197 protein-coding genes and 3 pseudogenes (1 of these 200 cut by a window edge) are annotated in these 230,686 nt (G+C 69.4%); 94 read left to right on the top strand and 106 right to left on the bottom strand.

The window, feature by feature from the left end:
- Together E1181_RS02835 and E1181_RS02830 are read left to right on the top strand one after the other, a co-directional pair.
- Positions 1 to 1,093: the 3' portion of an MFS transporter gene (locus E1181_RS02835; RefSeq protein WP_132672285.1), read on the top strand. Its footprint begins 281 nt before the window's first position; 1,093 of the gene's 1,374 nt are visible here — the last part of the coding sequence; its start codon lies off the left edge, out of view; its stop codon occupies positions 1,091 to 1,093.
- Positions 1,094 to 1,095: 2 nt separating this feature from the next.
- On the top strand, positions 1,096 to 2,499 hold the full coding sequence (locus tag E1181_RS02830; RefSeq protein WP_132672284.1) for an FAD-binding oxidoreductase: 1,404 nt from the start codon (positions 1,096 to 1,098) through the stop codon (positions 2,497 to 2,499).
- A gap of 1,002 nt (positions 2,500 to 3,501) precedes the next feature.
- On the opposite strand, the gene E1181_RS02825 is transcribed toward E1181_RS02830, so the two are convergent.
- The gene (locus E1181_RS02825) at positions 3,502 to 5,010 is read right to left on the bottom strand and encodes an MFS transporter (RefSeq protein WP_132672283.1); all 1,509 of its coding nucleotides are present in this window, start codon (positions 5,008 to 5,010) and stop codon (positions 3,502 to 3,504) included.
- 800 nt (positions 5,011 to 5,810) lie between these two features.
- On the opposite strand from E1181_RS02825, the gene dapA reads away from it, so the two are divergent.
- A complete protein-coding gene (gene dapA, locus E1181_RS31260; protein ID WP_235875821.1) occupies positions 5,811 to 8,204 on the top strand; it encodes a 4-hydroxy-tetrahydrodipicolinate synthase in 2,394 nt (797 codons plus the stop codon).
- 72 nt (positions 8,205 to 8,276) lie between these two features.
- Here dapA and ribA read toward each other — a convergent pair whose 3' ends face one another.
- Positions 8,277 to 9,482 carry a GTP cyclohydrolase II gene (gene ribA, locus E1181_RS02815; RefSeq protein WP_132672281.1) on the bottom strand — a complete coding sequence of 402 codons (1,206 nt, stop codon included), beginning with the start codon at positions 9,480 to 9,482 and terminating at the stop codon, positions 8,277 to 8,279.
- 337 nt (positions 9,483 to 9,819) lie between these two features.
- On the opposite strand from ribA, the gene E1181_RS02810 reads away from it, so the two are divergent.
- From E1181_RS02810 to E1181_RS02785, 6 genes are all read left to right on the top strand, one after another.
- On the top strand, positions 9,820 to 11,112 hold the full coding sequence (locus tag E1181_RS02810) for a flavin monoamine oxidase family protein (RefSeq protein WP_132672280.1): 1,293 nt from the start codon (positions 9,820 to 9,822) through the stop codon (positions 11,110 to 11,112).
- 39 nt (positions 11,113 to 11,151) lie between these two features.
- A complete protein-coding gene (locus E1181_RS02805; RefSeq protein ID WP_132672279.1) occupies positions 11,152 to 11,652 on the top strand; it encodes a flavin reductase family protein in 501 nt (166 codons plus the stop codon).
- A gap of 41 nt (positions 11,653 to 11,693) precedes the next feature.
- Positions 11,694 to 13,220 carry an aldehyde dehydrogenase (NADP(+)) gene (locus E1181_RS02800; protein ID WP_132672278.1) on the top strand — a complete coding sequence of 509 codons (1,527 nt, stop codon included), beginning with the start codon at positions 11,694 to 11,696 and terminating at the stop codon, positions 13,218 to 13,220.
- A 97-nt stretch (positions 13,221 to 13,317) separates the two neighbouring features.
- Positions 13,318 to 14,706, top strand: a complete 1,389-nt coding sequence (locus E1181_RS02795) for an LLM class flavin-dependent oxidoreductase (RefSeq protein WP_132672277.1) — start codon at positions 13,318 to 13,320, stop codon at positions 14,704 to 14,706.
- A 31-nt stretch (positions 14,707 to 14,737) separates the two neighbouring features.
- The gene (locus E1181_RS02790; RefSeq protein WP_132672276.1) at positions 14,738 to 15,526 is read left to right on the top strand and encodes a 2-keto-4-pentenoate hydratase; all 789 of its coding nucleotides are present in this window, start codon (positions 14,738 to 14,740) and stop codon (positions 15,524 to 15,526) included.
- A 399-nt stretch (positions 15,527 to 15,925) separates the two neighbouring features.
- Positions 15,926 to 16,720: an IclR family transcriptional regulator gene (locus E1181_RS02785; RefSeq protein WP_132672275.1), complete on the top strand. Its 795-nt coding sequence runs from the start codon at positions 15,926 to 15,928 to the stop codon at positions 16,718 to 16,720.
- Between the two features lie 634 nt (positions 16,721 to 17,354).
- Here E1181_RS02785 and E1181_RS02780 read toward each other — a convergent pair.
- From E1181_RS02780 to E1181_RS02760, 5 genes are all read right to left on the bottom strand, one after another.
- Positions 17,355 to 18,392, bottom strand: a complete 1,038-nt coding sequence (locus E1181_RS02780) for a family 2 encapsulin nanocompartment cargo protein polyprenyl transferase (RefSeq protein ID WP_132672274.1) — start codon at positions 18,390 to 18,392, stop codon at positions 17,355 to 17,357.
- Positions 18,393 to 18,406: 14 nt separating this feature from the next.
- On the bottom strand, positions 18,407 to 19,813 hold the full coding sequence (locus E1181_RS02775) for a family 2B encapsulin nanocompartment shell protein (RefSeq protein WP_132672273.1): 1,407 nt from the start codon (positions 19,811 to 19,813) through the stop codon (positions 18,407 to 18,409).
- A 42-nt stretch (positions 19,814 to 19,855) separates the two neighbouring features.
- On the bottom strand, positions 19,856 to 22,174 hold the full coding sequence (locus E1181_RS02770; RefSeq protein ID WP_132672272.1) for a family 2 encapsulin nanocompartment cargo protein terpene cyclase: 2,319 nt from the start codon (positions 22,172 to 22,174) through the stop codon (positions 19,856 to 19,858).
- A gap of 9 nt (positions 22,175 to 22,183) precedes the next feature.
- The gene (locus E1181_RS02765; protein WP_132672315.1) at positions 22,184 to 23,599 is read right to left on the bottom strand and encodes a family 2B encapsulin nanocompartment shell protein; all 1,416 of its coding nucleotides are present in this window, start codon (positions 23,597 to 23,599) and stop codon (positions 22,184 to 22,186) included.
- Positions 23,600 to 23,798: 199 nt separating this feature from the next.
- The gene (locus tag E1181_RS02760) at positions 23,799 to 24,032 is read right to left on the bottom strand and encodes a hypothetical protein (protein WP_132672271.1); all 234 of its coding nucleotides are present in this window, start codon (positions 24,030 to 24,032) and stop codon (positions 23,799 to 23,801) included.
- Positions 24,033 to 24,711: 679 nt separating this feature from the next.
- Here E1181_RS02760 and E1181_RS02755 point away from each other — a divergent pair.
- Positions 24,712 to 25,038 (top strand): hypothetical protein, encoded by a 327-nt coding sequence (locus tag E1181_RS02755; RefSeq protein ID WP_132672270.1) that lies wholly within the window; start codon positions 24,712 to 24,714, stop codon positions 25,036 to 25,038.
- Between the two features lie 828 nt (positions 25,039 to 25,866).
- Here E1181_RS02755 and E1181_RS02750 read toward each other — a convergent pair.
- From E1181_RS02750 to E1181_RS31255, 3 genes are all read right to left on the bottom strand, one after another.
- Positions 25,867 to 26,628: a 3-oxoacyl-ACP reductase gene (locus tag E1181_RS02750; RefSeq protein ID WP_132672269.1), complete on the bottom strand. Its 762-nt coding sequence runs from the start codon at positions 26,626 to 26,628 to the stop codon at positions 25,867 to 25,869.
- Positions 26,629 to 26,923: 295 nt separating this feature from the next.
- A complete protein-coding gene (locus tag E1181_RS02745) occupies positions 26,924 to 27,505 on the bottom strand; it encodes a DUF2269 domain-containing protein (protein ID WP_207921984.1) in 582 nt (193 codons plus the stop codon).
- Entirely contained in the window at positions 27,505 to 27,663 is a 159-nt protein-coding gene (locus E1181_RS31255; RefSeq protein ID WP_165944502.1) for a hypothetical protein, read from the bottom strand. The genes E1181_RS02745 and E1181_RS31255 overlap by 1 nt, the downstream gene beginning before the upstream one ends.
- A gap of 97 nt (positions 27,664 to 27,760) precedes the next feature.
- Between E1181_RS31255 and E1181_RS02740 the strand changes: the two genes are divergently transcribed.
- Positions 27,761 to 28,327 (top strand): TetR/AcrR family transcriptional regulator, encoded by a 567-nt coding sequence (locus E1181_RS02740; RefSeq protein WP_132672268.1) that lies wholly within the window; start codon positions 27,761 to 27,763, stop codon positions 28,325 to 28,327.
- 15 nt (positions 28,328 to 28,342) lie between these two features.
- On the opposite strand, the gene E1181_RS02735 is transcribed toward E1181_RS02740, so the two are convergent.
- Entirely contained in the window at positions 28,343 to 29,098 is a 756-nt protein-coding gene (locus E1181_RS02735) for a TVP38/TMEM64 family protein (protein WP_132672267.1), read from the bottom strand.
- Positions 29,099 to 29,369: 271 nt separating this feature from the next.
- On the opposite strand from E1181_RS02735, the gene E1181_RS02730 reads away from it, so the two are divergent.
- From E1181_RS02730 to E1181_RS02720, 3 genes are all read left to right on the top strand, one after another.
- Positions 29,370 to 29,861: a hypothetical protein gene (locus E1181_RS02730; RefSeq protein ID WP_132672266.1), complete on the top strand. Its 492-nt coding sequence runs from the start codon at positions 29,370 to 29,372 to the stop codon at positions 29,859 to 29,861.
- Positions 29,862 to 30,087: 226 nt separating this feature from the next.
- Entirely contained in the window at positions 30,088 to 31,092 is a 1,005-nt protein-coding gene (gene sbnA, locus E1181_RS02725; protein WP_328590824.1) for a 2,3-diaminopropionate biosynthesis protein SbnA, read from the top strand.
- Positions 31,089 to 33,593 carry an MFS transporter gene (locus E1181_RS02720; RefSeq protein WP_132672264.1) on the top strand — a complete coding sequence of 835 codons (2,505 nt, stop codon included), beginning with the start codon at positions 31,089 to 31,091 and terminating at the stop codon, positions 33,591 to 33,593. The genes sbnA and E1181_RS02720 overlap by 4 nt, the downstream gene beginning before the upstream one ends.
- Positions 33,594 to 33,729: 136 nt before the next feature.
- Here E1181_RS02720 and E1181_RS02715 read toward each other — a convergent pair whose 3' ends face one another.
- From E1181_RS02715 to E1181_RS02680, 8 genes are all read right to left on the bottom strand, one after another.
- Positions 33,730 to 36,045 (bottom strand): heavy metal translocating P-type ATPase, encoded by a 2,316-nt coding sequence (locus E1181_RS02715; RefSeq protein WP_132672263.1) that lies wholly within the window; start codon positions 36,043 to 36,045, stop codon positions 33,730 to 33,732.
- A 14-nt stretch (positions 36,046 to 36,059) separates the two neighbouring features.
- Entirely contained in the window at positions 36,060 to 37,016 is a 957-nt protein-coding gene (locus E1181_RS02710) for a hypothetical protein (RefSeq protein ID WP_132672262.1), read from the bottom strand.
- A gap of 55 nt (positions 37,017 to 37,071) precedes the next feature.
- A complete protein-coding gene (locus tag E1181_RS02705; RefSeq protein WP_132672261.1) occupies positions 37,072 to 37,278 on the bottom strand; it encodes a heavy-metal-associated domain-containing protein in 207 nt (68 codons plus the stop codon).
- 29 nt (positions 37,279 to 37,307) lie between these two features.
- On the bottom strand, positions 37,308 to 37,589 hold the full coding sequence (locus E1181_RS02700; protein WP_132672260.1) for a metal-sensitive transcriptional regulator: 282 nt from the start codon (positions 37,587 to 37,589) through the stop codon (positions 37,308 to 37,310).
- A 151-nt stretch (positions 37,590 to 37,740) separates the two neighbouring features.
- Entirely contained in the window at positions 37,741 to 37,962 is a 222-nt protein-coding gene (locus E1181_RS02695) for a heavy-metal-associated domain-containing protein (protein ID WP_132672259.1), read from the bottom strand.
- A gap of 20 nt (positions 37,963 to 37,982) precedes the next feature.
- Complete coding sequence (locus E1181_RS02690; RefSeq protein ID WP_132672258.1) at positions 37,983 to 39,035, bottom strand: sulfite exporter TauE/SafE family protein; 1,053 nt, start codon at positions 39,033 to 39,035, stop codon at positions 37,983 to 37,985.
- 105 nt (positions 39,036 to 39,140) lie between these two features.
- Positions 39,141 to 39,596 (bottom strand): hypothetical protein, encoded by a 456-nt coding sequence (locus E1181_RS02685; protein ID WP_132672257.1) that lies wholly within the window; start codon positions 39,594 to 39,596, stop codon positions 39,141 to 39,143.
- Between the two features lie 528 nt (positions 39,597 to 40,124).
- Positions 40,125 to 40,916 carry a GH25 family lysozyme gene (locus tag E1181_RS02680; protein WP_235875812.1) on the bottom strand — a complete coding sequence of 264 codons (792 nt, stop codon included), beginning with the start codon at positions 40,914 to 40,916 and terminating at the stop codon, positions 40,125 to 40,127.
- Positions 40,917 to 42,263: 1,347 nt separating this feature from the next.
- Between E1181_RS02680 and E1181_RS02675 the strand changes: the two genes are divergently transcribed.
- From E1181_RS02675 to E1181_RS02600, 16 genes are all read left to right on the top strand, one after another.
- The gene (locus tag E1181_RS02675) at positions 42,264 to 43,448 is read left to right on the top strand and encodes an ROK family transcriptional regulator (protein ID WP_132672255.1); all 1,185 of its coding nucleotides are present in this window, start codon (positions 42,264 to 42,266) and stop codon (positions 43,446 to 43,448) included.
- Between the two features lie 56 nt (positions 43,449 to 43,504).
- Positions 43,505 to 44,656, top strand: coding sequence for a Gfo/Idh/MocA family protein (locus tag E1181_RS02670; RefSeq protein WP_132672254.1), 1,152 nt, complete (start codon positions 43,505 to 43,507; stop codon positions 44,654 to 44,656).
- On the top strand, positions 44,653 to 46,158 hold the full coding sequence (locus E1181_RS02665; protein ID WP_132672253.1) for a sugar ABC transporter ATP-binding protein: 1,506 nt from the start codon (positions 44,653 to 44,655) through the stop codon (positions 46,156 to 46,158). The genes E1181_RS02670 and E1181_RS02665 overlap by 4 nt, the downstream gene beginning before the upstream one ends.
- Positions 46,155 to 47,156 (top strand): ABC transporter permease, encoded by a 1,002-nt coding sequence (locus E1181_RS02660; RefSeq protein WP_132672252.1) that lies wholly within the window; start codon positions 46,155 to 46,157, stop codon positions 47,154 to 47,156. Before E1181_RS02665 ends, E1181_RS02660 begins: the two co-directional genes overlap by 4 nt.
- A gap of 34 nt (positions 47,157 to 47,190) precedes the next feature.
- Positions 47,191 to 48,243 carry a substrate-binding domain-containing protein gene (locus tag E1181_RS02655; protein ID WP_132672251.1) on the top strand — a complete coding sequence of 351 codons (1,053 nt, stop codon included), beginning with the start codon at positions 47,191 to 47,193 and terminating at the stop codon, positions 48,241 to 48,243.
- Positions 48,244 to 48,260: 17 nt separating this feature from the next.
- On the top strand, positions 48,261 to 49,019 hold the full coding sequence (locus tag E1181_RS02650; RefSeq protein WP_207921982.1) for a ThuA domain-containing protein: 759 nt from the start codon (positions 48,261 to 48,263) through the stop codon (positions 49,017 to 49,019).
- A 29-nt stretch (positions 49,020 to 49,048) separates the two neighbouring features.
- A complete protein-coding gene (locus E1181_RS02645; RefSeq protein ID WP_132672250.1) occupies positions 49,049 to 50,059 on the top strand; it encodes a sugar phosphate isomerase/epimerase family protein in 1,011 nt (336 codons plus the stop codon).
- A gap of 19 nt (positions 50,060 to 50,078) precedes the next feature.
- Entirely contained in the window at positions 50,079 to 51,029 is a 951-nt protein-coding gene (locus E1181_RS02640) for a sugar phosphate isomerase/epimerase family protein (protein WP_132672249.1), read from the top strand.
- 126 nt (positions 51,030 to 51,155) lie between these two features.
- Entirely contained in the window at positions 51,156 to 53,264 is a 2,109-nt protein-coding gene (locus tag E1181_RS02635) for a PQQ-dependent sugar dehydrogenase (RefSeq protein WP_132672248.1), read from the top strand.
- A gap of 85 nt (positions 53,265 to 53,349) precedes the next feature.
- Positions 53,350 to 54,510, top strand: coding sequence for an inositol-3-phosphate synthase (locus tag E1181_RS02630; protein ID WP_132672247.1), 1,161 nt, complete (start codon positions 53,350 to 53,352; stop codon positions 54,508 to 54,510).
- On the top strand, positions 54,507 to 55,361 hold the full coding sequence (locus E1181_RS02625) for an SCO3242 family prenyltransferase (protein WP_132672246.1): 855 nt from the start codon (positions 54,507 to 54,509) through the stop codon (positions 55,359 to 55,361). Before E1181_RS02630 ends, E1181_RS02625 begins: the two co-directional genes overlap by 4 nt.
- Positions 55,358 to 56,224, top strand: a complete 867-nt coding sequence (locus tag E1181_RS32700) for a sugar phosphate isomerase/epimerase family protein (protein WP_132672245.1) — start codon at positions 55,358 to 55,360, stop codon at positions 56,222 to 56,224. Before E1181_RS02625 ends, E1181_RS32700 begins: the two co-directional genes overlap by 4 nt.
- Positions 56,221 to 56,868, top strand: a complete 648-nt coding sequence (locus E1181_RS32695; RefSeq protein ID WP_132672244.1) for an EboA domain-containing protein — start codon at positions 56,221 to 56,223, stop codon at positions 56,866 to 56,868. The genes E1181_RS32700 and E1181_RS32695 overlap by 4 nt, the downstream gene beginning before the upstream one ends.
- Positions 56,868 to 57,728 carry a TatD family hydrolase gene (locus E1181_RS02610; RefSeq protein ID WP_132672243.1) on the top strand — a complete coding sequence of 287 codons (861 nt, stop codon included), beginning with the start codon at positions 56,868 to 56,870 and terminating at the stop codon, positions 57,726 to 57,728. The genes E1181_RS32695 and E1181_RS02610 overlap by 1 nt, the downstream gene beginning before the upstream one ends.
- A 22-nt stretch (positions 57,729 to 57,750) precedes the next feature.
- Positions 57,751 to 58,917, top strand: a complete 1,167-nt coding sequence (gene eboE, locus E1181_RS02605) for a metabolite traffic protein EboE (RefSeq protein WP_132672242.1) — start codon at positions 57,751 to 57,753, stop codon at positions 58,915 to 58,917.
- Complete coding sequence (locus E1181_RS02600; protein ID WP_207921981.1) at positions 58,914 to 60,290, top strand: alkaline phosphatase family protein; 1,377 nt, start codon at positions 58,914 to 58,916, stop codon at positions 60,288 to 60,290. The genes eboE and E1181_RS02600 overlap by 4 nt, the downstream gene beginning before the upstream one ends.
- A gap of 570 nt (positions 60,291 to 60,860) precedes the next feature.
- Here E1181_RS02600 and E1181_RS31955 read toward each other — a convergent pair.
- Entirely contained in the window at positions 60,861 to 61,067 is a 207-nt protein-coding gene (locus tag E1181_RS31955) for an MbtH family protein (RefSeq protein ID WP_235875810.1), read from the bottom strand.
- A gap of 306 nt (positions 61,068 to 61,373) precedes the next feature.
- On the opposite strand from E1181_RS31955, the gene E1181_RS02590 reads away from it, so the two are divergent.
- The 5 genes from E1181_RS02590 to E1181_RS02570 all read left to right on the top strand — a co-directional run bounded on the left by E1181_RS02590 (position 61,374) and on the right by E1181_RS02570 (position 67,888).
- Complete coding sequence (locus E1181_RS02590) at positions 61,374 to 62,354, top strand: DUF2157 domain-containing protein (RefSeq protein ID WP_132672239.1); 981 nt, start codon at positions 61,374 to 61,376, stop codon at positions 62,352 to 62,354.
- A gap of 118 nt (positions 62,355 to 62,472) precedes the next feature.
- Positions 62,473 to 63,249, top strand: coding sequence for a 3-hydroxybutyrate dehydrogenase (locus tag E1181_RS02585; protein ID WP_132672238.1), 777 nt, complete (start codon positions 62,473 to 62,475; stop codon positions 63,247 to 63,249).
- Between the two features lie 46 nt (positions 63,250 to 63,295).
- Complete coding sequence (locus E1181_RS02580; RefSeq protein ID WP_132672237.1) at positions 63,296 to 64,627, top strand: MFS transporter; 1,332 nt, start codon at positions 63,296 to 63,298, stop codon at positions 64,625 to 64,627.
- Positions 64,628 to 64,704: 77 nt separating this feature from the next.
- Positions 64,705 to 66,597 (top strand): helix-turn-helix domain-containing protein, encoded by a 1,893-nt coding sequence (locus E1181_RS02575; protein ID WP_132672236.1) that lies wholly within the window; start codon positions 64,705 to 64,707, stop codon positions 66,595 to 66,597.
- Between the two features lie 160 nt (positions 66,598 to 66,757).
- Positions 66,758 to 67,888, top strand: a complete 1,131-nt coding sequence (locus E1181_RS02570) for an aminotransferase class V-fold PLP-dependent enzyme (RefSeq protein WP_132672235.1) — start codon at positions 66,758 to 66,760, stop codon at positions 67,886 to 67,888.
- A 112-nt stretch (positions 67,889 to 68,000) separates the two neighbouring features.
- Here the strand turns inward: E1181_RS02570 and E1181_RS02565 are convergent, their stop codons facing one another.
- Together E1181_RS02565 and E1181_RS02560 are read right to left on the bottom strand one after the other, a co-directional pair.
- Positions 68,001 to 69,389 carry a M14 family zinc carboxypeptidase gene (locus E1181_RS02565; RefSeq protein WP_132672234.1) on the bottom strand — a complete coding sequence of 463 codons (1,389 nt, stop codon included), beginning with the start codon at positions 69,387 to 69,389 and terminating at the stop codon, positions 68,001 to 68,003.
- 181 nt (positions 69,390 to 69,570) lie between these two features.
- The gene (locus tag E1181_RS02560) at positions 69,571 to 70,401 is read right to left on the bottom strand and encodes an SAM-dependent methyltransferase (RefSeq protein ID WP_132672233.1); all 831 of its coding nucleotides are present in this window, start codon (positions 70,399 to 70,401) and stop codon (positions 69,571 to 69,573) included.
- Positions 70,402 to 70,891: 490 nt separating this feature from the next.
- Between E1181_RS02560 and E1181_RS02555 the strand changes: the two genes are divergently transcribed.
- Complete coding sequence (locus tag E1181_RS02555; RefSeq protein WP_235875801.1) at positions 70,892 to 71,809, top strand: glycoside hydrolase family protein; 918 nt, start codon at positions 70,892 to 70,894, stop codon at positions 71,807 to 71,809.
- Between the two features lie 71 nt (positions 71,810 to 71,880).
- Here E1181_RS02555 and E1181_RS02550 read toward each other — a convergent pair whose 3' ends face one another.
- The 5 genes and pseudogenes from E1181_RS02550 to E1181_RS32495 form a co-directional block, all read right to left on the bottom strand.
- Entirely contained in the window at positions 71,881 to 72,924 is a 1,044-nt protein-coding gene (locus E1181_RS02550) for an alcohol dehydrogenase catalytic domain-containing protein (RefSeq protein WP_132672231.1), read from the bottom strand.
- A gap of 27 nt (positions 72,925 to 72,951) precedes the next feature.
- Positions 72,952 to 74,250 (bottom strand): four-carbon acid sugar kinase family protein, encoded by a 1,299-nt coding sequence (locus tag E1181_RS02545; protein ID WP_132672230.1) that lies wholly within the window; start codon positions 74,248 to 74,250, stop codon positions 72,952 to 72,954.
- Positions 74,247 to 75,515 (bottom strand): RuBisCO large subunit C-terminal-like domain-containing protein, encoded by a 1,269-nt coding sequence (locus E1181_RS02540; protein WP_132672229.1) that lies wholly within the window; start codon positions 75,513 to 75,515, stop codon positions 74,247 to 74,249. Before E1181_RS02540 ends, E1181_RS02545 begins: the two co-directional genes overlap by 4 nt.
- A 28-nt stretch (positions 75,516 to 75,543) precedes the next feature.
- Positions 75,544 to 75,930 (bottom strand): 2-keto-3-deoxygluconate permease, encoded by a 387-nt coding sequence (locus tag E1181_RS32500; protein ID WP_268952426.1) that lies wholly within the window; start codon positions 75,928 to 75,930, stop codon positions 75,544 to 75,546.
- Positions 75,931 to 76,006: 76 nt separating this feature from the next.
- Positions 76,007 to 76,468: pseudogene (locus E1181_RS32495) on the bottom strand (2-keto-3-deoxygluconate permease); the annotation flags it as partial.
- Between the two features lie 251 nt (positions 76,469 to 76,719).
- Here E1181_RS32495 and E1181_RS02530 point away from each other — a divergent pair.
- Positions 76,720 to 77,553, top strand: coding sequence for a GntR family transcriptional regulator (locus E1181_RS02530; RefSeq protein WP_207921980.1), 834 nt, complete (start codon positions 76,720 to 76,722; stop codon positions 77,551 to 77,553).
- Between the two features lie 72 nt (positions 77,554 to 77,625).
- On the opposite strand, the gene lysX is transcribed toward E1181_RS02530, so the two are convergent.
- Complete coding sequence (gene lysX, locus E1181_RS02525) at positions 77,626 to 80,991, bottom strand: bifunctional lysylphosphatidylglycerol synthetase/lysine--tRNA ligase LysX (protein ID WP_132672227.1); 3,366 nt, start codon at positions 80,989 to 80,991, stop codon at positions 77,626 to 77,628.
- A gap of 136 nt (positions 80,992 to 81,127) precedes the next feature.
- On the opposite strand from lysX, the gene E1181_RS02520 reads away from it, so the two are divergent.
- The 4 genes from E1181_RS02520 (at position 81,128) to E1181_RS02505 (ending at position 84,689) form a co-directional block, all read left to right on the top strand.
- Positions 81,128 to 81,739: a DUF998 domain-containing protein gene (locus tag E1181_RS02520; RefSeq protein WP_165944501.1), complete on the top strand. Its 612-nt coding sequence runs from the start codon at positions 81,128 to 81,130 to the stop codon at positions 81,737 to 81,739.
- A complete protein-coding gene (locus tag E1181_RS02515) occupies positions 81,732 to 82,508 on the top strand; it encodes an alpha/beta fold hydrolase (protein ID WP_132672225.1) in 777 nt (258 codons plus the stop codon). The genes E1181_RS02520 and E1181_RS02515 overlap by 8 nt, the downstream gene beginning before the upstream one ends.
- Positions 82,505 to 82,873 carry a hypothetical protein gene (locus tag E1181_RS02510; protein WP_132672224.1) on the top strand — a complete coding sequence of 123 codons (369 nt, stop codon included), beginning with the start codon at positions 82,505 to 82,507 and terminating at the stop codon, positions 82,871 to 82,873. Before E1181_RS02515 ends, E1181_RS02510 begins: the two co-directional genes overlap by 4 nt.
- Positions 82,874 to 83,141: 268 nt before the next feature.
- A complete protein-coding gene (locus E1181_RS02505) occupies positions 83,142 to 84,689 on the top strand; it encodes an AMP-binding protein (RefSeq protein ID WP_132672223.1) in 1,548 nt (515 codons plus the stop codon).
- A 22-nt stretch (positions 84,690 to 84,711) separates the two neighbouring features.
- Here E1181_RS02505 and E1181_RS02500 read toward each other — a convergent pair whose 3' ends face one another.
- Positions 84,712 to 86,598 carry an ABC transporter ATP-binding protein gene (locus tag E1181_RS02500; protein WP_235875790.1) on the bottom strand — a complete coding sequence of 629 codons (1,887 nt, stop codon included), beginning with the start codon at positions 86,596 to 86,598 and terminating at the stop codon, positions 84,712 to 84,714.
- 546 nt (positions 86,599 to 87,144) lie between these two features.
- Between E1181_RS02500 and E1181_RS02495 the strand changes: the two genes are divergently transcribed.
- Positions 87,145 to 88,560 carry a competence protein CoiA family protein gene (locus E1181_RS02495; protein ID WP_132672221.1) on the top strand — a complete coding sequence of 472 codons (1,416 nt, stop codon included), beginning with the start codon at positions 87,145 to 87,147 and terminating at the stop codon, positions 88,558 to 88,560.
- 186 nt (positions 88,561 to 88,746) lie between these two features.
- Positions 88,747 to 89,154, top strand: a complete 408-nt coding sequence (locus tag E1181_RS02490) for a PH domain-containing protein (RefSeq protein ID WP_165944500.1) — start codon at positions 88,747 to 88,749, stop codon at positions 89,152 to 89,154.
- A 107-nt stretch (positions 89,155 to 89,261) separates the two neighbouring features.
- Here the strand turns inward: E1181_RS02490 and E1181_RS02485 are convergent, their stop codons facing one another.
- From E1181_RS02485 to E1181_RS02460, 6 genes are all read right to left on the bottom strand, one after another.
- Positions 89,262 to 90,293: a ketopantoate reductase family protein gene (locus tag E1181_RS02485; protein ID WP_132672219.1), complete on the bottom strand. Its 1,032-nt coding sequence runs from the start codon at positions 90,291 to 90,293 to the stop codon at positions 89,262 to 89,264.
- 17 nt (positions 90,294 to 90,310) lie between these two features.
- A complete protein-coding gene (locus E1181_RS02480; protein ID WP_132672218.1) occupies positions 90,311 to 91,402 on the bottom strand; it encodes a LacI family DNA-binding transcriptional regulator in 1,092 nt (363 codons plus the stop codon).
- Positions 91,403 to 91,461: 59 nt separating this feature from the next.
- Complete coding sequence (locus tag E1181_RS02475) at positions 91,462 to 92,454, bottom strand: 3-hydroxyacyl-CoA dehydrogenase family protein (RefSeq protein ID WP_132672217.1); 993 nt, start codon at positions 92,452 to 92,454, stop codon at positions 91,462 to 91,464.
- Positions 92,454 to 93,386: a BKACE family enzyme gene (locus tag E1181_RS02470; protein ID WP_132672216.1), complete on the bottom strand. Its 933-nt coding sequence runs from the start codon at positions 93,384 to 93,386 to the stop codon at positions 92,454 to 92,456. The genes E1181_RS02475 and E1181_RS02470 overlap by 1 nt, the downstream gene beginning before the upstream one ends.
- Positions 93,387 to 93,448: 62 nt before the next feature.
- Positions 93,449 to 94,801: an MFS transporter gene (locus E1181_RS02465; protein WP_207921979.1), complete on the bottom strand. Its 1,353-nt coding sequence runs from the start codon at positions 94,799 to 94,801 to the stop codon at positions 93,449 to 93,451.
- Between the two features lie 302 nt (positions 94,802 to 95,103).
- Positions 95,104 to 95,496 carry a hypothetical protein gene (locus tag E1181_RS02460; RefSeq protein WP_132672215.1) on the bottom strand — a complete coding sequence of 131 codons (393 nt, stop codon included), beginning with the start codon at positions 95,494 to 95,496 and terminating at the stop codon, positions 95,104 to 95,106.
- A gap of 79 nt (positions 95,497 to 95,575) precedes the next feature.
- On the opposite strand from E1181_RS02460, the gene E1181_RS02455 reads away from it, so the two are divergent.
- Entirely contained in the window at positions 95,576 to 96,079 is a 504-nt protein-coding gene (locus E1181_RS02455) for a DUF309 domain-containing protein (protein ID WP_132672214.1), read from the top strand.
- Between the two features lie 439 nt (positions 96,080 to 96,518).
- Here the strand turns inward: E1181_RS02455 and E1181_RS32490 are convergent, their stop codons facing one another.
- A complete protein-coding gene (locus E1181_RS32490) occupies positions 96,519 to 96,644 on the bottom strand; it encodes a hypothetical protein (protein ID WP_268952421.1) in 126 nt (41 codons plus the stop codon).
- 207 nt (positions 96,645 to 96,851) lie between these two features.
- Here E1181_RS32490 and E1181_RS02450 point away from each other — a divergent pair, with 207 nt between their 5' ends.
- The gene (locus tag E1181_RS02450) at positions 96,852 to 97,097 is read left to right on the top strand and encodes a hypothetical protein (protein ID WP_132672213.1); all 246 of its coding nucleotides are present in this window, start codon (positions 96,852 to 96,854) and stop codon (positions 97,095 to 97,097) included.
- Positions 97,098 to 97,152: 55 nt separating this feature from the next.
- Here the strand turns inward: E1181_RS02450 and E1181_RS02445 are convergent, their stop codons facing one another.
- Together E1181_RS02445 and E1181_RS02440 are read right to left on the bottom strand one after the other, a co-directional pair.
- Positions 97,153 to 98,382, bottom strand: a complete 1,230-nt coding sequence (locus tag E1181_RS02445) for an oxygenase MpaB family protein (RefSeq protein ID WP_132672212.1) — start codon at positions 98,380 to 98,382, stop codon at positions 97,153 to 97,155.
- A 65-nt stretch (positions 98,383 to 98,447) separates the two neighbouring features.
- The gene (locus E1181_RS02440; protein WP_132672211.1) at positions 98,448 to 99,665 is read right to left on the bottom strand and encodes an oxygenase MpaB family protein; all 1,218 of its coding nucleotides are present in this window, start codon (positions 99,663 to 99,665) and stop codon (positions 98,448 to 98,450) included.
- 123 nt (positions 99,666 to 99,788) lie between these two features.
- Between E1181_RS02440 and E1181_RS02435 the strand changes: the two genes are divergently transcribed.
- From E1181_RS02435 to E1181_RS02410, 5 genes are all read left to right on the top strand, one after another.
- On the top strand, positions 99,789 to 100,478 hold the full coding sequence (locus tag E1181_RS02435; RefSeq protein WP_207921978.1) for a TetR/AcrR family transcriptional regulator: 690 nt from the start codon (positions 99,789 to 99,791) through the stop codon (positions 100,476 to 100,478).
- A 12-nt stretch (positions 100,479 to 100,490) separates the two neighbouring features.
- Positions 100,491 to 102,308 carry an AMP-dependent synthetase/ligase gene (locus E1181_RS02430; RefSeq protein ID WP_132672210.1) on the top strand — a complete coding sequence of 606 codons (1,818 nt, stop codon included), beginning with the start codon at positions 100,491 to 100,493 and terminating at the stop codon, positions 102,306 to 102,308.
- A 26-nt stretch (positions 102,309 to 102,334) separates the two neighbouring features.
- Entirely contained in the window at positions 102,335 to 103,465 is a 1,131-nt protein-coding gene (locus E1181_RS02425; RefSeq protein ID WP_132672209.1) for an acyl-CoA dehydrogenase family protein, read from the top strand.
- 329 nt (positions 103,466 to 103,794) lie between these two features.
- Positions 103,795 to 106,119, top strand: coding sequence for an ATP-binding protein (locus E1181_RS02420; protein WP_132672208.1), 2,325 nt, complete (start codon positions 103,795 to 103,797; stop codon positions 106,117 to 106,119).
- A 500-nt stretch (positions 106,120 to 106,619) separates the two neighbouring features.
- A complete protein-coding gene (locus E1181_RS02410) occupies positions 106,620 to 107,006 on the top strand; it encodes a hypothetical protein (RefSeq protein ID WP_132672206.1) in 387 nt (128 codons plus the stop codon).
- Between the two features lie 148 nt (positions 107,007 to 107,154).
- Here E1181_RS02410 and E1181_RS02405 read toward each other — a convergent pair whose 3' ends face one another.
- Positions 107,155 to 108,534 (bottom strand): purine-cytosine permease family protein, encoded by a 1,380-nt coding sequence (locus E1181_RS02405; RefSeq protein WP_132672205.1) that lies wholly within the window; start codon positions 108,532 to 108,534, stop codon positions 107,155 to 107,157.
- Positions 108,535 to 108,967: 433 nt separating this feature from the next.
- On the opposite strand from E1181_RS02405, the gene E1181_RS02400 reads away from it, so the two are divergent.
- The gene (locus E1181_RS02400) at positions 108,968 to 109,555 is read left to right on the top strand and encodes a DUF1097 domain-containing protein (RefSeq protein ID WP_132672204.1); all 588 of its coding nucleotides are present in this window, start codon (positions 108,968 to 108,970) and stop codon (positions 109,553 to 109,555) included.
- Positions 109,556 to 109,567: 12 nt separating this feature from the next.
- Here the strand turns inward: E1181_RS02400 and E1181_RS02395 are convergent, their stop codons facing one another.
- Positions 109,568 to 109,981 carry a TIGR03618 family F420-dependent PPOX class oxidoreductase gene (locus tag E1181_RS02395; protein WP_132672203.1) on the bottom strand — a complete coding sequence of 138 codons (414 nt, stop codon included), beginning with the start codon at positions 109,979 to 109,981 and terminating at the stop codon, positions 109,568 to 109,570.
- A 207-nt stretch (positions 109,982 to 110,188) separates the two neighbouring features.
- Here E1181_RS02395 and E1181_RS02390 point away from each other — a divergent pair, with 207 nt between their 5' ends.
- The 7 genes from E1181_RS02390 to E1181_RS02365 all read left to right on the top strand — a co-directional run bounded on the left by E1181_RS02390 (position 110,189) and on the right by E1181_RS02365 (position 118,209).
- Positions 110,189 to 112,054, top strand: a complete 1,866-nt coding sequence (locus tag E1181_RS02390; protein WP_165944499.1) for a helix-turn-helix domain-containing protein — start codon at positions 110,189 to 110,191, stop codon at positions 112,052 to 112,054.
- A gap of 88 nt (positions 112,055 to 112,142) precedes the next feature.
- Entirely contained in the window at positions 112,143 to 113,408 is a 1,266-nt protein-coding gene (locus E1181_RS02385) for a hydroxymethylglutaryl-CoA reductase, degradative (RefSeq protein ID WP_207921977.1), read from the top strand.
- A complete protein-coding gene (locus E1181_RS02380; RefSeq protein ID WP_132672201.1) occupies positions 113,405 to 114,352 on the top strand; it encodes a hydroxymethylglutaryl-CoA lyase in 948 nt (315 codons plus the stop codon). The genes E1181_RS02385 and E1181_RS02380 overlap by 4 nt, the downstream gene beginning before the upstream one ends.
- 18 nt (positions 114,353 to 114,370) lie before the next feature.
- Positions 114,371 to 114,793: a hypothetical protein gene (locus E1181_RS02375; protein ID WP_132672200.1), complete on the top strand. Its 423-nt coding sequence runs from the start codon at positions 114,371 to 114,373 to the stop codon at positions 114,791 to 114,793.
- Positions 114,790 to 116,163 (top strand): tripartite tricarboxylate transporter permease, encoded by a 1,374-nt coding sequence (locus E1181_RS02370; RefSeq protein ID WP_132672199.1) that lies wholly within the window; start codon positions 114,790 to 114,792, stop codon positions 116,161 to 116,163. The genes E1181_RS02375 and E1181_RS02370 overlap by 4 nt, the downstream gene beginning before the upstream one ends.
- Positions 116,164 to 117,037: 874 nt before the next feature.
- Complete coding sequence (locus E1181_RS31250; RefSeq protein ID WP_165944498.1) at positions 117,038 to 117,187, top strand: hypothetical protein; 150 nt, start codon at positions 117,038 to 117,040, stop codon at positions 117,185 to 117,187.
- Positions 117,181 to 118,209, top strand: coding sequence for an alpha/beta fold hydrolase (locus tag E1181_RS02365; RefSeq protein WP_132672198.1), 1,029 nt, complete (start codon positions 117,181 to 117,183; stop codon positions 118,207 to 118,209). The genes E1181_RS31250 and E1181_RS02365 overlap by 7 nt, the downstream gene beginning before the upstream one ends.
- A gap of 30 nt (positions 118,210 to 118,239) precedes the next feature.
- Here E1181_RS02365 and E1181_RS32485 read toward each other — a convergent pair whose 3' ends face one another.
- Complete coding sequence (locus tag E1181_RS32485) at positions 118,240 to 118,374, bottom strand: hypothetical protein (protein WP_268952420.1); 135 nt, start codon at positions 118,372 to 118,374, stop codon at positions 118,240 to 118,242.
- Positions 118,375 to 118,378: 4 nt separating this feature from the next.
- Between E1181_RS32485 and E1181_RS02355 the strand changes: the two genes are divergently transcribed.
- Entirely contained in the window at positions 118,379 to 118,633 is a 255-nt protein-coding gene (locus tag E1181_RS02355) for an IclR family transcriptional regulator domain-containing protein (protein ID WP_132672197.1), read from the top strand.
- Between the two features lie 134 nt (positions 118,634 to 118,767).
- Here the strand turns inward: E1181_RS02355 and E1181_RS02350 are convergent, their stop codons facing one another.
- A complete protein-coding gene (locus E1181_RS02350) occupies positions 118,768 to 120,129 on the bottom strand; it encodes an APC family permease (RefSeq protein WP_132672196.1) in 1,362 nt (453 codons plus the stop codon).
- 37 nt (positions 120,130 to 120,166) lie between these two features.
- Positions 120,167 to 121,078 (bottom strand): carbon-nitrogen hydrolase family protein, encoded by a 912-nt coding sequence (locus tag E1181_RS02345; protein WP_132672195.1) that lies wholly within the window; start codon positions 121,076 to 121,078, stop codon positions 120,167 to 120,169.
- A gap of 132 nt (positions 121,079 to 121,210) precedes the next feature.
- Here E1181_RS02345 and E1181_RS02340 point away from each other — a divergent pair, with 132 nt between their 5' ends.
- Complete coding sequence (locus E1181_RS02340) at positions 121,211 to 121,987, top strand: FadR/GntR family transcriptional regulator (protein WP_132672194.1); 777 nt, start codon at positions 121,211 to 121,213, stop codon at positions 121,985 to 121,987.
- A gap of 137 nt (positions 121,988 to 122,124) precedes the next feature.
- Here E1181_RS02340 and E1181_RS02335 read toward each other — a convergent pair whose 3' ends face one another.
- The 4 genes from E1181_RS02335 to E1181_RS02325 form a co-directional block, all read right to left on the bottom strand.
- Entirely contained in the window at positions 122,125 to 122,571 is a 447-nt protein-coding gene (locus E1181_RS02335; RefSeq protein WP_132672193.1) for an FHA domain-containing protein, read from the bottom strand.
- Between the two features lie 215 nt (positions 122,572 to 122,786).
- Positions 122,787 to 123,533, bottom strand: coding sequence for an enoyl-CoA hydratase/isomerase family protein (locus tag E1181_RS02330; protein ID WP_132672192.1), 747 nt, complete (start codon positions 123,531 to 123,533; stop codon positions 122,787 to 122,789).
- Complete coding sequence (locus tag E1181_RS31245; protein ID WP_165944497.1) at positions 123,530 to 123,706, bottom strand: hypothetical protein; 177 nt, start codon at positions 123,704 to 123,706, stop codon at positions 123,530 to 123,532. Before E1181_RS31245 ends, E1181_RS02330 begins: the two co-directional genes overlap by 4 nt.
- A 301-nt stretch (positions 123,707 to 124,007) precedes the next feature.
- Positions 124,008 to 124,766, bottom strand: a complete 759-nt coding sequence (locus E1181_RS02325; protein WP_132672191.1) for a FadR/GntR family transcriptional regulator — start codon at positions 124,764 to 124,766, stop codon at positions 124,008 to 124,010.
- Positions 124,767 to 124,939: 173 nt separating this feature from the next.
- Between E1181_RS02325 and E1181_RS02320 the strand changes: the two genes are divergently transcribed.
- The 3 genes from E1181_RS02320 to E1181_RS02310 all read left to right on the top strand — a co-directional run bounded on the left by E1181_RS02320 (position 124,940) and on the right by E1181_RS02310 (position 128,737).
- The gene (locus E1181_RS02320; RefSeq protein ID WP_132672190.1) at positions 124,940 to 126,388 is read left to right on the top strand and encodes an aldehyde dehydrogenase family protein; all 1,449 of its coding nucleotides are present in this window, start codon (positions 124,940 to 124,942) and stop codon (positions 126,386 to 126,388) included.
- Positions 126,389 to 126,409: 21 nt separating this feature from the next.
- Positions 126,410 to 127,918 carry a xylulokinase gene (xylB, locus tag E1181_RS02315; protein WP_132672189.1) on the top strand — a complete coding sequence of 503 codons (1,509 nt, stop codon included), beginning with the start codon at positions 126,410 to 126,412 and terminating at the stop codon, positions 127,916 to 127,918.
- Positions 127,919 to 127,984: 66 nt separating this feature from the next.
- Entirely contained in the window at positions 127,985 to 128,737 is a 753-nt protein-coding gene (locus E1181_RS02310) for an SDR family NAD(P)-dependent oxidoreductase (protein WP_132672188.1), read from the top strand.
- A 71-nt stretch (positions 128,738 to 128,808) separates the two neighbouring features.
- Here the strand turns inward: E1181_RS02310 and E1181_RS02305 are convergent, their stop codons facing one another.
- On the bottom strand, positions 128,809 to 129,639 hold the full coding sequence (locus E1181_RS02305; protein ID WP_132672187.1) for an alpha/beta fold hydrolase: 831 nt from the start codon (positions 129,637 to 129,639) through the stop codon (positions 128,809 to 128,811).
- Positions 129,640 to 129,821: 182 nt separating this feature from the next.
- On the opposite strand from E1181_RS02305, the gene E1181_RS02300 reads away from it, so the two are divergent.
- The gene (locus E1181_RS02300) at positions 129,822 to 130,952 is read left to right on the top strand and encodes an aminotransferase class V-fold PLP-dependent enzyme (RefSeq protein ID WP_165944496.1); all 1,131 of its coding nucleotides are present in this window, start codon (positions 129,822 to 129,824) and stop codon (positions 130,950 to 130,952) included.
- Between the two features lie 41 nt (positions 130,953 to 130,993).
- On the opposite strand, the gene E1181_RS02295 is transcribed toward E1181_RS02300, so the two are convergent.
- Complete coding sequence (locus tag E1181_RS02295) at positions 130,994 to 132,073, bottom strand: tartrate dehydrogenase (protein ID WP_132672185.1); 1,080 nt, start codon at positions 132,071 to 132,073, stop codon at positions 130,994 to 130,996.
- A gap of 103 nt (positions 132,074 to 132,176) precedes the next feature.
- Complete coding sequence (locus E1181_RS02290) at positions 132,177 to 133,082, bottom strand: LysR family transcriptional regulator (protein ID WP_132672184.1); 906 nt, start codon at positions 133,080 to 133,082, stop codon at positions 132,177 to 132,179.
- A 220-nt stretch (positions 133,083 to 133,302) separates the two neighbouring features.
- Between E1181_RS02290 and dctA the strand changes: the two genes are divergently transcribed.
- Positions 133,303 to 134,691: a C4-dicarboxylate transporter DctA gene (gene dctA / locus E1181_RS02285; RefSeq protein WP_132672183.1), complete on the top strand. Its 1,389-nt coding sequence runs from the start codon at positions 133,303 to 133,305 to the stop codon at positions 134,689 to 134,691.
- Between the two features lie 77 nt (positions 134,692 to 134,768).
- On the opposite strand, the gene E1181_RS02280 is transcribed toward dctA, so the two are convergent.
- Positions 134,769 to 136,325, bottom strand: coding sequence for a BCCT family transporter (locus E1181_RS02280; RefSeq protein WP_268952424.1), 1,557 nt, complete (start codon positions 136,323 to 136,325; stop codon positions 134,769 to 134,771).
- A 393-nt stretch (positions 136,326 to 136,718) separates the two neighbouring features.
- Between E1181_RS02280 and E1181_RS02275 the strand changes: the two genes are divergently transcribed.
- Positions 136,719 to 137,579, top strand: coding sequence for a TetR/AcrR family transcriptional regulator (locus tag E1181_RS02275; RefSeq protein ID WP_132672181.1), 861 nt, complete (start codon positions 136,719 to 136,721; stop codon positions 137,577 to 137,579).
- 105 nt (positions 137,580 to 137,684) lie between these two features.
- On the opposite strand, the gene E1181_RS02270 is transcribed toward E1181_RS02275, so the two are convergent.
- Positions 137,685 to 138,899: an alpha-hydroxy acid oxidase gene (locus E1181_RS02270; protein ID WP_132672180.1), complete on the bottom strand. Its 1,215-nt coding sequence runs from the start codon at positions 138,897 to 138,899 to the stop codon at positions 137,685 to 137,687.
- A 236-nt stretch (positions 138,900 to 139,135) separates the two neighbouring features.
- Entirely contained in the window at positions 139,136 to 140,803 is a 1,668-nt protein-coding gene (locus tag E1181_RS02265; protein WP_132672179.1) for an L-lactate permease, read from the bottom strand.
- 115 nt (positions 140,804 to 140,918) lie between these two features.
- On the opposite strand from E1181_RS02265, the gene E1181_RS02260 reads away from it, so the two are divergent.
- The gene (locus E1181_RS02260) at positions 140,919 to 141,686 is read left to right on the top strand and encodes a FadR/GntR family transcriptional regulator (RefSeq protein WP_132672178.1); all 768 of its coding nucleotides are present in this window, start codon (positions 140,919 to 140,921) and stop codon (positions 141,684 to 141,686) included.
- 18 nt (positions 141,687 to 141,704) lie between these two features.
- Here E1181_RS02260 and E1181_RS02255 read toward each other — a convergent pair whose 3' ends face one another.
- The 6 genes and pseudogenes from E1181_RS02255 to E1181_RS02235 all read right to left on the bottom strand — a co-directional run bounded on the left by E1181_RS02255 (position 141,705) and on the right by E1181_RS02235 (position 146,784).
- Positions 141,705 to 142,559, bottom strand: coding sequence for a helix-turn-helix domain-containing protein (locus E1181_RS02255; RefSeq protein ID WP_165944495.1), 855 nt, complete (start codon positions 142,557 to 142,559; stop codon positions 141,705 to 141,707).
- Between the two features lie 47 nt (positions 142,560 to 142,606).
- Positions 142,607 to 143,686 carry an NAD(P)-dependent alcohol dehydrogenase gene (locus tag E1181_RS02250; RefSeq protein ID WP_207921975.1) on the bottom strand — a complete coding sequence of 360 codons (1,080 nt, stop codon included), beginning with the start codon at positions 143,684 to 143,686 and terminating at the stop codon, positions 142,607 to 142,609.
- A 14-nt stretch (positions 143,687 to 143,700) separates the two neighbouring features.
- On the bottom strand, positions 143,701 to 144,981 hold the full coding sequence (locus E1181_RS02245; RefSeq protein WP_132672176.1) for an MFS transporter: 1,281 nt from the start codon (positions 144,979 to 144,981) through the stop codon (positions 143,701 to 143,703).
- A gap of 238 nt (positions 144,982 to 145,219) precedes the next feature.
- A pseudogene (locus tag E1181_RS31695) lies at positions 145,220 to 145,537 on the bottom strand (isochorismatase family protein); the annotation flags it as partial.
- 18 nt (positions 145,538 to 145,555) lie between these two features.
- Positions 145,556 to 145,846: a cysteine hydrolase family protein gene (locus tag E1181_RS31690; RefSeq protein ID WP_207921973.1), complete on the bottom strand. Its 291-nt coding sequence runs from the start codon at positions 145,844 to 145,846 to the stop codon at positions 145,556 to 145,558.
- A 191-nt stretch (positions 145,847 to 146,037) separates the two neighbouring features.
- On the bottom strand, positions 146,038 to 146,784 hold the full coding sequence (locus tag E1181_RS02235) for a hypothetical protein (protein ID WP_165944494.1): 747 nt from the start codon (positions 146,782 to 146,784) through the stop codon (positions 146,038 to 146,040).
- On the opposite strand from E1181_RS02235, the gene E1181_RS31240 reads away from it, so the two are divergent.
- The 3 genes from E1181_RS31240 to E1181_RS02225 all read left to right on the top strand — a co-directional run bounded on the left by E1181_RS31240 (position 146,764) and on the right by E1181_RS02225 (position 148,838).
- A complete protein-coding gene (locus E1181_RS31240; RefSeq protein WP_165944493.1) occupies positions 146,764 to 147,156 on the top strand; it encodes an NADase-type glycan-binding domain-containing protein in 393 nt (130 codons plus the stop codon). The genes E1181_RS02235 and E1181_RS31240 overlap by 21 nt on opposite strands.
- A 221-nt stretch (positions 147,157 to 147,377) precedes the next feature.
- A complete protein-coding gene (locus E1181_RS02230) occupies positions 147,378 to 148,430 on the top strand; it encodes a cation diffusion facilitator family transporter (protein WP_132672174.1) in 1,053 nt (350 codons plus the stop codon).
- A gap of 54 nt (positions 148,431 to 148,484) precedes the next feature.
- A complete protein-coding gene (locus tag E1181_RS02225; protein ID WP_132672173.1) occupies positions 148,485 to 148,838 on the top strand; it encodes an ArsR/SmtB family transcription factor in 354 nt (117 codons plus the stop codon).
- A gap of 103 nt (positions 148,839 to 148,941) precedes the next feature.
- Here the strand turns inward: E1181_RS02225 and E1181_RS02220 are convergent, their stop codons facing one another.
- Positions 148,942 to 149,532: a TetR/AcrR family transcriptional regulator gene (locus tag E1181_RS02220; RefSeq protein ID WP_132672172.1), complete on the bottom strand. Its 591-nt coding sequence runs from the start codon at positions 149,530 to 149,532 to the stop codon at positions 148,942 to 148,944.
- Between the two features lie 185 nt (positions 149,533 to 149,717).
- On the opposite strand from E1181_RS02220, the gene E1181_RS02215 reads away from it, so the two are divergent.
- Positions 149,718 to 150,137, top strand: coding sequence for a hypothetical protein (locus tag E1181_RS02215; RefSeq protein ID WP_132672171.1), 420 nt, complete (start codon positions 149,718 to 149,720; stop codon positions 150,135 to 150,137).
- A gap of 325 nt (positions 150,138 to 150,462) precedes the next feature.
- Here the strand turns inward: E1181_RS02215 and E1181_RS02210 are convergent, their stop codons facing one another.
- A complete protein-coding gene (locus E1181_RS02210; protein WP_132672170.1) occupies positions 150,463 to 151,455 on the bottom strand; it encodes a TerC/Alx family metal homeostasis membrane protein in 993 nt (330 codons plus the stop codon).
- Positions 151,456 to 151,531: 76 nt separating this feature from the next.
- Between E1181_RS02210 and E1181_RS02205 the strand changes: the two genes are divergently transcribed.
- Positions 151,532 to 152,356: an Asp23/Gls24 family envelope stress response protein gene (locus tag E1181_RS02205; protein ID WP_328590821.1), complete on the top strand. Its 825-nt coding sequence runs from the start codon at positions 151,532 to 151,534 to the stop codon at positions 152,354 to 152,356.
- A gap of 75 nt (positions 152,357 to 152,431) precedes the next feature.
- Here E1181_RS02205 and E1181_RS02200 read toward each other — a convergent pair whose 3' ends face one another.
- Complete coding sequence (locus E1181_RS02200; RefSeq protein WP_132672169.1) at positions 152,432 to 152,611, bottom strand: hypothetical protein; 180 nt, start codon at positions 152,609 to 152,611, stop codon at positions 152,432 to 152,434.
- A gap of 275 nt (positions 152,612 to 152,886) precedes the next feature.
- Here E1181_RS02200 and E1181_RS02195 point away from each other — a divergent pair, with 275 nt between their 5' ends.
- Together E1181_RS02195 and E1181_RS02190 are read left to right on the top strand one after the other, a co-directional pair.
- Positions 152,887 to 153,993, top strand: a complete 1,107-nt coding sequence (locus E1181_RS02195) for a fatty acid desaturase family protein (RefSeq protein ID WP_132672168.1) — start codon at positions 152,887 to 152,889, stop codon at positions 153,991 to 153,993.
- A gap of 249 nt (positions 153,994 to 154,242) precedes the next feature.
- The gene (locus tag E1181_RS02190) at positions 154,243 to 154,509 is read left to right on the top strand and encodes a hypothetical protein (RefSeq protein ID WP_132672167.1); all 267 of its coding nucleotides are present in this window, start codon (positions 154,243 to 154,245) and stop codon (positions 154,507 to 154,509) included.
- An 80-nt stretch (positions 154,510 to 154,589) separates the two neighbouring features.
- Here E1181_RS02190 and E1181_RS02185 read toward each other — a convergent pair whose 3' ends face one another.
- The 3 genes from E1181_RS02185 to E1181_RS02175 form a co-directional block, all read right to left on the bottom strand.
- The gene (locus E1181_RS02185) at positions 154,590 to 155,288 is read right to left on the bottom strand and encodes a sunset domain-containing protein (RefSeq protein ID WP_132672166.1); all 699 of its coding nucleotides are present in this window, start codon (positions 155,286 to 155,288) and stop codon (positions 154,590 to 154,592) included.
- Positions 155,289 to 155,521: 233 nt separating this feature from the next.
- Positions 155,522 to 156,157: a response regulator gene (locus tag E1181_RS02180; protein WP_132672165.1), complete on the bottom strand. Its 636-nt coding sequence runs from the start codon at positions 156,155 to 156,157 to the stop codon at positions 155,522 to 155,524.
- Positions 156,154 to 156,366, bottom strand: coding sequence for a hypothetical protein (locus E1181_RS02175; RefSeq protein ID WP_207921972.1), 213 nt, complete (start codon positions 156,364 to 156,366; stop codon positions 156,154 to 156,156). Before E1181_RS02175 ends, E1181_RS02180 begins: the two co-directional genes overlap by 4 nt.
- A 222-nt stretch (positions 156,367 to 156,588) precedes the next feature.
- On the opposite strand from E1181_RS02175, the gene E1181_RS33045 reads away from it, so the two are divergent.
- Genes E1181_RS33045 through E1181_RS02165 form a run of 3 tightly spaced genes read left to right on the top strand, consistent with a single transcriptional unit; the run spans position 156,589 to position 158,302 of the window.
- Positions 156,589 to 157,056: a hypothetical protein gene (locus tag E1181_RS33045; RefSeq protein ID WP_456238794.1), complete on the top strand. Its 468-nt coding sequence runs from the start codon at positions 156,589 to 156,591 to the stop codon at positions 157,054 to 157,056.
- Entirely contained in the window at positions 156,966 to 157,625 is a 660-nt protein-coding gene (locus E1181_RS33040; protein ID WP_456238793.1) for an ABC transporter permease, read from the top strand. The genes E1181_RS33045 and E1181_RS33040 overlap by 91 nt, the downstream gene beginning before the upstream one ends.
- The gene (locus E1181_RS02165) at positions 157,622 to 158,302 is read left to right on the top strand and encodes an ABC transporter ATP-binding protein (protein WP_132672164.1); all 681 of its coding nucleotides are present in this window, start codon (positions 157,622 to 157,624) and stop codon (positions 158,300 to 158,302) included. The genes E1181_RS33040 and E1181_RS02165 overlap by 4 nt, the downstream gene beginning before the upstream one ends.
- 56 nt (positions 158,303 to 158,358) lie before the next feature.
- On the opposite strand, the gene E1181_RS31235 is transcribed toward E1181_RS02165, so the two are convergent.
- Positions 158,359 to 158,523 carry a hypothetical protein gene (locus tag E1181_RS31235; protein WP_165944490.1) on the bottom strand — a complete coding sequence of 55 codons (165 nt, stop codon included), beginning with the start codon at positions 158,521 to 158,523 and terminating at the stop codon, positions 158,359 to 158,361.
- A 183-nt stretch (positions 158,524 to 158,706) separates the two neighbouring features.
- Here E1181_RS31235 and E1181_RS02160 point away from each other — a divergent pair, with 183 nt between their 5' ends.
- Complete coding sequence (locus E1181_RS02160; RefSeq protein ID WP_132672163.1) at positions 158,707 to 159,495, top strand: enoyl-CoA hydratase/isomerase family protein; 789 nt, start codon at positions 158,707 to 158,709, stop codon at positions 159,493 to 159,495.
- A 200-nt stretch (positions 159,496 to 159,695) separates the two neighbouring features.
- On the top strand, positions 159,696 to 161,759 hold the full coding sequence (locus tag E1181_RS02155) for a sensor domain-containing protein (RefSeq protein ID WP_235875779.1): 2,064 nt from the start codon (positions 159,696 to 159,698) through the stop codon (positions 161,757 to 161,759).
- A 2-nt stretch (positions 161,760 to 161,761) separates the two neighbouring features.
- Here the strand turns inward: E1181_RS02155 and E1181_RS31230 are convergent, their stop codons facing one another.
- Complete coding sequence (locus E1181_RS31230) at positions 161,762 to 161,905, bottom strand: hypothetical protein (protein ID WP_165944492.1); 144 nt, start codon at positions 161,903 to 161,905, stop codon at positions 161,762 to 161,764.
- A 117-nt stretch (positions 161,906 to 162,022) separates the two neighbouring features.
- Between E1181_RS31230 and E1181_RS02150 the strand changes: the two genes are divergently transcribed.
- Positions 162,023 to 162,538 carry an enoyl-CoA hydratase-related protein gene (locus E1181_RS02150; protein ID WP_235875768.1) on the top strand — a complete coding sequence of 172 codons (516 nt, stop codon included), beginning with the start codon at positions 162,023 to 162,025 and terminating at the stop codon, positions 162,536 to 162,538.
- A 53-nt stretch (positions 162,539 to 162,591) separates the two neighbouring features.
- Here E1181_RS02150 and groL read toward each other — a convergent pair whose 3' ends face one another.
- From groL to E1181_RS02115, 7 genes are all read right to left on the bottom strand, one after another.
- Positions 162,592 to 164,241: a chaperonin GroEL gene (gene groL / locus E1181_RS02145; protein ID WP_132672161.1), complete on the bottom strand. Its 1,650-nt coding sequence runs from the start codon at positions 164,239 to 164,241 to the stop codon at positions 162,592 to 162,594.
- A 57-nt stretch (positions 164,242 to 164,298) separates the two neighbouring features.
- Positions 164,299 to 165,018, bottom strand: coding sequence for a metal-sulfur cluster assembly factor (locus E1181_RS02140; protein WP_132672160.1), 720 nt, complete (start codon positions 165,016 to 165,018; stop codon positions 164,299 to 164,301).
- Entirely contained in the window at positions 165,015 to 166,028 is a 1,014-nt protein-coding gene (locus E1181_RS02135; protein ID WP_132672159.1) for an amidohydrolase family protein, read from the bottom strand. The genes E1181_RS02140 and E1181_RS02135 overlap by 4 nt, the downstream gene beginning before the upstream one ends.
- A 79-nt stretch (positions 166,029 to 166,107) precedes the next feature.
- Positions 166,108 to 166,458, bottom strand: a complete 351-nt coding sequence (gene mimD / locus E1181_RS02130; protein ID WP_408009014.1) for a propane 2-monooxygenase effector subunit MimD — start codon at positions 166,456 to 166,458, stop codon at positions 166,108 to 166,110.
- A complete protein-coding gene (locus E1181_RS02125) occupies positions 166,455 to 167,567 on the bottom strand; it encodes an aromatic/alkene monooxygenase hydroxylase subunit beta (protein WP_132672158.1) in 1,113 nt (370 codons plus the stop codon). Before E1181_RS02125 ends, mimD begins: the two co-directional genes overlap by 4 nt.
- A 74-nt stretch (positions 167,568 to 167,641) precedes the next feature.
- Positions 167,642 to 168,691 (bottom strand): FAD-binding oxidoreductase, encoded by a 1,050-nt coding sequence (locus tag E1181_RS02120; protein WP_132672157.1) that lies wholly within the window; start codon positions 168,689 to 168,691, stop codon positions 167,642 to 167,644.
- 122 nt (positions 168,692 to 168,813) lie between these two features.
- Positions 168,814 to 170,451 (bottom strand): ferritin family protein, encoded by a 1,638-nt coding sequence (locus E1181_RS02115; protein WP_132672156.1) that lies wholly within the window; start codon positions 170,449 to 170,451, stop codon positions 168,814 to 168,816.
- Positions 170,452 to 170,638: 187 nt separating this feature from the next.
- Here E1181_RS02115 and E1181_RS02110 point away from each other — a divergent pair, with 187 nt between their 5' ends.
- Complete coding sequence (locus E1181_RS02110; protein WP_132672155.1) at positions 170,639 to 172,426, top strand: sigma-54-dependent Fis family transcriptional regulator; 1,788 nt, start codon at positions 170,639 to 170,641, stop codon at positions 172,424 to 172,426.
- A gap of 52 nt (positions 172,427 to 172,478) precedes the next feature.
- Here the strand turns inward: E1181_RS02110 and uidB are convergent, their stop codons facing one another.
- The 5 genes from uidB to E1181_RS02085 all read right to left on the bottom strand — a co-directional run bounded on the left by uidB (position 172,479) and on the right by E1181_RS02085 (position 179,536).
- Positions 172,479 to 173,828, bottom strand: coding sequence for a glucuronide transporter (uidB, locus tag E1181_RS02105; RefSeq protein ID WP_132672154.1), 1,350 nt, complete (start codon positions 173,826 to 173,828; stop codon positions 172,479 to 172,481).
- Positions 173,829 to 173,844: 16 nt separating this feature from the next.
- A complete protein-coding gene (uidA, locus tag E1181_RS02100; RefSeq protein WP_132672153.1) occupies positions 173,845 to 175,638 on the bottom strand; it encodes a beta-glucuronidase in 1,794 nt (597 codons plus the stop codon).
- A 101-nt stretch (positions 175,639 to 175,739) separates the two neighbouring features.
- Positions 175,740 to 177,044, bottom strand: a complete 1,305-nt coding sequence (locus tag E1181_RS02095; protein WP_235875751.1) for a mannitol dehydrogenase family protein — start codon at positions 177,042 to 177,044, stop codon at positions 175,740 to 175,742.
- Entirely contained in the window at positions 177,041 to 178,483 is a 1,443-nt protein-coding gene (gene uxaC, locus E1181_RS02090) for a glucuronate isomerase (RefSeq protein ID WP_132672152.1), read from the bottom strand. Before uxaC ends, E1181_RS02095 begins: the two co-directional genes overlap by 4 nt.
- Before the next feature lie 60 nt (positions 178,484 to 178,543).
- Entirely contained in the window at positions 178,544 to 179,536 is a 993-nt protein-coding gene (locus E1181_RS02085; protein WP_132672151.1) for a LacI family DNA-binding transcriptional regulator, read from the bottom strand.
- Positions 179,537 to 179,656: 120 nt separating this feature from the next.
- On the opposite strand from E1181_RS02085, the gene manD reads away from it, so the two are divergent.
- Positions 179,657 to 180,892 carry a D-mannonate dehydratase ManD gene (manD, locus tag E1181_RS02080; protein ID WP_132672150.1) on the top strand — a complete coding sequence of 412 codons (1,236 nt, stop codon included), beginning with the start codon at positions 179,657 to 179,659 and terminating at the stop codon, positions 180,890 to 180,892.
- Positions 180,893 to 181,137: 245 nt separating this feature from the next.
- On the opposite strand, the gene E1181_RS02075 is transcribed toward manD, so the two are convergent.
- Positions 181,138 to 182,727: an L-lactate permease gene (locus tag E1181_RS02075; RefSeq protein WP_132672149.1), complete on the bottom strand. Its 1,590-nt coding sequence runs from the start codon at positions 182,725 to 182,727 to the stop codon at positions 181,138 to 181,140.
- Positions 182,728 to 182,836: 109 nt separating this feature from the next.
- A complete protein-coding gene (locus E1181_RS02070; protein ID WP_132672148.1) occupies positions 182,837 to 183,409 on the bottom strand; it encodes a TetR/AcrR family transcriptional regulator in 573 nt (190 codons plus the stop codon).
- Positions 183,410 to 183,571: 162 nt separating this feature from the next.
- On the opposite strand from E1181_RS02070, the gene E1181_RS02065 reads away from it, so the two are divergent.
- Both E1181_RS02065 and E1181_RS02060 read left to right on the top strand, forming a co-directional pair.
- The gene (locus tag E1181_RS02065; RefSeq protein ID WP_132672147.1) at positions 183,572 to 184,162 is read left to right on the top strand and encodes a hypothetical protein; all 591 of its coding nucleotides are present in this window, start codon (positions 183,572 to 183,574) and stop codon (positions 184,160 to 184,162) included.
- 220 nt (positions 184,163 to 184,382) lie between these two features.
- Positions 184,383 to 185,273: an MIP/aquaporin family protein gene (locus E1181_RS02060; protein ID WP_132672146.1), complete on the top strand. Its 891-nt coding sequence runs from the start codon at positions 184,383 to 184,385 to the stop codon at positions 185,271 to 185,273.
- Positions 185,274 to 185,306: 33 nt separating this feature from the next.
- Here the strand turns inward: E1181_RS02060 and E1181_RS02055 are convergent, their stop codons facing one another.
- Positions 185,307 to 185,975: a response regulator gene (locus E1181_RS02055; protein WP_132672145.1), complete on the bottom strand. Its 669-nt coding sequence runs from the start codon at positions 185,973 to 185,975 to the stop codon at positions 185,307 to 185,309.
- A complete protein-coding gene (locus E1181_RS02050) occupies positions 185,972 to 187,579 on the bottom strand; it encodes a sensor histidine kinase (protein WP_235875749.1) in 1,608 nt (535 codons plus the stop codon). The genes E1181_RS02055 and E1181_RS02050 overlap by 4 nt, the downstream gene beginning before the upstream one ends.
- Positions 187,580 to 187,743: 164 nt before the next feature.
- On the opposite strand from E1181_RS02050, the gene E1181_RS02045 reads away from it, so the two are divergent.
- Positions 187,744 to 189,093 (top strand): CitMHS family transporter, encoded by a 1,350-nt coding sequence (locus E1181_RS02045; protein WP_132672144.1) that lies wholly within the window; start codon positions 187,744 to 187,746, stop codon positions 189,091 to 189,093.
- A 172-nt stretch (positions 189,094 to 189,265) separates the two neighbouring features.
- On the opposite strand, the gene E1181_RS02040 is transcribed toward E1181_RS02045, so the two are convergent.
- The gene (locus tag E1181_RS02040) at positions 189,266 to 189,505 is read right to left on the bottom strand and encodes a hypothetical protein (protein ID WP_132672143.1); all 240 of its coding nucleotides are present in this window, start codon (positions 189,503 to 189,505) and stop codon (positions 189,266 to 189,268) included.
- A gap of 32 nt (positions 189,506 to 189,537) precedes the next feature.
- Positions 189,538 to 190,383, bottom strand: coding sequence for an aldo/keto reductase (locus E1181_RS02035; protein WP_235875747.1), 846 nt, complete (start codon positions 190,381 to 190,383; stop codon positions 189,538 to 189,540).
- Positions 190,384 to 190,561: 178 nt separating this feature from the next.
- Here E1181_RS02035 and E1181_RS02030 point away from each other — a divergent pair, with 178 nt between their 5' ends.
- On the top strand, positions 190,562 to 191,326 hold the full coding sequence (locus tag E1181_RS02030; RefSeq protein ID WP_132672142.1) for a class I SAM-dependent methyltransferase: 765 nt from the start codon (positions 190,562 to 190,564) through the stop codon (positions 191,324 to 191,326).
- Positions 191,327 to 191,334: 8 nt separating this feature from the next.
- Here the strand turns inward: E1181_RS02030 and E1181_RS32480 are convergent, their stop codons facing one another.
- Complete coding sequence (locus tag E1181_RS32480; RefSeq protein ID WP_132672141.1) at positions 191,335 to 192,135, bottom strand: LuxR C-terminal-related transcriptional regulator; 801 nt, start codon at positions 192,133 to 192,135, stop codon at positions 191,335 to 191,337.
- Between the two features lie 140 nt (positions 192,136 to 192,275).
- On the opposite strand from E1181_RS32480, the gene E1181_RS02020 reads away from it, so the two are divergent.
- Positions 192,276 to 193,964: an AMP-binding protein gene (locus E1181_RS02020; protein ID WP_132672140.1), complete on the top strand. Its 1,689-nt coding sequence runs from the start codon at positions 192,276 to 192,278 to the stop codon at positions 193,962 to 193,964.
- A gap of 50 nt (positions 193,965 to 194,014) precedes the next feature.
- On the opposite strand, the gene E1181_RS02015 is transcribed toward E1181_RS02020, so the two are convergent.
- The 4 genes from E1181_RS02015 to E1181_RS02000 form a co-directional block, all read right to left on the bottom strand.
- On the bottom strand, positions 194,015 to 194,665 hold the full coding sequence (locus E1181_RS02015; RefSeq protein ID WP_235875735.1) for a GPR1/FUN34/YaaH family transporter: 651 nt from the start codon (positions 194,663 to 194,665) through the stop codon (positions 194,015 to 194,017).
- Positions 194,666 to 195,157: 492 nt separating this feature from the next.
- Positions 195,158 to 196,135 (bottom strand): glutathione S-transferase family protein, encoded by a 978-nt coding sequence (locus E1181_RS02010; protein ID WP_132672139.1) that lies wholly within the window; start codon positions 196,133 to 196,135, stop codon positions 195,158 to 195,160.
- 108 nt (positions 196,136 to 196,243) lie between these two features.
- Complete coding sequence (locus E1181_RS02005) at positions 196,244 to 197,542, bottom strand: MFS transporter (RefSeq protein ID WP_132672138.1); 1,299 nt, start codon at positions 197,540 to 197,542, stop codon at positions 196,244 to 196,246.
- A gap of 2 nt (positions 197,543 to 197,544) precedes the next feature.
- The gene (locus E1181_RS02000) at positions 197,545 to 198,741 is read right to left on the bottom strand and encodes a M20 metallopeptidase family protein (RefSeq protein ID WP_132672137.1); all 1,197 of its coding nucleotides are present in this window, start codon (positions 198,739 to 198,741) and stop codon (positions 197,545 to 197,547) included.
- A 124-nt stretch (positions 198,742 to 198,865) separates the two neighbouring features.
- On the opposite strand from E1181_RS02000, the gene E1181_RS01995 reads away from it, so the two are divergent.
- Together E1181_RS01995 and E1181_RS01990 are read left to right on the top strand one after the other, a co-directional pair.
- The gene (locus tag E1181_RS01995) at positions 198,866 to 199,888 is read left to right on the top strand and encodes an Lrp/AsnC family transcriptional regulator (protein ID WP_207921971.1); all 1,023 of its coding nucleotides are present in this window, start codon (positions 198,866 to 198,868) and stop codon (positions 199,886 to 199,888) included.
- A gap of 122 nt (positions 199,889 to 200,010) precedes the next feature.
- Positions 200,011 to 200,565, top strand: coding sequence for a snapalysin family zinc-dependent metalloprotease (locus tag E1181_RS01990; RefSeq protein WP_132672136.1), 555 nt, complete (start codon positions 200,011 to 200,013; stop codon positions 200,563 to 200,565).
- A 6-nt stretch (positions 200,566 to 200,571) separates the two neighbouring features.
- On the opposite strand, the gene E1181_RS01985 is transcribed toward E1181_RS01990, so the two are convergent.
- A complete protein-coding gene (locus tag E1181_RS01985) occupies positions 200,572 to 201,900 on the bottom strand; it encodes a M1 family metallopeptidase (RefSeq protein ID WP_132672135.1) in 1,329 nt (442 codons plus the stop codon).
- The gene (locus E1181_RS01980; RefSeq protein WP_132672134.1) at positions 201,897 to 205,841 is read right to left on the bottom strand and encodes a Pls/PosA family non-ribosomal peptide synthetase; all 3,945 of its coding nucleotides are present in this window, start codon (positions 205,839 to 205,841) and stop codon (positions 201,897 to 201,899) included. The genes E1181_RS01985 and E1181_RS01980 overlap by 4 nt, the downstream gene beginning before the upstream one ends.
- A 309-nt stretch (positions 205,842 to 206,150) precedes the next feature.
- Here E1181_RS01980 and E1181_RS01975 point away from each other — a divergent pair.
- Positions 206,151 to 208,740: pseudogene (locus E1181_RS01975) on the top strand (PQQ-dependent sugar dehydrogenase).
- A 9-nt stretch (positions 208,741 to 208,749) separates the two neighbouring features.
- Here the strand turns inward: E1181_RS01975 and E1181_RS01970 are convergent.
- The 13 genes from E1181_RS01970 to hxlB all read right to left on the bottom strand — a co-directional run bounded on the left by E1181_RS01970 (position 208,750) and on the right by hxlB (position 224,768).
- Entirely contained in the window at positions 208,750 to 209,244 is a 495-nt protein-coding gene (locus E1181_RS01970) for a MarR family winged helix-turn-helix transcriptional regulator (RefSeq protein ID WP_132672133.1), read from the bottom strand.
- Positions 209,241 to 210,734, bottom strand: a complete 1,494-nt coding sequence (locus E1181_RS01965; RefSeq protein ID WP_132672132.1) for an acyl-CoA synthetase — start codon at positions 210,732 to 210,734, stop codon at positions 209,241 to 209,243. Before E1181_RS01965 ends, E1181_RS01970 begins: the two co-directional genes overlap by 4 nt.
- 22 nt (positions 210,735 to 210,756) lie before the next feature.
- Positions 210,757 to 211,593 carry a p-hydroxycinnamoyl CoA hydratase/lyase gene (locus E1181_RS01960; protein ID WP_132672131.1) on the bottom strand — a complete coding sequence of 279 codons (837 nt, stop codon included), beginning with the start codon at positions 211,591 to 211,593 and terminating at the stop codon, positions 210,757 to 210,759.
- Positions 211,594 to 211,611: 18 nt separating this feature from the next.
- A complete protein-coding gene (locus E1181_RS01955; RefSeq protein WP_132672130.1) occupies positions 211,612 to 213,066 on the bottom strand; it encodes a benzaldehyde dehydrogenase in 1,455 nt (484 codons plus the stop codon).
- Between the two features lie 169 nt (positions 213,067 to 213,235).
- Positions 213,236 to 214,213 (bottom strand): class I fructose-bisphosphate aldolase, encoded by a 978-nt coding sequence (locus E1181_RS01950; RefSeq protein ID WP_132672129.1) that lies wholly within the window; start codon positions 214,211 to 214,213, stop codon positions 213,236 to 213,238.
- Positions 214,214 to 214,585: 372 nt separating this feature from the next.
- Positions 214,586 to 214,927, bottom strand: a complete 342-nt coding sequence (locus E1181_RS01945; RefSeq protein ID WP_165939886.1) for a LytTR family DNA-binding domain-containing protein — start codon at positions 214,925 to 214,927, stop codon at positions 214,586 to 214,588.
- Between the two features lie 288 nt (positions 214,928 to 215,215).
- Entirely contained in the window at positions 215,216 to 216,901 is a 1,686-nt protein-coding gene (locus tag E1181_RS01940) for a PQQ-dependent dehydrogenase, methanol/ethanol family (RefSeq protein WP_132672127.1), read from the bottom strand.
- A 14-nt stretch (positions 216,902 to 216,915) separates the two neighbouring features.
- Entirely contained in the window at positions 216,916 to 217,377 is a 462-nt protein-coding gene (locus E1181_RS01935; protein ID WP_132625630.1) for an MSMEG_3727 family PQQ-associated protein, read from the bottom strand.
- A gap of 489 nt (positions 217,378 to 217,866) precedes the next feature.
- Positions 217,867 to 220,086: a catalase/peroxidase HPI gene (gene katG / locus E1181_RS01930; protein ID WP_132672126.1), complete on the bottom strand. Its 2,220-nt coding sequence runs from the start codon at positions 220,084 to 220,086 to the stop codon at positions 217,867 to 217,869.
- Positions 220,087 to 220,109: 23 nt separating this feature from the next.
- The gene (locus E1181_RS01925; protein ID WP_132672125.1) at positions 220,110 to 221,510 is read right to left on the bottom strand and encodes a DNA-binding protein; all 1,401 of its coding nucleotides are present in this window, start codon (positions 221,508 to 221,510) and stop codon (positions 220,110 to 220,112) included.
- A 273-nt stretch (positions 221,511 to 221,783) separates the two neighbouring features.
- On the bottom strand, positions 221,784 to 223,139 hold the full coding sequence (locus tag E1181_RS01920) for an ATP-dependent 6-phosphofructokinase (protein WP_132672124.1): 1,356 nt from the start codon (positions 223,137 to 223,139) through the stop codon (positions 221,784 to 221,786).
- Positions 223,136 to 224,116: a class II fructose-bisphosphatase gene (gene glpX, locus E1181_RS01915; protein WP_132672123.1), complete on the bottom strand. Its 981-nt coding sequence runs from the start codon at positions 224,114 to 224,116 to the stop codon at positions 223,136 to 223,138. The genes E1181_RS01920 and glpX overlap by 4 nt, the downstream gene beginning before the upstream one ends.
- 46 nt (positions 224,117 to 224,162) lie before the next feature.
- Complete coding sequence (gene hxlB, locus E1181_RS01910; RefSeq protein ID WP_132672122.1) at positions 224,163 to 224,768, bottom strand: 6-phospho-3-hexuloisomerase; 606 nt, start codon at positions 224,766 to 224,768, stop codon at positions 224,163 to 224,165.
- 476 nt (positions 224,769 to 225,244) lie between these two features.
- Between hxlB and hxlA the strand changes: the two genes are divergently transcribed.
- The 3 genes from hxlA to tkt all read left to right on the top strand — a co-directional run bounded on the left by hxlA (position 225,245) and on the right by tkt (position 228,390).
- Positions 225,245 to 225,871 carry a 3-hexulose-6-phosphate synthase gene (hxlA, locus tag E1181_RS01905; protein WP_132672121.1) on the top strand — a complete coding sequence of 209 codons (627 nt, stop codon included), beginning with the start codon at positions 225,245 to 225,247 and terminating at the stop codon, positions 225,869 to 225,871.
- A gap of 79 nt (positions 225,872 to 225,950) precedes the next feature.
- Positions 225,951 to 226,217 carry a hypothetical protein gene (locus E1181_RS01900; RefSeq protein WP_132672120.1) on the top strand — a complete coding sequence of 89 codons (267 nt, stop codon included), beginning with the start codon at positions 225,951 to 225,953 and terminating at the stop codon, positions 226,215 to 226,217.
- Positions 226,218 to 226,266: 49 nt separating this feature from the next.
- Positions 226,267 to 228,390: a transketolase gene (gene tkt, locus E1181_RS01895; protein ID WP_207921970.1), complete on the top strand. Its 2,124-nt coding sequence runs from the start codon at positions 226,267 to 226,269 to the stop codon at positions 228,388 to 228,390.
- A gap of 13 nt (positions 228,391 to 228,403) precedes the next feature.
- Here tkt and E1181_RS01890 read toward each other — a convergent pair whose 3' ends face one another.
- Positions 228,404 to 229,582 (bottom strand): LLM class flavin-dependent oxidoreductase, encoded by a 1,179-nt coding sequence (locus E1181_RS01890; RefSeq protein ID WP_132672119.1) that lies wholly within the window; start codon positions 229,580 to 229,582, stop codon positions 228,404 to 228,406.
- Between the two features lie 133 nt (positions 229,583 to 229,715).
- On the opposite strand from E1181_RS01890, the gene E1181_RS01885 reads away from it, so the two are divergent.
- The gene (locus E1181_RS01885; RefSeq protein WP_165944491.1) at positions 229,716 to 230,507 is read left to right on the top strand and encodes a thioesterase family protein; all 792 of its coding nucleotides are present in this window, start codon (positions 229,716 to 229,718) and stop codon (positions 230,505 to 230,507) included.
- The last annotated feature ends 179 nt before the right edge of the window (positions 230,508 to 230,686 follow it).

Genomic DNA, 230,686 nt, shown 5'->3' with positions numbered 1-230,686 from the left:
CGCACTGATGGGCGCGGGTGGCTGCACCACGCTGATCGGGATGCTCCCGCCCCAAGCCTCGGTCGGCATCTGGGCACCCACCCTGCTCGTGGTGCTGCGTCTCATGCAGGGGCTCTTCCACGGGGGCGAGCAAGGCGGCGCGTTGCTCATGGCGGTCGAACACGCTCCGGCCCACCGGCGCGGCTGGTACGGCAGTTGGGCCTTCCTCGGCAGTCCGGGTGGTTCGCTGCTCGCCGCGGGGACGCTCTCGATCACGATCGCCGCAACCGGTGATTCCTTCCTCGCCTGGGGATGGCGCATTCCGTTCCTGGCCAGCTTCGTGCTGCTGGGCATCGGAATGGTCATCCGCGCCACAGTCTCCGAATCACCGGAGTTCGCCAAGCTCAAAGGCGAGGGTCAACGCGCGAAGTCCCCGTTGGCCGAGGTACTGCGCAACTCGTGGCGCCTCGTGCTCGCTGCCATCGGCGTCAACCTCGGATTCAACGCCTTCATCTGGGTGCTGCTCAGCTACAGCCTGGCTTACGGCACGCAGTACCTTGGGGTCGAACGCCAGGTGATGCTCACCAGCACCCTGGTCGGATCCGGTGCGATGGTCCTCGCGATCCTCGCCTTCGCCCGGCTCTCCGACGCCATCGGACGGATGCCCATCATGATCGGCGGAGCCCTGTTCTGCACCGCCTACCCTTTTCCGCTGTTCGCCTTGCTCGAAACGCGCAGCACCACGGTCATCACCACGGCGATCGTGGTCGGTTTCGTGGGAGCCTCAGCACTGTTCGGCCCGATGGCCGCGTTCCTCGCCGAGCTGTTCCCCACCAAGGTCGCCTACAGCGGCGTCTCCCTCGGATACTCCCTCGGCGCCGTCCTCGGCGGTGGCCTGGCCCCGTTCATCGCCAGCGTGCTGATGCACGCCAGCGGCGGGGCCTATTGGAGCGTGTCGCTCTACCTGACTATCGGTGCGCTCGTCACCCTGTTCTCCCTGCTCTATCTGCGCCGACGCGGACCCGCGCAGGCAGAGGCACTGGTCGAGGACGTGCCCGCGCACGAGACCACGAAGGTCCGGGCCGCTGCACCTGACGAACGCGGAGCAAGGTGACGATGACCGCGACGGAGAAGAACCATCCACTGGTCGTGGAGTTGACGAAACATCTGCCAGCGGGGGCGGTCGTCACCGACCCCGATCTGCTGGCGAGCTTCGAGCGCGACTCCGCCTCGCTGTGCGACTTCCACCTCCCACTTGCCGCAGTCGTGCCCTCGACCGAGAACGAGGTCCGCACGGCCATCACGCTCGCCGCCGCACATCGGGTGCCGGTCGTGCCCCAGGGCGCACTGACCGGCCTGGCAGGGGCTGCGAACTCCGTACGAGGTGGCATCGTGCTGAACACGCGGCGCCTCAACCGAATCCGGCACATCGACCCGGCCAATCGGGTCGCCGTCGTCGAGCCCGGGGTGTCCAACAAGGAACTGCGCGAAGCCGCCGCCGAGCACGGTCTGACCTACCGTCCGGAACCATCGAGCTGGGAATCCTCGACGATCGGCGGCAACATCGCCACCGACGCCGGCGGTCTGTGCTGCGTGAAGTACGGTGTGACACGTCGTTTCGTCCGCGGCTTGCGGGTCGTGCTCGCGGACGGCCGCATCACCGCGATCGGCCGCAGCACCATCAAAGGCGTGGCCGGACTGAGCCTGACCGACCTGTTCGTCGGTTCGGAGGGCACGCTCGGCATCATCACCGAGGCCACCGTCGCGCTCGATACCCCGGCGGAGGCGCCGCTGACCCTCGCGGCGACGTTTCACGAAGCCACCGACGCCGGGCGCGCGGTGGCCGCCGTCCGGGCCCGCGGTATGACACCGAGCCTGTTCGAGCTGGTGGACCGCACCACACTCCGCGCCATCGATGCGCACGCGAGGATGGGGCTCGGCGACGCCGGTGCGCTCCTGATCGCGCAGTCCGACTCGGGAACCGGCGCAGGACAGGAACTCGACATCATCGCCGAGGCCTGCCACGAAGCCGACGCCATCGACGTGGTGGTCGGTGAAGATCCGGCAGAGTCCGAACAGCTGATCCAGGCCCGCCGTCTCGCCCATCCCGCGTTGGAGGCACTCGGCCCCTTGCTGGTCGACGACGTCGCCGTCCCCGTTTCCGAACTCGCCTGGATCATCGGCGAGATCGAGGCGCTGGCACAGCGGGCCGGGCTGACCATCGGTGTCGTCGGCCACGCGGGCGACGGCAACCTGCACCCCGCCGTCGTCGTCGACCCCACAAACCCGTCGTCACTGGAAGCCGCGCACCGGGCGATCAACGACATCGTCGACCTCGCGCTCAGCGTTGGCGGCACCGTCACGGGCGAGCACGGGATCGGACTGTTGAAGGTGCCCATGTTGGAACGGGAGCTTGACCCGGTCGCCGCCGATCTGCAGCGGCAGATCAAGGAGTTGTTCGACCCGCACTACCTGCTCAATCCCGGCAAAGTGATGACCGCACCCGCGGTGAACGAATGACGTCGCTCAGCAGGTCATGAACGAGAACGCACCACTCCCTGATGGCGGCGACAACGAGTCCACGGTGGGGTTCTGCAATGCCAAACGGCCGGTGCTTACCGAGATGACCAACGCCTTCCACCCCGACCGAAGCAGGGGTTGCCCAGGCTTCGGTTGTCCACCACTCTCATAATCGCGGAAGCAGAAACGATCTCTGGCACCTACGGTGCTGACGACTTGGACACGATTACCGAGGTCGCTGCTTGGCTCCCTCGCCCGTGACCCGTCCCGAGTCCCTTTGACGGACAGGGGTGCCTGGCCACCTCGGGTTCCAGGAATGGGATCCCGGCCCCGTACTTGCATACAAGTGTCTGATCAACCCGTGTTCACTGATTCGGCGGTTCCAAGCTCTAGAGATCATCGACCGAGTGGTCTTGTTCCAACCAACCAATGAGCAGACCGCTCATCAGCTTTCGTGCGCGCGAACAAGAGCAGCGCTCAGGCAAACATGCCCACCACCCACCGTCTCATCCAGCCCCATTTTCAGAAGATCGGCAGCTGCGTGCCATCGGGGTGCGGTGTCTCGGACGCAGAATTACCCCGCGGGGTTGATTTTTCGGAGTGCAGGGGCCTTGATGTCAGCTGAGGCGAGACCGCAGTCTCGCCTCAGCTGTGCGTGCTGCTGGTTTCGGGCAAGCCCTCCTGGCTGGCGCTCAGGCCGGACTCGTCGTCGCCAGCCTCGGGCACGTACGCGGCCTTCTGCCCAACTCGGCACTCCGGCATCGCCATTGCATCAACCCGCTCCTGATCCCTGACGCGTCCTGTAGCCGAATCTGCCGCATTCACCTCAGCTTTGCAGTGTTCCGGCCAGGCTCGGGAGCAGGCTGCTTGGGCTGGCTTCCGTCACCGCGTTGCCCCATCGAGTTCAACTGATGGATCCCAGCTGAGATCGCGCCGCGGCCCGGAGCGGCATGGGCTCATGCGGGCTGCGGCGCGGGTCTCGTCAGCCGGCGTCAGTGGGATTCAGGCGCGGTCGTTCACCTTCTCCAGTGGTGCCAGGAGCATGGTTGAGGTGTCCAGTCGTTCGTTGGTGCCCTGGCCGTCGACCAGTTCCCGGGCTTCCTCTCTGCTGGAGACCACTGGGACCGATCCGCGCAGCGGGCGCGCGGCTGTCTCTCGCATGCACAGTGCGGCGACCACTGCGATGACGGAGAAGAACATGACGTAGAAGGCGGGGGCGTAGCTGTTTCCCGTCACCTGCACGAGGAGCTGGGAGACGAGTGGCACTGTGCCGCCGAACAGCGAGGTCGCGATGTTCTGCACGAAGCCGACGGCGCAGTACCGCGACGCGGTCGGGTACAGCTCGGCCATCACGGCGGCGTTCATGCACAGGAACAGCGTCCCCGGGATCATCACGAGCATCAGCGCGACGTAGAGCGACCAGGTGGTGCCCAGGTTCATCAGTGCGAACGCCGGGACCAGAAGGAGCAGGTTGCCGATGGCCGCGGCGAGGTAGACCGGCTTGCGCCCGAGCCTGTCCGACATCCGCCCGAAGATCGGCAGCAGCGCGGCCTGCAGCACGAGGATGACGACCGTGGCGAGCGCCGTGTGGAACGTGGCGATCCCGACCTGGGTTTCCAGGTAGGTGGGCATGTAGCTGGTCAGGGTGTACGACGAGGCGGCGTCGGCACCGATGAGGGCGATGCCGATCAGCACCTGCGGCCAGTAGTGCTTGAGAACCCCGGGGAGGTTGTGGCGGACGAACATCGGGTTGGCCGCTTGTGCCGCGGTCTTCTGCTGGGCCGCCTCGAAGCTGGGCGACTCCGAGACCCTGCTGCGCAGTGCGACCGCGATGATGCCGAGGACGAACGCCACGAGAAAGGGAATGCGCCAGCCGCCGTTGACCATGGCGTCGGGACCCCAGAAGTGGGTGGCGATGCCGCTGGTCACCGCAACAACACCGGCGCCTGCCGCGAAACCCAGCTGGGAGCCGCTGTTGAGCAGCGACGTCCAGAACCCGCGGTTCTTGTCCGGTGCGAACTCCGCGATGTAGGTCGCCGCACCGGAGTACTCGCCACCGGTGGAGAAACCTTGGACCATGCGCAGCAAGTAGAGGGGCACGACGGCCCAGGCGCCGATTTGGCCAGCACCAGGCAGGAGGCCGATCAGCGTGGTGGCGACTGCCATGAGCGCGATGGTGAAGAACATGACCTTGCGGCGGCCGATCTTGTCGCCCAGGGGACCCAGGATGATGCCGCCGATCGGGCGCACCAGGAACGACACGGCGAACCCGAGCAGCGTCACGAGCAGACCGAGCTTCTCGTCCATGCCCGCGGTGAACACTTGGGTCAGGGTGACGGCGAGGTAGCCGTAGACCCCGACGTCATACCACTCCATGAAGTTGCCGACACCAGCGCCGACCTGCGCCCGGACGAGGGCCGGTTTGTCGAGGACGATGCAGTCCTCCTCGCGAAGGCTGCGCGCGCCTTCGGGTTTTGCGGAGTGGCTGTTTCTACTACCTGTTTCGGACATCCTTGTCCCTCGTTTCTGACGATCGAGGCGAGTCAACGCGGCGCGGGACCTCGAAGGTGGTCCCGGCTTCGTCGAGGTGAGGCCCGTGTCGGCTGCGCGGCGATCAGCAGGGCTCACGTGCCAACATCGCGCCCTTGTTCCTTTGTCCGTCGTTCGTCCAGTTCGCCTTCGGGCGACCAGATGGCTCCCTCCTGGTGAAAGGCGGCGGTCGCGAATCCCCACCAGCGGCAGCGGTGTTCATTTTTCGAACGTGATGACCAAAAACCTTGGCAGAGCCCTAGCGGCTCGTCAAGGGTTTCGGCGAACTGGACAACACCTTGCCGCTAACCCTCGCGGCGCCGGTCGACGACGAACGTCCAGGCCGGCCAGCCATAGGACCGATGGGTCACGTGTACAGCGCGCGAGCGGGCAACGGCGTTCCACCAGCAACTCCGCGCACGTCGTGGAGCCCGGGAACTCGACGGACCCTTGACCGGGATGCACCCGCCTCAGTAGGTTCTCATCACCGAACATTTCGTTCGAATATTGAACGTCGTACGGAGGTGCTGCCACTCGCACATTGCGCGCCGCGGCCCCCCGCGGCGTTCCGGGACGCCCGCGGCAGCCGTCCGATGACTGCGGCGGCCGGCCACGGGGCGCGAGCTCGATGCCGGCCGTCGACCGTGCATGATCGCTCGATCAGCGCCGCAAATGGTTCCGTGCGAACGAAGCGGTCGAAGAGCGCTCCCCCGCTGCCCCTACACCTCGCAGCCCGTCACCGGAACTCAATCCGAACGCAGACGAACCGAGGAGCTTTCTGCATGTCGCAGCAATTGAGCGGAATTCTCACAGCCCTGCCCACCCCGTTCACCGCCGACGGGAAGATCGATGTCGCGGCGCTGGGACGCGTGGTCGATCGCAACATCGACGGGGGTGTCGACGGGCTGGTCGCGTGCGGCTCGACCGGCGAGTTCGCCGCCATGAGCGAGCACGAGCGCCGCCTGGTCGTGGAGACCGTGGTCGAGCACGCGGCCGGGCGCGTCCCGGTGATCGCGCAGACCGGAGCGGTGAGCACCGCCGAGGCCATCCGGCTGTCCCGACACGCGCAGGAGTGCGGCGCCTCGGTCGTCATGCTGGTCACGCCCTACTACGAGCCGCTCACCGAGGACGAGACCGAGCACTACCTGCGCACCGTCGCCGAGAGCGTCGACATCCCGGTGATGCTCTACAACATGCCCGGCGTGACCGGGGTCGATCTCTCCCCCGAAACCATCGGCCGGCTTGCCCGCGAAGTCGACAACATCGAATATGTCAAGGACACCAACGCGGATATGTCCCGGGTGCGCCAGCTCATCCACCGCTACGGCGACGTGATCACCACCTTCGGCGGATGGGACACCCTCATCCTGGCCACCCTGACTGAAGGCGCGGCCGGCGTGGTCGCCGGTAGCGGCAACGTGGTGCCGGCCGAACTGGTCTCCATCCATCGCGCGTTGCAGGCCGGGGAGCTGGACCGGGCGCGCGCTGAGTGGTCTCGGCTCTACCCGCTGATGGAATCGCTGATGTCGATGCCGTTCGTTCCCGCGGTCAAGGCGATCCTCAACTCGCTGGGTCTGCCGGTGGGCACACCGCGCAGTCCGCTGCTGGAGCTGAACTCCGAGACCGCCGACCGGGTTTCGGCCGAAGCCGCCGCAGCTCTGGGCCAGCGGGCACCGCTGCCGACCACCGCCCCGGGCAAGGTGCTGCGCAGCGCCGATTCCCGTCCGCTGTGCTCGGAGTCGGACCTGCCGCCGTCCCGTCACTTCATCGACGGCGGCTACGTCGGTTCCACCTCCTCTCGGGTGCTCGACGTGGTCGATCCGTGTTCGGAGCGGGTGCTGTGCCACACCCCTGACGGCACCGCCGAGGACGTCGACCGAGCGGTCGCCGCTGCGGTGACGGCCAAGGCGTCCTGGGCGCGGCTGGTTCCCAAGGACCGTTCGGACGCGCTGCACGCGATCGCGAACCGCGTGGAGGCGCACGGCGATCTGCTCGCCAGGATGGAAGCGGCAAACACCGGCAAACCACTGGCCGTCGCGCAGGACGACATCGCAGGCACCGTCGACACCTTCCGGTTCATGGCCGGAGCGGTGCGCGCGGCGACCTCGATGGCCGGGGGTGACTACCTCGACGACCACCTGTCGGTGATCCAGCGCGAGCCGGTCGGCGTGGTCGGCGTGGTGACGCCGTGGAACTACCCGCTGATGATGGCCGCCTGGAAGATCGCGCCCATCCTGGCTGCGGGCAACACCTGCGTGCTCAAGCCGTCCGAGCAGACCCCGGTGACCACCCTGAAGTTCGCCGAGCTCGTCGCCGACCTGATCCCGGCCGGCGTGCTCAACATCGTCACCGGGCGCGGCGACGTGGTCGGTGCGCGGCTGTCCTCGCACCCGGCCATCGACCTCGTGGCGCTGACCGGCTCGGTCAACAGCGGTCGCGCGGTTGCCCGGGCAGCCGCCGAAGGCCTCAAGCGGGTGCACCTCGAACTCGGCGGCAAGGCACCGGTGCTGATCTTCGAGGACGCCGACCTGGCCGCCGCCGCCGAAACCTTGCGCACCGCCTCGTTCTGGAACTCGGGCCAGGAGTGCGGCGCCGCCTGCCGCGTGCTGGTGCACGAGTCGGTGGCCGACCGCTTCGTCGAGCACCTCGTGCGCGAAGCCGCGTCGCTGACGGCGGGCGAGCCCGCAGTGGACGGTGTGGAGATCGGTCCGGTGGTGTCGAAGGCGCACTTCGACCGCGTGCGCGGTTACCTGGAGCGTGCGCAGCGGGACGGGGCGCGGGCTGCCCTCGGCGGTGGCGCGCTGGACGGACCGGGGTACTTCGTGGCGCCCACCGTGCTGGTTGACGTGCGCGAGGGCGCGGAGATCACCCGTGAGGAGGTCTTCGGCCCGGTGGTCACCGTGGAAACCTTCCGCGACGAGGAGGAAGCGGTGCGGCGGGCCAACGACGTGCCCTACGGACTCTCCGCCTCGGTGTGGACTGAGAACGCCCGCCGCTCGCACGAACTTCCGGCGCGCATCGACGCCGGCACGGTCTGGGTGAACTCGCACCTGGCCCTGGCCAACGAGGTGCCGCGGGGTGGGTTCAAGGGCTCCGGCTACGGCCGCGACCTGTCCATCTACGCTCTCGACGACTACTCACGCACCAAGCACGTGATGCACAACCACGCTCGCTGACACGCCGTTCGATCCAAGTGCCCGTCGTGCCAACCACGCACGCCGGGCTCTTGGATCGAGAACGCCGCTCTTTCAGGCGAGCTGCTGCAGCACGTGGCCCATTCGGTCCCGCTTGGTGGCCAGGTAGCGCATGTTGTGCTCGTTGGGCTCGGCCTCCAGCGGAAGCCGCTCGCTGATGGTGATACCCCGATCGGCCAGCGCACGGCACTTGTCCGGGTTGTTGGTCAGCAGGCGCACCGACCCCACGCCGAGTTCGGTGAGGATGAGCGCGGCCGGGTCGTAGTCGCGGCTGTCCACCGGCAGGCCCAACGCGCGGTTGGCCTCCAGGGTGTCCATCCCCTGGTGCTGCTGGAGCTCGTAGGCGCGAAGCTTGTGCCCCAACCCGATACCGCGGCCCTCGTGCCCGCGCATGTAGACGATGACGCCGCGCCCGGCGGTGGCGATCGACTCCATCGCGGTGCGCAGCTGCGAGCCGCAGTCGCAGCGCAGCGAGCCGAGCAGGTCGCCGGTGAGGCACTCGCTGTGCAGCCGGACACGCACGTCCTCACCATCGACCTCGCCCAGCACCAGCGCGAGATGTTCGACCCCGTCAGCGGTTTCGTAGCTCAGCGCGCGAAACTTTCCCAACTCAGTCGGCAGTTCGGCCTGCCCGGTGCGGCGGACCCCGCCGTGCTCGCGCATCCAGTCCACCAGAGCGGCGATCGAGATCATCGGGATGCCGTGCTCCGCCGCGAAGGCGTCCAGCTCGGGTCGGCGCATCATCTCCTTGCGGTCGGGCGTGACGATCTCGCACAGCAGAGCGGCGCCGCTGAGTCCTGCCGCGCGGCACAGGTCCACGCCGGCCTCGGTGTGACCGGTGCGCTCCAGCACGCCGCCGGGCTTGGCGCGCAACGGCATCACGTGGCCGGGACGCGCCAGCTCGGACGGCGCGAGCGTCGGATCGGCCAGCGCCCGGACGGTGGCGGCGCGGTCGGCGGCGCTGATGCCTGTGGTCGTGCCGTGCCGGTAGTCGACGCTGATCAGGAATGCCGTGCCGTGGCTCTCCGTGTTGGCGGTGACCATCAGGTCCAGGTCGAGCTCAGCGGCCCGGCGCTCGTCGACAGCCACGCACAGGAACCCCGAGGTGTGTTCCAGGAAGAACGCGACCTCATCGGTGGTGGCGTGTTCGGCGCCCATGATCAGGTCGCCTTCGTTCTCGCGGTCCTCGTCGTCGACGACGAGGACCTTCCCGCCTGCGGCGAGGGTGGCGACGGCTTCGGCAATGCTCGACGTGGGCATCGATCTCTCCTGCACGCGTGGATCACCCGGCTGGACGCTGAACGCCGCTGCGAGTGATGACCGGATCCTGCGCGCTGGGCCGTCCGTAGGACATACCGCAACGCTCGTTCATTAAATGAACGTCTTGTTCACGGATGGTGGCACTGCGCCCGCATGACGTCAAGCAAAAATACGCCTTTTACCTTGCACATCCCCGCACGGAATGACTCTTGACGCGCCAGGCGAGCGGCGTCACAATAACTGGCGTTGCGTTCGTATATTGAACGTCCTGTTCGGAACTGGCGCGTCTTGTGAACGAGCCGAATCCAGCGTTGCCGACTTGCGAGGGAGTGCTCACTTGTCCGAGGAAGCCGACGTCGTCGTGGTCGGCGGCGGGATCGCCGGCCTGATCACCGCCCGCGAGCTCGGCCGCAAGGGCCTGCGCGTGACCGTGCTGGAAGCCCGTGACCGCCTCGGCGGCCGGGTGTGGACGGACCACCGGTTGGGCCGGGATCTGGAGATCGGTGGGACCTGGCTGCACTGGATCCAGCCGCACGCGTGGGCCGAGGTCAACCGCTACGGCTTGGAGGTCACCCGCGGTCCGCGTCCGGAGGAGGCGTACTGGCTGGCCGGCAACGAGGTCCGCACCGGAAGCCTGGACGGGTTCATGGAGCTCATCGACCCGGGCATGCGCCGGCTGCTGGCCGAGACGATGCGATGGATCCCGCGCCCCGACAAGCCGCTGTCGGAATCCGAGCTCGCCTCAGTGGATGGTTTCAGCGTGCAGGACAAGCTCGACGAGCTCGACCTGCCCGTCGAGGAGTACCAGGCCAACGAGGCCGCCTGGGTCGGGCACTTCAACGCACCGCTGCAGGAGGGCGCGTTCACCAGCGCGCTGCGCTGGACCGCCGCCACGGCGGGTTCCTGGCACCTGATGCACGAAGCCTCGGCGGTGTTTCGGCTGGCCTCGGGCACGAAGTCGCTGGTCGAGGCGATCGTGGCCGACACCAACGCCGACATCCACACCGGCACCGAGGTGCAGCGGATCGAGCACGACACCGACGGCGCGGTGGTCACCACCACCGCCGGTGAGCGGATCAGCGCTCGCCGGGTCGTGCTGACCCTGCCGCAGAATCTCCTCGGCGACCTGGACGTCTCACCAGGGCTGTGCAAGGAGAAGCAGGCCGCGACCAAGGAGGGCACGGCGTCGAAGGGAGTGAAGGTCTGGATCCGGGTACGCGGCCCGATTAAGCCGTTCTTCGCCTACTCCTCTGCCGCGCACCCGCTTTCGGTGGTGCGCACCGAGTTCCTCGGCGGCGACGACGCGGTGCTGGTGTCCTTCGGCGCCGACTCCAACCGGATCTCGCCCAACGACCGCGACGCGGTGGCCGAGGCGCTGCGGGTGTGGCGCGACGACCTGGAGGTCCTGGAGGTCACCGGGCACGACTGGATGGCCGACCCGCACTCCCGCGAAACCTGGTTGATGCAAAAGCCGAACCAGCTCACCCGCTACTTCGCCGCACAGCAGCGCGCCGAAGGCGTCCTGCACTTCGCCGGCAGCGACTACGCCAACGTCTGGGCCGGGTTCATCGACGGCGCCATAGAGAGCGGCCACCGCGTGGCCCGCGAGATCACCACCCACCTCACCTGACCACCAGCCACCGGCACCCGACTGGGAGGGAACGCGATCATGACACTGTCGACCCCGACGATCGAACCCCGCTACTTCCGCGACGTCATCGGACACCTGCCCACCGGCGTGACCGTGGTCGCCGGCCGCGAACCCGCAACAGGTGCCCCGGCCGGCCTGGTCGTGGGCACGTTCCAATCGCTGTCGCTGGACCCGCCGCTGGTCACCTTCAGCGTCGCCACGAGCTCCAGCAGCTGGCCCAAGATCCGCAGCGGGCACTTCAGCGCCAGCGTGCTGGCCGACGGTCAGCACGACGTCTGCCGCGCGATGTCGAGCAAGCAGGTCGACAAGTTCGCCCAGCTCGACTGGAGCGAATCCGCCGAGGGATGCCCGCAGATCAACGGCGCGCACGCCTGGATCGACTGCAAAGCAGTGCACGAACTCGAAGGCGGCGACCACGTCATCGTCGTCGCCGAGGTCCTGCGACTCGAAGCAGGCCACGGCCAGCCGCTGATCTTCCACCGCGGCCAGCTGGGTACCTACCACCAGCCCCAGTCCTGACCCCGCTCCCCCGCCACGACGAAGTGAGAGCACACCACCAGATGAACACCACACCGCGATTGACCGAACCGGAAGAGACTCCGGAGGAGCTCGAGTCCTTGTTGGCCGCCGCGACCACCGCGGCAGCCGACTGGGGACGGCGGTCACCGCACGATCGGGCGGACGCGCTGTCGGCGGTCGCCGACGCGCTCGACGCCGAGGGCCAGAGCCTGATCATCGAGGCGATGCGCGAGACCGGCCTGACCGAGGGCAGGCTCACCGGCGAGCTCAAGCGAACCACCGTGCAGCTGCGCATGTTCGCCGAGGAACTGCGCGACGGCTCCTACCTGCGCATCGCGCTCGACCGCCAAGACCCGGACTTCGTGCTGGGCCCCCGACCCGACCTGCGTCGCTGGCTGACCCCGCTGGGGCCGGTGCTGGTCTACGCCGCGAGCAACTTCCCCTTCGCCTTCTCCGTCGCCGGCGGCGACACCGCCTCCGCGCTCGCCGCAGGCTGCCCGGTCCTCCTCAAGGCACATCCCGGCCACCCCGAAACCTCCCGCAAGACCGCAGGACTCGTGCGTTCGGCCCTGCAGTCCGCAGGAGCGCCGGAAGGCACCTTCGCGCTGCTCACCGGCCGCCAAGCCGGCGTCAGCGCGCTGCGCGACCCGCGCATCGCCGCAGGTGCGTTCACCGGTTCGGTCGCCGGGGGCCGGGCGCTGTTCGACATCGCCTCCTCGCGACCGAACCCGATCCCGTTCTTCGGCGAACTCGGCAGCGTCAACCCCGCGATGGTCACCAGTGGTGCCGAGCGCGAGCGCGGCGAGCAGATCGCCGCCGGTTTCGTCGGCTCGTTCACCCTCGGCACCGGGCAGTTCTGCACCAAGCCCGGAATCCTGTTGCTGCCGCGAGGTTCCGAGCTGCCCAAGCGTATCGCCGAACTCGCCCAGAACGTTCCGCCGGCGCGGATGCTCACCTCGGCCATCGCCGACCGCTACCGCGAACGGACCACCGAGCTCGCCGACATCCCGGGCGTCGAGGTGCTCGCGCGCGGCTCCGAACACGCCGATCCCTCCGATATCCCGCAGGTGTCCCCGACCGTGCTGCACGCCGGATCGGTGGCCGATCTGCTGTCCGAGCCCGCTTTGCTGGAGGAGAACTTCGGGCCCTGCGCGGTGATCGCCGAGTACGACGCGGACGAGGACCTGCGCGCAGCGATCTCGGCCGTTCCCGGGACGCTGACGGTCACCGCGCACCTGGCCGGCCAGCCCGACGACGCGGAGCGGCAGCTGGTCTCCGGTCTGGTCGCGCTGGCCGCTTCGCGGTCCGGGCGCGTCCTGTTCGACGAGTGGCCGACCGGCCTCGCGGTCACCCCCGCACAGCAGCACGGCGGGCCCTACCCGGCGACTACTGCCGTGTCGCACACCTCCGTGGGAACCGCGGCGATCGACCGCTTCCTGCGACCGGTGACCTACCAGAACGCCCCCGAGTTCCTGCTTCCGGAAGCGCTGCGCGAGTCCAATCCGCTCGGGCTGCCGCGCAGCACCCACCAGCCCGGTGCCTCGCAGGACTGGGCGCCACCGCAGTGACGACTCACCGGTGACCGCCCACCGGTTTTCCCGCCTTGGCCGGAATCGGCCCGGGCGACACACCCTTCTCCGGAAAGCTCACAGAGGAGTAGAAGACATGCTGTCTCGCCGCATGCGCCTGTTCGCCTTCGAGTTCCAAGGGCCCGCCCATCTTTCGGCCGGCCTGTGGCGGCACGAGAAGGACCAGGGCCACCGCTACACCGACGTCCGCTACTGGACCGAGTACGCCAAGCTGCTCGAAGAAGGCCGCTTCGACGGCGTGTTCTTCGCCGACAACGCCGGCTACCACGACGTCTACCAGGGCAGCGCCGCAGGCGCGCTGGCCGACGGCGCGCAGCTGCCCGCCAACGACCCCGCGCTGGTCATCTCGGCGATGGCCGCCGCCACCGAGCACCTGGGCTTCGGCCTCACCGGCTCGACCACCTACGAGCACCCCTACACCCTGGCACGCAAGTTCAGCACGCTCGATCACCTCACCGACGGCCGCATCGGCTGGAACCTGGTGACCTCCTACGCCGACAGCGCCGCCCGCAACGTCGGCAACGGACTGCTGCCCGCGCACGACGAGCGCTACGACGTGGCCGCCGAGCACCTGGAGGTCTGCTACAAGCTCTGGGAGGGCTCCTGGGACGACGACGCCGTGGTCCGCGACCTCGAGCGGTGCGTCTACGCCGACCCGGAGCGAGTGCACGACATCAAGCACCAGGGCAAGTACTTCAACGTGCCCGGTTTCGCGCTGTGCGAGCCCTCCCCGCAGCGCACCCCGGTGATCTTCCAGGCAGGCGGGTCGTCGAAGGGCCGCGCGCTGGCCGCCGCCCACGCCGAGGGCGTGTTCGTCAACGCGCTGTCGAAGAAGGCACTGCGCAAGCAGGTCGACGCGCTCCGCGCGCAGGCCGCCGAAGCCGGGCGGGACCCGCGTTCGCTGCGGGTGCTGCAGATGCTCAACGTCGTGGTCGCCGAGACCGACGAGCTGGCGCACGCCAAGTACGAGCAGTACCGCAAGCTGGTCAGCTACTCCGGCGCGATGGCCCGCTACAGCGGCTGGACCGCGCTGGACATGTCCCAGTTCGACCCGGACGTGCCGCTGCGGCACGTCAAGACCGACGCCGGCCAGACCATGGTGGACCTGTTCTCCAAGATGGACCCGGACAAGGAGTGGACGCCGCGCGACATCGCCGAGTTCATCGGCATCGGCGGCAGCGGACCCACCATCGTCGGATCCCCGGAAACCGTCGCTGAGGAGCTCATCAGCTGGGTCGAGGACTGCGACATCGACGGGTTCAACCTCGGCAACGCCGTGAAGTACCAGGACATCGCCGACTTCATCGAGCTCGTCGTGCCCGAACTCCAGCGCCGCGAGGCGGTCTGGACCGAATACCAGGGCCGCACCCTGCGCGAGAAGCTCCACGGCCCCGGCAACACCCGGCTCGTCGAAGACCACCCCGGCCGCAAGTTCGCCCACGCCGCACTCGCGGCGGGCCACTGACGCCCAGCGCCCTCAAGGAAGAGGAAACCCGATGCAGACAGCGCAACTCCACGAGATCGCCACGATCCTGCGCGAGGCGCGGCTCAACCGCACCCCGGTCGCCGCGCCGACCAAGACGTGGCAACAGCTCGACGCCGATGCCGCGTTCGAGGTCCAGCGGCTCACCGTGGACATGGCAGTGTCCGAGGGCGACCGCGTCGTCGGCTACAAGCTCGGCAACATCGCCAAGGCCATGCAGGCCGCGTTCGGTCTCGACCAGCCCGACTACGGCTTCCTGCTGGCCAGCACGTTCACCTACGAAGGCACCACGGTCGACCCCGGGCGGTACATCGAACCCTTCGTCGAACTGGAACCAGCGTTCTTGCTCAAACGACACCTGCGCGGCCCGAACGTCACCGTCGCCGACGTGATCAACGCCGTCGAGTGCGCGGTGCCGGCAATCGAGATCATCGACTCCCGGGTGCAGAACTGGGCCATCGATCTGCCCGACACGCTGTCCGACAACGGATCCACCGGCGCGGTGATCCTCGGCGGCACACCCCGCCGGATCACCGACCTCCGGCTCAGCGACACCACGGGAACCCTGCGCTTCAACGGTGAACCGGTGATGTCGGGCAACACCAAGAACATCCTCGGCAACCCGCTGTCGGCGACCGCGTGGCTGTGCAACCGCCTCGCCGCCTACGACGTCGAGTTCGAGCCCGGCCAGGTCATCCTCCCGGGCAGCTGCCTGGAAGCGGTCCGCATGAACGCCCCGGGCACCTGGACCGGCGAATTCGCCGACTGGGGCTCGGTGCAGTTCGAGGTCTCCCCGGCCTAGATCACCGCACCACGCTTCGGGGCTTGCGGAGGCAGCTCGCCCGCAAGCCCCAAGCAGCGCCCAGCGTCGGCCCACCAAGAAAGAAAAAACAAACGCTTTGTTCAGATGCCAAACACCCATAGCGGCTGATTGGCGCGGCCGGCATCCACACGAAGACACCATCACCCACCACCGCTCGACGCGGAACGCGGTGTGCCGCCGGAACCAACACCCCCGAATCACCCTGGAGGCGTTCCACCGGCGGCGACTCCACCCGTCAGGCGCCTAACCCAGGCCTCCCAAGCTGAAAGCGGGAGACCTCGAATCCCTTCCCCTCCATCGCGTCCACTAAGTGAACGCGCCTGTTACCCTGTTTGCACGACAGGACTCATGTCAGGCGCGATCAGGAGGCGAGCAGCGATGGGCGAGGAGCCCGAGCACCCCGACTTGGCGAACAAGTCGGTCACCAAGGCAATGCGCCTGCTCCGCGAACTGGCCGCTCAACCGCGCACCGGCACCACGGTCACCACCCTCGCCAAGGCGGCGGGCCTGAGCAGACCCACCGCATTCCGGCTGCTCTACAGCCTCGAACAGGGCGGTTTCGTCGATCGCATCGACACCAACTACGTCCTCGGCTGGGAACTCGCCCGCCTGGGCAGGCAGGCCGACCCCTACGCGGGCCTGGTCGCCCACGCCCAGCCGCTGCTGCAGGAGCTGGCCGACAAGTTCAACGAGTCGGTGACCCTGTCGATCCCGAACGCGCAGGACGGCCTCGATCTGGTGGCCGAGGCCGCCGGTTCGCACGTGGTCGGCGTGCTCTCGCGCAACATGGTCGGCGAGCGCTACCCGATGCACGCCAGCTCGACCGGCAAGGTGCTGCTCGCCGAACAGCCCGTGGAGAAGCTGCGCCGATCCCTGCCCGAAGAACTCGAGGCGTTCACCCCGCACACCATCACCGACCGCGACGCCCTGTTCAAAGAGCTGGAGCAAGTCCGCGAGCAAGGCTTCGCCATCATCGACAACGAGCTCGAACCAGAACTGCTGTCGCTGTCACGCCCGGTCCGCGACAGCGCGGGAACCATGGTCGCCATCCTGACCCTCAACGGCCCCCGCAGCCGCTTCGGCCGCGCCCACATCCCTGAAGCCCTGCAACAGATGCAAGGCACCGTCGACCGCCTCGCCGAACTCTTCTGGCGAGACTCAGCCAACTACTGATCCTCACGAACGTCATGCAGGTGGCGCATGTTGAGGAGCAGCTAGTACGCGGCATGATCGCTCGCAGGCGGAGGAGCCACCCATGTCGAGCCACTGCGTCGTCTGGCCCTGGGTACCGATCAGCTCGTCTGCCCACGCACGACGATCGCGTCATTGGCGTCCTCAGCGCGCAAGGTCGGCCGCACGAGCCAGCCCGGTCACGGTCCCGGCGCAACCACCGATGATCAGCCGCGCACCTTAACCGAAGCACCCGCGGGTCGCCGTGGCAGGACACGCTGCGGGGCACAGGGATGGAGTCGACATCCACTGTTCAGCGAACCAGAAATCGCTCCTGCGAAACGGTCCCCATATGGTGTTTGATCGGCGGCAAACGCCACCCGTAGGCTCTTGTTGCAGCCACTCCTCTTCGCGTACGCAGCCACAGGACCAAGATTCGGGGACACTCGCCTGAGAAGGTGGAGTTCAAGTTTCCAGGCGCACGAGCTGCGGGCACTAGTGCACGACGAAGTTCGCCGAGCGATCGACGCCGAGTTGGTTCTGGCCAAACCCGTGGGTGCCCAAGACACGATCTCGCGGATCAGGGGGCAATGTCTTCGAGACATGACGGAATCATGCCCCTCTCGAGTCTGTACAACTAGTGGTCGCGGCGGGTGACCAGGTGGGCCAGCGCTTCGAGCTCGGTGGTTCGCGCGACGAGACGCGCCGCGTGCAGGTGTCTCTGCGCTTCGGCGAGCAACTGGTCGGCCTGTCCTTGGCTCCACACGCGGCCGCCTGCGGTGTCGACCAGTTCGGCAACCTCGATCAGCTCCGCTTGCGCGAGGGGTTCGTCGCGTTGGTATCGAGCGGCGAGCTCATTGCCGGCAGGGGTCCGGGATTTCAACGCAGCCACGATGGGCAGGGTCTTCTTTCGGCCATGCAAGTCGGAATATGCGGGCTTGCCGGTGACCTCGGGATCGCCCCAGATGCCCAGGAGGTCGTCGACGTGTTGGAACGCCAGCCCGAGGTTCTCGCCGTAGGTGCGCAGGTGCTGGGCCTGGCCCGAGGTGCCGCCGCCGAACAGGACACCGAGCTCGCAGGCAGCCCCCAGCAGCGTCCCGGTTTTGGCCTGGGCCATGCGTTGACATTCGTGGAGGTCGACGTCAGTACGCTGTTCGAAAGCGATGTCCGTGATCTGGCCCTCGATCAGAACCTGGATCGCGCTGTTGAGCATTCGAATGCCGCGCAGCCCGGCCGGGTGCGTGCTCTCGGCGAGCACATCGGAAGCCAGGCTCACCAGTGCGTCCCCTGCGAGGATCGCCGCGCTGGTGCCGAAAACGCTCCACGCTGTCGGACGGTGGCGGCGGGTGGCGTCGTGGTCGATGACGTCGTCGTGCAGAAGCGAGAAGTTGTGCACGAGTTCCACCGCCGCGGCTGCGGGCAGGGCCGACGGCGCTGAGCCGCCCACTGCCTCGGCGGTCAGGAACACCAAGGTGGCCCGCAGCGCTTTGCCTCCGCTGGCCTGGGTGGATCGTCCGTGCTCGTCCCACCAGCCGAAGTGGTATCCGGCGATGTGCCGCATGTCTTCGGGCAGCGTGTCGACGGCGGTCCGCAGAGCGGGTGTGACGAGCTGGCGGCCCCAATCGAGCACCTCGTGCGCCGGGGGGTTGGTGGGCCTGGCTCCGGTGGCGGTCATACCGATCTCCTCACTCAGCGGGCGATCTCGACGTTTTCCAGGACGCCGAGCGCGTCGGGGGTGAGCACGGCCGCGGAGAAGTACGCGCTGACCAGGTACGAGGTGATGGCCTTGTCGTTGATGCCCATGAAGCGCACGTTCAGGCTCGGTTCGTACTCGTCAGGGATGCCGGTTTGGTGCAGACCGACCACACCCTGGTGGTCCTCACCGGTGCGCAGCACCAGGATCGAGCTGGTGCCCGTCTCGGTGATGGGGATCTTGTTGCAGGGCAGCAACGGCACTCCACGCCAGGCCGACAGCGTGGTGCCATCCACATCGACGCTGTCCGGGTAGAGCCCGAGCCGGCTGCACTCGCGTCCGAACGCGGCGATCGTGCGCGGGTGGGCCAGGAAGAACTCGGACTTGCGGCGACGGGAGAGCAGTTCATCGAGATCGCCTGGGGTCGGCGGGCCACCGGTGGTCTGGATGCGCTGGCGCAGATCGGCGTTGTGCAGCAGACCGAACTCACGATTGTTGATCAGTTCGTGTTCCTGCCGCTCGCGCAGTTCCTCGACGGTCAGCCGCAGCTGTTGGTCGAGCTGGCTCATCGGCTGGTTGTAGAGGTCGGCGATGCGGGTGTGCACGCGCAGGATCGTCTGGGCGACGCTGAGCTCGTACTCCCGCGGGTTGAGGTCGTAGTCGACGAAGGTGCCGGGCAGCTCGGGTTCGCCGTCGTGCCCGGAGGCGAGCGCCATGGCAGCCTCGCCATGCTTGTTCTGCGTGGGTTTCACGTTGGCGGCCACCTGTTCCAGGTGGCCGCGCAGCGGCGCGGACCGGTCGGTCACCTCCGCGAGCGCCTGCCGGGACAGGGTCAGCACGATGCAGGGGGTCAGCGCCTTGACCGTGACCTGCCAGGACTGCTGCGTTCCGGTCAGGAGCTGGTCACCGAAGAACGCACCGCCGGCAAGGACATCCAGTGCGGCTTGGCCACCGTATTCGCTGGTGGTGAACGTGTTGACCTTGCCGTGGGCCAGCAGCACGACCTCGTCGGCCGGCTGGCCGGCGTTCGCGATGACCTCGCCCGGGGCGTAGTCGCGCTGGGTGAACCGGTCGGCCAGCGCGGTCAGCACAGCCTCGTCGTCGAACTCGCGCAAAGCGGGAAGTTCACGCAGCTCCGGGGGCACGACACGCACTTGATCGCCGGTGTTGGAAAAGGTCACCCGGCCATCGCCGAGGGCATAGGTCAACCGACGGTTGACTCGGTAGGAGCCGGCTGAGGTCTGCACCCACGGCAGCTTGCGCAACAGCCACCGAGGGCTGATCGACTGCATCTGCGGTGCGGTCTTGGTCGTGGTCGCGAGAGTACGTGCCGCGGCCGTGCTCAAGCTGAGTCGGCCGTCACCGTCCTGTTCGGACGCCGAGGCAGGGTGGGTCCGGGTCATGTGGGGTGCACCAATCGCATATCGCGCGGAAGAGGATGAACGTCAGTGGTCACGTGGTATGGCCGCGCCTGCTCCAGCGGGCGTGATGCGGGCGGCCGCGGTGCCGATCCCGGTGGGGCCGGACAGACGGTGGCGCACGGCGGACTCCCGAGCTCCACCGCTAGCGAACGGGTGCACTGCACCGTCCGCCTGAGTGCGCCTGAGCTCGGCCTCGGTGTAGCGCACGCATCGGCGATGCCACTCCAGGATCCCGGACATCCAGTCCTTGAGTTCCTCGGCGTGGCGAGTCAGCACTTGGCGTGCCGAAGATTCCAGCGAGAGCTCGTCGAACAGCACCGGTAGTTCGTGGGCAACGATGTGCTCGAACTGCCGCATGCGCGCGGACATCAGATCGGCCACGATGTCGCGAGCCGTCCACCGGTCGGTGTCCAGGAAGTTCTCCACGACCAGGACGAGGTTGTGCAGCTCGCCCTCGAACTCGATCTCCTTCTGGTACGAGAACAGGTCGTTGGTGAAGCAGGCGTAGTCCTGCGCCGCGGCTTCCATCTCGCGGATGACGCGCGTCCGGTAGATCTCCGCCGGTACGACGTCGAGATGCGCCAGCCGCGACAGGCTCATCGTCATGTCCGAACCGAAGGTCTTGCGGCGCATCTCGATGTAGTCCACCGGGTCCGGGATCCGGTGCTGGGTCTGATTGGCCAACTCCCACAACCAGCTGGAGGTCATGTCCTCGACCGCCGTGCGGAACTGCTGTCGAGCCGACCGCGTCATGGGCCCGGCGGTGCGCCGCCAGAGGTCGGCCAGACCTCGCTCGATCGGGTTCGTGGGCTCCGGAACGGAACCCACGTCCAAGGGCATGAACGCCGACAGCCTCTCGTTGCACATCCTCGCGCCGACCAGGTTGCGGCTGACCCCGAAAACCAGCGGGAAGTAGTCATCGCCGTAGGTGCCCCAGGCCAGCCAGTCCGATGAGAGATTGAGCGCTTCCGGACTCGCATCAGCGTGGATCATGGCGGCGCAGTGGGCGAAGTCAAAGCCGATGAAGCGCCGCTCATCCCACACCCCGCCGCGCTCTACCCCGGGAACGGAGTCGAACATGCCCATCCGTCGAGCCCAGCCGACCGCGTAACTCCGCGCGGCGTCCAAGTGCGGACTCATGCGGACCGGGTAGGGCATGTAGAGCTCCGGCAGCGGCAAGTGCCCCACCGGGGTGCACGGCGTGTGAGACCGCTGCTGGCTTCGCCGGCGCAGACCCGGCCCCAATCGAGACGACGCCAGTCTGCTCGCGGACGTGCCCATCCCGGTGGGTCCGTCGAGCACGCCCGCCGAACCAGTGACGGCACCCTCGTTCATGTAGCGACTGGACTGCATGTGCCACTCGTGGCCACCGGACTGCCAGTCCTGCAACCCCTTGACGTAGGTCAGCACGCTCGCGCGGGCATCGGGGGCGAGCCCATGTTCCTCGCACAGCGGCGGCACTTCCGTCAGAGCGGTGTTCTCGAACTGTTCCAGCCGCGAGGTCAGCAGATCGTTGGTCAGCTCAGCAGCCTGCTGCGGAGTGCATCCGAAGAAGGTCTCCACAACGAGCACCCCGTTGTTGACCTCGCCTTCCTCCTCGGTCTCACGCTGGTAGGAAAACAGGTCATTGCGCAGGTGCACCCCGTCGGCGAAGGTGTCCTTGAGCACCCGCATCGGCCGGGTGCCGGCAACGACCTCCGGAATCTCCGCCCGTGAGGCGAGTTCAACCAGGTCAGCCGACCACGGTGCGCCGCCGACCTTGCGCCGCATCTCGATGTAGTCGATCGGGTTGGGCACCCGGTCCTCGGTGATGTTCGCCAACTCCCACAGGCAGTCCTCGAGCAGGTTTCGAGTGCTCTCCGAGAACCGACGGAGCCAGTCGGCGGACATGATCGACGCGGTGCGAGCCCACAGGTCGGCCAGTCCCCATTCCACTGGATTCATCGCAACCGGCGGAGTCCGGGACGGCTGTGCCGGCATGAACGCCGCCAGGCCGGTGAGGTACTCGCGCGCACCGGCCAGGTCCCCGGTGCGTTTGTAGTGTTCGAGGAAGTGATCGTCGAAGTAGAACACCCACACGTACCAGTCGGTGACCAGGTTCAGGTCCTCAGCTGCGGCATCCGGGTGGGTGTAGGCGCACAGCAGGGGATAGTCGGCCGAGTCGAACGTGGCCTCGTCCCAGATGAACGTGCCACCACGAGCAGTCGTGGCACCCTCCGGCTCGACCATCTCCATCTCGCGTGCCCACGTCTTGCTGTGCTTCCGCGCGGCATCGAGGTGCGGATTCAGCCGTGCGGGCCACGGCAGGTAGAACTCCGGCAGCGCAAACGGTTGGTTCCCCATGAGGTGCGGTCAGCTTTCCCGGCCGGTTTCGACGTTTTCCAGCACACCCACCGCATCCGGCACCAGGATCGCCGCGGAGTAATAGGTGCTGACCAGGTACGAGATGAGCGCCTTGTCGTTGATGCCCATGAACCGCACCGACAGGCCTGGCTCGTACTCGTCCGGGATGCCCGTCTGGTGCAGCCCCACCACTCCCTGGTTCTGCTCACCTGTGCGCATCAGCAGCATCGACGTGGTGCGGTGGGAGTTCATCGGCAGCTTGTTGCACGGGAACAGGGGCACTCCCCGCCACGCCGGAACCTGATGCCCACCGACGTCCACGCTCTGCGGATACAAGCCCCGCTTGCTGCATTCCCGGCCGAACGCCGCAATCGCCCGCGGATGCGCCAGGAAGAAGCTCGGCTCCTTCCACACCAGGGACAACAGCTCGTCCATGTCGTCCGGGGTCGGCGGGCCACTGCGGGTGTGGATGCGCTGCCGCAGGTCGGCGTTGTGCAGCAGACCGAAATCGCGGTTGTTGATCAGCTCGTTCTCTTGTTCCTCGCGCAGCTCCTGGATCGTCAGCCGCAACTGCTGCTCGATCTGATCCATCGGCTGGTTGTACAGATCCGCCACCCTCGTGTGCACGCGCAGGATGGTCTGAGCCACGCTGAGCTCGTATTCGCGGGGCTTGAGGTCGTAGTCGACGAACGTGCCAGGCAGATCCGGCTCGCCCGCGTGTCCGGACGCCACCTTGATCGCGGCCTCGCCGTCGGCGTTGTGCTCCCCAGGAACACCGGTGGCGATCTGATCGAGGTGGGACCGCAGCACCTCCGACCGTTCCCTGATCTCCAGGAACGACTCCCTGGGCAACGTCAGCACTGTGCACGCGGTGGCCGCCTTGGCCGTGAAGTCCCACTCACCGTCGGCACCGGTCAAGACCGAGGAACCGAAGAACTCCCCATCCGCCAGCATTCCCAGAACCGTCTGATCACCGTACTCACCGGCGCCGAGCTGGTTGACCTTGCCGTGCGCGATGAGCACCACCTCATCAATCGGCTCACCCGCCGTAGCGATGACATCGCCCGGTTCGTACTCACGCTGGGCGAAACGGTCCGCCAAAGCCTCCAGCACACCCGTGTCGTCGAAACCCCGCAACGGCGGCAGCTCACGCAACTCCGCAGGGACCACCCGCACATCGGCACCGGTGTTCGAGAAGGTCACCCGCCCGTCGCCGAGCGTGTAGGTCAACCGGCGGTTCACCCGATACGCGCCACCCGAAGCCTGCACCCACGGCAGCAAACGCAACAGCCACCGCGAGGTGATCGACTGCATCTGCGGCGGCGTCTTCGTGGTCGTCGCCAGATTCCGCGCCGCCGCAGTCCCCAAGCTCAACTGGTCGCTACCCGTGCCCACTCCCGACTGAGCCGGCTCAGAACCCGTCATCACACCCGCCAATCACTTGTTGAACCAAGATCGCCTCGGACCGCGACCACGACCTTGTCGTACATCCGAACGAGTGTCGATCAGACAGATCAGTGATACCCAGCCAATGGGCCAATGACTCGCGGTGATCACTCCACTTCGGTCGAGCTACCAGAGCGACAGAAACCACCGCCGAACTTGTTCGAGATCACTATCACGCTCACCAACCGCGCCTGGTCACCTCCCGCACGTGGAGACAGCGCCGAGCGGCGCTCAGGAAACCCACGCCGGCAACGTCGAGGACGGCGCCCGCCTCATCCGCGACGTCCGCAGCTCGTTCAACCGTGAAGACGAGCGGGTGCACGGCTATGTCGAGCAGCGAATCGCCGACGTGCCGGTGGACGGGCGGCCGGTCGTGGCGGGTACGGAACCAGTGGTTGCGCTGCTGCCCCATGGAACGTTCGCGACAGACGTTCCGGCCGCCAGTCACCCGACTGACCAAACTCCCCGGACATCACATCTAGTCCATACGGATGATGCTGCGCAATTGCCGGGACGGTCAGTCTGTTGCCACCTACGGTCACATCTCGTGAATTGGAAATGACAAACGCCCGCTATCGTTTCGGTCGCCCTGATGGCCGGGTTTGCCGCCCCAGGTGCCATCGCTGCACCGGAAGCAAGCAGCGTCCCAGCCACCACTGGGGCGCCGTCAGCACCGAGCGTTGTGCAGTTCACCCTTCCCGCAACTGAGCCCGGGAAAGAAGCTGTGCGAGCCGAGTGCCGCCTCATCGAAGAAGGTAGGCCGCATGTCAGGACAAGCACCGGAGGCGCGGGAACGAAGGCCCGCGTCAACTGCAGCACACCGGTGGCCTCGATCTCGCTGACCGGCGAGATGTACTACTACTGGGGCGATTGACTTCCCCAGGTGGGAAGCCCGATCTCGCACTCGCAAAACTTCAACATGCCCACGCTGACGAATGATCGAACCAGCTCGGCTCCCTGCCCTAACGCTAACCCCACATGGTGGTACGCCGAGTTCAACGCGGTCGTCGAGCCCGTGAGAGGGGGCGAAACCTTCCCCCTGTCGCTCACATCGTCTGAAGCCGAGCTCAACTGTGGTCCATCATAGAGCGATGGACGTATTTGATTTTGACGATCGCAACGTATGTGAGCGGCTGGACACCCCTACGTTCATGGTCGAGCTGTGGTCGTGGTCAATCGACTCCAAGGGTGACGCAATGGGCTTCCACATGACTCCCCGACTGCTGCGAGGCTGTGATGTACGAGAGGCCTTGGCTTGGTGCGACAAGAACAAGCCGAGTCCGGGCAGCTTCGTTCTGTTCGCAGGCGTCTGGACGAACCTTGGCTACTTCAAGGGCTTGTGGCTCGCAGGACGGGCACCGGGTGAGGACGAGCAGTCGGCTACCTCATCCGCGACCGCATACACGCCACCGGACTAGCGCACGCCCCTGAGCACGTCGTGGATGACTGCAAGCCTGATCACGCAGCCGAGGACGATCAGGAGCGGCTCTCAGCACACTCCTCGTGGGCCACGTGACCGTGCGCCACAAGGAATCCGCGCGAACTACGTCTTGGACCTTGTCCGGCACGCGCCAGGACACCCGACAGCCCCTGCCCCGGCCGCCCGTGACCAACATTCCCGCTGCTCACGAAGCAATTTCGCCTGTCCCTCCAAGGCACCCCCGGGCGGACTCCCAGCGGGACGTGCGGGACAGCAAAATGCCCTCTGCTCAGCCGGTCCCGGCCAGCGCGAGCCGTGTGGTTAGTGCGCAACTCGCCCTCGGACACAACATCAACCCCAGGTCAAGCTTTTGACCTGGGGTTTCTGATGCAGATCTTGTGAACCACTCAACACCTCAAGACCCTGACCTGCGTCTTGATCCGTGGAAGTGCAAATCCCTCTCCGATACGCACATCCCCGAACTCATCTTCGGCCTCGCCACGCCTCCGCCAAGAACATCTAGGCCCTCTGCTCAGCGACGACGGCGACCCGGCACACCTTGCGAGGCCGATCAATTCAGGCCTCCAGCGGATGGTCGTCTGCACCCAGGCGATCTAGTGTTCTGTCTGGTTGAACCTGGCGCAGCGTTGAATGGTGCACTGACCAGAAGAAGTCGCTTTCGAGTGCCAGCCGTTCGCCGACGCGCGCCCAGTGCCTTCTTCATCACCTGGCGCAGGACCTCGACCGACACGACGGACTCGTCGTTGCTCATCGCGCACCCTCGTGAACCTTGTCGGCGTTGGCTCGGAATCTCCGAGGTGCCTGCTCAGTCGTTGACCAGACCGCCGTCGACCACCAGGTTCTGGCCCGTGACGGCCCGCGACCACGGCGAGGCGAAGAACAGAGCCGCGTCGGCGAACTCCTCGGGTGTCACCACGCGACGCAACGGTGTGTTCGCGGCGATCGCGTCGAACACCGCCTCGGGAGTGGCGGCGCTCGCGTCGGTGGTGCGCAGCAGCCCTCCCGAGACCATGTTGACCGTGATGCCATCGGGACCGAGATCGGCAGCGAGGGTGCGGGTCAGCGACAGCAGCGCCGCCTTCGCGGCCGTGTAGTCGTGATAGGGAACGACCGGGTTCTGGAACAGATTGGTGCCGACGTTGACGATCCGGCCGGCACCGAGCTCCCGCATGCCCGGCAGAGCCGCCTGGGCGGTGTGCAGCGCACCGCGGACGCTGCCCTCGAACTGCCCGGCGAACTCACCCCACGTGATCGCGTCGGCGCGCGAACGAGCGTCGCCGTTGAACGCGAAATCGGCAAGAGCGTTGTTGACCACCGTCGTCACCGGAGTCCCGAAACGCTCACGTGCCGTGGCGAACAGGGCATCGACCTGGGCTCGATCGGTGACGTCGGCCTCGACGGCGATCACCTGGTCTCCGAGCTCGCCGGCCAGCGCTTCCGCCTGCTCACGGCTGCGGCGGTAGTCGATCACGACGCGCGCGCCCTGCCCCGCGAACGCGCGCACCAACGCGGCGCCCAGGCCGCGCCCACCTCCGGTCACCACCACGAGCTGATCGTCGAAATCCATGCCCCGCACGGTAGTGGCCGGAAGTCAGCCATCGGCGCCCGCGGTACCCGTGACCTATTGAAGAGGAGAACGCGTCTTCCGCTTGGCCCTCAGCCGCATATCGGCAGAGGGCACTACAACGGTGCCCCACATCCGCGGTAGCGAGAGAGGGGCACCGTGCGAGCCGTGCTCACCGTCGATCGAACTTGTTCGCCTTCACCGCGTGTGTGGTGACGGCGGACGACGAGATCTCGCGCTCGCAGCCCACGGGTCTTCCGGCTTCGTGGGGTTCCTTGTTTCTAGCAGCGGACTTGGTCTACGACCGCCTCAGCTTGGCGAGGCCGTGCCGACTCTTGTGCCGCGTCGGCCTGAGAGCCGGAGTTCGCGGTGCGCCGGGCGCCGCGCTGCTGCTGCGGCGCCATCCGTGGCGGGTCAGGCCGCGCGGTTTGAACACCGACAGACCGATCGCGACGAGCAGCACCACCCCCGCGGCGCCGGCGTCGGCGAGGACCTGGATCTGCGTGGCGGTGTGGGCACCGGTCAAGCCGGATTCGGCTGCCAGGTCCGCCAGGTGGCTCACCGGCCGCATGTGCACGAGCAGCACCGCGGTCGCCAGCACGGTGATCAGGAGCTTCAGCAGGACCCAGTAGTGCCGGAACGAGCCCCAGGACGTGCCCAGCGCCTGAACGAGACCGGTGATCAGCGAGGCGACGCTCAAGGGCACGAGGACGTACCAGCCCGTCAGCTCCATCGCGAGGTATGCCGCTCGCGTCAACTCGGCATCGCCGCTCGACAGGCCGGCGATCGCGAGGGCGAGGAACGCTCCCACCGCCCCGAGCCAGCCGACGGAGAACGCGACGTGCGCGGTCAGCGCGACCTTGCGCACCCCCGGAGGCATCACGGCAGGTGGCTCCCCATGCCGCCGCCCGCGAGGTGCACCACCACGAACAGCACGAGCAGGGCCAAGGCGACCAGGGCGAAGATCTTCACCCAGCGCGGGGTCGCGTGACCGTCGCCCGCGTCGCGGTCATCGGTGGGCAAGGGTGCGTCAGCCATGCCGTGTCCTCGGTGCTCGCTTCGTCGTATTTTACGATACACGGTGTCCATGCCACGACGTCACGTGTCGGTCGGGACGGGGCGTATAGTCATCGGCGTGCCGAGGTTGTGGAACGAGACGGTGGAGGCGCACCGGCGCGAGGTCGGTGGCGCGATCCTGGACGCCACCGCGGAGCTGGTGGCCGAGCAGGGCCTGCGCGCGGTCACGATGTCGCAGATCGCCGAGAAGGCCGGCATTGGACGAGCCACGCTCTACAAATACTTCCCGGACGTCGAGGCGATCCTCTTCGCCTGGCACGAGCGCCAGGTCTCCGAACACCTCCAGCACCTCGCCAAGATCGGCCACGGCGCGGGCAGCCCGGGTCAACGACTCAAAGCCGTGCTGGAGGAGTTCGCGCAGATCTCGCAGCAGCGGCACGGCACCGAACTCGCCGCGCTGCTGCACCGCGGCGAGCACGTCGCCGACGCGCAGCAGCACCTGAACCACTTCATCCAGCACCTGCTGGCCGAGGGGGTGCGCACCGGCGAGTTCCGCGACGACGTAGCACCCGGCGAGCTGGCGAACTTCTGCCTCCACTCGCTCACGGCCGCCGCCAGGCTGCCGTCCAAGGCGGCCACGCGACGACTCGTCGCGGTCACCATGGCGGGACTGCGCCCCGACTGACCGATCGCAGCCGTGTCAGTGCTGCGAAGCCGTGCCCTCGGCGCAGTCCTGGCCAACACGTGGCGAGGATCGCCCGTGCACCAGTCGTCGCGCACCCCATCCCGCACAAACCACGAAGGCCACCGCGAGTGCCAACCAGATCGCGGGCATCCAGCCGGCACCGGCGGCCAGGGCGTTGCCTGCGGTGATGTAGGCGATGTTGGCGGGCAGCGTGCCCACAGCGGTTCCTGCGAGGAACGGCAGCAAGCGCACCCGGGTCACACCGGCGCCGTAGTTGACCACGCCGTAGGGAAGCACGGGGAGCAACCGGCAGATCACCGTTGCCGTGAAACCTCGCCGCGCGAAGGCGGAATCCAGAGCGCCCAACCGCCCCTTCCTGAGCAAGGGCGCAAGGGCCTCGCGCCCGAGCAGCCGTGCGATGCCGAACGCCAGCCCCGCCCCCAGCACGGTGCCCGTCACCACTACGGGCACGGCGACCGGCAGGGTGAACAGGATTCCGGCGATGGCGGACAACGCGGGCCTCGGCGTGAACACGAGTGCGGCTGCTCCGAACAACAGCACGAACAGCAGGGGCGTCCAGGCGCCGCTCTCGCCGCGCCACGTCCGGATGTCCAGCAGTGGCGTATCGGGCCCGAGCCACCATCCGACAGCCAGGGCGACCACGAGCCCGATGACGAGGACGGCGAGACGCAGGAATGGCGAGCCGGCCACGGCTGAGATCTTCCTGATCGAGGACATCATCACTGCTCGCACCCAGCGCTTGAAGCTCAACGCGTCGACGTTCGACGACGGCCGCCCACTGTAGCCGTTGGTAGCGCCGCCAGGCGCCTTCCGCGTGGCACCCGCCCGCCAAACCCTCCGCCCTGCGTCTGGATACGCGCCCCCGGTATGCCGGGGTTGTCCCGACCGAACGGTTAAACCTCACCTGATTCGAGCTCGCTGTGCACCGATTTCCCAACCCCGACATCAACTCCCGGATCCATCGTGTGAGAGTGGGCATACCGCTTCGCGACCTCTCGACGACGTCTCTAGTGTGGTGCTCGTGAAGGCATCAACGGCACGGCAACACGGTCTGGGGAAGTGGCTCGCACTTCCCCTGCTCGTGCTGGGCTTTCTCCTCGTTCCCCTCGTGCTTCTGCCGGCACACGCGCTTCCCGGGCACGCGGCGATGATGTCGCTGTCGAATTCGGCGAGTTCGCACCACGGTGACGCGGCCGGACACACGCACGACCACGACACCCACCTGCCCGCGGTCTCAGATGCAGCCGCCACCAGCCATAACGGCGATCAGGACCACGGGGCCCCGTATTGCGATGCCGGGCCGGATTACAGCGCCGCCGCGCTCACCAGGCAACTCAATACCCCTCACGACCTGGGCTTTCTCCTTCTTGCCCTGGCTTTCGCCGCGACCGCGGTCGCAGCGCTGTTCGCTGAGCCCGCGTGGGCTCCGCGGCTTCGGCATTGGTCCTCCCGTCCACCGTGGAGACAATCCGGAACTTCTTTCCTCCACTTCGCGTGCATCGCACGAACCTGATTCCCGCATCGGACTCCCATCCGGGTAAATCACGGGCGAACTCTCCCTGAACGCGCACTTTCGTCGTGTTCTGCCTTCGCCTGGCTGAATTCGTCTGCCTGGACGGGACGTCCTTTCGCGCGACGGTGACGCGACCCGGCTGGATCCGGTTTTTGGGGCACACCTGCGTCGTCGTGTGCGCATCGGTTCACGCTTTCCGCTCTTTTCACCGCGGTGGCGCCCCGACGTGCGCCCCGAAACTTGGAGGTTCGCAGTGATCCACGATTCGGTGATCGGTTGTGTCGGCTCAACCCCGATGGTGCGACTCAGCCGCTGCTTCCCCGAACCCGACGTGGAAGTACTCGCCAAACTGGAGATGCTCAACCCGGGTGGCAGCATGAAGGACCGCCCGGCGCGGTTCATCATCGAACAAGGGCTGGCCGACGGGACGCTGCGTCCCGGGATGCGGCTGGTGGAGAGCACCTCCGGCAACCTCGGCATCGCCCTGGCCATGGCAGCCGGATTGCACGGCCTGTCGTTCACCGCCGTGGTCGATCCCAAGACCTCGCCGACGAACCTGCGCCTGCTGGAGCTCTTCGGCGCCGACGTGGAGATGGTGACCGAACGCGACGCCGCGGGCGGATACCTGCACTCCCGCGTTCAACGCGCGAGCGAACTGGTGGCGTCGCTCCCGAACGCGACCCAGATCAACCAGTACGCCAACGACCTGAACTGGCGCTCCTACCACGAGACGGCCGGCGAGGAGATCCTCGACGCCGTCGAAGGACCCATCGACTACCTGGTGGCAGCGGTCTCCACCACCGGCTCCATCCAGGGCATCGCGCGACGCCTGCGCAAGGACCACCCGAACCTCAAGGTCATCGCCGTCGACGCCGTCGGCTCGGTCATCTTCGGCACCCCCTCCGCGCCGCGACAGATCCCGGGCTTCGGGGCCAGCCGCGTGCCCGAGATCTACGACCCGGAGGAGATCGACGATGTCCTGCACGTCGCCGACGCCGAGTCGGCCGCCGGGTGCCGACGGCTGCTGGCCACCGAGAAGGTCTTCGCCGGCGGGTCCTCGGGCGCGGTCATCGCCGGAATCGAGCACCTCGTCTCCCGCCTGGAGGGACCGGCGCGCATCGTGACGGTGCTGCCCGATCGCGGTGAGCGCTACCTGGACCTGGTCTACGACGACGAGTGGGTCGCCAACCTGCCCGACCCGTGGCAGGAGCCCGAGGTGGTGTCACCGTGACCCGCACCCTGCAGACCCAGCCCCCGGGCAACGCCTCAGAGGATCACGCCGGTTCCGCCCGCGGTCGCGGGCAGAACCTCCTCCTGCTGTGGGCCGGACAGTTCATCAACACCGCGGGGCTCATGATGCTGGTGCCGATCATGCCCTTCTACCTGGAGCAGATGGGCACCACGGGTGTTGCCGAGACCCAGACCTGGGCCGGGGTGGCCATCGCCGCCCCGGCCCTGGCCCTCACGGTCGCCACCCCGCTGTGGGGCCGCTTGGGCGATCGCATCGGCCGCAAGTGGATGGTGGTGCGCGCACTGCTGGGCTTGGCGGTGGCCATGGTCGTCATGGCCACCGCCGGCACGCCCCTGCTGCTGGTGGCCGGGCGGTTGCTGCAAGGCACGCTCGGCGGTGTCGTCGAGGCAGCCGCGGCGTTCGCCGGCTCGACCGGCACCGACGAGAAACGCGGCTCAGCGCTGGGCAAATCCTTCAGCGCCACCGCCGCGGGAGCACTGGTCGGCCCCATCGCCGGTGGTCTCGTCGTGGGTTCGGACGGCTTGCAGCAGCTCATGTTCGCCATCGCAGCCGCCGCAACCGTGCTCGCCCTCGCCAGCGCGCTGGGCCTGCGCGAACCCGACAGGGCTCCCGCAGACGCGGTACGCAAGGACCAACCCGGGCGACCCCGTCGCCGTGCCTCGATCATGCAGGTTCCCGGCGCCGCGGCGCTGGCACTCGCGGCGATTGGCACCTACTTCGGCGTCTACGGCCTCATCCCCATCTACGCCGAACACATCCAAGGCGTCGTCACCGACCGGAGCACGGCCAGCACGTGGGTCGGCGTCCTGCACTCGGTGATGTGGGGCGCGACCCTGCTCGGCTCGTTCTGGTGGGGCAAGCACAACGACCTCACCGGACGGCCGTTGCGCACCTTCGCGCTCAGCGCCGCCGGGTGCGCGGCGGCCATCGCCCTCGTCTCCCTGCCGCTGGATCCTCTCGCGATGATCCCGTTCCGGCTGGTGCAGGGCTTGTGCTTCGCCGCGCTCGCCCAATCGCTGTTCCTGCACTTCAGCCGGCACGCGCCCGGTGAGCACAAGAGCGCGTTCGTCAGCACGGCCAACAGCTACCTGCTCGTGGGGCAGTCCGCCGGTCCGCTGCTGGCCGGCCCGCTGGTCGGGTTCGTCTCGACGCCCGCTGCCGTGCTCGTCATGGCGGGCGCCTGTGGCCTCGGGGCGTTGTTGGCTCTGAAACCCTGTCTGGCTGAGAAACCCGACCACGACCTCGACGGAGACCCCGAGGGTCATGGGGACACGGAACTCGTCGAGATCGAGTCGGCCGGGCCGATCCGGGCCGTCACCTCGCCACGCAACGGCGTGTCTGTGGCCCCGTTCCGCGGCTGGCACATCGGCTCACGCCACCTCGGTTCCCTCGCGGCCCGCTACGCCACGCCGTGGAACCCCCACGCGGCCTCCGGCGAATCCGGCACCCTGACCGACTGGCAGCGTCGCGGCGTGATCCTGCAGGATCGCCAACCCGCGTTCTACGCCTACGAGCAGACCGGACCGCGCGGAAACCTCCGGGGAGTGCTGGGCGCAGTGCACCTGGACAGCGGGCTGCGCACCCACGAGGAGATCATCCCCGAACACGCCGCCGAACTCACCGGGATCATGGACCGCGGCCGAATGAACCTCGACCCGGCCCTGCTCGGGTACTCCGGCGATGGCCGCACGACCCGACACCTCGCCGGCCTCGCGCGGCAAAAACCGGTCACCGACGTCCTGGCCGACGACGGTCAGTCTCATCGGCTCTGGCCCATCACCGACCACGCGACGCAAGACGAGATCATCGCCGAGCTGAACACGCGCACGGCCTTCATCGCCGACGGCCACCACCGCTACGCCGCCGCCCGGCAACACCGGCGCTCGGCCTACGCCAACTCCCAGGGGCCCGGCCCGTGGGACTACTTCCCGGGCCTGCTGGTCGACGTCACCGCAACTCCCTTGCGGCTCGCCCCCATCCACCGGGTCCTACCCCACCTCGACCCTCACCACGCGCTCCGAAACGCCTCATCCCAATTCCGCGTACACCCGCTGCACGGGTCACTGACGCACTGGCTCGCCGCGCTCAAACGCCACGCACGCACGGGCCCTGCCTTCATCCTGGCCACCCCGCGCGGCGGTTTCCTGCTCACCGAACCACGACCCCGGTTCCTGGACATCGCGCTCAACGGCACCCCACCACCGCTTCGTTCAATGCACGTCGCGGTACTGGACTCCGCTCTGCTCAAACACGTGTGGCGCATTCCCGACCATCCCAGGCACGTTGAGTTCGAACCCCACGCCGCCACGGCCATCCAAACAGCGCGACGCACCGGAGGAGTCGCAGTCCTCACCAACCCGCCGACCCAGCACGACCTCACCACCGCCGCCACGTCAGGACTCCGCCTCCCCCGCAAATCGACGTCGTTCGGACCCAAACCACATCCCGGCCTGGTGTTCCGGACGCTCGACGACCAGTAGGGAAACGGCTCACCTCAACACAATTGGCCTTCATCCCGCTGCCCCCCTTTGGGGAACACCGGGATGAATCGGAGATCCGTTGCCCCACAACGAGACTAGCGGCCGGGATGACATTCCCGGCCGCCAGCCACGTCAGTCAGCCGTGTGACGTCGCCGCCATCGCCGGTTCACGGGTCTGGCTACCCATCGCCGGGACATCCGTGATGGAGGAGCGGAAACCACGCAACCGCAGGCTGTTGGCGACGACGAAGGCACTGGAGAACCCCATCGCCGCACCGGCGATCATCGGGTTCAGCAGCCCGAGAGCCGCCAGCGGCAACGCGGCCACGTTGTAGGCGAACGCCCAGAACAAGTTGCCCTTGATCGTCGCCAACGTGCGCCGCGAGAGCCGGATCGCATCCACCGCCGCCCGCAGGTCGCCACGCACCAGCGTGAGGTCCGAGGCCTCGATGGCGACATCGGTGCCGGTGCCCATCGACAACCCGAGGTCGGCTCGAGCCAGCGCCGCGGCATCGTTGATGCCATCGCCCACCATCGCCACCACGCGTCCTTCCTGCTGCAAGCGCGTGATGACCTCGACCTTGTCCTTCGGCAGGACTTCGGCGATGACCTCGTCGATGCCGACCTCGCCGGCCACGGTGCGGGCGACCGTCTCGTTGTCGCCGGTGAGCAGCACCGGCCTCAACCCGAGTTCGCGCAGTTGCGAAATCGCCTCCGCCGAGCCCGGTTTGACGGTGTCGGCGATCTCGAGGACGGCGCGCGCGGCACCGTCCCAGGACACCGCGACCGCCGTCCGTCCCGCCCGCTCCGCGGTCCGCCGCGCGGTGACGAGCTCATCCGGCAGCGGCTGGCTCCACTGCTCCAGCAATGCGGGCCGTCCCACCAGGACCGCGTAGCCGTCGACCACGGCCTGCACACCCAGGCCTTCGGTGTTGCTGAACTCCTCCACCGCCGGGAGCTCACCCACTCGTTCCCGAGCGCCGCGCGCGATCGCCTGCGCGATGGGGTGCTCAGAGGCGTGTTCTGCCGCACCGGCCAAGCGCAACACGTCATCCTCGTCCACCCCATCGGCGAGGTGGACGCCGACCAGGGACATCTGCCCGGTGGTGACGGTGCCGGTCTTGTCCAGCACGACGGTGTCGATGCGCCGGGTGGACTCCAGCACCTCGGGGCCCTTGATCAGAATTCCCAGCTGCGCACCGCGCCCGGTCCCGACCAGCAACGCGGTGGGCGTGGCCAGCCCCAACGCGCAGGGGCAGGCGATGATCAGCACCGCGACAGCTGCGGTGAAGGCCGCGGTGGCCCCACCACCGGCACCGAGCCAGAACCCGAGCGTGGCGATCGCCAGCGCGATCACGATCGGCACGAACACCGCCGAGATCCGGTCGGCCAACCGCTGCACCTCGGCCTTGCCGTTCTGGGCGTCCTCCACCAGCTTCGCCATCTGCGCCAGCTGCGTATCGGCACCGACCCGCACCGCACGCACGACCAGCCGGCCTCCCGCGTTCACGGTCGCACCCGTCACCGCGTCTCCTGCGGTGACCTCGACCGGCACCGATTCGCCGGTGAGCATGCTGGCATCGACCGCCGAGTTGCCGTCCTCGACAACCCCGTCGGTGGCGATCTTCTCGCCCGGACGCACGATGAAGTGATCGCCGACGGCCAGTTGTTCGATCGGGATGCGCTGCTCGCGTCCGTCGCGGAGCACGGCGACGTCCTTCGCGCCGAGTTCCAGCAGCGCCCGCAGCGCCGCCCCCGCACGGCGCTTGGACCGCGCCTCGAAGAACCGCCCCGCGAGGATGAACGTCGTCACGCCCGCGGCGACTTCGAGGTAGATGTTGCCGTCCCCGGCCATGCGCTGGACCGTGAGCTCGAAGGGATGGGTCATGCCCGGGGTTCCGGCAGTGCCGAACAGCAGCGCGTACAGCGACCAGAGGAATGCCGCCAGGGTGCCCATCGAGATCAGCGTGTCCATCGTGGCCGCGCCGTGACGCAGGTTCGTCCACGCGGCGCGGTGGAACGGCCACGCGCCCCACAGGACAACAGGAGCGGCCAACGTCAGCGAAATCCACTGCCAGTAGGTGAACTGCCACGCCGGCACCATCGCCAACGCGATCACCGGAACGGACAACGCCGCGGACACGATCAACCGGTCGCGCAAGGCGCGCACCGGATCATCCGGTTCGCGCTCCTGCTCGCCGCTCGCATCCGGAGTCGGCAGGGTCGCTGTGTAGCCGGCCGCCTCGACCTGCTCCACGAGCTGCTGCGGGTCCAGGCCGGGAGGCAGGGACACCTTGGCCTTCTCGGTGGCGTAGTTGACGGTGGCGGTGACGCCCTCGAGCTTGCCGAGGCGCTTTTCCACCCGGGCCGCGCACGAGGCGCAGGTCATGCCGCCGATTGCGAGTTCGATCTCCCGGCCCGCCAGGCTCGGGGAATCACTGAGCTTGCTCATCGAGGTTCTCCTGTTCACCCGTGGCTTCCGTGGCCGTCAGCGGACGGCGGCTGCGGCTGCTGGCTCGCGGTCGGACCCGTGTCGACCGTGAACTCCGCGGTGCGGACTTGGCCCTGGTGCTGGAAGTCGAGGAAGAGCCGGTAGGTGCCCGCGGAGGGAACCTCGGCCCGGAACGTGATCTCCGGGCCCGCCGGAGTGCGGCCATCGCCCGGGGCTCCCTCGGGATGCACGTGCAGGTAGGCGAGATCGCCCGTGCGCAGCGCGACCAAGTGCCCGTACGCGGCCAGGTAGGGCTGCAGATCGGTGACGGGCTGGCCGTTCTTGCTCACCGTCAGCGTGACCGGAGACGATCGCTTGGCCGAGAGCTGCCCGTCCAACTTGACCTGGTAGCCGTCGACCTCCGCGATGCGAGAGGGCGCATGCGCAACCGGTTCGAAGGCGCCCGGCGCGTTCACGTCGAGCCCCAGCGTCTGGTCCGCACCGCCGGTCGGGACGAAATCAGCGAAGACCCGGTAGGTACCCCCGAGGGGTAGTCGCATCGGCACGTTCCAGGTGCCGTCCGGGCTCATCTCCGGGTGCAGGTGCTCATAACCGGCCGTGTCACGGCGGACGACGATCAGGTGCATCCGCTTGTCGTGCTCGGCCTCGAAGCGCGTCACCGGGTTCCCGTCGGGGCCGGTGATGCGGAAGGAGAAGTCCTCGGTGCTGCCCGGCGTGATCGTCGTCGTGGTGGACGTGAGGGTGTAACCGTCCCTGGTCGACGCGAGCCCTGCCGGGAAGTGGTACTGCGTGGCTCCCGCGACGGTGCCGCTGTGGTTGTCCCCGCTGCCGGCGTGCCCAACGCCGGGGTGGCCACTCTGCGCCGCGACGCCGGTGGTGAGGGGACCGACTGCGGATCCGGCCGCCCACGCCCCGCCGAAGGCGAGCGCGAGCACCGCACCGTAGGCGGAGAGCTTCGCTGCTGTGTTCATTTTTCAACCCCTTTGCGGTCCGGGCCCGCTGGGCGGGCCCTCCTCGGGCTGAGCCCTACTGAGCCAGCTCGTAGCCGGCCACTTCAACGGCGCTGCGCACCGCTGCCTCGCTCAGCGACGCGTCGCTGGTGACGGTCACGGCACCGGAGGGCAGATCGACCGCCACGTCCGACACACCGTCGATCTTGTTGATCTCCTCGGTCACCGACGCAGCGCAGTGCCCGCAGGTCATCCCGGTGACCGTGTACTTCGTTTCCGCCATGACAGTTCCTTCCCGGTGGTGAATGGGTGCTACGAGCGAACGAGACGAGCGATCGCCTCACTGGCCTCGCGGATCTTGGCGTCCGCGGTCTCGCCGCCTTCGGTCATCGCTTCGGCGACGCAGTGACCCAGGTGCTCGTCCATCAGCCCCAGCGCCACCGACTGCAAGGCCTTGGTCGTCGCACTGATCTGCGTGAGCACATCGATGCAGTACTCGTCGTTCTCGATCATCTTGGCCAGACCACGAACCTGGCCCTCGATGCGACGCAGCCGCTTGGCGTAGGCGTCCTTGTCGTGGGTGTAGCCGTGCATGTCCCCACCTGAGTCGAATCGGTCGTCACGTTCGAACCGAACATACCCCTAGGGGGTACGGGTAGTCAACGGCTCGAACGCCCCGCACGATCGGTCTGGGGTGGTGGGGCCGTCGTCGACCCCACCACGCAGCGCCGTCCGGTCGCTCGGGTCAGCCGACGGGCTCGGCGCGGTACCCGACCTCGGCGATCGCAGCGATGACGTCGTCGGTGCTGGACCTGGCCAGGTCCAGTTCGACGACGCTGCGGCCTGCCTTGACCGAGGTGGTCGTGGTGTGCACGCCGGGCAGGTCTTCGAGCACGTCGTCGATGAGCAGGCTGCAGCTGCCGCAGTGCATGCCGCTGACGCGGAAGGTGACAGTGGTGGTCGACATCGAGGTTCTCCCCTCCTCGGTCAGGCGGCGGTGAGGGTGCCGGTGTACATGCCCATGCCGCAGGAGTACGCCACCGGCCCCGGCGGGAGTGCGCCGAGCTCGACGGCGGTGGCTCCGCGGACCGGCAGGATCTTGTCGACGTTGCGGTCCGGGATGATGAACGAGCGCACGCAGCCCTGGGCGTTGTCCGACTGGATGACGAGCGTGGTCGGCATGCCCGCGCGAACCTGGACCTTGGCCGGACTGTAGGCGCCGGTGGTCGCGGTGATCACCACGGTTTGGTGGCCGTTCTGGACCGACACGGTGCCCGCGGGCGGCGGTTCCTCGGCGGTGGCGGCTTGGGTGAGGCGGCTGGCCGCCAACGGGGATCCGGCGAGTTCGAGCCCGCCGTTGAACGTGTAGAGACCGGTGATCACGACGACGACGCCGGTGAGCACGGCGAGCCGGCCGCGCCAGGCGGTGGCGGCTTTGCGCGCGAGGTAGCCGAGCAGGGCGAACAGCGGGCTGGTGCCGATCACGAACACCGCCATGATCACCGCGCCGGTCAGCGGTGAACCGGAGGCGAGGGCCAGCGCTTCGACCGAGAGCGTCACGCCGCACGGGATCAGCACGCTGACCACCCCGAGCAGGGTCGGTGCCGCCGCCGACTGGGAACGGGAGCGGTCGCGCACGATCCGCATCCAGGACAGGGGCGGTTCGATGACGATGTTGCGGAACCCGGGCACACCGAGCTGCGCGAGACCGAAGGCGATGATCACGGCCCCGGCGAGCAGCTGAATCCACGTGCGCAGGCCAGCCGACAGCTGCGCGACGCTGCCCAGGGCACCCAGCAGGGCACCGAGGATCGTGTGCGAGACGAGCTTGCCGGCCAGGAAACCACCCACCGGCGCTAGATCGTCAGCAAGGCGGCCCAGTGCGCTTCGGGACTGGAGGCGGGTGCCGCCGAGGTCCGAATCTCGGTCGGTGATGCGACGCTGGCGGGAGATCATCCCGGCCAGCAGGCCGCCTTGCACGGCCGCGCAGGACACCCCGCCGGCCAGCAATCCGGTCAGCAGAACAGCGATCAGATCCACGAAGAAGACTCCTCCGAACGAAGTGAGGGAAAAGAAGCCGCGCGACACAGGCGCGCTCGGTCACCGCACGGGTACGAACCGTGCGGTGTCGCCGACGGACTTCTTCTACGTTCGGAGGATGCAGAGCTGAATCAGGCTCGGGCGCAACGGCGCACAGGGCTGAGCCTGAGGACCGCTGCGCCTCAGAATGCGCGTGCCGAGCGGGATCAGCGAGCGGCGTAGCAGCACCAGGGCCCCGAGCATGGTGACCAACAGCGTCAAGCAGGTCATCAGCAGGGACTCGCCCGTGGACTCATCGTCGTTCGTGACGTGAATCGTGTCTGCTGCGGCGCTGGGCGTGACAGCGCTCGAATCGTGGTTGCCCGGACCGTGGACAGGCCCCATACCGGCCATGTCGCTCACGGCCTGGTCCGCGGTCGCCGTGAGGTGCACCGCGGGCATCATGCCGTCAGCGCACTGCGGGGCGTGCATGAGCGCAAATCCCGCGACCACCGTGAGAACTGCGATCAGCCGCGCGAGGGGGCCTCGCGCGGCTCGTACCCAACGGTTCGGGTTCACCATCGCCACGGAGGTTACCGCCCTCGTCCGCCAGGCCGCCGAAGACCGGGGCCCTGCACACGCCGCGGCGGTTCCTCATGACGCATGACTGCACTGCCGGACCCACCTCAGCCCATGTGGACGCAGCACTGGGTACGGCTGACACTGCGTCCAGGGGGTGAATCGGCGACTGAAGCGCACGCCCACTCGCACGGCGGACCTCATGCTCCGCCCCGAGATCGCTGGCCTGACCATGTCCGGGTCCAGCGTGATCGTCGCAGTCAACGCCCTCACCCTCAAAGGCCTCCGCCTACCCGAAGCAGCGCAGACCACGATGGCCACCCGTCACTGAGTGGCCATCAAGCTCCGGTCCCGGGCAGGCAGATATCACTGGAGCGATGGTGGTGGTCGGATTCCCCGAACCCGCGACACACCGCGGTTTCCAGCCTCAGCCCTCGCGGACAACGAGCGCACGACAAAGCGGGCCGCCGGAATTTCCCGGCGGCCCGCTTCGGGCGGAGCTTCTCATTCCGCGGTGCAGTCGTTCAGATCTCAGCGCGCCAAGCGCTCCAGGCGAGCGAGACCTTCCTTGTACTTGTTGAGGTCCGTGTTGGTGTTGATGCCTGCGACCTTGCCCTTGCTGGTGTACTGCCAGAAGTCCCAGTCACCGAAACCGTTCGGCACAGACGGGTTGTCGACATCGTAGGAAGCCAGCCACAGCGCGTGGTTCCCGAAGGCGTCCGAACTACCCATGCACTCCCGCCAGAACGACGGGTTGGCGTAGATGATCGCGTCCTTGCCGGTGCGCTCCTTGACCTTCTCGTTGAACGTCTTGGTCCACTGCTGCATCTGGTCGACCGACAGCCCGTAACAACCACCGGCCTTCGGATCGACCTCCAGGTCCAGCACCGGCGGGAGGGTCCTGCCGTCAGCCTGGTAATCAGCGGTGTCCAAGAACCGCTCGGCCTGCTCCTCAGCTGAGGACGAACCGGGCCTGGCGAAGTGGTAGGCACCGGCGATCAGGCCGGCGTCCTTGGCTCCGTGGTACTGCTCGCCGTAGCGCGGGTTCGTGAAGCTGGTGCCGTCAGTCGCCAGCACGAAGGTGAACTTCTTGCCGTCGGCTGCGACCTGCTTCCAATCGATGTCACCGTTGTGGTTGGACACATCGATCCCCTCGACCGGCGGTCCCGGCGGCGCTTCGGGCTCGGCCTGCGTGTCGGGCGCAGTCGGAGCAGCCGCCGGTTCCTGCTCGGGGACGGCGGGAGCAGGTGGGGCCGCCTGCGGCTCTGGCTTGGGGGGGTCGGCCTGCTGCGGGACCGATGGGGCTTGGATCGGAGCTTGCAACGCGGCATCCTGCACCTTCGGCTCCGATTGGCCGGAGCTGCCGCAGCCCACCAACAGACCGATCACACCGACAGCAGCGACTGCCACACCGGCCTGCGCCGCACGCCTCCGCGATGCGCGAGCAACCAGTCCGGGGAGTTTGTCGCGGATCGCGGTCGGGTGCGGCGCGCCCCTCTCCCGGAAGTGCCGCGCTACCGGTGCTTGCCCACGGGAATGATCGTTATGTTCGGGGTTCTGGGATTCGTTCCTATGTTCGGGGATCACGCACCCACACTTCAGCACGCAGCGTGACCACACCTCGCGGTTTCTACGCATTCGAATACCTGGTTTTGCCCGATTCGACCGAAAGGTTTGGACAACAAGGCGACGGACAGTAACGACGCTCTAGCGCAGTGCAGCGACCATGGCGGCCACACGTCGACGCACGCGGAGGCAGGCTTTCAGGAGGCCGGAAGCGACGGCTGCATACCGACAGGGCTCGGTAGCGTCGGGGCTGCTGTGGGGCGCGACCCCGCCGCGGTCGTAGGTGATTCACGCGGTGGCCCGCGCCACTGAGCACCGGAACCTGCGCGGTCAGCAGACAGTGTTGCCGCAGCAACAGGAGGGGCGAACAGGAGATCAACTGCACCGACGTCGGCTGCCACGATGACGTCGCGGATCGTCACCTGCCCCTCGCGTCTCCAAGGCGCATGGCGCACCCGGGCTTCGAGTGCGCTGGCTCCAAGACGGACGCGGACTTGCGCGAAGGACTCCGTGAAGCCAAGTTCCACACGACGATCACCCGCCCCACGGTCGACGACGTGTGCAGGCGGCAATGTCCCCGCCCTTCGCTTCTCAGCTGGCGCCTTCGCCGCCGGGAGCCGAGCGGGGCTTCCGCGGTGGACCGGAGAGCGTGCGACGGATTTCCAGAGTTCGGAGCTGGCGTCGCCAGCAGGCGCCTCGGCCGCCGCTGATGTCGTGGAGGACTCCGGGAAACCAACCTCCGAACATCCGGACGTCCTCATTCCTGTTGCGCGAACGGCTCAACCACCACAGGGCCACCAAGCCGATACTGATGCTGAGGCAGTCAGATCATTCAGATAGGCCTTCCGGCCGTCCCACGCGCGCCTCGACCGTGGTCACTCTACGGAGTTTGCCCAGGTGAAGCCTGTTTCTACTGTGGACGAAACAGTTTTGGGCGTGTGGTCGGAATTCCTTGGCGCGCAAGCTTCTTCGCCGCGCGGGAGGACTTCTCCGCGGGGTGCGGCCGTTGGGGTGACAACGTTGGTTCTCCCTTGACCGCAAATGCGGCATTTAACCTACTCTGTGACGAACTTCATTCGCTCTGTGCAAGAAGTGGAGTAGCCGGTGCAACCGGAAAACGCTCACCAAGCCAGGGTTCTGACATCGTTGCGGCGCGACGGGCCGCAGGCTGCCGTGGAGTTGGCCGCTCAACTCTCGCTGTCGCGCTCCAAGATCGGGCAGGAGTTGGCCCGGTTGGAGGAGATGGGGTTCGTCGAACGGGCCGGCAAGGCCGAGTCGCGAGGCGGTCGCCGCTCCGGACTGGTCCAGCTCTCCGGGCGGCTCCGGTTCGTCGGAGTGGACATCGGTGCCACGTCGCTCGACGTCGGTGTGATCGACGGCCGACTCGACATCGTCGCGCAAACCAGCGAGGTCATCGACATCGAGGCCGGGCCGGAGCCGATCCTGGGCCGTGCCGTGGAGATGATCGGGAAGTTGCGCGCAGGTGGGCATCTGCCGAGGCTCGACGGCATCGGCGTCGGCGTGCCGGGACCGGTCAGCTTCCGCGACGGGTACACCGTCTCCCCGCCGATCATGCCCGGCTGGGACCGCTTCCCGGTCCGCGAGCACGTCATGCAGCAGTTCGACTGCCCCGTCCTTGTCGACAACGACGTCAACCTCATGGCCGTGGGCGAGATGTACAGCGGCCTCGCCCAGTCCGTGGCGGACTTCCTCTTCGTCAAGATCGGCACCGGCATCGGTTGCGGCATCATCACCGGACATCGCGTGTTGCGCGGCAGCAACGGCAGTGCCGGGGACATCGGGCACATCGCCTTGCACGACACCGGCCCCGTGTGCCGATGCGGCCGAACCGGCTGCCTCGAAGCGTGTTTCAGCGGCGCGGCGCTCTCGCGCGACGCCACGGCACTCGCGCGAGGCGGAGAATCGCCCGGGCTGCGCGACCTCCTCGTCGGTCGCCAGGTGCTCACCGCCGAGGACGTCGGCGTCGCCATGCGCGCCGGGGACCCGCAGGCTCTCGGACTGGTCCGCGACGGTGGACGTCGACTCGGACGGGTCCTGTCCGGGCTGGTGAACTTCTGCAACCCCGCGATGATCGTCGTCGGCGGAGGCGTGTCGAAGCTGGGCCACGTGCTGCTGGCCGAAGTGCGCAGCGAGTTGTACCGGCGCTCGACCCCGCTGGCCACCAGCAGTCTTCCGATCGTGCTGTCCGAACTCGGCGACAACGCCGGAATTCTCGGTGCCGCCGCGATGATCAGCGATCACGTTCTCGGCGTTTCTCCGGAGTCGTGACCCCCTTTCGCTCGGCGGACGTCCGCATCGCGGCTCCGCGAGACCCAGGAGGACGGATGAACACACTTGGAGTCGCACTGGTGGGCCACGCGTTCATGGGCGCGGTCCACTCCCAGGCCTGGCGCACCGTGGGACGGGTCTTCGACCTTCCCGCCCGACCGGAACGAGTCGTGCTCTGCGGGCGCCGCAAGGACGCCGCAGCGTCGGCGGCAGCGCGGCTGGGCTGGCGGGAGTGCAGCGACGACTGGAAATCCGTGCTGATGCGCGACGACGTGCACATCGTCGACATCTGCACCCCGGGAGACAGCCACGCCGAGATCGCCGTCGGCGCGTTGGAGGCCGGCAAGCACGTGCTGTGCGAGAAGCCGCTGGCCAACTCGGTCGCCGAGGCCGAGGCGATGGCCGAGGCGGCCGACCGCGCCCGGCGCAACGGGATCCTGGCCATGGTGGGGTTCAACTACCGGCGCGTTCCCGCGCTGGCCCTGGCGCGGTCGTTGGTGCAGCAGGGGCGACTCGGGGAGATCCGGCAGGTCCGCGCGCACTACCTGCAGGACTGGCTGGTCGATCCGCAGGCACCCCTGAGCTGGCGGTTGCGCGCCGAACGCGCCGGGTCCGGCGCCCTGGGCGACCTGGGCGCGCACATCGTCGACCTCGCCCAACACCTCGTCGGCGACGAGATCGTCGCGGTATCGGGTTCCGTGGAGACGTTCGTCGGCGAGCGGCCGCTGCCCGACGAGCCCGCCCGAAGAGGTCGGGTGACCGTCGACGATGCCGCGCTGTTCACCGCCCGGTTCCGCGAAGGCGCACTGGGCACCTTCGAAGCCACCCGGTACGCCACCGGCAACAAGAACGGCCTGCGCATCGAGGTGAACGGGAGCCGGGGAAGTCTCGCCTTCGACTTCGAGTCCATGAACGAGCTGGCCTTCTACGACGGCACCGACCCCGCGGACGTCGCGGGCTACCGGCGCATCCTGGCCACCGAACCCCAGCACCCGTACCTGGAAGCGTGGTACCCGCCGGGACACGTGCTCGGTTACGAGCACACCTTCGTTCACGAACTGCGCGATTTCATCACCGCAGTGGCCGACCGCTCGACGCCGAGCCCGGACTTCGCCGCAGGACTGCACGTGCAACGGGTGCTCGACGCCGTGCAACGCAGCGCCGCGCAGCACAGCCGGTGGACCCCGGTCCTCCAGGGGGAGAGATGAGTGAGAACACCGTTCTGCTGGTGATGTCCGGCATCGTCAAGGACTTCCCCGGCGTGCGCGCGCTCGACGGCGTCGACCTGCGGGTCCGATCAGGGGAGGTGCACTGCCTGCTCGGGCAGAACGGTGCGGGCAAATCCACCCTGATCAAGGTGCTCTCCGGGGCTCATCCTCCGGACGGAGGCTCGATCGAGTGGCGGGGTGAGGCCGTCGCCCTGGGCTCGCCGGCCGCGGCGCTGCGGCGCGGTATCGCGGCGATGTACCAGGAGCTCGATCTCGTGCCCGGCCTGAGCGTGGCGGAGAACATCTTCCTCGGACACGAACCCGCCAGCGCGGGCTTCACCCAGCGCGGCAAAGCCCGGCGCGCGGCAGCGGAGTTGATGGCCCGGTTGGGGCATCCGGAGATCACCCCCGACGAGCCCGTCGGCGAGCTGTCGGCGGCGGCGCGGCAACTGGTGTCGATGGCCCGCGCTCTGGGCCACGAGGCGAAGCTGATCATCATGGACGAGCCCACCGCGGCGCTGTCCGCGGGCGAGGTCGACAACCTCTTCCGGATCATCGGGGAACTGACCGCCGACGGTGTCGCCGTCGTCTACATCTCCCACCGCATGGAGGAGATCCGGCGCATCGCGGACCGGGTCACCGTGCTCAAGGACGGCCGCACGGCCGCGGTGGGGCTACCGGTCGCGGAGACCTCGACCAGCGAGCTGGTGGCGCTGATGACGGGAGGGGAACCTCCCGAGGTGGAGGCCGGAGGCAACACCGCGACCGATCGACCGGTGCTGGAAGTGCGGGGATTGCGGCGGCGCGGCGAGTTCGACGAGGTGAGCTTCACCGCGCACGCCGGCGAGATCGTCGGCATGGCCGGGCTGGTCGGGTGCGGTCGCAGCGAAGTGCTGGAAACGATCTTCGGCGCCCGCGTTCCCGACTCCGGTCAGGTCCGGGTGGACGGCCGCCAGGTGAGCACCGGCAGCATCAGCGCCGCGGTGTCAGCAGGGATCGGACTGACTCCGGAGGAACGCAAGAGCCAAGCGCTGCTCCCGCAGATGGCGCTGTCGGAGAACGTGACGCTGGCGTCGTTGGCCGGGCACAGCAGGTGGGGATTCACCCGACGCGGAGCCGAGCGCGCCGACACCACCGACGTGGCCGAGCGGCTCCAGCTCCGCCCGGCCGACCCCGCCCGGCCGATCTCCACGTTCTCCGGCGGCAACCAGCAGAAGGCCGTGATCGGCCGATGGGTCCTGCGCGGCTGCCGGGTTCTCCTGCTCGACGAACCCACCCGAGGCGTCGACGTCGGCGCGAGGGCGGAGATCTACGCGCTCATCCGGCAACTCGCCGCCGACGGCTTGGCGATCGTCGTCGTCTCCAGCGACATCCCGGAGGTGCTGGCGCTGGCCGACCGGGTGCTGGTGCTGCGCGACGGCGCCGTGGTGCACACCGCCGCGGCAGGTGAGATCACGGAGTCCAACGTGCTCGACATGGTCATGGAGGCACCGTCGAGATGAACGAACGAACCCTCACCGCACCGACCACGACCACTGCGTCGAAGCTCGTCCGTTGGTGGTCGCGTGCCGACATCCGGTTGACCGCGCTGTTCTTCGTCCTGATCGCGCTGTGCGTGGTCGGCTACGCGACCAGGCCGGACGCCTTCCTCACGGAAGGCAACATCTCCACGGTCTTGCGCCTGGCCGCCGCGATCGGCGTGGTCAGCGTGGGCATGACGTTCGTCATCTCGGCCGGCGGCATCGACCTGTCGGTCGGGTCGATCGTGGCCCTGTCGAGCGTGTGGATGACGACCTGGGCCACCCAATCCTACGGCGCGGGTGTGATGGTGCTGTGCGCGCTGCTCGTGGGCGCCGGATGCGGCCTGGTGAACGGGCTTCTGGTCGCCTACGGGCGAGTGGTGCCGTTCATCGCCACGCTGGCGATGATGGCCTCCGCGCGCGGCCTGGCCGAACGCATCAGCGGACGGCAGACCCAGGTCGTCGACGCCCCGGGATTCGGGGCGCTGTTCAAGGGGCACCTGCTGGGCGTGCCCGTGCTGGTCTGGATCTTCGCGATCGTGTTCGTCGCGGGCTGGATCCTGCTCAACCGCACCACGTTCGGCCGCCGCACGCTCGCCGTCGGCGGCAACGCCGAGGCGGCCCGACTGGCCGGGATCAACGTACGCCGGCACACCGCCCTGGTGTTCGCGCTCGCGGGCCTGTGCTGCGGCATCGCCGCACTCATGGTGGTGGCCCGGACGACCTCCGGTGCCTCGACCAACGGTCTGTTCTACGAGCTCGACGCGATCGCCGCCGTGGTCATCGGCGGAACCCTGCTCTCCGGCGGGCGCGGCAGCATGGGCGGAACCCTGCTGGGCGTGCTGATCTTCACCACGCTCAGCAACGTCTTCACGCTCAACAACCTGGAAACCGACATCCAGAACATCGCCAAGGGCGTGATCATCGTGCTCGCCGTGCTCGTCCAGGCGCGATCCCGGCGCCGAGCCGGCACCCCCTGACATACACCACCCCACCTCGTGTCGTGGAGGAACCATGTCCGTGCCCGAAACGTCCCGCCGAAGACTCCTGTTCGGCTCAACGGCCATCGGCGCGTCCGCGGTGTTGAGCGGATGCCTGGCCAACAACCCACCGCAGCAGGAGAACCAGGCCGCCGTCGCCGCGGGCGGTGACAACGCCGCCCCCGGAAAGCACGTGACGATCGGGTTCTCGGCGCCGGCCGCCGACCACGGCTGGATGGCGGCGATGACCACCTACGCCCGCGCCCAGGCCGAGAAGTTGCCGGACGTGACCTTCCGGCCCACCGAGGGCGGCTCGGACGTCAGCCAGCAGATCGCCCAGGTCGAGACGCTGATCAACGCCAAGGTCGACGTGCTCGTGGTGCTGCCCGCCGACGGCAAGGCGATGACCGATGTGGCTCTTCGCGCCACGCGGGCGGGGATCCCGGTGGTCAACGTGGACCGGGTCTTCGACTCCCCGGACGCCTACCGGGTGTGGATCGGCGGCGACAACTACGGCATGGGCGTCAACGCCGCCGACTACATCGCCGCCGAGCTCCGGCGAGCCAACGTGGCCAACCCGATCATCGCTGAGATCGCGGGCACCGATTCGCTACCGCTCACGCAGGAGCGCAGCGCGGGCTTCCGCGACGGGCTGGCCCGGCACGGCTTGAAGGTCACGCGCCGAGTGGCCGCCGAGTTCACCGCCGAGACCGGTGAACGACAGGCCACCAACCTGCTGCAGGCCGCCTCGCACCTGGACGCCGTGTGGAACCACGACGACGACCAGGGCATCGGGGTGGTGTCGGCGGTCGAGGCCGCCGGGCGCGAGGAGTTCTTCATGGTCGGCGGCGCGGGATCGCGTCAGATGATGGACCGGATCAAAGCGGGCAACGGCGTGATGCGCGCGACCGTGCTCTACAGCCCGTCGATGTGCTCCTCGGCGATCTCGCTGGCACGACTTCTCGCGCAAGCACGCGGTGTGTCCGACCTGGCCGAGCACGAGGTCCCGCGTTCGGTGACGACCTATTCGGCCGTGGTGACCCGGGACAACGTCGACCAGTACCTCGACGTCGGGTTCGCCTCCTGAATCGAGAGGAGCTCAGCATGCGAACCACCACACTCGCCGCTCTGGGAATGCTGCTGGCCGGCACGCTGGCAGCACCCGCGTGGGCGGCGGCACCGGAACCGGTCGACCAGCCCACCGTGCTGGTCTTCTCCGAGACCGCCGGCTACCGGCACGCCTCCATCGAGTCCGGGATCGCCGCCATCGAGGAATTGGGGCGGCAGAACGGGTTCCACGTCGAGTCCACTGAGGATTCCGCGCGGTTCACCGACCAGGAGCTCGCCCGCTACGACGCGGTCGTGTGGCTGTCCACCACCGGTGACGTGCTCGACCAACCGCAGCAGGACGCCTTCGAGCGCTACATCCGCACCGGCGGCGGGTACGTCGGCGTGCACGCCGCAGCGGACACCGAGTACGACTGGCCGTTCTACGGCGAACTCGTCGGCGCGTACTTCGCCGGCCACCCGCACATCCAGCCCGCCACGGTCCGCGTAGAGGACCACCGCAACGACTCCACCGCGCACCTGCCGAACCGCTGGGAGCGCACCGACGAGTGGTACAACTACGGCACCAGTCCGCGTCCCGACGTGCACGTCCTGGCCGCGCTGGACGAGCGCACCTACGACCCGGGCGACACCGCCATGGGCGGAGACCACCCCATCGCCTGGTGCCACGAGGTGGACGCTGGTCGCGCCTTCTACACCGGTGGTGGCCACACCGACGAGTCGTACTCCGAACCCGATTTCGTGCGCCACGTGCTCGGCGGCATCCGCGTCGCCCTCAACCGCGCGACGTGCTGAGCAACCCCGACGACGAGGAGTGAGCAAGGATGGGACGTTCGGTCACGCTCTTCACCGGGCAATGGGCTGACCTGCCGTTCGAGGAGGTGGCCCGGCTCGCCTCGGAGTGGGGCTACGACGGCCTGGAGATCGCCTGCTGGGGCGATCACCTCGATGTGTGGCGCGCCGTCGAGGACGACGCCTACCTCCAGTCGCGCGTGGACATCCTCGAGCGGTACGGACTCGGTGTGTGGGCGATCTCCAACCACCTCAAAGGACAGGCGGTCTGCGACGACCCGATCGACGCCCGCCACCGGGCCATCCTGTCCGACCAGGTGTGGGGCGACGGCGATCCGGAAGGCGTGCGGCAGCGCGCCGCCGAGGAGATGAAGCACACCGCGCGGGTGGCCGCCAGGCTCGGTGTGAACACGGTCGTCGGATTCACCGGCTCGGCGATCTGGAAGTACGTCGCGATGTTCCCGCCGGTGCCCGCCGAGTTGGTCGAGGCCGGTTACCAGGACTTCGCCGACCGGTGGAACCCGATCATGGACGTCTTCGACGCCGAAGGCGTGCGGTTCGCCCTCGAGGTGCACCCCTCGGAGATCGCCTACGACTACTGGTCGACCGTGCGCACCCTCGAAGCCATCGGGCACCGGGAGGGCTTCGGCCTGAACTGGGACCCCAGCCACATGGTCTGGCAGGACATCGACCCGGTGGGTTTCCTCGTCGACTTCGCCGACCGGATCTACCACGTCGACTGCAAGGACACCAAGCGCAACCTCGGCAACGGACGCAACGGCAGGCTGGGATCGCACCTGCCGTGGGCCGACCCCAGACGCGGCTGGGACTTCGTGTCCACCGGTCGCGGCGACGTGCCCTGGGAGGCGTGCTTCCGGGTGCTCAACTCGATCGGCTACGAGGGCCCCATCTCCATCGAGTGGGAGGACGCGGGCATGGACCGCCTGCGCGGCGCCCCGGAAGCGCTCAGCTTCGTGCGCGATCAGCTCTTCGACCCACCGGACGCGGCATTCGACGCGGCCTTCAGTTCTCCGCAGACGTAGAACGAAGGAGTTCAAGACGATGTGTTTCGGTTTCAACGGTGAAGCGGCGTTGGCCCAGTCCCTGGGCGCCACACGACTCTCCCGGCGCAGCGCGCTGCGCACCGTCGGCGCGCTCGGTGCCGGTGTGCTCGCGACGGGCGTAGCCGCGCCAGCCGCCCAGGCAACTACGGGTTCGGCCGGCGCGCCGCTGGTGCCGCCTGGGCAGATCAGCATTCAGCTGTGGACCATGCGCGCAGCGCTCGAGGGTGATCCCGGTTTCGACGAAACCCTGCGCGGCATCGCCGGGATCGGCTACCCCAAGGTCGAGCAGGCGCTCGGCTACTTCGGCCGCACCGCAGCCGAATTGCGCACCTTCTACGACAGCATCGGAATCTCGGCGACGTCGAGCCACGACGGGATCTCCGACAGCGAGTCGGCGTTGCGGACCAAGATCGACAACGCCGCCACCCTCGGCCAGTCGTTCCTGGTCGTGCCGTACCTGGACTCCCCGAACCGGGACGACTGGAAGCGGTGGGCCGAGGCGATGAACCACGAAGCCGAGGTCGCCAGAGCGGCCGGGCTGCGCTACGGCTACCACAACCACGCCCACGAGTTCACCACCGATCTGGGCGGCGTGACGCCCTGGCAGGTGCTGACCTCCGAACTGGATCCGGCTCTGGTGCACCTCGAACTCGATCTCTACTGGGCCGTGCGCGGTGGCATCGAAAGCGGTCAAGGCGCGAACGACCCGGAGGGCTTCGCCATCGACGTCATCCGGTCCGCGCCGCAGGCGGTGCTGCAGTACCACGTCAAGGACCGGCATCCCGAAGACGGCGACATGGCCGACCTGGGCACCGGGCACATCGACTTCGCCCGGATCTTCCGGGCGCACGCGGTGCTGGAGTACGTCGTGGAGAACGACACTCCCGACGTCACCCCGCAGCAGACGGCCGACGTCGGCTACCGGTACCTGCGCGCGCTGAGCATCTGATCGGCACCGATACCGCGCAATTCCTCCTTTTCCAGCACGACGATTCCGCCGCGAAGTCGATTCGGCGGCGGGATCCGCACGGCTGCGTTCCGACCCGCACGATCAGCGAACCGATGAGAGGTTGCCATGCGACGTGTCCCGTTACTGGCGGCGGTGGTCGCCGTGACCACCGCCTTGATGAGCGCGCCCGCGACGGCCGCCGAAGCCCCGCCGCCGGACAGCGAGTTCCAGAAGGTGGTCCTCAACGACCATCCCGGCGAACCGATCGACCTCGCCGTCCTTCCCGACGGCAGGGTCCTGCACACCACCCGCCAGGGCGAGGTCCGGATGCACCAACCGGACACCGGCCGCAACACCGTCGCGGCCACGTTGGACGTCTACCAGCACGACGAGGAGGGTCTGCAGAGCGTCGCGGTCGACCCCGGCTTCAACGGCACCACGAACCGGTGGGTCTACCTGTACTACTCGCCCCCGCTGGACACACCGACCGACGACCCGTCCACACCGGACGTCAACGAGGGCGACGCGCCGGAGTCGGGCACGCCCGACCAGTTCGAGCCCTTCCACGGCGTGCTGCAGCTGTCGCGCTTCCAGCTCAACGGTGACCAGCTGGACCTGTCCAGCGAGCAGAAGATCCTCGACGTCGGGGTGGACCGGGGAACGTGCTGCCACGTCGGCGGCGACATCGTCCTCGACGGCGGCGGCAACCTCTACCTGTCCACCGGCGACGACACCAACCCGTTCTCCTCCGGCGGCTACGCCCCCATCGACGAGCGGGCCGACCGCAACCCCGCGTTCGACGCGCAGCGCTCCGCGGCCAACACCAACGACCTCCGGGGCAAGGTGCTGCGGATCAAGGTCGGGAACGACGGCTCCTACACCGTCCCGGAGGGCAACCTGTTCGCGCCGGGCACGCCGAGCACGCGCCCGGAGATCTACCTGATGGGCCTGCGCAACCCGTTCCGCATCGAGGTCAACCGCGAGACCAACGAGCTCTACGTGGCCGACTACTCGCCGGACGCCGAGAACGCCGACCCGAACCGCGGCCCGGCCGGCACCGGCAAGTGGTTCGTGGCCCGGAAGGCCGGGAACTACGGCTGGCCCTACTGCGCGACCGCCGAACTGCCCTACGTCGACTACGACTTCGCCACCGGCACCTCCGGCGAGCCGTTCAACTGCGCGGCCCCGGTCAACGAGTCACCGCACAACACCGGGCTCACCCAGCTGCCGCCGGTCGAGCAGCCGCAGGTGTGGTACGGCTACGGCCAGTCCGAGCAGTTCCCGCAGCTGGGAGCGGGCGGCATCGGCCCGATGGCCGGACCGGTCTACCACTACGACGAGCGCGCCGCGCAGAGCCGGGCCCCGGTCGCGTGGCCGCAGCACTACGACGGCATGCCGCTGTTCTACGAGTGGACCCGCGACTACATCAAGGGCTTCCACCGCGACGACTCCGGCGCGCTGACCGGTATCGAGGACGTGCTGCCCTCCGTCCCGTTCTCCGGCCCGATCGACATGGAGTTCGGTCCCGACGGCGCGCTGTACGTGCTCGACTACGGCAAGGGCTACTTCGGTGAGAACCCGGAGGCGGCGCTGTCGCGGGTCGACTACATCGGCCCCGGCGGCAACCACACCCCGGAGGCCAAGGCCTCGGCCAGCGCCACCAACGGCCAGGCGCCACTGACGGTGTCGTTCTCCAGCGACGGCAGCACCGACGCCGACGGTGACCGGCTGCTCTACGAGTGGGACTTCAACTCCGACGGCACGATCGACTCGCGGGAGCTGAACCCGACCCACACCTACACCGACAACGGCGTCTACACCGCGATGCTGCGGGTCACCGACACGGGCGGCCCGAACGCCGGCAAGACCGGTCTCGCCGAGGTCAACGTCGTGGTGGGCAACGTCGCCCCGACCGTCCAGTTCGTCACGCCGGTCGACGGGCAGCAGTTCTCCTTCGGCGACGTCATCAACTACGAGGTGGCGGTGACCGATGATCAGCCCGTCGACTGCTCGAAGGTCGAGGTGACCTACATCCTCGGGCACGACGATCACGGCCACCCGCAGACGACAGCCTCCGGCTGCTCCGGGTCGATCCAGACCACGGTGCCGGAAGGCCACGACCCCGAGACCGACAACCTGCGCGGGGTGTTCCAGGCGACCTACACCGACCCGGGCGTCGACGGGCTGCCGTCGCTGACCGGTGAGCACGAGGTCGTGCTGCAGCCGACGAGCTGATCAGCACCTGCCCCGGATGCGGTCGCCGCTCCGACCGCGTCCGGGGCCCGCTCCGTCCCGCAACACCGAGGGAGGCACGGGAAAGATGGCACCTAGGACCGGACTGTGGTTCATCGGCGCTCGCGGCTCAGTGGCGACGACGGCCACCGTGGGCGCGCTCGCCATGACAGCGGGGTTGGCCCCGCGCACAGGTTGTGTCGCCGACCTCCCCGAGGTGGCGGTGGCGGCACCGCCGGGCGTGGACGATCTTCTCATCGGCGGCCACGACGTCGTCGGCGACGCCCTGCCCAAGCGCGCCGAGGCTCTCGCCGCCGGCGGGGTTTTCGGTCACGAGCTCGCCCGGGCGGTGCACAGCGGACTGGTGGAGGTCGACGCCCGGGTCCGTCCGGGCATCACCTCCAACGCGGGCTTCCAGCGCGACGCGATCGAGCAGGTCAGCCGTGATGTGGCCGGTTTCCGCGCCGCGCACGGGCTCGACCGGGTGATCGTGATCGACGTGTCCACGACCGAACCGCCGCTGGAGCTCGCGCCGGAGCACCGCGATCTGGACGAACTGGATCGAGCGCTGGCCGCGGGAGAGTCGCCGCTGCCTGCCAGCGGCGTCTACGCCTACGCGGCACTGCGCGCCGGATGCCCGTTCGTCGCGTTCACCCCGAGCCCCGGGCCGCGGTTGCCCGCGATCGATCAGCTCGCCCACCGCACGCAGCTGCCGTGGGCCGGCACCGACGGCAAGACCGGCGAGACGTTGATCAAGTCGGCGTTGGCGCCGATGTTCGCCACCCGCGCGCTGCGGGTCCGCTCCTGGGCGTCGTACAACCTGCTCGGCGGTGGCGACGGCCAGGCCCTCGCCGACCCGGAGACAGCGGAGAGCAAGACCCGCTCCAAGAACAAGGGGCTGGCCTCCATCCTCGGGCATCCGGTCGACGGGCCGATGCACATCGACTACCTCCCCGACCTCGGCGACTGGAAGACGGCCTGGGACCTGGTCTCCTTCGAAGGATTCCTCGGCACCAAGATGTCGATGCAGTTCACCTGGCAGGGGTGCGACTCGGCACTCGCGGCCCCGTTGGTGCTCGACCTGGCCAGGCTGATGGCGCGGGCTCACCGAGCAGGCGCCGTCGGTGCCGTCGAGTCGCTCGGCTTCTTCTTCAAAGACCCCGCCGGGGACACCCCGCACGACCTGGCCGGCCAATGGCGTGCGCTGCTCGACTGGTGCGGCCAGATCGGCTCCGGGGAGCAGCGATGAGGGCCCGGGATCTCGCCGAGCTGGTGCGCTTGCCCGCCGTGCTCACCGCTCCCGGTGACAGCCTCGTCGGGGCGGCAGCCGCCGGCTGGCCTCACGGCAAGCGCAGCTGGGCCATGCCGATGACCTCCTGCTGCTTCTACCTCGCAGGCATGGCGCTCAACGACTACGCCGACCGGGAACTGGACGCGAGGGAACGTCCCGAACGACCGATCCCGTCCAGCCGGGTCCGACCCCGCACCGCTCTGGCACTCGCCACCGGACTGACCGCAGCCGGATTGGGGATCGCCGGGGCCGCAGGCGGCGGCACCGCTCTGCGAGCGGCAGTGCCGGTGGCCGCCGCGGCCTGGGCCTACGACCTCGCGGCCAAGCAGACCCGCGCAGGGCCGGTGGTCATGGCCCTGGCCCGCGGGTTCGACGTCCTGCTCGGCGCCGGAGGGCACCGGCGAGCCGTCCTTCCCGCCTGCGCGGTCGCCGCGCACACCCTCGGGGTCACCGGGCTGAGCCGCGGAGAGGTCCACGGCGGTTCGTCACGAGCGGCCTGGGCGGCGCTGGCGACCACCTCCGCCGCCGCGGCATCGGCCGCACTGCTACCCGGCTCCTCCCGCCGCGCGAACGCCGCCGGCCTCGCGTGCGCCGCCGGCTACGCCCTGACGGTCGGTGGAGCCCAGGCACGGGCCGCGCGTCACCCGGACGCGGACACCGTCCGCACCGCGACCGGCGTCGGCGTGCGCGGCATCATCGGACTGCAAGCGGCACTCGTGGCCGGCACCGGTGCGCTCGGCGTCGCCGGCGCACTGCTCAGCGCCGGTCCGCTCGCTCGCTTGGCGTCGAAGGTGGTGTCGCCGACATGAACCTCCGCTTCGGCTACGGCACCAACGGATTCGCCGGTCACCGCTTCGACGACGCCGTCGCGGTCCTGGCCGATCTCGGTTACGACGGGGTCGCGCTCACCCTCGACCAACCGCACCTGGACCCGTTCGCGCCCGATCTCGCCGCGCGCACCGACGCCGTTCGCCGCAGCCTCGAGTCGCGGGGCCTGGCCGTCGTGATCGAGACCGGCGCCCGCTACGTCATGAATCCCTGGCACAAGCACGAACCGACGTTGGTCTCCGACACCGAGCGGGACAGGCGCATCGAATACCTCCGACGCGCGGTCCGGATCGCCGAGGGGCTGGGCGCGGAAGCGGTGTCGTTCTGGTCCGGCACGCTGCCCGAGGGGGTGTCCGCGCAACAGGGGTGGGGCCGGCTCATCAGCGGGGTCACCGAAGTGCTCGACGAAGCGGAACGACGCGACGTGCGATGCGCGTTCGAACCCGAACCAGGCATGTTCGTGGACACGCTCGCCGGTGTCGCGGAACTGCGCCGCAGGCTCGGCCACCCGTCCCGCCTCTCGGCGACCCTCGACATCGGGCACTGCGTGTGCAACGAACCGGCGCCGCCGCAGGACTGCGTGCACGAGGTGGGCCACCTCCTCGGCAACGTCCAGGCCGATGACATGCGTCCCGGCGTGCACGAGCACCTGGAGTTCGGCGACGGCGACGTCGACCTCCCGGCCACCCTCGGCGCGCTCCTCGACGTCGACTACCGCGGACTGGTCAGCGTCGAGCTCCCCCGACACTCCCACGCCGCGCCCGCAGTTGCCGCGCGCTCGCTGGAAGCGCTGCGCGTCGCGGCCGATCGAGCTCGCACGACCGCGACGGAGGCGACCGGATGAGCTCAGCGCAGGACGTGCTCGGCGCGACCGCCCGAACGCGGTTGGCCGAACTGATCGACGAGGTCACGACGAACCCGCCCCGGCTCGCCGTGCTGTTCCCCGCCGCTGCCAGGACGATCGCCCGCGGCCCCGTCGACCCGGCCGATCCCGACGGGCTGATCACACCTCGCATCGAGGACGAGGTCCGAATCGCCTTGCTCCGGGCTGCCGAGCGACTCTTCGACCCCTCCGACCTCGCGGTGGAGATCACCGCGCTGTACCGGCACGGCGACGCCGAGGAGAAGCGCGCGGTGCTGCGGGCGCTCGATCACCTCGATCTCGGCGACGCGCTGCTCCCGCTGGTCCACGACGCGTTGCGCAGCAACGACTCCCGCCTGATCGCCGCATCACTGGGCACGTACGCGGCGCAGTACCTCGACGACCACGCCTGGCGCCACGGCGTCCTCAAGTGCGTGTTCACCGGCGTGCCGCTGGACGCGGTCGTCGGCATCGCCGAGCGGGCCGACGCCGAGCTGTCCCGCATGGTGCGCGCCTACATCGCCGAACGACTGGCTGCCGGACGATCCGTGCCGCAGGACGCGCACCGCCTGCTGCAACCGGACACCGAGTGCGCACCAGCAGGAGACCAGGACGAGGAGGACTGATGCGCATCTTCGATCCGCACATCCACATGAGCTCGCGCACCACCGACGACTACGAAGCCATGTACGCCGCGGGCGTTCGCGCGGTCACCGAACCGGCGTTCTGGGGCGGGCAGCCCCGTACCAGCGCCGCGTCGTTCTACGACTACTTCGACAGCCTGGTGGGCTGGGAGCGGTTCCGAGCGGCGCAGTTCGGGATTCGCCACCACTGCACGATCGCGCTCAACCCGAAGGAGGCCAACGATCCGCGCTGCCGCGAGGTGCTCAACGCGCTCTCCCGCTACCTCGCCAAGGACGGCGTGGTCGCCGTCGGCGAGGTCGGGTTCGATTCGATGACCTCGGACGAGGAGAAGGTCTTCGCCCGCCAACTCGACATGGCGGCAGAACACGAACTGCCGGTGCTGGTGCACACCCCGCATCGCGACAAGGCGGAGGGAACCCGGCGAAGCCTCGATCTGGTCGCCGCCTCCGACATACCACCCGAACGCGTGCTCATCGACCACCTCAACGAGGTCACCGTCGACCTCGTGGCCGAAACCGGCTGCTGGATGGGATTTTCCATCTATCCTGACACCAAGATGGACGAACACCGCATGGTGCGGATCTTCGCAGAGCACGGGCTGGACCGGATGATCATCAACTCCGCGGCGGACTGGGGACGCAGCGACCCGCTCAAGACCGCCAAGACCGGCCGAGCGATGCTGGACGCCGGGTTCAGCGAGGGTGACGTCGACCGCGTGCTGTGGCGCAACCCGGTCGAGTTCTACGGCCAGAGCGGGCGGCTGCTTCTCGACTCGGTCGAGGCGGATCAGACGGCGACCTTCGAGGGAAATTCGGTGCTGCGCGGGCAACGCCCGCAGTGAACGAGCTGCAGGGGGACCAGACATGCGCTTCACCCACCGCGACGGCACCCGGATCCACCTCGCCTACTGCACGAACGTCCACCCCGCCGAGGATCTGGAGGGACTGCTGCGCCAACTCCGCGTCTTCGGAGGCGGCATCCGCGCCGAACTCGGTGTCGACCGACTCGGCGTCGGGCTTTGGCTGCCCGCACCGCTGGCCGCCCACCTGGCCGACCACCCCGACCTCGACCGGCTGCGGGGCACGCTGGCGAGCCACGGTCTCGAGGTCGTCACGCTGAACGCGTTTCCGTATCAGCACTTTCACGCGGACGCGGTCAAACATGCCGTTTACCAGCCGGATTGGACGGACGAGCGTCGGCTGGACTACACGCTGAACTGCGCGCGGGTGCTCGCACGGTTGCTTCCCGAGGACGTCTCACGCGGCAGCATCTCCACGCTTCCCCTCGCTTGGCGGGAACCGTGGTCGGTCGAGCACCGACGACGCGCCCTCGACTCGATGCGGCAGCTCAGCGAGAGGCTCGCCGCGACGGCCGACGAAACCGGCAAGCACATCCGCGTCGGGCTCGAACCGGAACCGGGGTGCGCCGTCGAAACCACCGACGAAGCGATCGACCTGCTCAGCGACGTGAACACCGACCACGTCGGACTGTGCCTGGACGCCTGTCACCTCGCGGTGGGCTTCGAGGACCCCGCCGAATCGGTGCGGCGCATCACCGGAGCCGGAATCCCGATCGTGAAGACCCAGGCCTCCACGGCCCTGCACGCCCCCTCCCCCGCCGACGAGGCCACCCGGAACGCACTGTCCTGCTACGCCGAAGACCGCTTCCTCCACCAGGTCCGGGAGCGCGGGCCCGCCGGGATCACCGCGCTCGACGATCTTCCGGAGGCGTTGCACGGCGGTGATTCGCTGCGAGGCGACGGGCCGTGGCGGGTGCACTTCCACGTGCCGATCCACCGGCAACCGGATCCCCCGCTGGCGTCCACCCAAGGTGACCTCGACACCGTTCTGCACGCGCTGCTCGCCGGCTCCACCGCACTCACCGACCACGTCGAGATGGAGACCTACACCTGGTCGGTTCTGCCGAAACACCTGCGGCCGCGACACGACGGCGAACTGATCGCCAGCCTGGCGGGCGAACTGCGCTGGGTAGCCCAGACCATGCGACGCACCGGATTGGAGCCATCGTGAACAAGATCCTGCTCCTCGACGTGGTGGGGCTGACACCGCGCCTTCTCCACCACGCACCTCGGCTGCACCGACTCGCCGAACAGGGCTGGCACGCCCCGCTGGAAACCGTGCTTCCCGCGGTCACGTGCTCGGTGCAGTCCACCATGCTCACCGGACTGCCCCCGCGCGAGCACGGAGCCGTCGGCAACGGTTGGTACTTCCGCGATCTCGGCGAGGTCCACCTGTGGCGCCAGCACAACCGGCTCGTCACCGGCGAGAAGGTGTGGGAGACGGCCCGACGCGCCAGGCCCGGCTATCGCGCGGCCAACGTGTGCTGGTGGTACGCGATGGGCGCAAGCACCGACTGGACGATCACCCCTAGACCCGTCTACCACGCCGACGGGCGCAAGTCCCCGGACTGCTACACCTGGCCCCCGGAACTGCACGACGAGCTGACGCAGGCGCTAGGCGCGTTCCCCCTGTTCAACTACTGGGGTCCGACCGCGTCGCTGCGCTCCACCGAGTGGATCGTCGCGGCCACCCGACGGCTGCTGCCCGAAGCCGACCTCACCCTCGCTTACGTCCCGCATCTCGACTACGACCTGCAACGACACGGACCCGACAGCCCCCAGGCGCTCACGGCCGTGCGCGACGTCGACCGCGCCGTGACACCGCTGCTCGACGACGCGCAGGAGCAGGGCGCGACGGTCGTCGTGGTGAGCGAGTACGGCATCACCCCCGCCTCACAACCCGTCGACATCAATCGCGCGCTGCGCGAAGCAGGCCTGCTGGAGGTCTACGCCCAGCACGGCATGGAATACCTGGACCCGTGGACGTCCCGCGCCTTCGCGGTCGCCGACCACCAGGTCGCGCACGTCTACGTCCAGAACCCCACCGATCTAGCACCGGTGCGCGAGCTCTGCCAAGCCCTGCCCGGGGTCGACCTGGCCCTGGACCGGGACGCGCAACACGACTTCGGCATCGACCACCACCGAGCCGGTGAGCTGGTCCTCGTCGCCGAACCACGCGCCTGGTTCACCTACTACTACTGGCTCGACGACGCACGGGCTCCGGACTTCGCGCGCGGCGTCGACATCCACCGCAAACCCGGTTACGACCCGGCCGAACTGTTCCTCGACCCCGCCGACCGCACCGCGAAGCTCCGCGCCGCGATCGGCCTCGCCCGCAAGAAGCTCGGCCTCCGCTACGCCATGAACGTCGTGCCGACCACCGGACGCTGGGTCAAAGGCACGCACGGCCGCCTCCCCGATGACCCGCTCGACGGTCCCCTGCTCCTGTGCAGCGACCCGACCTCACGACGGGACCGCATGCGTGCCTCCTCAGTCCGCGACCTCATCCTCGACCTGGCAGCAATCTCGCAGTCGACACGATGAGCTCCCCGCCGAGCGACCCGAGCACCGATGACGAAGGCGTGAGGTCGCGCCCGGAAAGCTCCTGCCCCACGTCGGCGTCTTCTGTCATCCCTCACCGAAGGCCAACATCAAGAACCAGCTCACGATGACCGCACGCCGACGCACTTGACCGCCTGCATTGCACCGGTCAAGAGGGCCCATCAGTCCCCAACGGTCAAGATGGGGCGACTTCCCGCTGCGCGAAGGTGACATCGTCATCAGCGCACCGGCGAAGTCGGGCACGACGTGGGGGCGCAGATGTGCAGAGATGTGCGCACTGCTCATCTTCCAGAAGCCCGAGCTGCCGCAACCCTTGTCGACGCCGTCACCGTAGCTGGACCAGCTGCTCGTCTCGCAGGAGGAGATCTACGCGAAGCTGGCCGAGCAGGAGCACCGCCGCGCCACCAAGACGCACGTCCCGCTCGATGGCCTTCCGCTCGGTGTCCGCCGCTGACCAGACGTATGGCACCGGCCACCAGGACGGGTGAACCTCGACGTCATCGAAGCGCTTGGCGAGGGCCACGTAGCCCCGGGGATCGCGCGGCGAGCCGGTCAGCCGCCCATGGCCTCGATCAAGCTCGCGGGACGCAGGTCCGTCCAGTTCTCCTCGACGTAGGCCATGCAAGCCGCTCGCGTGTCCTGGTCGTGCGCGATGCGCCACCCGTCGGGCACATCGGCGAACGCGGGCCACAGCGAGTGCTGCCCCTCGTCGTTGACCAGCACCAGGAACGTGGCATCGGGATCATCGAACGGGTTCACCCCGCTCACCGCCTTTCTGTGTCCTCTGCACGCCGGTTTACCGCAGACACCGTCATCGTCGTACCGGCCACTCCACCGGGGATCCGTGAGCACCGCCGGCACGACGCCTCGGGTGCCCGCCGAAGCATCTGCGACGCCCTCGCACCCGGCGCAGGTCCACCTCGCAGGCATCTCATTACCGGTCGACAACACCTCGAGCGAGCCCCCAACGAACACGACCGGGGTTGCTCAGGTTGGTCGAGAGGGCGAGGTGTTGAGTAGAAGCACCTAAGGACTTGTGGCTGCGGTGATGCTGTAATGCCGTCGATGAGCAATTCGCAGCGGCTTTCCTCGGAGCAACGCGCACGCCTGGAGCGGTTGGGCGAACGGGGCGTGCTCTCCCGCGAGCAGGTCGACGCCGTCCTCGACGAGCTCGACCGCGAGCGGGGTGCGGCCTGGGCCTCGCGCACGGCCGTGTGGGAGGTGCTCGGCTACATCGGCGGTGCGCTCGTCCTCGGTGGTGCCGTTCTGCTGGTGGGGATGTACTGGGAAGCCCTGGCAGTCCCCGGGCGCGTTGCCCTGCTGGTCGCCGCGACCCTCGCCTTGGTCGGCGCCGGACTGGTCATGGTCGGCGGGCCACGTGCGCTGCGCGCGTTCGGCGAAGCGGAACCGTCTGCGCGCAGCCGGATCGTGTCCGCCCTGATCGCCTTGGCTTCCTGCACGGCGGCGCTCGCCGTCGCGAGCGGCGTAGACGTGCTCGAGTCCTTGGCGGCCTCGGCCACCGGTCTGCTCGTCGCCCTGCTCGGATACGTCGTGGTGGGCGGGCTCCCCGTTCTGCTGGCGGCCGTCGGGTTCAGCGTCGGCGTGGTGGCCGCCGCGGTTGCCGAATGGTTCGACAGCTCGTCACCGGCCCACACGACGGGCTTGGTGGCACTGGGCGCCGTGTGGACCGCACTCGCTGTTCTTGGCGTGGTGCGTCACCGCCGCCCGGTCCTCGGGGCGGGCGTGCTGATCGCTCTGGCCGGGGCGCAGTACGCGGTGAGCCTGGGCCCGTCGTGGGTGGGTTACGGGTTGACCCTGGTGATCGGGCTGCTCTGCTTCGGCGGCTACCTGGTCGAGCGGGCCGTGGTCTTGCTGGCGCTGGGCGTGCTCGCCGTGACGGTGGCGGTGCCCGAAGCGGTCTGGGACTGGACGGGTGGTGCGCTCGGCGGGCCGGTCGTGGTGCTGCTGGTGGGGGTGGTGTTCCTCGCCGCTTCGGCGCTGGGTCTGCGCCTGCGAAGGCGAGCACCCGCATCTGATCAGCGCTGAAGCCGACGAATGCGCGTGCGCCCTGCTGCGCTCATGTGTCGCACGCACATGGACCCCGAGATGTTTGTGTGCTGACACCACATGCCATCCCTCGGGCAGGCATCCTACCTTGTCCGTCATGGCCACAAGTGACCCGCACAACACCGCGGCGAACGCACGAGCGCTGGAGGGCAAGGTCGCCCTCGTCACCGGCGCCGCGGGTGGGATCGGCAAGGCCTGCGCTGAAGCGCTGGCCGGCGCCGGCGCCGCCGTGCACCTCGTCGACCAGCGCAGCGCTGCGTCCCTCGCGACCGAGATCAGCGGCGACTCCCACGTCGTCGATCTGTCGGACGCCGATGCGATCGCAGGACTACCTCGCGAAATCGACATCCTCGTCAACAACGCCGGGTTGCAGCACGTGGCTCCGATCCACGAGTTCCCAGCCGAACGGTTCTCCCTGATCCACAAGGTCATGGTCCTGGCACCGTTCCTGCTCATGCAGCAGTGCCTTCCGCACATGTATTCCCAGCGGTGGGGACGCCTGGTGCACATCTCCAGCGTCCACGGCCTGCGCGCGAGTCCGTACAAGTCGGCCTACGTCTCGGCCAAGCACGCGCTGGAGGGATTGAGCAAGACCGCCGCTCTCGAAGGTGCCGAGTTCGGGGTCACGAGCAACTGCATCAACCCGGGGTACGTGCGCACCCCGCTGGTGAAGAACCAGATCACCGACCAAGCGCGGGCCCATCAGATCAGCGAGGACGAGGTGACCGAACGCGTCCTCCTCTCCCGAGCCGGCATCAAGAGGCTGATCGAACCCAGCGAGGTCGCCGAAACCGTTCTGTGGCTGAGCGGCGACCGGTGCGCCTCGATGACGGGAAGCTCGCTGTCCCTCGACGGCGGGTGGACCGCGCACTAGCCGTGCTGCTGCCAGACATCCTGCTCCAACGACGAAGCGGTGCATCATGACACAGGAATCCACACCTGAACGCACATCGATTTCCAGGATCATCGGTGCCAGCCTGGTGGGCACCACGATCGAGTGGTACGACTTCTTCTTGTACGGCTCAGCGGCGGCGTTGGTGTTCAACAAGCTCTTCTTCCCGAACTCCGATCCGCTGACCGGAACGTTGTTGGCCTTCGGCACCTACGCGGCGGGATTCGGCGCCCGGCCGCTGGGCGGCCTGGTCTTCGGGCACTTCGGCGACAAGGTCGGCCGCAAGCGGCTGCTGGTGCTCAGCCTGCTCCTGATGGGCGGCGCGACCTGCGCGATGGGCTTGTTGCCCACCTACGCCTCCGTGGGCATCGCGGCTCCGATCTTGTTGACGACCTTGCGCCTGGTGCAGGGTTTCGCGCTCGGCGGCGAATGGGGCGGCGCGGTTCTCATCGTGTCCGAACACGGATCACCACAACGCAGAGGTTTTTGGGCGTCGTGGCCGCAGGCCGGTGCTCCAGGCGGCAACCTCCTGGCCACAGGAGTTCTGGCCATCCTGGCCGCGGTCCAGTCCGACCAGGCGTTCCTGGACTGGGGGTGGCGCATCCCGTTCCTGCTCTCCGGCGTGCTGGTCATGATCGGCCTGTGGATCCGGCTCTCGGTGACGGAGTCGCCGGTGTTCCTGGAGGCCGCGGAGCAGGCCAGGCGCAACTCAGCGGTGGTGCGCGCCCCGATCGCACGGGTGCTGCGGGACAACTGGCGCGAGGTTCTGATCTCGATGGGTGCGCGCATGGGCGAGAACACCACCTACTACGTGATCACCGCGTTCATCCTCGTCTACCTCACCGGCCCGGTGGGTCTGCCGAAGTCCGTGGGGCTCAACGCCGTGCTCATCGGGTCGATCGTGCACTTCGCGACGATCCCGCTGTGGGGCGCGCTGTCGGACCGATGGGGACGACGTCCGGTGATCATCATGGGCGCGCTCGGCAGCGGTGCGTGGGCCTTCGCGTTCTTCGGGCTGCTCGACACCGCGTCTCCCCTGGTGATCACTCTGGCCACGACGGTCGGCCTGGTCCTGCACGGCGCGATGTACGGTCCGCAGGCCGCGTTCTTCTCCGAGCTCTTCGGCACCCAGGTGCGCTACTCCGGTGCCTCCATCGGATACCAGCTCGCTTCGGTCGTCGCCGGTGGTCTCGCACCGCTGATCGCCACAGCGCTGCTCAAGGGCTACGGCACCGCAGCGCCGGTCGCCCTCTACGTCGCAGCAGGAGCCGCCCTCACCGTGATCGCCACCGCGGTGTCCCGCGAGACCCGAGCAACCGGGCTCGGCTCGGTTTCCGAGCAACCCCGCCAGGTGGTCTAGCTCCGTCCTGCCTGCCGGGCACCAGCCGGCTCCCCGTCCGGCTGGTGCCCCCGATTCCGCCGAGGAGAATTGGGCGCATGGATCAGGCAGCAGCGGCGCTGCGGCGCCTGCTGACCTTGCTCGCTGACAACGCGCCGAGCGAGCAGGTCGCGCAGGTCGCCGTCACCGCCCGCACGTCCGGAGCGTCCGAGGCCGAACTCGAGGAGATCGAGAAGGCCAGCGAGCTCGCGCTCCGGGTGCACCGCAAGGTCGCCGAACACGAACGCAGGCAAACGGAGTTGGCGGCGCTCTTCGACAGCGCCAGCGACCTGGCCGGGGTGCGCGACCTGAACGCGGTCCTACGCTCGATCGTGCACCGCGCCCGCATGCTGCTGGCTGCTGACATCGCCTACCTGTCGCTCAACGACGAAACCCGCGAGGAGACCTACATGCGGGTGACCGACGGATCGATCTCGGCGCGATTCCAGCAGGTCCGGCTCGGCATGGGCGAGGGCCTCGGCGGCCTCGTCGCCCAAACAGCCCGCCCGTACGCGACCGCCGACTACGCCGCGGACTCCCGGTTCGCCCACACCACCCCCATTGACTCTGCCGTCGACGAGGAAGGCCTGGTCGCCATCCTGGGCGTGCCGCTGTCGCTCAACGACGAGGTCATCGGCGTGCTCTTCGCGGCTTTCCGCACAGCGCACGACTTCTCACGAGATGAGGTGGCGCTGCTGGCCTCGCTGGCCGACCACGCGGCCATCGCGATCGACACGGCCCGGTTGATCGAGGAAACGCGCAAGGCGGTCGACGAGCTCAACGAGGCCAACGAAACGATCCGCAAGCACAACGAGGCGATGCAGCACTCGGAGCACGCCCACGACCGACTCACCGATCTGGTGCTCCGCGAGGAGGACATCTCCGAGGTCGCCGCGGCGGTTGCGACCATGTTCGCTGGCGGCCTGGCCATCCACGATGCCGACGGCAACGAACTCGCGCGCGTCGGAACCGGTCCCCTGCCGCAGCCGCACGAAGCGGTCGCGGCATCGCGCAAGGCCGGCCGCGCCGTAGCGCACGAGAACAACTGGGTGCACGCCGTTCTTGCCGGACCCGAACTCCTGGGCAGCCTGGTCCTCACCGAACGCCCTGCGCTCTCCGACGTGGACCGCCGCGTCTTCGAACGAGCCGGCGTGGTCACCGCTCTGCTGCTCCTGCTCCAGCGTTCCACCGCCGAAGCCGAGAACAAGGTCGGCGGTGAGCTGGTCGCCGACCTGCTCACCGCCCCGCAGCGAGACCCCGCGGGGCTGGTCGCGCGCGCACGTCGGCTCGGCGTCGAACTCACGAGCCCGCATTCGGTGCTGGTGGCGCATGCCGAGGGCGTCCCGAGAGAGCGGCTGGCCACAGCCGTCGCCTGGAACGCCCGGGCCGCCGGTGGCGTGGCCGGCGCTCTCGAGGACCAGGTCGCACTGCTGCCGAACACCGAACCCGGCGAAGCCGCCAAGTCCTTCGCCCGCGGGCTCACCGACTCACTCGGTGCTCGCGTGACCGTGGGCGCCGCCGGGCCGGCCTCGGGACCACAAGCCCTCGCGCAGACCTACACCGAAGCCAGGAGGTGCATGCGCGCGCTGCTCGCGCTCGGTCGCGACGGCGATGGCGCGGCGATGAGCGACCTCGGGTTCATCGGGATGGTGCTCGGCGAAAGAGCCGACGCCCGCGGCTACATCCGGTCGGTCCTCGGGCCCGTCCTCGACTACGACGCGCTTCGCGGCACCGAGCTGACCGAGACGCTCGAGGCCTACTTCGCCTCCCACATGAATCTCAACCGCACCAAGGAGCGCCTGCAGATCCACGTCAACACCGTCTCGCAGCGCCTGGAGCGCGTCGGGACGCTCCTCGGCGAAGGTTGGCAGGCACCCGACATCTCGCTGGAGATCCAACTCGCGCTGCGCCTCAACAAGATCATCGACGACGCCCCCACCGATCGCGGCTGAAGGGAGCGTCCGCGATCGCGCCGTGGTTGTTCCGAACCCGAGAACGCATCACGCCAGGTTCGAAGCACGCCATCCCCAGCAGCGCCGCCCGGCGAACTCGACGAGGCCGGCCCGCGGTGGTGTCCGCACCCGGCTCCTCCGCCTGTGACAGGCTACGGGCATGGCACTGCCTCATGATGATATCGATCCCGGTGGCCTGCTCGAGTACTCGGTGGTGTTCACCGACCACTCGCTGAATCACATGTCCCAGCGCTTCGCAGGCGTGATGCAGGGCATCGTCGACGTCCTGCGCACGACCTACCGAGCGGACAGCGTCGCGCTGGTGCCTGGAGGTGGCAGCTACGGCATGGAGGCCGTCGCCCGCCAGCTCGCGACCGGCCGCCGCTGCCTCGTGGTGCGCAACGGGCTGTTCTCCTACCGCTGGTCGCAGATCCTCGACATGGGCTCGATCGCGCAGGACCACGCGGTGTGCCGGGCACGACCGGTCGATGCGTCGCATCAGGCCCCGTGGCAGCCGGCTCCGATCGACGAGGTCGTCTCCGTCATCCGCGAGAAGCGGCCCGAGGTGGTCTTCGCGCCGCACGTCGAGACCGCCGCGGGCATGCTGCTGCCGGACGACTACCTCCGCCGCCTTGCCGAGGCCACCCACGAGGCTGGTGGCCTGCTGGTCCTGGACTGCATCGCCTCCGGAGCGCTCTGGGTCGACATGACCGACCTCGGCGTCGACGTTCTGCTGAGCGCGCCGCAGAAGGGCTGGAGCGGGTCCCCCTGCGCCGGCTACGTCATGCTCAGCGAGGCCGGGCGGGCCGCGGTCGAGGCCAGCACGTCGACGAGCTTCTCCGCTGACCTGAAGAAGTGGCTGTCGATCGCGGACGCGTACACGCAGGGCCAGACCCCGTACCACGCGACCATGCCGACCGACACCCTCGCGCACAACCTGGAGCTCATGCTCGCGACCCGCGACCGCGGGCTCGAAGCTCTCCGCGCCGCGCAGGTCGACCTCGGCAGCCGCGTGCGCACGCTCCTCGCTGAGCACGGGCTCCCGTCGGTCGCCGCCGACGAGTTCGCAGCCCCCAGCGTGGTGGTCGTCCACACCGACGACCCGGAGTTGCGCAGCGGTGCCGGCTTCAAGAAGGCCGGTATCCAGATCGCGGCCGGTGTGCCGCTGCACTGCGACGAGCCTGCCGAGTTCTCCACCTTCCGCATCGGCCTGTTCGGGCTCGACAAGCTCGGCGACGTCGAGGGCACCCTGGCCCGGCTCCGGACGGGGTTGGACAAGGTCAGCCGCTGATCGTCCGCTCCCAGGGCTCTTCTGCCACATCCGGGTGCAGGAGTTGAGGCCACCGCCGCGTGCTCGGCGGTGGCCTCGACGGACGGATCGTTCGAGGAGTGGGCTGCCCGGCTCAACCGCGGCCCGCGCGGAGGAGCCGGACGCGTTGCGGAGCGACCAGGTCCGCGACCGCGGCCAGGATCGCTCCGCACTGGACACCGACCAGCTTCCTGATCGGGATCGGGGTGGGCGGCACGTCGGCGTCGGCCTCCGCCGCCCAGCGGTCGAAGACCTCCGTCAGCCGGGCGTGCTCGACCCGGAGCTCCTCCGCGTCGTTGCCTCGAGCGATCTCCGCGCTCAGCGCCGAGAGCAGCATGCCCGCGAACCGCACCCGCGTCGAGTGGGTCATGGCCGTGACCATGAAGCGTTCCGCCACGACCGCAGGGCGCCGGTTGTCCTCCGTGCCGGCGCGAACCCGGTCAGCTTCGGCGGAGGTCCGCAGGAACGGCAGGAAGCACTCCATCGCGCGCAGGTGCGGAGAACGGACGTGCAGCTCGGACCGGACGGCGTCGAACGCGGTCGTGAGCACCCGGGACGTCTCGCTGGTGAGTTCCGCGCGCTCGCTCAGCAGGTCCGAGTAGGACACGTCGAGCGGCGTGTGATCGTCGGCGTCGGCGTTCGCCCAGTACGGCACCTCGGTCGCCAGGTACGCGGTTCCGTAGCGGTTCGCGTAGGCGTAGCTCGACTCGCCGCCGGCGCGTTCGGTCGGGTCGAGACCGAGGCTTTCGAGGTAGTCGTACTCCTGCTCCGCGGTGAACGCCCGGAACACCGCCGGGGCCAGCCGCTCGATGAACGGCGCCTCGCCCTCCCCGGTGTGCAGAGGCAGCCCGAACCGGCTCGGAAGGGTCGTGAGCTGCTCGTTCAGTCGCGGACTGGTGCTGCTGAGGTAGTAGAAGACGCCACCGTACTCGCCGTTGTGCAGAGAGCACAGCATGATCGGCCGGGTCTCGTCGATGAGCTCCCGCAGCGCTTCGGTCTCGGGAATCACGCGGTCGAACTCGGTCTTCTTGTGGGCGAAGGGGAACGACCACTCGACCTGCTCGTCGGTGGCCGGCCGGTAGAACGAGCGCCCGTACTTCGCCATGGTCAGCGGCGGCTCGAACCACGGCTCGTTCAACCGCGTTCCGTCCGGGTCGATGCAGGTGACGATGTGCCAGGTGCAGCCCCACTCCAGGCGCAGGCCGTCATCCTCGACGAGGCGTCGAGCCAGGTGCAGCGCCGACACCCCTCCGATCGGCTCGTTGGGATGCACCCCTCCGACGACCAGCACCTGCTCCTCACCGCCGCGGATGGTCAGGGACCACAGCGGTTCCCCGTCGCGCGACGTGCCGATGCGGCGCATCTCCGCCAGCTCCGGGTGTTCTCGCGCGATCTCCCGCATCGCCGCCACCAGCTCGTCGACCCCCGCGAACCGGTCGAACTCGGGTACTGCGTCGACGAATTCCCCGATGCGCTCGAACACGCCACTTCCTTTCCCCGAGGGGTCCACCCGCCGTGTTCTCCCGCGCGAGAGCCTGCGGTCCGTTCGAGGACGACACTAACCGGATCCACCGATCGGCTATCGGGTCGAGGGCCTCGCCGAGTTCCGCACCGCACAACCAGCTCGACGAGGTCGATCGAGGTACGGCCTCGATTCGCGGAGGTCAGCCGCGGAGGATGCCGACGCCGCCGAGGACGTTGCCCCGGGCTGCTTCTTCGTCACTGACCGGGACGTCCGGGCGCCAGTGGGCTGCGGGCACCACCCCCGGGTCGACCAGCGTGTATCCCGGGAACAGTCCTGCGACCTCGTCGGCTGTGCGGATGTGCAGGTGCGGGGTCGACGTGCCCGCCAGCAGGGAACGCAGCGCAGCCACCTCGTCGTCGGTGCGCGACATCTGCGCGTTGTGGGACACGGCCAGCGCGCTGCCCGGGACGCACGCGTCGCGGTAGCGCTCGACCAGCGCTGCCCCGTCGGGGCCGGGCAGAAGGTCGAGAATCCCGAACGCCAGGACCGCGACCGGTTCGGAGAAGTCCAGCAACCCGGCCACGCCCGGGGATCGCAGCACCTCGTCGGCGTCGCAGACGTCGAGCTCGGTGACCGAGACCTGCGGATCATCACCCAGGAGGCGACGAGCGTGGTGGCAGGCGATCGCTTCCCAATCGACGTAGGCCACCTTCGCCTGCGGGCAGTGCGCCCGGGCGATCTCGTGCACGTTGCCGACGGTGGGAACCCCGGACCCCAGGTCGAGGAACTGGTCGATACCGGCCTCGGTCGCCAGGTAGCGCACCGCGCGACCGAGGAAGGAACGGTTGGTGTAGCTGTAGTCCCGTTCGGTCGGTACGAGTTCGAGCGCTTGATCGGCCGCCGCGCGGTCCACCTCGAAGTTGGCGGACCCGCCGAGGATGTAGTCGTACATGCGGGCGATGTTCGGCCTGGTGAGGTCCGCGTGCGAAACCTCTGCCGCCAACTCGACTTCCCCGGCCCCGTCGTTCATGACGCCACCGTATCGGAACCAAGAGCGAACGACCCCCCACTCAGCGTGATGGGCGGCCTGCTACCCACGAGCCTTCCGGCCTCCGTGGCCAGAACTCAGCTCCGGTCGGGACACCGGGAAGCGGCAGTGCGGTTCAAGTGTGCCGTCGGGCGGGCCGTTCAACAGCCCGGACAAGGATGCCGTTCCGAACCCGATCCGATCGCGGAAACGTTCCGCCGAAGTCGTGCCGCGCACGCGGGAAGAAGGACCTCGCCATCGACCGCTGCGGTCTCGCATCGGTGGAGATCTGGAACACCGATCGACGCTGAGAGCCCGACGTCACGTCCTGGCGCGCTGAGCTCCCGCCCGACCGCGCGTGTTCGAGTTCCTGCCGCGTCGTCGCTCGCGCCCACAACGCGTTCACCCGTTCTCCCGCTGTCGGTGGAGCTTCTGGAGCGGTATACCGAGAGGACACGGGCTCGTCGGGACGGGGGCGATGATGCTTCGCTCGGTGATCGCATTGCTGCTCGCGGTCCAGATGACGGCATCCGGGGTGGCGTCGGCGTCCGATCCGGTGTCGGCCGGGGAGTTCATCCGCGTCTACGACCCGTCGGTCGGCGAGGACGAGCAGTGGTACTACAACGACCACACGATGATCCGAGACGTGGACACCGGATTGTGGCACGTCTACGCCATCAGCCATCCCGAGCCGGCCGATCCGCTCGACGAGAAGCAGTTCGGTCACGCCACCGCTCCCTCGCCCCGCGGCCCCTGGACGAAGCAGCCGTTCGCGCTGACCGCCGACCCGGCCGCCGGTGAGAGCCACATCTGGGCACCGCACGTGGTCTTCGCCGACGGCCTGTACCACATGTTCTACGCCGCGGGCACTCCTGATCACGCCGCCTACCGCATGCACCTCGCGACGTCCACCGACCTGTGGAACTGGGTCCGCAGCGACGCCAACCCGCTGTTCACCGACGGATTCGACGCCAGGGACCCCATGGTCACCAGGGTCGGCTCGCTCTGGGTCATGTACTACACCGCGACCAGCACGCCCGAGGGCGGAAACCACCAGGTGGCCTACCGGGTCAGCCGCGACCTCGTGCACTGGAGCGACAAGCACGTCGCCTTCGAGCACCCGCGCTCGGGCACCGTCGGCGGACCCACCGAGTCCCCGTTCGTGGTGCAGCGCCCGGAGGGCTGGTACCTGTTCGTCTGCTGCGATCCCGGTTACGAGGACACCCGGGTGTACCGCAGCGCGAACCCGTTCCGGTTCGCAGTGGACGATCCAGCGGGCCACATCAACGCCCACGCCGCCGAGGTCATCACCGAACCCGACGGCACCACCTCGGTCACCAGCGCAGGCTGGGGTCAAGGCGGACTGCACCTCGCACCACTCCACTGGCCCGGGGCCCTGGCGTCTCCGTAGAGGCGCCCGCACGAGCGTCGAGGCGGAACAGCAGCCGTCCACATCAGACGGTTCGGGCCGGCGAGCGCTCGTCAGGTCAGGTGGGGAAGCAGGAGGACCTTGCCCGCGTCGCCGGTCAGCAGTCCGATGGCCTCGTCGATGTCGTCGAGCCGCATTCGGTGGGTGACCAGCCAGTCGAGCTCGAGCCGTCCGGACTCGAGCAGCAGCAGCAATTCCTCCCAGCTGTCCCAGAGCCTGCGGCCGAAGACACCGCGCAGCGTGATCCCCTTCTTGTTGATGTGGCCGGCCAGGTCGATCTCGGTGGGCCTGCTCGGGTGCCCGACCGTGACGACCACCGCTTCACGACGCACCGCCTCGAAGAGCGCGGGCAGCGTGCCCGGCGCTCCCGAGCACTCGAACGCGACGTCGAAGCCGCCCCGACGACCGGAGAGCTCGCGGCACGTCTCCACCACCTCCTCGCCGGGGAGCATCGTGCGGACGCCGAGCTCGTCGGCTTGCGCGCGGCGGAACGGGTTCGGTTCGACGACCACGACGTGAGCCGCGCCCATCCGCTTCGACAGGTGGGCCAGGACCAGACCGATCGGCCCGGCGCCGCTGATGAGCACCGACCCTCCCGTGACGGCGTGACCGGAGCGCTGGATGGCGTGCACGGCGACGCCGGCGGCTTCCAGCAGCGCGGCGGACTCGACCGGAACGCCCTCGGGCAGCTTCACGCAGATCTCCTGCGGCGCCGACATGTACTCGGCGAACAGGCCGTCGATGTGCATGCCGATGATCCCGGTCCGCTCGCAGGTGTGGGCGGAACCGGTTCGGCACGGGAAGCACTGCCCGCACGCGATGTGGCTCTCCAGCGCGACTCGATCCCCCGGCCGCAATCCCGTGACGCCCGCTCCGACGTCGACCACGGTTCCGGTGCCTTCGTGACCGAGCACGACCGGCAGCCGGAGGCCGAAGGCCTGCGCGGAGGGCGTCCACTCGTAGAGCTCGCGATCGGTCCCGCACAGCGACGCCGCGGCCACCTCGATGACCACCGAACCCGCATCCGCCTTCGGATCGGGTGCGTCGGTGATGAATTCGGCACCCGGTTGGGCAGATTCCTTGATGACGGCGCGCATTTCGCCTCCTGGTGATGTGATTTCTCGCTATGCGTGGGGGATCTGACCGGCGAACCGGCGCAGGATGTCGACCGGGCCGACCTGCCCGCCCTTGAGGAGCAGGCGGCATCCCGCGACCGGTGGGTCCGGGCTCCTCAGCACGGGACCCGCCGTGACGAACTGGTGCGCCACCCTCAGTTCGCGCACGCCCATCGCGATGAGGGCATGACTGGAGGTGTCGCCGCCGAAGATCGCGATGTCCCGGGTGAGTCCTTCCTCCGCCATCCGCGCGGCGAGCCCTCCGATCAGCGAGCCGACGTGGGCGGGAGCGACCGGGCGGTCGTCGACGAATCGGGCGTCGCCTGGACCTCGCGTGCTGTGCACGACGACGTCCTGACCAGCGGCGAGCGCTTCGGCGACGCGGGATTCCCACTCCGCGGCGAGGCCGGCGTCGTCGCCGTGCAGCATCGTCGACGGGAGGGCGACGTCCGCCCAGCCGTGCTCGATCGCGTCCCGCAACTGCCCGGCCGTGACGGCTGACGCGGAGGCGCTCACCGCGAGGACCGGGCCGCTCGCCCGGTGCTCGGGCGGTTCGGGTGGCGCGGCGTTGCTGGTGAGGCGGGCGAGCGCACCCATGATCCCGCCCGAGCCCACGACGAGCGCCGGACCCGAACCTGCCGCGTCCTGCAGGAGCTCCCGGGCGATGGCGTCGAGGTGCTCCTCACGAGTCGCGTCCACGACGAAGGCCGCGGTCCCGGTTTCCCGGCGCCGCTCGGCCCACGCTTGCGCGAACGTGCCGTCGTCGTACGCCGGGAGGTGGATCTCGCGGACCTGCTCGCCCGCCTCCAGCTGCGCGGCGAGGACGCGGCGCAGGTCCGCGTCGTGCATCGGGGTCGAGGGGTGGACGGACATGACGGGATGCCGGTCCAACCGGTGCACGGTCCCCGCGTGGGCCGCGTAGTGATCGCTGAACGCCGTGAACCTGCCGAATCCCGGTTGCGCGGGCGCCACCGCGATCGGCCCGTGATCGCCGAACTGCCGGTGGAGCAGGCTGATTCCGCGCCCGATGCTGCCGATCTCCGGTGAGCTGTCGAACGTCGAGCACACCTTGTACAGCAGGACATCGGGTTCGAGGGCGGCCAGCCGCGCGAGGCCGCTGCTCACCAGCTCGGCGAAGGGCTCGCCGCCCAGCGACCGGATCGGTCCCGCGATGCCCACGACGTCCGCGTCTCGGGGAAGCGGGCCGTCTCCGATCACCATCGCCGCTTCGAGCCCGTGGCGGTGCGCCTGCGCCAGCACGTCACCGGCCCCGGTGAGGTCGTCGCCGAGGAAACCGATGCTGGTCATCCCGCCCCCTGCCCGAACTTCTCGACGGCGCGCAGCAGCGCGTCGTCCCCCGCTCGCGCTCGCCGCTCGGCGGCGTCGGCCAGCGCTACGCCCTCGGTCGCCGCAGCCCACGCGTCGCGCAGGCTCCGGACACCGGCCGCCGGACCCCCGGGATGTGCCGCGACCCCTCCCCCGGCGAGCATCAGCAGGTCCGTGGACGCGACGGCGGAGAAGGTGGGCGCGGGTGTCGTGACGTTCTGCCCCGACGAGAGCACCGGCAGCACGGGGGTGGTCGCGCCCAGCGGTGCGAGCAGCCCGCGGATGTTGCCGGCGACCTCCTCGTCCCGCTCGTAGAACTTGCTGCGCAGGCCGCTGACGTGCAACTGGTCGGCGCCCGCGAGCCGGGCGAGCTGCTGCCACACGCCGTAGTCGACGCCCAGGCCGTCCGCGCGCATGGACGCGGCCAGACCGGCGCGGTGACCGTGGATGGGCACTTCGGAGAACGAGCGGAGCCATTCCAGCGCCTGCAGCCCCATCACCGGGACGTTCAGCATCACGCAGCGCCCACCCGCCTCGACGACCATGTCGTGCCGTCGGCGCAGACCTGCCAGGTCGCCCGTGATGTTGAAGGCGTACATCGTGGGGTGGCCGGTCACCTGCTCGGCGGCGCGGATCTCCTCGGTGGCCACCGCGATCCGCCGTTCCAGCGGGAGGTGGGCCTGATCGGTCATCAGCTCGTCGTCCTTGACGAGATCGATCGAAGCCCGCGCCAACTCCCGCACGACCTGCCGGAACTCGGGTTCGGACAACCCGATGTTGGGCTTGACGATCGTGCCGATCAGGGCCCCCGCGGCGTCCCCGATCAACCTGCGCGTTCCCTTGATGCCGAAGGCGGGCCCGGGATGCGCCGCGACGAAGTCGTCGGGCAGCTCCAGCCGGTTGAGCCGGCACGCGTGCAGCTCGCCGAGCTCGAAGAGGTTCCCGGCGATCGTGGTCCACAGCGTGGCCAGATCGGTGCCGATGTTCTCCATCGGGATGTCGATGGTCACGTTCGCGGCCCGCACCTGCTCCGGCCTGCTCCGAGAGGGCAGCGAAGGCGACCGGCGCTCCAGCTCCCGCACCTCGACGACGTGGGCCGCGTGGCGCTCCCGGATCCGCGGTGACTCGCCCGGGACCGGGACGAACGTGCCGCTGGACTGCTCGCCGGCCATGACCGCCGCAGCGTCCGCGGGCGGCTTGGCGGACTCGATGTAGTACGTGCACCGCACCGTGCGCTGGTCGCGCATCAACTCTCCTTCGGTTACCGGTGGCCGATCAGGCCACGGCGTGGGTCGGCTGAAGACCGCCTGCGCGTCGAAGCGCCCAGGACGCTACGACGGGAGCGAGCAGAGCGGTGACGAGCACCGCCGTGGCCGCCTGCGCAGAGGCGGAGGCGACGAGCGGCTCGAAGCGGGGGTCGGCGGCGGCCACGGAGGCCGGTACCGCGACGGCATTGCCCGCCGTGGTGCCCGCGGCGAATCCGATGCCGCTCTTCGCCCCCCGGCGCAGCACGTAGCGGTACCCCAGGTACGTCAGGCCGCCGGTGATGACCACGACGCCCGCGCCGAGCACGATCCCGGCCAGTCCGCCGGTCACCACCGTTCGCAGATCGATCCCGGTCCCGACCGCGAACGACATGAACGGGATCACGATCGCGGGCACGTGGTCCAAGGCCCCGCGTCCACTCCTCGTCGAGGGCACCGATGATCAGTCCGAGGATGAACGGCACGATGGCGGCGACCAGCGCGAGCACCGGGATGTCGCCCAGCCCGGAGGCTCCCAGGAAGATCAGCGCCAGGAACGGCCCGTCGTCGAAGGCGCTGGCGACGTAGGCACCCTGATCGCGCTCGTCGCCGTACTCCCCGGCGAAGGCCAGCCACAGCGCCCCGTTGCTGTTGCCGAAGATCGCGAGCAGCGCCAGGATCGACACCCCTGCAACGCCGTCGATCCCGACGGTCAGGCCGAGCCCGACGGCGAGGCACACGGGCACCAGGGTCTTGCAGACCAGCACCGTGAGCGTGGTCGCGGCCGCTGCCTTGCCGCTGCGACTGCCGGTGATCTGTGCGCCCGTCGCCACGATGAGCACGGCGATCAGGGTCAGCGCGCCGTCCTTGAACAACGCGGTCGTGAAGCCACCGACCTCGAGCGCTCCTGGGGTGAGCGTGTTGACCAGCACTCCGATGACCAGCGGCACGAGCATGAGTCCGGCAGGCAGCTTCTGCAGGGTCTCAAAGAGGGGCACTCGCAAGCGGCGTTGCCGCGACTGCATCTTCGCCAAGGTCTCGACCTTCCGTCTCCTGAGCCTCCGTTGGCCCGGGCGCCAGTTGTGCGTACTTTTCGTACGTACTTTTCGGCGGTACCCTAGGCTTGGCGCGACGGCGTGGTCAAGAGGCATCTCACGCCGCTCGAAGCCGCCGCAGCCAGTCGCGCGACGAAGGAGTGCCCTTGCAGGTGGACGACGACGAGCCGCGCGTCGACCGGGATGACGAGCGGCCGCTTCACGTCCAGATCCAGGAGATCCTGCGCCACGAGATCCGCGACCGGCTCTCCCCCGGGTCGTCGCTGCCCACAGAAGCCGAGCTGCAGCAGCGGTTCGGCGTCTCACGCAGCGTCGTCCGGCAAGCGCTGGCAAGCCTGGCTTCCCTCGGCATCATCAGCCGGCAACGAGGACGCGGCAGCGTCGTGACCGCAGAACCCGTGCTGCACCGGCACGTCGACCGCGCAGGCGGACTGCGTGAGCAGGCCGAGCAACGAGGCCAGCAACTCCGGACGCACGTGCTCAGCGTCGAACGCGCGACGGCACCCGAGCCGGCGCGGGCGGTCCTGGGAACCTCGGAAGCGTGGAAGATCGAGCGGGTTCGATACCTCGAAGGCACTCCCGTCATCTTCATGCGAACCCTCGTGCCGCACGCGAGGTTCCCGCACTTCACCGCAGAACTGCTCGAAGGGGCTTCGTTGCTCGGCCTGATGCGCGAGCACGGCTGCATCCCCTCCGGAGGCCCGCGACAGGTGCAGGCCGTCCCCGCCGATCAAGACCTCGCACGGGCGCTCGACGTCAGCATCGGCGAACCGCTGCTGCTCCTGGAGGGAGTCACCCGAGATGAACACGGCGACGGCCTGGAATCGTTCAGCGTCTGGCACCGCGCCGGAACGGTGTTCGACGTGGATGCGCACGTGACATCCGAGCCCGCTGCCGTGGCGAGCCAGGACGATGTTCGCAGGCTGCGCCTTCTGGCGCAGGAACTCCACTCGACGCTGGCCCAGCTCGACGCGAACGCCCCCTGATCAGGTCACTCCACAGAGGACGGCGCTGGACCACGACTCGCGTACTCACCTCCACCACCCGGCGGCCGCATGTCAGGTGCGACCCCCGGGACGGGTCAGCGGAAACGGCAACGTGTCTCGAATCGGCCGACCGGTGAGCAACATCAGCAGGCGGTCCACTCCGAGCCCGAGTCCGCCGGTGGGCGGCATGGCGAATTCCAACGAGCGCAGGAAGTCCTCGTCCAACTCCATCGCCTCCGGATCACCCCCGGCCGCCTGCAACGACTGCTCGGTCAAGCGGCGGCGCTGCTCGATCGGATCGACGAGTTCGGAGTAGGCGGTTCCGATCTCCACGCCGAAGGCGACCAGGTCCCAGCGTTCGGCCAGCCTCGGGTCGTGGCGGTGCGGGCGGGTCAGCGGGGAAACATCGACGGGAAAGTCGGTGTAGAAGGTCGGGCGCGTCGTGCGGCGCTCGACCAAGCGCTCGTAGAGCTCGACCACGAACGCGCCACGTGGCCAATCCGGATCGCAGGCGACCTGCGTCCGCTCGCACAACGACCGCAACTGCTCCGGCGGGGTCTCCGGGGTGATCTCCTCCCCCAACGCCGAGGACAGCGCCTCGTGCACGGTGATCACCGGCCAGCTCCCGGACAGGTCGACCTCCTCGGCACCATCGCCGGTGCCCTGCCGCCGAGCTACCGGCGCCCCGTGCACCGCAGTGGCCGCGGCCTGCACGAGCTCTTCGCACAGCTGTCGCATCACCGCGTAATCGGCGTGGGCCTGGTAAGCCTCCAGCATCGTGAATTCCGGGTTGTGCCGGGCCGAAACCCCCTCGTTGCGGAACGTGCGCCCGAGTTCGAAGACCCGTTCCACCCCGCCCACGCACAGCCGCTTCAGGTAGAGCTCCGGGGCGATGCGCAAGTACAGCGGCATGTCGTAGGCGTTGATGTGAGTCCGGAACGGCTGCGCCGAGGCACCACCGTGCACGGGTTGGAGGATCGGCGTCTCGACCTCCAGGAACCGGTGTCCGGTCAGCGTCGAGCGCAACGCCTGCAAGGCGGCCGAGCGGGCCCGCAACATGTCCCGGGCCTCGGTACCGACGATGAGGTCCACCGAGCGCGCTCGGGATCGGGTCTCCGGATCGGTGAGACCGGCATGCTTGTCCGGCAGGGGACGCAGGCATTTGGACGCCAAGGTCCATTCATCGGCCAGCACCGTGGTCTCGCCGTGACGCGTGGTGATGACCTCCCCCTGCACCGAGACCTGGTCGCCGATGTCGATCTCGTTCTTCCACGCTCGCCACCGAGTCGTACCCGTGTCGGAGGTGGTGAACATGACCTGCAGGTGCCCGGACCAATCGCGCAAGGTGGCGAAGCACAACCGGCCGTGGTCACGCATCAACACGACTCGTCCGGTGACCGCGGTGCGTTCGCCGGTGCGGGTATCCGGTGCGGTTCCGGCATGCCGTTCGACGATCTCCGCGCAGGAATCGGTGCGCGGAACCTGCGCCGGGTACGGATCACCCCCGGCTTCCCGGATCTTGGCGACCGTGTCCAGGCGAACCCGCATCTGCTCGGGGACCGATCGCCGACCGGGCTCGTGCTCGTGCGGCTCGGTCTCCGGCATCCGGTCCTCACCCGGTGCGGCCGCGGCAGGGGTGGCGGTGCCACTCGAACCGAGCAGGGGTACGAACCCCTCGGCCACCGCCGAGGCGAACCCGACCCGGGCCAGATCGCGCCGATCGCCGAAACCGATGAACCGAGGCACCCAGTCGGGCTGGTACTTGGCGTTCGAGCGGTACAACGACTCCAACTGCCACCAACGCGAGAAGAACAGCAGGATCCCGCGCCAGGACCGCAGCACCGGACCCGCGCCCAACCGGGCGCCTCCTTCGAACACCTCTCGGAAGACCGCGAAGTTCAGCGAGAGCCGCTGGAGACCTGCGGGTGTCGCACCCCGCGCATGCCCTCCCGAACGCGCCAGGGAGCTGATCATCAACTCCACCAGCCCGTTGTCGCTCTCGGGCGCTCGGCGCATGGCTTCCAACGACAGGCCGGTGCGTCCCCACGGCACGAAGGACAGCATCGCGCACACTTCACCGTCGGTGTTCACGGCTTCGACCAGCACGCATCCGCCATCGGCCGGGTCGCCCCACCGGCCCAGCGCCATCGAGAAGCCGCGTTCGGTGTCGCTTCCCCGCCACCGAACAGCGCGGCGGGCGACCTCGGCCATCTCCTCCGCCGAGATCTCCTCCTGCCTGCGGATCCGCGCGCGGTATCCGGCGCGGTGCAACCGGTTCACCGCCTGGCGCACCGGCCGCATCTCGCGGCCTTCCAGGTTGAAGGTGGACAGGTCCAGAACCGCTTCGTCGCCCAACCGCAGGATCTTCAAGCCCGCCCGCGCGTAGGCGCGGGCGCCGCGCTCACCGGCGCCGATCACGGCCGGCCGCCAGGCGTAATCCCGGCACATCCCCAGCCACCGCTCGATCGCCGGTCCCCACGCTTCGGGGTCACCGAGCGGGTCGCCGCTGGCCAAGCAGACGCCTGCGACCACGCGATAGCTGATGGCGCCCTTGCCGCTGTCCGAGAAGAGCACCGCTTTGTCCCGCCGCGTTGCGAAGTACCCCAACGAGTCGACCTCGCCATGATCGGCCAACAACCGCCTCACGCGGCGCTCGTCGGCAGCGGGCAGGACCGAGGCGGTGCGCTGGGATCGGAAGAGCACCGCCAGCGTGGCGAACAGCGTGGCCATCCCGAACGTGCCGAGCACGAGGTTCACCCAGCCCGGAGCTTCCCCGGCTCGGGTGATGTCCAGGGTCACCGCACCTCCCAGGACTCGTTCGACCGTCCAGCTGAACTGGTCAGCGAAGTCGTGCAACGAGCCTGAGAACACCGTGACCAGTCCGTAGCCCAGCACGATGAACACCGCGGCGAGTCCGACGAACGTCACCAGCGCCTTGGGCACGCTGGCACGCTGCACCCGTCCGTAGAACTGCCGCGAGGCCAACCCCAGAACCACCATCGCGATCGCGGTGAGCAGCACGTTCGCACCCAGCGACCACCGCACACCGCTCGGCAGCACCTGCTCGACGAAACCCGGCTCCCACGGGATCGCCAGGGCGATCAGCAGCACCAGCCCGGACAGGACGAGTTGCAAGGCCAGCACCAGCAGCAGGATCCGGTAGGCGATGCGCTTGCGGCGTCCCAACGCCCCTGCCAACACCAGCAGGAAGGCCGCATACCCGAGGTTGGCGGGAGCGGGGAACAGCACCAGGTCGATGAACTCGCGCACCGGCTGCATCCCGCTCCGGAACGCCGCTCCGACAGCAGCCAGGGCGCACAGGACCGCGATGCACACCAGTGTTCCGGCAGCGATCCGTGGGACTCGAGCCGTCCAGTCCGGCTCGGTCGCAGGCCCCCACTCGCTCGTCGACCGGCCCACCGACGCTGCCCGACCCATCCGTACCTCCTCCGCTTAAGCTGGCATGCAGTGGACGATCGATGCTGACCTCACGACCCTAGGACAGTTCATGCTGGCCGACTCCGATGCCCGGGTTGCGGCCCGGTGGGAGGCACGTGCAGTCGCAGGATGCTGCGTGGGCGCCGCCGTCCTCTACAGCCTGTGGCTGCTGGGGCCGTGGATCAATCCGGATCTGGACGCGCTCAACGGCTACGTCAGCGAATTCGCCGCCCGTGACCAACCCGGTAGCCGGCTCTTCCGCTTCGGTGACGGACTCGCCGGGTTGCTGGCCGCCGCAGCCGCCGTGGCCGGGATCCGGTCCGGCGTCGGCGGGGTCGTGGGGTGGAGCGGTCTGCTGGTCTTCGGCGTCGCCACCGGGCTGGACGGTGCGCTGACCCCGATGACGTGCGCGAGCTACGTCGACTCGGGATGCGCCGTGCGAGAGCTCGTAGGAGCGCTCCCCGCCACCCACGCGGTGCACGAGATGACCAGCTCCGTTGCGGCGCTGGGCATGCTCGTGGCCATGGGCGGACTGGCCAAGTCCGGTACCGGGCCGCGCGCACGCTGGGGCTGGGCGTGGTGTGCGCTGACCGGGCTGGCGACGGTGGCGACGCTGGGAGCGCTGTGGATGGGCGCGGGAGCCGGGGTGACCCAACGAGTGCAGCTCGGCCTCATCGCGACGTGGCTGATCGCCCTGGCCGTCAACCACGCCCGTCGAACGCGATCCGCGGGTGGTGTCGATGTCTGAACCGCCCGCGGTGCTGCTGACCTCGGGAATGGCCGGTGCCGCCTACGACTGGGAACCGGTCCTGACCGCGTTGTCGGCGCATCGCGCGCATCGGCTGGAACGCCCCGGCCTCGACGGATGCGCACCTCGACCGGGGTTGCCCACCCTGGATGACGAGGCCGACCGGCTGAGCGCCGCCGCGGACCGACACGGCGGTGCGGTGGTGGTGGCGCATTCGGTCTCGGCGCTGCACGCCGAGGCGATGGGTCGACGGCATCCGAGCTCGCTGCGCGCGCTCGTGCTGCTGGACCCGAGTTGCGGCAGCGCTTCGCCGCACCCGGAGTGGTCGCTGCTGGCCGCAGAAGCGCTGGGCCGCCGTGCGGCGCCCTGCATCGCACCGTTCGGACCAGCCCTCTGGACGGCAGGCGCACGTGCGCAAACGTCCCGACCGCTGCCCCCGGCGGTGCGAGCGGCCGGACGTGCCCGATTCCGCTCACCGGCCGCGATCACCGCAGCGTGGCAGGAGTACCTCGCCTTCGAACCGATGCTGCGAGACCTGGCCGTGCTCCGACAACGCACGACGTTTCCTGCCGTACCCGTGTGGATTCTCACCGCCGTCGGGGGGATGCGCGCGAACGCGGCCGTGCGGTGGGCGAGGTGCCACACCCGCCTGGCACGGCTCTTGGGCGGTTGCCACCGCCTGCTGCCCCGCAGCCGGCACCAGGTGGCATGGGAATGTCCGGACGTGGTCGTGGAGACCATCGAGGCCGCGGCGGAAAGTGGGAGATGAGGACGGGACTGGCGCTGGCACTGGCAGTGGTCGCCCTGGTGGTCACCGGCTGCGCAGACCCGGCGAAGGCGATCTCGGCCGCCGGGTACCGCAACGCCGTATCGCTGGGCGCTCGGGTCGAGCTGGCCAAGCACGGCGTTCTGCTGCGAGATCGCCCGGCGTGCCGCAGCACCGGCGCCGAGAACGCCCACCCCGGCTCCGACTTCACCGTCGAGTGCACAGCTTCGACCCCGGACAACGCCGCGGTGACCGTGCACGGCGTGGTCACCGCAGCGGGCACCCCCGCCCAACGCGAGGACTACGCCCTCCGGCTCGACGGCAGGATGCTCCTGCACGTCAACTGCCTGGGCACCGGCTGCCGATGACGTCCGCCGGACAGCGTCCAACGGCTGGGACGGCAGGAGTCCGCAACGCGCTTGCATCACGGAACCGTCGCGGCGCTCTGGGCATCAATCCGCACGCCGTGGTACTTCTCCTCATGACCGAGAACTTGAGTACCAAGCCACTCCGCCAGCAGTTGCCTGACCGTCTCGCCCATCGACTGTCGCCCACAACTCAGTCCGCACACCGGCGATACCGGGCTCGGCGGTTCTTCAGACGCCGAGGCCAGGTCCCCGAGGAGATGATCCAGCAATGTTCGTCCCGTTCAGCGTCAGCGACTTCATCGACCGTGCGGTGCAGGTGTACGGCGACCGGGTAGGCGTCGTCGACGAGCCGGCGCAGCCGGCGGTGAGCCAGGGCGAGCTGACGTACGCGCAGTTGGGGGAGCTGGCGCGTCGTCAGGCCGCGAAACTCGATCAGCTCGGCATCGGTGTCGGCGACCGGGTGGCGATCGTGAGCCACAACAGCGCGCGGCTGCTCACGTCGTTCTTCGGGGTCAGCGGATGGGGGCGGGTGCTCGTCCCCGTGAACTTCCGGCTGCGGCCTGACGAGGTGCAGTACATCGTCGAGCACTCCGGCGCACGGGTGCTCTACGTCGATCCGGAGCTCGAGGAGGCGCTGGCGGGTGTCAGCTGCGAGCACAAGTTCGTGCTCGGCGACGACGAAGCGCTCTACGCGCCGCCGGGATCCGAACCCCAGGCCTGGGAACCGGACGAGTCGGCGACCGCCACGATCAACTACACCTCCGGCACGACGGCGCGTCCCAAGGGCGTGCAGATCACGCACCGGAACATCTGGGTCAACGCGCTCACGTTCGGGCTGCACGCCCAGATCAGCGATCGCGACGTCTACCTCCACACGCTCCCGCAGTTCCACGCCAACGGCTGGGGCATGCCGTTCGCCATGACCGGTGTCGGAGGGCAGCACATCATCCTGCGCAAGGTCGACGGAGCCGAGATCCTGCGCAGGGTCCGCGACCACGGCGTCACGGTGATGTGCGCTGCTCCGGCGGTCGCGCAAGCGGTGCTGGACGCCGCCCAGGACTGGGAGGGCGAGATTCCCGGCCGGGACCGGGTGCGGATCATCATGGCCGGGGCACCCCCGCCGACGAGGACGGTCGTGCGCGTGCAGGAGGAGCTCGGCTGGGAGTTCATCCAGATCTACGGCCTCACCGAGACCTCACCGCTGCTGACGGTCAACCGCACGCGGGCCGAGTGGGACGACCTCGACCCGGAAGAGCGTGCGCAGAAGCTCACCCGAGCCGGCGCACCGGCGCTCGGCGTACGACTGAGCATCGACCAGTCCGAGGAGGGGGCCGGCGAGGTGCTGGCACGCTCCAACGTGGTGCTAGAAGGCTACTGGGAGCAGCCGGAGGAAACCGAGAAGGCGCTCGACGGTGGCTGGTTCCACACCGGCGACGGCGGCTACCTCTCCGACGACGGCTACCTCACGATCGCGGACCGCAAGAAGGACGTCATCATCACCGGCGGCGAGAACGTCTCCTCGATCGAGGTCGAGGACACCCTGTTCTCCCATCCCGCGGTCGCGGAGGTGTGCGTGATCGGCGTGCCCAGCGAGAAGTGGGGCGAGACGATCAAGGCGCTCGTGGTGCTCGCTCCCGAGTCAGAGGGCACGCCCGAGATGGAAGCCGAGCTGATCAGGTGGTGCAAGGACCGGATTGCCGGCTACAAGGCACCCACATCGGTGGCCTTCCGCAGCGAACTCCCCCGTACCGCCACCGGCAAGCTGCAGAAGTTCAAACTGCGCGAACCCTATTGGGAGGGCCGCACCCAGCAGTAGAACCCGGTCCGGGGAACCACAGTCATTCTCGGCGTGGCGCCGTGCTGCAGTTGCGACAACTCGGCTCCGTTGAGTAGGCGCGGGCTTGGATGGTGAACAGCTCTCGGTACAGGCCGTTGGCTCTCATCAGTTCGTCGTGGGTGCCGGTTTCGGCGACGCGGCCTGAATCCATGACGACGATGCGGTGGGCGCGCCGGATGTTGGCCAGCCTGTGCGTGACGAGAACCGTGGTGCGATGGGCGTCGTCACGGGACCCCTTGGTCGCGCGCTGCAAGCCGGCGAACACTCGCGATTCGGCCTTCGCATCGAGCGCGGCGGTCGGCTCGTCGGCGATCAACACCGCCGCGTGATCGCGGAAGATCCCCCGCCCCACGCTGAGCCGCTGCCACGACCCGCCGGAGAGCTCATGGCCTCCTCGGAACTGCCGCGACAGAACCGTGCCCGGTCCTTGGGGGAGCTTGGCGAGGACCTCATCGGCACCGGACTCGCGCAACGCGGTCTCCCAGGTGGCACCGTAGGGCTCCGGCGCCGCGAGGTTTCCGATGCGGATGTTGGTGTCGGCGGTCATGGGCCACCGCGCGGGATCCTGGTCGATCAGGGCAACCTGCTCGTACACGCTATGAGCATCCGCTGTGGCCAGATCCACCTCGTCCCACAGCACCCGGCCCTCGGTCGGTGGGTACAGCCCCGTGATGAGTTTTCCCAGCGTGGTCTTGCCGGATCCGTTCTCGCCGACCAGCGCCACGACCTCACCGCGGTGCAAGGTCAGGTCGATGTCGACCAGCGCCGGTTCGTCGGCGTCGGGATAGGTGAACGAGACGTTCTCCAGCCGAATCGTCTCCGGGTTGCGGGGAACGGGCACACCGGTCGCGGGCCTGCGGCGCCGCGCCGATTCGGCGATGAGTTGGGTGTAGAACCGCAGGTAGAACGAGTGCTCGTAGAGGCGGTTGACCGACACCATCGTGGTCGACAGCGAACTCGCCGCAGCCCGCATCGCGATGACAGCGGCTCCAGCGATGGCCAGCGGCATCGCGCCGATGTAGAGGAGCACGCCGAGCACGCAGTAGGCCAGACCGGTGCCCGCGCCGGCCAGGGTGCGTCCGATCAACCGCGTCCAGGTCTGCCGGTGTTCCGCGCGGATCGCCTCCTCGGTGACCTGATCAGCGATGCGGCGATGTTCGGTCAGCAGCGAGTCCTGCAGGTTCAGCGCCGTGCGTTCCGTTCCCACATCCCGTGCGACCAGCAGGTTCTCCACGACGTGCAGCCGCAACCGGCGGGTCACCAGGCTCAGGAAGTTCACATAGCCCTGCTTCGCCGCGCGCATCGACGCCCACGCCTCGGCCACCGTGGGCACCAGGAGCGCAGGCAACAACCAGGGATTGAGCAGCGCCGCCGTGATCAGCGCAGCCGCCAGCGACACCAGCGCCGAGGAGATCGAAGCGATGCTGCGCACGCTCGACTCCACCGCCTGAACACCCTGATATCCGCCCTGCCGGGCCAGTTCCTGGAAGTCGGAATCCTCCCACGCCAGCAACTCGACGTCGGCCACTGCCGAGTTGAGCCGATCCTGGGCGGCGCGGCGCACCAAGGGCATCAACACCCCTTGCACCGCCGACACCGCGCTGTCCAGCAACCCGCGCAAGGCGAAAGCCACCACCACAGCTGCGATCGCCGGCAGCGACGCCACCACCCGTTCCGGCGTGGGCCCGGCCGTCAGCAGTTGCGTCAGCACCCCGGCCGTGGCGAACAGGCCGAACGCCGCCGCGCAGCCCGAAGCCAACTGGACCGCACCCGCCAGAACCGTCCTGCCCGGCGAAGCCCGGAACGACAGCCCGACCACCAGCCTCGCCGCCATCGGCAGCTCGTGGACCGTCTGCCACAAGCCCGCGCCGGCGACCTTCTGATCCACCTCCGCCCACCGCGGCGGCTCCAAGTCCTCGACACCGATCAGCGCCCCATCCGCCGACCTGGCTGTGCGTCGGTGTCCGTTCCTGCTCCCCAGCATGCAACTCCATTCCCGGGCCGCTCATCGGAAATCGAAGCACAGCCGTTGAAGTCGGGCGCTGCGATCTCCAGCACCAGCTCGGCGAACGTCTCTGGCGCGAACCCATCATCGCCGCTCGAGCAGCATCAGCGCATGCTTTTCAGCGCGGTATCCCTGGATCGCCACGATGAGGCCGCGGTTCGTCGTCTGGCCGACTGTTGCTCGGGTGGGCACCTGCGCGCCCTCCTTTCGCCTGCGGTTGAGGGTGTTCCCCGCTTCTCAACGCCAATGATGCACCCGCATCGCGTTTTTCACCAGAATCGCCGAATGGTGCGGCTGAACGGTTGAGCCGACACCAGGCGCGCGGCGCCCGGAATTCCTTGGGCCACCGATCGAGTCACCCCGTTCAGCCCAGCCGTGTCACCGACATGCAGCAACGCCCCGCAGTCAGCCACGACTGACCCCGGACCGATGTCGGACCCGCTGGTCACGATGGTCACGATGGTCACCAAGACGTACTTCGCGAGGCGAGGAGCGCTGCTCGTGACGGTGTTCGCGTTCTCCGATGACGACGACGGTGTCGATCTCGACGCCCGGCTTCCCGAACTCGGCCAACCCAGCGGCCATTTCGACCGGACCCGGTTCCACGAAGACCGCCACGGCAGCGGCCCAGGGCATCATCGGGGCCGGCGAGTGGCACGTTGCATCGAAGGCCACCGGGTCTACCTCAAACGCAACCCGCACCACGCGTCCTCACACCGGGAGGAACGAGACGAACACGGCTTCCACTGGGTCCACTTCCCAGGCGAGCAGGACTGCGCAGGCCACGCACCGGCCTCCCCTTCCGAAAGTCAAGAGCACAAGATCCTCAAAGCCCGCGCCGTCGTCGCCTTCCGCAGCGCAGGCAACGACCCGGTCCGCACCGAAGTGAACGGCACCAACCGCGGCTACCGCTCCGATGTGCAGTTCCAACGACCCGACGGTTCCCGGTTCGCCCTGGAGATCCAGGTCAGCGGTATCGACGCGGTCACCGCCCGGCGCCGCACCGACTTGACCCGCCGCGACGGCATCGAACCGCTGTGGCTGACCTCCCGCGCTGACGAGGACTGGCAGCAGTTGGTGCCATGCGTGCGACTGATCCGACCGCTCAGCGGCGACACCCGCCAACTCCGCATCGAACAGGTCGAGCTGTTCGTCACCGGAACCGTCGAGCCGTACTGGGAACCCTGCGACAACAGCCGGGGATGCTGGCGCCGCCGCCTGCACGGCACCTCCACCTGCCCCGAACACCTGCGATGGCGCACCACCACCGAGAGCTCCGGACAGGTCATCGACGAGGTGACCACCCGCTACATCGACACCGCCCAGATGCTCGGCATCGACACCTTCGCCGAGCGCATCACCCGCGGCGAACTCGTCATCGCCCACACCGCCCGAGACGACCGCCGCGGCACCTTCCCCGTCATCTCCACTCCCACAGCCCGGGTGGAAGCCCTCGACTACGCTCGCGAGCTCCAGCAATGGCGCGAGCACAACCGCCGAGACCCGCGCCTCAGCCCGGCCACCGCCTATTGCACCCAACCCGACCACTCCCCCGCAGACGACCACGACAGCCCCACCGCGCAAGACGCGATTCCCCCGCCATGGCAACCGCTGAGGGCTCGTGCCTGCGAGCTGGCTAGAGCACGCGGCGTCTGGGTCCGCCCAGTGCCGAATCCCTCCGGCCTTCTGGAACAATTACAACTCCCCGGAACCAGACTCGTGCGCGGCGAGCTCCTGCTCGTAGCCACGCACGCAGACCGGAAAACTCTCACCGAGGGCGGTCTCGACCCGCACCGGATCGCCGTAGCCGCTGACCCCACCACCACCGCACCGGAAGCCGCCTGAACCGGCGACCGCGGCTTCGGCGGGAACCACCTCGAATCGCCGCCGTGCCCGGGTGGACGGTGGAACACTGTCTTGGTGCATCCCGTTCCACCTCCTGCCGCGGCCACGTTCGTCATCACCCGCTCTCCGCACGCGTACCAGCGCGAACTCCGGCGCATGCGGGCTCCGATCATTGCTCAGGCCGTGATGGTCGTCATCGAGTTGGTGGCGGGGTCCGCGCTCACCGCACTGGGAAGCATCAGCGGGTTCGTGTACTTCCCTCTCGCTTTGCTCTTCGCTCTTGGCCTCGGCTTCTCCTTGCGCGTGTACCGGGTGCACGCCGCGATGCGCGGTCTCCAGCTGGTTTTCGCTCCCGACGGGGTGACCTACGTTTCGGATGCGGGTGCGTTCACAGCACCCTGGGCCGCGGTGAAGCGAGTTCGCCTGCGGCGGGGCCGGTGGATCTCGGTGCGTGTGCCGCACTGGGGCGGCCCGATCGGTGGCTTCGGCCTGGCCGGTGAGCTGATCATGCCGCTCGGAGACACGGGACTGAGCTGGCACGACATCCGTGGCGCGGTCACCTGCATCAGCAATGGCACGGTGACACCGCCCTGACGCTGGGATCAGCCGAAGAACAAGCCACGTCCCTGGTCAAGCATTCGACCTTGGCGTCCGATGAAGCTGCTGTTGGTGGACGGCGGGTCAGCGGTGTTTTCGGTGCTTCACCGGGTTCCGACGTTGGTGGTGAGCTTGGCCAGGCGGTGGAAGGCTTCGGGGCCCGCTTGACAGGCGCCTGACTCGATTTCGTGGATGATCCGGGTCAGTTCCGCGTTGAGCGGTGCTTCGCGGCCGATGGTGCGGGCCGCCTCGACGACGCCGCCGTTGATGACGTCGACCTCGGTCGGTCGGGACCGCTGCAGGTCCTGGAGCATCGACGCCTTGGTGGGCCCTGCCCGGACCATGAGCCGATCGAGGGCGTCCTCGGCGGCCGCGCGGTCGGCGGCGTCGCGGGTGACCAGCTGATCGGCGGGGGTCGCGAACACCTCCCCCAGAGTCATGCCCAGGGCGCGGGCCGTGTCGTAGCCCTCTCGCCAGAGCTGCAGGGCCACCTCGCGCCCGACGGGGTCGGCCGCCACGTCCCGGTACAGGCATCCGCCCGCTGCGCCGAGCCCCGAGAAGGTGCTGTTGAGCAGGAGTTTGGTCCACACCTGGCTGGCGATGGTCGCGGTGGTCTTCGCCTCGGCGATGCTCGCGAGGATCCGTTGCAGCCTGGCGAGCCGTTCCGTGCTGCTGCCGTCGAGCTCGCCGACGACCGTGGGGGCGTCGGTGGTCTGCTGCAGGTGCCCGGGACCGAGGTTGGTCGCTCCCCACTCGATCAGACCGACGATCAACCGGTCCCGTCCGACCAGCGACTGCACGAGGTCCTGGACCAGGCCGTTGCCCAGCGCGACGTAGGTGTCCACCAGTCCCGCCTCGACGAGTGGTGTGACGGCGGGCCGCAGCGCGAGGGACTTCACGGTGAGCAGCGCGAAGTCGAAGTGCCCGGTCAGCTCCGCGGGGTCCGAGACGGCCTGCAGCCGGCGGCGCGAGACCTGGCCGTCGACCTCCTCGAACAGCAGTCCCGGGTCGCGGAGCGAGGTGGCGTGCCGGTGGTCGGCGTCGAGCACCGTGACGTCGTGGCCCGCGTGGGTCATCCGCGCGGCCGCGACCCCGCCGATCGCGCCGCCTCCGACGACGATGATGCGTTCTGGCATGGTCGCTCCTTCGAGGTTCAGGTGGCGCCGGCGAACTCGCCGGCCACGGGGCTGATCGCACGCGGCGGACAACCGCAGGTGGTGCCGATGTGGAGTTCGTAGGGCCGGATGGATTCGCGGGTGGGGCCTCCCGCGCCGTCGATCCGGCGGATGAGCTGGTCGACGGCCAACTCCGCCATGTGCCTGCGGGGCACGCTGATGGTGGTCAGCTCCGCCAGCATCGAGGCGGCCGGGAAGACCCCGTCGATGCCGGTGACGGCGACGTCCTCGGGAATCCGGATCCCGTTCCCGCGCAGGCTTCCGATCACTCCGGAGGCGATTGCGTCCGATCCGCAGACGATCGCGCGGGGCACGTCCCCGGTTTCGATCAGGTGCCGGGCCGCGTGGTTACCGCCTTCGGCGGTGAGGCTCGTGGTGAACCTGCGGTGCGATGGCACCGGGGCGCCGAGCCGCTGCGCCGTGGCGACGAACGCCTCCGCCCTGCTGCCCGACGACGACGAGTTGTGCGGACCGGTCACCACCGCGAGATCGGTGTACCCGTGCTCGACGACGTGGCGGACGATCTCCTCGGCCGCCGTGACGTCGTCGATGCCGATGAAGTCCGCGTGCAGGCCGGGGATCCGGCGGATCAACTGCACGAACGGCATCCTGGTCTGGCGCAGCCTCCGGACGATCCCGCCGTCGTCGGGGTGCAGCACCGTGAGCACGATGCCGTCCACGCGCCGGGTGATCATCGCCTCGACCACGCTCGCCAGCGTCTCCGGGCTCTCCTGGGTGTGGGCGAGGAAGACCTCGTAGCCCTGGCCACGTGCCGCGTCGATGGTGCCTGCGGCGACGTCGGCGTAGAAGGGGTTGTCGATGTGGGCCAGGACCAGACCGAGCACGCGGGTGCGATCGGCGTCGAGCTTGGCGCGGTGGCGTTCGAGCGGGTAGCCCATCTCCCGCGCGATCTGCAGCACGCGTTGACGCATCTCGGCGGACACACCGCCACGGCCGTTGAAGACGTAGGAGACCGTGGCCGGCGTGACCCCGGCTTCCCTGGCGACGTCCGCGGCGGAGACCCGGAGGGCTCGGACGCCCGTCTTGCGACCGTGGTTGCTCGACTTCATGCCGGTAGCCTCCTCTCGGTTCCTCTCGGGGGAAAGCGCAGGCCGGGGTCCCACCGCCGTCAGCGCAGCTGGTCGCGCCGCTCGACGAGATCGACCTGCCCGAGCTCCGCGCGCAGCCGGTCGAGCCCGGCGTAGGCGCGATCGCGATAGCGGGCGACATCGGCACCGACGCCGTCGGCGAACTCGTAGAAGCCCTGCCCGGTCTTGAGCCCGTGCCGTCCCCGCTCGACCTGGTCGACGAGCATGCGCGGGGTACCGATGCGGTCGCCGTAGGCGGATTCCAGCGTCGTGAACCCGTCGCGGTACACGTCGAGGCCGGCGATGTCGGCGATGGCGAACGGGCCGAAGAACGGCAGCCGGAAGCCGAAGGAGTTGCGGACCACCTCGTCGACCTGCGCCGGGTCGGCCACCCCGTCCTCCACCAGGCGCGCGGCCTCCCGGAACAGCGCGTACTGGAGCCGGTTCGCGACGAACCCCGGGGAGTCGCCGACCACGGTCGGCACCTTCCCGATGCCGCGCAGGAATCCCACGACGTCCTCGACCACCGACGGGCTCGTCCGGGCTCCCGGTATGACCTCGACGCTGGGCACGAAGGGCGCGGGGTTCATCCAGTGCACCCCCAGGAACCGCTCGGGCGCGGTGACGCTCGTGGCCAGCTCCCCGATCGGGATGGCCGAGGTGTTCGTCCCGATGACGACCTCCGGACCCACGGACGACGAGATCCGTTCCAGGACCGTCCTTTTCACCTCGATTCGCTCCGGGACGACCTCGGCGACGTAGCTGACTCCGGCCAGCGCCGCTTCGAGCGATTCGGCAGCGCGCAGGTGGGCCCGAACGGCGTCGGCCCTCGCTTCCGGGATCAGCCCGTCGGCGGCGAACTCGTCCGCCTCCTCGTGCAGCTGCCGCACCCGCTCCCGCGACCGCTGCGCCGTCTCGTCGACGACGACGCAGTCGATGCCGCGAGCCGCGAAGGACTGGGCGATACCGCCGCCCATGTACCCGGCGCCGACCACCGCGACGCGCACGTCGTGGTCCGCCCTCTGCCCGCCCATCAGAAGCCCACGGCCGAGCGGCCCTTGAGCTGCAACATCTCGCGAGCCTCGTCGGGCGTGGCGACCTCGAGGTTGAGCGCCTCCAGGACGGTGCGGATGCGCGTGACCTGCTGGGCGTTGCTCTCCGCGAGCTGCCCGGGTCCGATCCACAGCGAGTCCTCCAGGCCGACGCGCACGTGCGAGCCCATCGCGGCGCCGATGCTCGCCAGCGGCATCTGGTTGCGCCCGGCACCCAGCACCGACCACTGGTAGTCCGCGCCGAGGAGCCGGTCGGCCGTGCGGCGCATGTGCATGAGGTCCTCGGGGTGCGCACCGATCCCGCCCAGCAGGCCGAAGACCGACTGGACGAACAGCGGGCCGTCGGTGAGGCCGCGGCCCCGGAAGTGCGCGAGGTTGTTCAGGTGCGAGATGTCATAGCACTCGAACTCGAAGCGCGTGCCGTTCGCGCGGCCGAGCTCGAGGATGGTCTCGATGTCGGCGAAGGTGTTCTTGAAGACCAGATCGCGGCTGTTCTCCAGGTTCTCCCGCTCCCAGTCGTGCTCGAACTCCTTGAACCGGTCGAGCATCGGGTACAGCCCGAAGTTCATCGATCCCATGTTCAGCGACGCCAGTTCGGGCTTGAACTCCACCGCGGGCCGCATCCGCTCGGCCACCGTCATGTGCGGGGAACCGCCGGTGGTGAGGTTGATGACCGCGTCGGTGTTGCGCTTGAGCGAGTCCAGGATCGGCGCGAAGTGCTCGGGGTTCTGGGACGGGCGGCCGTCCTCCGGGTCCCTGGCGTGCATGTGCACGACCGCGGCACCGGCCTCGGCGGCGCCGATCGCGGCTTCGGCGATCTCCTCCGCCGACACCGGCAGGTGCTTGGACATCGACGGTGTGTGGATGGCGCCGGTGACGGCGCTGGTGATGATGACTTTCCTGGCCGCGGGCATGGGCACCTCTCATATCGATTTCAGCGACGGACAAGATCTCGGGCAACGCCCCGCAAGCCGGATCACTCCCCGACCGCGGTCTGCTGATCGGGCTTCGCCGCGCGGTCCTGGACGAGCGGGTCGCGCTTGGGGAATCCGAGCCCGAGCACAGCACCGACCGCCACGAGCGCGGCGACGAACCACAGCCCGGACACCGCGCTGCCGGTCGCTTCCTCCAGCAGGCCCATCACGTAGGGGCCGACGAACCCGCCGAGGATGCCGAGGGTGTTCATCAGCGCGATCCCACCGGCCAGCGTCGCACCGGACAAGCGGGTGGAGGGCACCGCGAACATGATCGGCTGCACGACGAAGAAGCACGCGGCGGTCAGGCAGAAGCCCAGGAGCGCGACGACGGCCGGCGCGACCGCGGCGATCAGCAATCCGACGGTCATCGCCGCGAGGCCGCCCACCAGGATGCTGCGGGAGCGCGCTGCGTTGGTCGCGTAGCGCGGCAGCAGGAGCGCACCGGCCGCCGAGGCCACCCACGGCAGAGCGGTGATCAGGCCGATGGTGAGGCTGCTCATCTCGCCCCACGATTCGATGATCGTGGGCAGGAAGTAGGTGAGGCTGTAGACCGCGATCTGGTGGCAGAAGTAGATCGCGATGGCCAGCACGATGAACTTGTCCCGGAGCACGCCTGCGAAGGAGTGCGTGCCGGATTCCGCGGCGCCGGCCTCCTGCTCGGCCCTGAGGTGCGCCTCGAGCCGACCGGCCTGCTCCTCGCTGAGCCACTTCGCATCGCGCGGACCGTTGGGCAGCAGCTTCCACACGACGACCGCGAGGAACACCGCGGGCAGCCCTTCGACGATGAACATCCACTGCCAGCCGTGCAGGCCGGCGGCACCATCGAGCTCGAGGATCGCTCCGCCCAGCGGTGCGCCGACGATGTTGGCGACCGGAACCGCAGCGAGGAACATGCCCATCGCAGCGGCGCGCTGGCGGCGGGTGAACCAGTAGGTCAGGTACAGCATGACCCCCGGGAAGAAGCCGGCCTCGGCGATGCCCAGGAGCACCCGCATCACGTAGAACGAGGTCTCCCCCTGCACGAAAGCCATGCCTGCCGACAGCAGCCCCCAGGTGACCATGATCCGGGTGATCCAGAACCGCGCCCCGAAGCGGTGCATCATGAGGTTGCTGGGCACCTCGCACAAGGAGTACGCGAGGAAGAACAGGCCCGCGCCCAGCCCGAAGGCCGCCGCCGAGATGCCGAGATTGGCCTCGAGGTGCGTCTTCGCGAGCCCGATGTTCGTGCGGTCGATGAACGAGATGATGTAGGCGATCATCAGCAGCGGCATCAGCTTGCGGGTGATCAACCGCGTCAGGCGCGGATCTTCCGCAGCGGGCACCGCGGACGAACTCTGGGAAGTGGAGGACATCGTTGTCCCTTCCTGGCTGCGTGGGCATTCAGGTCGTGCCGCGGTGCCCGCTTCGAGTCCCGGCGAGCTTCGGCATCGGGCGAACGTCAACCGGATCGGAGTCGGCCGCACGGCACTGCGAGCGGCGACGTGTGACGCACGCTAAGTACGGCCTCTCGCCTTAAGCAACGTTAATCTCGCGCGCCCGGCGCCCCTCGAACCTCGGGGCGATGGCAGCGCCGCCAGAAGCGTGGGTGCTGGTGAGGTCGACCAGCGCCGCCTGCCAGTTCGACCAGGTACGAGGCGGTAGCTGGGGCGGGCTGCTAGGCGCCGGTCTCCTGGATCAGCCAGGGCATGTTGTCGGGTTCCTTGCGGCCGGGCAGGTAGGCGTTGAGCAGCGGCGGGATCCATGTCGCCGGGGGCAGACCGCCCAGTTCGGCGGAGACCTGGCCCAGCACGTCGGCTTCGGCGACCCCGGGGCGGAGACGGATCTGCACCGGCCCGGAACCGAGGTAGCGCTGCTGCCACCGCGGTGCCGCCCACGGTGAAGCCGGACGGGCGTGCGCTGTGCGCACCAGCTCCGGGAGATCCGCGCGCAGGTGTTCGATGGCCTCGAACACCACCGTCGTCGTGGTTCGGCCAGGACGGCCGTCGCGGTAGCGGTCCAGCCGGACCTGCAACGCGTCCGAGATGTGCACGGTCCACGGGTTGCGCATGGACACCATGTCTAGCAGGTGCCTGGCAATCTCATCTCGGCCCCTGAGATGAGACCCGGAGACCAGGGACACTCGGGGTATGACTCCACGCGACCGGGATGAACAGGGGCGGGCCCGCAACGCCCGTCCGCGCGATGGGCTCGGCCGCCCGCTGCCGCACGGCTCCCCGGGCGTCGAGCGCATCGATGAAGATCTCGTGCTCACCCCGCAGGAGAGCCTGGAGCAGGCCCAACAGCTCCTCGACGACGGACGGCCGTTCCACGCCCACGAAGTCCTCGAAGGGGCGTGGAAAACAGCGCCCGACGCGCAGCGCGCCCTGTGGAAGGGACTGGCCCAACTCGCCGTCGGCCTGACCCACCTGCACCGGGGCAACGCCACCGGAGCCGCCGCTCTGCTGCGCCGGGCAGCCGAGCACATCAAGCCCTACAGCCAGGATCCCCCGCACTCCATCGCAGTGGCGGAGCTGGTCGACTTCGCCGCCGAGACCGCCGAGACCATCGATCAGGCCGGTCTGGCCGCCCTCGACCACCAGCGACTGACCCCGAAGCTGCGCACAGCGGCGGAGTCGCCCGAATCTCCCTAGACCTCCCTCCACGCCCTGGCCGTGATCGAATCCCGGCTGACGGCAGCACGCTCCCCGAGCTGTGGATCTCCAGGTGTTCCCACGGGCCGAAATGCCCGATCGAGTTCGGCCCACGCGTCGGATACTGCATGGGCAAGCCCGCGGCTGAGGGGAATCCATGACCGAGATCATCGGACGGTGGCAAGCTGGGCACTCGGACTGGCTTCCCATCCCACCGTACGAGATCATCCTCGAGCAGATTCCGCCGAAGTGGCTCCTGACCTACCTGGTCTTCGGCGAGCGGCAGGCGTTCATCGGGTTCGACACCGAAGAGGAAGCACGCCGGAACGTGATCTGGTTGAAGACCCGGTGCCCTGTGTACGACGACGACTGGATCGACTTGACGCCGCAGATCCACGAACCCGTAGCCGTCCACGCCCGCACGATCGAACGCGGTCGGCTAGACGCCGACGACCAGCGAGGACAGCGCGACCGTGGCGAGGACCAGCAGCATGACGAGCCCGATGCTGAGCGTGGTCCAGTCGATCGTGGTCCTGGCGTCTGCGCCGTGCCGGGATGTGGTCATTGCTGCGTCCCCCTTACCCATCAGTCGTCGGTGAGGCCCCAACCGCCGTGGCCGGGGTGTCCTCACCAGTGAACCGACTGGATGCGGCGTCCGCACGTGCCAAAAGTCCCGCCATCGGCAAGGGAAATTCTCCGCCGACCGGCGGGCAGCACTCGGGGGGATTTGGACCCTGCGCAGCCGGGGTCCCGGGTCGTAGGGTCCGTGGTCATGTTGCAGCGGACCGAGGTCACCATCGGCGATCAGACCTGGGTGTTCACCACAGCGCGGATCGGGGTCGACCCGGTGACCGGCGAAGAGGAGTACGAGACGACCATCGCCGCGCCGTGCACCGAGGTCGCCGAGCCGGCCCGGCGCTGCCTCACCCAGCAACGGGCGCGCGAAGTCCACCAGATGTTCGTGGATGAGTTCGTCGCGACCGCGCACGGCTACGCGGACATCAACTCCTCTCCGTAGAAGTGGCGCACGATCTTGATCTCGGCCCCACCACCCCGTCCGCGTGGATCCTGAGTCACTCCGGTCGGTTCCCGGTGGGGATGACGATCTTCGTCTCCTGTCCCTTGGTGAGGTAGAAGTAGATGTACTGGCGGACGGCTTCGTCGAGCGCCCAAGCGGCTTCGGGCACCAGGGGCGCGGTGATGAGTCCCTCGCGGAACTCGACCACGGCGGGCCAAGCTTCCGGGATCACCCGGTCCCACACGGGTTCGCGCGGGATCCCATCCCAGTCGGCGGCCCGGTCGCCGACCAGGTAGCGGGCGAGGGCGTTGCACATCGGGCGGCTCACGCTGCCCGGACTGGTCTGCTCGGCCAGCTGGCCGAGCAGGATGTCGGTGAGCGTGACGCCTTCAGGGGTCGGCCCCATGTTGCGGGCCAGGACCTGGTCGGACTGGGCGTGGGCCGCGGCCCAGGTGGCGGGGATGTACTCGTCGGAGATGCCGAGCACGTGCGCGGTCACCTGCCAGACGTGCAGGTAGGCCTCGGCCTCGTCATCGGTGATCGCGACCTCCCACTCGCGCATCGTGCGCATCGCGAAGGTCGGCAACGTGTGCCAGGTGACCAGCATGTCCTCCTGGCTGATGGGGATGTCCTCGGCGGCGCCGTTTCGCCAGTGCGGCGACTGCGGCAGCAGGTGCCGCACGGCAGCGTGCACCAACCGCGTCTTGACGCACTCGACGACGCACGTGCCGTCAGGTCGGTAGGCGTTGAGCGCCCCGACGGAGAACCCGAACCGGCTCGTCTTGGCGACCCGGTCCTCCATGTCGGCGCCACCGGCCGAGTGGTAGACCGCGCGCGCTTCCTTGGGGATGGCGGTCGCGAGGATGCCGCCGCCGGGCCCGTTGCACAGGTTGAGGTAGATCCCGCGGGCCTTGTTGAACTCGGCTGCGGCTTCGAGCTTCTCGCGATCGGCCCACGCCGGCAGCTGCCGGGCGTGCTCCAGGAAGTCGCGCATATCCGCGGGCAAGCCGTCGGGCAGCGCCTGGTCGTTGCGCTCCCAGTTCCACAGCAGCTCGTTGACCCTCGGGATCAGACCGCGCTCGAACAGCGACGCCAGCAACGGATCGCCGTCGGCGTCCCACACCCAGTGCGGATCCACCCCGGATCCCGACCCCGCCACCGAATCGCTCGGCGACCAGTTCCACCCGACCAGCGCCCGCGCCTGCGCCGGGGACGACGCCACCAGCGCACCCAGCGCGGCCGCACCACCGGTCAGCAACGCCGCGCGTCTGCTCAACTCAGCCATGCTGCACGCTCCTCCTCGAACGGGGATGACCGGTGTCCCCCCAGACCACCGGTCGTGGTCACGTTTCAGGACGGACGGTTGCCCTGGGGGATCTCGATGCTGATCTGCTCGCCTTCGGAGAGGTAGAGCAGGACCGCCTGACGCAGGAACTCGTCGAACATCCAGTACGTCTCGGGCGCTCCGGGGAACTGGACGCCCAGTTCGCGGGCGGCGATGAACGGGGGCCAGAACGTCCGCAGCATCGGGTCGTAGACGGGCTCGCGCGGGATCAGCAGCCAGTCCGCGATGCGGTCCCCGAGGACGTAGCGGGTGAACGCGCCGATGAGCGGTTCGCTGAAGGCGCCGTTGTCCGGCCCGATGTTCATCAGGATCTGGGCGAGGTTGTTGCCCTCGGGCGTCGGTTCCAGAACGGGGTCCAGCACTTGCTTCGCCTGGGCGTCGGCCTCGTCCCACGAGGCCGGGATGTACTCGTCGTCGACTCCGAGCATGTGCGCCGTGACCTGCCAGGAGTGCAGGTAGGCCTCGGAGTCCACCGGCGGGATCGGCACCTGCCACTTGACGAGGTTCTGCCGCACGGTGGTGGCGAGGCTGTGCCAGGTGACCATGATGTCGGCCTGGCTGATGGGGACGTCCTCGGGCGCGACCTGGTTCCAGTGCGGCGATTGCGGCAGCAGGTGACGTACGCCTGCGTGCACCAGGCGGGTTTTCACGCAGGTCACGATCATCTCGCCGTCGGGGCGGTAGGCGTTGCGGGTGCCGATGTCGTAGCCGAGCTTGGCGGTCTTGGAGATGCGGTCCTTCATGTTCGCGCCGCCGTAGGAGTGGTAGACCGCGCGCGCCTCCTTCGGGATGACCGTGCTCATCATGCCGCTGGCCATCCCGTACAGGAGCCCGAGGTACAAACCCCTCCGCTCGGTGAAGTCGTAGGCTTGGTCGAGCTTCGCCTGGTCCGCCCATGACGGCAGCGCGCGGGCCTGTTCCACGAATTCCCGCAGGTCAGCGGGCAATCCGTCCGGTAGTGACTGGCTGTTCTTGGTCCACGTCCGCAGCAGTTCGTTGACCCGCGGCACGTCACCTCGGTCGAGCAGCGAGGCGACCAGGTCGTCCGCCTCGGGGTCCCACACCCACCTCGGGTCGACACCCGCACCGGTACCTGCGACCGACCCGCCCGGCGACCACGTCCACAGAGGACGCGCATGCGCGGAACCCGCTGCGCTCAGCGCCCCGAGCGCGCCCAGAACTCCGCCGATCTTCAACGCGTTTCGCCTGTTGTGCTCTTCCATGGTCGAACTCCTCCTCGAGTTCCCGAACCGTGGTTGGCATACTGATACGCATTGTGCTTCTCTGTATCAGAGGAGACCACAGCGTGATCCGAAACACCAGACCTCGGTCGAAAGAAGGACTTCGTGGAACCCATCCTGTCCGGCCTGATCACTCCTGGGACCGACGACGGGGAGTCGTTGCTGGAGCGCGCGTTCGCCGAGGCCATCGACCGTTCCGAGACCACCGACGAGACCACCGAGCGCGTCCTCGAAGCCGCGCACGAGCAGTTCCGCCGGATCGGCATCCGACGATCGACGATGGAGGACGTCGCCAAACGAGCCGGGGTCTCCCGGATCACCGTCTACCGCCGGTTCAGCACCAAGGACTCCCTGGTCCAACAGGTGATCCGCCGCGAGTTCCGCCGCTACTTCGACCAATTCCTGCTCGACATCCGAGGCGCCGAGACCGTCGCCGAGCGCGTCGAGATCGGCTTCGCCAGCTCGCTGCGAGCCATCCGGAACAACCCCCTCATCGGCGGCCTCATGGACACCGAACCCGAGATCGTCGTGCCGTCGATGATCAGCGACGGCGGCAGGACCATGACCACGGTCAGCCGGTTCGTCGCCGGACGACTCAGCAGAGAACAACGCGCGGGAACCGTCTCCGCGGACGTCGACGTCGAGGTCGTCGCCGAGATGATGGTCCGCATCTCGACGTCGTTCCTGGTCACCCCGAGCAGTCGCATCGACCTCGATGACGACCAGCACGTGCGCGCCATCGCGCGCCGATTCCTCGCCCCCATGCTCGAACCCGCAGACCACCGTTCGCGATGAAGGGAACAGGTCGTGTCCACAGCAGACGCCATCCGCCATGATGTCGACGGCAAGACGATTCCCGGGCTGCTGCGCCGAAACGCGCGGTCCTTCCCCGAACACCCAGCGCTCACCAGCGGCATCGACGCCGAGGCGAGCACCTGGACGTGGTCCCAGCTGCGTGCCGAAGTCGCCGCCCTGACCAGGGGCTTGTCGGCGCTCGGACTCCGTTCCGGTGACCGGGTGCTCATCGCGATGTCGCGGCGTCCCGAGCACTGGGTCGCCGACCTGGCCGCGATCCACGTCGGCGCACTGCCCTGCACGACCTACGACACGCTCAGCACCGAGCAGATCCGCTTCATCGCCGGGCACAGCTCCCCCGCCCTGATCGTGCTGGAGGGCGCCGAGCAACTGGACCGGTGGCGGCCGGTCCTTCACGCGTCGCCCGGTCTGCGCGCCGTCGTCGTCCTGGACGCCGCCAGCGCGCCGTCCTCGGACCCCCTCTTCGTGAGCTACGCGGAGCTGCGGGGCGGCGCGGCGGGCGTCGACGCGGCGTTCGAGGAACTCACCGACGCGGCGACGCCTGAGCGACCGCTGACCGTCGTCTACACCTCCGGCACCACAGGTGAGCCCAAGGGCGTGGTGCTCTCCCATCGCAACGTCATCCACGAGTCGACGATGCAGGACCACCTCGTCCCCGTCCCGGAGCATCCGCGGTCGGTGTCCTACCTGCCGCTGGCGCACATCGCTGAACGAGTGCTCGGCATCTACATGCCGATCTGCAACGCCGGCCACGTCACCATCTGCCCTGATCAGGCCCAGCTGCTGCCCACGCTGGTCGCGGTGCGCCCGCACGGATTCTTCGGGGTCCCGAGGGTGTGGGAGAAGCTGGCCGACGGTCTTTCCGCACGCCTCGCCGCACTCGGCGGAGACGAGGCGGCCGCGGTCGAGCGAGCCCGCGAGGTCGCGCTCGAGGTGTTCCGCCTGCGCTCCGCGGACCAGGAGGTTCCGGCGGACCTGCTGACCCGGTACGCCGAACTCGACCGGGCCGTGCTGCGACCGATCCGCGCCGCGATCGGTCTCGACGAGTGCCACCGCGCCGTGAGCGGGGCGGCACCGATCCCCACCTCGGTCCTGGAATTCCTGGCCGGCCTGGGACTCGTGGTCCACGAGGTGTGGGGCCTGAGCGAGACCACGGGTGCGGCGACGGTGAGCACCCCGGAAGCGTTCGCGCTCGGTGGCGTCGGCCGACCGGCGCCGGGTGTCGAGGTGGCCGTGGCCCCCGACGGCGAGCTGCTGGTCCGCGGCGCTGTCGTGTCCCCCGGCTACCTCGACGCCGACGGTGGCATCGAACCGGCGACCGACACCGACGGGTGGCTGGCCACCGGTGACATCGGAGTCGTCGACGAACGCGGCATCGTCACGATCACCGACCGCAAGAAGGACCTCCTCATCACCGCAGGTGGCAAGAACATCGCCCCGAGCGGGATCGAGTCGTTGCTGCGAGCCCATCGTCTCGTCGCGCACGCCGTCGCCATCGGCGACCGGCGCCGCTACGTCACCGCCCTGCTCGTGCTCGACGAGGACGGCGCCCCCGCTTGGGCGAAGGCACGCGGGCTGGACACCGCTGACCTGGACGACCTGGCGCTGCACCCCGACGTGCGTGCCGAACTCGACGCGCTCGTCGCCAGCGCCAACGCCCGACTGGCCCGCGTGGAGCAGGTCAAGCAGCACCGGGTGATCGCGGGCCCGTGGACGGCGGAATCCGGCGAACTGACCCCGAAGCTCAGCCTGCGCCGCGCGGTCGTCCACGACACCTACGCCGACCTCATCGATGAGATGTACCGCTGACCGATCCACCCGAGAGGACGTCCTCCATGCCCAGGGTTCTGACCGAAGAGCGCCGTGATTTCGTCGACGCGGTCGCCGACTTCTGCCGGCGCGAGTGCGGCACCCAGCAACAACGAGCCGCGCTGGCTCAACCGCACGACGAGGGGGTCTACCGCAAGCTCGCCGACGCCGGCTGGCTGGGCACCTCGTTGCCCGAGGAGTTCGGCGGCGCCGGTCAGGGCATGACCGAGCTGTGCCTGCTCCTGGAGGAGACCTCCTACGGGCGCGTCCCGATGGGCGGTTTCGCCACCTCGATCATCGCGGCGGCCGCGTACGAGAAGTTCGCAACCGAGGAGCAGAAGAAGATCGTGCTCGAAGGCGTGATCCGCGGTCGGGTCGAAGCGATCTCGATGTCCGAGCCCGGCGCGGGGTCCGATGTCGGGGCGCTGACGTGCCGAGCGGACGAGGTCGACGGCGGCTGGCGGATCAACGGGCAGAAGACCTGGTGCTCCAACGCCCACATCGCCGATCACATCCTGCTCATCGCCCGCACCTCGAGGGAGTCCTCGAAGCACGAGGGCCTCACGCAGTTCATGGTGCCCACGTCAGCCGAGGGCCTGCGGATCAGCGGGATCGACACGATGGGTGGGCGCGAGGTCAACGACCTGTACTTCACGGACTGCTTCGTACCCGACGAATCCGTCGTCGGCACCGTCGGCCGAGCCTGGCACCAGCTCATGGCCGGCCTGAACCTGGAGCGCATGATCCTGGGTGCGAGCATGCTCGGGGCCGCCCGCCGCGCCTTCGACGACACGCTCGACTACGTCAGGCAGCGAGAGCAGTTCGGGCGCCCGATCGGCTCGTTCCAAGCGCTCAAGCACCGCATCGCCGACATGGCCACGGAGCTCGAATGCGCGCAGCTGCTGGTCTACAGCGTGGCCGCGCAGATCGACGACCGACCTGACGAGGTCTTCGCGCGCGAGGCCTCGATGGTCAAGCTCAAGTGCACCGAACTCGCCAAGCACGTCTCGCTGGAGGGAATGCAGATGCTCGGCGGATACGGGTACGCCACCGAGTACGGCATGGAGTCGATGCTGCGCTCCACCGTGGTCTCGACCGTCTACGGCGGCACCAGCGAGATCCAGCGCGACATCATCGGCAAGACCTACGGACTCTGAACGAACCGGCTCGACCGGAACATCAGGCTGCCGCACGGCTGACCCGGTCAGCTGAGCACCTGCTCGAGCTGGGGGTAGGCGCCGACGCGGGTGGCCGCGCACACGGTCTCCACCGGACCCTCCAGAACCACCGAGACGACGCGCTGAGGCGATCAGCGACCGGCCCGGCGATGTCGGCCGGGGGACAACCGGTCGCTGGCCGCCGCGGCCACGACGATGCTGCTCCTGGGCTTCGAACCGTTCGCGGCGGGCGGCTGGCCGAGGACTACACTTGAGGCAGCAGTGATGTGCGTCACTGCTCACCGAGCTGATCGTGAGCTGGTGGTGACATGACCCGGCGTCTGGGCAATCTCCCCGGCTCGGAGACCGTCACCAGCTTCGTCGGTCGGCGGGCGATGGTCGGCGAGATCCGCGCGCTGCTCGGTTCCGCCCGGCTGGTGACGCTGCTCGGCCCCGGTGGGATGGGCAAGACCCGGTTGGCAATTCGCGTCGGCGAAACCGCGCACCGGGCTTTCGCGGACGGCGTCTGGCTCGTCGAGCTCGCCGAGCTCCGCGATCCGGCGCTGACCGATCACGCCATCATCGACGCCCTCGGCGTCCCGGACCGATCGGCGGAGTCCTCCGAGGAGGTGCTGATCGAGCACCTGCACGACAAGTCGCTGCTCCTGGTCATCGACAACTGCGAGCACCTGCTCGACGCGTGCGGGAACGTGATCGCCGCCGTGCTCCGCGCGGCGCCCGGCGTGCGCATCATCGCGACCAGCCGCGAAGCGCTGCACGTCCCCGGGGAGCACGTCGTCCCCGTTCCGCCGCTCAGCTTCGCCGGCTCCGACGAAGGTGGCGGGGACGGGAACCCGCTCAAGTACGAAGCCGTCGAGCTGTTCGTCCAACGGGCGGCAGCCGCGGTACGCGGGTTCACCCTCGATGACGAGAACCACGAGGCCATCACCAGGTTGTGCGCCCGTCTCGAGGGGATGCCGCTGGCCATCGAGCTCGCTGCGGTGCGGCTGCAGTCGATGGGCGTCAACGAGATGCTGGATCGTCTCGAAGACCGGTTCCAGGCGCTGTCCACCGTGGTCCGGGGCGCACCGGCCCGCCAGCAAACCCTGCGCGCCGCAGTGGAGTGGAGCTACGCGCTGTGCTCGCCCGCCGAGCAGACCGCGTGGGCGCGGCTGTCGGTCTTCCCCGGTGGATTCGACCTCGACGCGGCCCTCGCCGTCATCGGGCACGACTCCCTGACCGCGCAGGAGTCCACCGACGCGGTGACGGGCTTGGTGAGCAAATCCGTCGTGCTCCGCCAGATCCACAGCTCCGGAGCCCGATACCACATGCTGGAGACCATTCGGCAGTTCGGCCGGGAGCACCTCCGCGGCAGCGACGCCGAGCTCGACGTGAGCCGCCGGCACATGCACCACTTCGCCGACCTGGCGGCTCGCGCCTGCCACGACTGGTCGGGACCGCGGCAGCGGGAGTGGTCCTCGATGTTGCGGCGCGAGCAGGTCAACTTCCGGGAAGCGCTCCGCTTCGGCTTCGACAACGACGCGGACCCGTCCGTGGCCGTGCGGACGGCGGTGGACCTGCGCCACCTCTGGGTCATGGGCGCCGGCCGCGAGGGCCGGGAATGGATCGACAAAGCTGTCGCCGCGCTCCACGCCGGCACACCGCTGCGGGCCGAGGCCCTCTGGGTGGCCGGATGGGTCCGCCAGGTCCAGGGCGAACCGACGGGTTCCTCGGCGATCTTGTCCGAGTGCATCGACGCCGCCCGGCGACATGGCGATCAGGTGACGCTCGCCCGAGCCGAGCTGTTCCTCGGCGTCAACAAGCTGCTCGGCCACGAACTCGACGAGGCGGAGACGCTGCTGTCCGGTGCCCGAGCGACGTATCGGTCGCTCGGAGCTGCGGACTCGGAGTCGCTGATCGGGTTGGCCGCCCACGGATGGCTGCGCCTGATCGAGGGCGACAGCCGGGAGGCCGAGAAGATCGCCGAAGAATGCCGCCGGCTCAGCCGGGACATGGGCGAATGCTGGGCGGCGACCTGGGCGCTGTGGGTGCTGGGACTCATCGGCTGGACCCGTTCCGACGAAATCCTCGCCACGGCGGCGCTGCGCGAGGCCATCGAGATCAAGCGGGAGCTCGGCGACTGGCTCGGCATCCCCTGCTGCGTGGAGGTGCTGGTCTGGGTGCTGGCGGAATCCGGTGAGCACCGGCGCGCAGCGCGGCTCATGGGCGCGAACCGGGAGCTCTGGGTGCCTATCGGCCAGCCCATGTTCGGATTCGTCACCTACCTGCGGGCCCACGAGAACTACACCGCAACCCTGCGGGGAGCGCTGGGCGATGCGCAGTTCGAAGCGGAGCGCACCGCGGGCAGCCACCTCTCACCGGACGCCACCGTCGACTACGCGCTCGGGACGCCTCGGCAGACCCGCACTGCCGCTTCATCACCGCTGACCCGCAGGGAAGAGCAGGTCGCACGACTCGTGGCGGAGGGATTGACGAACCGGGAGATCGCCGAGCACCTGGTCATCTCGCCGCGCACCGCCGAAGCGCACGTCGAGAACATCCTGACCAAGCTGGGCTACACGTCCCGGGCTCAGATCGCCGCCTACGTCCGCGCGGAGCACAACCCTGATTCCCGTCCGGCTCAATCCCGGTGAGTCTCATGCTCGAGGTCCGAGAATCAAGCGTCCCCGCGCGGCCGGGGCGCGGGAGCCATGGTCACCGCCACGCGGACCGCCTCGAGGTGGGTCCGGCAGACGGTGCGAGCGCTGTCGGGGCCAGGCTGGGCGCGGGTGCCCACGGCGTCGCAGATCCAGGTGCCGGTGCACGGGTTGCGATACACGTGGGATGTCTGGTGCGGCTCGTGGCTCGTGGTTCGGGGCGAGGACATGGTCGAAAACTTTCTGACGTGATGTCGAGTGCGGTTCTGATGCACTCCAAGCTGCCCCACGGCCTTTCGCTCGACCAGGGCAAAACTACCGAGTTTCCTACGTAGGTCGCGCTCGATCTCGGCAAGCGCCCCGGGATACGCAGCGAACTACGCAGTGCCACGGATGCCTCCACGGCCGGGACCAAAGACCCTGGACAAGACTCAGAACGCCCGACCTAGGCACCACGATGCTCCTGCAGAACGACCGACAGCACCGACGCCCACCCCATGCGGACCGCACCCGCTGAGAGCCTGCGGTTCGGCGAACGCTACGCGCATCTCCGCGACCGTCGCCTGGCCGCCGTTCTCATCAGGGAGGACGCGACCGAGGACCGCGAGGAGCTCTCCGCCCTCGAACGCATCAGCTGCCACGTGCACCGCCGGTGGGCGCACGAGTGCATCAGCTCCCCGACGCACGTCATCGCCGTCACCGGGCACCGCTGGTGCCGCCCGTGCGAGGCCGAAGCAACCGTCGCGGTGGACGAGCTGACGGGCGACGTTTCCGTGGCCTGCACGCGCTGCGGCCAGAGCCCGGCCACCCCGGCGACGCGGCAGATCCTCCGCACCTGCCGAGCGAGCCTGGCCGCCGCGATCGAGAACCGCCGCCCCCGCTGAGCGAAGGCCCCGGACACCTGACGCGACCGGATCGAAACGCGCCGACCTGGCGCTGCTCGGACCTGGTCGTTCCGCGCGGTTGAGGACACCATGCGGAGCTCGGGTCTTCGGCACCCGCTGAACGACCGTTCCGCGCCTCCCGTGCCCGTCACGCCGCCGGGAGCGCTTCGCGGATGCGCTTGCGCATCGCGGCCCAGTAGAGGACGCCCGGGGCCAGCAGGCCGATGATCCACGCGATGTCGGCGCCGCCCATGTACTCCACCAGAGGGCCGGTGACAACACCGTCCACATTGGAGAAGGGGGTCTGCACCGCGATGCCGATGAAGTAGGCGATCAGCGCGGGCGCGCACCAGCGTCCGTAGGCGCCGTCGGGGTCGTACATCGCTTCCAGGTCGTACTTCTCCTTGCGCAGCAGGTAGAAGTCGACCAGGTTGATCGCGCTCCACGGGGTCAGGAAGTACAGCAGGAAGTGCAGGAACAGCACGAAGTTCGACAGGAAGTCACCGCGCCCCAGCACCGCGATCACGCCGCCGAGCACGCCGACCAGCGCGATGTAGCCGATCCGGGTCGCCGGGGACAGCCCGACCTTGCGGGTGAAGGCGCTCATCGTGGTGGCCACCGTCATGTAGCCGCCGTAGATGTTGAGCACGTTGATGGTGAGCTTGCCCAGCGAGATCGCCAGCAGCAGCGGCAGCACCAGCGCCTCACCCCCGAGGCCCACCACGTAGGCGACCTCGTGGCCCTTGAACGCCTTGCCCGCCACCGCGTACGCGAGCGCGCCGAACGACATCGCCCAGCTCGCGCCGAGCACCGTGCCGCCGTAGGTCCACCAGAACGTCGCGCGCACGGAGGTGTTCGAGGGCAGGTACCGCGAGGTGTCGGCGACGTAGGGACCGAACGTGAGCTGCCAGGACGCCGTCAGCGACAGAGCGAGCAGGAACGCGGGCACGTCCAGCTCCGCGTTGGCCAGCACCGGCCCGAGGTCCTGCGTGGTGACCAGCCGGAAGGTCAAGTACACGAACATCACGACCGACACCGTCGACGCCAGCCAGCCGAACCGGTGGATCAGCTGGTACCCGACGATCGCGATCGTCGCCGACAGCGCCGCGTACAGCACGATGCTCAGGTCCACCGGCAGGTTGGTGATCGCCGACAGCGCCTGCCCGCCCAGCACGTTTCCGCTGGCGAAGTAACCGAGGTACATCAGCACCACGAGCACCAGCGGTAACACGGCGCCGTACACGCCGAACTGGGCGCGGCTCTGGATCATCTGCGGGATGCCCAGCTTCGGGCCCTGAGCCGCGTGCAGCGCCATCGGCACCCCGCCGACGGCGTTGCCCACCGCGATGGCCACCAGCGCCCACAGCGGATGCAGCCCCACGAGCACGGTCAGCGCGCCGGTCACCGCCGAGGTGATCTGCATGTTGCCGGCGAACCACAACGTGAAGAGGCTACGCGGACTGCCGTGCCGCTCGCTCTCGGGGATCGGGTCGATCGACCTCCGCTCGACCTGCACGCCACCGGCCATGCGCCACTCCTCACTCCGTCGAGTTCAGTGCGTTCCATTAGTCGTCGCGACGAACCCCGGAGCAATGCCCGACGCAGCCCCGGTGTCTGGGATTCCAGACGGCTGCCCGCTGCCCGCTGCCCGGACGAGCTGAGCTGCCCTGAAGAACTTTCATGGCCGAGTTCACTTCTCGACACCTGCAGTGCGAGATGTTCGACGACGACGCCACTTTCGTCGTACGCGGAATGCGCACCGGGCCCACGAGTGGAAGTCTGGCAGCGACCTATTCGACGGTTTCTCGACCGGCCATGAGGGCCCCGGCCTGAACGGGGCCTGCTTGTTCGACACCGCTCACCCGGTACCCGACCGTTCACCAAGTTGCGACGTGCAGGCCGGGCCCGGCCGAGCGCGCACCAGGGTTGGTCGAAGAAATCGATCCTCAAGAGGAGCAGCGATGAAGTCCATTCCCCTGTGGGTGGCCGTGCCGGTGACCGTCGCCGTCGCCCTGCCTTTCGGCCTGTGGCTGGGCACGTGGTCGCTGCCGCTGTGGCTGGCGTTCATCGTGTGGGCGGAGTACTTCGCCCTGGGCGCGAAGCCGGCGGCGCTCCGCGTCATCGTCCCGTCATTCCTGAGCGGCGTCGTCAGCGCGGCGATCGCACTGATCTTCTCGCTGCTCGTCGGCACGGTCGTGGGCGACGCCGCGATCGTCGCCGGCGGTGACGTGTCGTGGTTCGTGGGCCTTCCGCTGGCCCTGGTTCCGCTCATCTACGTGATGCAGTTCCTGCCGTTCGCGCGGGACACCGGGAGCCTCCCCTACTTCAACGGCCTGTCCATGGGCCTGGCCACGTTCTTCATCGGGACCTACACGAACTTCGGCGGCCTGTCGGTGCCCGCCGACAGCGTCCTGCTGCCGCTGATCACCTCGGTGCCCGCGGTGCTGGGCGGGTTGCTCGGCGCCTTCCTCGGCTGGTTCAACGTCGCCATCATGACGCCCTTCGGCCGCCCGGCACCCCGGCCGGCCGACACGATCGTCGACGCCTGACCGCCGAGCCGGTCACCAGCCCGAAGGGCGCACGTTGCCCATCACGCGGGTGACGGTGATCTCGATGACCACGCGTTCGGGGTTGGGGCGAGGTGGCCGGTAGCGCTGGGCGTAGCGCCGTTCGGCTTCGGCGACGGACTCCGGATCGTCCTTGACCAGCGCGGTGCCTTCCAGGGTGCTCCACCATCGCCCTTCGACCTGGCTGACCGCGACCTTCATGTCGGGGCCGCCCGCCAGGACGTTGCGCACCTTCTTGGTCGCGGCGCTGCTGATGATGCGCGCGATGCCCGTTTCAGGATCGAAGGTGGCGCCGACAGGGACGAGGTGCGGGCTGCCGTCGGGACGCTGGGTGGCGAGCAAGCAGATCCGGCGTTCCTGCCAGAACTCGTCGCCCTCCGAGGCAGGCGCAGCTGGATCGGTGGTCATGCATCCCGCTCCGTGGTGTGGTGGATCGAGCTCGTCGCACACCAACAAGAGGACGCGACCTCGTGGAGCGGGCAACGCGTCAATCTTGCCCCAACCCCGCAACCGGAGGCCCTCCTACTCGGTTCAGCGTTCACGGCTCGGTAGCTGGTGGGGCTAGCCTTTCGGCATGCGATGCGGCTTTGGTCTCGGCTGGGCACGGGTGATGGTGTGAGCACCGACCTCCGGGCGTTGACCGAGATGATCATCGCCGACCACCCCGTCAGCGAGGGCGAGCTCCGGCGTGCGGCTCGGGGCCTGGATGCGGAGACCACCAGCGTGCTGGTGGACGCCCGGGCTCGGCTGGATCGCCTCCGGGCGAGGGACCGGGAGCTGTCGGTGTTGATGTCGAGCTTGCGGGAGCTCGCCGAGGTGCGCGACCTGCACCCGCTGCTGCAGAAGCTCGTGGACCGCGCCCACGAGTTGATGGGCACCGATCTCACCTACCTCTCGGAGTACGACGAGGACACCGACGAGCTGTTCGTCCGGGCGAACAGGGGCGCGTTGTCGGCCAACATGCGGGAGCTGCGGGTGCCCGCCGGGGTCGGCCTGGCCAGCCAGGTGGTGCGGACGCGGGCGCCGCAGTGGACCACGGCGTACGACGTCGATTCCTTCCCGCACGACAGCGAGGTGACCGCCGCGGTCCGGGCCGAGCGGATGCGGTCGATCCTCGGCGTGCCGCTGATCGCTTCCGAGCGGGTGCTCGGGGTGCTGTTCGCGGCTGATCGCTCCGCGCACGGGTTCAGCACCGAGCAGATCGCGTTGCTCACGGCGTTCGCCAACCAGGGCGCGGTGATCCTGCAGACCGCACGGCTGCTGGCGGCCGAGCGCGAAGCCGCTGCCCGGGCGGAGGCGGCCAGCTCCGAGGCCGAGCGCCGGGCCGCGGCGATGGAGGCCTCGGCCAGCTTGCACGAGCAGTTGACGCGCTTGGTGCTCGCAGGCGCGGGGTCGGACGCGATCGCGCGCGTGCTGGCCGAGGCGTTGGAGCGACCGGTGGCGATCGCCGACCGGGACCTGGGTGCTCTGGCCACCAGCGACGAGAACGCTGCCGGCTGGTGGACCGCTGGCCGGCTCTCGCCCGGGGTGTTGGAGGCCGTGGAGGCCAGCCGGGGCACCGCCCGTTGGGTCGACGTCGGTGACGGCGAGGTCCTGGGATTGGTCGCGGCGATGGCCGGTCGCACGTTGCTCGGCGTCCTGCTCGTCGGCGGTGAACCTCTCGACGAGGTGCAGCGGCGGACCATCGAACGCGGCGCCCAGAGCCACGCACTGGTCACCATGCAGAGCGACGCTGTCGCCGATGCCGAGGAACGGGTCCGCGGCGAACTCGTGGCCGACCTGGTCTCGGGACGCGACGACTGGGCCTCGCTGCGGCGACGTGCCCAGCAGCGCGGAGTCGATCTGGCCGGGCGCTGGACACCCGTGCTCGCGATCGGCTGGGAACAGCAGCGTTGGAGCCTCGCTCGGGCTCTGACCGGGCAGGACCCGCGCTGGCTGGTCGCCCAGCACGACGCCGGTGTCATCGCCCTGGTGCCCGGGGAGTTGGATCCGCACGACCTCGCGGGTCGCGTGCACGGCAGGCTCGCGGAAGCCGGGGACCGGGGTCTCGTGGTCGTCGGTGGAACCCACCCTGTGGAGCAGGTTCCCGGCGAGGTCGTCGACGTCACGGCGCTGTCCAGGATGCTGCCCGGTGTCGGGGTGACCGATGCGGGCGTCGCGGTGCGCGATTACGCCCCGTATCTCGCTCTTTTCGGCGCCAACGGGCAACGTGCGCGCGCCTTCGCCCGAGGGCTGCTCGCGCCGCTGCTCGAATGGGACGCCGATCATCGGAGCGAGCTGGTCGCGACCCTGGACGCCTACTTGGCGCAGAACGCGAGCATCACCCGTTCCGCGGACGTGCTCTTCGTGCACGCCAACACGGTCAAGCAGCGGCTGGAGCGGATCACAGAGCTGCTCGGGCCGGAGTGGCGACGACCGGAGCAGCAGTTCCGGCTCGGCATCGCAGTGCAGCTGCACAGGATGTCCGAAACCGACATGTGAACGGCACAATCCTGGCCGGTTCGGACATGTGCGCCCGGTCACCACTGGGGTTCCCTTGGTTCGTCACCCGTTCAAGGAGGAACCACACGTGGTCAGCAGAATTCCGGGCTTCCGCAACCTGAGCATCAGCGAGCGGCGCAAGATCGTCGTCGAGACGGCGGGGATCGACGTCGCCGAACTCGCGGCCTTCGACGCGGACGGCTTCGACGCCGAGGCCGCGAGTCACCTGAGCGAGAACGTGCTCGGCACCTTCGCGCTGCCCATCGGCGTGGCCACCAACTTCACCGTGAACGGCGAGGACGTGCTCGTGCCCATGGTCACCGAGGAAGCCTCCGTGATCGCGGCCGCCAGCAACGGCGCCCGCCTCGCCCGCGCGCTCGGGGGTTTCCACACCTCCAGCACGAGTTCGATCATGCAGGCCCAGATCCAGCTCGTCGACCTCGTCGATCCGCACGCCGCCCGGCTGCGCCTGCTCGAGGCCCGCACCGAGCTGATGAAGCTCGCCGCCGCCCAGGACCCCAAGCTCGCCGAGGTGGGCGGTGGGGTGCGCGACCTCGTGGTGCGCACGGTCAACTTCGAGGACGAGACCTACGTGGTCGCCCACCTGGTCGTCGACGTCCGCGACGCGATGGGGGCCAACGCGGTCAACACCATGGCGGAGGCGGTCGCCGACCGGGTCGCCGAGGTCGCCGGGGGACGGGTCGTCCTCCGCATCCTCACCAACAAGGCCGACATGCGGCTCGCCCGGGCACGGGCAGTCCTCGACGCCGAGGCGCTCGGTGGTCCGCTGGTCGTCGACGACATGGTGCACGCCTACAAGCTCGCGGCCGGTGATCCCTACCGCGCCGCGACCCACAACAAGGGCATCATGAACGGCATCTCCGCGGTCGTGCTGGCCACCGGCAACGACACCCGCGCCGTCGAGGCCGGCGCCCACTCCCACGCGGTCGGCGCCGAGAACCACTACACCTCGCTGTCGACCTTCGAGAAGGACGCCGACGGCAACCTCGCAGCCACGCTGGAACTGCCGATGCCCGTCGGTCTCGTCGGCGGCGCCACGAAGACCCATCCCGGCGCCCGTGCCGCCGTCGCTCTCACCGGGGTGTCCTCGGCCGCCGAGCTCGCTGAGCTGATCACCGCCGTCGGGCTCGCCCAGAACATCGCCGCCCTGCGGGTGCTCGCCAGTGAGGGCGTCCAGCGCGGCCACATGTCCCTGCACGCCAAGAACATCGCCATCGCGGCCGGTGCGGGACCCGACGAGATCGCTCCCGTGGCGGCACAGCTGATCGCGAAGAAGAGCTTCGGTCACGACCACGCCGAGGTCGTCCTCTCCGAACTGCGGAGCGGACGATGACCTCGCCGCTCGCGCTGGGACTGCCGACCGCCGTCGGCGATCCCGCACTCCCGTCCCGGGTGCGGATCTACGAGGTCGGTCCGAGGGACGGGCTGCAGGCCGAGCAGGCGGTCGTGCCCGTGGAGGTGAAGGCCGAGCTCGTGCGGAGGCTCGTGGCCGCCGGGCTGACGAGCGTCGAACTCACCAGCTTCGTCTCGCCCAAGAGGGTCCCGCAGCTCGCCGACGCCCGAGAACTGGTGGAACGCGCAGACCTCGACTCCGGTGTTGGGCACCCGGTGCTGGTGCCCAACGCCCGCGGCCTCAACGACGCGCTGGCTGCCGGCGTCCGGGAGATCGCGGTCTTCGCCAGCGTCACGGAGTCGTTCTCCCGGGCCAACATGGGCGCTTCGCGGGCCGAGGTCGCTGCCGCGCAAGCGGCGGTGACCCGTGAAGCCCTCGCGGCCGGAGTCGGTGTGCGCGGCTACCTCTCGATGGTCTTCGGTGACCCGTGGGAGGGGCCGGCCCCGGTCGCCGAAGTGGTGTCGGCCTCCATTGCGCTGATGGAGACCGGCGTGTCGTCGATCTCGCTCGGCGACACCATCGGGGTGGCCACCCCCGGCCACGTGCGATCGGTCATCCGGGCGCTCGTCAACGCCGGGATCGAGGTGGAGCGGATCGCGCTGCACGCCCACGACACCTACGGGCAGGCGCTGGCCAACGTGTACGCGGCGCTGCTGGAAGGCGTCACCGAGTTCGACGCATCGGTCGGTGGGGTCGGCGGTTGCCCGTTCGCGCTCAGCGCCACGGGAAACCTGGCCACCGAGGACCTCGTCTGGATGCTCACCGGGCTGGGCGTCAAGACCGGTGTCGACCTGGAAGCACTGACCGCGACCAGCGCGTGGCTGGCCGGGCACCTCGGCAAGCCCGCCGCCTCGCGAGTCGCCACCGCGCTCAGCCACTACTGATCGAACGGAGCAACACTGATGTCCCGACTCATCGAGGTCTGGGGTGACACCGTCGACACCAGGCACATGGGCATGTCCATCGCGCTGGGTGCCGGGATCGCAGCCCCGACCTTCCTGCTCGGCAGGGCCTTCTTCACGGCGACCGTGGCCGACAAGACCCTCGCCGAGTCCTACGCGCTGCTGCTGGGACTCGTGGCCTGCCTCATCGCTGCGGTGATCGCAGCCCGGTTGTTCAAGCCGAAGCGGATCGTCCGGGAGAGTTCCACGATCACCGAGAGCAGGCGCGAAGCGCTCGAGGTCATCGCCGCCGACGGAGGCGAGTGGACCGACCCCGCCGAGCTCTCCGCCGAGGTGCAGGAGGAGCTGCGCCTGCTCGGGCTCTACGACGTGCTCGCCGAGGCCCACGAAGAAGCGAAGCGGAGACAGGAGGTCCACCCATGATCGAAGCGTTCCTGTGGGCCCTGAGCATGGGCTTGGTCGGTGCGATCGTCTTCGCCGCGATCGGCCTGGTGTCGGGTACGGACGAAACCGCCGTGGTGGCACCGCTGACGCTGCTGGTGGTGCTGCTCGGCGTTCCGCCGGCCGGGGTGTTCAGCTTCTTCCTGGCGGCGGTGGTCGCCAAGCACATCACCCACGCCATCCCCACGACGCTGCTCGGCATCCCCGGCGACACGATGACCGTGCCGCTGCTGGGCGATGCGCAGCAACTCCGCGAGCTCGGGGTGCCGCACATCGCGCTGCGCAAGGCCATCTCGGGCGGCGTGATCGCCGCGTTCATCGCGGTGCCGATGGCGGTGCTGTTCGCCTGGATCCTCTCCCCGATCGCCGACGAGATCAGTGATCTCGCACCTTGGATCTTCGCCGGTGCCGCGATCCTGATCGCGCTCACCTCGAAGGGGCGTTGGGCGGCGGTGGGTGCGCTGTTCCCGTTCGTGCTGCTGATCGTCGGGATCAACCAGTTCGTGACCACCCAGCTCGGTCACTCGCTGAGCATCAGCTTCTTCCTCGGCATCGCGACCGGTCCACTCGTGGCGGACCTGTTCCTGGCGCTCTCCCCCGCTGGCCGCAAGACCCTGCACCGGGACGGGCCGACCGAGTTCGCCCTGGCACCGGACGTGCGGACGTGGAGCGGCCGGATGCCGAACCCGTTGAAGGTCCTCGACCGCAAGCAAACGGCCTACACCTCCGGGGCCGCGGTCGTTTCGAGCGCGACCTTCGTCTTCTCGCCGGTGGCGATGACGGTGCTCATGGGCGAGGTGGTCGGTGCCCGGATCAAGAACGGCTACCACAAGCTCACCTCGAAGATGGCGGTGCGGAACGGAACCACGGAGTCGACCTACATCGCCGAGACGATGATCCCGCTCATCGCGCTCGGCCTGCCGCTGTCCCCGATGGCGGCGGGCCCGGCGGCCCCGCTGTTCAACGCACCGCCCGTCTACACCGTCGACACCGCGACCGGGCAGACCCACAACCTGCACAACCTGCTCGAGACCTGGGAGTTCTTGGTCTTCGGCCTGCTGGCGGTGACGATCGCCTGCCTGATCGCGTACCCGTTCGCGATGACCAACGCCCACCGGGCGGCCTCGTGGGTGCTCAAGAACGTCTCGCATGAGGCGATCATCGGCGCCTTCGCAGGCCTGATCCTGGTGATCTGCCTGTACGAGGGCGGTCTGCTCGCCGTTCTGGTGACGCTAACGGTCGGCCTGATCGGAGGCCTGATGAACCGCATGTTCGGCGTGCACTCGGGCGTGCAGTTCATGGGCTACTACGCAGCCGTCCTGACGGTACCCGCGATCATCGCCCTCGGTTGATCCTGGCCGAGTGCAGATCAGTCTCGGCGCGAGATCGGCGCGAAGTTCCCGGCCTCGGACCACCCGCTCAGGCCGGGAACCCCGCCGACATCGCATGACTGGTCTTCTTGATCTCCGCCTCAGGGAGATCCTTGCGTCGTCGAATCGGTGTCAGCGCGACACGCCACTGCCCAGCGCTGAGCAGGGGCTTCAGTGCTACCACAAGCGATGTCGCCTTCCGTTCCGCTGGATTGGCGCCACGCCACGTCGCTGCACTGGGACTCCAGCGATCCTTCGCCACTCCCGCCTCCCGATCCCGAGTCGGGCACTTCAGTCGATGTCGGCGCGCTGCCCGACTCGACACCACTGCACTCGCCGTAGGTCTGCCCCGCGCACGAGCCAATCAGTAGCCCCGCGGCCTAGCCGTTTCAGGGCCCTCAGGTGATCACCGCGTCGGAAACGGACGGCGGCTTCGACCACCATCGCGGTTCCCAGGCAACCGGGAGCCGCGCCACCCTGGCGCGGCAATACCTACGTTGCACCACCGTGGTGCGACGTGACAGGACCAAAACCCCCACCCCCTCCGCAGTCGATCGGTGCGAGTCACAGCCGCCGCGCTGACGCGGAGCCGTTGGGGCTGCGCATTTCCATGATCCAGGTTGTTTTCACTCCGCACTGATCTCACCGCGCGAATCAATGATGGGGAGTCACCCTTCGGAGTCGTTCGACTCCGCGCGAGGCGGTCGTTAACCCGTCGGAGCTAATGGTTTGAAGTAGCGATAACCGTCGGTTACATTCGGGTGGAGCATCACGGTTTGGTCACGGCGCATCGTTCAGCCGGCGGTCGCCTCGTGCGCGGTTGTGGCCGGATCTGTCCCCGACGTGGAAGGCGCACGTGAGCGAACTGCACAACGCGGGCCACCCCTCCCCCGGGCCCGCATTGGACGTGCGGCTGACCTGCCGCATCAGCAGCACCCGGACGGCCAGCGGAGCGGATGAGCCGTGCGCCGCCGCTACCGACGCGAAGAGCGTGCGCGCGTGGTGATCAGCCCGCCCTGGGGCGCGCAGGTGCCCGTTGGCGCGCGGGTCCGGATGGCGTTCCGACGTGTGCGCGAGTCGCTGTCCGGCCTCGCCCTCCGGGCCGCCGAATCCGCGCCGGCCCAGCCCGCGCGAGAGACCCTCGCGGACGCCGATGCCGCGCTCGTGACCGCTGCCGACGGGGTTCCGCTGCACGTCGACGTCGACGGCGATCCGGGTGCGCCGGTGACCGTGGTGCTCTGCCACGGATACCTGGCGGACAACAACTTCTGGCACTTCCAGCGCGCTTCGCTCGCCTGCCACGCCCGCGTGGTCACCTACGACCACCGGGGCCACGGCCGGTCCGCGGTGGGCGGGTTGGACGGACTCAACCTCGACCAGCTCGGCAATGACTTGGCCGCGGTGCTGGACCAGGCCGTCCCGGAGGGGCCGATCGTGCTGGTCGGGCACTCGATGGGCGGCATGGCGGTCATGGCGCTCGCCGAGCAGCGCCCGGAGCTCTTCGGCGACCGCGTGGTCGGGGTCGGGTTGGTGACGACCGCGGCCGCGCCGGTCAACGGGCGGGCTGTGCTGCCGCCCGAGGCGGCGAACCTCGTGCTGGCGGCCATCGACCGGCTGCGGCTCACCTCGGTCTCCTGCCGGGCCCTCAGGAACGCCGCCCTCGCGGTGGCGCGAGGTTGCGCGTTCGCCTCCCGGGTACCGCCCTCGGTGGTCGACTTCGTCCTGCAGCTGACGCGGTCGAATCCCGTGCACGCGCTGGTGGCGCTCATCCCCGAGTTCCTGACGCTCGACAAGCGCGCGGCGCTGCCGGTGCTGGGCAACGTCGCCACGCTCGTGATCGGGGCCGACCACGACGTGACCATCCCGCCGGAGCACAGCGCCGCGATCGCCCGAGAAGTACCGGGAGCCCGGCTCGCGATGATCCCGAACGCGGGCCACATGGTGCCGCTCGAACACCCCGCGATCGTCGACGAACTCCTCCACCAGCTCGTCGCCCTCGCCACCGCACCACGCGTCCACCCCGCCTGAGGCGCTGACCCACCGGTGCTGCCGACCGGCTCAGGGCCGGAGTTCGGCCTCCCGCAGCTGTTTGCGGAGGATCTTCCCGGACGCTGATTTCGGGATCACGTCGACGAATTCGACGGCCCGGACCTTCTCGTGAGGGGCGATCCGCTCGGCCACGTACGTGATCACGTCAATGGTCGCGTTCGACTCCGAGCTTCGACGCCGGGTGCTGCGCGAGCCGCTCCCCGCCTTCACCGAGATGACCCAGTCCGACCCGGGAGACTTCGCCAGCCACCTGGTTCATGTGCGTGCCGAGGGGGTTTCGCGCAGCCGCAACGACTACCTGAACGGAGTCTCGGCCGTCGCCGCCCCGATCCTCGGCACGACTCTGAGACACCACATGCCCACACTGCGGCAATCGGGTTCCGGAGCCGGATTACGGCGGTAATCGGGAGCCGGATTACGGCGGTAATCGGGGTCCGGGGTCTTCGGTGTGGGTCTTCGGTGCTTGGTGTCAGCGCGTCTGGGGCGGGTGCTACGGCGCGCTGGGTCCGGGGGACCCGGCGCGCCGTTGGCGGTGTCCTACGGGGTTGTGCTGGCCAGGGCTTGCTCGTCGGGTTCTGCGGTCATCTCCGGTGGTGGGGTGCGGAAGAAGCGGGTGCGGAAGGCGAGGTAGACGACGCCTGCTGCCAGCCAGATCCCGCCGAGGACCAGGGCCGTGGATTCGAGGTTGATCAGCAGCCAGAGGTCGATGAGGGTGCCGGCTGCGGGGATGGCGAGGGTCCACCACGCCTGCCGTCGGCCTTCCCGGCGGTTGCGGATGTGCAGGGCGATGACGCTGATGTTGACCGCGGTGAAGGCGGTGAAGGCGCCGAAGTTCACGAACGACGTCGAGGTGGAGACGTCGAGCACCAGGGCGACGAGGCCGACGCAACCGGTGAGGACGATGTTGGCCACCGGGGTGCGGAATCGCGGGTGCAGGGCGCCGAAGAGCGTGCGGGGCAGGACGGTGTCGCGGCCCATCGCGAACAGCAGGCGTGCGGCGCTGGCCTGCGCCGCGAGGCCGGAGGCGAACTGCGCGATCACCAGCCCGGCCAGGAGCATTGCCGTGCCCAGGTCCCCAGCGATGACCGTGGCGATCTCGAACACGGCTGAGTCGGAGTCCGCGAAGGCGCTTCCGGGGTGCACGAGCTGGGCCGCGAAGGTCACGAGGACGAAGACGCCGCCCCCGATGAGTGCGATGAGCAGGATGGCGCGCGGAATCGTCTTGCGCGGGTTCACCGATTCCTCGGTCAGGGTCGTGACGGCGTCGAACCCGAGGAAGGAGTACGCGGCCAGCGCGGCACCGGCGGAAACGCCCGCGGCGGTCGTGGCGGGGTTGAGCAGCGGCGAGCTGTCGAGCAGGCCCGCGGCGCCGCGGGCGTCGAGGACGTGGCGCACGCACAGCACGACGAAGATGCCGATCACCAGGAACTGGAAGGCCATGAGCAGGAAGTTGGCCTTCTCCGCGACTTTGATCCCCAGCACGTTCAGGCAGGTGGTGGCCGCGATGAAGGAGACGATCCAGACCCAGAAGGGCACAGCGGGGAACTGGGCTTGCAGGTAGGTGCCGCCGAGCAGCCAGATCACCATCGGCAGGAAGAAGTAGTCGAGCAGCACCGCCCAGCCGACCAGGAAGCCCACGCGTGAGTCCAGCGCCCGCCGCACGTAGGTGTAGGCCGAGCCGGCGACCGGGTAGGCGGCGGCCATCTTCCCGTAGCTGTAGGCGGTGAACAGCATCGCGGCCATCGCCACCAGGTAGGCGGTGGGGACCGCCCCTCGGGTTTCCTCGGCGACGACGCCGAAGGTGCCCAGCGCGATCAGCGGCGTCATGTAGGCCAGTCCGAACAGGACGACGGATCTGACCGTGAGGGTCCGTTGCAGCGACGGTGTTGCTTCGGGCATGAGTAGCTCCTCGGTGCTCGCCGCGTCGTTGCGGCGGTCAGCCGGCCGCTTCGGGGCCGGGGATGCGGATGCCGGCTTCCGGGGTCTCCGGGTGCCACGTAGCTGGTTCGATGCGCCCCTGGTAGAGCGGTAGCTCGACGGGGGCGTCGTGGTCGGTGAACTGCGACCACATGCGGTTGAGACCCGCGGTGCCGGATTCGCGCACCCGCGCGACGTCGCCGAGGTCGAGGACGTCGACCAGAACCTCGGCTTCGCCCCCGGCGGCCTGCCGCCGCACGTGCCCTTCCGGGTCGACGATCAGGCTGCCGCCGACGCCCACCGGGCGGGCGGCGTTGACGCTGGCGACGAAGACCTGGTTCGCGATCGCGTGCGCCCGGGCGAGGACGATCTCCTGCTCGCGGTCGTTCGTCGTGGTCTGCACCGGGTTGATGATCACTTCGGCGCCCATCCACGCGAGATGCCGGGCGACCTCGGGGAACCAGGAGTCGTAGCAGATCGAGAACCCCAGCCGGCCGAACTCGGGCACGTCGGCGACGACGAATCGGTCGCCGGGGTCGTACGGTTCGTACGGCCGCCACGGGAAGACCTTCCGGTAGAAGGCGTGCAGCTCCCCCGCCGGCGAGTAGCAGAGGGCGGTGTTGAACAGCTCGCCGTTCTCCCCGCGCTCGCACGCGCTGCCCGGCAGCAGCCAGATCCCCAGGTCCCCTGCCAGCTCGCCGAGCTGCCGGGAGCGGGGACCGTCCAGCGGCTCGGCCGCCTCCTGCAACCGCGCGTTCCGCTCCGGACCGGTGCCCTCGACACCGCACAGGTGCAGCTCCGGGTACACCACCAGACGCGTCTGCGGGTGTCCGGCGAGCAGACGCTCGACGTCGCCGGCGAACTCCGACACGGGTGCCGTCGCTGACTGCGGCGACACCTGCGCCAGCGCCAGCGGCAACAGTCGGGACATCTCGCTCGCCTTCTTCCTTCGCAGGTCAGTCGGGGTCTCGCTCAGCGATGGAAACAAAATAGAGCAAGATGAACACTTAAACAAGAGTGGTCATCTTGAACAAATTTTGGGCTCCTGGTTACCGTGGACACCATGACCAGGGCCGATGCCGACGAGCACCACGACAACCCCGCCGCACCCCTGTCCGCGTCCGCGCTCTCCGGCATCCGCAGGCTCTCGGCCATGGACACCGTCCGCGCCCGGATCTCCCTCGCGGTCGACCTCGGGCTGCTCGAACCGGGCGAGTGGCTGCCGGGCAACGCTCAGCTCGCCGCCGCCCTGGAGGTTTCCGAGATCACCGTGCGACGCGCGCTGGTGGCGCTGTGCGAGGAAGGCGTCCTGGAGCGCCGCCGCGGACGTGGTGGCGGCACGCGAGTGGTCGACTCCCCCGCTCGCAGCAGGGTCAGGGAGACCGAGATCTACCGCGCGGCGAGTGCGGAGGTGCACGACCTCATCGACCGCCGCCTGGTCCTCGAATGCGGCATCGCCCACCTGGCGACCCGCAACGCCACCCCCGACCAGGTCGAGCACCTGCACGAGCTCACCGAGCAGATGAACGACGCCGCGGACTGGGCGGACTTCCACAAGCTCGACGAGACGTTCCACCTCGCCGTTGCCGCCGCGACCGGGATCGGTGCGGTGCAGCAGGAGTACGCGCGACTGCTGCGCGAGCTCTACCGCTACTACCTGCCCTACCCCATGCAGCACCTGCGCGAGTCCAACCGCGACCACGTGCAACTCGTCGCAGCCCTGCGCACCCGCGACGCCGCGTGCGCAGGCGACATCGCCGAGCGGCACGTGGCGACCCTGCACCAGGACATGTTCGTCGGACTCCAACACCGCGAAACAGCCGAGCAGCAGCAGGATTGAGCTGAGCGCCCGCTCGCGAGAGCTCCGTCCCCATTGGACTCTCAGGCGCGGGGGCTCTGCCGCGCGTCGTCAGCTCACTTGAGCGGATGCGACGAGGCGCGCGCCCGGCGGTCTCGCCGCCGGACGCGCGCCCGCTCTCACCGCTGGGCCGGCACCGGGACGTCGGCCGCTGCGCCGACGTGGAAGGTGAACCGCGCCTTGCCGATCCAGATCTCATCGGAGTCGGACAGCTCGATGCGCTCCACGGGCCGCCTGTTGACGTAGGTTCCGTTGAGCGAGCCGCCGTCGTAGAGGAAGCACCGGCCGTCCTCGATCTCCAGCTCCGCGTGGTACCGGGACACCGTCACGTCCTCGATCACGATGTCGCAGTCGCGGTGCCGTCCGATCACGGTCAGCGGTGCGGAGATCACGAACTCCGCCCCCTCGTCGACCCCTCGGTCGACCACCAACCGCATGCTCGTCCCCGCCTCGCGCGGCGTCGGGATCAACGCGCCCAACCGCCCGGTGACGGGAAGCTCCTGCTTCGGCACGTCCTGCGACGTGCGCTGGTCGAACAGTCCGGCGACCTCGGCGATCTGACCCATCAGCTTTCCCCTCCCGCAACCAGTGGAACCGGCTCTCGAAACGTTCCCTCCCGGGGAACCTCCACGAGCATGCAGTCCGGTGGGGGCCCTGCGACCAGGCATTTCGTCCCGGTTTCGCCGTGTTCCACCTCACGGCACCCGGGCGCCGGTCCGGCTGACGGGCACCGGAGTGACAGGAGGGGCGATTTGGCACGTCCGGTGCCAGACGTGCGCGCTCAGCCCCGGCTCGCCGTGTAGCGCAGGACGTTCTCGGAGGTCTCGCTGGAGCGGAACATCCGGCCGAAGGTGTTGATCGACTGGTCCACCGCGCTCTGCAGGGAGACGTTGAGCCACTCGTCGATGAGCGCTCGCTGCTCGCGGATCGCCAGAGCGGGTAGGGCAGCCAGCTGGTCCGCCCATTCCGCTGCCACCGGCACCACGCTCTCCCGCGCCACGGTCTTGTTGATCAAACCGGTGTGCGCCAGCTCCCCGACGGCCTTCGTCTCCCCCGTCAGCAGCATCTCCTTGGCGGTGGAGAGCCCGACGTAGTGGTGCAGCAGCGCGGCGTCGACCACGGACGGGATGCCGAGCTTGACCTCCGGGAGCCCGACCAGCGCCTCGACGTGGGCGACCCGCAGGTCGGCGGCGAGGGCCAGTTCGAAGGCGGCTCCGATGCACGCCCCTTCGAGCGCCACGACCGAGATCTGCGGTGCGTGGCGGACGGCGCGCATAAGCGAGCCGATGTCGGAGATGATGCCGCGGGCCTCGGTCTCGGAAACGCCCTGGAACGTGCCCAGATCCATCCCGGCCGAGAAGTTCCGCCCCCCGGTGCCGGTGAAGACGAGCACGCGGCAGTCCTCGGAAGCTCCGACGACCGCTCGCTCCAGCTTTGGGACGTCGCTCGCCAGCAGGGCGTTCGCCTTGGCCGGGCGGTTGATGGCGATGGTGCGGACCTGGCCGTTGTCGCTGATGTCGATGGTCATCGGACGGTCTCCTTCGTCGTGCTCGTGCGGGTGTTCGGGGACTTCTCGGCGCGGAGGTGGTCGGTGGCGAGGGCGGCGAACACGCACAGGGCCGCAGCGATGAACAGCAGCGAGACGCCCCAGGTCGTCGTGCCGTTCGAGACGGTCACGATGCCCAGCGCCCAGACCAGCACGAACCCGCCGGAGACGGCGCCCGCGAGCGGCTGGCTGGCACTCGGTCCGGCTCGCCCCGTCGCTCGGCGCGGGGCTGACGGTCCTGATGGCCTTCCCCTACTTCTGGATTCTCGACAGCGGTCGCGCCGGGTTCATCTGGGCCGGGTTGATCATCGACACCGGGTCGCATCACCGCTGCGATCGATGGTGGAGGAGGAGGTCCCGGCGTTGCCGATCGGTCGGAGCTGGACGATCGACAGCGCCGGGACTCGTCGAGTGTCGAACCTCGAGCGCGCTGGAGGTCAAGAGCGCGGCGATCTTTCAGCGCGGTTCTCGTCCCGGGACCAGTTCGTCCTGCTGCGAGACGACCCGGTTCAGGTGTGCGCGCGAGGCCTCCCGCGCAGCGTTCGAATCGCCTGCTGCGATCGCCTCCAGGATCGCGCCGTGCTCGGCCAAGGTCTGGGGCAGGCTCGCGAGGTAGGTCCCGGCGTCCCTGTACGACTCGCGCAGGCAGGTGTTGACCGGGTCCATGAACCAGGAGAAGAACGGGTTCCCGCCCGCGCGCGTGACGATCTCGTGGAAGCGCACGTCCTCTTCGAGGCACACCTGGTAGTCACTCATGTGCCGTTCCACGCGTCCCACCGAGGCGCGCAGCTCGTCCAGGTCCTCGTCGGTGCGGCGGGCCGCCGCGAGCGCGGTCACCTCGACCTCGATGATCAGCCTGGTCTCCATCAGCTGCTGGAACGTCGTCGCGTTCATGCCCAGCATCAGCGAGTAGTGCTGGACGATCGCGGAACCATCCGGTTTGGACACCGTCATCCCGCGGCCGGGGCGGATGTCCACGAGCCCGCGTTGTTCGAGGATGCGACCGGCTTCCCGGATCACCGTCCGGCTGACCCCGTAGCGCTCGACGAGCTGCGGTTCGGTGGGCAACCGGTCCCCCGGGCGCAATCCCTGCGCCAGCAGGTCGTTCTGCAGGCGCTCGGCTACCACGTCGGGCAGGCGCGGCGGTCTTTCCGGCGACGCTCCTCGGGTCTGCGCACTCGATGCGGCCGGGATCGGGGCTTGCGACAGGACCATGCGAGAACTATCGTCCGATCATCATACGAAGTCAACGAACGACACCTGTTCACCGGTAGCGGGCCCGCAGGTCGGCCACGCCGCGTTCTTCGTCTCCCAGCTGCAACCCGTCCGCTGAACATCAACGGCACTGATCGCCGGATCTCGCGTCAGCGCCACGAAAGCAGAACCGGATGCCTGAGAACCAAGTGATCACCTGCCGGAACTTCCACACCGGCACCTGGCACGACGCCTCCGAGGGCCTGATCGAGCGGAACAACCCCGCGACCGGCGAACTGGCCGCGATCGCCCCTCGCTCATCACCCGCGGACGTCGACGCGGCGGTGACCTCGGCCGCGACCGCCTTCCGGACCTGGCGCAGAACCCTTCCGGCCGACCGCGCCCGGTACCTGCACGAGCTCGCCGCGGAGTGCGCGCACCGCGTCGACGACATGGCCGCGGCCATCACGCGGGAACAGGGGAAGCCGCTGGACGAAGCGCGCGGCGAAGTCCGGAAGTTCATCACGGCCCTGCACTACTACGCCGAGGAAGCGCAGCGGGTGTTCGGGCGGACCATCCCCAACGACGCCGCCGGTTTCACCAGCATCGTGGAGAAGGACCCCCTCGGTCCCGTCGCCGGCATCGTCCCGTGGAACTACCCGATCGAGCTGATCGGCTGGAAGCTGGCGGGGGCGACCGCGGCCGGTTGCACCATCGTCATCAAGCCCTCCGAGCACACCCCGGGCTGCGCGCAGGTCCTGTCCGAATGCGTCGCCGCCGTCTTCCCCAGCGGCGTGGTCAACTTCGTCCACGGCGACGGCGGAACCGGTCAGGCCCTGGTCGAGCACCCGGCGATCCGCAAGGTCGCCTTCACCGGGTCGATGCGCACCGGCCAGTCGATCTTCCGCTCGGTCAACGGGATCACCGGCCTCTCCCTCGAACTCGGCGGCAGCTGCCCGATGATCGTCACCGAGCGGGCGGACATCGACGCCGCGATCACCGGGGCCGCGCGCCGTTCGTTCCGCAACGCGGGGCAGATCTGCATCGCGATCAACCGGATCTACGTGCAGGACCGCGTTTACGACGAGTTCCTGACCGGCCTGGCGGCTGCCGCCGACGCGCTCCACGTGGCCGACGGGATGGAGTTCCCGTCCGCGGACGTCGGTTCGATGACGATGGAGGAGACCTACCGCCGCACCCTCGACCACATCGAGGACGCTCGCGAGCGCGGCGCCTCCGTGGTCGCCGGCGGCGGGCCCGTGGCGGAGCTCAAGCCCGGCCTGTTCCTGCGCCCCACCGTCGTCGCCGACGCACCGGACGAGGCGCTGGTGATGCACGAGGAGACCTTCGGCCCGCTCGTCGGGGTCTCGCGGTTCTCCGATCTCGACGACGTCATCGAGCGGGCCAACGCCGCTCCCGGCGGACTGGCCGCCTACGCCTACACCGACGACACCCGCGAAACGTTCGCGCTCGCCCGCGAACTGGACTTCGGCAACGTCGCGGTCAACAACGTCGACGCCGGAATCATGAACGCGCCCTACGGCGGCCGGCGGGAAAGCGGTTTCGGTTCCGAACACGGCCACGAGGGCCTCGAATCCTACTTGCAGCTCAAGCACATCAGGCTTCGCCACGGCGCGCAATGAGGCGCGGAAGGACGTAGCAGCATGCTCATCGGCATCGATCTCGGCACCTCCACCTGCAAGGTCATCGCCGTCAACGGCGACGGCGAAGTGGTCGCCAAGCAGAGCCGCGACTACGCCATGATCAACCTCCGGCAGGGATGGGCCGAGCAGGACCCGGCGGAGTGGTGGCGCGCCACCGATGAGGCGATCACGGCGCTGACCGCGTCGCTGCCCGGGGGCGGGCGGGAGGTGTCGGGGATCGGGCTGTGCGGCCAGATGCACGGGCTCACCGCCCTCGACGCCTCCGGCGAACCGCTGCGGCACGCGATCCTGTGGAACGACCAGCGGGCCGCGCCGCAGTGCGACTGGATCACCGAACGGGCAGGCGGGCTCGACGAGCTCCTGCGAATGACCCGCAACCGGATGCTGCCCGGTTTCACCGGCGGCAAGATCGTCTGGTTCCGGGAGAACGAGCCCGAGCTCTTCGCCCGCACGGCACGCGTCCTCAACCCCAAGGACTACCTGCGTCTGCTGATGACCGGGACGTGCGCCACCGACGTCTCCGACGCCTCGGGCACCGGCCTGTTCGACGTGGCCCGCCGCGCCTGGTCCGACGAACTGCTCCAGCTGCTCGACATCGACCGCTCGCTGCTGCCCGACGTCGTGGAGTCCACCGACCAGACCGGGCGGGTGAAACCCGAACTGACCGAGCGGTGGAACGTCCCCACCGGCACCCCGGTCTTCGGCGGCGGCGGAGACGCGGTCATCCAGACCACCGCGATGGGTCTCGTCGACGCGGGCGCCGTGGGATTCACCCTCGGTACGGCCGGGATCGTGGCCGGTGGCGCGTCCTCCTGCCCGGACAACCCCGGAGGCCGGGTCCAGGTGTCCTGCGGCAACGCTCCGGGACGCTGGCACTGCATGGGTGTGTCGCTCAGCGCAGGCGGTGCCTTCCAGTGGTTGCGCGACGCGCTCGCGCCCGCCACCACCACCGATCCGATCTCCTTCGACCGGCTCATCAGCCTCGCCAAAGCCGTCGACCCCGGTTCCGACGGCCTCCGCTTCCTGCCCTACCTGCTCGGTGAGCGGTCGCCGCACGTCGCCCCGGAGGCGACCGGCAGCTGGGTGGGTCTGACGCCGATCCACCACGTCGGTCACCTGGCGCGCAGCGTGATGGAAGGGGTGCTGCTGAACCTGCGGGAGATCCTGGAGGTGTGCGGTGACGCCGGGCTCGACTGCGAGCGCGTCATCGCCTCCGGCGGTGCGACCAGCGAGTCGCTGTGGCTGCAGATGCTCGCCGACGTCCTCGACCGGGAGATCGCCGTGGTGACCGGTTCCTCCGAGGGAGGCGCTTACGGTGCCGCGCTGGCCGCGGGCGTCGGTGCCGGCGCGTGGAGCGACTTCGACGAGGCGCTGGCCGGCGTGAGCGTGGAGCGCACCTTCGTCCCGCAACCGGGACCCGCGCGGGAGTACGACCGCATCTTCCCCGCGCACCGCGCGCTCTACGACGCGCTCAAGCCCCTCTACCAGGCGAACGCCGAGGTTCTGTGATCAGCTGCTTCCCGCTGGTGCGCACCAGATCCGCGATGTCACCGTCCATCCACCCCGGGAGGGAAAATGACCGACCTGTTCGCGCTCAACGGCAGGAACGCGATCGTCACCGGCGGCGCGCAGGGCATCGGCGAGGCCATCGTGCTCGGTCTCCGCGACGCCGGTGCTCGGGTGTTCATCTGCGACGTCAACCCCGACACCGGTAGGGCGTCGGCCGAACGCCACGGCGTCGAGTTCGTCGCCGCGGACGTCACCGATCCCGACAGCGTGGACGCCGCGTTCGAGCACGTGGTGAGCGCGGGCGGTTCCGTCGACGTCGCGGTGAACAACGCCGGCATCGTGCACAACCACCCCAGCGAAGACCTCGACCCCGCCGATTGGCGTCGCGTGATGTCGGTGAACCTCGACGGCGTTTTCTACAGCTGCCGAGCCGCGGGCAAGCGGATGCTCGCGCAGGGGTCCGGGAGCATCATCAACACCGGCAGCATGAGCGGCCACATCTCCAACCGCCCGCAGCCCCAGTCCGCCTACAACGCCGCGAAGGCGGGCGTCATCCACCTCACCAAGTCCCTGGCCGGGGAGTGGGCCGCTCGCGGTGTGCGGGTCAACTCCGTCTCCCCCGGCTACGTCGGCACCGAGCTGACCAAACGCGGTTTGAGCAACGAGGAGTGGCGCCGGACCTGGATCGACGGCACCCCCATGAACCGCGTCGCCGAGCCCGGCGAGATCGCCCCGGCGGTGGTCTTCCTCGCCTCCGACGCCAGCAGCTACTGCACCGGAACCGACCTCGTCGTGGACGGCGGCTACACCGTCTGGTGACCGCGCCGACCCGACGACGCCCGACCTGGCCCCGCTCCCCGATGCCGGAATCGAGGAACGGGGCAGGTTTCTCAGGAGTCCTCGGTCAGGAACGCCAGCAGGTCGGCGTTGATCGTCTCCGCGTGCGTGGTGGGCATGCCGTGCGGGAGGCCCCGGTAGGTCTTCAGCGTCGCGTTCTTCAGCAGCTTCGCCGACAGCGGCCCGGAGTTCTCGTACGGCACGATCTGGTCGTCCTCGGTGTGCATCACCAGCACCGGCACGGTGATCTTCGTCAGATCATCGGTGAAATCGGTCTGGGAGAAGGCGACGATGCCGTCGTGGTGCGCCTTCGCCCCGCCCATCATGCCCTGGCGCCACCAGTTCTGGATGAGGGCTTCCGAGGGTTCCGCACCCGGCCGGTTGAACCCGTAGAAGGGGCCCGACGGGAGGTCGCGGTAGAACTGCGAGCGGTTGGCCGCCAGCTGCGCCTGCAAGTCGTCGAACACCTGCCGGGGAAGACCGCCGGGGTTGGCGTCGGTCGCGACCATCAGCGGTGGGACCGCGTTGATGATGGCCGCCTTGGACACCCGCGCCTCGCCGTGCCTGGCCAGGTACCGGACCACTTCGCCGCCGCCGGTCGAGTGGCCCACGTGAATCGCGTCCGCCAGGTCGAGGTGGGCTGTCACCGCGGCGAGGTCGTCGGCGTAGTGGTCCATGTCGTGGCCGTCGCCGGTCTGGCTGGAGCGTCCGTGCCCGCGCCGGTCGTGGGCGATCACCCGATAGCCGCGTTCCAGGAAGAACAGCATCTGGGCGTCCCAGTCGTCGGCCGAGAGCGGCCAGCCGTGGCTGAACACGATCGGCCTGCCCGAACCCCAGTCCTTGTAGAAGATCTCCGTGGCGTCGGTGGTGGTGATGGTGCCCATGCAGTTCCTTCCTCGGGTGCGGAACGACGCGGCGCGGCCACGTGTCCAGGTGGACTCAACACCGCCCGATGCTCCGCAGGACCCCGCCAACCCTCCAGGGCCATAAGTCACTTCGCACCGCCGACCGGCACCGACCACGAGCGGCATGTTTCGGCTCCGCAGCCGCACGGGTAGGTGGGGCTGTGGCCGCTCCGCTGTCCGAAGAGTTCGCGCCTCTCGACCGCGCGTGGCTCAACACGGCTCACCAAGGACCGATGCCGCTGGTCGCGGCAGCGGCGGCGCGCGAGGCGATCGAGGCCAAGCTCGACCCGCGCCGCATGTCCGACGAGGCGTTCTTCCAGGTGCCCGCCGCGCTGCGCAGCTCGCTCGGCGAGCTGGTGGGTGCCGGTGGCGACGAGATCGTGCTCGGCAACAGCACCACCTACGGTCTGAACCTGCTCGCGCACGGCCTGCCCCTGCGCGACGGCGACGAAGTGCTGCTGGTCGAAGGCGATTTCCCGGCCACGATCTACCCGTGGCTGCCCTTGCAGCGCCGAGGAGTGCGCCTGCGCACCGTTCCCGCGCCGTCCGGCGCCCTCGAACCGGAGGACCTGGACGAAGCGCTGACCGACCGCACCCGAGTCGTGTGCACGAGTTGGGTGTTCTCGTTGAGCGGTCATGCCGCGGAAGTGACCGCCCTGGTCGACGTGTGCCGTCAGCGGGAGGACGTCACCTTCGTGCTCAACGGTTCTCAAGCGGTCGGCGCCCGCCCCGCCGACGTCTACGACCTGGGCGTGGATGCGCTGGTGAGCTGCGGTTACAAGTGGCTGTGCGGCCCCTACGCGACGGGATTCGCCTGGCTGCACCCGGCGCTCATGCGGAGGCTGGACCAGGAGCAGGGGTACTGGCTCGCCCAGGTCGACGAGATCGCGAACCCGCCCGGCCGCTACGGCCTGCGCCAGGACCTGGGCGCCGCCGCGTACGACGTCTTCTGCACCGCGAACCTCTCGGTCTTCCCCGCCTGGCACCGCGCCGTGTCCGTGCTGCTGGATCACGGGATCGACCAGATCGAGCGGCAGGACCAGGCGCTGATCGACCAGCTCATCGCCGGCCTGCCCGACGGGTGGACCCTGCGCAGCCCCGAAACCGGTTCGCGCCGTTCCACTCTCGTCTTCCTCGAACCGGAACCTCCGGACACCGTGGCGCGAGCGCTCCGCCGCCTGGACGTCGCAGGGGTCGACGCGGCCGAACGCGCGGGCAGGCTCCGCCTCTCACCGCACGTCCACAACACACCCGCCGACATCGAGCGCGCGCTCGCAGCGCTGGCCGCCTGAGCGCCCACCCCGATCCGGGTCTCGGGGTGGGCACCAGGGGATCAGGCGAGGTGGGTGAGGATGGCTTCGACGATCTCGTCGGTCTTGGCGGTTCCGCCGACGTCGGGGGTCAGCAGGCCCGAGGCGGTGGTGGCCTCGATCGCCTCCCGGACCCGGGTGGCCTCGTCGGTCAAGCCGAAGTGCTCCAGCATGAGCGCGGCGCTGCCGATCGCCCCGATCGGGTTGGCCAGGCCCCGACCCGCGATGTCAGGCGCAGAGCCGTGCACGGGCTCGAACATCGACGGGAACCGGCGGTCGGGGTTGAGGTTCGCGCTGGCAGCGAGCCCGAGACTTCCCGCCAGCGCGGAACCGAGGTCGGACAGGATGTCGGCGTTGAGGTTCGACGCCACCACCACCGACAGATCCTCCGGGTGCAGGACGAACTTCGCCGACATCGCATCCACCAGCACGCTCTCGGTCTCCACATCCGGGTAATCAGCCGCCACCCGCTCGAAGACCTCGTCCCAGAGCACCATGCCGTACTGCTGGGCGTTGCTCTTGGTCACCGACGACACCTTCTTGCGCTCACGCCCACGCGCGAGGTCGAAGGCGAACCGCATGATCCGCTCGCAGCCCTTCTCCGTGAACAACGCCGTCTGCAACGCCACCTCATTGCCAGGCCCCCGACCAGCGAGGTTGCGGCCACCGAGACCGGCGTACTCGCCCTCGCTGTTCTCCCGGACCACCACCCAGTCCAACGAGGTGTCCTCGGCCTTGCGCAACGGCGAGATGATCCCGGGGTGGAAGTGCACCGGCCGGACGTTGGCCCACTGATCGAAGCTCTGGCAGATCCGCAGCCGCAACCCCCACAAGCTGACGTGGTCGGGCACCGACGGCCAGCCCACCGCACCGAAGTACAGCGCGTCGAAGTCCTGCAGCGTCTCCAGACCGTCCTCGTCCATCATGCGACCGGTCTTCTCGTAGTACCCGCAGCCCCACGGGAACTCGGTCCAGTCGAAGGCGAAGCGGCCACCCGACCCGGCGGCCAGCGCGTCCAACACGGCCCGGCCCGCGGCCACCACCTCGGTACCCACACCGTCCGCGGGGATGGCGGCGATGGTGAACGTGCGCTGTGCTGACATCGGGTGACTCCCTGCTGCGCGGATGGTCCGGTACGGCTTCGAGTGAATCCTGCCGCGCGGCCGAGGTCCAAGACGCGCTCCCGATCCGGTTGATAGGTGTTGGCTATGTCGTCTGCTCCAGGTAGTCGTTCGGCGCGTAGGAGCGGGCCGCGGTCAAGAACGCCTGCGCCGCCGGCGTCAGCGGTGCGGACCGGCTGACCAGCGAGACGTGCAGCTGGGACGGCGGGTCGATGCGCGCGACGCGGGCACCGGCCCGGCGAGCCAGGGGCGCCCAGGCCGAGGGCAGCACGGCGAGCCCGACTCCCTGCAGCACCAGCGGCAGGATCGAGGTGCGGTGGGCGACCTCCGCCACGATCTCCAGGTCCTCGCCGTAGGCGAGCATCTCGTCCACGATGCGGCGCATCTGGCTGCCGGGCGGCGAGGCGATCAGCCGGGCACCCGCCAGCGCCGCTCTCGGCACGGGGTCCTCCTCCGGGAAGCCCGCGCCGTCCGCGCCGACCACCACGAAGTTCTGCGATTCCAGCGGCAGCACGTCGACGCCTGGGGCCATCACGCTGCCGGGAGCTCCGACCAGGCCGAGTTCGCAAGCGCCGTCCCGGACCTTCTGCACGACCTCTTCCGGGGTGAAGGCGGCGTCCGCGCCGACGATCACGCCAGGGTGCTGCTGGGTGAACAGGCGGGTCAGCGTGCTGAGCGGCTCGATGCCGGGTGACGGCATCGTCACCAGCTCGACGCGGCCGCGCTGCACGCCCTTCAGCGAGTCCATCGTGGATCTGGCCGTGCGCAGGTCGCGCAGGACCTGGCGCGCCGGACCGATCAGCTCCTTGCCCGCATCGCTGAGCACCGCGCCGCGCCCGATCCGGTGGAACAGCCGCACTCCGAGCTCGCGTTCCAGGCCGGCGACCGCCTGCGACAGCGACGGCTGCGCGATGTGCAGCTTCTGCGCGGCACGACCGAACCCGTCGTTGTCGACGATGGCCACAAAGTACTCGAGCTGACGCGCGTCCATCCGCACCTTCCTCGGGAGCCGGCGAACTCGGATCAGCCCAGCTTAATCGGCATTCATTCGTGAAACCTATCCGTCGGGTAGCGAGTCCCTGTTGGACGGCGCACCGCGCACCGGGTCACTGTCATGGCCACCTTCCGGGTGAGCGGCTTCGAGCCGAATCACCGCCTCACCGGCCCGGTCCCGCCCGCAGGGCCTCGACGATCGACGTGCAGGAGACGCAATGACGCAGACCGCACAGCAGCCGGAGCCGGACGACGGGGAACCGAGAACCAAGCCCTGGTACCGGCAGCTCTACGTCCAGGTCCTGCACGCCATCGTCATCGGCATCGTCGTCGGCTGGCGGTGGCCCGACCTCGGTGAGGCGATGGAGCCCATCGGGACGACCTTCATCGACGCCATGAAGATGCTCATCGGCCCGATCGTCTTCCTCACCATCATCGGCGGCATCGCCAGCGTCGCGGACCTGAAGAAGGTCGGCCTGACCGGGCTCAAAGCCCTGACCTACTTCCAGGTCGGCACGATCATCGCGATGGTCATCGGGCTGGTCGCGATCAACGTCGTCCGCCTCGGCGAGGGCGTCAACGCCGACCCGTCGACGATCCAGACCAGCGGGAAGGCCCAGGAGTACATCGAATCCGGCGAGTCGCAGCACTGGTGGGAGTTCCTCACCCACATCGTCCCGGACAGCTTCTTCGGCGCCTTCGTCGAAGGCGACATCCTGCAGATCATCTTCCTGGCCGTGCTCTTCGGCATCGCGATCAAGGCGGTCGGGCCGGTCGGCGAACCCGTCATCGCCGGCGTCAAGCGGCTCACCGACGTCGTGTTCAAGGTCTTGAGCTTCGTGATGAAGGCCGCGCCGCTCGGCGCCTTCGGCGCGATGGCCTACGCCATCGGCAAGTTCGGACTGTCCACGCTGACCAGTCTCGGATCGCTGATCGCCCTGTTCTACATCACCTCGATCCTGTTCGTGGTGGTCGTCCTCGGTGGATTCCTCGCCGCCTACGTCCGGCTTAACATCTTCCAGCTGTTCCGCTACCTCAAGGACGAGTTCTTCCTGGTGCTGGGCACCTCCACCGCCGAACCCGCGCTGCCCGGCCTGATGCGCAAGATGACGTTCATGGGCGCCGACCGCACCACCGTCGGCCTCGTCGTCCCGACCGGCTACAGCTTCAACCTCGACGGCGCCGCGATCTACCTGTCGCTGGCCACCCTCTACATCGCGCAGGCCACCAACACCCCGTTGAGCATCACCCAGCAACTGGGGCTGCTCGCGGTCATGCTGCTGACCTCCAAGGGCGCCGCAGGCGTTGCGGGCGGCGGCTTCATCGCCCTGACCGCGACGCTGTCGACCGTCGGGACCGTTCCCGCCGCGGGCATCATGCTGATCTTCGGCATCGACAAGTTCATGTCCGAATGCCGCGCCCTGGTCAACTTCTACGGCAACGCCGTGGCCACCCTGGTCATCGCCAAGTGGGACCGGAACCTCGACATCGACCGGGCCAGGCAGGTCCTCGCGGACCCGACCTCCGCTGAACGCTCAACGGCCGCGGGAGAACCCGACCCGACCACCGGCGGCCAGCCCGCCCTCGCCCAGGACGGGAGCCGGTGAGGCGAGCAGCGCACTCGCCCGTTCAGCAGGGATCGGGACCGTCGCTCACCGGGTGAGGACGGTCCCGATCCGGGTGGTCAGGTCGACGCCGTCACGGGTTCCTTCTCGGGGTCTTCACGCTCGGTGGGGGCGATCACGAGGGAGCGATCGACCCCTCCCTCGGCGAAGTCGGCTCGCAGCCATCTGATCAGCGACACCGCGACGATCATCAGCACGAAGATCAGCGGGAACGCGGTGATGATGGACAAGGTCTGCAGGGCTTCGAGACCGCCGGTGTACATCAGCACGATCGACACCCCGGCCAGCACGATCGCCCAGAAGACGCGGTGCCACCTCGTCGGTTCCACGTCCTGCGGCAGGTCCTTGGACGCCACCGCGGCCATGGTGTAGGCCGAGGAGTCCAGCGTCGTGGCCAGGAAGACCACCATCAGCAGCAGGAAGGCCACCACCGCGAACGAACCGAACGGCAGGTGCGCCAGGGTGGCGATGATGCCCGCCGTGTCGCCCTGCTTCTGCACGATGTCGGCGACCGGCACGATCTTGTGGAGCTCGAAGTACAGCGAGGTGTTGCCCAGCAGCATGAACGCCAGCCAGCACCCGGCGCTGCCTGCGAGGCACATCGCCCCGATCAGCCCGCGGACCGTGCGGCCCTTGGAGATCTTGGCGGTGAACAGGCCGACGAACGGCGCGTAGGCGATCCACCAGCCCCAGTAGAAGATGGTCCAGGTCTCCTCGAACCCGGAGCCGCCCACCGGGTCGGTGTAGAAGCTCATCTCCACGAAGTTCTGCAGCAGGATGCCGAAGCTCTGGGTGAAGGTGTCGATCAGGAACACCGTCGGGCCCAGCACCAGGATGAACAGCCCGAGCCCGAGCGCCAGCCACACGTTGATGTCGGCGAGGCGCTTGAGCCCCTTCTGCATCCCGAGGAACACGCTCACGCCGAACAGCGCCGTCCAGACCACGACGATCCCGATGTCCAGCGGGGTGCCCTTCTCCAACGGGGTCATCGAGGCGATGCCCTCGGACACCAGCGGGACCTCCAGCCCCAGCGAGGTGCCGGCGGCTCCGATCAGGCCGAAGATGAACAGCACGTCGATGAGCCTGCCGAGCCAGCCGTCGGCCCGGTCACCGATGACTCCGCGGCACGCGTCGCTGAGCCGCAGGGTCCGCTGCTTGCGCACGTGGTAGACGTAGGCCAGCGCGAGGGCGGGCAAGCAGAACAGGCCCCACGCGGTGAATCCCCAGTGGAACAGCGGGTAGGTGGCGGCCCAGTCGGCCGCCTCGGTGCTGCGGGGCTGGATGCCCATCGGCGGCTCGACGTAGTAGTACGACCACTCGATGACACCCCAGTAGATGATCCCACCGCCGATGCCCGAGGTGAAGATCATCGCCAGCCAGCTGTGGGTGGAGAACTCTGGCCTGTCGTCGCGACCGCCGAACTTCACCCGGCCGTAGCGGCTGAACGCCAGCCACCCGAGGAAGCCCGCGACCGCGGCGGCGAACCAGAGATAGAGCCACCCGAACTTCCCGGTCAGCACACCGAGCGCGCTGTCGAGAGCCTGCTGACCACGTTCCGGGGCGATCATGACCGGGACGCAGATCGCGGCCACCAGCAGCACCGAGAACCAGAAGATCCGTCTGTCGATCCGAACTTCTCCGCCTGTCGCAGGGATGACGGAAGCACCTCCACATGTTCGTGGCCGACGCCTGCCGGCCGGGTCGTGCCGCGCCGCGCCTCGTCGTGCCGTGTCTCGCGGGCCGCCGGGAGCGAGCCGTGGCCCGATGCGTGTGTTCCACGCCGGGCAGCAGGCGCTCTCCGAGCGGATGGGCGTTGCGATTCGACTGATGAGTCAGTTGCGCAACGGCGTAAACCTTGAGCCCTTTTGTCCGTCCCGTCAAGGGTCGTTCGCCATAACAGCATTTCAACTGGCATTCTTCGAGGTGCGCGATGCTTCGACCAGCTGCTCGCAGCGTTGCGACGAGCTCGCGCGTTGCGATTGTCGCAATGCCTGTTAGTGTTCAGGGTCGTGGAGGACAGGGAGTCGCCGTTGCGCGGCCGGGTGAAGGACGTGCTGCGCGCCCACCCGGGCAGCCAGCGCGCGTTCGCCGAGCAGATCGGGTTGGACGCCACCAAGCTGTCGAAGTCGCTGGCCGGCACGAGGCGCTTCACCCCCGCCGAGCTCACCCGCATCGCCGAGGTCGGCAACGTGACGGTGAACTGGCTGATCAACGGCAGCGACGAGGCCGACACGGTCGCCGCCGCCCCGCAGCGCTCGGCCGTCCTGGCCCGCACCACCGACGCGCGCGAGGCCGGGCGCCACCAGCAGATCCTCGACGCCGCCTGGCACCTGATCGCCGAGCACGGCTACCACGCGGTGCGGATCTCCGACGTGGCCAAGGCGTGCGGGGTCAGCGCGGCGACCATCCACTACCACTTCCCCGGCAGGGACGACCTGCTCACCGAGGCGCTGCGGCACTCGGTGCGGCAGGCGTTCGACCGGCAGGTCGCCGAACTGCACAGCATCGAGGACGCGCACGAACGGCTGCTGCGGCTCGTCGAGCTGCAGCTGCCCAAACCCGGTCTGCTGCGGCTGGAGTGGTCCATCTGGTTGCAGGTGTGGAACGAGAGCGCGCGCAACCCGGAGATGGGCGTGCTGCACTCGGATTCCTACACCCGCTGGCACGACACGATCGCCCGCACCATCCGGGAGGGCCAGCAGCAGGGCGTGTTCGTCAGCGACACCGACCCCGAGGACCTCACCGTGCCGCTGACCGCGCTGATCGACGGCCTGGGAATCCAGGTGCTCACCGCCAGGCCCGGCCGTTCCGTCGAGCGGATGCGGCAGGTGCTGCACGACCACGTCGAACGCGAGATCGTCCGGCACTAGGAGCTGTTCGGGCACTGCTTCACGCGGCGGTGCGGAGCGTCCGCGCGCCGCTCCTCGCGCATGTCGGCCGGGGGCCGAGCACCGAGTGCTCAGGCCCCCGGGTCCTCATGCGGGCAGGGTGACGTGCTCCGGTGTGAGGTCGGTGATCCGGCTGACGCCGAGCAGCTGCATGGTGCGGGTGATCTCGGAGCTCAGGATCTCCACCGCGCGATCGACCCCGCGCTCGCCACCGGCCATCAGGCCGTAGAGGAAGGCCCGTCCGATCAGGCAGCCGCTCGCACCGTTGGCGACGGCCGCGATGATGTCGGCACCGCTGAGGACGCCGGTGTCCAGCAGAATCTCTGCGCGTCCCTGGAGCTCGTCGACGACCCGCGGGAGCAGCTTCAACGGCGTGGGAGCGCGGTCCAGCTGGCGACCGCCGTGGTTGGACAGCACCACCGCGTCCGCACCGGCGGCGACGACGTCGCGGGCGTCGGTCGTGCTCTGCACGCCCTTGACCACGAGCTCGTGCGGCCACAGCTCCCGCAGCCACTCCAGATCGGCGAAGGTCACCGTGGGGTCGAACATGGTGTTGATCAGCTCGGCGACGGTGCCGTCCCAGGAGGACAGCGAGGCGAACGACAGCGGCTCGGTCGTGAGCAGGTTGAAGGTCCACGCCGGGTGCAGCACGCCGTCCACGAAGGTGCGCGCGGACAGCGCGGGCGGGATCGTCAACCCGTTCCGCGCGTCCCGGTGCCGGGCGCCCGCGACCGGGGTGTCGACCGTGAGGATCAGCGTGTCGTAATTACTTTCCAGCGCGCGGTTGACGAGGTCCTCGCTGGCTCGGCGGTCCTTCCAGAGGTAGAGCTGGAACCACTTCCGCGCGTTCGGCGCCGTGCGGGCCACGTCCTCGATGGACGTCGTGCCCATGGTCGACAGCGAGAACGGGATGCCGGCCCGCTCGGCGACGCGGGCCACCGCCCGCTCGCCCTCGTGCTGCATGATCCGCGTGAACCCGGTCGGGGCGAACGCGAACGGCAGCGCCGAGCGCGCGCCGAGGATCTCCGCGGACGGGTCGACCGCGGAGACGTCGCGGAGCACGGCGGGGTGGAACTCGACCTGGCGGAACGCCTGCCGCGCCCGCCGCAGGCTGATCTCCTCCTCGGCGGCCCCGTCGGTGTAGTCGAACGGCGCCTTCGGCGTGCGGCGACGCGCCAGCTGCCGGAGGTCGGCGATCGTGTGCGCCCGGGAGAGCCTGCGCCGGGTGCCGCCGAGCTCGACGGGCCGCGGTCGCAGGAGGGGTTTCAGCTCTGACCAGCGGGGAATTCGCCGCTCGCTCAAGGGTTTCCTCTCTTCATCGATCGATGGTCTGCCAAGGGGGTGTTCGAGAATGCGGCGGAGCCGAATCCTCTTCCACCACCCGAGAAACCCGCACCGCCGCGGGTTCTTCAGCGCCTTCGTGGCGAGTACGCCGGGACGCCGCGTATCGACATACTCAAGGAGCGGCGCACGGAGACCACGAAGGCGCTCAGGTTCCGCCACCCGCACCGCCACGCAAAGCGATTCCTCAACAGCTCTTACTGCGGCAGCATCCAGGCCAGGACGGTTGCCTGCAGGAAGACGAGGACGCAGAGCGCCAGCAGCAGTCCCAGGCTCCACTTCAGCGTCACCCGCAGCAGCGTCGCCTCCTGGTTGACCAGCCCGACCGCGCTCGCCGCGATGCTCAGGTTCTGCGGGCTGACCATCTTGCCCATCACACCGCCGGAGGTGTTGGCGGCCACCAGCAGGGCCGGGTCCACGCCCACCTTCTGCGCGGCCACCTGCTGCAACCCCGCGAACAGGGCGTTGGCGCTGGTGTCCGATCCCGTCACCGCGACGCCGATCCAGCCCAGCACCGGGGACAGGAAGACGAACGCCGCACCCGCGCCGGCGATGGCGGTACCGATCGTGGTGGTCTGCCCGGACTGGTTCATGACGTAGGCCAGGGCGAGCACCCCCACGACCGCGAGCGCCGACCACCGCAGCGACTTCGCGGTGCCGACCAGGTCGGAGAGGGCGGCGCGCAACGGGATCCGGTAGGCGGCCACGACGCCGAACCCGCAGAGCAGCAGCAGGCTTCCGGGCGAGGACAGCCAGCTCAGGCTGAAAACGGTGGTGCTGGAGGGCTCCCCGGACGTCGTCAGCAGCTCGCCGTGCAACCCGGGCCACGGGATCTTCACGGTCGTGGCGTCCAGCGCGTCGCCCAGCGGCTCCCACAGCTTGACCACCGAGAACACGACCACGACGAGGACGTAGGGCAGCAGGGCCATCGCGGTCCGGGCGGCGCTGAGCCGCTGCCGCTCCCCCACGATCGTCCGCGTGGCGGAGGCTCCCCCGCTGGGACCATCGGTCGGCGTCGCGCGTCCGATGCGCTCGTGCGCCGCTTCGCCGCCGCGGGGCTGCCAGAAGCGGAGGAGGACCACCAGCGCCACGGCGCCGACGAGGGAGGACACGATGTCGGTCAGCTGCACCGACATGTAGTTCGCGCAGACGAACTGGGCGACGGCGAAACCGACGCCGGTCGCCGCCGCTGCCTGCCAGGTCTCCCGCAGACCGCGACTTCCGTCGACGATGAGGACGAGCAGGAACGGCACGGCCAGCGCCAGCACCGGGGTCTGCCGTCCTACCACGGCACCGATGTGCTCGTAGGGGATCCCGGTCAGCTCACCGGCGGTGATGATCGGGGTGGCCAGGGCGCCGAAGGCGACCGGCGCGGTGTTGGCGAGCAGGACCGTCACGGCGGCGCGCAGCGGAGGGAATCCGATCGCGACCAGCATCATGCCGGTGATCGCCACGGGTGCGCCGAACCCCGCGAGGGCTTCGAGCAGACCGCCGAAGCAGAACGCGATGACCACGGCCTGGATCCGCGGATCCGGGGAGATCATGCCGAAGCACGTGCGCAGGTCCTCGAAGCGCCCGCTGGTCACCGTGAGCTGGTAGAGCCAGATCGCGGTGAAGACGATCCACATGATCGGCAGCAGCCCGAACGCGGCGCCTTGTCCTGCTGAGGACAACGCCATGCCGACCGGCATCCCGTAGGCGGCAACGGCCACGGCAAGAGCTACCGCGAGCCCGGACAGGGCCGCCCAGTGGGCCTTCACGCGGAATGCGCCGAGCAGCACGAACACGGTGACGAGGGGCAGGGCGGCCAGCACGGCCGAGAGCACCAGGCTTCCGCCGATCGGCGCTGGATCCGGTTGGTACACGGGCGTGACACCTCTCTGAGTCAAGTCCGCCGATGTCGACCTTTATGTGGTCGGACCATAAGGTGGCTGTACCCTAAGAGCCTCAGAACGGGATGTAAAGGTTTCGGGGGCACCGATGGCCGGGAGCGAGATCGACGACGATCCGAACGCGGGCGGATCGTGGCGCCCGGTGGCGCGAGCGCGGACCTACGAGCTCGTGATCGAGCGGGTCGAAGAGCAGATCGTGACCGGCCAGCTGAAGGTGGGCGATCGGCTGCCCGCCGAGCGCGACCTGGCGCAGATGCTGGGCGTGAGCCGGGGCGCGGTCCGCGAGGCGTTCCGCGCGCTGGAGGCGCAGGGCGTGCTGCGCATGTCGGTCGGCACCGGACCGGATGCGGGGACGACCGTTGCCGCCACGCCCAGCAGCGCCCTGAACCGGCTGCTGCGCCTGCACGTGGCGCTGGCCAACTTCCCCATCCAGCACGTCGTGGACGCGCGGGTCATGTTGGAGCGCGAGAGCGCCCGGCACGCCGCCGAGCGCGCCACTCCGGCCGACCTGGAGGAGATGCGCGAGCTGCTCGCGGCCATGGACGACCCGGACTGCGACCGCGAGCGCTTCAACGAGCTGGACACCGATTTCCACGTCGCGATCGCCGAAGCGGGCGGCAACCGGCTCGTCGCCGACATGACGATCGCGATCCGCGAATCCATGCGCCGGCCGCTGCTGAACGCCTTCCGGGACCTGGGCGACGCCTGGTACCCGATCGCCGACGGGCTCAGGAGCGATCACCGCGCGATCTACCAGGCGCTGGAAGCCGGCGACGGCGCCGCGGCGCAGGAGCACGTCGAGAGGCACATTCGCGGCTTCTACCGGGACGGCTGGGGCGGCTACTTCTCCGGCTGACCCCGGCGGTCCGCTCGGTCAGTGCTGGTTGAGCCGGCGGTAGCGGGACGGGGTCGTGCCGGTCGCGGCGCGGAACTGGCGGTTGAAGTTCGACAGGTTGGTGAAGCCCACCCGGTAGCAGATCTCCGCGACGGGCAGCCGGGTCGTGCGCAGCAGGCGGGAGGCCTCCGTGACGCGCATGCGGCTCACGGTGCGGCTGAAGCCGACACCGGTGGCCTTGGAGAACAACCGGGAGAAGGCGTCGCGGCTCAACGCCACCTCGTCGGCCACGTCCCGGAGCAGCAACCGGTCCGCGAGGTGGTCGGTGATGTGGTTCAGCGCCCGGTTGAACAGCTCGGTCTCCTCGACGTCCAAGCGGTAGGAACCGCCGTGGCTGTCGAGGTAGTGGCGGTCGGACTCGGGCGACTCGGCGAGCACGCTCAGCAGCTCGGTGACCGCGGCCAGGCGCCGCAGGCCGAAGGTGCCCTGCACGGCTTCCAGGGCCGCCGTGCCCTCCTCCGCCGAGCGGCCGCCGAACTCGATGCCGCGCGCCGCGTCGTCCAGCAGCGGGCGCAGTGATTCCAGTTCCGGCAGCTTCTCGGCGGCGGCGAAGAACCGGTCCTGGTCGAGCTGCAGGACCGCGTCGCGGTTGCGCACCGGTTCGTCGTCGTCGAGGTGGGAGATCCAGTTGTGCGGGAGGAAGGACCCGATGAGGCACAGGTTGCCGGGCCCGAACGGACCCACGTAGTCACCGATCATCATCGTCCCGGAGGACTCGCGGACGAGGTGGACCTCGACCTCGGGGTGGTGGTGCCAGCGGGCCAGCGGGTGGGGCCAGTCGTGCTGGTGCCACCGCACGGAGCTCGACGGGTCCGGGACCACGAGTTCCCGCACGGGCGAAGCGGTTTCGCCCGTGCTGCTCCGCGCGGCGGCACCCACGGTCAGGCTCCCGCCACCCTGATCTGGATCTTGGTGTCGTCCGGTCGCGCCTCGGCGCCGCGCTCGAAGGCGGCGACGGCCTCCTCCACCGGGTAGGTGGCGCTGATCAGATCGCCCAGGTCCACCGACGGCGAAGCCGCCAGCTCGATGGCTCGCGAGTAGGCGTTGGCGTAGCGGAACACCGTCTCGATGCGCAGTTCCCGGGCTTGCGCGGCCGCGACGTCCAGCGGCACCGGGTCCACCGGGATGCCCACCAGCACGACCGTTCCGCCCGGTGCGGGGGTCTCCCACAACGAGGCGAAGGCACGCGGGTTGCCGCTGGCCTCGAACACCACGTCCGCGCCCCAGCCGTCGGTGGCCTCGCGCACCACCTCGGCCAGGTCCTGCCGGGTGGCGTCGACGGGGTGGATCGTCGGGTACGCCTCGATCTTGGCGAACTTCTCCGGTGCGACGTCGGAGATGTACACGCAGGAGGCACCGCTGGCCGCGGCGGCGATGGCGGTGAGCACCCCGATGGTCCCGGCACCCGCGACGGCGACCACGTCACCGGGCGAGATCCCCGCCTTGGTCACCGCGTGGACGGCCACCGCGAAGGGCTCGATGAGCGCGCCCTCCTCCAGGGACAGCTGGTCGGGCAGCTTGTAGGTGAAGTCGGCCGGGTGCAGGACCTCCGGCTGCAGGCAGCCGTGCACGGGCGGGGTGGCCCAGAACCGCACGTCGGGGTCGACGTTGTACATGCCCAGGCGCGAGGCGCGGGAACGCGGGTTCGGGATGCCCGGCTCCATGCACACCCGGTCGCCGACGGCCAGGTGGGTCACGCCCTCGCCGACCTCCAGGACGGTGCCGGAGGCTTCGTGGCCGAGCACCATCGGCGCCTCGACGACGTAGGGCCCGATCCGCCCGTGGGTGTAGTAGTGGACGTCGCTGCCGCAGATGCCGACGGTGTGCACGCCGATGCGCACGTCACCGGGGCCGACCTGCCCCAGGCCGGGGACCGGGCGGATCTGGATCTCGTGCGGGCGTTCGAGGACGACGGCGTCCATCGTCTTCTCCTGCGGGGTGGGGACGGTCGTGGGGTTCATCGTCGCAGGTCCTCTCAGGCGGCGTTGGCCAGGCGCTCGCGGCGCGGGAGCATCCGGCCGGTCTCGGTGGTGATGCCCGGCTGGGGCGGGTGGATGAAGAAGGTGGTGATGGTGCCCAGCACCATCAGGCCCGCGAAGGCCCAGCACACGCCGATCGGGCCGATCACCGGCAGCAGCGCGGTGGCAATGCCCGGGCCCGCGAACGTGGTCAGCCCGGAGGCGAGGTTGTGGGCGGAGATCGCCGCCCCGCGGTGCTCCGGCGCGAGCGCCGGGAAGATCGCGCCCATGGGCACGAACGCGGTGACCGACAGCGCGAAGAGCACGGCGGGGATGATCATCAGCGCGAAGCTGGCCCCGAACCACACCGGGAAGTAGGCGAAGGCCAGGGTCGCGATCGCCATGCCGCCGAAGCCGTACCAGCGCATCTGGCGCATCCAGCCGTAGCGGTCCCCGAGCCGGCCCCACATGATGTTGGAGGCGATGGTGATGGCGTTCGTGATCGCCCACAGGGTCATCCACTCGGGCAGCGAGAACCACGCCTGCCCGCCGACGTCGTCGGTGGTCAGGTAGAGCGGCATCATCATCGGGAAGGCGTAGAGCGTCAGGTTGCACAGCACCCGGATGACCACCGACAGCGCGATCTGCCGGTTCTCGACCAGGATCGTCACCCCGCGCAGCAGCTCCCGGGTCCGGCCCTCGCGGGCGAGCTCCCGCGAGCGGTCCGCCTCCGGCGGGGCACCGGGGACGAGGAAGGCGCACATGGCCGTTCCGGCCGCGACGAAGATCAGCGAGGCCCACAGCGTGGCGTACTCGCCGATCACGGGGACCAGCAGGCTCGGCACGTAGGCGCCCATGACGCCGATGCCCAGCGAGAACGAGGCCCAGAACCAGCCCATCGCCGAGGCCAGGCGGCTGGGGTGGACCGACTGCGCGATGAGCACCACGAACGAGTACATGAACAGCGGGTACGCCACCCCGCGCAGGCTGTAGATCAGGATCGTGCCGATCACGCTCTGCAGTCCCACCGTCAGGAACAGGGCGTGCAGGACCATCCACAGGACGCCGCCGAGCACCATCAGGCGCCGGGCGCCGACGACCTCGGCCAGCACACCGGTGGTCCACGCCGAGAAGGCGACCACCAGCCCGTACACGGTGAAGACGAGCCCTGCCTGGGTGGGCGTGAAACCGCTCTCGACGAGGAAGCGGGACAAGAAGGTGAGCTCGAAACCATCACCGGTCATGAACACGGCGAGGGCGAGGTAGCCGAACAGCAGGCGCCGCGGCATGCCGAACATGCGGGAGTCACTCCTTTGTGGACACCGATTGGGCAGCACCCGACGAGGGGGGGGGGGAAACGCTCGTCAGAGGTGCCTGATGTCCACAAGCTATGTCGGCACGGCGAACCGAACTAGACGGATAAACCGCCTGATGCTGATACTTTCGTGCGCCGCGCACCGCATCCGCCCCCGGTCCGGAGCGCACATCGCGCGGATGGGGCGGGGAAGGTTCCGCTTCGGCGCGGGCGGTCGGTCGTCAGCGGGTCGTGCCGAGCTCGTCGAGCTTCGGAAAGTACCAGCGCACGATTCCTCGGAGCTTGTCGGCGTCCGGTCTGCCCCAGTCGCGCTGCAGTTCGGCGACCAGGGAGATGGCGGTCACCGGTTGGGCGCCCGCGTTGGTCATCCGGACCATGGCCTGCTCGTGGGCGCTGCGGCTGATGCCACCGATCGCGTCCTCCACCGGGTAGACCTCGTAGCCCTCGCGGAGCAGGTCCAGCGTCGGGAACGCCACGCACACCTCGGTCCACAAGCCGGTCATGATGATCTTCTTCCGGCCGGTCGCCTCCACCGCGGCGCGGAAGTCCGCGTCCTCTCAGGAGTTCAGCGTGGTCCGGTCGATCTCCTTCGTGGCGGGCAACGCGTCGCGCAGCTCCGCGATGGTGCCGGTGTTGACGCCGAGCTCGACACCGACGGTGCTCAGGACCACCGGCAGCTCGTAGGCCCGTGCCGCCCGGGCCACGGCGGTGATGTTGAGCATCATCTCGTCGTGCCCGATCGAGCGGACGGTGCCGACCTGCTCGGGCTGGTAGTCGATGAGCACCAGCACGGCGTTGTCCGGCGTGAGCAGGTGGTCGTCAGCCCGCTGGGGCGTCTCGCCTGCCATGTCGATCACTCCCTGAAGTCGCTGTGGCGTCGGCGGTTCACCAGCCGGTCATGCGCCATCCACGATGCCCCGACCCGCGCCGCTGGGCTCGTCGGGAGCGCAGCTGATGAGCAGCTGGGCGGTGTGGGCGCGGAGCAGCTCCTGCGCGCGGACGGGCGGTGCGATCACGGGAGGACCCACCGGGATCGGCTTCAGACCATCTCCGGTTCGGGTGGGAACCTGCCTTCGCCGCGGGGGCCGACGAGGCGTGACACCAGCTCTCGTTCCTCGTCCTGGTTCCGGGCCGCGCTCATCAGCGCGTTGTGATCCCGCTCCACATCGCGCAGGAACTTCGCCCACGACTGGGGGAACTCGGCGAGGTTGACGTAGCGCTGGTTCTCCCGCAGATTGCCCGCGCCGATCTTGTCGCGCTTGTGGCCGTGCGCGCTGGACTCCGGGTTGCTGGTGGCTTCCGTCGAGCGCCAGTTGTGCACGTACCCGACGGGGCTGTTCTCGTTCTCGGGCGCGAGCGTCTCCAGCCCGACTTCCAGCGCGCCCGCCCTGCCCAACCGCGGCGGGGTGTAGATCAGCAGCAGGTGGCCGTGCGCGCCGTTGGGCATGATCACATCACCGTTGCAGTCGAGGCTGCCCATGCCGCCCATGGCCACGTCCTCGCCCGCCAGCCGCACCTTCTCGTCCTTCGAGCCGAACGGCCTCTTGTTGCGGAGCGCGGCCAGCGCCCCGCCGCGCTCCTTGAAAGCGCCCTCACCACTGAGGGGGTCGTCGCTGATGGACATGTGGTGGGTGGCGTACTTCCGCTCGAAGACCTCCTCGGTGAGGTTGCCCTGCGCGTCGGTCATCCCCAGCCATTGCGCCAGTTCGAAGCGCCCGGCACCTCCCCGGGACAGCTCGGGGATGCGGATGTTCACCCGGCCGCCGTGCGCCAGCGCCCGCGCCACGTCGCCGTCGCGGTAGTCGCCGACGTGCGCACCGACGTCTACTGGGGCGCACCGGGTCCCGGCGCCTGGGCCGACTTCCAGTTCGACCGGCCCTTCCGGCTGGTGGGCATGCTCGTGCACATCGGCCCGTCGACGAAGCCGGACGCGTTCGCCACGCAGGCCAGGCCGACGAAACTGGACATCATCGTCACCAGCGCCAACGGCCGGACCCGGACCGTGCACGCCGACCTCGCCGACCAACCGGCCCAGGAGCAGATCAACATCGGAGCCAGCGACGTCACGCGGGTCCGCATCGTGATCCGATCAGCAACCGGCCTCACCGAGGGCAAGCACATCGCGACGTCACTGATCGAGTTCTTCAAGCGCGCCTGAATCCCCGGCGCGCCACCCGGACCGAGGGCCCGCGCGGAAACGCGGGCCCTCGCCTCCGGCAGGTGAGCGCGTACCGGAATCGTCGCGGGGGGAACCAGAATTCGGCCACCTCCTGGCGAGCGCTTCTCCTTCTCAGTTGCCTCGGATGCGCAGCTGCGACGTTGTCGCGTGCGCACGTGAGCACATATCGTGGGGCTACCCGCCACGAGGTAGGAGTCGCGATGAGTCAGCCTTCCCCCACTCACGACCACGGGCACGGCCACGGGGGAACGCGGCGGTCGCGGCTGTGGGCCCAGCTCAAGCACGCGGTCACGCCGCACAGCCACGACAGCACCGAGATCGTCGACAGCACCCTCGAAGCCAGCAGGCAGGGCATGCGAGCGCTGTGGATCTCCTTCGCGGGTTTGATGATCACCGCCGTCTTCCAGGTGGTCATCGTCAGCTTCACCGGGTCGGTCGCGTTGCTGGGCGACACCCTGCACAACTTCGCGGATGCGCTGACCGCGGTCCCCCTGGCGGTCGCGTTCGCGCTGGGACGCCGCGCGGCGACTCGACGATTCACCTACGGGCTCGGGCGCGCCGAGGACATCGCCGGCCTCATCATCCTGGTGATCATGGCGGCCTCGGCCGCGTACGCCGGCTGGGAGGCGCTCCACCGCTTGATCGAGCCCCGGGAGATGAGCAACATCGGCTGGGTGGCCGCGGCCGGGCTGATCGGATTCGCCGGCAACGAGATCGTGGCCCGCTACCGGATCACCGTCGGTCGCAGGATCGGCTCCGCCGCCCTCGTCGCCGACGGGCTGCACGCGCGCACCGACGGGTTCACGAGCCTGGCAGTCCTCCTGTCCGCCGGTGGCGCGTGGATCGGCTGGCAGTGGGCCGATCCGGTCGTCGGCCTGGCGATCACGGCGGCGATCGCGTCGGTCCTGTGGGGCGCGGCCAAGGAGGTCTTCGCCCGGCTGCTCGACGCGATCGATCCGCAGCTCATCGACCAGGCCGAGTCGACCCTCTCCGGCACCGACGGCGTCCGGGCGGTCGCCGCGGTCCGCATGCGCTGGGTCGGCCACTCCCTCACCGCGGAAGCCGAGCTCGACGTCGACCACGACCTCACGCTGTCCCAGGCGCACACCATCGCCCACGACGCCGAGCACCGCCTGCTCCACGCGCTGCCCCGCCTGTCCCGGGCGCTCATCCACGCCCACCCGCACGGACGGCACGGCGACTCCGAGCACGACATCCTCCGCCACCACCGAACAACAGCCGGCCTGGGCTAGGAGACCAGCGCTCGGATTGCCCTGCCCATCGGACGTGCGGCACCATGCGTGCTCATGTACGCACGCGAGGACTCCGCTGCGGAGAGGTGGCGGGACCTACCCGACCCGGACCACGTCGAGGCGGCCGCGACCGCGTTCAGGATGTTGTCCGACCCGACCCGCGTGCGGGTGCTGTGGCTGCTGTGCGGATCCGAGCACGACGTGACCAGCCTGGCCAACAAGATCGGCGCCGCTCGCCCCGCCGTCTCGCAGCACTTGGCGAAGCTGCGCTTGGCAGGTCTCGTCACGCTGAGACGGGACGGACGTCGAGCTGTCTACGCGGCGAGGGGCGGGCACGTCCGCCGCCTGCTGGCCGAGGCCGTGGAAGCCGCCGACCACCACCTGACCGGCACCGCGGACCACGACTGAACCCCAACAACCCGTTCCTCGCGAAGAACCCGACCTGCCAGGTCACCCTTGGCACATCGTCGTCACCGGCATCGCGCCGCGCGACGGGCATCCCGCTCTCGGCTCATCGCGAGGCGGTTTCCGCCCGCCATCCGCGCAGCGCCGCTCGTGCGGCGTAATCGAAGCCCTCCGCCCCGTGCCGGAGCAAGTCGCTCAGCTCCAGGGTGACGAGACCGTGCACCAGCGCCCACAACGCCGAGGCGATCGCCATGGGGTCCTCGTCGACGAGCTCGCCCGCGCTGATTCCGCGTTGCACGGCCTCCAGCAGCGGCCCGAAGGCACCGGCGCCCGCGGTGGCGAGCTCCTGGTCCTGGTCGTCGTGACCACGACCGAAGATGGCCCGGTAGTAGTTCGGGTCGGCCAGCGCGCTGGTGCGGTACGCGTGAGCCAGCTGCACGAGCTCCTCGACCGGGTCGGGGTCCGGAGCCACGGATCGAAGTCGTCGGCCCAAGCGGCGAAACCCCTCGATGTAGAGCGCGCGCAGCAGATCGGGTTTGCCACCGAACAGCGAGTACACCGCACTGGTCGAGGTCCCTGCGGACTCGGCGAGATCGCGCAGGCTGAGGGCGTCGCTCCCGCCCTCGGTCAGGAGCTCACCCGCGCGGTCGAGCAACCGCAGGCGGAGCGTCTCGTCGTACACCTTCTTCCGTCCCATCAGCAGGACTTTAACCCAACACCGTTTCGCAACGCTGCCTCCGCTCCACCTCTGCACGTCCCAAAGAGGCTGCACGTGTTGACCAAACAATCGAAACGTTGTTACATAAAGCTGTTACAGAATCGCCCGACGGCGCGAGGCGGCTCCCAGCCGCGCAACGCTGTCACCAACCCTGAGGAGCGGCCGTGCAAGGCCTGGAACTCACCGACGCGTCCAGATACATCGCCGGATCCGTGCTGCTGACAGTCGTGGGGATCGAGTTCGGCGGGTGGTTCATGACCCAGATCGTCCGCGGCAAGGTGCCGATGACCACGTTCCAGAAGGACTTCGCGCGGGCCGGTCACGCGCACGCCGGCGCGCTCGTCACGTTGGGCCTGGTGACGCTGGTGCTCACCGACCTGGCCGGCCTGCAGGGCGTGTGGGGGTGGATCGCCCGGATCGGAGTCCCGGCGTCGGCCGCGCTCATCTCCGCCGGGTTCTTCTTCTCGTCGATGGGACGCGGCGAGGTGACGCGGCCGAACAGGTTGATCTGGCTGGTCTGGTTGGGCTCGCTCTCGCTCGGCGCAGGCGTGGTCACCCTGGGAATCGGCCTCCTGGCGGCGTGAACGGGCAGGCCGAACCTGAATCTTCTCGATGCCCGACGCGCTGGAGCCACGCACGCGAGGGCGGGTGGGCGAGCACACCGAACCGGGTTGCTCTTCCCACCCGCAGGGCGTGAGGCGTTTCGATGATCGCCATCGCTCTGGTCGCCGATGTTCGACCTCCGCGCTCCCCCGCTTCCTGACATCGGGATCACGAACAGGAGGTGTGCGCGTTACCTGTGAGGCCTCCTTGGCGGGCGGGTGTCCGAAAGGACGGCGCAGGTGATCACCAGCGCCGCCAGAACGAGTGCGGTCGTGCCGAATTCGATGAGGGTTTCGGTGAGCACGGTCAGCTCCCGGGGGTGGGTTTTTCAGAGTCGCTGCGGGACCGCAGGCTCGCCAGCGTGACGATCGCCAAGATCACCACGATGACGCCGAGGGAGATCGGGGTCGGGATGTCGGGTACTGCGGGCCAGATTCCGTGAGCCCAGTGCAGCACCAGTTTTGCGCCGATGAACGCGAGGATGATCGCGAGGCCGTGGTTGAGGTAGGTGAGCTTGGCCAGGGCGGCGTGGAGCACGAAGTACAGCGCGCGCAGACCCAGCAGGGCGAACGCGTTGGTGGCGAACACCAGGTACGGGTCATCGGTGACCCCGTAGACCGCGGGAACCGAATCGACGGCGAAGACCACATCGGTGGCGAACACCGCGACGACCACGATCGTGAACGGGGTCAGGGCTCGCCGTCCGCCCTCGCGGACCGTCAACCGGGTGCCGCGGTAATCATCGGTGACCGGCATCGCCCACCGCAGGAGTCGCACCGAGCGCATTTGCGACACGTCGCGTGCGTACTCGGCCCCGGTGAGCGCTTCGTGCATGATCTTGACGGCGGTGACGAAGAGAATTCCGCCGAACACCAGGAACGCCCATGTACCGGCCTGCAGCAGGGCAGCACCGGCGGCGATGAAGATACCGCGCAGCACCAGCGCGCCGACGATGCCGAAGAGGAGCACGCGCTGCTGCACATCCGCCGGTACGGCGAAGCCGGCCAGCAACAGCATGAACACGAACAGGTTGTCCACGGACAAGGACTTCTCCACCACGAAGCCGGTGATGAACTCCACCGCCTGAACACCGCCGAATGCCGCCCACAGCGCCACGGCGAACACCAGCGGCAGCGCGAGGTAGAAGACCGACCAGCCCACGGCCTCACGCATCGAGACCGCGTGCGGGCGGCGGGTGACCATGAAGTCGGCGACCACCAGGACGACCAGTCCGACGATGCTCGAGCCCCACAACAAGGGCGAGCCGATCGAATCCGACGAAGCGGCGAGAACGAACACCTGAGTCTCCCTCGAACATCATCACGTCCGAGGTCTCCTTCGCCCGCGCGGGGCGGCCGCCCGGGGACACCAGCGAATGTCCGTCCTGACCAGGCAGGCGCTTGGGAAGTACTCCCCTCCACCGCAGTATCAGCCCATCTCCGGTGAGCCTGCCATCCGAAGGCGCGACGGATTCACACCGGCCCCGAGCGACCTCAACGAGAACAGCCGCCACCAGCACACCACCTCCACCGGCTACGCGCACACCGCAGCGCTTGATCGCACGGATCGCGCAGGAATGCCGATGCTCCGCATGTCGCTCGTCCGAGTGAGGTCGATGCGCGCAGTGCTGCTCACGCCTCTAATGGATGTGACATCGAACCTCGGTAGAGGACGGGACGTGGTGGCGGTGGTCGAGCGGCCTGGGGAAACGCGAAGCACGGAAATCGACAGCGACGAGTCCGGTTGGTCCACCACTGCTGCCGGCGGGGCGCCGACTGCCCATCGCCGTGAGTCCGCACCGGCGAGACAAGACCAACGGGGACGAACAACGATCGCCCCGACGGTGGTGCAGCAGATCGCACGCATCACCACCGAGGAGGTCTTCGGCGTCTACGCCGTCGGCGGTGGCATGGAGCGCGCGTTCGGCGCGATCCGGGAACGGATTCCAGGCGCGAGCGCCTCGCGAACCTCCGGAGTGGTCGTGGAAGTCGGCGAAACGCAGGCGGCCATCGATATCGAGCTCGTGGCGGAGCACGGTGCTGCGCTGATGGATCTCGCGCAGGCGGTCCGCAGCAACGTCATCACAGCAGTGCAGCGCATGACCGGCCTGGAGGTGGTCGAGGTCAACATCGCGGTCAACGACGTCCACCTGCCTGACGAAGAGGATCAACAATCGGCGGCACCGGCGCGCGTCGAGTAGCCATCCGGAATTGTGATGCCAACCAGCAGGTCCGACGCAGAAGAAAGCGTCGGGACGTTCGCGGGAACGGGTCGGTCAGGCCCGTTCACCGCCTTCGCGGCGGTTGCTGGCGTAGACCGCTGCGGCGGCCTGAGCGAGTTGGGCCCATATCGCGGCCTCGGTCAGGCGGGCCTGCCGGATCTCATCGGTCGAGTGCTCCTTGGCCTGCTGCAGGCATTGCTCGGCCGATTGCGCGTACTCCTCGGGGTGCTTCATGCCGCACTCCCCTTCATCGCAGGTGAGCTCTTGGTGACTGGATGCCATACCTGCTGACGGATGATGCCCCTGCTGATCCGATTCTAGTCCGGCGACATCGGTCACCGACGACATTTCTGTGGTGGGTGTGGGCAGAGGTGACGGTGTGCTCGCGGTTTTCGGTGTTTTCCGCGAAGGAGCAGGTGCCTGCGTCGACCCCTCACCGGCGCTAGTCTCGGAGCACACCACTGAGGTTGCTTCGGCAGCACGCGCCTGAGGAGTGGTGGGGGGAGATCATGAATTCCGATGCAGTGCCCGCTGCTGGTGGGCCGCGGCGGCCCGGATCGGGGAACGTCCCGCAGACCGCGGGAGAACCGGGCGGTGCGGGCTCGGGTCGCGGCAGCGACTTCTCCGAGCTCGTCCGATTGGTCAAACAACGTGGTTTGCTGGATCTTCGGCGCACTTACTACGCGGCGAAGATGGCGGGCAACGGCGTGATGTTGGCGGTCGGCGCGGTGATGTTCGTCGTGCTGGGTGATTCCTGGTGGCAGGTCTTCACGGCGGCGGTGCTCGCGGGAGTGTTCACCCAGCTGGCCTTCGTCGGACACGACGCCGGACATCGCCAGATCTTTCGCTCCCGGCGGGCCAACGACCTGGTGGGGCTCATCCACGGTTGCATGACGGGGATCAGTTACGGCTGGTGGGTCGGCAAGCACCGGCTTCACCACAACAACCCGAACCACGAGGACGCCGACCCCGACCTCGAGATCCCGGCGCTGGCGTTCTCCGCCGAGCAGTCCCGCACCAAACGGGGCGTCTTCCGGTGGATGGCCAAGTACCAGGCGTTCTTGTTCTTCCCCCTCCTGCTGCTGGAGGGGTTCCTCCTGCACGTCCACAGCATCCGGGCCGTGGTGAAGCGGGAGGTGAAGGCGAACGGGGTGGAAGCCGCTCTGCTCGCCGCGCACGTGGTGGCCTACCTGGCCGTGGTGTTCCTGGTGCTGTCACCGGTCAAGGCGCTGGTGTTCATCGCGGTGCACCAGGGGTTGTGGGGCGTGTACATGGGCTGCGCCTTCGCGCCCAACCACAAGGGCATGCCCACGCTGTCGGCAGGACAGAAGCTGGACTACCTGCGCAAGCAGGTCCTCACCTCGCGCAACGTCCGCGGTGGCCGGTTCGTGGACTTCCTGCTCGGTGGCCTGAACTACCAGATCGAACACCACCTCTTCCCCAGCATGCCGCGACCGAACCTGCGCCACGCCCAGCAGCTGGTGAACCACTTCTGCACCAGTCGCGGAGTCTCGTACAGCCAGTGCGGCCTCTTCCGCTCCTACGCCCTGGTGCTGCGGCACCTGCACGCCGTCGGAGCCCCGCTGCGGCACCCATCGACCTCGCAGCAGTGCTGAAGGACGTCCCGCGGATCAGGTCGACACGACATCAGCAGTGCCCTGGTGGAAGTTGCGCGATCTCCAGCGGTGTAAACCGGACACGACCTCGAACAGGCGCTGACCAAACCCGCCCCACCGGACCCGGCTGGACCGTCCGCACTGGGACGGCCGAAGGCCGAACTTGCACAGCTCACCGGCGGGAATGCTTGGTAGCCGGAGCCGTCGGCTGCTGTTGGTCGGCTCGTGGGGCTGGCATGATCAGTTGTCATGGCCGTCTTCAAACCCAAGCTCGCCACCGTGCTGGGCCCAGCGTTCCGATGCCTGGTGTGCGGGCACGAGCTGTTCTGGTCCCGCGAGATCAAGTTGAACTCCACGGGCGCCGAGCTGATGAACCTCGCGTGGGCGAACCAGTCAGCGACCGGACTGATCTGCGCCCGATGCGGGTACGTCCACGAGTTCGCCGGCAGCCAGCGCCCCAAGCTCTGGAAGGAGAACAGCGGTTACCCGTCAGGAGCCACCGAAGACGAGCGCTGACCCCGCACCCGTGATCGCTGAACATCGGTGAACACCACCGCTTTCCACTCCCCCGGCGTCGTTGAGGAATTGCCCGGGGGTCAGAGGGAGTTCTTCGTTCTGGCGTTCCAGGCTGAGAAGCCGGCTCGTTCCGCGTCCGCTGCGGAGCGGAACCAGACGCTGGCCTTGGTGCGCTCGTAGTAGGGGGACTGCATCGTGTGGTAGCGCTTGGACCGGGTGTTGCCCTTGATCCGGTAGCCGGCGCGCGGGGACTGGCCGTTCGGCTTCGCCTTCACCGCACCCGGGTAGGGGCCCGAACTTCCTTCCTCCGCAAAGGTTTCCGGCTCGGCGACGTCCTCGCCGGTCTTCTGGACCGGGATGCCTTCGACGACGTACTCCTCGCTGAGGTCGGCGAGTCCGACACCGGCGAGTTCGCCGCCGGCCTGATCCGACCCGTCGTTGCCGGAGATCAGCACCGTGACCTCAAGGGTGCCCTCGTTCTCGCTGAAGGACGTGAAAGCCGGAGCGTCGTCCTCGGACCGCGTGGTGCGGGGGGCCGCCGAGGCGGGCAGGGACTTCATCGGCTCGGCCGGGGCCTGCTCGATCGCCTCGGGCTCGCGGATCGCGGGGAAGACCATGTGCCCTCCCTGCCGCAGCGGTCGGGACAGGAACATCGCGTTGGCCAGCGAACCCGTCGCGAAGCACAGCAGGACGAGCAGGAAGGTCCACACGAGGGGCACAGTTCCGCCGCCGAGCGGTGACATGAAGGCGAACGCGGCGGCGACCAGCAACGCTGCCACTCCCCAGACGATCCATTGGCGCAAGCAGGCGGTGGGCGCCCGGTGTCTTGACTTCGGCACGAAACACTCCTAGGTCTCCTGAAGAGTGAAATGATCGGCTGCCGAACGTTCTAACCACCCCTGTCGCGCACAGCCACCGGAGATCACCCGTCCGTGCTCGTACGGTGTGCAATTCACACGGCCGTGTCACGGTCATCGCTTCAGGCCGCAACGACGTCGGAAAACCCTTCGCGTCAGCGGCGGATCAACCCGAGTCGGGTCGCGGAGGCGATCGCGGCGGTGCGGGAGTCGACTCCGAGCTTGGTGTAGATGCGGGCCAGGTGGGATTTGATGGTCCCCTCGGTGAGGTAGAGGCGGCGGCCGATGGCCTGGTTGGACAGGCCGTCGGCGACCAGGGTGAGGACCTCGGTTTCGCGCTTGGTCAGCGTCGTTCCGGGAACGCGGAGCCGGTTCATCAGCCGGTCCGCGACCGCCGGGGCGAGAGTGGTGCGCCCGGCAGCGGCGGTGCGCACGGCTGCCGCGAGCTCTTCGGGCGGGGCGTCCTTGAGGAGGTAGCCGGTGGCGCCCGCCTCGATGGCGGGCAGCGTGTCGGCGTCGGTGTCGTAGGTGGTGACGATCAGGACGTGGGGCGCGCCGGGCTTGCCGGTGATGGCGGCGGTCGCTTCGGCGCCGTTCATCCCGTCGCGGAACTGCAGGTCCATCAGGACCACGTCGACACCGCCGTCAGCGGCGATCCTGACGGCTTCTTCGGCCGTGGCGGCTTCGCCCACGACGGTCATGCCGTCCTCGGTTTCGAGCACGGCGCGCAGTCCGGCTCGCACGACGGGATGGTCATCGGCCAGGAGCAAGCGGATCTCGGCATCGGTCACGGACGGGCCCTGCGCACCCGGGGCACCACGGGCCCGGCCGCGTAGACCAGGCCGCAGGTGACCGCGGCGGCGATGACGAGCCCGGTGTGCGGCCGATCGCCGGCCAGCGCCCGGCCGACGGCCAGGACGAGCAGGCCGAGCACCAGCAGGTGCAGGCACAGGGTCAGCGCCCGGAGAGCGGGAGCGCGGGCCGGAACGATCGTGGTCACAGTCCGTCAAGTCTAGAGCGCGGCAGAACGCGGGACCTCTGTCGAAAGTGACAAGCGGGGTGACGACCTTCGATGCGGCGAGTGCTGTCCTGCGCCAGCTGCCCGCGCACGGGGTCGACGGCGAGAGTCGACGTGTACCTCGCAGACCCAACGAAAGGACAGGCGGAAACCGTGTTCGTCGCCTGGAGAGACCTGAAGTTCGCCAAAGGACGGTTCGCCCTCATGGGCGTCGTCATCATCCTGATGACCCTGCTCGTCGGCCTGCTGTCCGGTTTGACCGCCGGACTGGGTCAGCAGAACATCTCCGCGATCACGTCGCTGCCGGCGGAGCGGATCGCCTTCGACGAGCCCAGCAGCGGCGAGGACCTGTCCTACGCCAACTCCACCGTCACCGAGCAGCAGTGGCGGCGGCTGGCCGAGGCACCCGGTGTGACCAGCGCCGAGCCGCTGGGCATCACCACCACCAAGGCCACCGCCGGGGTCAAGAGCACCGGGGTGTCGGCGTTCGGCGTCGAGCCCGGCTCGGCGCTCGCCCCCGAGAGCAGCAAGATCGGCGACAGGACCGCGGTCCTGTCGACCACCGCCGCCGAAGAGCTCGCGTGTCCGCGGGCCAGAGGTTCACCCTCGCCGGGCAGGAGCTGGTGGCCGCCTCGGTCAGCGGTGACGACTCGTTCAGCCACACCCCGGTGATCTGGACCAGCCTGAACACCTGGCAGAAGACCGCCCCGCCCACCGACCGCGGCGACGGTCCGACCGCCACCGTGATCGCCGTGACCGCCGCACCCGGCACCGATCTGGCCGCGCTGGACGAGGCCGCGGGAACCACGACGGTGACGAAGGCCGACTCGCTGACGGCGATCGGTTCCTACTCGTCGGAGAACGGCTCCCTGCAGCTCATGCGCGGGTTCCTCTTCGTGATCTCGGCCCTGGTCATCGGCGCGTTCTTCACCGTGTGGACCATCCAGCGCAGCGGCGACGTCGCCGTCCTCAAGGCGCTGGGCGCCTCGACCGGCTCGCTGCTCAAGGACGCGCTCGGGCAGGCCGTCGTGCTGCTCACCGGCGGAACCCTGATCAGCACCGGCATCGCGGCGGGACTCGGTGCGCTGGTCGCCGGCTCGGCCGTGCCGTTCACCCTCACGCCCGCCACCGTGCTGGTGCCCGCCGCGGTGATGATCGCGCTCGGCGCGCTCGGGGCCGCCCTGTCCATCCGCAGCATCACGTCCGTCGACCCGCTGACCGCCCTGGGGAGCGCCCGATGAGCCTCGAACTGAACGACATCACCCTCACCTACCCCGACGGGGATTCCCAGCTGACCGCGCTCGACCGCGTCAGCCTCCAAGTCCCGGCCGGAAGCCTGACCGCGGTGGTCGGCCCGTCCGGGTCCGGCAAGTCCAGCCTGCTGGCCGTCGCGGCGACTCTGATCACGCCGGATTCGGGTGCGGTGGCCATCGACGGGCCGTCCACCACCGGCCTGTCCCGAGGCGAGCTCGCCGAACTGCGCCGCACCAAGATCGGCATCGTCTTCCAGCAGCCCAACCTGCTGGCGTCGCTGACCGCCGCCGAGCAGCTGCAGGTGATGGCCCAGATCGACGGCCGCAAGCCGCGCGCGGCCCGGGGCCGGGCGAGGGAACTGCTCGATGCCGTGGGGATGGCGGACCTGTCCGGCAGGCGTCCGCACCAGCTCTCGGGCGGTCAGCGCCAGCGCGTCAACATCGCCCGCGCGCTGATGCACGACCCGACGGTGCTGCTGGTGGACGAGCCGACCAGCGCTCTCGACCACGATCGCGGTGCGGCCGTGATCGACCTGATCACCGAGCTCACCCACCGGCAGGCCACGGCGACGGTGCTGGTCACCCACGACCGCACCCACCTCACCGCTGTCGACCAGATCGCCGAGGTCCACGACGGGCGGCTGAAGCAGCCCGCTCACCTCTGAAGCGAACGGTTCCGGGAGGCCGCAGGGCCTCCCGGAACAGAGTCCTCAGTGGACGCTCAGTCGTCGTCGGGCTTGGCGTGGTCCGCCTTGCCCGGGTTCGGGTCGCGGGAGAGGTCGATGAGCGGGTCGAGACCAGACCCCTCGGGCGCGGCGTGGTCGGGGACGCCGGGGTTGGGGTCGCGCGAGAGGTCGATCTCCGGGCGCTCGTTGTCGGTGCTCACACGGTCCTCCTGCGGTATCCAGGCGCCACTGCCGCGCCTGCTCCTTCGAACACCAGGATGCACGATGACCACCCGGGACCTGCACGCCGCTCCGGGGCACCTCGGTGGCGCGAGCCGGGGCGTTCGCTTCCCTAGAGTGGGCGGGCCCGCTCCGCCACCTCCCGTGGGAAGGACTCCGCTCCGATGAGCACCGACCTCGTGACCTGCACCGTCGAGGACCACGTCGCCGTGGTGACGTTGAACGACCCGCCGATGAACGTCACCACCCTCGAACTCACCCGGCAGCTCAACGCCGTGCTGCGCCGGCTCGCCGACGACCCGGGGACGCGCGTGCTGGTGCTGACCGGGGCGGGCGACCGGGCCTTCTGCGCGGGGTCGGACATCAAGGAGTTCCCGTCCCTGATCGCCGGCGGCGACGTGGTGGACCGGAAGCTGACGTTCGAGAACGAGACGTTCGGCCTCGTCGACGAGTTCCCGAAACCCACGATCGCCGCGCTCAACGGGCTCGCCTACGGCGGTGGGCTGGAGCTGGCGGTGTGCTGCGACCTGATCATCGCCGAAGCCGGTACCGAGGTCGCGCTGCCCGAGATCAAGCTCGGCGTGATCCCGGCATCCGGCGGGCCGGTCCGCGTCACGCGCCGGGTGGGCGAGGCGCGCGCCGTGGAGATGATGTTCTTCGGCGACCCGGTGCCCGTGGAGACCGCGCTGACCTGGGGTCTGGTCAACCGCGTCGTCCCCCGGGGCGACGCGCTCACCACCGCCCGCGAGCTGGCCGCGCGCCTGACCGAACTCCCCGCCACGGCGCTCGCGCTGGCCAAGCAGGCGGTGCGCAACGGCCGGGACGGCGACCGGGAGGCGATCCGGTCGACGTTGCCGCTGTCCAAGCAGGCGTTCGCCTCACCCGACGCGGCAGAAGGTGTGCGGGCCTTCCTCGGCAAGGAGGCACCGCAGTTCAACTCGTCCGAGCGGTGAGGACCAGGTGATCGAGGCATTGTGCGTCTCGAACACCTCTCTCCCCGACGAAGCGCTGACGATCTGAGAGCCCGGGCACAGGCCCGTCACGCAGCGGCGCAGCAGGACATCGCACCACCGAACGCTCAGGGCGGGAACACCGCCACCGAGCCGAACCATGGGGCGCACACGCCCCCGTTGCCGAGTGGAGATGCATGCACATGACCGAGGTTCACGGCGTGGCCGACGTGAGCGCATTCGTCGGCCCATTCGGACGGTCGCTGGACAACTACGCCGTTTACACGCTCGACGCGACGGGTACCGTCACCAGCTGGAACCACGGTGCGGAGCGGATCATGGGCGCAACCGCGTCCGAGGTGATCGGCAGCAGCACGAAGGCGTTCTACACGCCCGAGCAGATCACCCACGGCCATCCCGAGAAGTCGCTGGAACAGGCGCGCGAGCATGGCTCGCACGTCTACGAGGACTGGCGCGTGCGCAAGGACGGCAGTTGGTTCTGGGCGAACGTGGTGATCAGCGCTCTGTGGTCGCCGGAGGGCGACCTGCTCGGCTACGCGAAGCTGACCCGCGACGACACCGCGCTCCACCAGCAAGTGGAGACCTCGCTGCGGCAGTTCCGCGATCTCTACGAGCTCGCCCCGGTCGCGATCGGTCTCTTCGACCGGTTCGGCCACGTCATCGACTCCAACACGGCGCTGTGCGAGCTGCTGAAATACTCGCCGGACGAGCTGCAGGGCATGCACGTGACGGCGCTGCTGGATCCGGACACCCCCAGGCTCGACGACATCGCCGCGTCGTTCGCGAACGGAGCACCGCCGGACGACCAGGCGGTGTACGAGCGGGCGTTGTCCCGGCCCGACGGCAGACCCGTCCACTGCGAGCTCCACATCGCGAAATCCCAGCAGTCGTCCGGTGATCCTTTCTGGCTGGTGGTCTTCGAGGACATCACCGACCGGCGGCGCGAGGCCGAATCGCTGCGCTACTGGGCCTACCACGACGAGCTGACCGGTCTGTGGAACCGCGCGGCGATCCCGCAGCTGGTCGCCGACACCGATGTGGCGCGGGCCGCGGTGCTGTACTGCGACATCAAGAACTTCAACCGCATCAACGAAGCGCTCGGATACGAGGCGGGCGACGAGGTGCTGATCGCCGTGGCGCAGCGCTTGCGGGACAAGCTGCCCACCGGATGGTCGGTGGCCCGCACGGCGGCCGACGAGTTCGCCCTCGTGTGCCCCGACGTCGCGGCGGAGGGCGAGATCTCCGAGATCGTGACCACGGTGGCCGATCTGATGCACGCGACGATCCCGGTGCGGGAGCAGCGCGTTCAGGTCTCGGCCATGATCGGGGCCGCCGTCGGTTCCGAGTGCGGTGGCACCAGCGCCGAAGACCTCGTCCGGTGGGCGTTCTCGTCCTTGCAGGAGGCGAAGAAGGCGGGCCTGTCCACCATCGCGTTCGCCGAGCGCAAGCTGATCGACTCGATCGACGACCAGCTGGAGCTGGAGACCGAGCTCCGCGACGCGATCGACAACGACGAGCTGGCGCTGCACTACCAACCGGTGGTGGGGGCGGACGGCACGATCCGCACCTGCGAGTCGCTGCTGCGCTGGGAGCACCCCGAGCGCGGGATGCTGTCGCCCGGAACGATCCTGCCGGTCGCCGAGCGGGCGGGGATGCTGGCCGACCTCGACGCGTGGGTGCTGGGCAGGGCGCTGCACGACGCGGCGAGCTGGCCGGTCCCGCCGGGCGGGAAACCGGTGTCCGTGGCGGTGAACGTCGCCGAGCTGATGCCCGGCTACCCGACCTTCAACGACCTGCTGGAACGGCTCGTCTCCGAGACCGGCATCGCGTGGGACCGCATCGTCATCGAGCTGGTCGAGACCGCGATCGTCGACGTGCCGTCCCGGATGCACGACAGCATGAACGACCTCCGGGCCCTCGGCGTGCGCTTCTCCGTGGACGACTTCGGCACCGGGTACTCCTCGCTGACGCGCATCCGGGACTTCCCGGCGCAGTCCATCAAGATCGACCGGACGTTCGTCCAGGACATCACCACCAGCCGCGTCGACCGGATGCTGGTCAGCGCGGTCACCGACCTCGCGGGCGCGCTGGACTGCGTCACGGTCGCCGAAGGCGTCGAAACCCCCGAGCAGTTCGAGGCCCTGCGGTCCATGGAGGTCGACGCCTACCAGGGCTGGCTGTTCTCCAAGGCCGTCCCCGGCCCGGAACTGGCCCGGCTCATCGAAGCGGGCCCGATCACCTGGTGAGCTCAGCCGTCGTCCTCGGGCTCGGTCGTCTCGCTGATGTGGTCGAGCCGCCAGCCCTGGGCGGTCAGCTCGGGCAGGGCCCGCGCGAGGCAGTCCCGGTGCTGGGCGTGCTGGGTTTCGGGTGTGTCGTGCGTCGTGTTCGGCACTGCGCTACCTCCCGATCGTGTCAGGACAGGACTACCGCTCCGGCGGGCTCGACGTGGTCTCAAAGTGAGACATGGCGCGGTTTCCGCTGAACCTAGGGTCTCCCGTGGTTGGTGGTGATGCCGCGATCGCTGGAGGCGCTGATGCTCGACCTGGAACACCGGGACGTGGCGGTGCTGGTGCGTATCCGCCCCGCGGATCGCCGCGTGCTCACCGCTGAGCTGCTCGACAGCTTGACCGAGGCCCTCGCCTACATCGGGCCGGACCGGGCCGTCGTCCTCACGGGAGCGCGCGGGGTGTTCGCACCCGATCTCGATCCGGTCGAGGGTCCTTCGCGGGACGCCGCCCGCCTCGCGCTGCCGGCGGCGCTGAGTGCTCTTCGGGCTCACCCGCTTCCGGTCGTCGCGGCGCTCAACGGCGATGCCGTCGGGGCGGGCTACGCGTTGGCCGCCGCCGCGGACGTCCGCATCATGTCCACCGGAACCGTGCAGCCCGCGTCCGGATTCGGTCCACATCGGACACCGGAGTCCTTCGCGCTCGGCTCGGTCGACTTCCGCTGCACCGCAGCGGAACTCATCTCGCTCGCGTTGCACCAGGTCCGGGCGCTCAGCCGCCGCGAGTTCGCGCGCCGGTGAACCGGGCGAGGTGCGCCCACCACGACAGCGGTGGGCGCACCTCCTGACCCCCTCTAGTAGATGTTCGAGGGGCGTACCATTCCTTCTGCCAGGTCGCCGGTGCCGGGGGCCATGATCGCTCCCGGGTTCCCGACGATCTCCTCGACGACGGCGGTTTCCGTGGTGATCAGCAGCGCCGCGATGGACGCCGCGCTCTCCAGCGCCGAACGGGTCACCTTCAGCGGGTCCACGACACCGGCGGCGAACAGGTCGCCGTACTCGCCGGTGAGCGCGTCGAACCCGTTGCCCACGTCCATGGCCGCCACGCGGGTGACGACCTCTCCCCCGTCGTAGCCGGCGTTCCCGGCGATCCACCGCAGCGGTTCGCCGAGCGCGCGGCGCACGATCTCGCGCCCCTGGGCCGCATCGCCGTCGAGCCCGACGAGGTCGACGCACCGGCCCGCCTGGGCCAGCGACGCGCCGCCACCGGCCACCACGCCCTCTTCCAGGGCCGCCCGAGCCGCCGCCAGCGAGTCCTCGACCCGCAGCATCCGCTCCTTGAGCTCGACGCTGGTCGCCGCGCCGACGCTCACCACGGCGATGCGGCCCGACAGCCGCGCGATGCGCAGCCGCAGGCTGTCCTGGTCGTGCTCGATCCTGGCCCGCTGCAGCAGGTTCTCCAGCTGGCCGATCCGGCCCCGCACGGCCGATTCCTCGCCTGCGCCACCGATGATCGTCGTGGTGTCCTCGGTGATCGTGATGTGCTCGCAGCGGCCGAGGTCCCGCTCGGTGACGTCGGCCAGCGCGATGCCCGAGTCATCGCTGACCACGCGCCCGCCGAGCGCCGAGGCCAGGTCCTCCAGCTCCGCGACCCTGCGGTGGCCGAAGCCGGGAGCGCGCACCACGACCGAGGGGCACGTGCCGTGCACGTTGCCGCTGAGGATCATCTGCAGCGCGGCACCGTCGACGTTCTCCGCGACGACCACCAGCGGGCGGTCCAGCCTGCGAGCCGCCTCCACCGTGGGCATCAACTCCTGGACCTGGCTGATCTTCTTGTTGGTCAGCAGGATCACCGGGTCGTCGTAGCCGACCTCCATGCGCTCCCGGTCGGTGACCATGTAGGGCGAGGTGTAGCCGTGGTCGAACTCGATCCCGTCGACCAGCTCGACGCTCAGGCCGGTGCCCTCGGACTCCTCCACCTCGACGACTCCGTCGCCGCCCACCGCGGCCAGGGCCTGCGCGATCACCCGGCCGATCCGCTCGTCGTCGCCGGCCGCCAGGGTGGAGATCCGCTCCAGCTCGGTCTCACCGGAGACCTGGGTGGAGGACTTGCGCAGCCACTCGACCACGGCGTCCACGGTCTCCTCGATGCCGCGACGCACCCGCATCGGGTTCGCCCCTTCGCTCAGGGCCGCGAGCCCCTCGCGCACCATGGCCTGGGCGAGCACGGTCGCGGTGGTGGTGCCGTCGCCCACGGCACCGTTGGTCTTCATCGCGACTTCCTTGACCAGCTGGGCACCCATGTTCGCGAAGGGCTCCCGCAGCTGCACTTCCCTGGCGATCGTCACGCCGTCGTTGGTGATGGTCGGCGGGCCGGTCAGCTTCTCCAGCACCGCGTTGCGCCCCTTGGGCCCCAGCGTCACCTTCACCGCGTCGGCCAGCGCGTTGACGCCCAGCTCCAACTGGCGTCGTGCGTCGACGCTGAACCGCAGCTCCTTCGCCATGATTCCCACTTCCCTCTCTGCGCAGCGGATCTACCAACACCCGGACACGGGCCCAGCTCAGGTGATTCTCGAATTCGTGATGACGAGGTCGTTCTCGGTGTAGCGGGTCGCGAGCAGGTCCCGGCAGAAGTGGGCGTTGCCCTCGATCGAGACCCTCGTGGCGGCGGCGAAGCGCAGCCACAGCGCGGTATCGGTGCTCGGGATCGGCGAGCCCTCGTGGTCGACGAGCACGCGCGCGTGCGCATGACCGGGCAGTCCGATCGCCTCCCGCCGCCGCACCAGGGCGGCTTTGAGGCGCCCCTCGGGCAGGTCGAACAGCTCCAGCATCGGCAGCTCGTCGAGCGACCACGCACCACCGCCGAGCACCGACCGGCAGCAGCGCTCCACCGCCGCCAGGTGGGCCTTGCGCTGGAAGGTGCGGCGAAGATCGTCGAGCCCCTCCTCGGCCTCGGAACCGAAAGTTCCGGCGTACCCGAGGCCGGCCGCGATGCCGTTGTTGATCTTCTCGGAGTCGTGGTGGTCGTCCAGCAGCACCCGAACCCGTCCCACCCCGGGCACTTCGGCGAGCGCGTCGTGGGCGTCGGCCACCATCAGGTAGGCGAAGTTGAGGGCGCAGAACGAGGTCGGCAGGCGCAGGTGCACCTCGACCCCGGCGTCGTCGACGACCACCGAGCGCACGAACCCCAGTTCCGTCACGGGCTCGTCCAGCTCGGGGTCGGTCACTGTCGCCAACGCCGCCAGGACGTCGGTCTCCACGGAGCGGAGGGTGGCGGTCATCGCGCCTCCGCCCCCGCCACCGCGGCAGCGGCGACCTGGAACTCGCCGGGCACGTCGATGTCGTACAGCGCCGCGGCGTTGAGCCCGAGGACCTTCCGCTTCTGCTCCGGCGTGATCGGCGCGTACTCCGTCAGGTCCGCCGGGATCTGGAAGTCGACGAACTTCTCCACCAGCCACCCCGGAGTCCACAGGGCGTAGTCGCTGCCGAAGAGGATCCGGTCCTCGCCGATCCAGTACAGGAGTTCGCCGATGATCTGCGCGAAGTACCGGGGACGGGAGTGGATGAACGGCATCGCGACCGCGAGCCCGCCGTAGACGTTGGGCTCCTGGGTGGCGATCCAGCAGAAGTCCTCCAGCCGCGGCAGCCCGACGTGCTCGACGACGAAGTTGAGGTCGGTGTAGTCGGTGGCGACCTTGTCGACGTCGGCGACGTCGAAGGCGTCCCGGTCCAGCGGCCGGATCGTCGGTCCCTTGTGGACGTGGATGTTCTTGATGCCGAGTTCGAGGCATTCTTCGAGGTAGCGGCGCGACCACCGGTCGTCGAGCCGGTAACCCCGCGAGTCGCCGTTCCACTCGGCGGTGTAGAGCTTGACGCCCTGGAGGTTCATCCGCTCGGCGTCCCGGCGCAGCTGCTCCAGGCCGGCCTCACCTTTGCGGGGATCGTAGGCGTGGTTGTAGGTCAGCTTGTCCGGATGCCGCTGGGTGAGCCCGAACGCCTCCTCCGTCTGGCCGAAACCAGTCTCGTAGAAGTCGTTGAGCAAGGTCGCCTGGAAGATGGCGTGATCGACGTGGCCGTCGTCGAAGACGTCCTTCATGAACCGCTCGGAGCCGTAGTAGGTGTAGGTGTCGTAATCCCACACGTGCTCTTCGGGGCTGAGGTTGCGGTGGTAGTCGTAGAAGCAGTCGATGAACTGCTTGCCGTGGATGTTCTTGCGGTTCGACTCGCGGGCGTCCCAGATGTGGACGTGCCCGTCAACCACGAAATATCTCTCGCCGTCCTTCTCGTACATCGCGTCCCACCCTTCGTGCTGTGGAATCGCGGTGGCGGGGCGTCGAGAACAGCGCCCCGCCACCGCGGGCTCGGATCGGTCAGTCCCGCGCGAGCAGGTCGAAGCCGATGTACTCGGCCGCGTCCTCGGGGTTGGCGAACAGGATCGTGCGGTCGTCGAGGTGCACCATGCGGCCGTAGTGGGTGGAGCTGATCTCCTCGAAGATCGACCCGTCGAAGGGCTCGCCGAGCGCCTCGGTCAACTCGTCGTAGTCGAACTCCAGGAGCTTGGTGCCGTCCACGCGGATCATGGACGGGTACTCCACGAGGTCGATGCCCTCTTTGCCCGCCATCACCTCGGCCACCACGCGCCCGATCGGGGTGTTCATCAGGGTGACGCCGCACATGTTCGACGACCCCGCCTGCGAACCGAACTGCATGCTGCCGCTCACTGGTCCAACTCCTTCGGCACGTCGAGCCCGATCTCCTCGAGCAGCTGGCTGAACTTCTCCTTGGTCGCGCTCAACGAGTCGTCGAAGGTGCGCGTCTTCTCCGCAGGCTGAGACCAGATGGGCTGCAGCGCGTGCGCCGCGGCCAGGCACGGCGGTACCCACTTGGTCAGCCACCGCCCGAACAGCTCCCGGTTGGCAGCGCCGTGCTCCTCGTCGCGGGTGAGCAGCCGGAACAGCGCGCGGGTGTAACCGAGGTCGCGGTTGTAGTCGTGCTCACCGGTCCCGACGATGGTCGGCGTGATGTAGTCGCCGTTCTTGGCCGAGATCTGCATGACCAGTTCGGAGCGGACGAGCTGGCCCACGAGCTGCTCGAAGATGACGTTGGTGCCGAACAGCAGCTCCGCCCAGTCGCCGACGGCGGTGAGCTCCTCGACGACCTTGCGGGTGGGCTGCCACTCCTGCGCCGAGTACCAGACCTCGTGGTGCACGGCGCCTTCGAAGGACTCCAGGGACTCCGAGAGGTCCAGGTTGAACAGGGCGAGGTCCTGGGCGAAACGCATCTTGTGCGCCGCGTTGACCGCCACCGCGGTGTTGATCATGTTGGTCGGCCCGGAGCGCTGGATGGAGGTGAACACGTGCAGCGCCATGCCGTTCTCGGCGTGCATCCAGGCACCCAGGTTGCGGGCGATGAACTTCTGCCAGGCGGTGTTCCAGCCGCCGTAGGCGTCGGCTCGCTTGGCGTTCTCCAGCCCCAGGGAGACCTGACGCACCACCGCCGCGTTGTTGCGGTAGATCGTCTGCTCCCACTCCTCGTTGGGGTCCAGGAACGCGTGCCAGTCGGATGACTTCGCCGCGGTCCACTCCTGCGGGTATCCGCCGGGACCGTCGCCGAAGCCGTAGATCCAGCCCTGGCTGAGGTGGCGCTCCGGGTCGGGCTGCACGTCGACGGTGACGTCCTCGTACACCGTGGCCCGCAGCTTGGCCGGCTTGAAGTAGTTGTAGCTCCGGCTCTTCGAGCTGGGGAACTCCAGCGCGCCGGCCTCGGAATCGGTGAACTCGATCTTCGGGAAGCTGCGCTCCTTGGGCGCGGGCGTTGAACTGCTCGCCATCTGATCTCTCCTTTGACATCTCCGCTGCGACGCCTGGGTCTCGGGGGCGTTGACCGCTCCCCCACCCGGCCGGATCACTCGTCGGGCTGGACCGCTGTGGTGAACTTGTCGTAGAAGACCTGGTCCTCGGGCACTCCCCGGCGCTCGGCCAGCGCCAGCGCCGCGTCCACCATCGGCGGGGGCCCGCACAGGTAGACCTCGGCCTTGTGCAGCTCGGGCTCGGCCGCCTCGACGACGTCGGTGACCACGCCGGCCTCCACCGCGACGTCGAGATCGCCTGCGCCGTCGGTGGATTCCGACAGCGCGACGACGAAACCGAAGTCCGCCAGCCGTTCACCCAGCGCGCGGATCTCGTCGAGGTAAAACAGGTCGGCGGCCGTGCGGGCGCCGTAGTAGAAGCGGATCCGGCGGGTGTCGCCGGTTTCGCTGAGGTACCGCAGCAGCCCGAGCACGGGCGCCATGCCCGCACCACCGGCCATCAGCACCAGCGGCAGCACGTGCCCGTTCTTCAGGGTGAAGTTGCCGTAGGGCCCGGTCAGCTCGATCGTGTCGCCGACCGCGATGCCCTCCTCCAGCAGGGAGGAGAACCGCCCGCCCGGGTACTTCTTGATGACGAATTCGACGTGGTCGGTGGTCGACGGCGTCGTGGCCATCGAGAACGACCGGTGCTCGTCGGTGCCCGGGATGGTCAGGTCGGCGTACTGGCCTGCCTTGAACTCGTACGCGGCCGGTTCGACCGGTTTGAGCTTGAGGCCCACGATGTCGCGGGTGTGCTCGACGATCTCCAGGACCTCGGTGCTGACCTGCTGCAACGGGGCCGAGTTGAGCAGCTCTTCCTCGTCGAAGTTGAGCAGCTCGATCGTGCAGTCGCTGAAGGCGTGCGCCCGGCAGAGCAGGACGTAGCCCTCCTCGACCTCGGCGTCGTTGCAGGCGAAGGTGGAGTAGCGCTCCATCTGGATCTCGCCGTCCAGGACGTAGGACTTGCACGCCGAGCACTGCCCCTCGCGGCAGCCGTGCATGAGGTGAACGCCCTGGCGGAACGCGGCGTCGAGGATCTTCTCGTCCTCGCCCGCCTCCATCTCGATGTCGACGGGTTCGAAGGAGATGCGGTGCTTGTCGGCCATCGGAATCTCGATTCTCAGCGCGGCGTCCGCGGCGTGGACGCCAGTGGCCCGGCTCAGGGGAAGGGGACCGCGGACGGCGGCGGTGAGGTGGTGGGACACCGCCGTCCGCGGTCCTCAGACCGTCAGGACGAGGTCACGTTGGGGTTGGCGCGGTAGGACGCCGCCCACTCCTCGCGCTCCTGATCGGTCATCTGGTTGAGGGTCACGTTCGGGCTGGAGAACTGGATCCCTCGCAGGTCGTCGAGCGTCCACATCCGCTTCGGGTCGTCCAGGTCCAGGTGGGGCTGCGGGATGAGAGTCTTGCCGTCGTCCCGGACGTAGCCGAGGCCGGAGACGATGTCGGCCAGATCCCGGTCGTGGTGCAGCGTCTCCCACTCGCGGTGCCCGGTGAGACGACCCATGTTCGGGGTCTCCCGGCCCTCGTACTCGCCGCGGAAGGCGACCGTGTCGGTCCAGGCGCAGGGCTCCGAGCAGTAGGTCCGCCACTGGCCGTCGACCTTGTCGACCACCATGTCCTCGCGGACCAGGCAGGGGACCATGCAGGTCCAGCAGCGGTGCGGGTACTCGTAGCCGACGTCCTCGAAGGCGATCGGCTTGTTGCGACCCGGGTAGCGCAGCCGGTTGTAGGCCTCCCACCACTTGCCGAACTGGTTGTACCAACCCGGGTACTTGTGCTCGAACCACTCGAAGTCGGTGTCGGTCATCGGGTCGATGCGCCAGTAGTTCACCGGCCAGCCGGTGGCGAAGAACTGCGCCACCCGGTGCACGTAGAACTGGTTGGTGATGCGGTTCCACGCCTGCTCGACCAGGTCGTGCGGGATGGTCAGGCCGTACTTCTCCAGCGGCAGCAGGTAGCTGCGGTAGTAGTCGTCGTAGATCCAGCGGCGCCACATCTCGGCGTAGGACTCGCGGTCCTTGCGGCGGTCCTTGGTGCCGTACTCGACGAAGGTGCCGATGGCGGCGTCGACCACGCAGTGGTTGTTCCACCACGCGTAGCGCAGGTCGCGCTCCAGCAGCGGGCGGTTGCGCTCGTCGGCCAGGGCCATCAGCAGGATGGAGTAGCCGTTGCTGATGTGCCGCGACTCGTCGGACTGCACCGAGTGGAAGACGGTGGGCAGCAGGTAGTCGCCGTTGGCGGCCGCCTCGTCGGGCATCGCGACGAACAGCGTGTTGGTGAAGGCCGTTTCGGCCACGACCGTCAGGTAGATGTTGGCCGCGGTGATCGCGTCACCGGTGATGAACCCCTCGCCGAACTGCCTGCCGATGGTGCCCGCGTAGTTGTTCGCGAACGCCTTCTCGGTGATGTCGAACCCGGCCGGATCGATGTAGTTGTTCATGTACAACTTCTTGAGGTTCATCTGGATCGTCGAGTGCCGGACCTCGTCGATCATCTGCACCGCGAGCCCGTTGTGGATCTCCGGGTTCGGCACGGCGTCGATGGCCATCGGCATCGCTCGCGCGGCCGAGATCTCCGGGAACGGGATGATGGACAGGAAGAGCTTCTGCCACTCCAACCAGCGCTGCTGCACCTGCCGGAACATGTTTCCCCGGACGGCGCCGTCCATCGCGCCGAAGACGCGGTTGTCCTTCTCCTCCTCCATCGGGAAGTACGACCGCATGATCTGCTTGAGCGGGTCCTTCTTCGGCGCCTTGTCGAAGGTGTAGTCGGTGCCGAAGCGTGTCGCGGGGGTGGCGAACGTCGGTTCCCACGACAGCTCGGTGATCTTGTTGTGCGCCTTGGTGAGACTCTGCCTGCTCAATTCAGCCTCCTCGAAGCCGGTGGTGCGAACGTGGGCAGTCGTCGCTGACGGAGGAGAGTGTGTTGCGGATCGCACTCGACATCTGTCTCAATGTGAGATCGAGGCTCCGGTGAGTAGTCACCACGATGAGCCTGCGTGGGGTGGAACAGCGCAGTGGCCCAGCGCGCAGACGTCAAGGGAGACGCTCATGTCGACGCACGGACACAGATCAGATGCGCAGCTCAGCGCCTTGCGGGAGAAGTTCCTCGCTTGTCCCCGGACCGACTTCTCCGGGGTTCGGGGGATCATCTCCGCGTCGTGGCGGCGCGCGCTGGAGCACGACGTCGCCACAGACGAACCCGATCCGATCTTCGTCGCCGACCGCGACGAGGAGAGCCTCCTGGTCCGCAGTGCGACGCCGATCCTGGAGAACCTGTCCACCGAGCTCGTGGGCCACCCGGTCGCTGTGCTGCTCACCGACGCCGACGGTCTGGTCGTGCGCCGGTCGAGCGCGGATCGCGCGCTGCACGCCGGGCTGGACCGGATCTCGCTGGCCCCGGGGTACAGCTACGCCGAGGAGTCCATCGGGACCAACGGCATCGGCACCACGCTCGAATGCCAGGAACCGGTGCTGGTCTCGGGTTTCGAGCACTTCAACAGCCGGCTCGCCGACTTCGAGTGCGCGGGCACTCCGATCTACCACCCGGTGCGCGGCCATTTGGTCGGCGCGCTGGACCTGACCTCGTGGGCCGGAACCCCGGGTCCGCTGCTGCTGACCCTCGCGCGCCGGACCGCCAAGCAGATCGAGGACGCGATACTGGAAGGTCTCGGAACGCGCGAACTGGCGCTGTTCCGCGAGTACCTGTCCTCCTGCCAGCGGGGTTCGGGCGCGATCTTCGCGGTCAACGAGGATGTCGTGATGGTCAACAGCCACGCCCAGGACCTCTACGACGCGGCTGACCGGGCGGCGCTGATCACCCACTCAGCCGACGTGGCCGGGTGCCGCGAGCGAGCCACCGTGCTGGCCGACCTGCCCTCCGGGCTGGTCGCGCGCCTGGAATACCGGCCGGTGTACAGCGGAACGCTGCTGGCCGGAGGCGTGTTCCGCGTCAAGAACCACACGCCGTCCCCCCGCTCCCCCGGCATACCCGACCTGCCGCTGCCCGGAGTCGTCGGCGCCAGCCCCGCTTGGCGGCAGGCGTGCTCGGCGGCCGACACCAGCTACCGGGGCGGGAGCTGGCTGATCCTCAGCGGCGAGCCCGGCACCGGCAAGACCGCTCTCGCGCGAGCCGTCGCGCGTCGCCACGCACCGAGCTGCCACCTGGTGGAGCTGGACTGCGCGGAGATCGACGACGTCGAGGCGTGGACGGAAGCGCTCGCCGAGCACGTGGCCGACGAGACCTCCCCGGTAGTCGTACTGCGCCACGCCGACGCGATCGGGGCGCAGGACGTGCAGCACCTCACCGACCTGTTCACCTCGTGGCAGGCCGCCCCTCCCGAGCAGGCGCCGTCCTGGGTCGCGGTCACGCTCAGCGATGAACCGGACGATCCGGATTCGGTGGGCCTGCTGATGCCGTTCTTCGCGCACACCGTCGAGGTTCCGCCGCTGCGCCACCGGACCGAGGACCTGCAACGGCTGGTTCCGCACCTGCTGGCCCGGCACGCGCGCTGCCGGGACCTGGTGGCCTCCGACGCCTGCCTGCGCCAGCTGATGCGGCTGCCGTGGACCGGCAACGTCCGGCAGCTGGAGCGCGTGCTGGCCGAGGTCTCCCGCAGGCACCGCTCGGGTCCGATCGCGGTCACCGACCTGCCCGCCGAGTGCCGGACCGTCACGCGCCGCCAGCTCACCCACATGGAATCGATCGAGCGCGACGCCATCGTCCAGAGCCTCGCGGCCAACCACGGGAACAAGGAGCACGCGGCAGCCGACCTCGGCATGTCGCGCGCGACGATCTACCGCAAGATCCGCTCCTTCGGAATCGTCTGCGGCAGTTGAGGTTCCGGCCGTTCCGGCGAGGCCGCTTCGCGCGGCCTCGCCGGTGGTCGGGTCAGGCGGGGGTGTGCGTCTTCGCGCCCTCGCGGCGCTCGGCGACCTCGGCGGTCATGTCGCGGAAGCGCTTCTCGGTGAGCGGGTAGAAGGCCATGATCGCGATGCCGACCGCCGCGCAGCCGATCGGGACGATGCCCGCTGCGGCCCGGATTCCCCAGAGCGCCGTGGCGCTCTGCACCTCCGCGCCGCCGACGTAGCCGGCGAGCCCGATCGTGTAGGCCGCCGCTGCGCCACCGAGGGCCTGGCCGACCTTGCGGACGAACGAGAACACCGCGTAGGTGGTGCCTTCGGTGCGCGCGCCCGTCCGCCACTCGCCGTACTCCACCGTGTCGGCCTCCAACGACCACATCAGCGTGTTGACCAGGCCCAGCCCGGTGCCGATGAGCACGAACGCGCCGAGGGCGAGGTAGGGCGTCGAGGCGGGCGCGACCATCGCCACCGCGGAGCCGACTGCCGTGACCGCACCACCGGCCATGTAGCCCGCCCGCTTGCCGATCGTGCGCACCACGTGCGGGACCACCGGCGCGATCAGGAACATCAGTCCTGTTTGGAGCGCCGTGAGCACGATGTAGAGGTTGGCGTCGCCCAAGACGTCCCGCGCGTAGTAGACGCCGATCGTCTGGATCGAGAACATCGCGGTCAGGAAGAACAGCGAGCTGACGCACAGCAGTTGCAGCGGCGTGTTCTGCCGCAGCGTGCGCAGGCTCGTCCGCAACCCGACGGTGCCCACGTCGCGCTGGACGGTCTCGCGAGCGGTGAAGAAGGTGAACAGGTACAGCGCCGAGCCGATGACCACGAACACCAGCGTGGTCAGCTGCAACGACGCCTGCAGGTTCTCCGCGTTCTTGATCTGCGGTGCGACCACGAGGCTCAGCAGGAGCATCGTCGCCGCCGACCCCATCGACCGCGCGCTGGCGAGCTTCGCGCGCTCCACGGGTTCCTGCGTCATCGCCGCGGCCAGCGACCCGTAGGGGATGTTGACCAGGCTGTAGACCGTTCCGACCGCCGCGTAGGTGAGGTAGGCGTAGATCAGCTTCGCCGTCAGGCTGCCGTCCGGCACCGAGAACGTCGCCACGCTCAGCAGCAGCAGCGGAAGCGACCCGAACAGCAGCCAGGGGCGGAACTTCCCCCACCGGCTCGACGTCCGGTCCACCAGGCGGCCCGCGACGAGATCGGCGATGCCGTCCCACACCCGCACGATGAGGAAGAGGGTTCCCGCTGCGGCGGCGGGGATCCCGGCCACGTCGGTGTAGTAGAGCAGCAGGAACATCGAGGCCATCGAGAAGGCCAGGTTGTTGGCGGCGTCGCCGGCCGCGTAACCGAGGAGCTGTTGCGCTCTGAGCTTCATCGGACCACCTCCCCCGTCACTCGACCGCCTCGCCGCGCGCGTGCCAGCGGCGCTTCAGCGAGAACGCGGCGGCCTTCGGGCGGCGGTCGCGGGTGAACACGCCCTTCTTGTTGCCGTCCACGCGCGCGAAGCCCGCACTGGTGGCGAAGTCGGCGAAGTTCCAGACCTGCTCCCCGACAACGGCTTCCACCCGGTCGAACACGCGGTGGTACATCTCCAGCAGCTCGACCTGGTACTCCTCGGTCCACGGCTGGGACACCGCGGAGTGCACGCCCGCCTGGGCGTCCGCGCCGTACTCGGTCATGATGATCGGCTTGCCCTCGCACCGCACCCACTCGTGGAGCTCGGCCTCCAGCGCGCGCTCCGCGGCGGCCAGGTCACCGGCCTGGACGTACCAGCCGTAGTAGCGGTTGATCATCACCACGTCGGAGAACTCGGCGACCTTGCACTCGCCCGCCCGGGCGAACATGACGTTGACGAACCCGACCGGTCGAGAGGGGTCGAGAGCGCGCGCTTCGGCGAACAGCGGCTTGAAGTAGTCGCGGGCGGCGTCGGTGTGCGACTCCGGTTCGTTGGCGATGCTCCACAGCACGACGCTGGGGTGGTTCTTGTCCCGTTCCACCAGCTCGCGGATCGCCTGCCGGTGCGCCTCCTGGGTGCGGGCGCTGACCGTCTCGTCCGAGTAGGTCTCCTGCGTGCTGGAGGAGACGATGCCCCCGCCGATGCCGAGGTTGAGACCCACCGCCGCGGTCTCGTCGATCACCACGATGCCGTGCCGGTCGGCGTAGTCGAGCACCTCCTCCGCGTAGGGGTAGTGCGAGGTGCGCAGGGAGTTGGCACCGATCCACTCCAGCAGGGCGAAGTCGTGCACCATCGACGCGTCGTCGTGGCCCTTGCCGCGCACCACGTGGTCCTCGTGCATGCCGAAACCGGTGAAGTAGAACGGTTCTCCGTTGATCAGGAAGTCCGTCCCGTCGATGGCGACGGTCCGCACGCCCACGTTCAGCGAGTACCGGTCGACGACGGCCCCGCCGGCGTCGAGCAGCTCCACGCGCAGCTCGTAGAGGTACCCCTCGCCGGGCCGCCACGGGTGCACGTCCTCGACCCGCAGCCGACCCGACAGGCCCTCGGCCCGCGCGACCTCGGTTCCCGCCGCGTCGTGCAGAGCGACGAGCGCCCGCTCGCCCTCCGAGGCGCGCACCTCGTAGTCGACGATTCCGGCCAGCCCGTCGAGGTCGGTCGTGACCGTCACGTCGGTGATGTGCGCGGGCGGGGTCGCGTACAGCGACACCGTGCGGTGCAGGCCGGCGTAGTTGAAGAAGTCGTGGTGGTAGCGCTGCCTCGGCCCGTCGGGGGTGTCCTCGACGTAGCCGGGCGGGATGGAGTCCCAGTCCAGCCGGTTGTCGACGACGACGGTGACGCGGTTGGCCTCGCCCAGTCGCACCAGATCCGTCACGTCGGCTTCGAACGGGGTGTAGCCGCCCACGTGCGAGACGACCTCCTGGTCGTCGACCCACACCGTGGCGCGGTGCGCCGCGGCGCCGAAGCGCAGCACGATCCGCTGCCCGCCCCAGGTCGCAGGCACGTGCGCGGACGTCTGGTACCAGACCTCGCCGACGTGATCGCGCACCGCCGCATCGGCGGGGATGTCGTTGTAGCTGGCCGGAACCGGCATCTCGGCTTTGCCCGGCAGCGCGCCGCGCCACCACTGCTGGTCGCGCCCGACCCCCTCGGCGTCGAGCGCGAAGCGCCACAACCCGTCGAGCGCGCGGCAGTCGCGGAAGGCGTTGGTGAGAGGACGAAGCATCATTGCTCCCTTCATCTTCGGGTTCCACGCCCGGGGCAGCCGTCGTATCGCGGCTGCACCGACGCGGGGTCAGGGGACGGTCCCGCTCGGAGCGGGCCCGGGCGTCAGCGGCGGGTCGTCAGCACCGAACCCCGGCCGGCCATCGACCGCACTTCGGCTCCGACGGCGGAGACCAGCTCGTCGTCCGCACCGATCTCCGGGTCCAGGGCGAGCAGCGACCGGCGGACGGCGTCGGTCGACCGCGCCGCCTCGGCCAGCTCGGCGTCGCGCGGGTCGCGGGCCTGCCCGGTCTGGACGTGGCGCAACCACGCCGCGAGCCCGAACACCACCGGTGCGGGCAACCGGCCCGCGGCGCGCTCCGCGCGGAAGACCGGCAGCAGGCGGGCCGGGATCTTCTGCGAGCCGTCGTGGGCGATCTGCGCCAGCTCGTGCCGGATGCCTCGCGCGGCGAATCGGATGAGCAGGTTCCGCCGGTATTCGGCGATCTCCGCCGGATCCACGGCGATGTGCCGGGCGGCGGTGTCCCACCACTCCTGCACGAGCGCGGCGAGGCGACCGTCGTTGACGGCGTCGCGGATGGTGCGGTGGCCGCGCGCGAGCCCGGCGTAGGCGAGCAGCGTGTGCGCGCCGTTGAGGAACCACAGCTTCCGGCTGGCGTAGACGTCGATGTCGTCGACGAACCGCGCTCCGCGCCGCTCCCACCGCGGTCGTCCGGCGGCGAAGCTCCCGCACAGCAGCCATTCGGTGAACGGCTCGGCCACCACGGGCGCCGCGTCGCGGAGCCCGCTCAGCCGCGCGGCGGCCTCCGCGTCGCCGCTGACCGGCGCGGGCGTGATCCGGTCGACGACCGTGCTGACGATGCTGACGTGGTCCTCGATCCACCCGGCGAACCGGGCGTCGTCGCTCACCGACGCGCGGAGCACCGAGCGCAGCACCGCGCCGTTGGCGGGGAGGTTGTCGCAGGGGACCACCGTGATGGGCGCGCCGTTGGCCCGGTACCGCCCGCGCAGCCCGGCCAGCAGCCGGGCCGTGGCGGAGTCCCGTCCGGGTTCCGGTGGCGCGTAGGCCGCCTCGGTGACGGTCAGGGTGAGCACCTCGACCTCGGGCGAGGCGAGGTCGCGCAACCACGGCTCCACCTCGCCGCCCGCGTGCGCGCGGCTGATGGCACCGATCGCCTCCACCGCGTCCGCCTCGCCCGGCACGCGCATCGTGTACGCGCCCTCCTGCGCGTTGAGGGCGCGCGGCAGCTCGGTGTTGCGGAACGTGTAGGCGGCGATCCCCCAGTCCGGCGCGGCGGCGGTGTACCACGCCTGGTGGGAGCGGTGGAAACTGCCCAGCCCCAGGTGCACGGCGCGCACGGGCGCGGCGGGGGCGAGCTTCGCCGAGGCCCGCGTGATCGCGGCGGTCACAGCCGGAACGCCTTGCGCGGCAGGGCGTCGTTGAGGTCGTGCAGCACCGCCGCCGCGTCCTCCTCGCTCATGACGTGCTCGGCGACCAGGCTCGCCAGATGTCCGGCGTCGACCCGCCGCGCCGTGTCGTGGCGGGCCGGGATCGAGCAGAAACCCCGCGTGTCATCGACGAATCCGGCAGTGCGGTGGAATCCCGCGGTCTCGGTCACCGCGTCGCGGAAACGGCGCATCGCGCGCGGCGCGTCGAGGAACCACCACGGAGCCCCCAGGTACAACGTCGGGTAGAACCCGGCCAGCGGCGCCAGCTCTCGCGAGAACACCGTCTCGTCGAGGGTGAACACCACGGACTGGAAGCGCGGGTGCGTGCCGAAGCGCTCCAGCATCGGCCGCAGCGCCAGGGTGAACTCGTTGCGCACGGGGATGTCGTGACCGGTGTCCGCGCCGTAGCGCGAGAACGTCGGCGAGTGGTGGTTGCGGCAACTCCCGGTGTGCAGCGCCATCACCAGACCGTCCTCGCTGGACATCCGAGCGCTCTCCCCCAGCAGCTGCCGGGACAGCAGCCGCGCCTGCTCGGGCGTCGCGGTTCCCCGGCGGACGGAGTCGAAGAGCCGGGACGCCTCGTCGACGGGGAGGAAGGCCATCTCGGGGCTCGGGGCGCCGTGGTCGGTGGCCGTCGCGCCGTGCTCCCGGAAGTGGTCGCGCCGGGCTTCCAGCGCCCGGACGAGGCCCTGGTAGCTGTCGGTGTCGATCCCGCTGGCCTGCGCGAGCTCGTCGAGCGCCCGCTGCCAGTCCTGGCCGGTGGCGTCGAGGTAGCGGTCCGGGCGGAAGGTCGGCACGACCCGGCCCGACCAGCTCGGATCGGCCGCCAGGGCCTGGTGGTGGCGCAGGTCGTCGGCCGGGTCGTCGGTGGTGGCCAGGACCTCGATGTTGAAGGACTCGAACAGCGCGCGCGGCCGCAGCGCGGGTTGCGCGAGCTTGTCGACGAGCTCGTCGTAGAGCTCGTCGGCGGTGGCCTCGGACGGCTGGAACCGCACGCCGAGCACGTCGTGCAGCTCGGACTCGATCCACTGCCGCGAGGCCGTGCCCAGGAAGTGGTGCCAGTGCGAGCAGAACGCCCGCCAGACCTCGCGCGGTTTCGCGGTCGGTGCGCCGTCGCCATCGCCGAGGCCGAGCTCGTTGAGCGACTTGCCGTGGGCGTGCAGCAGGCGGGTCACATAGTGATCCGGTGTCACCAGCAGCGACGCCGGATCGGTGAAGGGCTCGTCGGCGGCGAGCAGCGCGGGGTCGACGTGGCCGTGCGGGCTGATCAGCGGGAGGTCCCGCACGCTGTCGTACAGCCGGCGGGCGATCGCTCGCTCCGCCGGGTCCACCGGGAGCAGGCGGTCGGGGTGCGGGTTCAGCGGCGTGCGGGCCGTGCTTGATGCTGTGACACCGTCCATGAGCGGAGCTTCAGCTCCGGACGGGCCCGCTGACAACCGGTTGCCAGCAGTTGCCAGCCGCTACCGCCCGGCCGGGCCCGTCGACCCCCGGATGACCATGTGCGAGTCGAGGGTGAGCGAGCCGGGCCCGTCGCCGTGCCCCGACAACCGCGCGTGCAGCACGTCCACCGCGTAGGACCCGAGCTTGCCGGCGGGACCCGCGATCGTCGTCAGCCCGGGAACGGTGAGGTCGGCGCCGAAGATGTCGTCGCAGCCGATCAGCGACAGGTCGTCGGGCACCCGGACGCCGGTGGCCCGCAGGCGTTGCAGCGCACCGATCGCGATGAGGTCGTTGTAGCCGATCGCGGCCGACACCTTCCCCAGCACCAGCGCGTCCGCGGCGTCCTCGCCGCCCTTGCGGTTGGGCGCGAACGGGCCGAGGAACGACACCTCGATGTTCAGCTGCGACGCCTCGTCGCGCACCGCCTGCCAGCGCTGCCCGTTGATCCAGGAGTTGCGCGGCCCCGACAGGTAGGCGATGCGGCGGTGGCCGAGCACGGCGAGGTGGCGCACCGCCTTGCGCATCCCCGCCGCCGTGTCCACGACCAGGCTCGGCACGCCCTCGACCTGGCGGTTGATCATCACCAGCGGCCGGTAGTCGGCGATCTGCCGCACGGCCTCGTCGGAGAGCCGCGAGGTGGCCAGGATTCCGCCGCTGGTGGTGGCCAGCAGTTGACGCAGGTTGTTGGCCTCCAGCCGCGCCGACTCGTCGCTGTCGGTCAGCGCGAGCGTGAAGTTGCGCTCGATCGCCCGGCTCTGCGCCGCCTTGATCACGGCCGCGTAGTACGGGTTGGAGATGTCGGTGACCACCAGCGTCAGCACCCGGATGCGCCCCGGCGCCTCCGCCCTGGCCAGCGGGCGCGGCTCGTAGCCGATCGCGTCGGCCGCGGCCTGGACGAGCTCCCGGGTGGCGGGGCTGACCCGCGCGGGGTTGCTGAAGGTCCGGGAGACGGTGGACGCGGCGAGGCCGCACTCGCGGGCCACGTCGTAGATCGTCGGTCGTGCCTGCTTCACTCGGCCTCCGCGATCCGCTCGGTTGACAACAATCGGCAACAAGTTGTCATGGTAGCCGGGCGTCCTTAGCTTGGGGAACCAGTCCACGCTCGAAGTCCCGTTTCCCCAGAGGAGTCCGCTGTGCGCATCGACCGCGCCGACGTCATCGTCACCAGCCCCGGACGAAACTTCGTCACCTTGAAGATCACGACGTCCGACGGTGTGACCGGTTTCGGCGATGCCACGCTCAACGGCCGGGAGCTCGCGGTGGCCTCCTACCTCCGGGACCACGTCGCCCAGCTGCTCATCGGCCGCGACGCCCACCGCATCGAGGACACCTGGCAGTACCTGTACCGGGGCGGCTACTGGCGCCGGGGCCCGGTGACGATGGCGGCCATCGCCGCGGTCGACACGGCGTTGTGGGACATCAAGGCCAAGGCCGCGGGCATGCCGCTGTACCAGCTGCTCGGCGGTGAGAGCCGCGAGCGCTGCCAGGTCTACGGCCACGCCAGCGGACGGGAGCTGCCCGAGCTCTTCGACTCGATCCGGGCGCACCTCGACCTCGGTTTCACCGCGGTGCGGGTGCAGACCGGCGTCCCCGGACTGCCCTCGGTGTACGGGGTGGCGTCGAGCTCGGCCGCGGGCGACGGAGGAGGGCGCTACGACTACGAGCCCGCACGCAGGTCGGCCCGGCCCGCCGAGGAGACCTGGGACACCCGCGCCTACCTGCGTCACGTGCCGAGCGTCTTCGATGCGGTGCGCAACGAGTTCGGCCCCGAGCTGGCGCTGCTGCACGACGCGCACCACCGGCTCACCCCGATCCAGGCCGCGCGCCTGGGCCAGTCGCTGGAACCGTACGACCTGTTCTGGCTGGAGGACGTGACGCCGGCCGAGAACCAGGAGGCGCTGCGGCTGGTCCGCAGCCGCACGACCACGCCGCTGGCGATCGGCGAGGTGTTCAACACGATCTGGGACTACCAGACGCTCATCAGCGAGCAGCTCATCGACTACGTGCGCTCCCCCGTCACCCACGCGGGCGGCATCACCGGCGTGCGGCGGATCATGGACTACGCCGCGATGTACCAGATCAAGTCCGGGATGCACGGCCCGACCGACGTCTCGCCGGTCGGCATGTCGGCGGCCGTGCACCTCGGTATCGCGTTGCACAACTTCGGGATTCAGGAGTACATGCTCCACGACGAGCGGACCGACGAGGTGTTCGGACCGACCGTCGAGTTCGCCGGCGGCGGCCTGCGGCCGAGCCAGGAACCCGGTCTCGGCATCAACTTCGACGAGCAGCTGGCCCAGAAGTACCCGTACGAACCGGCGTACCTGCCGACCAACCGCCTCCTGGACGGCACGGTCCACGACTGGTGACCGACGATCCCCAGCCGGGACGCAAGTCCACTCAGGACAGACCTAGGAGTCGTCTAAGAAGGCGGCCGTAGCCGCCGTTTCAGGTGTGGGACTCAGCTCGCACCGCCGCGGGTTCTGACACGTCTTCTGGCGAGGACAGCCGTTGCGCCGTGTAGTGGACACACATCAGCAACGGATCCCGCAGCCAGACGACGTGTCAGGTTCCGCCACCCGCACCGCCAAGCAGAACAACCCACGAAGAACTCCTAAGGCACCATCCAGCCCAGGACCGGTAGCGACTGCAGGTAGGCCAAGGCGCACATCAGGACGAGGAAGATCAGGCTCCACGGCAGGACTCGGCGGAAGATGTCGCCCTCCCGGCCGGACATGCCGACCGCGCCCGCGGCGATGGCGAGGTTCTGCGGCGAGATCATCTTGCCCAGGACCCCGCCGGAGCCGTTCGAGGCGGCGGCCAGCGTGGGATCCATGCCCACCTGGTTGGCCGCGGAGACCTGCAGCGCGCCGAACAGCGAGTTCGACGAGGTGTCGGAGCCGGTGACCGCCGTGCCCAGCCACCCGAGCACCGGCGAGATCAGCGCGAACACCCCACCGGCTCCGGCCATCCAGGTGCCCAGCGTGGCGGTCTGGCCGGAGGCGTTCATGACGTATGCGATGGCGAGCACCGACATCACGGTGACGATCGGCCACTTCAGCTGGGCGTAGGTGGCCAGGTAGCGCTCGACCGCGCGGCCCGGGGCGATGCCGATGGCCGGGATGCTCAGCAGGCCGGCGATGAGCAGGAGGCTTCCCGCGCTGGTGAGCCAGTTGAACTTGAACTCGGTCAGCGACAGCTCGTCCCCACCGGCGTCGGTGATGTGCAGGCCCGGCCAGTCGAACTTCACCGTCACGGCGTCGAGAACGTCGTTGACGAAGCCGATCTGGGCGATGACGAACACCGCGATGATGATCAGGTACGGCAGGTAGGCGCGCACGACCTCACCGCGGGAGTCGACCTCGGTGCTCGCCTCGGCCTCCAGGCCACCGCGCGGCGTCCACACCTTCAGCAGCAGGACCGTCGCGCCCGCGGCGACGAGCGAGGCGACGATGTCGGCCAGCGGCACGGAGATGTAGTTGGCGGAGACGAACTGCGCCAGACCGAAGGTGATGCCGCACGTCAGCGTCGCGGGCAGGGTCTGCCGGACGCCCTTGCGGCCGTCGAGGATGCCGACCAGCACGATCGGCACGAACACCGCCAGCAGCGGGGTCTGCCGACCGGTCATCGCACCCAGTTCCTCCAGCGGCAGGTCGGTGACGCTGGCCAGGGTGACCAACGGGGACGCCAGGGCGCCGAAGGCGACCGGGGCGGTGTTGGCGACCAGCGCCACGACGGCCGAGGTGATCGGTGAGAAGCCCAGCGCCAGCAGCATCACCGTGGTGATCGCGACCGGTGTGCCGAACCCGGCCAGGGCTTCCAGCAGGGCGCCGAAGCAGAAGGCGATGATCACCGCCTGGATCCGCCGGTCACCGCTGACCCGCGAGAACGACCGCTGCAGGACGCCGAAATGCCCTGTCGTGACGGTCATGTTGTAGACCCAGATCGCGTTGATGACGATCCACAGGATCGGGAAGAACCCGAACGCCGCGCCCAGCGACGCCGACAGCAGGGCCGGGACGACCGGCATCGGGTAGACCAGCACCGCGACGGCCAAGGCGACGACCAGTGCGATGAGCGAGGCCTTCCACGCCGCCATCCGGACGATGCCCAGCAGGACGAACAGCACCAGCAGCGGAAGCGCGGCGGCGAGCGCGCTCAACCCCAGCGAACCGAGCAGCGGATCCAGGACCTGTTCGTACACAGCCACTCCCTCGGGGCGTCGAACCGTTCCGGCGCAACATAACGGCCCGTTCGACCGGAGGAAGTCACACGACTACAACGAACCCGGCGACGACACCCGGAGAAATGGCTCAGGTGCCCGATTTCTCCCGACTTCGGAAGGTGAGGAGACCTTCGACCCCGCGCAGGAACGTCTCGCAGATGGGCTGCGGGTCGGCCAGGCAGCCCGCGGTCATGGCGCCGTCCCGCAGCATCACGAAGTGCCGGGCGGCGGGTTCGGGGTCGATCTTGCCGATCCCGGAGAAGAGCTCGGTCATCGTCTCCAGGAACCACTGCCGATGCGCGAGCACGGCGAGGTGGACCGGATGGCTCGGGTCGGGGTACTCGGCCGCGGCGTTGAGGAAGGCGCAGCCCCGGAAACCCGAGCTCTGGATGTCGCCGGTGATGGTCCGCCCCAGGGTTCGGACGGCGTCGGCCGAGGTGCGCTCGGAGGCGCGCGCCTCGTCCGCCCGCGCGCGGAACGCCTCGTCGGCCTGCGTCAGGTAGGCGACGAGGAGGTCGTCCTTGCTCGGGAAGTGCCGGTAGAGCGTGGCGCGGGTGACCTGCGCGTGCGCGATGACGCGATCGACGCCCACCGCGTGCAGGCCTTCGGCGTAGAACAGCTCGGTGGCCGCGTTGAGCAGGCGAGCTCGCGCCTCCGACATCCGTCCCCCGTTCGATCATCCGCCTGACCTGGTTCGAGGCTAGCAGATAGAACGATCGGTCTTGACAATCCGCTCCGGACGCAGCACGCTCAGGTGTACCGATCGTTCTATCTACTTGTTCGGGTGGACTCGTCCACCCGCTCCTCTGAGGGGATCGACCTGATGACACGTCCTGCTGAAGCGCCCCACGCCGACGGCACCGGCACGCGCCCGGAGCCGGGCAGCGGCGCGAAGTCGCTGCGAACGCTGTACTTCGTCCGCTTCGGATTCGCCGTGGCGTGGGCGGTTCTCACGGTGGTGCTGGCCAAGACGCTCAGCCCGGGAGCCGTCGCCCTGCTGGTGATCTACCCGCTTTTCGACGTCGCGGCGGCCGTGGTCGACTTCCGCTCCTCCGGCACCACGCGCCCGAAAGCACCGCTGCACCTCACCATGGGCTTGAGCCTGCTCGCCGCGATCGGTCTCGCCTTCGCCGCCACCTCCGGCGTCCCCGGCGTGCTGCGGGTCTGGGGCCTGTGGGCGATCACCGCCGGCATCGTCCAGCTGATCGTCGCGGTCCTGCGCCACCGGCTCGGCGGCCAGTGGGCGATGATCCTCAGCGGCGGCATCTCCGTCCTCGCCGGCATCAGCTTCCTCCTCATGGCCGGGAAGCCGAACCCCTCGCTCACCGGCATCGCGGGTTACGCGACGCTCGGCGGTATCTTCTTCCTCATCTCCGCGATCCGCCTGCACCAGGCGGCCAAGCGCACCCGGTGACCGCCCGGGGCCTTCGACCGTCCTCGGTCGGAGGCCTCGTTCCTTTGTGGAACCGGTGAATCGCGCTGCCGCTGAACGCTTGTACGACGGATTCCCCTGCGATGAGGAAATGCGCGGGACGGGCATGGGCCCTAAGCTGCTTGCGGAAGTTCATCCCCACGGGGCAAGTTGGCGACGCCGATGGTGTTCGCAAGCGCGTCGCCCGCGTGATGGAGAACCGATGGCTGAGCCGAAACAACGCCGCCCCGGTTACGGCAAGGGGCTCTCCGGCGAACTGCTGGCGGAGTTCCTGGGAACCTTCGTGCTGATTCTGCTGGGCTGCGCGTCCGTCGCAGTCGCCGTCGCCGGGCTACCGGGGTCCGGACGGCAATCTGATCCCTTCGGTGCCGCGAACTGGCTCATCATCGCCTTCGGCTGGGGATTCGCCGTGGTGTTCGGAGTCTACGTCGCGGGCGGGGTGTCCGGCGCGCACATCAACCCGGCGGTGACGCTGGCGTTCGCGGTGCGGCGGGCCTTCCCCTGGGTGAAGGTCGTGCCCTACATGCTGGCCCAGCTCGTGGGCGCGTTCGCGGCCGCCGCGGTGGTGTACTCGGTGTACAGCTGGGCGATCGACGCGTTCAACGCGAAAGCCGGTGTACCGCGCTCCGAATCGCTGGACACCTACGCGATCTTCGCGACGTTCCCGGCCGAGTACTTCGGCGGGTCGTGGTGGGGTCCGCTGCTGGATCAGATCGTGGGAACGGCTGTTCTGGTCCTGCTGATCTTCGCGTTGATCGATGCGCGCAACAGCGCTCCGGCGGCCAACCTCGGGCCCTTCCTGATCGGCATGGTGGTGACCACCATCGGTTTGACGTTCGGCCCCAACGCGGGCTACGCGATCAACCCGGCACGTGACTTCGGCCCGCGGTTGTGGACGTTCCTCACCGGCTGGGGTGAGCTCGCCCTACCCGGGACCCACGAGTGGTTCAGCTTCTACTTCTGGATCCCGATCGTCGGCCCGCTCATCGGGGCGGTGGTCGGCGCCGTGGTGTACGACCTGTTCATCGGGCAGGTCGTCGCGGCCCGCACGAGCGCGCCGGAACCCGGCCGAGCGGGCGACACGTCGTCGTGAGGCGCCCGGCCCTGCCGTGAGCCCGAGCAGCCCCTAACGAGCACCGGGGATCGGTTCGTACTGGTGCTCCGGACGGCCGCTCGCGCCGTATCTGAGGGTCATGATCGCCTGGCCCTCCTGGGTGAGGGAGGCGAGGTAGCGCTGCGCTGTGGCGCGGGAAATGCCGAGCTCGTCGGCGATTTCAGCCGCGGAGCGGGCTCTCCCGTCGTTGCGCAGCGCGTCGAGCACGAGTTGCGTGGTCAGCGACGAGCGCCCCTTCGGGGCCGCCGGCCGGTCGCCCTCGCGCAGCAGCCGGAGGGCTCGGTCGATCTCCTCCTGGTCGATGGCGCCGCCGGTCACCGGCAGCCGCGAGTGGTAGCGGGCGAAGGCGTTGAGCCGGTCGGCGAGCTGTTCGGCCGTGAACGGCTTGATGAGGTAGTTCAGCGCTCCGGCGGCGAAGGCCGCGCGCACCGTCGCCGGATCGGTGGCGGCGGTGAGCATGATGGCGTCGATCTCGAGTTCGGCGAGCAGCGCGATCCCGTCGTGGTCGGGCAGGTAGTTGTCGAGCAGCACCAGGTCGGGGTTCTGCTCGTCGATCAGCTCGCGCGCCTGCGCCGCCGTGTGGGCGATGCCCAGCACGCGGAACCCGGAGACCCGATCGGTGAACTCGGCGTGCACCTGCGCCACCCGGAAATCGTCGTCCACCACGACCACGCCGATCACGACTTCGCCTCCTCGCTCGCTGGGGAACCGTCTTCGAGCGCGCCCGGCAGCTCCGCCACGAACAGCGCGCCGGACTCCTCGCCGGGGCCGGCGACGCGCACGTCGCCGCCGAGGCTGCGCGCCGCCTGCCTGCACAGAGCGAGCCCGAGCCCGTGGCCGCCGGACGACTTCGAGGAGACGCCTTCGACGAAGATCTCCTCGCGCAACTCCTCCGGAACACCATCACCGCTGTCCACAACGGACACGTGCAGCGTGGTCCCGTCGGCCAGCAGGTCCACTTCCACGCGCGGCCGGGCAGCACCCACACGCGCGGCGTCGATGGCGTTGTCGACCAGGTTGCCGACCACGGTCATCACCTCCACCGGTGCGCGCAGCGGCGAGGGCACCCAGCTCGTCTCGGCCAGTTCGAGCTCGACGCCCTTCTCCAGCGCCACCGACTTCTTCGCGGACAGGAACGACACCAGGTAGGGGTCGCGCACCGCTTCGGCGGCCGGCCCCAGGCCGGTGACCTGCCCGTGGGTGAGCGCCTGCACGTATTCGACGGCTTCCTCCTGCCGCCCGGTCTGCAGCAGCCCGGACAGGGTGTGCAGGCGGTTGGTGAACTCGTGTCGCTGGGCGCGCAGCGTGTTGGTCGTGCTCCGCACGTTGTCGAGCTCGCGGTTCAGCGACTCCAGGTCGGTGCGGTCGCGCAGGGTGAGCACGCTGCCGAGCTCGACGCCTCCGCGCTGCACGGGCCGGTGATGGGCGACCAGGACCCGGTCGCCGGACAGCGCGATCAGGTTGTCGGCCTGGCGACCGCTGAGCAGCAGCTCCCGCAGCCGCGGCGGGATGTCCAGCGCGGTCGTCGGCGTGCCGACCTCCAGCGGCGTGCCGAGCAGCTTCTCGGCCTCGCCGTTGCGGACCGAGACGTCGCCGGTGGCGTCGACGGCGAGCACGCCCTCCCCGATCCCGTAGAGCACGGCTTCGCGCTGGCGGACCAGCTCGGCGAGCTCCTCCGGTTCGAGCCCGAGGGTGCGCCGCTTGAGCAGGCGGGTCAGCCACGCGGCACCGGCGATCCCGACCAGCAGGGCACCGCCGGTGAACGCCGCGGTGGTGCCGATCAGCCGCAGCACCGCGGTGTTGATGTCCTCGGCGTCGAACCCGACGCTGACCTGGCCGATGACGCCGCCGTCGGGTCCGCGCAGCGGGACCTTGCCGCGCGCGGAGAGCCCGAGGGTGCCGCGCTGCACGTTCACGATCTCGTGGCCGGCGAGGACCTGGCGCGGATCGGTGCTGACCGGCTCGCCGATCTCGTCGGGGTTGGGGTGCGACATCCGGATGCCGTGGCGATCGGTGACGACCACGAACAGCGCCCCGGACGCCGCCCGGGCCCGGTCGGCCTGCGCGCGCACCCCGGGCTGGTCGCCGCGCGCCACCGCGCCCGCCAGGTCGGTGTCGGTGGCCAGCACCTGGGCTGCGGTGAGGGCGCGCTGACCGTACTGGTCGACGAGGTGGCGGTCGAGCAGCGACGCGACGAGGAAGAACCCGATCGTGGTGACCAGGGTGATCAGACCGATCTGCATGAGCAGTGCTTGTCGCGCGAACCGCATCGGGCGGTGGGGCATGTCCCGACGATACGTCGTGAGCAGAACGCGCAGAACGTTCTCAACGCGAGATACGCGGACAACATCGACAAATCTCGTCAGAGCGACGTAGCTCACCTACGGTTCCCCGGAACGCAACGGCGCTGCAAGTGGGACCACCGGAGGTCCGCAGGGAGGAGGACGCGTTGATCGCGCTACTCGGCTTGAGCATGGTGACGGTTTTCCTCTACTTGGTGATGAGCAAGCGGCTGTCACCGATGGTCTCGCTGATCGCGGTTCCGATGCTCTTCGCCGTGATCGGCGGCTTCGCCCCGGACCTCGGCGACATGATCACCGACGGCATCAAGTCGGTCGCCCCGACGGCGGCGATGCTGCTGTTCGCGATCCTCTACTTCGGGATCATGATCGACGCCGGGCTGTTCGACCCGATCGCGCGCGGCGTGGTCAAGCTGACCCGCAACGACCCGCTGCGCCTGATCATGGGCACGGTCGCCCTGGTGGCGCTGGTGTCGTTGGACGGCGACGGCACGACCACGTTCATGATCACGGTCTCGGCGCTGCTGCCGATCTACCGCAGGCTGGGCGTCAGCCCGGTGCTGATGACGGGCCTGGCGTGCTTGACCAACGCGATCCTCAACGTGGTGCCGTGGGGCGGTCCCGCCGCTCGCGCCGCGAGCGCGCTGCGCCTGGACCCGCAGGAGCTGTTCGTGCCGATGATCCCGGCGCTGGCCGCCGGTCTGGTCACCGTCTTCGTCCTCGCCTACGCCCTGGGCCTGCGGGAGCGCGCGAGGCTGCGCACCGCCGCACCGGTTCTGGTCGGCGCGGGCGGCCCCCCGGTCGGCGGCTCGGATGACGCGACGTCCTTCGACGGCGGCTCGGCGGACTTCGACGTGCTCGCCCCGGACCGCGAATCGCTGCGCCCGAAGCTGTACTGGTTCAACGCCGGTCTGACGATCGCGCTGCTGACCGCCCTGATCATCGGCGTGCTGCCGATCTCGGTGCTGTTCATGATCGGCTGCGCCCTGGCGCTGCTCGTCAACTACCCGCGGCTGGAGCAGCAGCGCGACCGCATCGCCTCGCACGCCGACAGCGTTGTCGCCGTGGTCGCCATGGTGTTCGCCGCGGCGGTGTTCACCGGGGTCCTCTCGGGCACGGGCATGATCGAGCAGATGGCGCAGTACCTGCTCACGGCGCTGCCCGACGCCCTGTTCCCGTTCTTCAGCATCATCGTCGCGGTGCTGAGCGTGCCGTTCACGTTCTTCATGAGCAACGACGCCTTCTACTTCGGCGTCATGCCGATCCTCGCCGAAGCCGGTGCCCAGCACGGGATCGGCGCGATGGAGATCGCACGGGCTTCCCTGCTCGGCCAGCCCATCCACATGCTCAGCCCGCTGGTCCCGGCGATGTACGTCCTCATCGGACTGGCCAAGGTCGACCTCGGCGACCACCACCGCTTCGCGATCAAGTGGGCCCTGCTGGTCTGCGCCGTGGTCATCACGACCGGCCTCGGCCTCGGCCTCATCAACATCCACTGACCCAACCCCACACCTCCGCCCTCGACGGCCCCACCCGTCGAGGGCGGAGCGGGCCGGACCGACTCATCGACCTCCGCGAAGGACCGCCGTCCGCGCCCTGCACCAGCCCGGGGCCGCGCTCAGCCAGTGCGCGGCGGCGGACCGCCCATTCGGAATTCACCCACTCCGCACGCTAGGGCTGATCGTCGTGCCGCTGCGCGGTATGCCGTGTACCAGTAGGGAACTTGGTCAACTCCTCCTGCGGTGGCAGCTGGTCGATCAACTCGTCGGCTGCGGAGAGTTCGCGGACCGCGTCGCGTGAGGACACCGGTGCGCCCAAGCCGATCGAGACGCCGCAACCGACGTCCTCGAAGAACTCGCGGCAGCACTGCGCGAGACGGTCTCCCCGGCAGAAGTCGTCGACGAGATCCACTCGGGATCACGCGACGTTCTAGCGGTGAGTGGTCACCCTCCGAGGGTGTTCAGCGCTCGTAGTTCTTCGTCGGTGAGTTCGAGGTCTTGGGTGGCGACGTTGGCGTGGAGGTGGTGGACGCTCGTCGTTCCCGGGAGCGGTACGACCTCCACGTCGTGCGCGCGGTTGCGGTGGTGGACCCAGGCCAGGGCCACTTGACCGGGTGTGACGTCGTGAGCGCGGGCGATGTCGACGACCGCGCCCGAGTCCGGATTCCGGTGCAACAGGCCGTGGTCCGTCGGGGAGTGGGCAACGATGGTCACCCCGAGGTCTGCTGCCGCGGGCACCAGCTCTCGCTCGATGTCGCGTTCGAGCAGAGACCACCGCTCTTGCAGCGCCGTGATCGGGTGGACCGCGTGAGCGCGGCGGAGGTCCTCGGCCGTCACGTTCGACAGGCCCAGGGCGCGCACCACTCCCCTGTCGACGAGTTCGGCCATCGCCGCGACGGTGTCCTCGATCGGGGTCGTCTCGCTGCGGTGGTGCAGGTAGTAGAGGTCGATGACGTCCACGCCCAGTCGCCGCAAGCTCGCCTCGGCCGCCTCGCGAACGTAGGCCGGGTCGGCTCGCACGTCGAAGTCACCGGCGACGTCGCCGTGCCACACCAGCCCGAACTTGCTGGCAAGCACCAACTCGTCCCTGCGACTCCGAACTGCGCGACCGACGAGTTCCTCGTTGCGGTACGCATCGGCGGTGTCGACCAGGCTGATCCCGGCGTCGAGCGCAGCGTGGATCACGGCGACCGGATCGCGATCGGGATCGGGATCGTCGTCGCGCTCGCGCAGTCTCATCGCGCCGAAGCCCTGGCCACCGAGTTCCATCCGCACTACCTCGCCTCTCATGCCGTTGCACGTGACGGTGTCCATGATGGTCGCCAGTGGGCGGCTTTGGTCCGAACCGGCCATGATCGATGTCTCCTTCGCCCGGGCAGTTCTGGCCAAACCTCTCACCAACCGACTGGCCAAGGTCGACCTCGGCGAAAGAGCGCCCGGCGTCGTCAGGGGCCGCTAATCTGCGGCGATGGACGGTGTTCCCGAGGAGTCCCTTCCCGCAGGACAGGGGCAGGTGAACGACTACGACAGCTTCGCCGAGGCGTACTCGGCGATGAACGAGAACAACCTCGTCAACGCCCACTACGAGCGCCCGGCGATGCTCGCCCTCGCCGGGGACGTGACCGGCCACCAGATCCTCGACGCGGGATGCGGGGCGGGCTCCCTGTCCGCCGCGCTGCGCGATCGAGGTGCCCTCGTCACCGGCGTCGACTCCAGCGCCGGGATGCTCGCCCTGGCGAGGCGGAGGCTCGGCGACGGAGCGGCCCTGCACCTAACCGACCTGCGGGAACCCCTGCCGTTCGCGGATGCCGCGTTCGACGAGGTGGTCGCCTCGCTCGTGCTGCACTACCTCGAGGACTGGGGTCCCGCGCTCGCCGAGTTCCGGCGGGTCCTCAAACCCGGTGGCCGGCTGATCGCCTCGGTGGACCACCCCTTCGTCGCGTACGCGATCCACGACCCCAGGCCCGACTACTTCGCGACCACGAGCTACAGCTTCGACTGGGAGTTCGGCGGGAAGACCTTCCCGATGACGTTCTGGCGCAGGCCGCTGCACGCGATGATCGACGCCTTCACAGCGGCCGGGTTCCGCCTCACCACCATCGGGGAACCGCAACCCGACCCGGCCGCCCGCGACCTCTCACCCGACGAGTTCCACCGCCTCGCCACGACACCCACGTTCCAGTTCTTCGTCGTCGACGTCCCCATGGCCGACGCCGAGCCCCAGCGGGGTTGAGGGGTGGTCTACAGGAGGCCTGCGAGGCGGGCTTCGTGGACCGCTGCTGTGCGGTTGCGGACCGCGAGCTTGCGGGTGGCGTTGCGGAGGTAGGTCTTGACCGTCTGGGGGCTCAGGCCGAGGCGAGCGGCGATCTCCACGTTGGACGCTCCGATCTCGACGAGGCGGAGCGCTTCGATCTCGCGGGGCGCGAGGGTCACGTCGCTCGTCGTGGTCGGTGACGTGCTCCCGCGGAGCTGCTGGTGGATCCGGCGCAGGCGGGCGCGCATGGCCTCGTCGCCGGTCTCCTCGATGACCGCGGCGAGTTCCGCCAGGGGGTCGGGTTCGTGGAGCTCCGGGTCCGGGCGCAGCCGGTCCTCGACGTCCCGGGACAGCTGCGCGGTGACGACCTCCGCCGTGCGCAGCGCGCGGTCGCCGACCGGGCGGTGGTCGCGGGCCGCGCCGTAGAGGACGCCGCACACCGCGTCGCCGACCGTGATGGGCAGGGCGAACACCGAGGTGAGGCGTTCCTGCCGGACGACGATCGGGTCGTACTCGTGGGTGATGTCGGAGGTGCGGGCGTAGTCGTTGACGCGGTGCGCCGCGCGGTCACGCAGCACCCTGCCGCCGAGACCGCTGCCCGGGCGCACCTCCAACCCGCGCAACCCCGACCCGATGGTGCCCTTCATGCGGCCGATCACCAGCCGCTGCGGGGTCGTCGACGTGCTGCCGCCGAACACCACGGGGATGCCTGTCGACCGGGAAAGCCAGTTCAACCGTTCCGGGAGGAGCCGGTCGATCCAACCGGCCGCTCTGACGTCTTCGTCCATGTGCGCTCCCTCACCACGTCATCTGGGTGAATACCCCGCACCTGCTGCTCGGCGCTACCCCCGTGAGTGGGTATTCGATCCTCCGGTGGTCGGTGCACCCTCGTCCCGACAGCGTCGTCAGATCGAAGGGGAAGCGGCACATGGACGTCACCGGCGCCTACCGAGAAAGCCGTGACCAGCTCTTGGCGCTGCGCGGAGAGCACCCGCGCGCCGTCGCCGAGTTCCGCTGGCCGGAGCTGGGCGAGCGGTTCAACTGGGCGACCGACTGGTTCGACGCGATCGCGCGCGGCAACGACCGCCCGGCTCTGGTGATCGTCGAGGAGGACGGGGCCGAGCTGCGGCGCAGCTTCGACGACATGGCCACCGCCTCCGACCGCCTCGCGGGCTGGCTGGCCGCCCAGGGCGTGCGCCGCGGAGACCCGGTGGTGCTCATGCTCGGCAACCAGGTCGAGCTGTGGGAGTCGATGCTGGCGATCATGAAGCTGGGTGCGGTGATCGTGCCGACCACCACCGCCGTCGGCCCGGCCGAGCTGGTCGACCGGATCATCCGCAGCGGTGCCGAGCACGTCATCGCCAACGCCGCCGACACCGGCAAGTTCACCGACGTGCCCGGTGACTACGGGCGGATCAGCGTCGGTGCGGCCGACGGGTGGGTGAACCTGCGCGAAGCCGAAGCGTTCCCCGCCACGCCGCTGCCCCACCCCGGGACCGCCCCCGGGGATCCGCTGCTCTACTACTTCACCTCGGGCACGACCTCGCGGCCGAAGCTCGTCGAGCACACCCAGACCTCCTACCCCGTCGGGCACCTGACCACCATGTACTTCCTCGGTCTGCGGCCCGGCGACGTGCACCTCAACATCTCCTCGCCGGGCTGGGCCAAGCACGCGTGGTCGTCGTTCTTCGCGCCCTGGATCGCCGAGGCCACCATCCTGGTGTGCAACTACGGCCGGTTCGACCCCGCGATGCTGCTCGACCGGCTGCGGACCTGGGACGTCTCGACGTTCTGCGCGCCGCCGACCGTGTGGCGGATGCTCATCAACTCCGACCTCGGCGAGCGCCCCGAGTCGCTGCGCGAGGTGATCGGCGCGGGTGAGCCGCTCAACCCCGAGGTCATCGACCAGGTCCAGCGCGCGTGGGACCTGACGCTGCGCGACGGCTTCGGGCAGACCGAGACCACTGCGCAGGTCGCCAACACGCCCGGATCGCAGATCCGCCCCGGCTCGATGGGCCGCGCGCTGCCCGGTGTCCCGGTGGTGCTGGTCGACCCGGCGACCGGGCGACCGGTCGACGGCACCGGCGAGGGCGAGATCTGCCTCGACCTCGCGCAGCACCCGCTGCCGCTGATGACCGGCTACCGCGACGACGCCGAGCGCAACGACACCGCGATGGGCGGCGGCTACTACCACACCGGTGACGTGGCGACGATCGACGCTGATGGCTACATCACCTACGTCGGGCGCACCGACGACGTCTTCAAGGCCAGCGACTACAAGATCAGCCCGTTCGAGCTCGAATCGGTCCTGATCGAGCACCCCGCGGTCGCGGAGGCCGCCGTGGTGCCCGCTCCGGACCCGGTGCGGCTCGCCGTGCCCAAGGCCTACGTCGCGCTGGCTCCCGGGCACGAGCCGGACAAGACCACGGCGTTCGAGATCCTGAAGTACGCGCGCGAGCACCTCGCTCCCTACCAGCGGGTTCGCCGGCTGGAGTTCTTCGAGCTGCCCAAGACGATCTCCGGCAAGATCCGCCGCGTCGAACTGCGCGCCCGCGAGGAGGACTCGGGGCCGCGCGACGAGTGGCGCGACGACCAGTTCCCCGAACTGCGCTCCTGAGAGGCATTCGAGCGCGGAGGCGGTCGAGAACCGCCTCCGCGCTCGATGTTTCAGGAACGCAGCACCGGCTTCCCCAGCGGCAGCCCCCGGCCACCCGTCGCCTCCGACATCACGTGGAGGAACAGGTAGCAGCCCAGCGCCGCGAAGGTGAAGACCACGAAGCCGCCCACCGCCTTCAGCTGCGCCGAGTCCTGCACGGTCGCGACCAGCACGAGCACCAGTGCCGCGGCGATCAGCGCGAACAGCACCGTGTAGGCGGCCGGGAGCCGCAGCGTCGCCAGTGCGAGCAGCGCGACCACGACCGCCCACGACGTCAGGAACAGCGCTTGCGTGGCCGTGGCGCTGCCGTCGGGAACCCCGAACCAGCCGTGGGTCAACCCGAGCACCAGGAGCCCGTAGCTGAGCCAGAACCCCGAGAACGTGCCGAAGATCGAGGCGACCGCGCTCTGCCCGATCGCGGCCGCCCACAGCGCCGCGACGAACTGACCGGTTCCGGTGGCGGCGAGGATGATCGCCACGGGTGCTCCGACCGCTTCCGGAGGGACGAAGCCCACCAAGGTCATTCCGAGGGCGATCGAACCCACGACGAACGTGGGCACTCCGATCAGCGCGGGATCACCGGACAGCGGCCCGGGTACGGGCTCGGGCTTCCGGTGCGAGGTTCGGTCCTGGTCCGTTGTCACTGCGTCCGATGCCGTCACGATTCCGCTCCTTCGCGGTGTCCGGTGCGCGTTCCCGCACCGCCGCAGCCGGATCGACCTCGCCGACTCCGAGCGGACGGCGAACTCCCCCAACCGCGGTGCGCCCGGCGACGAAAGCCCCCGGGATTTCCCGTTTCTGCAGGTGGAGGGAACATGCCACGTCCGCGACCGCGCGGGCAATGCGGTGGGAACGAACGGATCTCGATCCGACACGGAGGGATTCGCAACGGCCCCGAACGGCGAACGCGTCACGCGGGCGCTGGACCCCGAGGTGGATGCGGTCCCGCACAACGACCACTCACTCCCCGGAACCGGAAACTGCCGTAATCAGGTTCCGGAAAACCGCCGTAAACCGGCCCCCGAAAACCGCCGTAATCGGGGACCCGAAAACCGCCGTAGTCCGGGTGTTCGGGAACCGTGGGGGGGGAGGGACTGGAGCTCCGGGTTGGTCGGTGGTGGGCGCGGCCGCACATCGGGGATGCGCGGTGTCCGTCATGCGATGGCGGGGACCCGCTCGTCTTCCGGGGGTGGGCCCGGCGGGGTGCCGTTGCCGAAGGGACGGCCGCCGAGCTTCTCCCGGCCGTGGGGTTGCAGGAGGCCGGTGAGGTCGGGGCCGGCGGGGATGATGCCGGTCGGGTTCACGTTGCGGTGCACCACGTAGTAGTGCTCCTTGATCTGCGGGAAGTGGATCGTGTCGCCGAAACCCGGGGTCTGGAACAGGTCTCGCGTGTAGTCCCGCAGCACCGGCATCTCGGTGATCTTGTGCCGGTTGCACTTGAAGTGCCCGTGGTAGACGGCGTCGAAGCGCACCAGGGTCGGGAACAGGTGCACGTCGGCCTCGGTGATCGTGTCGCCGACCAGGTAGCGCTGACCGGAAAGCCGTTCGGCGAGCAGGTCCATCGCCTCGAACAGCTCGTGGAAGCCCTTGTCGTGCGCTTCCTGGCTCTGGGCGAACCCGGTCTTGTAGACCCCGTTGTTGACCTTGAACACCAGGTCGCCGACCTCGTCGATCTCGGCGCGCAGGTCCTGCGGATACAGCTCGGGCGCTCCCGGCCGGTGGTGCTCGCGCCACTCGGTGGAGAAGTCGAGGGTGATCTGCGGGAAGTCGTTGGTGACGACCTGGCCGGTGGGGATGTCGACGATCGCGGGCACCGTGATGCCCTTCGCGTAGTCCGGGTCGCGGGCCAGGAACGCCTCGCGCAGCCGCTCGATGCCCAGCACCGGGTCCCGGCCACCCGGGTCGAGGTCGAACTGCCAGCTGCGCTCGTCGTGGGTGGGCCCGGCGATGCCCATCGACAGCACCGGTTCCAGACCGAGCAGCCGCCGCACGATGACCGCCCGGTTCGCCCAGGGACACGCCCTGGCCACCACCAAGCGGTACCGACCGGGTTCGACCGGGTAGCCGTCTCGCCCGTCGGCGGTGATCCGCGTGGCGATGTAGTTCATGTCCCGTTTGAATTCACCAGCCATGCCCTCGATCGTCCACCGAGGGCCCCGTCCCCGCCAAACGCCCGCGCCGGTACGCGCGAGGGGACTTCCGCGGGTGCGGCTCGGAACGGGCCGAGCCGCACCCCGGCGTCATCGGGCAGGCACCTCCTCGGCGACCTCGGCGCGGGCGGGTGTGGTGGAGGTGTCGGCCAGCGCGAACGCCGCCAGCACCGACACCGCGGCCACCGCGATCAGGTAGTAGGCCGGCGACATCGGGTTCCCGGTGGTCTCCACCAGCGTCGACAGGATCAGCGGCGTCGAACCGCCGAAGATCGACACCGCCGCGCTGTAGGCCAGCGACAGACCGCTGTAGCGCACCTCGGTCGGGAACGCCTCGGCGATCGCCGTGGAGATCGCCGCCAGGCTCGGCGCCATCAGCAGTCCCAGCAGCACGTAGGCCAGGACGATCAGCGCGAACGAGCCGGACAGGATGAGCTGGTACATCGGGATGGCCAGCACCATCAGCGCCAGCGGCGTGGCGATCAGGAACGGCTTGCGCCGCCCGATCCGGTCGGCCAGCAGCGCCCACGCCGGGCAGGTCAGCAGCAGCGCGGAGATGCCCACCATCATCGCGACGAACATGTCGGCCTGCGGGATGCCGAGGTTCTTCACCAGGAACGCGGGCCAGAACGCCTGGACCATGTAGGTGCAGGTGGTGCCGGAGATGATCAGACCGATCACCTTGAGCACGTTCGGCCAGTGCTTCCGCAGCGTGATCATCAGCGGTGCGCCGCTGTCCTCGGGGGACGAGGCCTGGAACTCCGGGGTCTCGTCCAGGCGCAGCCGCAGGTACAGGCCGATCGCGCCGAGCGGCAGCGTCACCAGGAACGGCACCCGCCAGCCCCAGTCGGTCAGCGCCTCGGGCGTGAGCGCCATCGACAGCAGCGCGCCGATCACGGTGGCCACCAGCGTTGCCGCGAACTGGGTGAACATCTGCCAGCTGCCGTAGAACGTGCGCCGGTGCGCAGGCGCGTACTCGACCATGAACGCGGTGGCGCCACCGAACTCACCACCGGCCGAGAAGCCCTGCACGACGCGGGCGACCACCAGCAGGATAGGCGCGGCCAGGCCGATGCCGTCGTAGTTGGGCAGCAGACCGATGACGAAGGTCGCCGCCGACATCCCGATGATGGAGATCGACAGCGTGGTGCGCCTGCCCATCCGGTCGCCGAAGTGGCCGAAGATCAGCGCGCCCAGCGGGCGCAGCACGAACGACACGCCGAAGGCGGCGAAGGTGGAGATCAGGCTGTGGCTTCCCGGGAAGAAGTTCGCCGCGATGGCCGCGGCGAAGAACCCGTAGAGCCCGAACTCGAACCATTCGATGAAGTTGCCGATGGACGCCGCGACGACCGCCTTGCGGCGCACCGGCGCTGGCACGGATGCGGTCATGATCAGTTCTCCACGTGGGTGCGGGTCAGGGCGAGTTCTGCGTAGAGGGTGGCGCCGTCGGCGAGCACCGCGTCGTCGAACAGCGCGGTCGGTGAGTGGTTGTAGTCGGCGGTGTCCGGGTCGAGGCCGTCGGGAACCGCGCCGAGGCCGACGAACCCGCCGGGCACCTCGTCGAGCACCCGCGAGAAGTCCTCCGACCCCGACAGCGGGTTGGGCAGGGTCTGGTGCCGCTCGCTGCCGAAGAGCTCGTGGATGGTGCGGTCGACGAACGCGGTCTCCTCGACGTCGGTCCGGGTGGGTGGATAACCCTGCCGGTACTCGACCTCGACGTCCACCCCGTGCGCGGCGGCGACCGCGCGCAGCACCGCTTCCGAACGCTCCCGCATCCGCTCGCGCGACTCCGGCGAGAACGTGCGCACGGTGGCACCGAAGGTCGCCGACTCCGGGATGACGTTGACGGCGTTGCCCGCGTGCAGCGACCCGACGCTGAGCACCACCGGGTCGAACATGTCGAACTGGCGGGTCACCATCGTCTGCAACGAGGTGATCATCTCGCTGATCGCGGCGACCGGGTCCTGCGTGCGGTGCGGAGCCGAGCCGTGCCCGCCGGATCCGCGCACCGACACGTGCAGCTCGTCGGAGGCCGACAGCATCGTGCCGGGCCGGGTGACGAAGCGGCCCTGCGGCGCGTCCGAGGAGAACACGTGCAGCCCGTAGGCCGCGTCCACGCGGCGACCGGAGGCCTCCAGCACGCCTTCCTCGACCATGATCCGCGCGCCGTCGTAGCCCTCCTCCCCCGGCTGGAACATCAGCACCACGTCGCCGCCCAGCCGGTCGCGGTGCGCGCACAGCAGGCGGGCCGCGCCGATCAGCATCGTGGTGTGCAGGTCGTGACCGCAGGCGTGCATGGTGTCGCCGGTCTGCGAGGCGAAGTCGAGCCCGGTGCGCTCCCGCACCGGCAGCCCGTCCATGTCACCGCGCAGCAGCACGGTCGATCCACCACCACCGCCGCGCAGCACCGCGGTCACCGAGCTCACGTCGCGCCCGGTGCTGATCTCCAGCGGCAGGCCGTCCAGGGCCGCCAGCACCCGTTCCTGGGTGCGGGGCAGCTGCAGCCCGACCTCGGGTTCGCGGTGGAACTCGTGACGCAGCGCGATCAGATCGTCGCGCATCGCCAGCGCGTCCTCGTGCACACTCAACTGCTACCTCCGGAAGTGACCTGCTTCATAACGACTCCAGGGCGCGTCAGTGTGCGATGTCGACTCGGCCCGACGTGGAGAATCGCAGGATTCGTGCGCAACGGACTTCCAGACGAGGTGATTCGTGCATCCCAGCGCCCCGGAACTGGCGGAAGAGGACCTGGCGCTGATCCACGCGCTGCAGATCGCGCCGCGGGTCAGCTGGGCGGAAGCCGCCCGCGTGCTCGGCTCGTCCCCGACCGCGCTGGCCGCCCGCTGGGAGCGGTTGCGGGCGGCGGGACTGGCGTGGCTGACGGTGCACTCCGGCGAGCAGTCGCGCGACGTGGTGGCCTTCGTCGACCTGCGGGTCGAGCCGTCCTGCCGGACGGAGGCCATCGAGCGCATCGCCCGCGATCCGCGAGCGGCCTCGGTGGAGGAGACCGCGGACGGCCGCGACCTGGTGCTCACGGTGATCGTCCCGGACTACGACTCGCTGGCCGCGTTCACCCTCGACGACCTGCCCACGACCCCGGGAGTGCGGGCGGTCAACACGCACGTGGCCACCAAGGTGCACCGGCAGGGCGCGGACTGGCGGCTCGACGCCCTCGACCCCGACCAGCAGGCGGCGCTGCGCGAGGCCGCCCGGCACGCCAAGAGCCCGGCCGGCGGCCGCATCCCGGACTCCTACTGGCCGGTGGTGGAGCGCTTGGCGCACGACGGCAGGCAGAACGCCGCCGAGATCGCCCGCGCGCTCGGCCGCGACCCGGCGACGGTGCGCAGGCAGGTCGCCCGCCTGCTGGCCACCGACGCCCTGGCCTTCCGCTGCGAGGTCGCCGGGCTGCGCACCCGCTGGCCGATCGTGTGCACGTGGTTCGCGCAGGTGCCGATGACCGAGCTGGACCACACGGTCCGCTCGCTGTCGACGCTGCCCGAGCTCCGGCTGCTGGTGTCCACCGCGGGCCAGTCGAACCTGATGTTCCTGCTGTGGGCGAGGTCGGCGGGCGATCTCATGCGCATCGAGCGGCTGGTCAACGAGAAGCTGCCGTCGCTGCGGCTGTCGGAGTCCGTCCTGACGCTGCGCACCCGCAAGCGGATGGGCTGGCTGCTCGACCGGCACGGGCGCGCCACGGGAGAGGTCGTGCTCCCCCACTCGTTGCGGCCGCGATGATTTCACACCTGGTGACGTGATGGCGGTTATCCGCCACTGTCCGTATCGGTCCGGGACTCCTGCCTAGCCTCCGGTCGTGTTGATCGTTTCCACGTGAACGACCGCCCACAGGAGGAGTCGACATGTCCAGGTTCTCGATGACGACCGCGATCGCTGGCGCGGCGACGGCGTTGCTGCTGGTGGCAGGCGCACCGTTGGCCGGTGCGGTCACCAGCGACGCCGAGCCCCGCATCGTCACCTACGACGCCAGCCAGGCCGAGGAGTTCCAGGCGGCCATCGACGAGGCGGCCGAGACCTGGAACGGCCAGGTCGCCAACGTCAAGCTGGAGAAGGCCACCGACGGCCAGGCCGACCTGACCGTCCTCGCCGACGACGGCTGGCCGCGCGCCCAGACCGAGTCGCTCGGCGTGGGCACGGTGTGGATGGGGCGCCAAGCCGTCAACGAGGGGCACCACATCCCGCGCATCGCCACCCACGAGATCGGCCACATCCTCGGACTCCCCGACGACCGCACCGGGATCTGCGAAGACCTGATGTCGGGCGCCAGCGCCGGGACCGAATGCCAGAACAACCTCCCCAACCCGACCGAGAAGGCCCAGGTCGACGAGAACTTCGCGCAGGGCGTCGTGATCGCGCCGCAGCTGTTCACCGAAGCCCCGGCGCTCGCCGGGAAGTGACGGCTCTCAGCTGGGCAGCGCCGGTAGTTCCGGCTGGTCCAGCCACGCGGTGAACAGCGGCTCCAGACCGCGGTTCGCGTGCTCGGCGGCCAGGGACGTGAAGTCCTCGGTCGTCGCGGTGCCGTGCCGGTGCTCGGCCGCCCAGCGCCGCAGCAGCGCGAAGAACGGCTCGTCGCCGATCTCGTGCCGGAGCGCGTGCAAGGTCAGAGCACCGCGCTTGTAGACCTGCGGGTCGAACATGCTGGACACGCCCGGGTCGCCGATGCGGAGATCCGCCGCGACCTGGGCGTGCCAGTCCGCCGCGTGCTCCTGCGCCGACGGCCCGCCCGAGCGCTCCGACCACAGCCATTCGGCGTAGGTCGCGAAGCCCTCGTTGAGCCAGATGTGCCGCCAGTCGGCGATGGTGACGCTGTTGCCGAACCACTGGTGGGCGAGCTCGTGCGCCACGAGCCGTTCGTGGGTGCGCTGCCCGTCGACGTGGTTGGCGCCGAAGATCGACATGCCCTGCGCTTCGACGGGGTCTTCGAGCTCGTCGTCGGTGACCACCACGACGTACTCGCCGAACGGGTAGGGGCCGAACAGATCGCGGAAGCAGTCCATGATCTGGCCGTGCCGACCGAAGTCGACCGCGAAGTCCTCCTTCAGCCGCGCGGGGATCGCCGCCCGCTGCGGGACTTCCCCGCTGGCCAGCTCCACGTCGGTGTAGGGACCGACCTGGACGCTCATCAGGTACGTCGAAGTCGGTTCCGGCCGCTCGAAGACGTGCGTCGTGGTGCTGCCGCGCCGCTGCTGCGACACCAGGTTCCCGGTCACCTGCACCGAGAACGGCGAGGCGGCGGTGAACGAGACCCGGTACGCGGCCTTGTCGGACGGGTGGTCGTTGCAGGGGAACCACGACGGCGCCCCGATGGGCTGCGCGGCGACCATCGAGCCCTCGGTGAGCTCCTCCCAGCCGATCTCGCCCCAGCGTCCCGCGATCGGGTGGGGCGTGCCCGAATACCGGACCTCCACGCGGAATTCGGCGTTCTCGCCGATGGGGCGCTGCGGCTTGATGCGCAACTTCCCGCCGCTGTGGGTGAACTTCGCGGGCTTGCCGTCCACGAGCACCCGCCGCACCCGCAGGTCGGCGAGGTCGAGGCTGAACCGCGACAGCGCCTGCGTCGAGGTGGCCGAGATCCGCGCGGTGCCGCTGAGCCGGTTGGGCCCCACCTGGTAGTCCAGGTCGAGGTCGTAGTGCACGACGCGGTATCCGCCGTTGCCGTGCTCGGGCAGGTAGGGGTCGGCGGACCGGTCCGCACCCGGTGACGGAGCGCTCGTGCTCGGCCCAGAACTCACCGGTTGCGTCCCCTCTGCCAGTTCGTGATCGGGTTCCCGAGCCAGCGCGTGCCCGCGGGCACCTCGTCCCCGCGGGTGACCAGCGAACCCGGTCCGATGGTGGTGTCGGCGCCGATGCTCGCGCCGGGCAGCACGATTCCGTGCGGGCCCAGGGTAGCGCCGGGATCCAGCCGCACCTCGTCGAGCCGCATGACCCGGTCGTGGAACAGGTGGGTCTGCACGACGCAGCCGCGGTTGACGGTCGAGCCCGCCCCGAGCCGCACCAGGTCCGCTTCGGGCAGCCAGTAGGTCTCCAGCCACACGCCGCGGCCGATCTTCGCGCCCATGCTCCGCTGCCACATCGTCAGCAGCGGCGTTCCGGTGGCCGACCCGATCAGCCACGGCACCGCCAGCACCTCGACGAACATGTCGGCCAGCTCCGTGCGCCACACGAAGGAGCACCACAGCGGGCGTTCGCCGGCCCGGTAGCGGCCGACGAGCAGCCACTTCACCGCGGTCGCCACGAGGCAGGCCAGCAGCCCGGCGGCCAGCATGACCGGTCCGGCGAGCAGCGCCGCGCCCAGCAGCCCCACGGCGGCGTGCAGCTGCGCCAGCGCCGCCAGCACCAGCACCGACAACCCGACGCTGAGCACGACCGGCACGAACCGGAACAGCTCGACGACAGCGCGGGCGAGCTTGAGGCGCAGCGGTGGCGCGAAGGTGCGGCTGCGATCGCCCCGATCGACCGACCTGCGCAACGGCATCGGCGGCATGCCCAGGTACGACGAGCCCTTCTTGGCCTTGCGCGGGGTCGACGACAGCACGCCGACCAGACCGCGCTTGGGCACCCGGCGGCCCGCCGCGGTCATGCCGGAGTTGCCCAGGAACGCCTGCTTGCCGATGCGCGCCGGGGCGACGTGCAGCCAGCCGCCACCGAGGTCGTAGGTGGCGACCATGGTGTCGTCGGCGAGGAACGCGCCGTCGGCGACGTTGGTCATCTTCGGCAGCGCGAGCACGGTGGAGGCTTCGACGTCGCGGCCGACCTTGGCGCCCAGCAGCCGCAGCCACACCGGGGTGATCAGGCTCGCGTACAGCGGGAACAGCCCGACGCGCGCCATGTCCATCAGCCGCTCGGTGGCCCACACCTGCCAGGCCACGCGGCCGTGGACCGGGTGGAACCCCTCGTGCATGCCGATGCTCAGCGCGCGGACGCAGATCACCACCAGCAGCGCGTAGCCGAGGAAGTAGGTCGCGCTCGCCAGCGGCACCACCGGCGCGGCGCGCAGCAGCGCTGAGCCCAGATCGGGCGAGCCGGAGATCGCGCGGGCGAGCAGCAGGACGCCGGGCACCGCGGCCACCGCCGGGACCAGCCCGAGCAGCATCGAGGCCAGCCCGTACATCGCGACCCAACGCCGCGAGCGCGGTGGGCGGCTGGACGGCCAGGTCAGCGCGGACTTGCTCACCTTGCTCGCCGGTGAACCAGACCACCGCTGCCCGGCCGGGACCGAGCCGTGCACCGTGGAGCCGGCCGCGATCTCGGCGCGCTTGCCGATGCGCGCGCCGGGCAACAGCGTGCTGCGCGCACCGACGCGCGCGCCCGCGCCGATCCGGATCTTGCCGATGTGCACCCGGTCGCCGTCGACCCAGTGGCCGGAGAGGTCCACCTCGGGTTCGACGGCCGCTCCCCTGCCGATCTTGAGCATGCCGGTGATCGGCGGCGGCGAGTGCAGGTCGACGTCGTCGGCGACCTGGGCGCCCAGCGCCCGCGCGTAGAACGAGGTCCAGGACGCGCCGGAAACGCCCGTGGCGCCGGAGAACTCGGCGAGCTGCTGCGCGGTCCACAGTCGCAAGTGGACGCTCCCGCCGCGCGGGTAGGTGCCCGGCCGCACGCCGTCGAGCAGGAACCGGGCGCCGACAGCGGAGATCGTGATGCGACCGGCGGGCGTGAACAGCACCAGCCACGCCGCCGCGATCCCCCACCAGGGCACCGTCGGCAGGAAGCTCACCGAGCCGACCCAGGTCAGCACGTTGCTGATCGCCGCGAGCGCGGTCAGCCACCGCAGTCCCACCAGCGAGAGCATCGGGATCATGATGAGCAGTTGCAGCAGGCCGGTCCGGCGCGGTGTCGGGGTGACCTCGCGCTGGGAGTTGCCGGAGTCGGCGTCGAGCGCGTCGAGGTGCGCGGCGAGTCCGCCGAGCGTGGGCTCCTGGTAGATGTCGGCGACGGAGACCTGCGGGTGGCGCAGCCGGATGCGGGCGATGAGCTGGGCGGCGGTGAGGCTGCCGCCGCCGTGCGCGAAGAAGTCCGCGCCCGGGTCGGAGACCTCGACGCCGAGGATCTCCGCCCAGCCCTCCGCGAGCCACGACTCGGTGCCCGACAGCGCCGAGGTCTCCCCCGGGCCCGCGGTGGGCAGCGGCCAGGGGAGGGCCACGCGGTCGACCTTGCCGGAGGTGCGGGTGGGCAGGTCGTCGATGATCGCCAGCAGCGGCACCAGCGCGGCGGGCAGGCGTTCCTGCAGCTGGCGCACGGAGCTGTCGTGGTCGAAGTCCTCGCTGCTCGGCACGACGTAGCCGACCAGCACCTGGTTCCCCGCCGCTGTCGTCTGCACCGCGGCCGCGGCCCCCGCCACGTCCGGCAGGGCGGCCAGGGCGGCGTCGACCTCGCCGAGCTCGATGCGCCGGCCGCCGAGCTTGACCTGCTCGTCGGCGCGGCCGACGAACACCAGGCCCTCGGGTTCGGCGCGCACCACGTCGCCGCTGCGGTAGGCGCGGGACCAGCCCAGCGACGGCAGCGGCGCGAACTTCTCGGCGTCCTTGTCGGCGTCGAGGTAGCGGGCGAGACCGGCTCCGCCGATCACGAGCTCGCCGGTGCCGCCCATCGCGACCGGACCGCCCTCGTCGTCGACGACCGCGAGGTTCCAGCCGGCCAGCGGCAGCCCGATCCGGACCTCGTCGTCGCCGCTGAGCCTGGCCGCCGAGGCCACCACGGTCGCCTCGGTGGGTCCGTAGGTGTTCCAGACCTCGCGGCCCTCGACGTCGAGCCGCTCGGCGAGCTCCTGCGAGCACGCCTCGCCGCCGAGGATGAGCAGCCGGATCTCCTCCAGCGCCTCGACCGGCCACAACGCGGCCAGGGTCGGCACGGTGGACACGACGGTGATGCGCTGCGCGACCAGCCAGGGGCCGAGGTCGACGCCGGTGCGCACGAGAGCGCGCGGCGCGGGCACCAGGCATCCGCCGTGGCGCCACGCCAGCCACATCTCCTCGCACGAGGCGTCGAAGGCCACCGACAGCCCGGCCAGCACCCGGTCGCCGGGGCCGATGGGCTCCTCGGTGAGGAACAGGCGGGCCTCGGCGTCGACGAACGCGGCGGCGGAGGCGTGGCTGACCGCGACGCCCTTGGGCTTGCCGGTCGAGCCGGAGGTGAAGATGATCCACGCGTCGTCGGACGGGGTGGGGTCGCCGGTCTTCCCGCCGGGGGTGCGGCGCAACCGCAGCTCGCCACCGGTGCTCAGCACCGCGCACACGTCGGCCTCGGTGAAGACCAGCTCGACGCGGTCCTCGGGATCGTCGGCGTCGACGGGCACGTAGGCGGCACCGGCCGCGAGCACGCCCAGGATCGAGACGTAGAGCTCCGCGGTTCCCGACGCGATGTGGATCCCGACCCTGTCACCGGCACCGATGCCGTTTTCGGCGAGGCGTCGTCGCACGGCCTCGACCTGGCCGGTCAGGCGGCGGTAGGTCAGCGCGGTCGTGCCGTCGTCGATCGCGGGCGCGTCGGGGTGCCGCTCGGCGGTGGTGGTGAGGACGTCGATCAGGGTGCGCTGGTCCGGCGCGAAACCCGACCAGTACACGGCACTGGTCGTGGCCCCGGGGATGTCGTCGAGGGATTCGTGCGCCGTCGTCAGCGTCACCGAGGCCGCCGTTCGGCCGGCGGCACGGCTGGGGAACTGCGAACAGGACATGAACCCACGGCGTCTGTCTCCTGTCGTCAGAGCGCGCACTCCGGATGACGCACGCGCGGCAGACCGACCAGCCTACGATCTCCGGGAGATCAATGCCCGCTCCAACCCCTGTTCACGTGCTGGTGCTCACAGCGAACAGCTGTTCCGCAACACCCCGTGACGGCGACTTCCCACCGCGGGTTCAGGGTCCATAGCCCCTGGTTCGCCCGCCTCGGCGGGGTCATGGTTGCGGGGATTGTCTCGCTGGGGTGAGCTTCCATGATCAACCGAAAACGATGGGCCGCGAGCGCGGTGCTGTGCGTCCTCGCGATGGCCGCCGGGCTGTTGACGCCGGCGCCGCCGGAGGCCGCCGCCGTTCCCGTGCTGCCGCCGGGATTCGTGTTCCGCGACCAGCCGAGCGGGCAAGCCGCCTTCGACCTGACGGACTTCACCTTCCTGCCGGACAACAGCGCCCTCAGCACCGGCAAGCAGGGCAAGGTCGCCTGGGTGTCCACCGGCGGGAAGGTCAACACGCTGGCGACGCTGCCGGTGGACACCGCCCAGGACCTCGGGCTGGTCGGCGTCGCCGCCGCGCCCGACTACGAGACGTCCCGGCAGATCTACCTCGCGCGCGGTGCCGGACGCCGCCGACGGCTTCCTCCTGCGGCTCTCCCGCTGGACCGTTGAGGGCAGCCCCGAACCGACCCGGATCGTCGACGAGCGGGTGATCTTCGAGACCAAGAGCTTCTCCGACGTGCACGCCATCACCGGCATCATCGCCGCGCCGGACGGCACGCTGTGGGTGTCCATCGGCGACCTGGCCGACTACCGGTTCACCGACCCCGCCGCGTTCCAGACCTTCAACCTGGACTCGCCCGCGGGCAAGATCGTGCACATCACGCCGGACGGCCGAGGGGTGGCGAGCAACCCGTTCTTCCAGTCGTCGAACCCGTCGTCGTGGCGAAGCCGCGTCTACGCCAGCGGTTTCCGCAGCCCCTTCCGGCTCTCGATCGACCCGTCCACCGGGACGCCGATCGTCGGCGACGTCGGCTACGGCACGTGGGAAGAGGTCGACTTCGTGCGCCCGGGCCAGAACTACAAGTGGCCGTGCTGGGAGGGGAACCACCCGGCTCCCGGGTACGCCGACCGGCCGGAGTGCGCCAACGTCGCCAACACTCCCCCGGTGTGGGAGTACCACCACGGCAGCGGCGTCGACGAGGGCAACAGCGTCACCGGCGGCATCATCTACCAGGGCGAGAGCTACCCGGAGTCCTACCGGGGCGCGTACTTCTTCGGCGACTACAGCCAGCGCAAGCTCTGGACGCTGCGGCTCGACGCCCAGGGTGCGCTGGTGCAGCGACCGCAGAGCCCGCCGCTGGGAACCGACATCGGCGGTCCGGTGAAGTTCGAAGCGGCGCCCAACGGCGACATCGTCTACGCCGACATCTACAGCGGATCGCTGCGCAGGCTCAGCTACTCCGCGGCCAACAACCCGCCGGTCGCGGCGGCCACCACGACGAGCGATCCGGCCACCCGCACGGTCACCTTCGACGGTTCGGGCTCGATGGACTTCGACGGTGACGCCCTGCGCTACGACTGGGACTTCGGCGACGGCACCACCGCGACCGGGGTGCGCACCACGCACACCTACGCGCCGGGAACCGAGCGGTTCACCGCGACGCTGACGGTGCGGGACCCGCTCGGCGCCTCCGACCAGGTCGACGTCGTGGTCGTCCCCTCCAACCACTCACCGGAGCTGACGCTGACACCGCCCGCGCAAGCGGACTTCGCGGTCGACGACCCGATCAGCCTCTCGGCCGACGCCACCGACGTCGAGAACGGCCCGCTGGAGGTGACGTGGACGAGTTCGGTCGTGCACTGCGCCGAGGAGACGACGTGCCACGACCACCCCGGCCCCGGCGCGCAGGGCCCGGTGTTCGACACCGCGTTCACCGCGCACCCGGACGCGCGGATGACGTTCACCGCCACCGCGACCGATTCCGAGGGCGTGTCGTCGTCGACGACCTACACCGCACTGCCCCGCGAGCACCTGCTGACCCTGACCAGCAACATCCCGGCGGTGCTGCAGATCCCCACCGAAGGCGGGGCCAGCTCGGCGATGGTCACCGAGGGCGCGAAGCTCGACGTGCTGGCAGCCGAAACGGCCACCGATGGCGGGTCGACGTTCACGAGGTGGACCGACGGGCCGACCGCGCGCTCCAGGTTCATCACGATGGGCCCCGCCGACCAGACCCTCAACGCCGAGTACCGGTCCGCGATCGACCAGCGGTACGACTCCGACCCCGGGCTGCGCACGCTCATGGGCGCGCCGACGGGACCGGAGATCACCGACGGCCCGGTGCACTACCGGACCTACCAGAACGGCAGGCTGTACTGGAGCTCGGGAACCGGGGTGCACGAGGTGCACGGCGGCAACCTCGCCAAGTACCTCGAACGCGGCGGGCACGCCTTCTTCGGGGCTCCGACCACCGACGAGACCGCCACACCCGACCAGGTCGGCCGGTACAACCACTTCGCACTGGGCGCGTCGATCTACTGGACGTCGCAGACCGGGTCGCACGCGGTGTGGGGTGCGATCCGCGAGCAGTGGAGCAGGCTCGGCTGGGAAGCCGGACCCATCGGCTACCCCACCACCGACGAGACGGCCACGCCGGACCAGGTGGGGCGCTACAACCACTTCAGCAAGGCCGCCTCGATCTACTGGACGCCGCCGACCGGTGCGCACGAGGTGTACGGCCGGATCCGCGAGCGGTGGGTGGCGCTGGGCTGGGAGCGCTCGTACCTGGGTTATCCGACGACCGGCGAGTTCTCGGTCTCCGGGGGCAGGCAGAACAACTTCCAGCACGGCTTCATCCGCTGGATCGCCAGCAACAACTCGGTCATCGACAGGCGGTACTGACCCACCGGCTCAGGTGGTCTCCTCGTGACCGCTCAGCGCCGTGTACCCGGCGACGAGGCTCTGCCGGAACGCGGCTCGCTGGTCTTCGGGGATCGCGCCGAGCACCTCGTTCTCGATCGCCTCGATCAGCGAGTCGCAGCGCCGCAAGACCTCGCGACCGGATTCGGTCAGCGAGATCAGCAGCACCCGCCGGTTGTCGGGATCGCGGTGGCGCTCGATGTGCCCGCGATCCTCCAGCCAGCGCACCATCTCGTTCATGGTCTGCGGGGTGACGAACGAGCGGCGGGCGAGCTGGGCGGAGCTGAGGCGGTCGCGATGCCGCAGCGCGGTGAGCGCCGTGAACTGCAAGGTGGTCAGACCGTGCGGGCGCAGCGCCTCGTCCATCCGCGCCCGGATCGCCAGCTCCAGGCGCTTGACGAGGTAGAGGGTGCGCGGTTCGGCGTTGTCGTGGCTGGTCACCGACACATCATCGCGCACGTTCGCGGTGGCTCGCTCGGGTGTCATGCCAACCGCTCCCGCACCGACGCCTTCTGGACCTTCCCGGAACCCGTGCGCGGCAGGTCGTCCCAGAACTCCACCTGCTTGGGCACCTTGTAGCCGGCGAGGTGGCGCCGCAGGTGCTCGTGGATCTCCTCACCGGTGGCCCGCGCTCCTGCGCGCAGGACGACCACGGCACGCGGGACTTCGCCCCACTTCGGGTCGGGCACGCCGACGACGGTGCACAGCTCGACCGCCGGGTGCTCGTAGAGCGCGGCCTCCACCTCGGCGGGGTAGATGTTCTCCCCACCCGAGATGATCATGTCCCGGATCCGGTCGACGACGGTGAAGTGGCCTTCGTCGTCGACGGTGGCGACGTCGCCGGAGTGCATCCAGCCGCCCGCCAGCGCCTCGTCGGTGGCCTCGGGCCGGTTCCAGTAGCCGAGCATGACGTTCGGGCCGCGCACCACGACCTCCCCCGGCTCGCCCGCCGCGACCGGCTGACCGGCGCGGTCGACGACGCGGACGTCGGTGAAGAACGACGGCACGCCCGCCGAACCCGCCTTCTCGCGCGCCGCTGCGGGATCGAGGATCAGCGCTCCCGGCGAGGTCTCGGTCATCCCGTAGCCCTGGACGAACGCCAGGTCCCGGTCCAGGTAGCGGCGGATGGTGGCCTCCGGGACCGGCGATCCGCCGCACAGCAGGGTGCGCACGCTGGAGAGGTCCGCGCTCGCCCACTCCGGCCGGGCGCTGATCGCGTCGTACATCGCGGGCACGCCGAACAGCAGCGAAACCCGGTGGCGTGCGATCAGCTCCAAGGCCTCACCCGGGTCGAACGAGCTCATGAGCACCGCGGTGCCGCCCTTGAGCAGCGTGGGCAGGCAGGTCATCCCGAGCGCCGCGGTGTGGAACAGCGGCGCGGCGACGAGGGCGACCTCGGAACCGGACAGGTCGGACTCGACCAGCACGTTGACACAGTTCCACGTCAGGTTCCTGTGGCTGAGCACGGCACCCTTCGGGCGGCCGGTGCTGCCCGAGGTGTACATGATCAGGCACGGGTCGTCGAGCCCGACGGGTTCGTCGACGGGCTCGCCCGCTCCGCCCGCCAGCGCCTCGTAGGAGTCCTCGTCTATGACGAGGCGTTCCCGCAGCACCGGTGTCGCCGCCGCGTCGACGGAGGCTCCCGCCGACGCGGCGTGGACCAGCACCGACACTCCCGCGTCGGTCAGCACGTGCGCGAGTTCGGGCACCGCAAGCCTGGTGTTGACCGGGACGAACACCGCTCCGAGGGAGGCCGCGGCGAACAGCGCTTCCAGGTAGGCGGGGTGGTTCGGGCCGAGGTAGCCGACCCGGTCACCGCGCCGCACCCCGAGGTCGCGCAGACCTCGCGCGAGCGCGGCGGTGCGCCGCGCCAGATCGGCGTGGGTGTCCTGGCGCTCGCCGTGGATCAGCGCCACCCGGTGCGGGGTCATCCGAGCTCGTCGCACCGGCCAGGACCCCAGTCCCTCGTCACGCATCGCTCAGCCTCCCGCAGGCAGCTCAGTCGTTGGAGTAGGCGGACAGCCCTGGGCGGTAGGACTTCTCGTCCAGGAACTGGGTCATGCCCTTCTCCCGGCCGTTGGCCTCGTCGAGGAACTGGGACTGCTCCAGCTTGGCGTAGAGGTAGTCCTCGGCGTGCTCCCACGGCATGTCGCGCGAGACCTTGTAGCCGACCTTGGCCGTGCGCAGCACCACCGGGTTCATCGAGGCGAGCTTGAGCGCGAGCTCGCGGGTGCGCTCGCGCAGCCGGTCGGCCGGGACCGCCTCGTTGACCAGGCGCATCTCGGCGGCGCGGCGGCCGTCGAAGGTCTCGCCGGTCATGATGAAGTACAGCGCGTCGCGCTGGCTGACGGTCGCGGCCAGCGCCCGGGCGACCACGCCGCCGGGCGGGATCCCCCAGTTGATCTCGGACAAGCCGTACTGGGCCTGCTCGTCGGAGATGGCCAGGTCGCAGGCCACCAGCGGGGTGAAGGCGCCGCCGAAGCACCAGCCGTTGACCATCGCGATGGTCGGCTTGGACCAGTTGGCCAGCCGCTTCCACTGCCACTCCGCGCTCGCCCGGCGCACCCGGATCTGCAGCGCCGGGTCCCCGGACTCGTCGACCTCGCGGAAGTACTCCTTGAGGTCCATGCCCGCAGACCAGGACTCACCTGCGCCGGTGAGCACCAGGACCTTGCAGCGCGGGTCGCCTTCGAGGGCGTCGAGGGTGCGGACCATCTCGTCGTTGAGCGTCGGGTTCATCGCGTTGCGCTTCTCGGGGCGGTTCAACGTCACCCACGCGATCCCCTCGTCGAACTCGACGAGAACGGTGTTTCCCCAAGGGGTTTCAGAAGACATGGTGCTCCTCGCTGACAATCAGAACGGGTACTGGGCCGCTTCGGACCGGACGGTGATCCACTGCGTCTCGGTGAACGCCTCGACGTTGGCCCGCGCACCGCCGACCCGGCCGATGCCGGAGGCTCCGACACCCCCGAACGGGACGGCGGGATCGTCGTTGACGGTCTGGTCGTTGATGTGGACGAGCCCGGTGGGAACGCGGTCGGCCAGCGCGAGGCCGGCGGCGGGGTCGGAGGTGATGATGCCGAGGCTGAGCCCGTACTCGGAGTCGGCGGCCATCTCGGCGGCCTCGTCGGCGGTGTCGAACGGCCGAACGCTCGCGACCGGGCCGAAGACCTCCTCGGCGTAGGCGGGGATGCCGGGGTGGCAATCGGCCAGCACGGTCGGCCGGAAGAACGGGCCGCTCGCCTTGCCACCGGCGACCAGCCGGGCACCGGCCGCCACGCTGCGGTCGACGAGATCGGTGACGTGGGCGAGCTGGCCGTCGTCGATGATCGGGCCGAGCACGACGTCTTCGGTGAACGGGTCCCCGACGGGCAGCGCTTCCGCCTTCTCGGCGAGCTTCTCGACGTAGCGGTCGTAGAGCGAGCGGTGCACCAGGTGGCGGCCGGTGGCCATGCAGATCTGGCCCTGGTGCAGGAAGCTCCCGAACGCCCCGCAGGACGCGGCGGCGTCGAGATCGGCGTCCTCGCAGACGATCAGCGCGCTGTTCCCGCCGAGCTCCAGGTGCGCGCGCTTGAGCAGCTCACCGGCGCGGGCACCGACGGAGCGCCCGGCCCGGGTGGATCCGGTGAAGGAGATGATCGGCACTCGCGGGTCGTCGACCAGCGCGGCACCGGAGTCCGCACCGCCGGGCAGCACCTGCAGCACTCCCTCGGGCAGACCGGCTTCCTCGAAGACGCGGGCGATGACCACGCCACCGCACACGGCCGTGCGCGCATCGGGTTTGACGACGACGGCGTTGCCGAGCGCCAGCGCGGGTGCCACCGATCGCATCGACAGCAGCAGCGGGAAGTTGAACGGCGAGATCACGCCGACGACACCGGCCGGAACGCGGCGCTGCACGCTGAGCCGCGCGCCGTCGGGCAGGAGTTCGCCGTGGGGAGCCGAGGTCAGCGCGGCCGATTCGGTGCACTCCCCCGCCGCGCCTTCGATCTCGATCCCGGCCTTGAGCCGGACCGACCCGGACTCGCGCACGATCCACTCGGTGATCTCACCGGCGTGCTGGGTCAGCAGGTCCGCCGCGCGGCGCAGCACGGCCGCGCGCTGGGCTGGAGGTGTCGCCGCCCAGTCCCGCTGCGCCCGGGTGGCGCGCTCGACGGCGGCGGTGACGTCGCCGGCCGCGGCCAGTCCGACGCTGCCCAGCACCGCCGAGGTGGCCGGTTCCCGGACTTCGCCCACCCCGGCCGAACCTCCGGTCCACCGACCGGTGAAGAGCTTGCCCTCCCAGATCGACGAGTCGAGAAGTGCCACCAGAACCCCTTCGCAGGTAATCATCAGGTTCCCTGATTGTTGCGAGGAGATCTTGTTCCGGCGAAGTCCTTCATCGCAAGAAGATGTGATCTGGCGCACTCGGGCATGCGGTCGCCGCGTCACAGCCCGAGGGCGGGCCCGGATGTCGCCGGGCCCGCCCTCGGGTGGGTCAGCGGGCCGCGGCGTTCGCCACGGCGCGGTCCGACAGCGCTCGCTGCGCGTCTTCCCACCGGCTCGCGTCGCCGCGCCAGGTCTCCAGCGCGGGACCGACCAGCGCGCGCCCGAACGAGTAGGTCAGCTCCCAGGGCAGCGGGCCGCAGTTCTGCATGGCGCCGAGGTGGCGGGTCGCCAGCTCCGGGCTCTGCCCGCCGGAGAGGAACGCGATGCCCGGCACCTCCGGCGGGACCGTCTCGCGCAGGGTGTCCACTGTGGTCTGCGCGACCTCCTCGATCCCGGGCTGCTGCGGGCAGTCCTTGCCCGCGACCACCATGTTGGGCTTGAGGACCATGCCGTCGAGCCGAACCTGCATCAGGGCGAGCTCGTCGAACAGCGCCCGGAGCACCACCCGCGTCACCTGCTGGCACCGGGCGAGGGTGTGGTCGCCGTCCATCAGCACCTCGGGCTCCACGATTGGCACCAGCCCGCCTTCCTGGCAGAGCCCGGCGTAGCGCGCGAGCCCGTGCACGTTCGCGCGGATCGAGCGCTCGGTGGGACGTCCGCCGCCGATGGTGATCACCGCGCGCCACTTGGCGAAGGTCGCCCCGAGGCCCACGTACTCGGCGACGCGGTCGCGCAGGCCGTCGAGCCCTTCGGTGACCTTCTCGCCGTCGGCCCCGGCCAGCGGCTTGGCCCCGGTGTCGACCTTGATGCCGGCCAGGATGCCCATGTCCGCGAGGGCCGCGGGGAAGGTGCGCCCGTCCGACAGCTCCTGCCGCAGGGTGTCGTCGGCCAGGATGATCCCGCTGATCGAGTCGGCCAGATCGGGTGTGGTGACGATCAGTTCGCGGTAGGTCCGCCGGTTCTCGTCGGTGGGAGCCACGCCGACGCCTTCCAACCGGGAGGACATCGTGGAGATGCTCTCGTCCGCGGCGAGCACTCCCCGCCGGTTGGAGACCATCCTGTGAGCGATTTCGTTCAAGGTAGCCATGTTCCGCCTCGCCTCCTAGCGCGCCGCGCGAATGCACTGCCGACAAGCATCCGCTGCCGACGTGAGATGTGCCCGATGTGCAAGGCTGCACGCCTGGCGAAGCCCCGGTCAACGCGCCGAGCACGAAGCGCCCACCCCGTGGCACGAACGGTTGTCAACACCTTCCGGACGGATCGATCAGATCAATTCCATTGCACGATCCAGTCGGCACGCGTATTCTTCACCTGTCGACAAAAACAGCTTGTTTTCCAATGCTTTTGGTGCATCGAACACGTGCGACCGCACCCGCTCCGCAGCACGGCGCCCACTGTGGACGGAAGAGGCCGTGATCGCAGAACGGGTGCGGCAGCGAGAGATCGAGTTCTCCTAGTGCTAGAGCCCGAGGGCTTCGGTGACGAACTTCGCGCGCCGGCGCGAGACCGGCACGACCCACCCGTAGTTCTCGACGGTGAGTTCGAGTTCGCCACCGTCCTTGCGCGTCACTTCGCGGACGCGGTTGAGGTTCACCAGGTAGCTCCGGTGCACCCGCACGAACCCGCAGGCCGCGTACTTGTCGTCGATGTTGTCGATTCCATCGGTCGCGCACCGGAAGCGCCCGAGATCGGTTCTCAGCCAGACGGCCCTCCCGACGGATTCGGCCACGATCACCTCGGCGATGTCGAACAGGACCTGCCGGTCCCCTCTGATGCCGACAACACGTCGCGTCTCACCCAACGCATCCTCCCGTTGCAGTGTTCCGGAAGCCACCCGCTCGTCCGACCCCGTCCAGGACGCGGTGCCCGGACCTGCCCGATCAACGGTGTTCCCGCGATGTACCAACGGGTTTCGGCGGACGGTCCACGTGATCCGTCCGCCAGCCCGCGTCTCACCTGATGAACTAGGCGCGAGGTGAGGGAGGCCTCCGGGCGGTGCGGGCGTCGTGCGCTCGCACCCGACCGGAGGTCTCCTGCTTCACCCCACCGCACCGCCGATCGCGGTGCGGTCGTCACTCCTGCCCGCCGGTCAGTCCGGCAGCGCGAACACGATCAGCGCGCTGCCGTGGCCCGCGCCGAGCATGCCGGGGATGATGCCCTCCAGCCAGCCGCCCCAGCCGACCGGTACGGCGACGTACTGCTTGCCGTCGACCGAGTAGGTCATGGGGCTGCCGTGGTGGCCGCTCCCGCACTGGAACTTCCACAGCTCCTCGCCGGTCCGGGCGTCCAGGGCCAGGAACTCGCCCGTCGGCGTGCCGGCGAACACGACGTCACCGGCGGTCGCGAGCACCGAGGAGGCCATCGGGTACGGGTTGCGCCAGCGCCACTTCTCTTCCCCGTGGGAGTCGAACGCGCTGACCGACCCGGCCATGTTGTCGATGTCCACCTGCACGGCGGCACCCCAGTACGGCATGCCTTCCTTGAACTCGCGACGACGCCTGGTCGCGGTCGCGCCCACGTCGGCGACCGGCACGTAGAACATGTCGGTGCGCGGGCTGTAGGCGGCGTGCGTCCACTCCTTCGCACCGGCCGGGCCGGGGTAGAAGTGGACGGGCTCGCCCTCCTTGTCCGGGTACTTCCTGGGCGTCACCTTGCCGTCGCGGGTGATGGTGCCCCAGTCGATCCGGTCGACGAACGGCGTCACGTGCTGCAGCTCGCCGTTGGTGCGGTCGAGCACGAAGAAGTAGCCGTTCTTGTCGAAGTGCCCGAGGAGCTTCTTCCCGTCCCGCTCGAACAGGGTCATCTCCATGGTGGAGTCGTAGTCCCACAGGTCGTGCGGGGTGAACTGGTAGTGCCACCGGATCTGGCCGGTGTCGACGTCCACCGCGACGACGCTGTCGGTGTAGAGGTTGTCGCCCTCGCGCACCGCGCCGTCGAAGTCGGGCGCCGGGTTGCCGGTGCCCGCGTAGTACAGGTTCGTCTCGGGGTCGTAGGTGCCGGTGACCCAGTGGTTGGCACCGCCGCGCGCCCACGCCTCGCCGTCGGCCGGCCAGGTCTCCGAGCCCGGCTCACCGGGCTTGGGAACGGTGTAGCAGCGCCAGCGCTGCTCACCGGTCTCCAGGTCCCAGCAGTCGATGTGCCCGCGCACGCCGAACTCGCCGCCGGCGCTGCCGGTGATGATCGTGTCCTTGATGACCAGCGGTGCCAGCGAGGCGCTCTCGCCCGCGCGGACGTCACCGATGGTCTTCTCCCAGACCTTCTCGCCGTTGGTCGCGTCCAGCGCGAGCAGGTGGGCGTTGGGGGTCACGAAGTAGACCTTGCCGTTGGCCACCGCGGAACCGCGGTTGACGTTGCCGCAGCACAGCGAGACGTCGAAGGGAACCGCGTGCTTGTAGCGCCACAGCTGCTCACCGGTCTTGGCGTCCAGGGCCCAGAACCAGCCGTCCCAGCCGGTCACGTACATGACGCCGTCGACGACCAGCGGACAGGTCTCGAAGGCGTAGGTCGAGGCACCGGCGATCTGCCCGGAGGTTCCCGCCTGGAAGATCCAGGCCGGCCCGAGTCGCTTGACGTTCTCGGTGTTGATCTGGTCCAGCAGGCTGTACCGCTTGCCGTCGTAGTCGCCGTAGTAGGTGATCCAGTTGTGCGATTCCGAGCGCGCGTTGAGGATGCGCTCGTAGTCGATGTTGTCGGTGACGGCGGGAGCGGTGCCGGAAACGGCGCTCAGCGCTCCGTGGTCGATCGCGTCACCGGCGTCAACGTATTCGACTGTCATCAGTTCGATCCTCTCTACCGGCGGGGCTGGTCGGGGCGGTCGAGACGGGCTTCCGGCGGCACCTCGCCGAGCACCACGATGGCGGCGGTCAGGCCGCGGCCCTCGTCGTTGCCGCCCGGGGAGCTGTACCAGTAGTAACCGGGGCCGTCCAGGTTGAGCTTCGCCCGGCCCTTCGAGTGGTTGAGCAGCCAGATGAACTTCTTGTCGCCGTTGCTCGGGAGCAGGCAGGCGTGCGTGTTCTTGTCGTCGTTGATGATCGTCAGCTCGACGTCACCACCGTGCGGAAGCACGAGAATCGCCGGGTCCCAGCAGATCTCGTCCTCCCTGATCCGGATGGTCGCCTCCATCGTGCCGTCGGCCCGCTCGGTGGCCCGCAGGATGTTGCCGGTGCCCAGCACGCGACCGATCGCTGCGCTGTTCTGCGCGTCCAAGCCGAGTTCACTCAGAAGGTCTTCACGCTCTTGGGTTGACGTCATTGGACCTCACCTCCTCGTTCGAATCCCGATTCCGGATCACTCACGCCACGTCGACGTGCTCGCGGAACGCGGACACGGTCGTCGCAACGGCGCGGGACGAAAATCAGCTGACACCAGCGCATCTCGGCTGAATCAGCGTTTCCCGCCACAGGTGTTCGCCGGCCCGGTCAACGGCGGTTCCGAATGTGATCGCCAGGCCTGACCGCTGTTCGATTCACCCTGTGATACTCATCAATTTTACGGTTCCCGCAACGGCTCCGGAAGAGCTGACCGCTAACCGGTGAGCGTGCACCGCTCGCACGGAATCAACTACCGCCCAACGGAGTTCGTCCCCGGAGGGGACCCGATGACCAGTCCAGCGAGGCCCGTTCAGCAATCGGAGAACCCGTTGCGGGGAATCGATTCACCGCCGAATTCCGCCTGACAGAAGCCACCTTCGGGCGCACTGATATCAGTTTCAAGGACGATTTCCCCCGAATGCGAGTGGCGTCAGCGCATTTCCGGTCGGCCGAGGTTCATGACCTTGTCCCAGGCCGACGCGAAATCGCGCGAGAACTGCTCCGGCTCGGCTGCGTAGAACTCCGCGAGAGCGCGCAATTCGGAGTGCGAACCGAAGACGAGGTCGACCCGGCTCGCCGTCCACCGGAGTTCTCCGGTGGCGCGGTCACGCCCTTCGAAGGTGGTGGCGATCCCGCGCGTGACCGACCTCGGTGTCCACTCGACGTTCATGTCGAGCAGGTTGGTGAAGAAGTCGTTGGTCAGCTCGCCCGGCCGGTTCGTGAGCACTCCGAGCGGCGTGCCGCGGTGGTTGGCGCCGAGCGCGCGGAGTCCGCCGATGAGTGCCGTCATCTCGGGGGCGCTCAACCGCAACTGGTTCGCGCGGTCGATCAGCAGGTGTTCGGCCGGGAGCTGCGGTTTCCCGCTGACGTAGTTGCGGAATCCGTCCGCGGTGGGTTCGAGCGCGGCGAAGGAGTCGACGTCGGTCCACTCCTGGGTGGCGTCGGTGCGTCCTGGGGTGAAGGGCACCTGAACGCCGTTGGCCGCGCGTTCGATCGCCGCGCAGCCGGCGAGGACGATGAGGTCGGCGAGCGAAACCCGCTTGGACCCGGCGTGTTCGGCGTTGAACTCCTGCTGGATGCCCTCCAGCGCGACCAGCACCGGCCCGGTGGTGCCGGGGTCGTTGGCTTCCCAGCGGCGTTGGGGTTCGAGGCGGATGCGGGCTCCGTCGGCGCCGCCGCGCTCGTCGCTGTGGCGGTAGGTGGACGCGGAGGCCCAGGCGGTGAACACCAGCTGCGGGAGCGGGATTCCGCTGGCCGCGATGCGGTTCTTGAGGTCGGTGATGTCGGCGTCGTCGATGAGGTCGTGGTCGACCTCGGGCACCGGGTCCTGCCAGATCATCCGTTCCGCCGGGACCAGCGGCCCCAGGTAGTTGTGCCGGGGGCCCATGTCGATGTGGGTGAGCTTGAACCACGCTCGCGCGAAGGTGTCGGCGAGCTCGTCGGGACGGGCGAGGAACCGGCGGGCGATCGGTCCGTAGCCGGGGTCCTCCTGCAGCGCGAGGTCGGTGGTGAGCATCGTCGGCGTGTGCCGCTTCAACGGGTCGTGCGGGTCCGGGGCCGTGCCGTGCCCGTGGCCCTCGCTGGGCACCCACTGCCAGAGCCCGGCCGGGCTGAGCACGACGTCCCACTCGTAGGCGAAGAGGGTTTCCAGGAACGAGTTGTCCCAGCGGGTCGGGGTGGGCGTCCAGATCCCCTCCAGCCCCGTCGAGATCGCGTCCGGTCCCTTGCCGGTTCCGTAGCTGTTCCGCCAGCCCAGACCTTGTTCCTCCAGGCCCGCGCCCTCGGGTTCGGCTGCGAGGTGGTGCAGATCGGCGGCGCCGTGGGTCTTGCCGAAGGTGTGTCCGCCGACGATGAGCGCGACGGTCTCCTCGTCGTTCATCCCCATCCGCCGGAACGACTCCCGGATCGCCCGGCCCGCCGCGATCGGATCGGGCAACGTCGAGGGCCCCTGCGGGTCGACGTAGATCAGGCCCATCTCGTCCGCCGCGAGGGGCTCCTGAAGATCCCGAACACCGGTGTGGCGCTCGTCTGCCAACCAGGCGCGCTCCGGGCCCCAGTAGACGTCGGCTTCGGATTCCCACACGTCCTCGCGGCCACCCGCGAAACCCAGCGTCGTGAAGCCCATGGACTCCAGGGCGCGGTTGCCGGCGAAGACCATGAGATCGGCCCAGGAGATGCTGCGGCCGTACTTCTGCTTGACCGGCCACAACAACCGCCGTGCCTTGTCCAGGTTGCGGTTGTCGGGCCAGCTGTTGGTCGGTGCAAAGCGCTGCATCCCCGTGCTCGCCCCACCTCGGCCGTCGCCGATGCGGTAGGTCCCCGCGCAGTGCCACGCCATCCGCAGCACCAGCGGCCCGTAGTGCCCGAAATCGGCCGGCCACCAGTCCTGCGAGGTCGTCAGGACCTCGTCGACGTCGCGGGCCACCGCGTCCAGATCGAGCTTCGCGAACTCCGCCGCGTAGTCGAAACCAGCTCCCAGCGGGTTCGCCGCAGGATGGTGCTTGGCCAGGATCCCCAGGTCCAGCCGACCCGGCCACCAGTCGCGGTTGTCCCCACCCGCCGACGGATGGTTCCGGGACCGCTCGACGCGCCGTCGCACGCTCTGGTCGTAGTTCCGCGTGACCGCCACCGCATCCGGGTTCTCCGGCATCGCGCACCTCCCTCCCGGTGACCTCAGATGCCCAGTTCGCGCCGCACCGCCGGGGCGTTCCGCCGCGACACCGGCACCATCGCGTTCGCCTGGCCGTCCATCACCAGCGCCAGTTCGCCCTTGAAACCGCGCTCGACCTCCCGGACGCGGTCGAGGTTGACGACGTACTGCCGGTGCACGCGGAGGAATCCGCTGCCGCCGAGCTCTCGTTCGAGCTTGTCCAGCGCGGGCGTCGCCGCGCGCAGGCGCCCCTGGTCGGTCGACAGCCAGACGTCGTTGCCCTCCGACTCGGCGAAGGAGACCTCGGGCGGGCGCAGCAGCACCATCCGGTTCTCCCTGGTCGCGACGATCCGCGGCGCGTGGCCCGGGCCGCGGGAACCTCCCCCGCTGTCCGAGCGCGGCAGCTGCTCGCCCTCGGAGAGCCCGAACGACACGAGGTTGCCGACCAGGTGCCCGGACAGGAACACCGGCCGGAAGCTGATCGGCGTCGGATCGTCGGCGAGGTGCGTGAAGACCTGCGTGGACCCGACCCACGCGGGGTTGTGCGACGCCTGCTTGGCGGCGTACCGGGCGGCCTTGATCAACTCCGGCAGCCTCGGGTTCCACCGCACCGCCGGGTCGGGCGCGGGCGTCGCGCTCGGCACGCCGAGCAGCACGCTCGCCTTGTCGTCGGCGATCACCACGCGTCCCGCGGGATCCAGCGCGGCCACCGACGCGCCCGACCGAGAACGCGCGTGGTTGTAGGCCGCGACCAGCTCCGCACCGGCATCGCGGGCGCGGCGCCGGAGCATGAACTGCGTCCTGCTGGCGGCGTTGCTCAACCACGCACCCGCGGCCTTCGGGAGCTCGCTGCGCCAGCACGAGATGTTGAGGACCGCGACCGGCTCCTTGGTCACCACGTCGCGCACCGCCACGCCCGCGCAGGTCCAGTCGTGGAACGCCTGGCACCAGTGCTCAGCACCCCTGATCACCACGGGAGACGTCGTCTCCAGCGCGGTTCCCATGCCGTTGGTGCCGGTGGCGCACTCCGACCAGCAGTACCAGGGCGCCAGGTTGGCCTTGGCGGCGAAGGAGCGCGTGGCCTTGTCGCCCCATTCGGCCAGGACCCGGCCGGAGGCGTCGGCGACCGTCACGACGCCACCGATGTTGCTCACCTCGTCCACGACCGAGGCCGCGCGGAAACCCAGCTCGGCGAACACGACGTCGTGCTCCAGCGCGTGGTCGACGTCGGCCGTGGCGACCGGGGCCTCGGTCAGCGAGGGGTCGACGCCGTACTGGTCGCGGCAGCGGTGCCAGGACAGCGCCACCTCCGGCCGCACGCCGTGGACGTCGTCCTCGCCCCGCACGAAGCGCTCCCACGCCTCGTACACCGTGGCCTTGCGCGGTTTTCGGGCCGGGAGGTCGAGCCGGTGCATGTCTACCATCTGGGGACCGCCTTTGGTCTTCTCACCAACCCGGAACGCGTGCGGACGTGGGAACTCCCGCACCGGGACGAACCGCGTCGCGCGGACGGCCCGCTCGTGGTGAGCACGTCACGAATCCCGAGGCGAACGGGCGTTTGAGGGTCTCGCGCTCCGGCCTTGGTGACCTCGGGCCGAAAGCTACGTCGTGCGAGATTCGCGGGGCAAGCAGAACGCGACGACCGCTGGCGAACGGCGCACGAGCGGCAGCCCGGCGACAACCAGCGGTGGTCCGGGTCACCTCTCGACGAGCAGCGGCTGCTGCTGGCCGAGGTGGCCGGTCGCTTCGAGCACCGACATCCACAGGTCGCCGTCCGGATCGACCTGGTTGCGGTGGCTGATGATCAGCGGCATCGGCACGTGCACGAACCGCCGCCGCCAGCGCACCACCGCGGTCTCCGTGCGACCGGCCATGGCCGCGTGCACCGCGGCGTGGGCCAGGCGCAGGCAGTAGACGCTGTCGTAGGCGTTGGCGGTCACGCTGCGGATGGCGTAGCTCGGATCGATGTAGCGCACCGTCGGCGCCAGCCCTGCCGCCGTCAGGTGCGCGGTGATGGTCTCCCGGAGCAGCCCTCCGATGTCGCCGAGCTTGGCGTTGCCGGAGGCGTCGGTGGCGCCGCCCTCCAGCAGGCCGCGCTCGGCGAGCAGGTCCTGCCCCGCTCCCTCGGCGACGACGATGACCACGAAGCCCTTCGACCGGACGTGCCGCTCGACGCGGGCCAGCAGCCCGTCCTCGCCCTCCAGGGCGAAGGGGACCTCCGGGATGAGGACGATGTCCGCCGCGTTGCGGGCCAGCGACGCGTAGCAGGCGATGAACCCGGAATGCCGGCCCATCAGCTTCACGATGCCGATCCCGTCCGGACTGGCCGCGGCCTCGATGGAGACCGAGGAGATGAAGTTGGCCGCCTGCGCGAAAGCGCTCTGGAAGCCGAAGGACTGGTCGGTGTAGGGCAGGTCGTTGTCGATCGTCTTGGGCACACCGATGACGGCGATGTCCAGACCGCGCGCCCGGATCGCCGCGGCGAGGTTCGTCGCGGCGTTCATGCCCCCGTCCCCGCCGATGACGAACAGGACGTTGATGCCGCGCAGCAGGAGGCTGTCGACCATCTCCTCCGCGTCCTGCGCGCCTCGCGAGCTGCCCAGGATGGTGCCGCCCGCGTTGTGGATGTCGCGCACGCGGTCCGGGGTCAGCTCGATGGTGTCGTCGCGGTGCCGGGCGGTCAGGCCCCGGAGCCCGTTGCGGAAGCCGACGATGCGCTTGACGTCGTACTGCACGGTCAGCTCCTGCACCAGGCCGCGGATGACGTCGTTGAGCCCGGGGCACAGCCCGCCGCAGGTGACGATGCCCGCGGTGACCTGAGCCGGGTCGAAGTAGATCTTGCGGCGCGGACCGGCGGCCTCGAAGCTCGGCAGGTCCTCGGGCGGGAGGCCGTGCTCGGCGAGCATGGACACGGTGTCCTCCAGCAGGACCCGGTCGCCCTCGGCCACGTAGTGCGGGGAGGTCCGCTTGGCGGCGAGCATCGCGGACAGCGGTGAGTCGTGGCGGCATTCGCCGAGGTGGCGGACCCGCAGGTCGTCCAGGTGCAGCGTCATCGGATCCCACCCCTGTTCGGATGCGCGCCGGTGTGCGCGATGCGGCGCACCTGGCCGCTGGAGATCAGCATGGACTCGGCGAGCACCGCGCCCTCGGACTCCCGGGGACGGCTCAGCAGCGACCCGCCGGTGACGCCGGTGGCGGCGAACAACGCGTCGCCGCCGACGAGCTCGTCGCAGGTGTAGACGCGGTCGACGTCCATGCCCGCCGCGCGGATGGCGGCCGCTTCCTCCTCGCGCTGCGGGGCGAGGCGGCCGAGCATGTCTCCGCCCAGCGCGCGGACCGCCGCAGCGGTCATCACGCCCTCGGGCGTGCCGCCGATGCCGAGCAGCAGGTCGGCGTCGCCGGTGGGCAGCAGCACTTCGAGACTGCCGGCGACGTCGCCTTCGGCCGGGGTGTGCACGGACGCTCCGGCTCGCAGCAGCCGTGCGATCAGCTCCTGGTGGCGCGGCTTGTCCATGACGACCACGCGCAGCCGGTTGATCGGCTTGCCGAGGGCGTGAGCGACGTTGGCCAAGGTCCGCTCGGGCGTGTCGGCGAGGTCGACGACGCCCTTCGCCCGCGGCGGGACCACGATCTTGTCCATGTAGAAGCCGGGACCGGGCGACCAGAGCGTCCCGGGTTCGGCGAAGGCGATGGTGGCCATCGCGCCCGGGTGGTTCTTGGCGCAGAACGAGGTGCCTTCGAGCGGGTCCACGGCGATGTCGAAGTCCGGGCCGCAGCCGTTGCCCACCGTTTCGCCGTTGTAGAGCATCGGAGCCTCGTCCTTCTCGCCTTCCCCGATGACGACCGTTCCCCGGCCGGGGGCGTCGGCGAGCACCTGGCGCATGGCCTCGGTCGCCGCTGCGTCGGCGGCGTTCTTGTCGTGCCGCCCCACCCAGGCGCGGCTGGCGATCGCCGCGCTGTGCGTGGCGGCCAGCGCGATCGCCTCCAGGGTGCGGACGTCGGTGCGGGTTCGCTGTGCGGTCCGGTGCATCTCGGGCTCCTCGGTTCGGCTGCCTGCCTGCGTCGTGCAGCTCCGGTCACTCCAAGTTCGCGTGCAGCCGCCACAGGTCGCGGGCCTGCACTCCGCTCGACCGCCACAGCGCGTGGAACAGCGCGTCGCTGAGCAGCAGCACGGACTGCTCGAACAGGCTCCCCGCGTACTGCTCGGACGCCTGGCCCTCGAAGTCCTGCTTGTCGGCGGCGGGGATGACCAGCACCTCGGTCGCGAGCTTGGCCAGCGGCGAGTCGGGCGCGGTGGTCAGCGCGATGACGTTCGCCCCTTGGCCGCGCGCGGTTTCGGCCGCCCGCACCACGCGGGAGGTGGCGCCGGATCCCGACGCGGCGACCAGGACGTCACCGCTGCCGATCGCCGGTGCGGTCGTCTCCCCCACGACGTGTGCGGAGAGCCCGAGGTGCATGAAGCGCATCGCGGCCATCTGCAGGGCCAGTCCGCTGCGCCCGCCGCCGACGGTGAACACCGCCGTCGCGTTGAGCAGCATCTCCCCGGCGCGGGCCCAGGCCGCGGGCTGGACGTCCCGGCGCACGCGGTCCACCTCGCCGCTGATGGCCAGCGTCGCGTAGCTGAAGTGCGGCGGGTTGAGCCTGTCGCCGATGTTCTGGTCAGCGGTGTCCGTTCCGGTCATCTGAGCCACTCCCCACTGCGTTCGTCGAAGAACTCCAGGCGCTCGTCGGCGATCGTGAAATCGCGCGTTCCCATTCCTGGATTCCGCCCTCGTCGCGAATCCGCGGTTCCCGCGGTCGCATTTCCGGGACGCATTCTGCGGTTGTGAGACTGCACGGACGCCCAGACCCGGTCAACACCAGCTGTCACGAACAGGCACCCGGGCGGAACGAACGGCCCTGAAATCCGCTCAAACGGCCGTTATCGCTCGTCAGCGGACTGGAGATCACCATTTCAGCGTCCTCGGCGCACTACCGGAATTGCCTTCTGGAAGGGCGTTCCGGCCGTTTGTTCCGCCGTGGCATCCGTTCGTTCCTCCGCCGTTGACCGCGTTGTGGAGATCGGTGCACTGTCACAGGCCGTTGCACGTTTTCCGAAAGCGCGGAACCGATCGGAAGCGCTGGAATCCGCCGAGCACCACGAATTGAGGAGATTGCCGTGAAGCTGCAGGTAGCACTGGACGTCGCCACCCTCGAAGACGCGCTGACCCTGGCTCGCCAGACCGCGGATTACGTGGACATCCTCGAACTGGGCACGCCGCTGATCAAGGCCGAGGGGCTCGACGCGATCAAGGCGATCAAGGCCGCGCACCCGGACAAGCTGGTCTTCGCCGACATGAAGACCGCCGATGCCGGTGAGCTGGAGGCCGACCTCGCCTTCGCCGCGGGCGCCGACCTGGTCACCGTGATGGGCGCCGCCGACGACGACACCGTGCGCGGGGCGGTCGCCGCCGGCCGCAAGCACGGCAAGGACGTCGTCGCCGACATGATCACCGTGGTGGCCGACCGGGTGGCCCGCATCCGCGAGGTGTCGAAGATGGGCGTGTCGTTCGTGGAGATCCACGCCGGGCTCGACGAGCAGGCCAAGCCCGGTTACACGATCCAGACGCTGCTCGACGACGGGCGCCAGGCCGGGGTTCCGTTCTCCATCGCCGGCGGCATCAAGGCCGAATCCATCGCGGCCGTGCAGGACGCCGGTGCGACCGTCGCGGTCGCCGGTGGCGCGATCTACAGCGCGAAGGACCCGGCCGCGGCTGCGAAGAACCTCAAGAGCCTCATCCGCTGACCGCACCACGACCACGGCACGGCCGGGAGTGGCCGAGCGCCCTCCCGGCCGGACGTCGTGGCGGGAGAAGGGAAGTGACATGGGAAGTTCCCACGGAGATGCGGACCTGCGCGAGGCGCAGCGACACCTGCTGCTGGACGCCGCGGCGGTGATGCGGCGGCGCCACGCGCGCGGCGGCGACGGCGACACGTCCCCGAACGCGGCCGAAGCGCTGGCCAACGTCCTGGAGGGCGTCGCCAGGTCCGAACCGGCCCTCCACGAGATCGACCGGGACGAGGCGATCGCGCTGGCGCACCGCCTCGTCGACGACGACCATCCCGAGCTCTCCCGGATGTGGCCTGCCTGACCATCCGCGGCAGATCTCCGCCAACACCGAGCATCAGGAGTGCGCGTCCATGATCGCGAACCAGCCCACCGCCCAGCACCGGGTGAGCGACGAGCTCGACCGGTTGACCACCGCACACCTGCCCGACGACTGGACCGACCTGGACCGGCGCGCGATCGACACCGCCCGCGTGCTCGCCGCCGACGCCGTGGAGCGGTGCGGCAGCGGGCACCCCGGCACCGCCATGAGCCTGGCACCGGTCGCGCACGCGCTGTTCCAGCACGTCATGCGGCACGACCCGAACGACCCCGGGTGGATCGGCCGCGACCGCTTCGTGCTCTCGGCAGGGCATTCGAGCCTCACGCTGTACGTGCAGCTGTTCCTGTCCGGTTACGGCCTGGAGCTCGACGACCTCAAGGCGCTGCGCACGTGGGGCTCGCTCACCCCGGGCCACCCGGAGCACGGCCACACCGCGGGCGTGGAGACCACGACCGGCCCGCTGGGCCAGGGACTGGCCAACGCGGTGGGCATGGCGATGGCCGCGCGCCGCGAGCGCGGCCTGCTGGATCCCGAATCCGCGCCCGGTGACAGCGTTTTCGACCACCACGTCTACGTGATCGCCTCCGACGGCGACATCGAGGAGGGCGTGACCTCCGAGGCGTCCTCGCTGGCCGGCACACAGCAGCTGGGCAACCTCACGGTGATCTACGACGCCAACGAGATCTCCATCGAGGACGACACGAGGATCGCGCTGTCGGAGGACACCGCCAAGCGCTACGAGTCCTACGGCTGGCACGTCGTCACCGTCGACGGCGGCGAGTGCGTCACCGGCATCCTCGACGCGCTGGCGGCCGCTCGCGCCGAGAGCGAGCGGCCGAGCCTCGTCGTGCTGCGCACGGTCATCGGCTATCCGGCACCGACGAAGATGAACACCGGCAAGGCCCACGGCGCGGCGCTGGGCGCCGAGGAGCTGGCGCAGGTCAAGGCGCTGCTGGGCTTCGACCCCGAGCGGTCGTTCCAGGTCGACGACGAGGTGCTGGAGCACACCCGCGCCGCCGCCGAACGCGGCAGGGCCGCCCACGAGAAGTGGCAGATCGCCTTCGACGCGTGGGCGGCCGGGAACCCCCGGCGCAAGGCGCTGCTGGACCGCATGCAGGCCCGCGAGCTGCCCGCCGGGTGGGCCGACGGGCTGCCCAGCTGGGAGCCCGACGAGAAGGGCCTCGCGACCCGCAAGGCGTCGGCGGAGGTGCTGGCGTCCCTGGCCGAGGCGCTTCCCGAGCTGTGGGGCGGTTCGGCCGACCTGGCGGAGAGCAACAACACGACGATGAAGGGCGCGGACTCGTTCGGGCCGGAGAGCATCTCCACCGGCACGTGGAACGCCCAGCCCTACGGGCGAACGCTGCACTTCGGGGTCCGCGAGCACGCGATGGGTTCGATCCTCAACGGCATCGCGCTGCACGGTGGCACCCGTCCCTACGGCGGCACGTTCATGGTCTTCAGCGACTACATGCGCCCCGCCGTGCGGTTGGCGGCGCTGATGCGGCTGCCGGTGATCTACGTGTGGACGCACGATTCGATCGGGCTCGGCGAGGACGGCCCGACGCACCAGCCGGTCGAGCACCTGGCGAGCCTGCGCGCGATCCCCGATCTGGCGGTCGTGCGCCCGGCCGACGCCAACGAGACCGCTGCGGCGTGGAAGACCGCGCTGGAGAACCCCGACGGCCCCGCCGGCCTGGCGCTGACCCGCCAAGGGGTGCCGACGCTGGAGGGCACTGACCCGCGAGGCGTCGCCCGCGGCGGTTACGTGCTCGCCGAGGCCTCGTCCGGCAGTCCCGAGGTGCTGCTGATCGCGACCGGGTCGGAGGTGCAGCTGGCAGTGGCGGCCAGGAAGTCCCTGGAGGACGGGGGAATCCCGACGCGCGTGGTGTCGATGCCGTGCGTGGAGTGGTTCGACGCGCAGGACGAGTCCTACCGCCGGTCCGTGCTGCCCCCGTCGGTGCGCGCGAGGGTCGCGGTGGAGGCGGGCATCGCCCAGCCGTGGCACCGCTTCGTCGGCGACGCGGGCGAGATCGTCTCGCTGGAGCACTTCGGCGCCTCGGCCGACCAGCAGAGGCTGTACGCCGAGTTCGGCATCACGGCCGAAGCCGTCACGACCGCGGCGCGGCGCTCGTTGAACGCGCTCCGGGCGGGCTGAGCCCGGCGCCGGTTCAGCCGTCGGCGACCTCCTTGGCGTACTTCTCCGTCATGTGCTCCACGGCCGCCAACTGCTGCTGGGCGTGATCGCTGCGGGTGTCGCGGGCGCGCTCCTTGGCTCGCACGGTCGACTCGTGGTGGCTGATGCCGTGCCCCTGGAAGTGCGGGAGGACGTCCTGCGCGATGAGTTCGTAGGAGCGCTTCGTGGCCTCGGGGTTGGCCCACTCGTGGGCTAGCAGCAGCATCGCGCCGAAGCCGCCGGACTGGTCGGCGAGGCGCTGCACCTGCGCGCGGGCGTCCTCCGGCGTGCCGATGGCGCCGATGCCGGCCTCGTTGATGAAGTCGATCATCTCGCGGATGTTCGTGCCGTCCACGGCCATCTGCGGGAACGCGGCCACCTTCTGGAAGTAGGTGAACCACTGCTCGATGCCGTGCTCGACGTCCTTGTACGCCTGCTCCCGGGTTTCCGCGATGTGCATGAGCCCGACCAGCCGCCACCCGGAGCGGTCCGGCGCGGGCTGCCCGAAGTGGGTGGCCCGCTCCTCCACCACGCTCCAGTGGTGCGCCAGCGCGTCGAAACCCTCCTGGGTGAGCGTGGCACCGATGGACAGCAGCCCGGCACCGTGACGGCCGGCCAGCCGGGGGCCGGTGGGCGAGGCGACTGCGGCCACGGCGACGTCGAAGCGGGGCTCGGTGTAGGGCCGCAGCTGAAGCCGGGCGTCGACCAGCTTGTGCGTCGGGGTCTGCTCGGTGACGGTCTCACCGGCCAGCAGCCGCATGATGATGTCGAAGTTGAGGTCGAGCAGTTCGCGCGTGTCGGTCGGGTTGAGCCCGATCATCGCCGAGTCGGTGGGCAGCGACCCGGGGCCCACGCCGAGCATCGAACGACCCCTGGTCAGGTGGTCGAGCATGACCATCCGGTCGGCCACCCACAGCGGGTTGTGGTAGCTGACGGAGGTCACGCCGGTGCCGAACTTGATGTTGCGGGTGCGCTCGGCGGCCGCGGCGATGAAGATCTCCGGAGAGGCGATGATCTCGCTGCCCGCGGAGTGGTGCTCGCCGATCCACGCCTCGTCGAACCCGATGTCGTCGAGGTGCTCCATCAGCAGGAGGTCGCGCTGCATGGCCAGCGTCGGGTTCTGCCCGGCCGGGTGGAAGGGGGCGAGGAAGACCCCGAACCGCAACCTGCTCATGACCGTCTCCTTCGTCCGCGATCAGCTCGAGTTCGTAACCCAGGTCACATCATCGGCTGATCCTTTGCAAGCCGCACGCCGCCGCGGATCGAGATGCGTTCCGGAACCCGTTCGAGCAGGTAACCTTCCCGGCATGGGTTCCTTCACCGAGGCGACGACCACGACGGAGCTCCGCGACGGGGTCTACGAGTCCACATTGGACAAGGAGTGGTCGCTCGGGGAGAACCCGCACGGCGGGTACATGATGGCGCTGCTGACCAAGGCCGCGCTCACCACCGCCGGCCGCACCCATCCGCTGGCCGTCAGCACGCACTTCCTGCGCTCACCGGACATCGGCGCGGTCGAGCTGCACACCGAAGCGGTCAAGCGCGGGCGGCTGTACACCACGGTGCACGCCCGCATGGTGCAGAACGGCAAGTCCTGCATCGAGGCCACGGTCACGGCGGGCGAGATCTCCGACGCCGCGCACGAGTGGGAAGCCCACCAGCAGCCCCCGATCACACCGTTCGACGAGTGCGACGAGCACCGCACCCCGGCCGAGAACCTGCTCGGCCACATCGACGTGCGACTCGACCCGCACGCCACGGCATTCCTGCGCGGCGAGACCTCGGGCGACGAGGTGCGCGGCTGGATGCAGCTCACCGACGGCACCGGCTTCGACCCGCTGTCGCTGATCGTCGCGGTCGACCTGCTCCCACCCACGGTGTTCGGCCTGGGCCACGGAGGGTGGTGCCCCACCGTCGAACTGACCTACCAGCTGCGCGCACTCCCCGCGCCCGGCCCGATCGCCGCCTACACCCGCTGCGACGCGCTGAGCGCCGACGGCTGGTTCAACGAGGACGCGGTCGTCTACGACTCCCGAGGCCGCCTGGTCGCCCAGAGCCGCCAACTCGCGCTCTCGGGAAACGCCCTGAACAACCGCTGACCGACGTCGACCACACCCGAGGAACCCGGAATACCGCCGTAATCGGGTGACGGATTACTGCGGTATTCCGGGTCCTGATTACTGCGGTGTTCCGGGTCTCCGACGTGCTAGAGGTCGAGGAGGCGGCGGGCTTCTTCGCGCATCTCGACCTTGCGGACCTTGCCCGTGACCGTCATCGG

This window comes from Saccharopolyspora terrae, assembly GCF_004348435.1.
GTDB lineage: Bacteria > Actinomycetota > Actinomycetes > Mycobacteriales > Pseudonocardiaceae > Saccharopolyspora > Saccharopolyspora endophytica.
This window is presented reverse-complemented; position numbering and strand designations above follow the sequence as displayed.

What these genes read in the sequence shown, in the direction of transcription:
- E1181_RS02380 (WP_132672201.1), top strand. Translation starts at nt 113,405, where the DNA reads ATGACCTCGCCGCTCGCGCTGGGACTGCCGACCGCCGTCGGCGATCCC.
- E1181_RS02635 (WP_132672248.1), top strand. Translation starts at nt 51,156, where the DNA reads ATGCGACGTGTCCCGTTACTGGCGGCGGTGGTCGCCGTGACCACCGCC.
- E1181_RS02340 (WP_132672194.1), top strand. Translation starts at nt 121,211, where the DNA reads ATGACCAGGGCCGATGCCGACGAGCACCACGACAACCCCGCCGCACCC.
- E1181_RS02345 (WP_132672195.1), bottom strand. Translation starts at nt 121,078, where the DNA reads ATGTCCCGACTGTTGCCGCTGGCGCTGGCGCAGGTGTCGCCGCAGTCA.
- E1181_RS02785 (WP_132672275.1), top strand. Translation starts at nt 15,926, where the DNA reads ATGGGCGAGGAGCCCGAGCACCCCGACTTGGCGAACAAGTCGGTCACC.
- E1181_RS31690 (WP_207921973.1), bottom strand. Translation starts at nt 145,846, where the DNA reads ATGGCAGGCGAGACGCCCCAGCGGGCTGACGACCACCTGCTCACGCCG.
- E1181_RS02465 (WP_207921979.1), bottom strand. Translation starts at nt 94,801, where the DNA reads ATGTCCTCCACTTCCCAGAGTTCGTCCGCGGTGCCCGCTGCGGAAGAT.
- E1181_RS02320 (WP_132672190.1), top strand. Translation starts at nt 124,940, where the DNA reads ATGCCTGAGAACCAAGTGATCACCTGCCGGAACTTCCACACCGGCACC.
- E1181_RS32695 (WP_132672244.1), top strand. Translation starts at nt 56,221, where the DNA reads ATGAGCTCAGCGCAGGACGTGCTCGGCGCGACCGCCCGAACGCGGTTG.
- E1181_RS01925 (WP_132672125.1), bottom strand. Translation starts at nt 221,510, where the DNA reads ATGGTAGACATGCACCGGCTCGACCTCCCGGCCCGAAAACCGCGCAAG.
- E1181_RS02305 (WP_132672187.1), bottom strand. Translation starts at nt 129,639, where the DNA reads ATGGGCACCATCACCACCACCGACGCCACGGAGATCTTCTACAAGGAC.
- E1181_RS02425 (WP_132672209.1), top strand. Translation starts at nt 102,335, where the DNA reads ATGCCCAGGGTTCTGACCGAAGAGCGCCGTGATTTCGTCGACGCGGTC.
- E1181_RS32490 (WP_268952421.1), bottom strand. Translation starts at nt 96,644, where the DNA reads ATGACCACATCCCGGCACGGCGCAGACGCCAGGACCACGATCGACTGG.
- E1181_RS02375 (WP_132672200.1), top strand. Translation starts at nt 114,371, where the DNA reads ATGTCCCGACTCATCGAGGTCTGGGGTGACACCGTCGACACCAGGCAC.
- E1181_RS02335 (WP_132672193.1), bottom strand. Translation starts at nt 122,571, where the DNA reads ATGGGTCAGATCGCCGAGGTCGCCGGACTGTTCGACCAGCGCACGTCG.
- E1181_RS02505 (WP_132672223.1), top strand. Translation starts at nt 83,142, where the DNA reads ATGTTCGTCCCGTTCAGCGTCAGCGACTTCATCGACCGTGCGGTGCAG.
- hxlB (WP_132672122.1), bottom strand. Translation starts at nt 224,768, where the DNA reads ATGACCGGAACGGACACCGCTGACCAGAACATCGGCGACAGGCTCAAC.
- E1181_RS01960 (WP_132672131.1), bottom strand. Translation starts at nt 211,593, where the DNA reads ATGTCTTCTGAAACCCCTTGGGGAAACACCGTTCTCGTCGAGTTCGAC.
- E1181_RS02200 (WP_132672169.1), bottom strand. Translation starts at nt 152,611, where the DNA reads ATGAAGCACCCCGAGGAGTACGCGCAATCGGCCGAGCAATGCCTGCAG.
- E1181_RS02645 (WP_132672250.1), top strand. Translation starts at nt 49,049, where the DNA reads ATGGGACGTTCGGTCACGCTCTTCACCGGGCAATGGGCTGACCTGCCG.
- E1181_RS02455 (WP_132672214.1), top strand. Translation starts at nt 95,576, where the DNA reads ATGACTCCACGCGACCGGGATGAACAGGGGCGGGCCCGCAACGCCCGT.
- E1181_RS02405 (WP_132672205.1), bottom strand. Translation starts at nt 108,534, where the DNA reads ATGGCCGGTGGCGTGCAGGTCGAGCGGAGGTCGATCGACCCGATCCCC.
- E1181_RS02010 (WP_132672139.1), bottom strand. Translation starts at nt 196,135, where the DNA reads ATGGCTGGTGAATTCAAACGGGACATGAACTACATCGCCACGCGGATC.
- E1181_RS02190 (WP_132672167.1), top strand. Translation starts at nt 154,243, where the DNA reads ATGGCCGTCTTCAAACCCAAGCTCGCCACCGTGCTGGGCCCAGCGTTC.
- E1181_RS01920 (WP_132672124.1), bottom strand. Translation starts at nt 223,139, where the DNA reads ATGACGCTGCACCTGGACGACCTGCGGGTCCGCCACCTCGGCGAATGC.
- E1181_RS02550 (WP_132672231.1), bottom strand. Translation starts at nt 72,924, where the DNA reads ATGCGCGCCGTCATCAAGGAATCTGCCCAACCGGGTGCCGAATTCATC.
- E1181_RS02825 (WP_132672283.1), bottom strand. Translation starts at nt 5,010, where the DNA reads ATGTCCGAAACAGGTAGTAGAAACAGCCACTCCGCAAAACCCGAAGGC.
- E1181_RS01885 (WP_165944491.1), top strand. Translation starts at nt 229,716, where the DNA reads ATGGGTTCCTTCACCGAGGCGACGACCACGACGGAGCTCCGCGACGGG.
- lysX (WP_132672227.1), bottom strand. Translation starts at nt 80,991, where the DNA reads ATGGGTCGGGCAGCGTCGGTGGGCCGGTCGACGAGCGAGTGGGGGCCT.
- E1181_RS02795 (WP_132672277.1), top strand. Translation starts at nt 13,318, where the DNA reads ATGCTGTCTCGCCGCATGCGCCTGTTCGCCTTCGAGTTCCAAGGGCCC.
- E1181_RS02660 (WP_132672252.1), top strand. Translation starts at nt 46,155, where the DNA reads ATGAACGAACGAACCCTCACCGCACCGACCACGACCACTGCGTCGAAG.
- E1181_RS02140 (WP_132672160.1), bottom strand. Translation starts at nt 165,018, where the DNA reads ATGACCGCCACCCTCCGCTCCGTGGAGACCGACGTCCTGGCGGCGTTG.
- E1181_RS02630 (WP_132672247.1), top strand. Translation starts at nt 53,350, where the DNA reads ATGGCACCTAGGACCGGACTGTGGTTCATCGGCGCTCGCGGCTCAGTG.
- E1181_RS02715 (WP_132672263.1), bottom strand. Translation starts at nt 36,045, where the DNA reads ATGAGCAAGCTCAGTGATTCCCCGAGCCTGGCGGGCCGGGAGATCGAA.
- glpX (WP_132672123.1), bottom strand. Translation starts at nt 224,116, where the DNA reads ATGCACCGGACCGCACAGCGAACCCGCACCGACGTCCGCACCCTGGAG.
- E1181_RS02195 (WP_132672168.1), top strand. Translation starts at nt 152,887, where the DNA reads ATGAATTCCGATGCAGTGCCCGCTGCTGGTGGGCCGCGGCGGCCCGGA.
- E1181_RS02705 (WP_132672261.1), bottom strand. Translation starts at nt 37,278, where the DNA reads ATGGCGGAAACGAAGTACACGGTCACCGGGATGACCTGCGGGCACTGC.
- E1181_RS02770 (WP_132672272.1), bottom strand. Translation starts at nt 22,174, where the DNA reads ATGGGGAACCAACCGTTTGCGCTGCCGGAGTTCTACCTGCCGTGGCCC.
- E1181_RS02560 (WP_132672233.1), bottom strand. Translation starts at nt 70,401, where the DNA reads ATGAACGACGGGGCCGGGGAAGTCGAGTTGGCGGCAGAGGTTTCGCAC.
- E1181_RS02020 (WP_132672140.1), top strand. Translation starts at nt 192,276, where the DNA reads ATGGACGTCACCGGCGCCTACCGAGAAAGCCGTGACCAGCTCTTGGCG.
- E1181_RS02420 (WP_132672208.1), top strand. Translation starts at nt 103,795, where the DNA reads ATGACCCGGCGTCTGGGCAATCTCCCCGGCTCGGAGACCGTCACCAGC.
- E1181_RS01935 (WP_132625630.1), bottom strand. Translation starts at nt 217,377, where the DNA reads ATGACGTCAACCCAAGAGCGTGAAGACCTTCTGAGTGAACTCGGCTTG.
- uidA (WP_132672153.1), bottom strand. Translation starts at nt 175,638, where the DNA reads ATGATGCTTCGTCCTCTCACCAACGCCTTCCGCGACTGCCGCGCGCTC.
- E1181_RS02570 (WP_132672235.1), top strand. Translation starts at nt 66,758, where the DNA reads ATGGCACTGCCTCATGATGATATCGATCCCGGTGGCCTGCTCGAGTAC.
- E1181_RS02700 (WP_132672260.1), bottom strand. Translation starts at nt 37,589, where the DNA reads ATGCACGGCTACACCCACGACAAGGACGCCTACGCCAAGCGGCTGCGT.
- E1181_RS02485 (WP_132672219.1), bottom strand. Translation starts at nt 90,293, where the DNA reads ATGCCAGAACGCATCATCGTCGTCGGAGGCGGCGCGATCGGCGGGGTC.
- E1181_RS02650 (WP_207921982.1), top strand. Translation starts at nt 48,261, where the DNA reads ATGCGAACCACCACACTCGCCGCTCTGGGAATGCTGCTGGCCGGCACG.
- E1181_RS02325 (WP_132672191.1), bottom strand. Translation starts at nt 124,766, where the DNA reads ATGGTCCTGTCGCAAGCCCCGATCCCGGCCGCATCGAGTGCGCAGACC.
- E1181_RS02830 (WP_132672284.1), top strand. Translation starts at nt 1,096, where the DNA reads ATGACCGCGACGGAGAAGAACCATCCACTGGTCGTGGAGTTGACGAAA.
- tkt (WP_207921970.1), top strand. Translation starts at nt 226,267, where the DNA reads ATGATCGCGAACCAGCCCACCGCCCAGCACCGGGTGAGCGACGAGCTC.
- E1181_RS02790 (WP_132672276.1), top strand. Translation starts at nt 14,738, where the DNA reads ATGCAGACAGCGCAACTCCACGAGATCGCCACGATCCTGCGCGAGGCG.
- ribA (WP_132672281.1), bottom strand. Translation starts at nt 9,482, where the DNA reads ATGCCCACGTCGAGCATTGCCGAAGCCGTCGCCACCCTCGCCGCAGGC.
- E1181_RS02475 (WP_132672217.1), bottom strand. Translation starts at nt 92,454, where the DNA reads ATGGGCGGGCAGAGGGCGGACCACGACGTGCGCGTCGCGGTGGTCGGC.
- E1181_RS33045 (WP_456238794.1), top strand. Translation starts at nt 156,589, where the DNA reads ATGGGCGTCGTCATCATCCTGATGACCCTGCTCGTCGGCCTGCTGTCC.
- E1181_RS02580 (WP_132672237.1), top strand. Translation starts at nt 63,296, where the DNA reads ATGACACAGGAATCCACACCTGAACGCACATCGATTTCCAGGATCATC.
- E1181_RS02070 (WP_132672148.1), bottom strand. Translation starts at nt 183,409, where the DNA reads ATGTCGGAGGCGCGAGCTCGCCTGCTCAACGCGGCCACCGAGCTGTTC.
- katG (WP_132672126.1), bottom strand. Translation starts at nt 220,086, where the DNA reads ATGCCGGAGAACCCGGATGCGGTGGCGGTCACGCGGAACTACGACCAG.
- E1181_RS02670 (WP_132672254.1), top strand. Translation starts at nt 43,505, where the DNA reads ATGAACACACTTGGAGTCGCACTGGTGGGCCACGCGTTCATGGGCGCG.
- xylB (WP_132672189.1), top strand. Translation starts at nt 126,410, where the DNA reads ATGCTCATCGGCATCGATCTCGGCACCTCCACCTGCAAGGTCATCGCC.
- E1181_RS02060 (WP_132672146.1), top strand. Translation starts at nt 184,383, where the DNA reads ATGGCTGAGCCGAAACAACGCCGCCCCGGTTACGGCAAGGGGCTCTCC.
- E1181_RS31255 (WP_165944502.1), bottom strand. Translation starts at nt 27,663, where the DNA reads ATGGCTGACGCACCCTTGCCCACCGATGACCGCGACGCGGGCGACGGT.
- E1181_RS02655 (WP_132672251.1), top strand. Translation starts at nt 47,191, where the DNA reads ATGTCCGTGCCCGAAACGTCCCGCCGAAGACTCCTGTTCGGCTCAACG.
- E1181_RS02125 (WP_132672158.1), bottom strand. Translation starts at nt 167,567, where the DNA reads ATGGCGAGCAGTTCAACGCCCGCGCCCAAGGAGCGCAGCTTCCCGAAG.
- E1181_RS02745 (WP_207921984.1), bottom strand. Translation starts at nt 27,505, where the DNA reads ATGCCTCCGGGGGTGCGCAAGGTCGCGCTGACCGCGCACGTCGCGTTC.
- E1181_RS01890 (WP_132672119.1), bottom strand. Translation starts at nt 229,582, where the DNA reads ATGAGCAGGTTGCGGTTCGGGGTCTTCCTCGCCCCCTTCCACCCGGCC.
- E1181_RS02035 (WP_235875747.1), bottom strand. Translation starts at nt 190,383, where the DNA reads ATGAGAGGCGAGGTAGTGCGGATGGAACTCGGTGGCCAGGGCTTCGGC.
- E1181_RS02410 (WP_132672206.1), top strand. Translation starts at nt 106,620, where the DNA reads ATGCGGACCGCACCCGCTGAGAGCCTGCGGTTCGGCGAACGCTACGCG.
- E1181_RS01900 (WP_132672120.1), top strand. Translation starts at nt 225,951, where the DNA reads ATGGGAAGTTCCCACGGAGATGCGGACCTGCGCGAGGCGCAGCGACAC.
- E1181_RS02310 (WP_132672188.1), top strand. Translation starts at nt 127,985, where the DNA reads ATGACCGACCTGTTCGCGCTCAACGGCAGGAACGCGATCGTCACCGGC.
- E1181_RS02510 (WP_132672224.1), top strand. Translation starts at nt 82,505, where the DNA reads ATGAGGACGGGACTGGCGCTGGCACTGGCAGTGGTCGCCCTGGTGGTC.
- E1181_RS02030 (WP_132672142.1), top strand. Translation starts at nt 190,562, where the DNA reads ATGGACGGTGTTCCCGAGGAGTCCCTTCCCGCAGGACAGGGGCAGGTG.
- E1181_RS02400 (WP_132672204.1), top strand. Translation starts at nt 108,968, where the DNA reads ATGAAGTCCATTCCCCTGTGGGTGGCCGTGCCGGTGACCGTCGCCGTC.
- E1181_RS02230 (WP_132672174.1), top strand. Translation starts at nt 147,378, where the DNA reads ATGAGTCAGCCTTCCCCCACTCACGACCACGGGCACGGCCACGGGGGA.
- E1181_RS02695 (WP_132672259.1), bottom strand. Translation starts at nt 37,962, where the DNA reads ATGTCGACCACCACTGTCACCTTCCGCGTCAGCGGCATGCACTGCGGC.
- E1181_RS02355 (WP_132672197.1), top strand. Translation starts at nt 118,379, where the DNA reads ATGGTCGCGTTCGACTCCGAGCTTCGACGCCGGGTGCTGCGCGAGCCG.
- E1181_RS02665 (WP_132672253.1), top strand. Translation starts at nt 44,653, where the DNA reads ATGAGTGAGAACACCGTTCTGCTGGTGATGTCCGGCATCGTCAAGGAC.
- E1181_RS02540 (WP_132672229.1), bottom strand. Translation starts at nt 75,515, where the DNA reads ATGCGCGACCAGCGCACGGTGCGGTGCACGTACTACATCGAGTCCGCC.
- E1181_RS02220 (WP_132672172.1), bottom strand. Translation starts at nt 149,532, where the DNA reads ATGGGACGGAAGAAGGTGTACGACGAGACGCTCCGCCTGCGGTTGCTC.
- E1181_RS02150 (WP_235875768.1), top strand. Translation starts at nt 162,023, where the DNA reads ATGCCGCGATCGCTGGAGGCGCTGATGCTCGACCTGGAACACCGGGAC.
- E1181_RS02440 (WP_132672211.1), bottom strand. Translation starts at nt 99,665, where the DNA reads ATGGAAGAGCACAACAGGCGAAACGCGTTGAAGATCGGCGGAGTTCTG.
- E1181_RS02805 (WP_132672279.1), top strand. Translation starts at nt 11,152, where the DNA reads ATGACACTGTCGACCCCGACGATCGAACCCCGCTACTTCCGCGACGTC.
- E1181_RS02775 (WP_132672273.1), bottom strand. Translation starts at nt 19,813, where the DNA reads ATGACCCGGACCCACCCTGCCTCGGCGTCCGAACAGGACGGTGACGGC.
- E1181_RS02155 (WP_235875779.1), top strand. Translation starts at nt 159,696, where the DNA reads ATGACCGAGGTTCACGGCGTGGCCGACGTGAGCGCATTCGTCGGCCCA.
- E1181_RS02710 (WP_132672262.1), bottom strand. Translation starts at nt 37,016, where the DNA reads ATGAACACAGCAGCGAAGCTCTCCGCCTACGGTGCGGTGCTCGCGCTC.
- E1181_RS02445 (WP_132672212.1), bottom strand. Translation starts at nt 98,382, where the DNA reads ATGGCTGAGTTGAGCAGACGCGCGGCGTTGCTGACCGGTGGTGCGGCC.
- E1181_RS02545 (WP_132672230.1), bottom strand. Translation starts at nt 74,250, where the DNA reads ATGACCAGCATCGGTTTCCTCGGCGACGACCTCACCGGGGCCGGTGAC.
- groL (WP_132672161.1), bottom strand. Translation starts at nt 164,241, where the DNA reads ATGGCGAAGGAGCTGCGGTTCAGCGTCGACGCACGACGCCAGTTGGAG.
- E1181_RS02490 (WP_165944500.1), top strand. Translation starts at nt 88,747, where the DNA reads ATGGTCGTCATCGAGTTGGTGGCGGGGTCCGCGCTCACCGCACTGGGA.
- E1181_RS02460 (WP_132672215.1), bottom strand. Translation starts at nt 95,496, where the DNA reads ATGCGCAACCCGTGGACCGTGCACATCTCGGACGCGTTGCAGGTCCGG.
- E1181_RS02800 (WP_132672278.1), top strand. Translation starts at nt 11,694, where the DNA reads ATGAACACCACACCGCGATTGACCGAACCGGAAGAGACTCCGGAGGAG.
- E1181_RS02685 (WP_132672257.1), bottom strand. Translation starts at nt 39,596, where the DNA reads ATGGTGAACCCGAACCGTTGGGTACGAGCCGCGCGAGGCCCCCTCGCG.
- E1181_RS01990 (WP_132672136.1), top strand. Translation starts at nt 200,011, where the DNA reads ATGTCCAGGTTCTCGATGACGACCGCGATCGCTGGCGCGGCGACGGCG.
- E1181_RS02590 (WP_132672239.1), top strand. Translation starts at nt 61,374, where the DNA reads ATGAGCAATTCGCAGCGGCTTTCCTCGGAGCAACGCGCACGCCTGGAG.
- E1181_RS02120 (WP_132672157.1), bottom strand. Translation starts at nt 168,691, where the DNA reads ATGGCCGACAAGCACCGCATCTCCTTCGAACCCGTCGACATCGAGATG.
- E1181_RS02225 (WP_132672173.1), top strand. Translation starts at nt 148,485, where the DNA reads ATGTACGCACGCGAGGACTCCGCTGCGGAGAGGTGGCGGGACCTACCC.
- E1181_RS02330 (WP_132672192.1), bottom strand. Translation starts at nt 123,533, where the DNA reads ATGACCATCGACATCAGCGACAACGGCCAGGTCCGCACCATCGCCATC.
- E1181_RS02470 (WP_132672216.1), bottom strand. Translation starts at nt 93,386, where the DNA reads ATGCCCGCGGCCAGGAAAGTCATCATCACCAGCGCCGTCACCGGCGCC.
- E1181_RS02295 (WP_132672185.1), bottom strand. Translation starts at nt 132,073, where the DNA reads ATGTCAGCACAGCGCACGTTCACCATCGCCGCCATCCCCGCGGACGGT.
- E1181_RS02575 (WP_132672236.1), top strand. Translation starts at nt 64,705, where the DNA reads ATGGATCAGGCAGCAGCGGCGCTGCGGCGCCTGCTGACCTTGCTCGCT.
- E1181_RS01980 (WP_132672134.1), bottom strand. Translation starts at nt 205,841, where the DNA reads ATGTCCTGTTCGCAGTTCCCCAGCCGTGCCGCCGGCCGAACGGCGGCC.
- E1181_RS02165 (WP_132672164.1), top strand. Translation starts at nt 157,622, where the DNA reads ATGAGCCTCGAACTGAACGACATCACCCTCACCTACCCCGACGGGGAT.
- E1181_RS02205 (WP_328590821.1), top strand. Translation starts at nt 151,532, where the DNA reads ATGTCCGTCCTGACCAGGCAGGCGCTTGGGAAGTACTCCCCTCCACCG.
- E1181_RS02260 (WP_132672178.1), top strand. Translation starts at nt 140,919, where the DNA reads ATGGCCGGGAGCGAGATCGACGACGATCCGAACGCGGGCGGATCGTGG.
- E1181_RS32480 (WP_132672141.1), bottom strand. Translation starts at nt 192,135, where the DNA reads ATGGACGAAGACGTCAGAGCGGCCGGTTGGATCGACCGGCTCCTCCCG.
- E1181_RS02290 (WP_132672184.1), bottom strand. Translation starts at nt 133,082, where the DNA reads ATGGACGCGCGTCAGCTCGAGTACTTTGTGGCCATCGTCGACAACGAC.
- E1181_RS02750 (WP_132672269.1), bottom strand. Translation starts at nt 26,628, where the DNA reads ATGGATTTCGACGATCAGCTCGTGGTGGTGACCGGAGGTGGGCGCGGC.
- uidB (WP_132672154.1), bottom strand. Translation starts at nt 173,828, where the DNA reads ATGAAGCTCAGAGCGCAACAGCTCCTCGGTTACGCGGCCGGCGACGCC.
- E1181_RS02755 (WP_132672270.1), top strand. Translation starts at nt 24,712, where the DNA reads ATGGACGTATTTGATTTTGACGATCGCAACGTATGTGAGCGGCTGGAC.
- E1181_RS02625 (WP_132672246.1), top strand. Translation starts at nt 54,507, where the DNA reads ATGAGGGCCCGGGATCTCGCCGAGCTGGTGCGCTTGCCCGCCGTGCTC.
- E1181_RS32700 (WP_132672245.1), top strand. Translation starts at nt 55,358, where the DNA reads ATGAACCTCCGCTTCGGCTACGGCACCAACGGATTCGCCGGTCACCGC.
- E1181_RS02050 (WP_235875749.1), bottom strand. Translation starts at nt 187,579, where the DNA reads ATGCCCCACCGCCCGATGCGGTTCGCGCGACAAGCACTGCTCATGCAG.
- E1181_RS02640 (WP_132672249.1), top strand. Translation starts at nt 50,079, where the DNA reads ATGTGTTTCGGTTTCAACGGTGAAGCGGCGTTGGCCCAGTCCCTGGGC.
- E1181_RS02065 (WP_132672147.1), top strand. Translation starts at nt 183,572, where the DNA reads ATGACACGTCCTGCTGAAGCGCCCCACGCCGACGGCACCGGCACGCGC.
- E1181_RS02395 (WP_132672203.1), bottom strand. Translation starts at nt 109,981, where the DNA reads ATGACCACCGATCCAGCTGCGCCTGCCTCGGAGGGCGACGAGTTCTGG.
- E1181_RS02370 (WP_132672199.1), top strand. Translation starts at nt 114,790, where the DNA reads ATGATCGAAGCGTTCCTGTGGGCCCTGAGCATGGGCTTGGTCGGTGCG.
- E1181_RS02480 (WP_132672218.1), bottom strand. Translation starts at nt 91,402, where the DNA reads ATGAAGTCGAGCAACCACGGTCGCAAGACGGGCGTCCGAGCCCTCCGG.
- E1181_RS02515 (WP_132672225.1), top strand. Translation starts at nt 81,732, where the DNA reads ATGTCTGAACCGCCCGCGGTGCTGCTGACCTCGGGAATGGCCGGTGCC.
- E1181_RS01970 (WP_132672133.1), bottom strand. Translation starts at nt 209,244, where the DNA reads ATGACACCCGAGCGAGCCACCGCGAACGTGCGCGATGATGTGTCGGTG.
- E1181_RS02005 (WP_132672138.1), bottom strand. Translation starts at nt 197,542, where the DNA reads ATGACCGCATCCGTGCCAGCGCCGGTGCGCCGCAAGGCGGTCGTCGCG.
- E1181_RS02135 (WP_132672159.1), bottom strand. Translation starts at nt 166,028, where the DNA reads ATGTACGAGAAGGACGGCGAGAGATATTTCGTGGTTGACGGGCACGTC.
- E1181_RS02495 (WP_132672221.1), top strand. Translation starts at nt 87,145, where the DNA reads ATGTCGGACCCGCTGGTCACGATGGTCACGATGGTCACCAAGACGTAC.
- E1181_RS02780 (WP_132672274.1), bottom strand. Translation starts at nt 18,392, where the DNA reads ATGACCGCCACCGGAGCCAGGCCCACCAACCCCCCGGCGCACGAGGTG.
- E1181_RS02245 (WP_132672176.1), bottom strand. Translation starts at nt 144,981, where the DNA reads ATGTTCGGCATGCCGCGGCGCCTGCTGTTCGGCTACCTCGCCCTCGCC.
- E1181_RS02250 (WP_207921975.1), bottom strand. Translation starts at nt 143,686, where the DNA reads ATGAACCCCACGACCGTCCCCACCCCGCAGGAGAAGACGATGGACGCC.
- E1181_RS02765 (WP_132672315.1), bottom strand. Translation starts at nt 23,599, where the DNA reads ATGACGGGTTCTGAGCCGGCTCAGTCGGGAGTGGGCACGGGTAGCGAC.
- E1181_RS02450 (WP_132672213.1), top strand. Translation starts at nt 96,852, where the DNA reads ATGTTGCAGCGGACCGAGGTCACCATCGGCGATCAGACCTGGGTGTTC.
- E1181_RS02585 (WP_132672238.1), top strand. Translation starts at nt 62,473, where the DNA reads ATGGCCACAAGTGACCCGCACAACACCGCGGCGAACGCACGAGCGCTG.
- dapA (WP_235875821.1), top strand. Translation starts at nt 5,811, where the DNA reads ATGTCGCAGCAATTGAGCGGAATTCTCACAGCCCTGCCCACCCCGTTC.
- E1181_RS02160 (WP_132672163.1), top strand. Translation starts at nt 158,707, where the DNA reads ATGAGCACCGACCTCGTGACCTGCACCGTCGAGGACCACGTCGCCGTG.
- eboE (WP_132672242.1), top strand. Translation starts at nt 57,751, where the DNA reads ATGCGCTTCACCCACCGCGACGGCACCCGGATCCACCTCGCCTACTGC.
- E1181_RS01965 (WP_132672132.1), bottom strand. Translation starts at nt 210,734, where the DNA reads ATGCGTGACGAGGGACTGGGGTCCTGGCCGGTGCGACGAGCTCGGATG.
- E1181_RS02610 (WP_132672243.1), top strand. Translation starts at nt 56,868, where the DNA reads ATGCGCATCTTCGATCCGCACATCCACATGAGCTCGCGCACCACCGAC.
- E1181_RS02350 (WP_132672196.1), bottom strand. Translation starts at nt 120,129, where the DNA reads ATGCCCGAAGCAACACCGTCGCTGCAACGGACCCTCACGGTCAGATCC.
- E1181_RS02110 (WP_132672155.1), top strand. Translation starts at nt 170,639, where the DNA reads ATGTCGACGCACGGACACAGATCAGATGCGCAGCTCAGCGCCTTGCGG.
- dctA (WP_132672183.1), top strand. Translation starts at nt 133,303, where the DNA reads ATGACGCAGACCGCACAGCAGCCGGAGCCGGACGACGGGGAACCGAGA.
- uxaC (WP_132672152.1), bottom strand. Translation starts at nt 178,483, where the DNA reads ATGGACGGTGTCACAGCATCAAGCACGGCCCGCACGCCGCTGAACCCG.
- E1181_RS01950 (WP_132672129.1), bottom strand. Translation starts at nt 214,213, where the DNA reads ATGGCTACCTTGAACGAAATCGCTCACAGGATGGTCTCCAACCGGCGG.
- E1181_RS02760 (WP_132672271.1), bottom strand. Translation starts at nt 24,032, where the DNA reads ATGGGGCAGCAGCGCAACCACTGGTTCCGTACCCGCCACGACCGGCCG.
- E1181_RS01940 (WP_132672127.1), bottom strand. Translation starts at nt 216,901, where the DNA reads ATGACAGTCGAATACGTTGACGCCGGTGACGCGATCGACCACGGAGCG.